Below are 230,686 nucleotides of genomic sequence, written 5' to 3'. Positions count from 1 at the left end.
AACTCGTGCGGGTATGTGAGTCAATTAAACCCATGACATTCTTTACATCGAGAAACTTCGTTAACGTAAAATTCCACCTCTTGCTCTAAAGAGTCGCGATTTTCGATTTATGAGTATCCTGGATAAGATTTAATAAAACCTATTATGCTGCTAATAGCAGCCTTAAGTTCAAGTAAAACACATTCTATAGATTAAGGTAGTGTGTGTTACACTCATCTCGCTGCCGATGCTAATAAGCCTAGCGGTACATTAGTGGTAAAGATGGTCTGTTTATGGAACCCCTCGCTATTGGCACGAATGTTACTAGCTTGTATTATATTCTTTATTATGTCGTATTATAATACCTTGCCCCAGGAAAGATTTAAAGCAAACTTATAAGTTACTACCTAATACCAAGTATTTCTCATAAAAAATACGAATGCTAGTGCTGTATGCTTGAAGCGACGTTGATAAATAAGAATGCCAATCTATTAACCCCTTAATAGGGTTGATATATAAATATCAATCTTGCTTCTAATGAATTTCCTGGTTAAGACAAGTGCCGTTACTAGACTTTGTTCTAATACTACTAGCCCTTCACCAATAGGAATTGGTGATATCCAAGGTTGCTGTAATGCGCTAGATCGGCTACTAAATAAGCTTAGGCCGATAGATAAGGGACAGCTCTGGTTTGCTGGAGATCTAGTCAATCGCGGTCCCGCGTCGCTTACTGTACTGCGCCGTATTATCGGACTTGGTGAGCGTGCTGTGACAGTACTCGGCAATCATGATCTTCATTTATTAGCGATAGCGGCTGGCAAGCATCATCCTAAACATAGCGATACTCTTAATGATATCCTCGCTGCGCCAGATGCTATCGATTTAATCGATTGGTTGCGGTATCGGCCACTCGCGCACTATGATGGACGGCGACTACTTGTGCATGCCGGCGTGCTTCCTCAATGGGATGTTCATACTATACTCGGGCTAGCTCATGAGATCGAGGTGGCACTACGAGGTAAGGATTGGAAAATATTCCTTCAATCTCTATTCGGTAACGATCCGGATATGTGGCATGATGCACTACAAGGTTCAGCGCGTGCTCGAATAATTGTTAATGCTATAACACGTATTCGCTTCTGCGATGCACACGGACAAATAGAGTTTAAAGAAAAAGGATCTCCAAATACAGCACCGGCTGGGTTAATGCCATGGTTTGATGTACCTAAGCGACGTAGTGCCACTACATTAGTAGTATTCGGCCACTGGTCAGCACTCGGGCTACTGATTCGTGATGATATAATCGGTCTAGACTCGGGCTGCGTCTGGGGAGGAAAACTATCCGCTATACGATTAGCTACAGATCCACGGGAGCGGGATATCCTGGTCCAGGTCGACTGTAGCAAGAAACGCTAATTAATTCTTTATCTATCTCCGCATTACATAATCCAGTATGTGCACCTAAAGATAGTGGTTACACACTCTTAACAACTTTGTCAGTGTTGTAGCCTAGCATAGGTTCTTATCGAAAGCGGCAATCTTATAACTTTGCACGCTGTATTCTTCGGAAATACAAGGGTTAATCTTTGTATTTTAGAGAATGTAATAGAAGTGTGTATTCTTAGATATACATCTAATGTTTTCTAGTCTTAGCAACTACCTACCGGTATTACTCAGTCCGCAGGACGTGAGGAGCGATTATTGCGCATCATATCAGTTATATCATGAGTGGTCCAGTAGTCCTGATGGGATAGGCGATAAACATCAGACTTTACTATCATCTATTTTACGCCCACTGGTTTTGGCTATCGTATGCAACGCGACCAGCTATAATCGTAGCGCGCACCCGAGCTGGCAATTTACAGCCTAGAAACGGCGTATTGTGTCCCTGGCTCTTGAACGCTCTTGGATCGACATACCAATATGCAGTAGGGTCGAACACGCAGAGGTCTGCAATAGCGCCGGGCTCGAGTCGGCCTGCTGGCAATCCAAGTAATGCAGCTGGCGCGCAGGTGATCTTGGCTAGTGCGTGTGCGAGCGACTGCCCTTCCTCAACTGCCCACTTAAGTGTCAATGATAGAAGCAACTCAAGCCCAGTAGCGCCAGGTAACGCTTCTCCAAAGGGCCTCAGTTTTTCATCGTCATCTAGGGGCGTATGATCTGAGCAAATCGCATCGATGGTGCCGTCAGCAAGTGCAGCGCGAATTGCATCGCGGTCATACTGCGCTCTTAATGGCGGATCGACGCGGAACTGAGCGTCGAAGTAGCCAATATCTACATCGATTAAGTGAACATGATTAATTGTCACATCGCATGTGACTGGTAACTCTTCACGCCTAGCCGCGCGCACGAGTTCGATGCCCGCTGACGACGACAGGTGCTGGAGATGAACCCGCGCACCTGTCGCGCGCATCAGCTCGAAAATCGTATGCAGTGCGATCGTTTCAGTAGCTATAGGCACTCCCGGCAATCCGAGCCTCGACGCGACAGGTCCGCTAGCAGCGACACCGCCTCGGCGTAGGTGTGGGTCTTGCGGCCGTAACCAGACCATGTAGCCAAATGTATTAGCGTATTGTAGCGCTCGAAGCAGTACTGTAGTATCGACAATCGGCTGGTTAGCTTGTGTGAAGCCGACGCACCCCGCCTCAGTTAACTCAGCCATTTCGGTAATAACCTTACCCCTTAAAGCCACTGTTAATGCCCCGAGAGGATATACGTGGACTTGGTCTATATTGCGCGCACGAAATTTCAGCATCTTAACCAGACTGGGCTCGTCTAATGGCGGGTCGGTATCAGGTGGGCACACAAGGCTGGTCACGCCTCCAGCTAGCGCCGCAGACATCTCTGACTCCATAGTCGCACGATACTCATACCCAGGCTCGCGTAACCGCGCGCATAAATCAACGAGTCCCGGGGCAATCGCTAGTCCTGTAGCGTCGAAGGTTTTTGTATCATGCGTTGGTGTAGTAGTATTGCCGATTGACACGATGCGCCCGTCTGCAATCCAGATATCTGCCTGCTGCTCTGTACCGGCTACTGGGTCAATGACACGTCCGCCCTTGATATAAATCTTCATGCTTATAGATTTTTTAAATGCCTACTAATGCATTTCGTCGTTATTGCCCGCGATAATACTCATTACAGCCATGCGTACTGCTATACCGAATGTAACCTGATTTAGGATTACAGACTGCGGACCATCCGCAACACTTGATTCGATCTCAACGCCACGGTTCATAGGTCCTGGATGCATGACGATTGCATCAGGCTTGGCGTATGCAAGCCTCTCCGAGGTTAGACCCCATGTCTTGAAGTACTCCTGCGCTGATGGCATTAATGCACCGTTCATACGTTCGTTTTGCAGGCGCAGCATAATAATTACATCGACGTTTCGTAAGCCCTGTTTCATATCGTGAAAAACGCGTACGCCAAAATGTTCTAGCCCTCCAGGCAAAAGCGTTCGGGGCCCAATCGCACGAATCTCAGGCACACCAAGTGCAATCAGTGCATGGATATCAGATCGAGCAACGCGCGAATGCAAAATGTCACCGACAATAGCTACCCGTAACTCAGTAAAGTTACATTTATAGTGACGAATCGTGTACATGTCTAGTAGTCCCTGTGTCGGGTGCGCATGGCGACCATCCCCAGCATTAATAATATGTACATGAGGTGCGCAATGCTGAGCGATTAGATATGGTGCGCCGCTTTGTACATGTCGTACAATAAACATATCTGCATGCATTGCAGACAGATTATTAATCGTGTCTAGTAAAGATTCTCCTTTACTTGTAGATAATGCATTAATATTTAAATTTAGTACGTCCGCAGACAACCGTTTTGCGGCAATCTCGAACGTCGTTCGGGTGCGTGTTGAATTCTCGAAGAATAAATTAAATACAGATTTCCCACATAATAATGGCACTTTTCTGATACCCCGGTCCGCCGCACTGAGAAACTGGGTCGCAGTATCTAAGATATATGTGACTACTGCGGAAGGTAGACCTTCAAGAGTCAGTAAATGCTTAAGCTCACCATGCTGATTTAATTGTGGGTGGCCGCGTAGAAAACTTGTCTGAAATTCAGCGGATATAGGCAAGGTCGGGTCATGCTTATTAGCATTAAGTAATACATCTTCGCATGTCGTTTCAGCGAGCTCTAAGGGGACGGTATTCATGGATAACTTGGTTTGATCATGAGAGTGGTAATAGTTGCTTAGCTGTCACAAGGGATGTAATAAGCAATGTAGTACCATCAGGCGCCTATATACCTATAAGACAAAGTAATAATCACTCAGCGCTTTAGTGATAAACGTTAGCATGCTGTGACAATCATGATGCAGAACGAACACCTCTGTCTCTAGAATATATTAAACATCGCACCAACGATGAAATCGATGATGAATTGCTCGCGACAGACTCAAGACCGGTATAGTGAAATTAATGCATACTAAACGTCTGTATCGTAGAGCTTTTAATTGCAGTATGGATCCAGTTCGCCCAGTGAATGGCTTGTTATCCACATATATGAATCAACGACGTTTACTACACGTAGCTATGGGGCCCCTCCCTTTCTTTATGTAGTCGTCAAGATACTAGGCAATATTGCCTACACCCAGCGAAGCCAGACCTAGATTTCAGGCAAGTCACCTAATAATCTAGGCGTTATTACTATAGATCCTAACTAGAAAAGTCCTGTGCTCAAGCGTATCGTACTGCTGACCAGGGCTTGCATTACTCATAGTGTGATATAACTATCATAGCAATACTCGTTATTAGTGCTTAAATGCATTTTCATCAAAATACTGCTGAAGAATAATGCATGCTGCTAGTGCGTCTAGAACAGGTCCACGAGCGCCTGTCGCTTCAGCCTCGGTAGATGAGTATCGTTCGTCAACCCATGTTACTGGTAAGTCAAAGCGCCCATGGAGTTGGTTTCCAAAACGCTTAGCTTGCTGTGTTAGCGTGTGTGGAGTCCCATCAGCATACATGGGCAGCCCCACAACGAGCCATAGCGGTTGCCATAGATTAATTAATCTACCCACTGCTGCAAAACGGTATTCGCGATTTCGGTTTTCGACAGTTATAAGCGCTCGCGCGCAATAAGTCAGCGTGTTTCCAATCGCTACGCCGATGCGCTTGTGTCCGTAGTCGAACGCGAGCAACGTTGCCTCTGCCGTATTCATGCGTGCCCCACTTCTCCGGAAAGCATTATTGATGAGATACCCAGCAATCCAAGTGCCGCATCAAAACGTTGCTCTGCTGGCATATCGAACATAATATTTGGATCTCCCTCAACAGTTAGCCATCCATTCTTCGCAATCTCTTCCTCTAGCTGCCCCGCACTCCAGCCAGCATGCCCAAGCGTCATTAGGAAGCGCTTAGGGCCGTTACCATTTACCACCGCTTCAAGCACGTCTTTTGATGTGGTTATTTTAAGCCCGCTTAGTACTGACATAGATGAGGTATAGTTGCCATTGTGGATGGGGTCGTGCAGAACAAATCCTCGTTCAGTCTGAACTGGCCCGCCGAAATAAACAGGTACACGCAATAGCGGCTCAATTTCTAACTTCAGATCTATACGAGAAAATAGCGCTTGAAGGTCAATATTAGTTGGCCTGTTAATTACTAAACCGAATGCACCGCGCTCAGTGTGCTCGCAGAGGTACACTACCGTCCCGAAAAAAGTGGAATCGGCTATGTGTGGCATAGCAATTAGGAACTGGTTAGTCAAGTTGATAGGATGAGTAGTCTTTAACATGTTTTAAATTTTAGAAAAAACTTGGGGGTTTTTAGTGATTATATGAGTAGCACTTTTCTAGCCTCACTATAGTTGAATTACTAACAGCCGGCTTCTAATTTAGAAGGAGAGGTATCAAGCAAAGATTTGGAATAATAGCTGGTAAACATTTTCCCCATGCATAGCGGGCACGCTTTCTAAAATAGAGCGTAGTTCTATTAACGTAAGTAGTGTGCCTGCTTCGGGATTATCGACATATTTCTATATAAGTCTAAATATGTGACAATATTATCTATCACGCGCAGGGAATATAGTTAAAATTGCACATATTGACCCGCAGTAAGTCAACACTGCTTGAGGCGGGGTCTATCTATGTGCTCAGCATATAGATAAGTAGGCAACGGCGCCCTCTACTAAATCAAGGATACCCTATAATCATACAACAGTTAAAGTTATGCGTAGTCGTCCATGTTATTAGGTGCTAACTTTTTTCCACTAAGCATTTTCCTCACATTCTTAGTGTTGGTCTGCTTAATAATATCCTCGTCATATTGCTCCCTGTCATAGTAGAAGCAGGCACCAAGCACATCGGCAACTAACTGCTATAGAGATTACTAAGCTTCCTCACTTATCGATTCTGTAATACACACCTTGCAACCCGTCTAGGGTATAAGCCAGCGTTACCTAACGCATATCAGTTAATCGCGTGCGCTCAATGCGCACCCGGGCGAAACCCCATATTTGAGGTAGGGGTTAAATTTAGAAAGGCTACTGACACTGCTTGCAAAGTAAAGCGAAGCTTATCTAGCTATAGCTAGTCTCTCTACAGCTTCTTACCCAGTTAATATATGTTCGTATAGCTTACTGCTGTGTATTAAGCCCTCTTGTCTATAGTTTAAATTTGAACCATCTCGAAATCTTCCTTTCGTGCCCCGCACTCGGAGCACGTCCAATTAATAGGAATATCCGTCCAGCGCGTGCCAGGCAAAAGCCCCTCTTCCGGAAGACCTTCTGCTTCGTCATAAATCCAACCACAAATCAGGCACATCCAACTTTTGTAGTCCATCTTATTGCCGTATCAAACTAGTAATTTATTTAAATAAAATTTAAGGTATAGTACCTGTGTTGTTATATTACTATCTAGCATGGGTTATATAGTACAGTCGATCTATTCAAAAGCATGTTAGTTAATACACCTAATGTAATAAATATCACTACCGTACTTTATAATGTTTACAGCTTGCTAGTGTATTAATAATCTAGCCCCGGTGCTGGGGTTATACTGCGTATTATTACGTACTAAGACACATAGCCTGCGTAATTATCTAATACATAATTTCTCTGAGGAGTTAAATGTGTAAAAATGTATCCTACCGCATCAGAGAGTATCTAATCAGACGTATTAGTGCGCTAAGTAATCGGATTACAACATGGGTAATAATAGACCAATAATAGATTGGCACTATAATAAATCGCTACGCAAACAGGCGTTAAATACGCATACTAGGCAATATGCCTCTTCATCAGTAGATATTTTATTTTCAATTCTTTTTATATGCGGCTCAGGCAAGATAAACGGCCCGAATTCTTATTCGGCCGGTTAAGAATAACCTAAAATTATTTAAATCTTCGCTTAAAACGACGGATTAAAAAAAGACCCTATGTTCCTAAAAACATAGGGTCTTATGAATTGCATCGGGGTTTTAAAAACTTAGCTAACAGCTTTTAAGAGGCCGATGCTTAAGACTTATTAGGCAAACTGAACTCTACATGTCCATACCCATACCACCCATACCGCCCGGCATACCGCTAGGTGTTGCAGGTGCATCTTCTTTCGCCAACTCACATACTGCAGCATCAGTTGTAAGTAGCAGACCAGCAACAGATGCCGCATTCTGAAGAGCTGTACGCGTAACTTTGGTTGGATCGACAACGCCAGCCTCGACGAGGTCACCATACTCTCCGCTTGTTGCGTTATAGCCATAGTTTCCCTTACCAGCAGCTACAGCAGCAACTACAACACTACCCTCTTCCCCGCCATTCATTACGATTTGACGAAGCGGTTCCTCTATCGCACGTAGTACGATTTTAATACCAGCTTCTTGGTCAGAGTTTTCGCCTTTGATACTAGTGATCGCAGTGCGGGCACGAATCAGTGCAACGCCACCACCCGCCACGATTCCTTCTTCAACAGCCGCACGTGTAGCATGTAGCGCGTCTTCAACCCGTGCTTTCTTTTCTTTCATTTCTACTTCAGTGGCTGCGCCTACTTTGATCACTGCTACGCCGCCTGCGAGCTTCGCAACACGTTCTTGTAGCTTTTCTCGATCATAGTCTGATGTCGATTCTTCGATCTGCGCACGGATTTGCTTTACACGACCTTCAATGTTTTTTGCCTCGCCAGCTCCATCTATAATTGTTGTGTTTTCCTTCGCAACTTCGATTCGTTTGGCCTGACCTAGCTCTTTCAGCGTAGCTTTTTCAAGTGAAAGGCCAGTTTCTTCGGCAATAACTTGTCCACCAGTTAGGATCGCAATATCTTCAAGCATCGCCTTACGCCGATCTCCAAAGCCGGGTGCTTTTACTGCCACAGTCTTTAAAATGCCACGGATGTTATTTACTACTAGTGTCGCCAGTGCTTCGCCTTCAACGTCCTCCGCAATAATTAGCAACGGACGGCTAGCCTTAGCTACTTGCTCGAGTATAGCTAGTAAGTCACGAATATTCGAGATTTTCTTATCGTATAGCAGAACATACGGGTTCTCGAGGATAGCAACTTGCTTATCTGGATTATTAATAAAGTACGGAGATAGGTAGCCGCGATCAAACTGCATACCCTCAACTACCTCAAGCTCATCGGCAAGTGATTTTCCGTCTTCAACGGTGATTACACCCTCCTTGCCGACTTTATTCATCGCTTCAGCAATGCGCTCGCCGATAGACGTATCGCTATTAGCAGAGATTGAACCGACCTGCGCGATTTCCTTACTTGTTGTACACGGTTTGCTAATTTTACGCAGCTCGTTAACTGTAGCAATAACCGCTTTATCGATACCGCGCTTCAAGTCCATCGGATTCATGCCCGATGCAACATATCTCATACCTTCACGCACAATTGATTGTGCAAGTACAGTTGCTGTCGTCGTTCCATCTCCAGCATTGTCGCTAGTTTTGGAAGCAACTTCTTTAACCATTTGGGCGCCCATGTTCTGCAGCTTGTCTTTTAGCTCAATTTCTTTCGCTACAGATACACCATCTTTGGTTACCATCGGACCACCAAAGCTGCGCTCGAGTACTACATTACGCCCTTTAGGGCCAAGCGTCACCTTCACCGCATTGGCAAGGATATTGACACCTTCAACCATTTTTGCACGGGCGGAATCGCCAAATACAACGTCTTTAGCTGCCATCTTTTTACTCCTTAAAATCTTTGAAAAGTCGAAGGCTACGGACGACCGTTACTTTTGGACAGCCGCCATAATGTCTTCTTCGCGCATGACGAGCAACTCTTGCCCATCAACTTTGACCGTCTGACCGGCATACTTACCGAATAACACACGGTCGCCTACTTTAATATCAAGCGCAATTTTTGCGCCTTTATCGTCACGCTTTCCTGGACCAATAGCCAGGACCTCGCCTTGATCAGGCTTCTCAGCTGCTGCATCAGGAATTACGATTCCTGATGCAGTCTTGGTTTCCTGATCTAAACGCTTAACGATAACGCGATCGTGCAAAGGACGAAGGTTCATACACACTCCTTTTATGTTGTAGGCTAAAGAACGCTTTTAACGTTGACGCCTGACAAACTAGGCGTCTTGGTGGCACGTGTTGTTAGCACTCATGTGCGGATAGAGCCAATTATATGGACAGGTGAGGACTATTTCAAGAACCCAAATTTTCTATAGTGTAGGAGGTATTTACGGTATTTATAGATGCCACACTTAATCGCAACTATATGTATGCGGCTGGTCAGACACATAGAATGTGTCAACCTAGATATATCATTATAAATTGATAACACTCAAACAAGTCGTTTAGTATTAGGATGGCGTTCATTTTTTATGGTGATAGCTACTGCTAAAATTGACTATGCATTGACTGCAGTAGTATGAATAAGATCATTTCATCTAATTTTCCTTATCACGCTTAGATATGTAGAGTTTAAATAAAAACTAGTCCACTAAGAAGTCTGATAGCAGCGGACGCGGCAGTCTATTAATCGTCTTTCAAAGACGTATAATCATATATAGATATGAGCATCTCCAGTGCTATATTCTGTAAAATTTAAGCGCGTAGTTTTTTCAAACGAACTAAGCACCTATCAGTGGAGCACGACCTAAATTACCTGGACACTAGTGTGCAATTTTGTGTGCGGTATATTGAATTCGAAAAACTATATCCGTCGCTTTGCTATTCAGTTTAGACTGACAACTAATTTTATAGTGAGTAATACTCTGCGCAGTCAGCACCACGCTGTCTAAAACCGGCAAGAAGGACTATGTAATTTGGTCTCAGATAATTAGGAATACGGGCACTACTGAGATTTTAGATTAGCTGGTTTGATATTTTTCACATAGCCAAATAGCGGACTACCGGCCGATGTAGAATTCCCCTAAGACACCCTAAGCATAATCCGCGGAGCTTGATGTCATTCAATGTATATACAACAGAATAAGAGAGAAGGTTTCATCATTGGCACACAGACGCCCATGATACTCGAATGAAAGTTATCTTTACACGCGACTTTTTCGCGTTAATGACTAGCGTTGCTATCGTCGGACTAGGAATCGGTGCCACGTTTCCTCTCACTGCTATGGCGTTGATACAAGCTGGCTATGGTTCAGACGTGATTGGCATTCTTACTGCTGCGCAGGCGGGAGGCGGGCTCGTGATCGTTACATTTGTGGAGCGTATTACATCGCGTATCGGCGCACGCAGAACCATTATTAGCACGGTGTTGATAACGTCGCTCGCGACTCTTGTAATGCAAGCGACAGCTAATATTATTGCATGGACTATCCTGAGAGCAATCTCAGGTGCTGCTTTAATGCTACTTTTTACGATCACTGAAGTCTGGGTGCACCAACTTGTTCTCGATCAATCGCGCGGTCGCATCATTGCGCTGTATACGGCTAACTTTACCTTATTCCAGATGGCCGGACCCCTACTTGTTAGTATAATTGCCTATTATCCTAAATGGCGTTTTGCATTATGCGCCCTAATCTTCCTTCTAGCTCTGCCCGGACTATGGATAATGCGAATCGCACCTGATATTAACCTAGCCGACGATAAACCTCGTGATACCTGGAAAACAGTATTACCACGCATGCTTGCACCGATTGCTGGTGCGAGCTTTTTTGCTTTGTTTGATACACTAGCATTGTCATTGCTGCCGTTGTTCGCGCTCCATCATAATGTCTTAACAGAAATGGCTGTTGTATGTGGGTCCGCGATCGCACTCGGTGAAACTATATGCTCATTTTTCTTTGGGTGGCTAGCTGATCAGGTCGGCCGGGAACGTGTACACCTGAGCGCAGCACTAGTTGTAACTCTGTTGTTGCTAATATTGCCCGCGGTTGCTTCGCAGCCATGGCTATGTTGGCCTGTACTGATCCTGCTTGGCGGGGCTGCGGGGGGGGTATACACGTTATCCTTGGCGGCAGTCGGGGAACGTTTCTCTGGTCCGTTGCTAGTTACCGCTAGCTCTTTGATCAGTGCGTCATGGGGCGTAGCCAGTTGTTTAGGACCGATAGTTACTGGCGCGCTAATGCGTATGATCAGCCCTGATGCACTGATCGTCGTACTGTTTTTGAGTATTATCCTCTTTATCTGCGCACATCTTCGAGAACAGTATACAGCTCGGGTTTCCGACGTAAGGCTAAAAACTTTTAAACTACCCACAAGTCATTAGATTAAGTGGAAAGCTACCACCCATATTATCATCTTTCGAGTAAGAGCATATTAATGCTGCGGAATAGTATCACCGTTGCTTAATCTAATTCTGAGCCCCATTTACCTTTTAGGGAGTCTAGCAGCATTGATTAGCTATAAAAATAGCTAATTATTTGGCTAAGTTAGATCGTATTACTTTATCGATTAGATAATAATAGAAACTGCTTTTATTTCTCTAATATTTCTTCAAATTCCTTCTGGACTCTTCGCTGCTGCATGTTATCAGCATTTTAATTCAGTAGATGTTGCTATTTAATTGCGCAAAGGCGCGAGGACGGTACAATAGACCTCGACTCCTCTCTTAATAGTAACAACTAAACAGCCTGTTATATGGGTGGTTATTAATCTGACTGCGCAAGTCTCAATGATTGACGACTCTCTACGAATAGGGTGAAAGCATCGATATAGTATGGGCAGGCGTGCCACCAGATTATCTAACCGTCACCTATCTCTAGTAACTGCCTTCGTACTGTATATGTCAAAGTTTACATCACTTAAGTGCGTGTCAAGTTTAGTAACTGATGCAGTGTGCAGTCTTGCGCGACACCGAAAAGCTAGCGCAGACTGCACACTGTACGTGGTAAAGCTTCACATGCCGTAGACGCATCTTCCCTATCCAAACTTAGAACGCTAAGGTATTTTACGATGATCCTGTCTTCTACCGAGTCATCCCCGACCCCCTCCCTCCGTACTGCCTCCCATCGCTCGCTCGATCTCGGCGTTATTGGCAATTGTGCATTCAGTGCACTGATTGATAAGATGGGTTGCATTGTCTGGAGCTGCTTGCCGCGATTTGATAGTGATCCGGTCTTTAACGCACTCATTGATACCTCAGATCATGCTAGTTTATGGGGTATAAAAATTGAGAAATATGAGCGTAGTGAGCAGTTCTACGAGCCAAACACCGCTGTGCTTCGTACGTGCTTATATGACATAAATGGGCAGGGTATTGAGATTACTGACTTCGCGCCACGATTCTATTCACGTGGGCGTTATTTCCGCCCAACAACGATCGTGCGCCGCGTGAAGCCCTTAGAAGGCGCAGTACGTATTACAGTACAGCTACGCCCCCGTTTTAACTGGGGCCAGTTGCCACCTATAATCACACAAGACAGCCACTATATCCGCTACGTTGGCCCTACGCAAATGCTGAGGCTCACGACTGACGCGCCATTATCGTACATTGCCTCAGAGCAGCAATTTCTGCTTGATCGAGAGGCTAATTTTATCTTTGGACCGGATGAAATACTGACTGCAGATATTAAGAATATCGTGCATGATTTTGAGCAAAATACTATCCAGTACTGGCGTGAGTGGAGCAGCCGGCTTGCGATATCTCTAGAATGGCAAGATGCGGTAATTCGAGCAGCTATCACGCTAAAGCTGTCTCTTTTTGAGGATACTGGTGCGATTATTGCGGCAATGACTACTAGCATTCCGGAAGCGCCAAATAGTAGTCGTAACTGGGACTACCGATATTGCTGGCTACGCGATGCATTCTTTGTGGTACGTGCGCTAAACAGTTTATCTGAAGTTAGCACTATGGAAAATTACTTACGCTGGTTACAAAATATTGTATTGCGATCCAAGGGAGGGCACATCAAACCACTCTACGGTATTGGTCTCGAAGAGTCGCTTCCAGAGTCGATTGTTGAGCATTTGGATGGGTACCGCGGTCAAGCACCAGTACGTGTTGGCAATCAGGCATACGAGCACTTCCAGCACGATGTATACGGTAATATCATCTTAGGTGCGGCACAGGCTTTCTATGATCGGCGCTTAATGCGCCCAGCCGGGCTATCCGAGTTTGAGCATTTAGAGTCTGTGGGGGAGCATGCCTATAAAATATATAAGCAACCAGATGCCGGCATGTGGGAGCTTCGGTCGCGTGCTCGCATTCATACTTCATCGGTATTAATGAACTGGGCCGCTTGCGATCGGCTTGCAAAAATCGCACATACGCTTGGGCTACTTAAGCGCGAAATGCTGTGGCGTGATCGCGCTGACAAGATCCGTGAATATTTGCTAGATAACGCGTGGAACGAGGCTCGTGGCGCATTTGCTGAAAGCGTTGGTGGACGAGATTTAGATGCAAGCGTGCTCCTGATGGCTGAAGTCAACATGATTAACTCAAAAGATCCGCGCTTTATATCCACTGTTGAAGCACTAGAGCGATCACTATGCGATGGCCCCTACATGCGACGCTATGAAGCACCAGACGATTTTGGAAAGCCTGAAACCGCATTTAATATCTGCACATTTTGGCGTATTGATGCACTAGCTAGAATTGGTCGTCGTGAGGAAGCCCGCGTAATCTTCGAAGCAATGCTGGCATCGCGGAACCATCTTGGTTTACTATCCGAAGACACGCATCCAGTTACTGGTGAAATGTGGGGAAACTTTCCGCAAACCTACTCAATGGTGGGTATTATCAACTGCGCAATGCGACTTTCCGTACCGTGGGATTCTGTTATTTGAGCGTGGATTTTAACACACAAACAGCGCCCCCATTCGGGGAAACGAATTTTCGTAATCTCCCAGTTAATATGCGTATTTTTTGGTAAAAAAGCTCTAAGCGCGCTGGAGCTGAAGAAGACTTCTACGAAGCGGGGGTAATAATTTTAGGCTAAAACTAGCGCCACCTTCCTCAGGTTCAGCTATGCATCCCCGCTGAGTAGATTGTCGAATGAGGGCGTTGTTTGTAATATTAATATTGTATATATGTATCAATACTAACCACTAATCAGTGACTAACATTTTTTAGCTCTTCAGGCGATATCCAGTTTTGAAGATCCACGCGACTATTCCTATAAATATAACTAGACATGAGATTGTTACGCCTAGGCAAGTGATAATATTTACCTGAGCTTCAGCTCGAAAACTCCAACGCAACCCACTAACTAGATATACTACTGGGTTAAATAGCGCTACCGTGCGCCAAAACGGCGGTAGCATATTAACCGAATAAAAGCTGCCGCCAAGAAATGTCAACGGTGTGATAATGAGCAGCGGCACAAACTGTAACTTCTCGAAGTTGTCGGCCCACACGCCGATAATAAAGCCGAACAGTGCGAATGTGAATGCGGTCAGCAGCAAAAATAACAGCATAAAACCCGGATGGTTAATCTGGATCGGAACGAACAAATGGGCGGTAGCTAGGATAATTAATCCCAGCATAACCGACTTGGTCGCAGCAGCACCGACGTAGCCAATTATAATCTCGACATACGATACTGGTGCGGATAAAAGCTCGTATATAGTGCCAGTAAAACGTGGAAAGTAGATACCAAACGAGGCGTTCGAGATACTTTGCGTAAGCAAAGATAGCATGATGAGTCCGGGCACAATAAATGCCCCATAGCTCATACCATTAACATACTGGATACGAGAGCCGATGGTCGTACCGAAGACGATAAAATACAGAGACGTCGAAATTACAGGCGATACTACGCTTTGCATCAGAGTCCGCCAAGTACGAGCCATCTCAAAGCAGTAAATTGCACGAATTGCATATATATTCATCACGTCGCTTCCTTTCGGGGTAGTTCGTGACACCTTTCTATAAGGTTCACGAAGATATCCTCTAGCGAGCTTTGTGTCGTCTGCAGGTCTTTAAAGACGATATTTTCATCATCCAGCGCTCGTAGTAATTCAATGATGTTAGCGTGTTCTGCGTGCTCATCATAAGTATAGATCAGCTCGTTACCTCCACGCGCCAGCTCGAGTCCATATACGGCAAGCTTCTTCGGAACGCTCTGTAGGGCCATATGTAACTGAAGCGTCAGCTGCTTTTTACCAAGCTTACGCATTAACTCTGTCTTATGATCGACAAGAATAATCTCGCCGTTACGGATTACACCGATGCGGTCAGCCATTTCCTCGGCTTCATCGATATAGTGCGTAGTCAAGATTATTGTCACGCCGCTGTCGCGCAAAGACCGTACGAGTCTCCACATGTCGCGTCGCAACTCGACATCTACGCCGGCCGTTGGCTCATCTAGGAATAATATACGTGGTTCATGCGATAATGCTTTAGCAATCATTACGCGGCGCTTCATACCGCCGGACAACGTTCGGATTTTATTGTCTTTTTTATCCCAGAGTGACAGCTCTTTCAAAACTTTTTCAATATACACAGGATTAGCTGGTTTACCAAATAAGCCGCGACTAAATGAGACTGTTCGCCATACCGATTCAAATGTATCGGTGGTTAGCTCTTGTGGCAATAACCCAATAGTTGAGCGTGCGGCTCGGTAATTGGTCACTATGTCATAGCCGTCAACTATGACGCGCCCCTTACTTGGATTGACGATGCCGCAGATAATACTAATTAGCGTCGTCTTGCCAGCACCATTTGATCCGAGCAGCGCAAAGATCTCGCTACGCTGGATATCAAGATTAATGTTGTGTAGCGCCCGGAATCCAGACGCATACGTTTTTGAGAGATTAGATATAGAAAGAATCGTGTGCATGACCTGGACAATAGCAGAAGCTATTGTTTTTTTCAGCCTTGACTCTCTTCTAAAATACGTTGTTCGTGATTTTGATACGAGAAAGTAGATAAATGTTATGTTATAATATTTTATATTGAGCGCTCATACGAGTCTACCCGCGCTTGCGGTACAAATCTCTTCGGAACCGTTTAATGAAACGCCTTATTACAACCGCTGCGTCATTAGTTGCCCTCTACATGCCGCCACTCACTGGGATAGCGGCATGCAATGTTAGCCCCCAGACGATTCAAGTTATTGCAGTCGAGAACTTTTATGGAGAGCTGGTGCAAACGCTAGGTGGTCCTTATGTATCGGTTAAAAGTATCCTAAGCAACCCTAACCAGGATCCGCATCTATTTGAAGCTAGCCCAAGTATCGCTCGGGAATATGCCTCCGCGCAACTGCTTATCTACAATGGTGCAAACTATAATCCATGGCTGCCTAAGTTGCTTTCTGGCTCACGAGAAAACCAGCAGCCGCATACAAAAATTGTTGTTGCTGATCTTATCGGTAAAAAGCCAGGCGACAATCCACACCTATGGTACCTACCTAAGACTATGCCAACAGTAGCACGTGCAGTTAATGCGTTCCTTATACAAACAGATCCAGAGCATAAAGCAGACTATGCTATCCGGTTGACTAAATTTATTAACTCGCTCAAGCCAATCAATCAAAAAATTGCGGAATTAAAACAATGCTATCAGGGCGTGCCTGTGACAGCTACCGAACCTGTATTTAGCTATATGGCCGAAGCTATTGGCTTAACGATGCACAACAAACGTTTTCAGCTTGCTACAATGAACAAAACAGAGCCTAGCGCCGCTGATATTGCGGCCTTCGAGCGTGACTTAAGTAGGCGGCAGGTAAAAGTACTGATTTACAACAGCCAAGCTAGCGATATGTTAACTCAGCAGATGTTAAAGATTGCGCAGCAGTCACATGTGCCGACGGTGCGCGTTACTGAAACAAAGCCATATGGCAGAACATACTGCCAATGGATGCTGGAACAACTTGACGCCCTGCAAAAAGCGTTAAAAGGATAATTTTAATGATTGAACCAGCAATCGAGCTAAATTGCGTCACGATTAAATTAGGTACGCGGTGCGTGCTTGATAATATTAGCTTTACAGTAAATAAAGGTGAATTTATTGGCCTACTAGGCCCTAACGGTTCCGGGAAAACTACGCTAATGCGAACACTACTCGGACTTTCTCCTATTGCTCATGGTAGACTACGAGTACTTAAAAATCGAGTCACATTTGGCAATACCGCAATCGGCTATATGCCACAAGTACGTAACACAGCGATAGCTCAGCGTCTTTCCGGCCGAGACTTTATAGCATGCGCGTTCAATGGGAACCGCTTAGGGGTAACATTATCCCGGAGCCGAAAACGTCGAACTGTGGACGACGTTCTAGCGATCGTTGGCGCGTCTACGCTAGCTGAGCGACCTTTCGTAGAATTATCTGGCGGTGAACGTCAGCGTCTCCTATTAGCACAATGCCTTCTCGGACAGCCTAAACTACTATTGCTAGATGAGCCATTAATTAGCTTGGATCCAAATCACCAAGCTAGCGTTGTCGAATTAGTGCGACGAGTACAACGTCAATTAGGCATTACTATCTTGTTTAGCGCTCATGAACTTAATCCGCTGCTTAATGTTATTGACCGCGTCCTCTACCTAGGTAATAGCCTTGCTGTGCTCGGCACTGTCGATCAGGTTATTACGCCATCAGTACTATCACGGTTGTATGGCGGCGTGCCAATCGACGTGATACGAATTTCTGGACGGATCTTTGTCATGTTCGGAGGCATAGAAATAGAGCAATGCCACCACTCACACAATTATAACAGTGTATATGTATAACGCGCTGCTTCAGCCTTTGGCCCTGATTTCTGTTAATAGCGTACTAGTTTAACTGCAATATCGTGCTACGCGGAATGTATGATGTTTGAATATGAGTTTATGATGAACGCCTTTGTGGCGTCTGGTATTGCTGCGATCGTTTCCGGAGTCGTCGGCTTTTTTCTGGTTCTGCGCCAGCAGGTCTTTGCCGGACATGCGCTAGCGCATCTCGGATTTACTGGCGCTACAGGCGCAGCACTACTCGGCATTTCACCGCTTTGGGGTATGATCGCCTTTACGGTTGTAGCTGGTCTTGCGATGGGTGCTCTCGGCGGACGTCTATCTGGATATGACATCGCTATCAGTATTACGCTATCGCTATCCCTCGGCTCTGGCCTGCTCTTTCTCCATTTTTTTACCGCCTATGCAACACAGGTTACTGTGCTGCTATTTGGTAGCATACTAGGTGTAAATACTAGTATGCTTATATCGCTCGCGTGGCTAGCACTATTAGTCTTTACTGCCTTAACGGTAATTGCACGGCCTCTAATTTTCTCGAGCCTACAGCCAGAGTTAGCCGAAGCCAAAGGCGTGTCTTTGCGCTCCATATCGATGCTATTTCTAGCAATTGTCGCTATCGCGGTTGCACAATGCACACAAATTGTCGGTATGCTGCTTGTATTTACACTCATGGTAGGGCCAGCTGCTGCTGCTCAGAACCTTACAAATCGAATTAGTTCTGGCATAGTATGCGCAGCTCTGTTCTCGCTTATGCAGGCATGGATCGGTATTACGTTAGCGTTCTACACTGACTGGCCAACAAGCTTTTGGATCAGCACGCTATCCACTATCGTGTATGGTGTTAGTGTGTTAATAAAATGGTGGCGCAGAACATAACTGTTTATAATCAATATCTTATTTTACTTACCGGCGGCCAATTTCTCGGCCGCTTAGCGCGCAGCGGCCGAGAACTAGTTTCATGCCCTATGCATGCAGATATCTTTCCTTGAATTTATACCTTAAATATTAGAATGTTTCCTACTTTTGAGTCATAGGGAGCCGCCCTATGACCAAGCCTACCAGGTATTACTACGACTAGAGCATAAGTTATCAAACTAGTAATTGCCCATGCATGTCTATCAATTCTTAGAAAAGATTACCGGTGACGCACGAGGTGTATATAATAATGGAGTAATAGATAATTCCATCGTATTTCGTGGCCATTTGTATATCCAAGACATAAACGACCCTAAGCTTGTTCCAGAGGAAATAGATCTAATATATAAGGCTCACTAACAAAGAATTACTGCTTTAGAGGTGGTCTGATTTTAAATAAGCAGTGGTTTAATGCATCTACAAGTTATTTACCTACTGCAATAATAAAACCAACGCATCATATAATGTCTGTCTAGATTCACTACTATGCTCGTTTAGGTCGCTGTCATTTAGACTCAACTCGATTATTAATCTATCGCCTAAACAGTATTAAGTATGCCTTATCCGGTCTAACAATAAAATTAACTATATAAAAGACTTTATTAACAATGACTTGATAAAAAATCACAAAATGCATTACAGTGCTATAAATATTATGTACCGAATTCTAGGTGATCATAAATAGTGCCTAAGCACTAGCTTGGGAATTAGCTTTAGTAGAGGAGATATTTTGGAGGATTTAAACACTTTATTCTGATATCGCTACCTATGCGGTAACCAGCGCGTACGCTATCGGCCTATTATTAGCACTGAGTAACTTTATAATAAATTCTCTTCAGAAAGCTTTAGTGTAGAGCAGATAGTTATCAGGTATTTGGGCTACTTATAAGTATAGGGCCGTCGGATTTAAATGCTGCCTCCGCACGCTGCAGGCGGTCGTTAACTACAGTCCACTCAGAGGTAGATGGTAGTAGTTCAATAAAAATACGCAGCACGTTCAAACTATCTAGTTGCCGAAGCATCCGATAGAGTTTGTACTCATACGTGTACGGATTATTGGGCGCGATAAGGAACTCCAAGTTAGGCCGCCCACGTAATACATCGGCCTGGGGCAGGCTGTTGCTAGCGATAACCGCTAGTCGTTTATGCGACGAATACGATTCGACTGTATTTAGAATGTCCTCGATAGGCAGCAGTGAGATCGGCGTATGTGGCGCATAGTGTGCTTTCAGAGTGCCTGATGAGCGTGGCGCTGTGGCAATAGAACTATTACTAGGCAGCTGCGGTGCTATGCCCAGTACATCTGTGATTTGTTGCTGCGTAATTCGCCCCGGGCGTAGCAGAGATGGAAATCCACGAGATAGGTCGACAATCGTCGACTCAATACCAATGTCGCATGCCCCACCGTCTAATAGGTAGATACTATCGCCAAACGCATCTCGGACATGCTGAGCGATTGTTGGGCTTACATAGCCGAACTTATTCGCGGAAGGAGCGGCTATGCTGCTGTGGCCATGCCGCAAGTCAGAGAATGCGCGCAGTAACGCTTGAGCGACTGGATGCGACGGACATCGAAGTCCAATTGAATCCTGACCGCCACTTACCGCATTCGTAATTGTGGCAGCTCGCTTTAAGATTAAGGTTAACGGCCCAGGCCAAAAAGCATCTATTAGGCGTTGCGCTTCCAGGCTTATCGAGAGAACCCAGCGACCAGGATCATCACCTGATGCTAGATGTACGATAACCGGATGAGTTGCAGGACGATTCTTAACCTCGTAGATGCGCGCTACGGCCTGTAGATTGCAAGCATCTGCACCTAACCCGTATACTGTCTCAGTCGGAAACGCAACTAGTTCTCCTGCATCTAAGCGGCATACGGCAGCATCTATCGTGGCTAGTGTATAGTACTTCGGCGCATTACTATTAGTAGACGTTAGCGGTAGAGTATGGCATCCATCGCTATATCTTCGGATGTCGCTCATTCAAGTGGGATATGTAAAAGATTCATACAATTACGCGCTGCCGCCTGGGCTATGTGCAAGTCTGGAGCAGTTAGAGTCACATGGCCCATTTTTCGTCCAATACGAACTTCTTCTTTCGCATACAGATGCAGGTGTGCCCCCGGTATCTTAACAACCTTGTGCCATGGTGGCACGCGTAGCATTTTATCTGTAAACCATATATCTCCAAGCAAATTAAGCATCACTGCAGGCGAATGCTGGCGCGTGCAACCTAATGGCATGCCAGTCATCGCACGAACCTGCTGCTCAAACTGGTTTGATACACATGCGTTGATCGTATAGTGGCCAGAATTGTGAGGGCGAGGTGAAATTTCATTAGCTACCAGTGAGCCGTCTTTTAATACGAAGAACTCTACGCATAGCACGCCAACATGGTTTAATTTTTCTGCAATCGAAAGTGCTGCAGCCTGTACACGCCTAATGAGTGCAGTATCCCCAACTGGGGACGGTGAGATCGTCTGCGATAAGATGCCGTTACGATGAATATTTTGTACGATTGGAAACATTGCGGTTGTGCCATCTGTAGAACGTGCGATGATAGCTGAAATCTCATACGCAATCGGCAGTCGTTGTTCAAGGACACATGTAACACCACCTAGTGCTGCGTGCGCGGCTCGCACCTCATCTGGGTTGCATACGCTTTTTTGTCCTCTGCCATCATAACCCAGTCTCGCAGTCTTTAGGATACTTGGCAATACTACCGATAAAGACTTATCACAGAGAGTTCGCAGCGTAGCTGACGACTCGATTACTATATATGGCGCGACTGATACACCAGCTTTTTTTATCCAGAGCTTTTCGGCTATACGATCCTGTGCGATTGCGACACACCGCGCAGACGGACTAACGCAGGTTGTTTGTGCTAGCCAGTCTAGGCTAGCGGCAGGCACATTCTCGAACTCTGTCGATACTGCCGAGCATAGCCTTGCCATCTCAGTAAGTGCCTCGTAATTATTATACTCAGCACAAAAATGTCGATCCACAACACCACTTGCTGGACAGGTGATCTCCGGATCTAATACGGCGACACGGTAGCCCATTGCTTGTGCGGCAAAACAAAACATCCGGCCCAGTTGCCCGCCGCCAACTATACCTAACCATTTTCCAGGCATGATAGGCGCGCTTGCATACGCTGGGGGAGCGAATGTCGCTATATTAGTATACGCCGGCGAGAACGAATGCATGCCGTTTATAGGTAGATAGACATTTATCATCTTGTTAAAACAATAAAGTCGACAGGAATGGCCCCTTTAAGACAGGGAATATAATTTAATGCTAAAGACTATTAATAAGCATTTTAGCTTATGCTAATGCCTCAATCCGGGGGCAATACAATATCGCGTGCATCATTATTCTGATGCACGCGGAACATTTCAAGTTTAGAAGCGAAGTCCTCTGCATTAACTTGCGCGTTAATATTATATGTGCTTGAAAGCAACGCAATGGCAAATAATGCGGCATTAGCCGCACCAGCCGCACCGATCGCAAACGTAGCGACAGGTACACCTCTAGGCATTTGTACAATTGAGTATAAGGAGTCTATACCCCGCATGTACTTACTAGCCACTGGCACACCAAGCACTGGTATCGTCGTCTTAGACGCGAGCATGCCTGGAAGATGAGCGGCAGCACCCGCTCCTGCAATGATCGAGCGTAGTCCACGAGCCCGGGCGATCTGCGCGTAATCAAACATTTCATCTGGCATGCGATGCGCAGATAAGACGCGCGCTTCATAGGGCACGCTAAAATCACGAAGGATTGCCACCGCATTCCGCATCGTTTCCCAGTCCGATAATGACCCCATAACCACACCAACTAGCGGTCTTAAGTGACTATGTACATCACCAGGTTGTGCTAACTGCTCTGCTTGCTGTTGGACTTTATTCATTGCGCACTTACGCTATTGATATAAAAGCTGGCCAGTAAGCCTCCTAAGGGCTTCACGGTATTTTGCCGTAGTCTTATCGATTACCTCATGCGGTAGCTTAGGTACTGGTGGCGCCTTGTTCCAGGACTGACCTTCTAGCCAGTCACGCACGAATTGCTTGTCGAACGATAATGGATTACTGCCGACTTGGTATTGCTCCATAGACCAAAATCGAGAGGAATCGGCGGTTAAGACCTCATCCATTAGGCATAGAGTTCCATCGTCATCGAGCCCAAACTCAAACTTTGTATCTGCAATAATGATTCCTCGTGTGGCTGCGTACTCCGAAGCCATCTTGTACAGTGAAATGCTAATATCGCGAATGCACACTGCTAAATTAGTTCCAATACGCCGCTCAACCTCAGAAAATGTAATATTTTCATCGTGATAACCGATATTCGCTTTCAATGTCGGTGTAAAGATTGGCTCTGGTAGCTGTTGCGCGTTTTGTAGGCCTGCCGGCAGTGAGACTCCATACAAAGAACCGCTAGCTTGATAATCTTTCCAGCCTCGGCCAGCAAGATAGCCACGCACTACAGCCTCTAGCAAAATAGGCCGGAGTCGACGCACTACGACTGCACGGCCGACAACCTGCTGCACCTCATCAGGAGCGACAACACTTTCTGGCGCTATTCCAGTCAAGTGGTTTGGCACTACATGCGCAAGCTTGTCAAGCCAAAAATTAGTCATTTGGTTGAGAACTCGCCCCTTGTCTGGGATCGGCTCACCCAGAATCACATCGAATGCTGACAAGCGGTCGGTCGTCACAATTAAAAACTTGTCGTTGTCGATCGCATAATTATCACGAACCTTACCGCGACTTATTAGTAATAGCGAATTTAGCGTAGATTTATAAAGCACGGTAGGCATTGTGGAGTTCTATAAAGCAGAAAGGCCATTCTGCTGCTATGCAGGAACGGCACGTACTCAGCACTGAGAGATCTCCCCCCCGGTAACGTTGCTTTGAGGGAGCTCTTATACAACACGTATTAGGGCTGACCTGACGAAAATTAGCCTATATTTGCTGTAGCGCACCCGACTTATATTTCTTGGCAACTTTATTTAGCGACAACGGCTTAATCTTACTAGCTTGCCCTTCGCAACCGAACTGCAGATAGCGCTCTAGGCATATTTTTTTGACTGCTTCTCGTGCCGGTTTAAGGTAATCGCGCGGATCGAACTTACTTGGGTTCTCGAAAAAATAGCGTCGGATCGCACCAGTGATTGCTAGTCGTAGATCTGTATCGATATTAATCTTGCGCACACCGTGTTTGATGCCTTCCTGGATTTCCTCAACTGGTACACCATATGTTTCCTTTATATCACCACCAAATTTACGGATCTCCGCTAGTAGCTCTTGCGGCACTGATGAAGAGCCGTGCATTACTAGATGCGTATTCGGAATCCTCGCATGGATTTTTTTAATTTGATTGATAGCTAAAATATCACCGGTTGGCTTTTTCGTAAATTTATAAGCCCCGTGAGATGTACCAATTGCTATAGCTAGCGCATCGCACTGAGTCTTATTTACAAAGTCCGCTGCCTGCTCAATATCGGTTAGCAGTTGCTCCCGTGTTATTATTCCTTCTGCACCATGCCCGTCTTCTTTGGCACCAGTCATTGTCTCAAGTGAACCAAGTACGCCGAGTTCACATTCAGTCGTCACTCCAACCGAATGCGCAAACTCAGTCACTTGTTGTGACACCTTGACATTATATTCATAACTCGCAATTGACTTGCCGTCAGCTTGTAAAGAGCCGTCCATCATTACACTAGTAAAACCGTTGCAGATTGCCTCCATGCAAACTAACGGAGATTGCCCGTGGTCCTGATGCACTACAATCGGCAGGTGTGGATAAGACTCAACCGCCGCCTTAACTAGGTGACGCAGGAAAGCGCTACCGGCATATCTACGTGCGCCTGCCGATGCCTGCATAATTACCGGTGCACCCGCTTCGTCTGCAGCCGCCATAATCGCCTGCACTTGCTCGAGATTGTTAACGTTAAACGCTGGTAATCCATAATTGTTTTCGGCGGCGTGATCTAATAACTGACGCATAGATACGAGAGGCATATTTTACTCCTTCAATAATAATTTTTCCTGAACTAGACGCATCCCCTCCTTATTATAGATCGCATGCATTTATTCTATTGTGCCGTACGCTGCGAGCTATCTTGAATTGCGACCGTCTTATATTTGGGTTATTCACGATTATTAGACTTTGATCAGAACGCAATTGCGATAAAATCCCGAAACTTTAAGCGGAGTTACTGATTTTGACAATCTTTAGCATATTGGTACCTCCAGCCTGTCTCATAGGTTCACCTATAGTTAAGACAATAATATCGCCGCTCATAGCATAGCCGTTCTTCACTAGCACCTCGAGTGCTTGCTGTAGTGCTGTATCGTGATCAAGGCTCGATTCTAGGTGTAGCGGCACTACATTTCGGTACAATACCATTGTCCGCTCGCTAGCCAGACATGAAGTCAACGCATAAATCGGCACATGTAGCCAGTGACGGCTCATCCACAGCGCAGTGGCACCTGATTCAGTTAAGGCAACAATCGCTTTAGCACCAAGGTGAAACGCGGTAAATAGAGCACCCATCGCAATAGACTGATCGATTTGAGTAAATGTTCGATCCAAGAAATCCTTATCTAACTCGACCTTCTCAGACTTTTCCGCTTCTACGCAGATAGCCGCCATCGTCTCGATCGTTGAGACTGGATATTGACCAGATGCGGTCTCCGCAGATAGCATGACTGCATCGGTACCATCTAGAACTGCATTAGCCACGTCTGAGACTTCAGCGCGAGTCGGAACTGGATTTTGAATCATTGACTCCATCATTTGCGTGGCTGTAATAACGGTCTTATTCGCTTCCCGCGCCATTCGAATCATGCGCTTTTGCAACGCAGGTACCGCTGCATTACCAACCTCCACCGCTAAATCGCCACGCGCTACCATGATACCATCTGATGAATCAAGGATTTCTTGTAATGATGGAATTGCTTCGGCACGCTCAATTTTAGCTATCATCTTCGGTTTATGACCGTATGGCGCTCCGGCAATATTCACGAGCTGCCGGGCTATCTCCATATCCATCGCATTTTTAGGAAACGACACGGCAACTAAGTCCGCGCCAAGCGCCATAGCAATGGGTATATCTTCCATATCTTTTGCTGTCAGGGCGGGCGCCGACAGCCCTCCTCCCTGACGATTAATCCCTTTATTATTTGATAATTCACCACCTACCTTTACGCTTGTATGGATTTCATTACCAATCACGCGCTGCACACTCAACACGATGAGGCCATCATTAAGCAGTAAAATATCACCGGTGTTTAAATCTCTCGGTAGGTCCTTGTAGTCTAAACCGACTCGATTCTCATTGCCTAATTTGCATGCAGCATCTAGAACGAACGTAGCGCCCATGGAAAGTATTATTCGGCCGGCCTCGAATTTGCCGATTCGGATCTTAGGACCTTGTAGATCTGCCATGATTGCCACTTCACGACCCACCTGCCGCGCAGCTTCCCGTACAAGCTCAGCACGCTGGAGATGATCATTTGCGGTGCCGTGCGAAAAATTTAGTCGTACAACATCTAACCCTGCCGCTATCATTCGTAACAAAACGTCTAGCGAGCTAGATGCGGGTCCAATGGTAGCAACAATCTTAGTAGCACGATGCATAAGTCCTCTTAACTTAATAAAATTAGCGATGGTGAGGTCGATTGCTAGGAACGAATAGAATAGCGCTGGCACTATTCTAGAGCCTGCTGTGCAGGCTAAAACACCATACAGTATTAACGACGATTTTTAGCCAGGTTATATTCGTGACTATTTTTGAGCCAAAATTTCTAGCTTACAAACTTACAAACGGCTTTGTAGAATCTCGATTGCAGGTAGCGTCTCACCCCCAAGAAATGCAAGGAAAGCCCCTCCACCGGTTGAAACATAATTAATATTGTTATAAATACCATACTTCGTAATTGCTGCTAGAGTATCACCACCACCAGCAATGGAGAAAGCTTTTGACTTCGCGATAGCCTTCGAAAGAGTTTTCGTGCCGTTGCTAAACTGATCAAACTCGAACATACCAACGGGCCCGTTCCATAGGATAGTTCCGGCTTTTTCTAGATGTAGAGCTAGCTCAGCCGAAGTTTTCGGGCCAATATCTAGAATTATGTCGTCGTCAGCCACTTCGCGTACCAGCTTAGTTTGTGCCTGGGCACCGGGTACGAGTGTCTTGGCAGTTACTACATCAGTTGGAATGGGCACGGATGCCCCACGCGTTTGTGCAGCATTGATAATTGATCTACTCTCACCGACTAAAGCTAAGTCGGCCAGCGATTTTCCGATCGGCAGCCCAACGGCTAACATAAAAGTATTAGCGATCCCCCCGCCCACGATTAGTTGATCCACTTTCTCAGCAAGCGATCTCAGGATTTTGAGTTTTGTCGAAACTTTTGAGCCTGCAATGATTGCTACAAGCGGACGCTTCGGATTAGCTAGTGCTTTACTTAACGCATTGAGTTCTGACATAAGCAATGGACCAGCACAGGCAATTTTTGCGTACTTCGCGATCCCGTGCGTAGTCGCCTCTGCTCGGTGTGCGGTTCCGAATGCATCATTAACGTATATGTCACATAGCAAAGCCATTTTCTGCGCAAGTACATCCGAATTTTTTTTCTCGCCCAGATTAACCCGGCAATTCTCGAGGAGCACGATATTGCCAGGCGACACGCTTACACCATACTCAACCCAGTTGGTTACCAATGGTATATCACGACCGATTAACTGACTAAGTCGCCTAGCCACAGGCGCAAGAGAGTCTTTTGTCTTAAACTGTCCCTCGATGGGTCGACCTAGATGAGATGTCACCATTACTGCCGCTCCAGCATTAAGCGACTGGCGGATTGCCGGAACCGCTGCTTGAATACGGGTATCCTCGGTGATATTACCGGCACTATCTTGAGGAACGTTCAGGTCAGAACGGATAAATACACGCTGACCGCGCAGCTTTCTGTCTATGATAACATCGGTTAGACACAGAACTTGAGTCATAAGATTAGCTTGACAGAGCTTAAGAAGGGGTAAATTCTCTGCCTCGACTAGGCAGTGCGTGATGGGCGCTTAGCGAACTGAAGGGCAAATGAATAATGCGTACTAATGCGGTTAGCGAAGAACATGTAATTCTAGCGTATCGAATAATATACCTTAAAAATATTGAAAGCTCTGTAGAGTTAGACAGAGTGTGACAACTAATCAAGGACACCACAACCGAAGTGCCGTAAATGCTAGCATCCCAACGATGATCGTCTGAACCATACTCCGACGCCACAAGAACCAAAGCGTGCCTGCAACTGCACCATACCATGCATGGTTTTCAAGCCCAAAAGATAATCCTTGCGGCGTTATTGCAACATCCGGAATAACTACGGCGATCAGAGCTGCTGCTGGAGCATAACGCAATGCACGCAACACGCGCTCTGGCAACACAAGTCGATCTCCGCCTAACAGAAAAGCAGAACGGGTCACAGCAGTGACGATCATCATGCCGACGATCGCAAGCCAAATTTTGGTCGAACTCATTTCGATGCTCCAACGCCTCGTCTAACGCATTGTAAGATCTTTGCCCACTTACTATGAGCACAAGCATCTCCGATAACTCCAGCGAGTAGGGCGGCGAGAATAGAGATCGGCAATGATAGACGATATGGTAAGTCACTACTAATAAGTGAAACAATAGCTGCAATAACTACAGCCACCAGCATCGAGCGACCAGCAATCGCTGATACCATGATTGGTATCAGCGCAAGGGTACCCGCCAAGCTTAAGCCCCAGTCATCTAGAAAAAGGCTAGAAAGCACAATACCAAGAATAGAGGACAACTGCCATATAATCCAGCTTGATAATGCCATACCCCAGAAAAATGCTTCTTTACCAGGCTCATACCCTGGCTTAAAGCCACGCGCCTGGAACAATAAATAGAGCACGTCGCTATTAAAGTAGCCCAAAAGTAGACGGCGTGGCATCGACAGGTATGAAAAATGTAGTGCTAAACTGGCGCTAAACACGATAAATCGTGTATTAACCATCGCCGCAGTTAACAATACAGTCCACATCGGCAGCTTTACGGCAAGCAAGGGCAATACGGCAAGTTGAGCGGACCCAGCATACACGAGCAAAGACATTCCAAGTGCCTGCGGCATAGTCAGAACTGACTTACCCATAGCGATACCAGTCACTAGCCCCCAAGAAAATATTGCAGCAAAGGTCGGTGCATAAATGCGCATGCCATCGAAAAAGGCGGGGCGATCGATATCGGACAAACGGTGGAACATAGCAGCAACAGTGAATTAAGTGAAAAAAGCTGGCGCTTAGCAACTGCAACGCGACTTTCGATTACATTAAAACACAGATTATATGACTGGCCTGCTTATGCATCCACGAATTTATCTACTAACTAATCCGTTAGCATCTCACAAGCTACTACAAGATATGCGCTATATATACGTTAGGCATTGAATTAGAGCTAGAATAACATTCTTCGGCTAAGCTATCGCGCGTTCTGTGTATGCAGCTGATAATAGATACCGTAAGGAGAATCTTTATGTCCATGGCTGACCGCGAGGGCAAAATCTGGATGGACGGCAAGCTCATCAAGTGGCGCAATGCTAAGATTCACGTATTAACGCATACGCTACATTACGGAATGGGTGTATTTGAGGGGGTTCGTGCATACCAGACTGCTCAAGGTACTGCAATATTCCGTCTAAAAGAGCATACAAAGCGCCTGTTCAACTCCGCAAAGATTTTCAGGATGCACGTGCCGTTTGACCAAGAAACAATTATTGATGCTCAATGCGACGTTGTACGAGAAAATAAACTTCAGTCATGTTACCTACGTCCAATTATCTGGATTGGCTCTGAAAGGCTTGGTGTGTCGGCGATAGGCAACACAATCCATGTCGCAATTGCGGCATGGCCATGGGGTGCCTACCTCAGCGATGAAGGACTATCCCATGGCATTCGCGTGAAGACCTCATCATTTACACGCCACCACGTTAACGTGTCTATGGTGCGAGCTAAGGCATCTGGCTGGTACGTAAACTCGATCCTTGCCAACCAAGAGGCGATTGCTGATAACTATGATGAAGCACTGCTTTTAGATGTAGACGGCTATGTATCTGAAGGTTCAGGTGAAAACTTTTTCCTCGTTAATAACGGCAAGCTATATACTCCAGATCTATCATCATGCTTAGATGGAATCACACGTGACACGATCATTACTCTAGCAAGAGACTTCGGCATTGAAGTCATCGAAAAGCGAATCACGCGGGACGAGGTATATACGGCAGATGAAGCATTTTTCACCGGGACCGCAGCAGAGATTACGCCGATCCGTGAACTAGATAATCGTACAATCAGCTATGGCCGCCGAGGACCAGTTACCGAAAAGCTACAGTCCTCGTTCTTTGATATCGTTTCGGGAAAAAACAAACGGTATATGCACTGGCTAACCCAAATCTAGACTATCTCCCGTCGAATCTAAGATCTCTACCTTCTTATGAATAAACTAAGAGAAATGCCATTGCATGAGCTAAGTCCACAAGAGCTACCCGCCTATTGTCCGGATCCAACAATGCCTCGCTGGAGTGCCCACCCTCGTATTTTTATCGACGTTACGCACGGCGAGTCTCGTTGTCCTTACTGCGGTACGCGCTATAAACTTCGAGACGAAAAAGTTCTTAAGACTTATTAAGCCGCTCTACGCGATGTCGTAGTTTAGGGTTAGTGAGGAGAAGTTATTAATGCAATCTAATACGATGCGCTGCGCGCTTATAATTGCACCCAATTGGATTGGCGATGCGTTGATGGCTCAGCCATTATTTGCTGTAATCAAGCAACTTCACCCAAAGATTGTTCTCGATGCTGTAGCATCTACGTGGGTAGCTCCGGTGCTTGCTCGAATGCCAGAGATCCGCAAAATTTATTTAACTAGCCTGGCACACGGTAAGCTGCAACTATGGAAGCGATGGCAGTTAGCATGTGACCTTCGAAAAGCCGCCTATAGCATGGCTTATGTACTACCAAACTCGCTAAAGTCAGGACTTATTCTGAAGTTTTCAGGTATACCACTACGCATTGGCTATACTGGCGAGAGCCGCTATATTTTACTAAATGTTAGGCATCCGAATCCGCTAAAAAGTAAGCGAACGTCGATGGTGCTTTATTACGCAGCGCTTGCCTATGCACCAGGCGCTAAAATACCACGCGACTTGCCACTACCGAGGCTGACAACTGATTGGAGCGAGTCCATTCGCGTGTCTCACCGATTTAATCTTAATACGGATATATCCCTGATCGTGTTTTGTCCTGGCGCAGAATATGGGCCAGCAAAGCGCTGGCCGACACAACACTTTGCGGCACTAGCGCGAATGATTAACCACTCATTTCCCTATATTCAAGTTATTGCACTTGGCTCACTTAGGGACCGAACAGTCGCTCAGGCTATCGCGGAGGACGTTCCAAGCATACGTAACTTATGCGGCAAAACGTCCCTTGACGAAGCTTGCGCACTTATCACACGAGCAAGTGTAGTGGTAACAAACGATTCTGGTTTGATGCATGTGGCTGCAGCATTACAACGACCAATCGTCGCACTTTATGGGTCGACTGACCCTCGATATACCCCTCCCTTATCTAAGCTTGCAAAGGTGCAATGGCTGCATCTCAAGTGCAGTCCATGCTTTGCCAGAGAGTGCCCGCTCCATCACTTTAATTGCCTACGTGAGCTATCTGTTGAGCAAGTATTTAATGACCTATACAGCATTCTAATTGCTAACCGCTAAATAGTTCTCGGGCTCAGCATACTTTTTATGTAAAATAAGCGCTATGTTAAAACTAAATTAATTAATCTCGAGCTATGCCGTATAAATTGATAATGACGCATCTATACTTTTCGGCACTAAATCAGATAAAATATACGCTTTTATATAGTCGATTAGGACTGTATTATCAATAATTTATATTATTTATCTATATCTATGCGATGCGGATCATTATAAATGCGATACACGTTTTTTTAAATAAAATACTAAATAAAGTATATTAATACCGTGAAAAAGTGCTATTTTTCATTACTATCAAGCTTCTCAAAATAAACGACACCAGAAAAATAGGCATAATGCTAGTGCATAAGTTTTAGGTAATAGTATTGGGATTATGTTAGCTATCTAAGCTCAAATAGCTAAGCCATTTAACTTAAAAATGATGTTAATATAAATTCTATATTTTAGAAAATCCTGAAGCTTAACGCGCTAAGCGAATGAATACCGTAGTTACATAAACTTTATCAAGGCGCGGTAAATATTAAATATAAATTGCGTATTTTATTATTTTAAGACTATCTCGCCGAGTAACAGTAATTAGATTAATAAAACCTGTCAGGTGTGCATAGTAGGCGGAGAGGTACAGGAAAATTCTAAATTTTGGACGATTTTATCGTCTATTAAAGTACTGATTTTAATAGACGACCCATATCAGATGGATTTTTTGTTACTGTAATTCCACACGATCTCATAATTTCGAGCTTCGCTTCAGCGGTGTCAGCATCACCAGAGATCAATGCGCCGGCATGACCCATCTGCTTACCGGGGAGTGCTGTTACTCCAGCAATAAAGCCTACAACCGGTTTCTTCATATTATCCTTGATCCAATACGAAGCATTTGCCTCATCTGGACCACCAATTTCACCAATCATAATGACCGCATCCGTATCGGGATCGTCATTAAATATCTTTATTATATCAATATGTTTCAGCCCGTTGATCGGATCACCTCCGATTCCGACGGCTGACGATTGGCCGAGTCCAAGGGCTGTTAGTTGGGCAACAGCTTCATACGTCAGCGTACCTGAGCGAGAGACAACACCAATGCGACCTTTTTTATGGATATGTCCGGGCATAATACCGATCTTCAACTCATCCGGCGTAATCACGCCAGGGCAATTCGGCCCAAGCAACAATGTCTTCCGGTTCTCGAGACACATCCGGTTCCGAACTTCAATCATATCTCGGACCGGAATGCCTTCAGTGATGCAGATTACTAGATCTAGATCGGCTTCAATTGCCTCCCAAATTGCCCCCGCAGCAGCAGCTGGCGGTACGTAAATCACTGATATAGTCGCACCAGTCTGCTTTTTGGCTTCCTTTACAGTTCCAAAAATTGGAATACCCTCAAAATATTCAAAAGCTTTCTTTGGATTCACACCAGCAACATATGCTGATTGACCATTTGCATACTTACGGCAAGCGTGAGTATGGAACTGACCGCTCTTACCAGTGATTCCCTGCGTGATAACCCTCGTATTTTTATTAATTAAAATCGACATATAGTAGCCTTTTTATTCGATATAGTGGGTCTAAAAGTCACCGTAGAAACGGTACCATGCATATATTCAATGTGAGAATAATAGCTCACCTACCTTCCGCTGCAATAACTACTTTCTGTGCAGCCTCTTCCATGCTATCCACAGAAATAATTGATAATCTAGAATCAGCGAGCATCTTCTTACCGAGATCCTCGTTTGTGCCCTTCATCCGCACAACCAGTGGGACTCGTAAGTGTACCGCCTGCGCTGCGGCAATAACGCCTTCGGCAATGACATCGCAACGCATAATGCCACCGAAGATATTTATAAGAACAGCTTTTAGATTTTGGTTTTTTAGCATTAGCTTGAATGCTGCAGTCACTTTTTCGGTCGTTGCTCCGCCGCCAACATCGAGGAAATTAGCTGGTTCACCGCCGAATAACTGGATCGCATCCATAGTAGCCATCGCTAGCCCAGCGCCGTTAACTAAACAGCCGATATTGCCATTAAGGGAGATATATGCGAAACCGAACTTCGACGCCTCGATTTCAGAGGGGTCTTCTTCGTCAAAGTCACGATATACAGTGATTTCCGGGTGACGGAACAGCGCACTCGGATCAAAGCTAAGCTTTGCATCTAGAGCCATAACTCTACCCTTACTGCTCAAGATTAATGGATTGATTTCAACTAGAGATGCATCTGTCTCCCAAAAAGTCTTATACAAGGCCTGTAAATTTAAACGGGCTTGCCTAAGAGATGTATTTAGCAGTCCGATCTTCTGGGCGATTTCATCTGATTTAGTATCTTGTAATCCTATCAAGGGATCGATAGAGATTTTATGAATGAGTTCAGGCGTCTTTGACGCTACTTCCTCAATATCTACCCCCCCCTTGCTGGATGCCATTAGTACAACTCTTTGTAAGGTGCGATCTACAACGAAACCAACATACAACTCTTTTTGAATATCCACGCCCTCCTCTATAAGCAACCGATTAACCTTTTGTCCTTCAGGGATAGTCTGGTTGGTCTTAAGTTGCATGCCGAGGATCTGGTTCGAATATGCACGCACCTGATCTAGCGATGTTGCAACTTTAATGCCGCCGCCTTTCCCCCGGCCACCTGCGTGGATCTGGGCTTTGACGACCCAGACCGGGCCACCCAGTTCTTGAGCTACTTTAACGGCTTCATCTACTGAAAAAGCAGGCTTACCACGCGGCACCGCGACCCCAAATTTTTTTAGAATCTCTTTACTCTGGTACTCATGAATCTTCATACGTGATCTTCTTCAGTCTGAGAGTGAAAATGAGTGTCTTTGCATCTAGCGATAATAGATCGCGCTTGGTGGCGCGGGCTTCATATGCCCCAGGATGTGGCCCTCACTAGGGTAAGAGGGTATTGCTCCGTGGGACTGCAGTTAAGATAAGTCGGTATTACACTGCGCGCCACATTGATATTCGAAACGCTTATCTGTACAGTTTTGGTTAAAGCGCACCAGGCGAGCTCGGTAGTATTTCGCGGAGATTAAGTAGGATTTATGCACTTTTCTACCACCAAGATCTTTGGCAATTTTATGCCGTGGCGCGCGCGGCGCAGGTTAACAACAATCTAATTGATATGCGATAGCTTGGATTCGCACCTCCACAATACTTCAGATAGGAAATCTATTCTGACAACAACCACATATTGACGGTCTTTATCCGACACTGCATTGCAATACATAGCTAAAGTTTGTAGATAGGTAGCCACGCTAGTGGCTTAACACTTATTGTAAGTTATGTATATGCATAACTAATCTAATGAATCAGATGTGCTTCTGTATCCTACAGAACGTTTTACACTCAAAGTGCTTATATGTCATTAATCTCATAACTAATAAGCCCCTGTGATAAGCACGGGAAAGATATGATATAGAAAGGTGACGTTAAAAATAGAGCACCGACCGAGTGTAGCATACTGGTTTATTAGACCCGCAAGAGACCCTGCCCATCCTTAAACACATCTATCTTTCGAGGTGTATAAGTGACAGCGCATAACATAACCCAAAGGGGGACTATGCAAATATACCCTTAATTCACTCGGGCTATATCATCTATCCTGCTAACGTGTTGGTAGATAAGTATATAGAAAGAGCGCTAGCAAGCGTTTATTTAGGGCAGTAAGTCGGCATGTATACTAATAAGTCTGAAATTTTTTTACTACTTTATTTGTCCTATTTGGCCTCCTAAAACTGATTTCTAAAGCGATAGAGATATGATCGATGCATAATAACCGAATACCGAGCTACTAGATGCTATGCCCTAGCATATCAAAATTATTTATTAGTAGTTAACTCCTCGTAAGCCGGCATTGCTATGACGCCGAGCGACTTACGGACTCGATTTTCAATCTCCCGTGCAAGATTTAGATTTTCACGTAAGAACTCTCGTGCATTGTCTTTACCTTGACCAATCTTTTCGCCATTGTAGCTATACCAGGCACCCGCCTTATCAATAATTTTTTCCTGTACTCCAAGATCAATAATCTCACCTTGTCGTGAAATTCCCTCGCCATATAAAATATCAAAAATTGCCTCGCGGAATGGTGGAGACACTTTATTTTTAACAACCTTGACACGAGTTTCATTACCGATAACTGCGTCGCTCTTCTTGATCGAACCGATCCGACGGATATCAAGCCGAACTGAAGCGTAGAACTTCAACGCATTGCCACCAGTAGTGGTTTCTGGGCTACCGAATATTACACCGATCCTCATTCGGATTTGATTGATAAAGATAACTAGACAATTAGTCCGCTTAATCGTTCCGGTTAGCTTACGTAGCGCCTGAGACATTAGTCTTGCCTGTAGGCCTGGTAATGCATCGCCCATCTCACCTTCAATTTCAGCCTTCGGCACAAGCGCGGCTACTGAGTCAATAACAATCATATCTATCGACCCCGAACGAACGAGAGCATCAGTGATCTCTAGTGCTTGTTCACCAGTATCAGGCTGAGAAATTAGTAATTCTGGCACGTTGATACCAAGCTTAGACGCATACTGGACATCGAGCGCATGTTCCGCATCGATAAATGCGCAAGTGCCACTGATTTTCTGCATCTCGGCGATTACTTGCAGAGTTAATGTAGTTTTGCCAGAAGATTCTGGCCCGTATATCTCGATAACACGGCCACGAGGTAGTCCACCGACACCTAGCGCAACATCTAGTCCAAGTGAACCTGTTGATACTACCTGAATATCCTCGACCGCTTCGCCATCACCAAGCCGCATGATGGACCCCTTACCGAACTGCTTCTCAATCTGCGATAGCGCAGCAGCTAGTGCCTTACTTTTTTCCGCAGTTAATCCGGTTGAGGCTTTTTTTCTTTCTTCCATGGATCGTCCTTTGCTATGATGAGCGACAGTCCATTGTTTATGCGTTATAAGGTTTTATCATAGCTATTTTGGCTATTTATTCATAATACTACTACTCTCTCGCCTGACTCTTTCTACCGTATAAAGGGACAATGTTGTTTGCAAGAACGTAATACATATCCCCTTTATGACTAGCATGCCTGATCTAGTAGCTACGCCCCTGATACTCGTGGTAAAGGTTGACGTATATTGTGCCCTATATATCAGGAATTGTTTCACTATTCAGAATATTAGGGCCTACAGAAAAAGTGAGGTAGGTTTTACCCCTATTAAAGCACGCCTATATGCATGCTTTTAGATAGCATAGCCCGACTATTCCACTATTCTGGCTCTTCTGTAGTCGACTATGTTAAAAATAGGGGCCTATGACAATATCGCATTATTAATAGAATTGTTCAACCCACCGATCATTAATTACCTACTAATATTTATATACAATATTGACGGATTGTTTAAAATATCCCCCGTTTCATCTAGGAGATAGAGGTTGTAAACAAAACGACCTATCTACGATTTATTTAAGTTCGGTCAAAGTAAGTAACAACATAGTCGGGCGATGTTGCATACAACACATACTAGTTACGGGAAAAGTAAGTTAGCTACTAGGCGAATTATAGTAATTCTTGACTTAAAGATATTACTTCTGAACTAACCTAAACGCACATCAAGCTAGCTAGCCATAGTGCTAAGCATCTTAGGTATATATTTTCTTAGCGTAATACACATTAAGTGTGATTAGCACTTTTGTGCTTGTAATACCTATGGATCTTACCTAATTATTGCTCGTCAAAAAATTTTTGATCGACTCTAACGCTTGTTTGTATAGGTTAATATAAAACTGTGCATGACGAACATATTAACTATATTTAGTGTATCTATACATATAATCCGAGCAACATGCCGGCACACGACCATGCCCAAACAAATCTATTAGAACAACAGTAAATCCTTGTTTTAATCATGGAATGAGCTTTTAAAGCACGCCCCGGAATACTAATATAATATTTATAAATTTTACTATAAATATTATATTTGATAATAGACCGCTATAGTTAAGGCAAGAAAATAAATCTCTTGTTTGCCTAAAAAGCAAAAAATTTAGCGCTATCTTTATAGATCTTAGCTGTGCTACCAAAATGTTAAGTCCAGATATTCTACGCAATCATCTTTAGGCAATTAAGAAACTATTGATTAAAATATACGCCCCCAGTACCTGGCGAGATTTTACATCTCGATTTATAGTAAAATAAGGACATGAAGGAACCTAAAAATTATTTTTCTCTGTATTTTTAATCCAGCAAAGAATTGTAAAGAGTGTAATGGAGTACATCGCCGATAACATACGCTCAAAACATAGTTTTTTGTTGTAGCTAGATTCAGAAAAGATAAGATTTCTGATCGGCATTTTATACTTTTGACCCTCTTGCTTATCTGCGTGACGAGAATTTATAGCTTAACTTTATCTTAACAGCGATATTTGATATTATATCAATCCTTCGATTTTAGTATATTTTAGTATCGTAAACACTAATTTTGTGGTTCTGTACTTGCTACTATGTATTGGTATTAAATATACTTCATAGCGATTCTATCTGAGTTCAAAGAATCCTATTAGGATGCCTATTTTGACCAGAAAGAAGCAGCAGTTGACAATACATTTTTATATGCTCATAATCCCGCCTGATTTGGGCGAATTAGCTCAGTCGGTTAGAGCAGCGGAATCATAATCCGAAGGTCCGGGGTTCAAATCCCTGATTCGCCACCACTAAAATAGCTACTATAACTAAAGTAGTTTACTATAAGTTTCACTAACTTATGCTATTTCTGAGCTTAGATAAGTACACCATATTCTTTTTATTGCGCATGCCAGCATATTAATTTCTCTATCCTAACTAAATTTTTTTCAGCGCTATGCCCTAATAAGATTTATAGACCCGCTCATTTTATGCTTATAGAAAGCTATATACTCTATACTTAGACTATTAATACTATAAGTAAGTGTTAGCCTTTAAAGCTAAAATAGCTTATATATATTAATATATAATGGTCAATCTAATTTTTGTAGATATAAATAATGACTTACCAATCATTTTAGTATTTAGTTTTTTTAAACTAGTTAAAATTATAGCTCATCAGCCGTCGTGGTGACATCTTATTAGCTATAATAAATAAGGCACGTACACCGTACTTTAGAGGGCTGTTTTACTAAAATCACTATAAATTCAACTATGCTGTATCTTTATATAGTCGTCACTAGTCTAGGTTATGGGGATATTCAGTTATTATCTAAATCTATATTCGAACGTTGATGCGTTCACCTGCTATACAGAGTTAGAAGAGCATCCTGAGTGAGACTCGAATCTGTATGAAAAGTTATAGGAGCTTGTATAGATATAATCCAGATAAATCTTACCTTAACTAATATAGTATAACTGGAGCTTTATCCGTTAGACGCTGATATTAATTTAGGGTAAGTGGGTTCTGCATAGATATAATATTAATATTATGAGATTAATTAGAAGCGCTAGCATAACTAGCATAGTTTGCAATAATATTTCATAAATTATTAAAAATTTTCTGACTTAAAAGTACCTAATAATAGTAGGTTACTATTAATCGTTATCCTGATAACTTAAATTGATAAACACAATAGTTTTGGTTATGAGTTTTCGAGCCCTTTATAGAAGTTAACCGGTCTAGTGCAATATCTAGCGATATATAAAACTACAGCAAGCTAGCATCGTGAATTGCACCACGCTATCATTATAACTTATTAATCTAAGTAGATGAGTACCAAATTGTCTTAATCACTAATGCCGTATAGGCTGTTTTAGCCTATACTATCTTCAGCGATCTTTATGATATTTAAATTATATTTTCAGCAATATATGCGCATAAGTGCAAGGCGTATCTCATATGTTTAATATACGGTCAAGTCTGCGCTTACAGAGCGTGAGCGTACTATAGGGTATCGTGGGCATAAACGGTCTGTCTTTTCTAAAAACAGCTAAGAATATTATACGTATAAGTTGAGTGAGTATAGCGGCACCCTGGTTTTTATAGAAAGCTTTATGTTTTTTGATAATAAACGATCTCAGACACACTTTTTGGGTTGATAAAACGAAACCTAAACTCAGCCGTTACTTGATGCAAAAAATTTCCACTAAGATTCAAGCAGTAAGAATATGCTATTCTCCGATATTGCAAGCACAAAAATAAGCTATTTATAGATTATTAAGTCTATAGTTGTAATATTTAGGCACAATATCTAGATCCATAAAGCGGATTTCTATTTCTATTAATACCGACCTTGTAAAAACATTCTTAACTCTTCATCATCTACACTCTTATTTATTTATTAATAGAGTAATATGCGTCTTATAGTTATCTTTTATGCTCGCCTCTAGGTACTCTTTTAGATGCTAGTGCAGACTTTGTTTTTAGTTGGAATAATGGGAAGTATTCCCCTCCGCACTCTATGGTCATAGTATGACACAATAACTACCAGAGTGTAGAATATTAATTAATACCTACTTTTTGAAATCTTTAGGCAAGCTCTTTAGTCCCTAAACGTATAAACCTCTGCCAATACACTATCTTTAGTTACAGACCTTTTGTTTATTTTCACGAAAGATTGCTATATTTTGTTAGAAGCAATAACCATCTTATATATCTCTGTCGCAACTAACTGTATTAGACTCAATACCAACTGGTGGTCAATGGATTGTATAGATAGTAATCATAGTAAAAGCTTATTATCTTGCGTTTATATGAGGACTGAGCCCTAACGGGTATAGAATTAGCAATTCTGGCGTAGTGGGCTTTAGCAATGATTCTATCAACATATACCTTGTTATATAAAAAATTTAGCGTATATGTATAAGAATTACACTGTATATATAATCACGATATAGTTTTTAACTAACTATTCTAGAAACTTATTCTAACTAATTTAACGATAGAGGCATTATAATAACCATATTTTTCGAAATGAAAAATACATTGAGTATTACTCTTAACAATCGGTATAGAATTAACAAGTAAAGTGTAAGAAAACTTATATCGATCATTACATTAGTTCGTACTAAAAACCGAAATTACTATAACCGATTATATAACTAAGACGTGCATACAAGCTGTGCTTACCTAAGTAATAATCGCCATATACTCTTTAGTTAGAGTAAACTATCCCCCCCCTCTAGGAGAAAAAAGAATAGTTTAATGTCACTAATCTACGTAGCAGGAACTATCGCTTTTATTTAATTAAAAACCTGCTATATGCAGGATATTTTATATCTTGACTTAGATGCTAAGTGGCTCAAATTAGTTTAGCAATATTTTATAGTAGCTTATTTTTTTACAGAATAAGTATGCACTATTTCCTACATTAAATAAGAAAAAAATCTAAGCAATTTCGACACACATAAAAACGTTTTGCACTAGAAGTAGGGTAAAAATAATAAAAAACCATTTTAGCAAGATAAAGATATTTATATTAATCTGCTCGATATCTTATGTAGGGACATGGTTGGCTATTTGACAAATAAGCGTGTTAGATGTTGGGGATTCTGTCGTTCGAGAAATCAGTATCGAACTAAATAATTTTAAATATAGGAATTATAACAATTTCAATGCCCTTATGCCTTTAGTCCTCTACCGCACCGATTTAGGTCTGATGTGCGTTTCGCGCCAGACCGGTGATAACGTTATCTAATATGTCATTTTATTATCTTGGTTTATATGAACTGTTTGTGCGCGCCGTCAATGAACTTGGTTATGCAACGCCGACACGGTCTAGCTAGCGTCAAGTCACTATAGTAGTACTCAGTGGTAGAGACCTGCTAGCTAGCTCATAAACTAGCACTGGTATGGTAAGATTGCGGTCTTTCATTGCCCATCCTAAAAAGCCCTCTAGAGCACGCTCGGTATCGGGTAAATCGATAGTGAGCGCGTTAATTTTGACACCAACACGAGAATTAGCCATGCAAATCTCGGAAAAAGCGTACGCGAATACGGAAAGTACCTAAATCTGCGCTCGATGGTCATATTTGGTAGTACCAGCATTACCCCATAAATCAACGCTCTGCGGCGTGGTGTTAACACAGTCGTAGCCACATCTGGACGATTGCTAGATCATATTTAGAATATGTACGCTCGACCTACGTAGATTGCAAATCTTAGTACTGGATGAAGTCGACCGCATGCTAGATATAGGTTTCATTCACGATATCAAGCATGCTCTCAAGTATCTTCCTCCTCAACGCCAAGGTTTATTGTTTTTGCGACATTCTCCGACGAGATCAAGGTACTTGCTGACGACCTACTCGATTCTGCGGTGCTGATCGAGATAACTCGTCGTAATACTACAGCCGAGACAGTTACCCAAACGATCTATCTTGTTAATCGGGACCGCAAACGCCAGCTGCTTACTATCTTAATCAAAGAGCGTAACTAGTTCCGGGTGCTTGTGTTCGCGCGTACCAAGCATGGGGCGAATTGCCTTATAGCACAATTGCTAAAGGATAGTATTAGCGCGCTAGCTATCTATGGAAATAAAAAATTCAAAAACAGTACATTGCAGGTGTTAGTCGCTACTAATATCTTGGCACGTGGAATTGATACTGACCAATTACCAAATGTAGTAAATTTCGACTTGCTAAATATTCCGGAAGACTATGCGTATCGCATCGCCTGTACTAGCCGTGCAGGCACGACAGGACAGGCCATATCACTAGTCTGCATTGATGAACATCAATGCTAACAGACATAGAAAACCTGATTAAGCGCGCACTACCACGTAATATTATTGCTGGTTTCGAACTAAATCTTGATGCTAAGCGAGCATCCCAGTCATTCACTGGCGCGTAGCGCGCTATCAGAAGAACACTCTATCGCAAGTTCTTAATCACCTAAACAAGTAAAGTCATGCAACCTCTAGTTGGAATAGTGTATAAGATAAGACATAAACAAATACGTAATCCCATGTCGATATACATCGCAAAGCTAGGCCGAATTATCCGATAAGCATGACTACAGCGCGCATACCGCAGTCCTTTTCCATGAGAGCGGAGCTAAACAACATTCAGCTAAAGCGCGATGCTTAGAGCACTACGTTAAGATACTTATTTCTAGAGAAAGTCTTAGAACAAGTATTAATAAGATAGTTGCTATCGTGGTTTAAACGCCCTACTAACTATATGTGGAACACATAGAAACATATAGAAACGTTAGCTATTGCTCTGCGTTTAGGACGATGTTAACACGGCTATGTATCTTATTTACGTCAAGGATGCCGGATACTACGTCTGCCCCAAAACAAAGGCGAGTGTAATTTTATTAACCAACAACATACAACAAGCTGCTTAAGGCAACAATAGGCGATCATAAGGCCAAAACAAGGTCTTATTATATTGTTGCTTTTAAATTATTGTAGATTATTTGCCATATACGACATATATCATTATATTCTATGAATTCGTTTTTAATTTTTTTGATGAAATAGTGATTATATCGCTAGCGAAAGAATACATGCCGCGCAATCTGAGTCATCGGATACTGTAGGATGGGTTGTATCTGTGCAGGCAGGCCGAGCGGCTTAAGTAGCATCTTCACGCACATGTCAGCAGACATATGCGTACGAACTAGTGCATTCACGTGCGCTACCTTCTCGCGCATATAGGTGCTACTATAAAATAGCGCAGGGTATCTAACTAAGAATACATGTCGTAACGCAATCTCTAAATCTTCATTCTTAATTTCCATTACGCGTCGCACTAATGTGCCTAGCACAGAAAAACGATTATTGCCCTCAATCTGATTAAACTTTTTAAAAAATCTAAAAAAATATTTATAGTGGCGCACTTCATCATTGCGAATATGATCAGTGATCACCTTGAGAACTGGCTCGTCTGAATACTCGTTGATCGCTCGATATAATGTGGCTGTACCAGTCTCTACTACACAGCGTGCGACCATTTCCAGCGCCCAGGTTTTTTCAAAAGCTTCTAAAGAACATGTGTTGGAATACTCATCAAAAAAATGTTCAAACCCTAGATCCCAATTAAACTCTGGCCAGACGTAATTTATATAAGCCTTTAGCGCACGGCCATGCTGCAATTCCTCATTTCCCCAATGCTGGTTTAGCCAGCCCGATACTTCTAAATCGCCTTTGAAGAATGTGCTTAGATTACTAGTGTACAAATCTGAACCACTTTCAATAAATGACGCCGCACATAACAGCAGCAGCAAATCCTCATTCATAGCAGAACGCAAACGAACAATCTGCGATAAATCGATATCCTCGATACGCCATGGCAACATAGTTTGGATGTCGGTTTCCATTTTTTCTCCGAAGCATGCCCTGGCACACCTGCGGCATGCACGCAGTGCTTAATCAAAGTACTAGGGCTTCCGCATAAAAACTACGTAGTATCGGTTGCAGTTTAACGTGCTATGTCCGACACTGACTAGTCAGTCTAGATATTTGTTTGGGTAGTTCTAATATCCCGAACAAAATATTTGATGCATATCAAATTCACATTTTTGCAATATATGCAGACCCGAGCCGCTTCGCGACTATGCCTAATCAAAATATGTCTCGGTAGACCTGTATATCATACTCAATCACACTAGAAAAAGTTACTCAACTATAGTTAGCAGGAAGGTGTTATACCTTTCAACGAGTTTTCATGCACTCTATCGCCGATTCGGTATTAGGTGGTGATCTAGCTTACTGCAGTGAATTTCCCCACTCTTATGGAGAGGCATATTGTCTATCAGCTTTTAAAATGTATCGTATACTACATTCCAATATATATTTTAAGAGAAAAGCACTGCATTAGCACAATCTTTAGACGAGACAGAGCTGTTTATTAATCCATATCCAATCACCAAGGAAGCAGAGCGCATACTGATTTCTATTAGGGCCCACCCGTCATTATAAATACTTAACGTCATGGAGATCATGAAAGACTGTGCTAAACGCCACTCTCTCATCACGAAACGCATTGGTCGCCAGCGTGATCAAGGTAGTCGGCGAGATAGAGATTGTTTTATGTCGTCAATTTAAGGATGACCATGCACCAATCGGCCTCTCAAGTAGAATATACGACTTCTATACTTGCGATGCCCAGATATCAGAAAACTACTATTCAAGACGTACACCGAGTGGTCCTAGTAGGCAGACCCACTTAAAGTTTAGAAGTTTTTTGTTGGTGCACTTTGTTCACTTAAGACAGGTTTTATATCTTATTTATAGATGCATGGTATTTAGTAAGATGGCATAAATATTCTGCGAATAGGCCCTACTATCTACCTCCCCCCCCCGCTAGTTAAATTCGGATAAATATATTATCAGGACTGCATGCTTATATCACTACTATTCTTAGCCCGCTTTTGAAGGATATTTATTCCTACAATATAAGCCCACAGAAACTCCTGTTAGTCTATACATATATGACAGATGATAAAATTATAGCGCCTCATTTCTATAGCTGATTCTGCTTAGAATAAACGATCGCAATGACTACTAATCTACCTCGCCCAGAAATAATAATTCTAGATCCATATAAATTTGTAGCTGCTTCCATTAGAAATGGAATAAATTCAGCCAACATAACCCAAAAAGGTCAAGACATATTTTTGATTTCTAGAGACTTTGATTCTAAAAATTAGTGCCATTAATAGACACAGTTTTATTACGCTAAATTAGATTAGTAATACTATACTGTACATAGTAAAATAATGCATTTAATTTTGCTAAATGCGTATAAGCAAGGTGTAGAATCCGAGTAGAAATACTGCTATATACAAAAATATATAGGTAGAAGTCGCTGGCGTCAGCGAAATAGCGCGAGCATGGCTATGGGATGCAACAAGCCGGAGTCTGAGAGTGCACGGGGTGTGTGTAAGATAATCTTAAGGCACGCATCTCTTCGGCTAGTCCTAAACTGTGATCTATAGCTCGCCATTCTATCTCTCGTATACTATAAGTATTAGCTAGTTTAACAAGTTCTGCAGTACTTTTCGCTCCTACAGCAAGCTTCTCTGCATATTATTGCGCTAAGAGCGAGCTACAGCTTTACGCCTCTTAGGAATATACAGGGATGTGTTCCCAGTTAGAACGAGTCAGAGACTGGATGTACGCCACCGCCTATACTAAATCCGCGGACTCCGCCCTATTTAATTCACATGTGACCTAGCTAGCCGGTTAATTAGCAACGCGAGCAAGATATAAAATAATTTAGGAGGTCACTAATAATTACCTGCTACATTTTTACTCTTAATCAGAATGCTCTAATCTCTCTCGGGATATTATTAATCCAGGCTAGCAACTCTGCCGTTAGAGAGTCGTAATTTAGGCTACGAAGTACCACGCCGATCGATTTGCATGCTGTTAATTTCTTGTAGGGTATTTTAACTGAACTTATGACAACGTAGAAGATATTCCTACCCCTAAGATAGGATGCTCATTTTACACACTTCATTATAAACGAAGCAGATAAAGATATTGTTACATAAATCGGTTTTGGGTTAGGGTCAGTCAGATGACTAATAACCTCACTAAAGTTAATATATCTCCATGGATAATAAGGGCGAGCTATTAGTAGTGGCATCACGGATTCAGTACAAAATATATAACATTGCGCTCAGGCATTATATACGTGCTAATGAGGCACAGTATTTCCCCTAGATATATTTAGTATGAAAGCATCCTGTTCTCTAAAGCTTAAATTAAGCCTGCAGTTCCAGGCTAAAATGTTTAGCGCTCATAAAGCATTGTTAACGCAGACTAGAATTACTAGATGGGTTCGGGCCGCGCTTTTGGAGCACGCCGATTTAACAATTCGTTTCGTCGATGAGCAAGAAGGCCGTACGTTAAACTATCGCTACCGAGGTAGGAATTATCCAACTAACGTTCTGACATTTTCGTATGGGAGATTGCGTAACCGGACTATCAGTGGCGACCTAGTGCTCTGTTGTTCGGTAGTTGAAAACGAGGCGAATGAACAGTATAAACCGATAGATGCACACTACGCGCACCTCATTATACACGGCGTTCTGCATGCTCAGGGTTTCGATCATACAAATGATAAGCAGGCACGTAAGATGGAGTTGATTGAAAAAGATGCTCTAGATAGGCTCGGTTATTTAGACCCGTATATTCAACGGGGCTAAATAAGCATTAACTTATATATTAAACAATCCCGTACGCATCGGGACTGCATAAGAGATTTATAGCTTTTCGGCCTTCAATATTTTGATCCTAATATATAGGAGAATTGTGCTTATCTCGCGCAGTGCGCTAACTTATACAGTAGGTCGTATGTAACACGATGGCAGAATTGATGCTCAGCTAGGTACTTATCAAGTAGCACTCTAACGGTGGGACGCGTAAATATAGCTGCGGAGTACGCTTTCTAATAGTCTATAAGGAGATTTCCCATGGTTACGCATTATTCTGTGCTGGCGGTGCCTAGCCAGTAACAATCGAGTGGTATGCAAATACATATTCTATTTAGTGTATCCTTGATTATCCCTATCGCGCGTCCGGTCTCGCGGGACGCTTGCAAATGAACGACCCGTATCCCAGTCGGAAAAGTTACTCGAAAGATCCAGATAAACCACGCTCGTTACTCGAGCGCTTGACCAATCTCATCTCGCCCGAGCCGGAATCTCGTGCGCAATTGCTCGCAATTCTGCAGGATGCGCACACACGTAATTTGATTGATGCCGACTCGCTATCGATGATTGAAGGCGTATTCCAGGTTGCTGATTTATGTGCACGCGACGTCATGGTGCCAAGGGCTCAGATGGACGCGATTAATATCGCTGATAGGCCCGATCAGTTTATTCCGTTCGTTCTAGAGAAAGCACATTCACGCTATCCAGTATATGACGGTAATCGCGACAACGTGATTGGCATCATGCTCGCGAAAGATCTTCTGCGCTACTATGCAGAAGAGGAATTCGACGTGCGCGGCATGTTACGCCCTGCTGTGTTTATTCCTGAATCAAAGCGCTTAAACGTACTCTTGCATGACTTCCGAGAGAACCATAATCATATTGCGATCGTAGTAGATGAATACGGGGGTGTCGCTGGATTGATTACTATCGAGGATGTACTTGAGCAGATCGTTGGTGACATCGAAGATGAATATGATTTTGACGAAGAAGAAGGCAACATTATCGCAACGCCGGACGGCGGCTATCGGGTACGTGCACTAACTGAGATCGAACAGTTTAATGAGATGTTTAATACACAGTACTGCGATGACGAGGCTGACACGATCGGTGGCTTGGTCACACATCATTTAGGGCGTGTTCCCCATCGTGGCGAAAAGGTGCAGATCGATGATTTTGTATTCGTGATTTTGCGCAGCGATGCTCGACAGGTTCATATGCTGCTTGCTAAGCATGTACTTCCTGGCACGACGGTCTCATACCGCGACTAGGATAATCATTGAATCTAGAGAGCGCGTCGCGTATGCGCTTTTTCTATAGTGATATATGATTAATAATCGGATTCAGGATCCCGCGTACCAAACCGATTTATTTAGTCCAACGCCATCACATAATTCATACAAACATCGTACTACGGTGCTGAATTTAATTCTGATGAGCATACTGGGTGCACTAAATACGCTTGCGTTCGCGCCCTCGCAACATGGGGGCTGGCTAGAGCTGGTGATTTTTTTCTGTATGTTCTGGTTGCTGTCACAAACGCGTACGCTATGTACTGCATTGCTAGCTGGTGGTACATTTGGTTTCGGTCAGTTTGTCAGCGGGGTGTGGTGGTTATACATAAGTATGCACTTCTATGGCCATATGCCTTCGCTTATAGCCGGTACCATAGTTGTTCTATTTGCGCTCTATCTAGCCCTTTATCCAGCTTTTTCGGCTGGACTATGGTATATGTGCTACACGCTGAGCAGACCATGGAAGACGGAGGTAACGCTGAGCTGGTATGCTAGCATAGCATTCGCCTGTGCATGGACATTAGGAGAATGGCTGCGCGGGACACTCTTCACTGGCTTTCCCTGGCTAGCTAGTGGTTATGCGCAAGTTAATGGTCCGCTAGCCGGTTTTGCTCCACTTATCGGCGTTTACGGAATTGGCTGGATCCTAGCTCTCGTCAGCGCGTTAATAGTACAGACGGTGATATATATTGGCAGTGAACGTGGTATAGCTATATGGCTTATGTCTGGCGTCATTGCAGCAGCACTGCTATTAAGCGGAGAGCTGCTCTCACGCATAACATGGACCCAGCAATGCGGGCCTAGACTTTCGGTGCGTTTGCTGCAAGGTAATATCGAGCAGAGCTCGAAATTTGAGCCAGTAAGTATACGTCATGCTATTGCGTTATATCAGAAACTTATAATGGAAAAGCCGGCTGATCTGATCGTAATGCCTGAAACTAGTATTCCATTGCCGCCATATGAAGCATCGCCTCAGTTCTGTAAAGCGATACAGCACTTCTCAGACACTACACACGCCTCAGTCTTGTTTGGTACAGTTGGTATCACAATGGGCTCAAACAAGCTAAAGAATTTTACTAATTCGCTATACGGGATCACACCAGGATCGTCGATTCCATATCAGTACGAGAAACATCATTTAGTGCCGTTCGGCGAGTTTGTTCCGTGGGGTTTTCGATGGTTTGTAAACATGATGAATATGCCATTGGGCGACTTTTCGCGTGGTAGCCAAACACAACCACCGTTTATCGTACACAAGCAGTTAATCTTGCCAAACATTTGCTATGAAGATATTTTTGGCGAAGAAATTTCTTGCTCTCTACGCAAAAATTCGTCTCAATCTAGTATTCTAGTCAACTCGACAAACCTAGGTTGGTTTGGCAATACGATTGCACAGGAACATCACCTGCAGATTGCACAAATGCGCACGCTTGAGACCGGGAGGCCAATGTTATGCGCAACTAATACCGGCGTGACTGCGATGATTAATGCAGACGGATCAATCGCGGCCCAGTTAAACCGCTTTACCCTAAACAGCCTCGATGCCTGTGTACAAGGCCGCAATGGCATAACACCTTATATCGTTACTGGTAATACACCCATACTAATAATATCACTAGTTGGGCTAGCTATTAGGTTCTGGATGGTAGGCAGGGGGGATGCATACGCGCATAAGTAGCAATGTTTTATCTTTCCGAAAATTATTTCTAGACATTAACTCTGTCCTGCATATTTTATATACACTCGATCTATTATAGATATTAGACTTCTACTATTTACGGAATTGTAAGTGTATAAAATTAATTTTTCGGCTACTACCCTGCTTTGATATTAGCGATATAAAATGCTGCATTATACTATTAATGTGCTTTGCAAGAGCGCGGAAATCAGTTAAATAACCTGTATAAATTATTTGCGAGATAGCTTAGGTAGCTTACCTCCGGGTTTATTGTTGTTACTGAATCTGTGGTAGATTTTACTACTGAGCTTAGTTATATGTACTTTTATGTCAATAGACAAAATCCGCTGTTTAACCAAATAAGATATGCTTTTAGAGAGATGAGATTAGATAAGCTCATGTATTCTTATACTCAATCAGAATCCAACTGATGTATGCACTCAAGAATTGTCTTGATAAAAGGTGTTGCTGAGAAAAATCTCTAAAACCTAGATTTCTGTATTCTTCTTTTGAGTAAATACTAAAATAGTTTTACAGGTACTACTACCTAGTAGTAGGCATAGATGTTTCTCAAATAGCTAAGAATGCAGGAAGTTTTTTTAAACATCTCAAATAGAATTTGACGGTCAGCAAGTCGCTTTTTACTCTTTAAATCCGCATGTCTTCTACTTAGATGCAGCGATAAGCATAAGGCGATATAAAATATTAGGTAGCTAGCTATATCTCTACCTAGCATAACGTAACATGCACTCTGGACTAGACCACGAAGTGCAGTGAGCACATTAATTGTCTGCTTACTTGCCTTTAACTTACTATTGACAACTGGAAACCCGTATATACCGATATTAACGGTAAATTTTTATGCAGGCACTTAACTCAAGTTTAAGCCTTTTTTGCTACCATTTTCTTTTGTGGTACTTTCCGGTCTAGAGCGGCGGCGTATGCCGGTGCATGTACGTCTACCTGTCTTTCTCTAAAAGCATTTTATGCTCACGTTCCAGAAAATTATTCTGATATTGCAGTCTTACTGGGATAAACAGGGCTGCGCACTCCTGCAACCATACGATATGGAAGTAGGCGCAGGAACTTCGCATATCGCGACATTCCTGCGGGCAATTGGACCTGAACCATGGCGTGCCGCTTATGTACAGCCCTCTCGGCGTCCGAAGGATGGCCGTTACGGTAAGAATCCAAATCGAATGCAACAATACTATCAGTACCAAGTGGTCTTTAAACCAGCACCGGAAAATATCTTAGATTTATACCTAGGCTCGCTTCAGGTGCTAGGACTCGACCTGCAGCAGAACGATGTGCGCTTTGTTGAGGATGACTGGGAGAACCCAACTCTAGGAGCCTGGGGGCTCGGATGGGAAGTGTGGCTTAACGGGATGGAGATCACGCAGTTTACCTACTTCCAGCAAGTTGGGGGGCTTAATTGCAAGCCCGTACTCAGTGAAATCACATATGGTATCGAGCGTCTAGCTATGTATGTACAGCAGGTTGAAAATGTATTTGATTTAGTATGGTCTGAATGGGAAGAAACTAGCCCAACTGGAAAGTTGTTGCACCAATTAAGTTACGGTGACATATTCCGCCAGAATGAGATTGAACAGTCAACATACAACTTTGAGCAATCGAATGTTGAGCTACTGTTTATGCTATTTAATGCCTATGAAAGTGAGGCCAGACGCATTGTTAAGCAGCACCTCGCGGTGCCGTCCTACGAGCTGGTTCTAAAAACAGCACACACCTTTAACTTACTCGAGGCACGCGGAGCGATTTCCGTAACTGAACGTGCAACGTATATTAGCCGCATTCGCGATCTATCTAGACTAGTGGCGCAAGCATACTACAATTCGAGGAAAGCACTCGGATTTCCGATGTTATACGAAGTAGCATGCGCACATGCGTGTAGCACCATCGCTACTTAGGAAGAATGCCGCGGCACTTTATTAGGTGCTACTAACGAAAAGAGTTAAAAGAGTTAGATGAAAGCTTCAAAATAATGCTTAAGACGATAGAAAAGCCATCCCAATGAGTCATTCAGACACCTTACTCATTGAACTGCTAACAGAAGAGCTACCACCAAAAGCTCTCAATCAATTATCGAGTGTCTTTTCTCACTGTTTAGTTGAACAACTAGCTATACACGACCTAATAGACATCGACAAAGGCAGAGTACCCTCGTTCGAGCCGTTCGGTACGCCACGTCGGCTAGCCGTTATAATCCATAACGTGCGTACAGTAGCACCACAGCGCTGGATATATAAAAAAGTGCTACCAGTTTCCGTTGCGCTAAAATCTAACGGGCAACCGAGCGATCAGCTAATAAAAAGGCTTATAGCTCTTGGCTTTCCAGATATACCACTCACGCGACTAGAACGGGTAATTGACGGCAAAATCGAAGCGTTTTTCTTGAAGTACACTGCGCCAGGTGTAACCTTAGAAGATGGTCTGCAGAACGCTCTAGACGAAACTCTAACTAAGCTTACGACTCATAAGATTTTGACGTATCAGCGGCCAGACGGCACGAATGTGCAGTTTATACGCCCAATACACCGGCTTATCGCACTACATGCTAATCGTGTTATTCCGATTACAGCACTCGGATTAAGAGCTAATAATATCACGCTAGGCCATAGATTTCTGTCGGAAGGTCAGATCAAGGTCTTACATGCAGATAACTATAAACATGTGCTTAAGCATCGTGGTAAGGTTATTGTGAGTATGCTAGAACGCAAAGAGGCGATCCGAATACAATTACTCGAGCGCGCGGGCGTTGACCATGTCCTAATGCCCGAAACTCTACTTAATGAAGTAAATGCGCTAGTTGAATGGCCGATTGTCTATGCATGCCATTTTGATCAAGTATTTTTGAAAGTGCCTCAGGAATGCTTGATTTTAACGATGCAGACAAACCAAAAGTATTTTGTGCTAACTAACGCTTTCGGCAAATTGCAACCACGTTTTTTAGTAGTCTCAAATTTGCAGACCGACACACCCAAGCAAATCGTGATAGGCAATGAGCGTGTCGTACGCTCACGACTAACCGATGCAAAGTTCTTCTTCGAACAGGATAAGAAAAAGACTCTTGAACAACGCGTACCGCTGCTAGCTAGCGTAGTGTACCATCACAAGCTTGGCTCTCAGTTACAGCGCACTGAGCGCATAGAGGCTCTAGCTATATTAATTGCGCCTATCGTCGGTGTAGATGCACGTTTAGCAGCACGAACAGCCCGTCTAGCTAAGGCAGATCTACTCACATATATGGTAGGTGAGTTTCCAGAATTGCAGGGTATAATGGGAGCTTACTATGCGCGGTACGATGGTGAATCTGAAGAGATCGCCATCGGGTGTTTAGAGCACTACCGGCCCCGCTTTACGGGCGACGAGTTACCGTCAACTACAATTGGTACCATAATTGCAGTTGCTGATAAAATCGAGGCGCTAGTCGGTATCTGGGGTATCGGCCTGCAGCCTACTGGGGAAAAAGACCCCTATGCTCTGCGACGACATGCACTTGGTCTCCTGCGTATTATTCTTGAAAAGCGGCTACCTATAGATCTTATAGACCTATTACGGCATACATATACCCAATTTTCGACCCATACACAAGTTATTGATCCAACTAGTGCATTGTACGACTTTTTTATCGACCGCCTACGCAGTTTATTGCGCGGGTATGGCTATAATGCCAAGGAGGTAGAGGCGGTACTGAGCCAAAATCCTACCCGTATTGATAACATTATCAGCCGACTCGATGCGGTACGTGAATTCGCTGCGCTGCCTGCAGCAGAATCGCTAGCGGTAGCTAACAAGCGGATTATGAATATCCTAAAGAAATCAAACAGCGCGCCACGGCATATTAAAACGCAGCTATTCGTAGAGTGCGCAGAATTCACGTTGTTTGAGCAATTGCAGAATATTACGCCAACCGTTCAAGACCGGCTGCACTCACGCGATTACACGGGTGCTTTGTTGGCACTCGCGTCGATGAGCGATTCGGTTAATATGTTTTTTAAAGATGTAATGATTAATACGGATAATTCCGCATTGAGAGCGAATCGACTTGGCTTATTAGCGCTGCTGTACGAGCAGATGAACTGCGTAGCCGATATCTCTAAGCTTAAGACATGACATGAATAGGAGTCTAATGTATTGTACCGGTACATTAACTATATAAATTGACTATACTAAAAAAACTCGTGATTCTAGATCGCGATGGCGTTGTCAATTACGACTCTAAGGAATTTATCAAGTCACCTGATGAGTGGATTCCAATCCCGGGAAGCCTAGAGGCAATCGCTCGGCTGAACCACGCAGGCTACTATGTTGTGATTGCGAGTAACCAGTCAGCTATCGGTCGCGGCCTGTGTAATATAGATACACTTAATGCTATACACGAGAAGATGCATCGCGCGTTAGAATTAATAGGTGGGCGTATTGATGCTATCTTTTTTTGCCCACATACTTCCACTGACCATTGCAATTGCCGAAAACCGAAACCCGGTTTATTCATGCAAATCAGCCAGCGATTTAGGATAAACCCCACTAGTATACTAGTAGTTGGCGATTCCAGACATGATATGCAAGCCGCAGCGGCGGTGGGATGCAGCCGATATTTAGTGCTGACTGGCAATGGCTATAAAACACTGGGCTCAGGAGATTTGCCAGTAGGCACAACAGTCTATTCGGATTTGAACACATTCTCTCTTGACTGCTTTACCACTGCAGCCGATAGAGATGGCATATCCCATGCTACTTAAGGATTTTATATAGACTATCATGCGCGTAATTCGCTCGATGCTGTTCTTTGTCTATCTGATCATCTATACGATCTTATATGCATGCGCTTGCTGCATTATGTTCCCATTCTTAAATGTACGTCAGCGCTATCAGATAGCTATCGGCTGGTGTCACTCGACGCTATGGGTTCTGCGGCATATAGTTGGCGCAAGTTGGCGCATTGAAGGTATAGAAAATTTGCCAGAAGGCCCAGCTGTTCTACTGCCAAAGCACCAATCCGCCTGGGAGACGTTAGCATTCCCAGTAATTATGCCGCGTCCGTTATGCTATGTCTTTAAGCGAGAGCTGTTGTACCTACCATTTTTTGGATGGGTCCTCAGGATGCTAAAAATGCTGCATATTGACCGCAATAAAAGGCATAGCTCATTCAAATCTATAATTCGGGAGGGTATGGAACGGATAGCTGAAGGTTCATGGATAATTATATTCCCGGAGGGAACGCGAATGCCGGCAGGAAAGCGTGGCAAGTATCAGACTGGTGGAACACGATTGGCAGTAGCTGCTGGAGTGCCTGTTGTACCAATTGCGCATAACGCCGGATATGTGTGGCCACGAAACTCTTTTCTAAAAAATGCGGGTATAGTTACAGTCTCAATCGGTAAACCCATCGATACTTTTAATATGAATGCTAATGAAATTATAGAGCTCGTCGAAGAATGGATTGAGACCGAGATGTGCCGAATCTCTACGCATTCAAATCCTTCATAATAGAATATGCTTGATGTATGACAACAGTCTATTTTTTTAAAGCGGCCTTAGTAGACTCTGCTTTTTGGGAAAATTTTACAACCCCACCTAAGCACTCATGCGGCTTATTGCAACTAACCCACTGTTTGACGGTAGTAATACGTTATTAAGCTTGCAATATTCCCGAATATTTATCCGGGCTCTACGAAATATTTTCTATACAGAGTTAGACATAAAGAAAATCCCTCCAGACCCGTACATAGCTATCAAGTTCATTAAGGCCATGTTTAGTAATAAGAAAAAGGCCGGTAACTGGTGGAGGCTCGATTTAATTCGAGCTGTTAATTAATGCTTAATATCGTCACGTATAAATAAATGTACGTGTTAACGAGTCATGCATAAAGCCTCTATAAAATTTATATGTAAGTATTTAAATACACGGAAGTAGAGTAGGCACTATTATGTAGATAATACTATTATATAGTAGTAAAACTCTAGGAAATCTGCAAATATAGATTTGCTAATTAACTAGCCCACTATATTTTCTTCAAGTATAGTGGGCTACAGAAAAGTTCTGACTCTGAAGAGAATCTAAAAACTTTTAGGTTTTATCTTAAAGTCTGATAGAACAAGGCTACTTGTTAAAAGCGTAGCTAGTGTACTGGAAGATGGGTTTTAATTAGAGGGATCTGCTGCCCAGAGTTATTAACTAATATAAATATTGCGGTTAATGTGGGCTGGATTATAACCCAACTACGTTGCTTTGCAAGTTGTGTGTATTTATACGTGTACGGAAGTGTTTTTAGACAGGCGGGTCACCAATCTAGCATGTTGTCGGAATCCTTAAGTGTAGGAATGTACCGCACTAGTCTTCTGGGCTAGTGTTAGCTTTAAGTTGCTGTGCTAATGCTACATACTCAAGCAGTGGCACATCCTCAGCACGACGCTTAAGATCAAAACCGAGCGCATCAAAATCGACTTGATTGCTATAAGCTGCAAGCGCATTTCGTAACATTTTACGGCGCTGAGAAAATGCAGCCGTCACGACTTTACTAAGATAGGAGACATCGACTGATGGCATATCACCCACTATGCGCGGAATCATCCGCACTACTGCAGAAGTTACTTTGGGAGGCGGCTTAAATGATTCAGGGGATACTTCAATTAGTTTATTAATCGTATACTGATACTGCAACATTACAGTTAGACGGCTATACTCCTTGCTACCTGGTTTAGCAATCATTCGCCCCACTACTTCGTTCTGCAGCATAAAATGCTGATCGACGATACTATTCGAAAATGAGGTGAGATAAAATAGTATCGCGCTCGAGATATTATACGGTAAATTCCCAACTACCCGGATTGATGCTCCAGCGTGCGCAAAATTAGCTAGCGCATAAAAATTAAACGCCAGGGTATCGCTAGAATGTAAAACAAGTCTGCTGCTAAAACGATGCCGCAGCCGATCGATTAGATCTCGATCTAGTTCAACTGCATGCAATATCTTTACTCGCTCAAGGAGCGGCGCAGTTAATGCACCTAAGCCCGGCCCGATTTCTACAAGCCTATCTTCGGGTTGTGGGCATATTATTTCCACTATTTTGTTAATTACGTTTATATCAATAAGGAAATTCTGGCCGAATCGCTTTCGTGCATAGTGGCCTTGATACTTATTTAGATGTATGGATCTGCTCATTTCGAATCAGATGCAGTGCCCCGGATCATAGCCCCGTCTACAGCAGTAGATGCCATCGCTATAGCAGTCTCGATTGCCGCAATTAAACTACCGCAATCGGCTCGGCCAGTGCCCGCTAGGTTAAGCGCTGTACCATGATCGACAGAGGTTCGTACGATAGGTAATCCTAGTGTAACGTTAATACATTCACCAAATGTAGCGAACTTAAGAACCGGCAAGCCTTGGTCATGATACATTACTAATACACAGTCAGCATCGTGCAGGTAGCGAGGATGAAAAAGCGTATCGGCCGGATACGGCCCGCGTGCGTGTACACCGGATGCACACGCACGCAGCACTGCTGGTTTGATTACCTCGATTTCCTCACGCCCTAGATATCCACTCTCACCCGCATGAGGGTTAAGGCCCGTAACAAGAATACGTGGCGACGCAATGCAGAAACGCGCACGCAAGTCCTGATCAATAATAACTAATGTATCTACTAGTCCATCGATATTCAATGCGTCAGGAACATTACGAAGCGACAGATGTGTAGTCGCAAGAGCCACGCGCATCGGCCGGTTGCCAGTGCCGGATAGCATCATTACAACGCGCGACGTACCGGTGCGCTTAGCGAGGTATTCGGTGTGACCAGTGAATAGCACACCGGAATCATTAATAATGCTTTTTTGTATTGGCGAAGTAACGATAGCGTCGAACGTGCCATCAAGAGCTCCTTCAATCGCCGAATCTAGCATTGACAATACATAGCGGCTATTTGCTGCGTCCAACACGCCAGCTATACTCCACACGCTGAGTGGAACATCTCGTAGCACAACGGGGGCTCCTGTTTCCATCAACCATATAGCAGGATCTACTCCCGCTTGCTTCGCTCGATCGATTAATAGTTGACGGTCGCCAAGTACGGTGAAGTGTGCTGCACGGTACCAGAGACTAGCTCTGCGTGCGAACGCCTGCGCCACTAGTTCTGGACCGATTCCAGCGGGTTCACCCGTGGTGATTACAATGTGAACAGGTATTGTCACGCTTTTCGACACTAGCCTTAGATTGATTCATCTAACTTATACTGTATATATGAGATGTCATGCAGTTTCCATAGCCAGTCTAGATAAGCCTTCCTGGCTTTATACTGGCCAATCGCTTGCCGTACAATTTTTTGTTGTTTTGAAATAGAGTCCCTTGCTTCGCGACGGCCGATTACCTGGATTAAATGATAACCATAGTCGCTACGGACAGGCTGGCTAATCTTATTATTTTCCAGGTTGTTCATCGCCCTCTCAAATTCCGGGATGGTCTCGCCCGGATTAAGCCATCCTAGGTCCCCTCCCATCGGTGCCGAACTGTCTTCTGAGTAGGTTCGAGCGAAATTTTCGAAGTCCCCACCTGCTTCTATCTGTGATCGTAGTTCTAGTAATTTCTTTTGTGCTATGAGCTCTGACCGTTCTTCGCTAACTCGAATTAGAATGTGTCTGGCATGCTTTTGAACAAATCTAAGTGCTTTTCTATGAGAAGCACTTGATACTCGGCGATCAATAAGGCGCAGAATCTCAAAGCCTTCAACAGTTCTTAATATTTTTGGATTAATTTGCCCAGGCCGTAGCCGAACTGCAGCCTGGGTTATTTCTTTAGGTAATAAGGACTCTGGACAAAATCCGGAATTACCTCCTTTTAAAGCATCAGGAGCCTGCGAGTTAGCTGTAGCGAGCTGTATAAAGTCTTCTTTAGATAATGCGCGTTTAAGGATAGTAAGTGCTTTTTTTTGAGCGTCTTGAATTTTAGTTGGTAGTGCATTCGGCTGTATTTTAATTAGGATATGTTCAAAGCACAAGTCTTGCTCGCGCCTCTGCATCCCGTTCTGGCTTGCGATATAGTCGCTCACTTCAGTATCTGATACAGTGATTTTGCTATCGACCTCTTTCTCACGAAGCTTTAAGAGTAGCAACTTATTTTGCACATCGGCAAGAAATTTCGACCAGGATATGCCTTCACTCTCTAGTCTCGAACGGTACATATCAAGCGACATATTATTCACTCGCGCGAGCCGAACTAATGTATGTTGTAGCAACGTGTCGTTAATTACTATGCCACTATCTTTAGCCCGCTGCAACTGAATACACTCAAGAACCATCTGGTTCAGAACCTGCAGCCGCAGATGATATAGTGCCTGTGATGGCAGATTCTGGCGCTGTAGTCGTCGTGTGATCGGCGCCATACGCAACTCAAGCTCGTTGAGCGTTATCACCTCATTATTAACGACTGCAACGATGCGGTCTATCTTCTGTGTAATTTGATGCGACTGCAGTGCTTGTGCGTGCGTACTGTTAAGTAGTAAAAGCGCGCACTGAAATAGCGCCAAGCGTATCAGCCTCATCATATTTTACAATTACTCCGTTCAAGTTAACACTTGCACAGGCGGAATATTATCTGCCACTAGCCCATGTTTTTATTGATAGTGGGTAAACCGATTTTGCGGCACAGGTAGAGGTGTTACTGGCTGGTAACCTGGCACACTCGCCTGAAATTGCGACACTAGACCATTATCTAGATTTGCAAAACCCTTGAGTTGCAGCTGTGCAAGTATCCGTGTTCCAGTAAAGGCCTGATTGAAACTATTAATACCATTTGTGTATTTCTGTAATCCAATACCAAATGACCAGCATTTCTCGTCATATTCAAAACCCATCATAGCATCGATTAGATGGTTCTGATTAATATCATAATTTACCCGGACAACGCCGTACAGGCGGCGTGCTAGTGGCCACTGTGCCGAAATTACTAACTGGTTAATCAGCTTATCAGATGGCTTTATATTAGAGCGTGTATACCTGTACGTCGCGTTCAGAACGCGACGCTCCGCCGGACTCCATGAAAACCCGAGGCTTGCGCGCACCAGCTGATTAGTGCCCAGATTGTACTGGAAGGCTTGTTCGGTTGAAAAGTCGCTACTAAGCCGAAATGAGGAACCCATAATTATATCAGAGTGTTCGGTTTGCACTGCTGATCGCGATTGTGTGAACATCGCGCCTTGATTATGAAAATAATACTGCTGTGCAATCACAAATCTTGAGCGTCTTTTACCGGACGCAGGGTCTAAGAGGCATAATGTGAGCGCTGAAGTTAATTGATTTATATCGGCAACACAGTCATTGCCAATAGGATTCCCATCCTCAAAAATATTAGCTAAGCAGAAATCTGATTTAGCCGTATCGAAAAATGGTGCGAACCGTTGGTTCCGATGGTGCGGCGTATACACATAGTACAAGCGCGGCTCTATTGTCTGAATATAATCCCTACCGAATAGGTGGACTCTGCGATCTAATATTAAGCCAGAGTCGAGGCTTAGCGTCGGTACGTTGATATTGAGACTCTGTATCTGGTAACTGTCGCGAGAATTTGTCGTAGGGAAATTGTATGATTCGAAGTGCCACTGTATTTTTGGCGTAAAGAAGTAACCAGGACGTAAGATAGGATACAAGATATATGGGTTAAAAACACAGCGCGTGCTCTCTAGCGCATCAGCTGTTGAAATCGAAAATCGGGTTGCGTCAACTTCGGCACCGAAGTCTAATCCACTAACGTTATGGCGACTATATTTTACGTTCAGCTGTGGTTCAAGGCCATATGGCGCTATTAATGGCTGTAACGTCTGCCAATGCTGCCAGCGTAGCAATGCAGACCATGGCCCATTATTATAAGTAATGCCAATTTCTTGCTGATATAGGGCCTGGGTGCGTAGTAGAAACGAATTGCTCGATACAAGATCCTCGGGATAGGTCTTATCAGATACTCGGCTATAGTAGATATACCCACCGAAGCCATGACCAAAGTTCTGTCTATGATTAAAGAATACAGCGTAACGCTTGGTGTGCGTGATATGGTCATATGGCAAGTACTCAATGATAAGGTTACCAGAATAAATCTGGGATAAGTAGCGAAAATTAGGTGAAATAAGTATGCCGCGCCGAGACATAATCCGAGGCGTAATCGTTAAATCATAGTTAGGCGCAAGATTAAGATAATACGGTAGTGATATCGCTAAGCCAGTGCTAGAACTCGTCATAACGGTTGGGGGCAATAGGCCACTTTGGCGACTGCCCTTGGAGAGCTGAAACAATAGCCACGGACTAGCGAAGATCGGAACACCCTGGAAAAACACTATACTATTATGCGCAACACATAAATTCGTCTTGTTATTTACATTAAACCGCGTAGCCTTCACGTACCAGGCTGGACTGCTATCACATTGGCATTCTGTATATGTACCGTGGTGTACAACTAAGCGTGCACCATCAATTATATCAATCCTCTCGGCAGAACCAAAGCCACCAGATAAGCCAAAGTAGTACTGTGGCTTTGTGATGTAGCCTGAAGACGCACCAATCTCTAGATGTGCATCTGATCCAGAGAATTTATTTCCATTATTAATAATACGCACATTGCCAATCGCTTCAGCGAAGTCGGTATCCGAATTATAATGGATTACATTAGCTTTGATCACAGACGCGTGGCGCCGCAACTCTGCGTTACCCTCGAGTAGCGAGTCATGATTCATAGTACCGCTGACCATTTCACTTAATCCGAACACTGCGGGTGACACGCCTGATGGCAAGGAATGCTCTTCAAGCTGTGGTGCGACGCGTAGCTCCCATGCTGAATTTAACTGGGTCGAGGGCGCGTGTATATTAATCAATCTAGCGTAAGAGGGGAACGGCAGGAACCCTGACACCGCAAGCAATATAGCGGCGGCATGCATTAGGCAAGGCACTCGTCTTAAATTAAGGGCTAGTGACAAACTCTTTTGAATAAACTGTGCGATCGGCAGGGATGTAATAGATGGAGCGACATCTCGCGGCTTTAGGTTATCTTAATAACTTTAGGGAGGAGTTACATACCTCATCTAAGGGATTTATACCGCATGTTGGCGTAGTTGTTTCAGCAAGTCATAGCTCATTATATGATAAAATTGCCGGTATCATCAAAGCTTGATGATACCGGTCTACTCTTTTATTGTCTCCGATGTTTCCAATTTTTGGCTCCGAACGTTTCCAACAGCTCAAGTATTTAACTGTCTGTTAAAATATCTACCATCGGGAAGCGAATGCACTAAGCAAGATGTTCCGGCGCTTTGCTATGTAATGCGCTACAGAATACCAGTAAATGTGCTAGCTACGGCAGTAGCTAAAGCTGGAGGAGAGTTCGGCGTGCGCTACCAATCGTCCCAGCTGGTGGCTACCCTATTCTTCTGATAGTGATACGGCACAGAACGCGTTGCACATACGCGACTAGTCGTTAACGCAGAAGAGAGTCAATACCATAAAGATAAATCGGTTTAACGCGCGCCCCCTCCAGAACAGCCGATGCAACTATCATCAAGCAACTATAGTTGCTATGGTTAGCGTGATCACGCTACACAACCTTGGGTTACATGAGAGCGATTTACGAAAGAAGGCTTCATTACGCTACTTCCTCTTGGCGGTATACGGCAGGCAAACTTTGCCTTATCTAGTGTTGCAATCCAGCGCAAGCTGAGCAACGGATGATGCCATCCGATGCTCAGTAGCTAGACGAGTTGTAGAGTACATTTGGCAATGAAATAGGATGCGAAAAGGTTGGTGTGCGTGCAGCCTCCCACTTATATTCCAAGCACTAACCACGTTAACGGATCAGCCTGTTACATCGATCGGCAACTCAGCATAACGCTGCATCCAGTCGGTAGACAAGGGCTAAGCTTAGGCCTACGCGATGCACCGCGTTAGGCAGCGTAACTTGTCAGTGTGGACCAGACTGTCTGCACTACAGGCTTTTTTGATAGTCGCGTGCTAGACCGGCGCGGGACTATCGCTGCGACTGACTTACTAGTGCGCGCCTTCACCGCCGACTTTTCGCTGATGTCGTCGCTACAAGGTCTAGTTTTTAACACACTAGACCTTGTGCCACCGGTCAAGATAATGTTTGCGAGGCAGACGATATTCTAGCAACAGGGCCTTAAGCTGATTCTGGTAGCGAGATCGAACTAATAGCTGTAAAAATCATCGGTACCAACTTCAAAAGTCTGACACATACCGCTTAATATAATATCGAGCATGGTAAGAAAATTATAGATAGGTTGTCCCTCTAAGAGAGCCTGCAGCGTAGCAGTAGAATCCGCGTTATTACAAAATAAAGTACTTGTAGCTCGTATTCTTAAGGCGGTCGTCCGTGTAGCTGACACGGGAGGTTACATACCGTTCCCATTACACTAAAATACGCATCGGCCAAGATAGTAATACAAGACGTTCGCTAACGATCAAACGCATTGCTTATAAAACTGGAATCTCGATGCTTATTATGCATGGTCGAACATGTGCAGATCTCTATTATGGTTAATATGAATATCACATGATCCTCGCGGTTAAGGCGTCGCTGTGCAAATCTTAGTAACTTTAAACAGAGATAGCTCGACGCACATAAAGCGCGTGAAGTACTCTCGACACTGCTACTGCCGATGCAGTCATGATCGGACGCGCTACTCAAGGCCAGCCCTAGTGATGTCGTATTCCGCGAAATCGAGAACCTCCTCTTGATTAGGAGGATTTTGACACCACTGCGGATTAGCAAGATTCAATAGTAGGTGCATAGACACTTACAAGTGTATTATGATTGATGGTGAATTTACAGGTTTACGCTCCGCGCACAAGCACATTGCTTGGTATACTCACTGCCTTTCTGGTATCAATACACCCCGGAATCGAATAAAGAAACTAGACCCGAGAACAACTTAACCGTAGTCAATGCGTTTTTCTTCGACGCTCAGACGGAGTAATACCAGGCGCGCGCTATGACGTCCAGCACTAACCGCTTATTAGCATGAGAAAGCATAACATCTCGCAGTGCATTAGCAATACCCATAGTATATATGTATACGATCTAGGCGGATACTTCCCATATGACATCTATAGGATAGCGATGTTCTTCGTCAAGAAACCGACGCTAGAAATCGTTCGAGCACAGGCTCAGAGTAACTAGTCCTTAGTGCCTGGATATCTCTGGGTATTATTAAAACATGCTGCGTAAGAAACTGAGAGAGCATAGCCTGTGTTATAGCACAGTACTGATGTCTTTCGCATATTTGTTACTCTCGTACAAGCGCAAATTTAGGATTTCTTCATCATGATTAAGCAGGCACTGATTTCCGTTTCCGACAAAGCTGGTATTAGCGATTTTGCTAAAAGTCTGTGTCAGCTTGGCGTTATTTTATTATCCACGGGGGGAACAGCAAAGCTACTCGCTCGCGCGGGCTTGCCATTTACCGAGGTGGCCGACTATACCGGCTTTCCAGAAATACTCGATGGACGAGTGAAGACGCTACACCCTAAGGTCCATGGCGGCATTCTTGCGAGACGAAAGATATCTGCCCATATGGAGACACTTGCACAGCATAGGATTCTGACAATTGATATGCTGGTTGTCAATCTATATCCATTCGAGAAAACCGTCGCTCAGGAGAAATGCTCACTAGATAAAGCTATTGAAAATATCGACATTGGTGGCTCGACTATGCTGCGCTCAGCAGCGAAGAATTATCACGATGTAACAGTGGTTACTGACCCGACCGATTATGCATCAGTGCTTGACGAAATGCGCGCGAATAGGAATACAGTCAGCTATACGACTAACTTGCGTCTGGCAACTAAGGTGTTTACATATACTGCTCAATATGATAGCGCAATCACAAACTATCTCACGAGCCTCGGCGAGGACTGTCAACGTGCTACATGTAACACGTATCCAACCACTCTAAACCTATCCTTTAAGAAAGTGCAGGACCTGCGCTATGGCGAAAATCCGCATGAAGGCGCAGCATTCTACCAAGATCCGAAATCTGTTGAAGGCTCTCTAGCGAACTATCGGCAACTGCAGGGTAAAAAATTATCCTACAATAATATTGCTGATGCTGATGCAGCATGGGAGTGCGTGAAGACATTTGATGTCCCGGCATGCGTTATTATCAAGCATACGAATCCGTGCGGGGTTGCTATAGCAATGACACCAGCTGACGCCTATGCTAAGGCATGTCAGACTGATCCGATCTCGGCATTCGGTAGTGTTATCGCGTTTAATCGGGAAATTGACGAACTAGCGGCGCGGGCAGTTGCAAAACAGTTTGTCGAGGTACTACTTGCGCCATCCTTGACTGATTCGGCACGCAAAGTCTTTTCCGAAAAGCAGAACTTACGCGTTCTTCAGGTACCTCTTAGCAATGCGGTTAACTTATACGACTTAAAGTGTGTTGGAGGTGGCTTATTAGTGCAGTCGCCAGATACAAAGAATGTGCAACCACATGAGCTTCGCATAGTTACGAAACGACATCCAGTATCTAAAGAAATGGATGATCTATTGTTCGCCTGGCGTGTCGCGAAGTTTGTGAAGTCTAATGCGATCGTATTTTGCGCGAATGGTATGACCCTAGGCATTGGGGCGGGGCAAATGAGCCGAATCGATTCGGCTCGAATTGCCGGCATTAAGGCACAAAACTCACAGTTATCATTAAGTGGCTCAGCAGTTGCATCCGATGCGTTCTTTCCGTTCCGAGATGGTCTTGATGTGGTTGTTTCGGCTGGTGCGACCTGTGTAATCCAACCCGGTGGTTCGATACGAGACAATCAGATAATTTCGGCAGCCAATGAGTATAATATTGCGATGGTTATTACCGGCACACGGCATTTTCGTCACTAATACCGTGCGTGCGCTCTGCAATGCAGACTTCGTTCTAGATAATACTGATTAACTATAGTGGTAGCATGAGAATACTTGGCATCGATCCGGGATTACGCATCACCGGATTTGGCGTTATCGACAAGCATAAACACACGCTTACTTACGTAACTAGTGGAGTAATCCGCACTACGAATACTAATCTACCAAGTCGCCTAGGCACCATCTTTGATGGTGTCATGAGACTAATTCATGAGTATTACCCGGACCAGGCCGCAATCGAAAAAATATTTGTTAACGTTAACCCTCAGTCAACCCTTTTACTAGGGCAGGCACGCGGTGCGGCGATCTGTGGGCTCGTATCGGGGCATGTGCCGGTATTCGAATATGCCGCTTTACAGCTTAAGCAAGCGGTAGTTGGCTACGGGCATGCTACTAAAGACCAGATACAAAAGATGGTAGTTCGGTTGCTAAGCTTAAGCGGCTTGCCTGGCGCCGATGCTGCTGATGCACTCGGTATAGCGATCTGTCATGCGCACAGTAGACAATTCATCAATACTCTCGGTATGCTTACTCCTGTTTTAACAAAGAAAAGCTGTCGCGTAAAACATGGCCGGTTAATCAGATAGCCAGCGTAATGTTTGTTAATAGTACGCTACAGTTTGTATATATTAACTTTATAAGATTCGCTATGATCGGGCGCATTACGGGCATTCTGCTCGAGAAAACCCCACCTCATCTCCTGGCTGAGTGCAATGGTATCGGCTACGAGATTGATGTGCCGATGAGCACGTTTTATAATCTGCCTGGTACTGGTAATAAAGTCACATTATTTACTCAGCTCATTGTTCGAGAAGATGCTCATCTATTGTATGGTTTTCTCACACAACAAGAGCGGCATATTTTTAGAGAATTACTTAAGATTAGTGGCATTGGAGCTCGTATAGCGCTTGCAGTGCTTTCCGGAATGAGTGTGGTTGATTTTTCGCATACAGTTGCATTACAAGATACTACTCGCCTAACGCGAGTGCCAGGTATCGGTAAGAAAACTGCCGAACGTTTGTTGCTCGAGTTGAAAGGCAGATTGAGAGACGACGTCAGTACAACTACATCGGCCTCATTATCACTCAACTATACGACAGATGTCTTGCACGCCCTTATTTCACTTGGTTATTCCGAGAGAGAGTCGCTGATTGCAATGAAAGATATACCAGTGAGCATCAATGTATCGGATGGTATTAAACTTGCTTTAAAGATTTTGTCAAAGTTATAAACTACATAATAGTGTGATTATAGCGCGCTAGGCGCAAGTATAGTGGATGTAATGCAGTACAATCAGCTTATGATTGAAACTGATAAACTTGTCTCAGAGCGCCTGATTGAGCCAATCTCTGCGTCACCTAACGAAGAAATATTCGAACGAGCTCTACGCCCTCGGCGGCTGGCCGAATACATCGGACAAGAAAAAGTTTGCGTGCAGCTTGAGATTTTTATTGAAGCCGCAAAGCGACGATCGGAAGCACTCGATCATGTTCTACTACTTGCTCCGCCAGGGCTAGGTAAAACTACGCTTGCGCACATCGTTGCTCGAGAGATGGGTGTTAACCTGCGCCAGACATCGGGACCGGTACTTGAACGGGCCGGAGACTTGGCTGCACTACTAACTAATCTCGAAATAAACGATATATTGTTTATCGACGAGATCCACCGGCTATCACCAGTTGTTGAGGAAATTTTATACCCGGCACTCGAAGATTATCAGATTGATATTATAATTGGAGAGGGGCCGGCGGCACGCTGCGTCAAACTAGACCTTCAGCCATTCACGCTAGTAGGAGCTACTACACGCGCTGGTATGCTTACTAACCCGCTACGGGATCGCTTTGGAATTAGTGCCCGGCTCGAGTTTTATACTGCAAGCGAACTTGCGCGTATTATCGAGCGTTCAGCTTACCTTATTGGTACGAAAATTGAACCTGAAGGTGCTCTAGAGATCGCGAAACGGTCGCGCGGTACTCCGCGTATTGCGAACCGGCTGTTACGTCGCGTTCGCGATTATGCCGAAGTTAAGTCTAACGGCCGAATTACAGCACTGACAGCTGATGCTGGATTAGCAATGCTTGATGTCGACTCCCTGGGCTTTGATGTGATGGACCGTAAGCTCCTAGACTCGATCTTGTATAAGTTTGATGGTGGCCCAGTAGGTCTAGATAACTTAGCTGCCGCAATTGGTGAGGAACGCGATACGATCGAAGACATAGTTGAACCTTATTTAATCCAGCAAGGCTATCTGCAGCGTACACCGAGAGGACGTGTTGCCACGCTGCTTGCTTATCGTTACTTTGGCCTTACAGATCGCATACAAGACAAATCCGTGACCCGTAAAATGCTATCGGACAATAGTTAATCTCTAGGAGATATATCTCTAAATCATTAAGTCCCAACTTTAGTTAGGACGGGGTAAGCCAGTATAGCCACTCTCTTTGACAAAAGATTTGACTAGCAGGGTATTATTAAATTGATAAAAAAGTTCTAGCTCAATAATAACTAAAGATAATCCTTATATGCTTATAGAGCATAGTAAAGCCCATACGAGCATTATAGGGATTGTGTTTGCATCGATCTCTGGGAGAATATGATAACCGCCGTGCATAAGCGATAAAATCATCAGCCTCGTACAACCATTACTAGGCACGTAGGGTCACACGTGCAAAACGTCGCTTGCCGACCTGAACAACGTATACGCCCGACTCAAGCTTTAACTCTTTGTCAATAATTATCGTGCCATCTATTTTTACACCATACTGTTCAACATTTCTCAATGCTTCGCTGGTAGATGGAACTAGACCAGCCTGTTTCAACAATTGCTTAATAGGAAGCGGTGCGCCACCTAACTCAATTTCTGTAATATATTCAGGAACCCCGCCTCTCGCGCGCAGATTAAAATCCTCTAAAGCGCGCCGCGCATCAGCCTGGGAATGAAAACGAGCAACAATTTCCTGCGCGAATAGCGCTTTTAGCGTGCGCGGGTTATAACCGGCTTGAACCTGCCGCTGGCAGTCTGTAATCTCATCAAGACTTCGAAACGAAAGTAATTTAATGTAACGCCACATTAGTGTATCTGAGATGCTCATAAGCTTCCCAAATATCTCAGATGGCTTATCACTAATACCGATATAGTTGTTCTTAGATTTAGACATCTTGTCGACACCGTCTAACCCTTCGAGCAGCGGCATTGTCAGAATGCACTGAGGCTCCTGGCCATGCTGCCTCTGCAACTCGCGGCCCATTAATAGATTAAACTTTTGATCAGTGCCGCCCACCTCAAGATCCGATTGGAGCGCAACCGAATCATATCCTTGTATTAGAGGATATAAGAATTCATGGATCGAGATTGGCACCCTTCCTTGGAATCTCTTAGTAAAGTCCTCACGCTCGAGCATGCGCGCTACAGTATAGCGAGACGCAAGCCCGATTACACCATCAGCGCCTAGCGGCATTAACCATTCACTGTTATAGCGAATCTCAGTTTTTTTACAGTCGAGGACTAGCGCAGCTTGTGCTAAATAAGTCTTTGCATTGACTTCGATTTGCTCACGAGTGAGCGGCGGACGCGTCTGGTTTCGCCCAGATGGATCACCAATTAACGAGGTGAAATCACCAATTAGAAAAATAACGGTATGCCCCAGATCCTGTAACTGCCGCATCTTATTAAGTACCACTGTATGTCCAATGTGGATATCTGGTGCAGTTGGGTCAAGTCCTAGCTTGACACGTAATGGCTTGCCAGTTTGTGCGCTCCTTGCCAGTTTCTGTACGAACTCATCCTCAATTAGAAGCTCTTCGCAGCCACGCCGCACTATAGCCAGGATGGCGTGGACTTCATCAGTAATAGGAAAGTATGGCACAGGAACGCTAGATGTAGCACTCATTAGTTGGGAACTTTTCACGATACTGTTGCACAAATAATATACAGCAACGCATCACGTATTGCGTTTTGCAGTTTTATCTACAATAACCCTTAAAGGAATTATTTTTTATTATAGAAATGAGATGCTACGTTATGTGGCACTACTTCCGGCGGGTTTGACACTCGTGTTCAGCCGCACTATAGCGCTACGCCACTGTGGAACATAGCACTCTGTTAAATAATTAATTACTCGAATATCTCTGTATCCGTGAGTTTGAGCATAACGATCCCGTACGCTTTCGCTGCAGTATCTACACTATTGATACCTACGCATGTAGTATATACATCATCCTACTCAACAGCCATACAAGCGCAAGTTACCAGCAATACAGTCTGTACTACAGGTTGGTATAGAACAGCACTGAGTTCATATTATATGCCTGCTAAGTTAGACTCCTCATCTAGGCGGATTTTATCAGGTGTACTGGATAGCAGGTTCGCTAGCATCATGCGGCAAGCTGGTGTACTAAGTAGTTCAATCGACGAAGCGATTGATGCTCTACCAGGTATGCGCACACGAGCTGGACCTCTACGAGGACAGCGCTACCGCGTGCTAGTTGGCGCAGCAGCTGGTGAACCATGTCACACTCAACGAATCCTTCTTCTAGAAGCGAAGGCAATTAATGCCGAACCTATCCGAGCTATCTGGTATCGTCCATCTCTCATACGCGTCGACGGTTTCTATAGCGTTAATGGGCACTCGCTACAGCAAGCACTTAACCCTCGTCCTGTTATTAGCGCTCGCTTATCGTCGCGCTTTGGTAAACGCATACATCCGATTTCTGGGCACTATTCGTTTCATGGTGGCGTTGATTGGGCCGCGCCGTATGGCACACCAGTATGGGCAAGCGGGCCTGGAATTATTACATTTTCAGGGTGGAGACATGGATATGGCAAGACAGTCATCATACGCCATAATCAACAATATGAAACTATCTATGCCCATTTATCGAGAACCCCACTAAAACTAAAAGTCGGAAAAAAAATCATGCGCGGTGACGTGATTGGCTACGTAGGCAAGACCGGCCGGGCGACTGGTCCGCATCTACACTATGAAGTACGGTATCAAGGCCACCATATAAATCCACTCTCAATATCAGTCGGTAAACCTGCATCGTTACACGGCACTACGCTACACGCATTTAAGCGATACTTAAATACTTTATTAATTAATGAAAATAGCCTACCTAACATATAGCATTATAGTTAGTGATAGCAATGCTGCCTGCGTCATAGGCTGCATCGTTCTCGAGCATTATTCTTCTAATAGATATATAGTTCACAATGCTACGGAGTTTTTATATAAATAGAACCCCAGTTTAGGGGATGGCTGACCTGAAAAGTTATAGGCACATATTACCTAATGTCTAGCGAAAATATTAACGAGTGTAGGGTGGTGACTTTGCTCAAAATAGACTAATTATGTAGAACCTTGGGTAAGCTTATAACAGGAGTGCGCTAATTTTTAGTATGTATTAGTAGGCACTATAAAGCTACGCTAAGCTAGCGTAGCTTTATATCAAATAAATTATAGATATTTATATAGTATTTTTATAAAAGTACTGCAAGCACAAGTTTATATAGTAGATAATACTAATTATAAAATATTGCTACTATGGTTTTACATAAAAAATATATGTTTATAACAAAATATTGTGATTTTAGTAGATCACATTTATTATTATTAAATAAACAAGTTGACTTATTTAAGTAGTCAATAATATTTATATAGAAAAAGATGAGCCACATCCACAAGTAGTAGTCGCGTTTGGGTTTTTAATTATAAATTGAGCGCCATTTAAATCGTCTTTATAGTCAATTTCAGCACCTATTAAGTACTGATAGCTCATCGCGTCGATTAATAGGCGGACATTATTCTTATTGATTACGGTATCATCTTCGTTGATTTCTTCATCGAACGTAAAACCATATTGAAACCCTGAACAGCCGCCACCTTGAACGAATACCCGGAGATTTAGTTTTGGGTTATCTTCTTCATCGATTAGTTGTTTTACCTTTTTGGCGGCTGCATCTGTAAAAATAAGTAAGATTGGAGTTTTAGTCATAGAGGGTATACTAGTTATAGCCTTCATCGAGCTCCCGCCAAAATTTTAATACTATTCCTAAGGCTGTTACATATCACGCATTTAAGTCTGTGTATCTATATTTAAACTTATCAAAACTTTTTATGAGATTTATCGGGCGGTATACAGATGTACTTAACGCTTAGAGAATTGTTTACGACGACGCGCTTTATGCAAGCCTACTTTTTTACGCTCAACCTCACGGGCGTCTCGCGTTACAAAGCCAGCTTTTGACAAGGCTGGCTTTAATGTCTCATCATAATCAATTAGAGCTCGGGTAATACCATGGCGCACAGCACCAGCTTGACCAGTTTCGCCACCACCAATTACATTGACTTTAATATCAAAAGTATTTGTATGGCTTACAAGATTTAGTGGTTGACATATAATCATTAGCGATGTCTCGCGTGAGAAATAGTCAGCAATAAGCTGGCCATTAACGATAATATCGCCTTTACCGGACTTAATAAATACGCGAGCTACCGCGCTTTTTCGACGGCCAGTCCCGTAGTTCCAATTTCCAATCATTCTAACTATAACTCCTTAGATCTCGAGCGTCTTCGGCTGTTGAGCAGTATGCGGGTGCATTAAGTCTGCATAAACTTTTAGTTTTTTAATCATTGCGTATCCAAGCGGACCTTTTGGCAGCATACCCTTAACAGCTTTTTCAAGCGCTCTACCCGGGAAACGCTCTTGCATTTTACCAAAAACCGTTTCGTGGATGCCACCTGGATAGCCTGAGTGAGAGTAGTACTTTTTATGAGTCATTTTTTTGCCAGTAACTTTTAGTTTTCTGGCATTAACAACGACGATAAAATCACCGGTGTCGACGTGCGGCGTGAACTCGGGCTTATGTTTGCCGCGAAGGCGGCGAGCTACTTCGCTAGCGACGCGGCCAAGTACCTTATCCGTCACGTCAATCACGTACCATTCATGCCTTACCTCATGGGCTTTAGCAGAAAACGTCTTCATGATCGATCCCAATAAAATGCTTTGCTTTTAGTCCTGCTGATGAATTTGTATTAAGCGCAGCGCAGGCTTTCAAAAATTTTTTCCGAGAGCATTTTTTCGAAAAAGTTTTTATAGAAGAAATGCTAGACTAGCACTAGCTCAGTCTAATCTTGCTCTAAATGATTATAGTAGAATCTTTTCCACGTTTTATTTGACGTACTAAATATAAAAAGAGGATGCTATCGAGTCGACTAACATCGAGTATTATAGAGCTTAAACTAAGTAGTCGCAAGGAAAACTACGTTACGTTACTCCCTCATATCAAAGATATTATTTATTAAAAATAAAACTAAACCCTTAATTAATAATAGCTTTATGATTTCTAGCTAAAAGCGTACTTTAAATAAGTAATCTTCCTAAGAATTTTAATTACTGTAAAAATTTTACTACTATATTTATCCAGCTTAGCTTCTGGTAATTAGAATTTATGTATAAATCTTGGTTAATATGCAGCTTGCTTAACATCGCTATAGTAAGTTAGCAAATCAGCTGACTCAGTATACTCAAAGTAAGCTTAGGAACATACGACAGCATATAGGGGCGTTATAATCTACTTGATAAAGATAAATAGCTGCTGTTTTAATGCGGGCAATAACTAGATGTTAGTACTTTTAATAGGATTCCTTTAACATGTTCTAATAACTGCCTGGAGGTTGATAGATACCGGGCACCGGGGTAAATAGTAAATGATAATGCAACTCCCCTAAAGAAAATTTATCGCTTCTATCGACTATAAAGTCTGAGTATCCTAAACTGAGGAAGTAAGCATGAAGCGAGCTATTAATACCCTATTATAGGAGATTGCTTTTCGGCGATGATATTGCTAAGAAAGCGAAATATATACCTTTATGGGTATATGAGTATATTGTAGGCTTCCTTATAAAAGGAAACACAAAGCAGACCGGTAAGCCGGATTCTGTGCGTGCGACGTTACCCGCTACACGTGACAGCCATTCCTCTAGGTGCGTCATTACTGACGCGCTCAAGCTTCCTACCCGCAGGCTAGGGTGGGTCCACTCTTGCGCCTTGATGCAAGCGCACGCCTGCTTACTTGGAATTGCTCCGGGTGGAGGTTGCACTGCCGAACTTGTTACCGTAGTCGCGGTGCGCTTTTACCGCACCATTTCACCCTTACCTGATCCCAGTTTACACGGGCCATTGGCGGTTTACTTTCTGTTGCCCTGTTCCGCGTGTTGCCACGGATGGCTGTTAGCCATCACCCTGCCCTGTGGAGTCCGGACTTTCCTCGTCTTCTCGAAATTTTCGGAAGACGCGGCTGTCTAGTCTACTTTGCGCATTCTTATTATAACCTCATTAGATAAGCTATACTAGCGACTGAGGAATATTATAGTGCTCTATTAAAATGGTAAATGAGTATACTCGACCCCCCTATACTAGGATGGTTAGCGGTACAACTTCGTTCTGTAGGGCGAACTTGACAAGCTATTTACGTCAAACGACTGCTAAATCCTTAACTGAATGACGGAGCTTATAAAAAATGGAGTGCTGTTTGCTTTTAAAAGCAAGCAGCACTCCAGCTAACGAAATATCAGAAGTCATAAATTTTGTCAAAAATAAGTAACTGCACTATATAGCAGCCTTACTCTAGTTTACCGCTGCGTCTTAATGAGATCGCATAACTAGTCATATCACCCTTACTGTGAGAGAGATAAACATAGCACACTATGTATATGTTAAAAAATTGTCTAGATTTTCGAGAATGGATATACAACTAAATTATATTTAATATGCCATACTGGCAAAAGTATGCGGCACTGCTTCTCTAGTCTCAATTATTTTATGAGAGTAGATAAAAGCCTATAGGTACTAGGCATTTAATCTAGGATACCTGATATTAATTTTAACAACTCAAACTATAGTCTCAGTATATATTATAAACTGAACCTGCTCGGCGATGATATAATGATTTGCTCATTAGCAAAGCTTCCAGCTCAGAGCTTTACTAATTTTAAATACTACTACATTAACACCGCTTGCCTCAATGTCTTCTGGTAACGTCCAACTCGATCTCTCAAGCGTCACTGTGTCGGTAGAGCGCGGCAATCCATAGAAGTCAGGACCAAAAAAGCTTGCAAAGCCCTCTAATCGGTTCAGGGCGCCAGCTTCCTCAAAGACTTGAGCATATAGCTCCAGCGCATTTAGCGCTGTGTAGCAACCCGCGCAACCGCACTGGTTCTCCTTAAGGTTCTTCGGGTGTGGTGCGCTATCAGTACCAAGGAAAAAGCGCGGATGACCTGAAATAGCCGCCTCGACGAGTGCCACGCGGTGTGCTTCTCGCTTAAAGACGGGAAGGCAATAATAATGCGGTTGAATGCCGCCGACTAGCATTGCGTTGCGATTTAGCAGTAAGTGATGGGCAGTGATGGTTGCGCCCAGCATGCCCGGTGCTGCGTCTGCGTCACGCACATACGCTATTGCGCTGCGTGTCGTAATATGCTCAAAAACCACCCTGAGTCCAGGAAAATCTCGCCGCAATGGTTCAAGTACCCGATCGATAAATACCTCTTCTCGATCAAATACATCGATTAATGGATCCATGACCTCTCCGTGAACTAGCAGTGGCAAATTAGTCTGCTGCATTGCTTCTAGCGCAGCCGTGCAGTGGCGTATATCCGTAACACCGGCATCTGAATTAGTCGTTGTACCGGCCGGATAGAGCTTTACACCATATACGAAACCGCTTTTGTGGGCTCGCAGAATCTCATCCGACGACGTATTATCAGTTAGATATAAAGTCATTAAAGGTTCGAACGTAGTGCCAGGTCCCTGCGTAGGACGCGCATCCAGGATTCTCTGCCGATAAGATTCGGCCTGCGCAGTCGTGATAACTGGCGGCTTTAGGTTCGGCATGATAATTGCGCGGCCGAACTGCCGTGCAGTATGTGGCAGCAATGCCTTAAGCAGGGAGCCATCACGAACATGCACATGCCAATCATCAGGACGAGCGAAAGTTATCTTAGCAATTCTAAACGAGTCTAAGCCGGCTTCGGTAGGCTGATGGCAGGTATTCATGTTAATCAAAAGTAAGTTCGTAAAGGCGTGCTCGCAACTAGGCAATATATGCGTTTCCGCTTTAGTCCAGGTTTATACGGATGAGTCGTGTAATACTTTAATAATATATTATATATACGGGCTCTAAGCATATAAGTGAAGTATATATGTTTGCACTACCCCTCACTATTCACCTAGAAAAAAGAAATTATGTTATGCCTTATAAGGCTTTGACGGTTTATGCAGAGCGCAGCATAATCTTGATAAATTATGCTGGCATCTTCGTTAGAAGCGTTTTTTAAGAACTAACATTCCTTCATTTATCTTTATTAACTAGATGACACTAGCGATTTCTTAAATAATAAAGAAATACTCCACAAGTCAAAAAAACGTAATCATAGAAATTTTTAGGGCTATGCAGGGTTAGCTGATGTTTGAGGATAGCTATTCATCTAGCTCAACTCATTGATTTAGGATCTTAGATCCTATGGTATAGAGATGATATAAAAATATGCGCTAAAACTTTACTGTGTGTACTAGTTACTCGATACATATTAGCGTCTGCGCTATTATGCAGTACCTACTCCATTTTTCTACATTCAGTGTATTGCTAAGCCAGCTATTTTTACACCACATTTTTAACTTTTTAAGGTTAAGTTAGGAGGATAGATATCTTAAATAGCTTAAAGTGCTTCACGTGCAACTAACTTATATAATTATGTTTTGATTAATACAGAAGCTGTATTAACTCTATGTAATATATGAAGTTAGGATAAAGCATTAGTAATTATGATACAGTTTCTTACAAAAAATCATAAGTAAAAATGCTTTATCCTAAAAATATAACTCTATTCCTGGAAAGACTAATTATGGTATGGTATCAAGGTGGCTAGTACCTGACGACGTGGTAAACAATGTTGAGAATCTATTGCACAAGGGTAGAACTACAGTAGCGTAAAAATAGCAAAAAGAAAAAGTTAGTTACTAATAGATACGACCCAAAACCACTACTACAAAGTTATAGATTCTACTTAGGGTCTATTATATGCTGCATGTCACTGATAAAACGCTTTATAGATAATATTGACGCGCCGCGCGGTACCGCTATATGGTCTCTGGGGCGGCTTCACTTTATCTCTCTCTAGGCACTGCAAAAAATATTTAACACTACTTAGAAAATCTGCTTGATTCTCATTTATTTTTTAGTAGTCTTGATAAGAAGATCGGTGAAAAATACATTAGTACAAAATATGTTTACTAGAGATAGTAAAAAATATTTTAGTAGCTCAGACAGCTATTGTAGTTACTCTTATTAAAGCCATGCATGCAATCTATGATCTGGTATTGCATGTATAATTAGATAATTGGATGCCTAAGAAAATTTTGCCTAGCGTCTAGATATTTTTTAACGAGTTATCACCTATTAATTTTATCGTGTTCACATCACTGAACTTATTCGGAGTATGCATAAAAATATAATAATTAATTTAAAATATTAGCTAAAAAATTTTTAGCGCGGTCTAATTTTAGATGTGCAAAAAGCTTTTAATAGAATTATCATTAATAATCATCCTTTGATCTATAAAAATTACTCGATTCGCAACCTTTTTGGCAAAGCCTATTTCGTACTCATACATGACGCACATCATTGTTATCTCTTCATGCGCTAGCTTGCCCATTATATTAAGAATTTCATTAATTATCTCTAGATCAGAGTGTAATAAAATGGTAAACCTTAGTAACAAAGGTTCTGTTGTATTCGTGTTCCACTCAATGTAGACAAGTATTACTTTTGCCTCGTGCTATTCCTAATAATAACTTAGCTAATCTCTAAGCAGAGCCCGCCTCAAATAATCAAAACATAAGTATCATGATGCACAATCAAAATAAATTGTAGACAACACATCTAGGATTTTTTATAACATCGGTGTTGTAGTGCTGATAAGGTTAGGATTAAGAGGGGCAGTAAACTACTCGCATTGGCTAGTATCTACCACGCGCTGGTGATGCTACACTAGTTTTAGTAATGTGTAATTTTCTCTAATATTTTTAAATAAACATGTTTTTTCTTGATTTGATAGATTCAATCTATGACACCCGAGTTTGTGCAATATTTTAATAAACTTCACTAGAATAAGTGAGGTATATCCGCACGCATCACAATCAATTATTTTTAATACTTTATAGTCTCTAATAAACCCAGAAAATCGATAGTTAATGCCAAATCCAATCGTTTTAGAGCCTTTAAAACCCAAAGAAAGTCTGCGGCAATATAAAACGCCTGATACTACTAGTAGCCCCCCACTGCATAGTGCATAAACTGAGGTTGTTATAGATTTTTAAAGATATAAAATAATTCTAAGAAGAGACGTGTATGCATCATTAACTACCTAAAGCATATACCGTTTTCAACGATAGCGCAATTTTCTAGAGCAAAGTGCTAAGTTATAAAATATAACCTTAGGCGCACTACTTGTTTATAATACACCTACCAGAATGCGAAGATTAGCTGAAACCGCTTATGTATACAAGACACTGCAATAGCATTCTGCCATTCTAATTTAGCTCCTAGGCGGGTTTATTAACTTGCCAGTTACCATGAGTATAGCAGAAACGCGCAAAGTCGGATAATAAGCAAATGTCGAAAATAAACGGAAAAGATGCTAAATCTAAGCATCTTTTCCGTTTTAGTTACAATATATTAATACTCATCAGGTTGCATGAGATAACTCCTGAAAATAATTTTGGATCTAATGCTTATTAGTATAGTGCGAGAGCAGAAAAGCGTCCCGCAGTACGCTAATGTAATTATATCTAAATTACTTTTTTAAATATCCCTGTCTCCTATAACTAATCGGCCTTAGCTATAACGATCAGGGTGAGTGCAAATTTATTAATAATTTCCTTCTCAAAAAATTACGTTATTTTAGTAAAATAGAACAATTAAAAACGTTAAGCTAAAAGCTGTTACGTTTATTATTCTGCAAGTCGCTTCATTTTATCTTGAGTACAATCTACTTGACTGCCACACAGTTGATCTTAATCATAGTAATGATTACTACGGACTAAGAAAGTTAATTACGGATACAAACCACGCATCTCACGCGCCATCAGAATTCGTTTACACGCGATGATATAGGCTGCGGTTCGGATAGACACATTATTTTCCTGAGCTACTTGCCAGACACTAGCAAACGCTTCTCGCATTATGCGCTCTAGCCGCTGATTTATCTCGTCCTCAGTCCAAAAGAAACTGGAGAAATCCTGGACCCATTCAAAGTAAGAGACTGTTACGCCTCCGGCATTAGCGACTACGTCAGGGATTACTAGTATATTATTCTCGCGCAGGATATCATCGGCGATCGGCGTTGTTGGACCATTTGCTCCCTCTATTATGATCTTTGTGCGAATCCGAGATGCATTCTGCTCATTGATTTGACTTTCAAGCGCAGCAGGAATTAGTATATCGCTCTCAATATCCCAGAAATTATCGTTGACGAGCGACTCCGCACCCGCGAATCCGGTTACGCCGCCTCGAGCAGAAACATGCTCGAGCAACGCATGCGCATCGATACCGGATGGTTTATAGATCGTTCCAGTATGGTCCTGAACTGCAATTACTTTAACGCCTGCCTCGACAAATAGCTGTGCGGCAATCCCACCGACGTTGCCAAATCCTTGAACCGCAGCTCGAGCTGATGCGATGTCTAATCCGATACGCTGTGCCGCCTCGCAACCGACAGTAAATATCCCACGCCCTGTTGCTTCACGCCGGCCCAGCGATCCGCCTAGCGAGACTGGTTTACCTGTTACAACGCCTGTTGCCGTTTGACCAGTATTCATTGAGTACGTATCCATCATCCATGCCATCACCTGCTCATCAGTATTGACGTCAGTTGCTGGAATATCGATATGTGGCCCAATGATAATGCCAATTTCACTTGTATACCGGCGCGTAACTCGCTCGAGTTCATTTCGTGAGAGCTTTCGTGGGTCGACTCGAATGCCACCTTTCGCACCACCATATGGTACGTTAACTGCGGCATTTTTAATCGACATCCAGGCGGAGAGCGCCATTACTTCGGATAGTGTGACATCCTGGTGATATCGTACACCACCCTTCCCGGGGCCGCGTGATGTATTGTGCTGAACTCGGTATCCCTCAAAATGGGCTGTAGTGCCGTTGTCCATTTCAATTGGCACGTCGACGATTAGAATGCGCTTGGGTCGCTTGAGCGTCTCAAGCCAGCGAGAAAGCGAACCCAGATGGGGCGCTACACGATCAATTTGCTGCAAATAAGAGCCCCATGGACCCAACGAATCAGTATGTAAGTAGGAAGGCAAAGCGTGCTTAGAAGGCATCGATGAATTGTTCAAAACAGTTTGCTGCGCGGACATGAATAGGTTCTCTTCAGTCAAGAAGGCCGTCATTGTAAAAAGCGGCAAGACTAAATCCAACGCTAAATTATCATGCTCTGTTTTTCTTGGAAAAATGTATAGTGCCATATTATTCCAAGCGAGAGATACGATAAGACAGCGCGTTCTCCTGCTAGCTGCACACTTATAATCTCTATGCAACGCACTAGCTTATTGCAATATAACCAGATCTTTGTCGAGAGCGTGAACTAGTTAGCTATCGCATCTTATAGAAGTGGTTTAAGCGGTTATCGATAAAAAGTATCGATAACCGCTTAACCATTGCTATATTATCTAGTAGGAATTTGCCGGTGAACCTAGTCATAGTTGTCGCCTTGACCTTTTCGGCCAGATTGGTTTTATACGCTTACTTAGTTAAATAAAATTAATCAAGTTCCTTATGTTTAGAGGAATGAAACATACGCAGTTATAGTAACCGGCTAATTATGCTTTATTCCCGGTATAAGTATTTTATTAATATATAGGATGGCTATAATAGCGATAGCTTATCATCAAGTCATAACTTCCTCCACTAGTGAAAGCGCCTTACACTACGTAGGTTTAGCTCAAAAAAGTTCATAAGGCGCGCTCAAGACGAAAACTTAATTGTGCTCGCTAATGTTTGCTGCGGGCAACTCTTATAAGACAACAATCATTAGTCGTTATACCAGGCCCTACACAATCTTTCCACGATACTCTTAATTATAGTCACGGAATAGCGCACAACAAAATAGATTGTAATATTCAGCAGCATTATGCTGCCCCGCCAGGGGCTTATACATAAATAGACGATATGCCGTAATAATAGTAAAGCTATTAAACATATGCAGCCTTATTACACAGTAATGTTAATGGTTGCAATAACACATAAATCATCAGAAGTTTAATCTAGCGCTCTACTATTAGTATAAATAATTGTTCTGAACGTCTAATGACATCGAGTGGTTGTATATAAATACAATAGGTTCAATGATACATTCATCGAAATCAACATACTTAGCTTAGATTAGTGTTCTGATTCTCAGAAAACAAGCAAATGCTAAGCATATATAATTTTATATATACTAATAGGTAGTTTAGGTATTATTTGCTTAATCAATTTTAAGAAAAGTTGATAAATATTCATTTTTAAAAACAGCGCGCAGAACTTATTGGTTTATATAAGCGGTCATAGAAAAAAATTCTTTAACTAGCATACGAATACGTCGAACTGATTTCGACCACCTCCCTAATTTAATACCCGACACTAAATTAATAGCATTGCATATTCCCCTGAATTACACAATAAATCCAAACCGCCAACTAGATTATGGCGCAGATTAAGCTCGCTAGTATAGGCCTGATATCGTTTGCACAAACAGTTACGTTGTCACGGTTGAGGGAATTATTTTGACTTTAAATAACCAATATTCATTGGCGACCGCTAAGCTAGTAGCACATATCACTGATAATCTAACTGATGATTAGATTATCAGTGATATGGTAATTTATACGCAACGCGTAGAGTTAGCAAAAGTATTAAAGTATCATAAAGCTTTCTCCGCCGACTTATGTCAGCGATCGGTTCCATAGCACGCACCATCTAAATAGTAACACTAGGCAAAGCCCCTAAGAGTACTACTAATCTACTTTATTAATGAGCAAATCTTATTTATTACTATATGGACAATATGCCTAACGCTAATACCGGATAATATAATGTTGCAATAGAGCAAAAATATCTTGATAAGCACTTAACCGAAGCAAAGTAAATATATTGTTATTGCTTGCATAAAGCTGGCTAGAAGCCAGCTTTATGCATAGTATAATATCTATTTTAATTAGATTAGCTATATTTCAGCGCTTAGGCAGCGCTCTGTGCTATAGTAAGGCGCTATCGGAATATATAGGATATAATCTTAAATTTTCTCAAAGAAGGAAGTATTAAACAACAACAACGTAAAAGCCTGAAGGTGTTAAAAAAATAAAAGATTATAAACGTATGCATCAGTATAAGGCACAGACGCACTACGATGTAGTTAGAATAGAGTTACTAGGTATAAAAGAACGATATAATAATTATTATTTTTTAATTTTTACTTATTTAAAGTATAGGTTTGATTAAATACCATAATCCTAGTCTAGATAAAGATTAACAGCGGCACTTTCGCTAGTGCTGCTGTTAACAAGCTATGACAGCTTATTAACAATACTAGCTCAAGCTCCGATATACAGCTCAGGTACTAATATAGATAGTAACTGAGATTAGAATTAATATTAATATCAATTCATGTGTTTTCTAGATACGTGTACTACGACGCATAGAGTAGTAGATGCTAGACAATAAGGCTACTGTCGCCTAACAAGGGCGACAGTAATATTTAACTGGATTCCATATAGATTTGATAATGCCTATGTCAGGCTATACGTAGATATCTAAAAATTTAGTTGTCTCAAGATTAGCTACATACCCCTCTATCAGATAGACCTATAACATATAGTACATTATATATTCGAGCATAGAATAACTGGAGTCTAGTTATTAGCATCCCGCATACCAGTTGTTACAGTGTCTATGCATATCTAGGCAATACGTACAAAGTAATTCTCTAGTATTTACTGCTTGGATAGACTTTTACCAGCCCTCGCAGGCATGCGAGATGACTCTGTTTTTTATCCGTATATCTGCATGCCCTGAATAAAATTAACTAGAAGTCCGATTATCAATGTATCTATTTTAGATCTCTAGTCTTTCCCACACGGCACTTAAGATAAAAATATAGATTTACTTGTTTATTACATAATAATTTTTTATTATACCGAAAAGAAAATAATTACAAATAATTGTAGGCAATACAATCTATGTAATAACACACTATAAAAATAATTTTACTATATTGTGCTAACAATTAGTAAGCAGCTAGTATTGAGATTTATCGCATGCATTTAAAGTGCTAAGTAATGGCACAGACTGTGCCCGTAATTAAGCAATGACAAATATTTTTAAATTAATCAAGAATCTCAAATATTTTTGATAAAAAAGATAGAAAATCTAGATTTTTATCTAGAATACTATGAAAAATAGCTCATCATTAAGTTATGTAGGTTTTTTTGAATCTCATCTATTAGTTGGAATACAAGATAATATCTGTTGTACACGTATTACTAATATTAGATATAGCTTAGTATGCGGTGACTTTAAATAGCAAAAGCTCCAATTAAATGCCTCAAAACGCTTTAAGGCGTACTCAAAATAGTGTGCAGGTAACCCCATCCTGGGTATTTGTTATCTTATAATTAAGCTTGAGATTAGATAATAAGGTGGCGCGCCCGGTATAGATTACTACGATCATATTATGAATTAGTACGCTTGTAGCACAATATTAATATACCTATACGTCTTGATAACTAATATATAAAATGCTAGCTCGCACTCAAGCGAAACACATTTATTCTATATTTAATTATTAAAAATATTCGCTCACCATGACCTGCAGCGCAAATTAACTTACGCCGCATCTAGCGGCTAATTAAGAAATTTTGGTTAAGCACTAGATAATTTTATATTCATAAATAGCATAGTGCTGAGCAAACTAGTATTAGTTTAGCAGTGTAAAGTAACAGGTATATTTAATGAATAAAAAAGGGGGGCCTTAAACTAGTATTTCGTTATATAAAATTTTATATACCCTATAAAATAATGGAGTTAATTCTCATCGGCTTATAGTGAGTTAGAATGAATTCTAAAGTAGCACTACAAAACATAGATTTACTATGTAATGGTATAGTCATAATTATATATGTATCAATTTTTATTGATTACTGCATGCGCATGTCTTTCGGAAAAGCGTATATATATGCAAGGCTTAAAAAATACCTAGCCCGAACAAGGCCTTATGCTGATTGTGTCAATACTTCTCTATAAACCCTATAATGATGTATTAAAACACACTTCTAGATCTATAAAATCACAGTTATTCCAGGTCCTAAAGATATGATAGCCTGCTCAGAGTTTGTCTATCGTATATCAAAGATCCTGAAGCATATGAGCTACTATAAAGCTACTGTAGTGTTCTATTTAGTTGTAGGCGAGTCTCCTTGGTAACTGCAGGATAGCATTACAATTCGATTCTGAAAAACAACGTTTGGCTGCATCCCGATAAGGAAGCCACATGTATGAGATGTGCTCTTGCGGCGCTAGAGTGATATTAATAGTTTCTGGCACGCAGAGGCTAAACCAGTGCTCAATATTTAGCTTGACACCAGGTGCATAGCGATGGCGCCATTGCGGGTAGATCTTATATTTAACAGAATGCTGCCAATTAAGTAGCGCATTAACCGGTATCTGTGCCGTATTGACTATAATACCTGTCTCCTCAAAGACCTCTCGCTCTACGGCTAGTAGAAGTGGTTCGTCATAAGTATTAATTGAGCCTGTTACGGATTGCCAAAAACAGGGGAAATCCGCACGATTTATAATCAATACGTTAAGCGAAACGGTGTGAATTACTACTAACACCGACTCCGGTATCTTAAATAGCCTAGACATTAATAATTTTTAATGCGCATTGCGCTAGGCGCTTTCGGGCTCGGCGTTTTGATGCCGAATATGTAAATTATGCAACTGAGATTTATCTACTCGGCTTGGTGCTTGAGTGAGTAGGCACTGCGCGCGCTGCGTTTTAGGGAATGCAATTACATCTCGAATCGAATCAGCACCAGCCATGATAGTAACAATTCGATCTAGCCCAAAAGCAATACCACCGTGTGGTGGCGCGCCATATTGCAAGGCGTCTAAGAAAAAACCAAATTTTGTGCGTGCTTCCTCAGCACTAATCTTCATCGCCCTGAATACCCGACTTTGTACATCTTCACGATGGATCCGCACTGAGCCGCCGCCAATTTCCTGACCGTTAAGAACCATATCATACGCTCTTGCAAGACAATGACCTGGATTAACCTCTAGGTATTCGAGATATTCATCCTTTGGACTAGTAAATGGGTGATGTGCAGAAACCCAACGATTTACCTCGTTATCGTACTCAAACATTGGAAAGTCTATGATCCACAGAGGTTTCCAACCTTCTTCGGATAGCCCAACGGCGCGCCCAAACTCTGAGTGACCAATTTTTAATCGCAGAGCGCTAAGGCTGTCGTTAACAACTTTAGAGCGGCCCGCACTAAAGAAAATAATATCACCATTCTGCGCGGCAGTACGCTCTAAGACGGCATTAATACACGTATCATGTAGATTCTTTACAATCGGGCCTTGCAAGCCATCTCGCCCTTTAGCCACTTTATTAACGGTGATCCACGCAAGACCTTTTGCGCCATAGATACTTACAAAATTTGTATAACTATCAATATCTCGGCGCGTTAACTCTGCTCCGCGTGGCACACATAACGCGGCTACGCGGCCATCTTTCATATTCGCCGGTATACTAAATACTTTAAGATTCACATCCCTCATTACATCGGTCAACTCTGTAAATTCTAGCCTTACACGCAAGTCGGGCTTATCGGAACCAAATCGTCGTAGCGCTTCTGCATGAGACATAACTGGAAATGGATTAACAAGCATGATGTTAATCGTTTTTTTAAACACATGGCGAATCATCGCCTCGAAAAGATCTCGGATTTCCCGCTCGTCTAGAAATGAGGTTTCGCAGTCAATTTGAGTGAACTCTGGTTGCCGATCCGAACGTAGATCCTCATCTCGGAAACACCTTGTAATTTGATAATATCGGTCAAAATTCGCTATCATTAGCAGCTGCTTAAACAGTTGCGGCGACTGCGGTAACGCAAAGAACATCCCGGCATTCACACGAGATGGTACTAAGTAGTCCCGCGCGCCTTCTGGTGTGCTCTTTGTGAGTATTGGAGTCTCAATATCGATAAATCCATGCTTATCAAGATACTTGCGAGATTCCATTGCTACATGATAACGCAAACGCAGATTATGCTGCATTTGCGGCCGGCGTAAGTCTAATACGCGATGCATCAGACGAGCATTCTCCGATAGGTTCTCGTCGTCTAGTTTTATTGGCGGCGTAATCGATGCGTTTAGTACGGTCAGCTCGTGGCATAAAACCTCAATCTGTCCATTCGTGATATGCGAGTTAAGGGCATTTTCAGGGCGAGCCAGCACCATGCCAACCACACGTATACAGAACTCATGCCGCACGCCTTCGGCGATCTTAAACATATCCGGCCGATCCGGGTTACACACTACTTGTACTAATCCCTCACGATCGCGTAGATCGATAAAGATGACACCACCATGATCGCGGCGGCGATGCACCCAGCCGCATAGCGATACTAATTTCCCAAGCAGTTTTTCAGTCACTAGACCGCAATACTCAGATCTCATTGACATGATATTTGTCTTTTATTTGTAAAAATAAGCACGTGATGTGCCCATATGAATTAGATTAGCCGTTAATTAGCTAGCATTAGCTCCCCTACGGAGTAGTTAGCTGATTCTATACTCATTAATATAAGAGCTACTAGCCTGGTTAGTACCATCTTAGCTAGCGTCATTATATTTAGTCTTATTACTACAGCGTGGCTGACGCATAATATAGACGTCTACATAATTAATGATTGTCGATGCTGCAGATCGGGATCTCAGTTAAAAAATTAATAATATGCGTTCTTATTATCAGATAGTTTAAGGTACTTTGTATAAACATTACCCATTAATAGTGTCAGTGTGTTAGCTATCTTTTCTGAACATGAATATAAAAAGAATTAATGCTTAATAAGCCAAGAGTTTTCCCTAGGAATTGACGGGGGGTCTATCTTTATAAGATTCTAAATTAATATATTAAGTACAAATACAGATATAAGAGAATAAACCTAATATCTGGGCAGAATTTACACATGCGCACTCACTATTATTCACTTTATCTATAGCATACAACCCGATCATTGGAGACTTAGTGTTTATATAAAGAAGCACTAGGGGAGCAATTTACACTTTAATTGGCTGAATTTTGATAGATAGATGCTTAGACAGATTTTTAGAATAGTTGAGCCAGTCGTGAGATATACCTCCCATCACTTTTACCATGTTTTATCGTATCGCCGCTCTGTTATATGTATAGTTACCGCTATATAAATTACTCAATAAATCATCAAAGAGCTCCTCTAACTTAGGTCTAGATGCAGTCACTTTATTACTGATACGGTGTATAGAATCCCTAGTTTTAGGAGCTTAGGGGCGAGCGTATAAATCGGTGTCGTCTGCCTAAAAATCTCATTAATTATAGCCTAGGCCAGAATTGGTATTCGAATAGAACAACACTGGCCTAGAGACTAGAACTTATATCAGACGTTTTCTGCTGGCAGCTTACTTACTGCATGCTGGCTAACGTATTTAAATAATAGGCTGAGGTATATCTAAGTAGTATCCTTATGCTATATCAACAAATGGAGCTTTAAGCTGTTCCATAAACAAACATTTTAAGAAATACAGCGAGCTACTATTATATTACTATCGAGACTTAAGATGCCCAGACTAAAATAGGAAACAGGAAAACATACTTATATGCCCATTATGACACGAAATGCAGAGTACACGAGGTATAAATCTTATTTAAGTATACGGGCTCGTGCTAGTCTCGCAGCGTTAACCGCGTTGATCAGAACTCTAACAATAGAACGCGACACATCCTCTTATCGACTAGTATCCCACGGTATATATACTTAACACTTTATAAAAAACCTTAATATATGGTTCTTACTACCTAGAGGCACTATATAGCCCGAAGTAAGCAAGCAACGCGCCAGCGCTGACGGCTATCCCGAATACTACTATCCTTTGTATTAAATAGTTAGTTCGGCGCTGCTCGACAAGTATTTTCAGCATCATATCCTCTGTAGTACGTGATAGATGATTATGATGATCAGATAACATATGATGAATTAAGCGAGGCACTTGTGGAAGAGTTTTACTCCATTGAGGGGATTCAATTTTCAGTCGCTCTATCCAACCTCGCCAACCGATCTGATCATTCATCCAACGTTCTAGATACGGCTTAGCCGTTGTCCATAGATCGAGTTCTGGATCCAGAACTCGGCCTAGGCCCTCAACATTAAGCATCGTCTTTTGCAATAGTACTAATTGCGGTTGAATTTTAATGTTAAAGCGGCGCGATGTTGAAAAAAGTCTCATTAGCACTTGGCCAAGAGAAATATCCTTCAAAGCGCGGCCAAAGTAGGGCTCACATACTGCACGGATCGCGCTCTCCAGTTCTTCAACTCGTGTATGTGAGGGGACCCACCCAGATTCTAAGTGTAACGTCGCAACCCGATGATAATCACGTTTAAAGAAAGCAAGAAAGTTTTGTGCTAGATAGTTTTTATCGAAATCTGATAAAGCGCCAATAATCCCGAAGTCCAGGGCGATATAGCGACCGAAATGGTCTGAGTCTAAGCTCACCTGGATATTACCTGGGTGCATATCAGCATGGAATAACCCATCTCTAAACACCTGTGTAAAAAATATCTCAACACCTTCCTGCGCAAGTTTCTGGATATTAACACCAGCTGAGCGTAGCTTATCTACCTGGCTGATTGGCATTCCAATCATCCGCTCCATCACTATTACCGTCGATGTGCAATACTCCCAGTACATTTCTGGCACCAAAAGAAGATCTAGTGTAGAAAAGTTTCGGCGCAGTTGGCTTGCGTTTGCAGCCTCACGCATCAAATCTAACTCGTCGTGTAGGTATTTAGCAAACTCTTCCACTACCTCACAAAGCCGTAATCGCTTGCCGTCGGCCCATAGCCGCTCTGCCCAGCGCGCAATATCACGCAAAAGAGCAAGATCAGAGTCAATTACCGGCAGCATACCCGGTCGCAACACCTTTATTGCTACAGGCTTCCCTGCGTGCGCGCCACTCTTCAGCCTTGCAAAGTGCACCTGAGCAATTGAAGCGCTTGCTACTGGTATTCGCTCGAATTCGTCAAATAGGACATCAACTGATTGGCCTAGCGAGTTTTCGATCAATTTAATTGCTATTGTAGAATCGAATGGCGGGACCTGATTCTGCAATTTTGACAGTTCGATGGTGATATCTATCGGTAATAAGTCACGCCGGGTCGACAGGACTTGGCCGAACTTCACAAAAATTGGGCCGAGGCTTTCCAATGCTAATCGCAGTCGCCGCGTGCGAGGAATCAGCATCGGTCTTCCAAATGTCATTATGCGCACTAGCAGCTTTACACGCCAGTCAACACTATAGCTTAGTATTATCTCATCGAGTCCGAAGTGATAGACGGTAAATAATATTTTGAATAGGCGTAAAATTCTCATGGGCGACCGAATGAGTGCGGGTCGTCGGCCGCATAGAAGGATGCTTTTATAGATAAATTTGTACTCGGATATCTCGTGATGATACATGAAATACTATTTTCTATCCAAGCAAGCATATCGCATATGTTCGCAAGTTCATTGCTGAATTGATCAAACCGAGTTCGGTGAACTAATTGTAGATTGTCGTCCAGTAGGTATTTAGTTAGTGATCTGGGTACGCTTAGTACAGCACGGTGTATGTAAGCTGAAAAAAGTCGTTCTAGCAACATAATACGGCGAGCAGACGCGTCACTGAGTAGGCGAGCGAGATCCTCTTCTAGGTCCCAGCGTAAATATTTTGCGAGTTTAGTAACTATCGCCGAAAATTCTGGGTCACCATAGATTCGCACATACTTAAAAATCGTCGTTTTCTCGCTAGTGGCAAATGCAAATAATACTGGCGCCGATACCATAATCGTGACATCAGCTATCAAGGGAACGGTAGCTTTTAGCACCTCAACCTGCACTTCGCGCGATATAGTAGACGCGAGACTATTCCTAGCGAAGTAGAGCTGGCAAGCGTGAGCGGTCGATGTAGCACAGCTACTGTGCCATCGTCTCCAATAACCAACTCAAACATAGTTGAAACTAATGCTAGCCTTACAGTTTTCCCGGTGTACGCTAGCAGGTACTGGCGCCCCCATATTTCTCGAATCAACAAATGGCTGATGAAAGTAACTAAAAATATAGAAACAATAGTCATTGACAAGGGGTAGGAAGAAAACCTTACGAGGGAACCTGCTCGGTATGTTATATTACAGCTTATAGCAACTAGTCACCAACCTCTCGGCTTGATTGAATATGACCTCATCGTCAGGGTAGTGGCCGAATTCCTAGCTAGCACCCAGCCTTTACTGCTACGCAGATTTCGCTCAAATTCCATATTTTAGTAACCAGCTCGGCTGCCTTACCATCTACTTTACGCAGTAGTCCATAGAATTAGACTGACGTAACATACTTATTACTATGATTAGCGTTTAGTTGTAGCACATCAGTGCGATTTTAGCTATTACTCGCATCAAGAGCTAGCTTGATCTTGGTAAACATTCCTAGTGTCGTGAACTCACGGATGTCGTTAAAATTTACGGCGTCTCGGGCTGCTTGCAGGCGCAAGAACTGTGCTTTTACTTCGCATATAAGTGCATCGATATTACAATCAGTAAGCATCGCAGAGGTATTTAGGATACTAGAATTTACGGAGACGCATATTTGCTATCGGGTTCGATGACCGTTCGACTAGTGCTTTTTGTCATGGGCAACTACACTAGCTTTATATTAATCTGGCGATCTACCAGACACTGGATCGAAGCAGCTATGCGTATAAATATGGGCAGAGATCGCACATTGCTATCTAGACTTACGGAATAGCCATAGACTAAGAAGGGCCACTAAGATAATAAGAATTGTATTGCTTAGTACACTAGCTAAGGCACTACCAAATCCAAATTGTGACAATAATGCCGTCAACCAAAAACTGGCCGCTAATCCACAAAAGTGGCCTGAGCTAATTACACTTAGGCTCGACCGCCAAAGACTGAGGTGTGCGAGCATGTGAGGACGCTTTTGCACCTTGTGATTGCGCATTGAATTGTATAGGCAGTAAATAATCAACCTGCAACTTCCTACCGATCAAGCGTCTACTACCTATACGCCTTGCTGCAGCATCGCATACGCCAAACGAACCAATAGCTAGTAAGCTAGTAAGCTAGTTTCCGCAATCGCACTGAACTGATAGTGAATAAGCGCACTTAATAGCCGTGAGACGGCAGTAAGAAAATATAGAAAATTACTAGAAAATAGGGTGTAGGCTAACACCTAATTTCCTGGGCGGATACTAGTATTTAGTGGCGACGTGCAATGCAATAATACCACCTGTCAGATTAATATCTGACGTTGTCTAGTCCGGCTTATGCCATCATAGTTTTTAGAGCTTTCTAGTCCAGATGTAGCTGAATCGATTTAGCTAGATACTGATAGCTTTCTAGCTCATAAGCCACTTTTTGGCCGAGCCAAGGTAGTAGTTTAAATGAATACAGATCGTAAGCTTTTGAGTGGTTGCCGCACTGTAGAGAGTTTTAGTACAATAGCTGGTGCCTGGCATATAATACTCGGCGCATCTCAGCCAGAGTAACTGCCTTGTTGATCATATTACGCAGACCGATGCGATACTTACTACATTGAAGTAGTTGTCAGGAAATAGGACTTTTTCTGCATCGTAGCATATCATCGGTATAACGATACCTTAATCGAGCAGATGTTGCGTCCTGGGCATAGCATTGATTTATTAACATCGGTTGCTATACTTGTCCAGATGACCCCAATTGCTTAAAAAATAGCTCTAAGCCGCCTGTATCGCTAGCTAAATCTAACACACGTAGTCTAAACGTATGCCGGCCGCTTTATCAATGACAAACGCTTTCTATATACGATGAAGTCCGACTGACATTAGGTTATTCATTAAGTCATAGCGTGATGCGCTAGTATGAAACACTCTAGTAACTTTGCTAGCTTTCTCACTTTAATTGATAGTCTGATAATCAAAATTGGTCCTCGTCATAGCAATAGCCCCTCAAGTAAAAAGCGCGACATACATCACGGTAATATACATAGAAATCTATTGATAATAAACGGCGCGCGAGTAGTTTCATTTATTAGGGCGGTACCATTCGTGCTTGCTATTGCAAGATAGGCTTACTAGGATGCTGCGCAGATCGAGAGAGATCATACAGAAATCCTATAAATAGACGGCAGAATTATGCTCTTCGAAAAACTTCGGCTTAAAAAGAAGTAACCAACTAAGCCCGACTAATAACTATATTAATTGATATCAAACATATCTATAGGTACTCTATAAATGTAGCCTATAGCTAGGCACTAGCTGTACAGAACAGTTGCATACTGTACAGTATAAAGTTCACTACGATAACGGTATCTTTACTAGCACACCAGCACATCGGAAAGAGAATCTGCTATTGATTGAGTCAATTTTAGGATTGCTATATTCACGCGCCGAAAATATCGATGCTAAACAGCATATAAAAATATGGCAAAGTATGAATCCACCATACAGCAGAGAATAGCATCTCTGTGCCGATAAGCGACTATCTTAATAAGACTACCAATATTAAGCATAACTAGAAATTGATTCAGACTTTTTATTTTTTATTAAATGCAATCGATGTCAAGGTCAAAACTAGGATGCATCACAACATAGTTACTGCTTTCTGATCTTTTCCAACTCTTTATGAAATAGAATCTAATATGTAGAGGTATGTCAGGACACATAACTAGAATCTAGACAGATATACGACTTTTTTGTGGGTTTAGTAGTACTGTTTCTAGCTAATAATTAGCTTTAGAGAGTCTCTAGTTTTAATAGATATACGGAACGAGCTCAGTGTACAACACAGGTAGATGTATGATATTCACTATCATGGTAGAAACTCTCTATAGAGCTTTGTTCTAGTAGGCTATCAGCATTAGTTAAAATAAAATGTTTAGTCCAGCACGTGAATTGTTATTAGACTAAGCTATAGTATAATATTTAAATAATTTAAATCGTCTAACATATTAAATCTAAATCTTTTTAGATATATCTTTAGGATTTCTCGCATATATAATTTTGTATAAAATATTGAGCTAGTTATGTTTTCTGCTATCTTTAATGGCACTTTATAGATGCTCGAATATAAGCCTTATATCTTAACATTTTAGCTATTATACTCAATTAAGTAGCTCTAATCAGCAGCATAAACATCAGACAATTATCCGACAGTAACCCATACTAGGAATGAAGAATTGATACTGATTTACCTAACGATTTATCTAAAAGAAAGTGATCTCTATACTATTACCTTATATCTTAAACGCACTAGAAAACAATAACCCGCTACGTGACCCACGATAAGTGGGGTAATGTCCTACTAAATCGTTGTGCTAGGAAATCTTCCATCTTCTTAATGCTTGTTTTAATCTCGGTGCACTATTAAAATTTAACGCACTATATGGACACAAAGTATTTTACTTTAGCACTAATACTTCTTTTTAGAATATCAATTTATACCACCTCTAATTCCAGTAACGCGAATTACGCATAAGCGAATATTCTGACTTAATGCTGATGATTAGAATACAGCACTAGCTCATAGCAACTAAGTATTTTATTTTTATGAGAGAACGTCATATTCATTATTTATGGATAACTAACTTATTATTTATATAGACTTATTAGGGTTTCTATAGAATGGCTAGCCTAAACTAGCGATCCAGTGAATGACTATTTTAAGAAACATAGTAATTTTACTGCCTACTTAATCTCAGATAGTTATAGTGAAAATTAGTGCTTATATTAGAAGTGATTTATATATCATAAAGTGTGTAGTATATTAACGATAGAGTTTTAAGGTGTGCTTGCAGACTTCAATAATATAACTTTCTAAGTTTACAAGCACATATCCTTCTTAAGTATTTAATATAAAAGATGTTAAAAAATACTTGCTCTTATTGTCGATAAGACACGTAGTAATGTGTGTATATTATTTAGCATAGTACATCTAGTTTTATTAAAGCGTGGGGGGTTATCGTGCGCCGTAAAAACGAGATATAGGGTTCACCGATTGCTTTTATGTACATAGAAATTAACTATTTAGAATGGAATATCATCATCCATCTCCTCGAATCCACCGCCGATAGGTGAGCTGGGACGATTCACACTTCCGCTCGCACCCTGACGGGCGCTACCCCCGGGGGGGGCAGGGGTTGCACTTTCTCCCCTTCGGGGGGTACTCGAGGTAGTGCTACTTTGGCTATCCCCCCCACGGCTACCTAACAACTGCATGTTGTCTGCAATTATTTCTGTAGAGTAACGGTCCTGGCCGCTCTGGTCCTGCCATTTTCTAGTGCGGATACGTCCCTCGCAGTAGACGGATGAACCTTTCTTTAAATACTCGGCAGCAATCTCTGCTAATCGGCCAAAGAAAACTACACGATGCCACTCAGTCAGCTCCTTAAATTCACCTGTTGCCTTATCTTTATACCGCTCTGTTGTTGCTAGGCGTAGATTAGTCATCGCATCGCCGCTTGGCAGGTAGCGAGTTTCCGGGTCGGCGCCGAGGTTTCCGAGAAGAATAACTTTATTGACGGATGCCATATGATGCCCTTTTCCAGTTTAATTCGATACGCGTTACACGAGGCATCGGATATAAGGTTAATGCGTCACACTGCAGCTACTAGCTGTTAGTTGCACTTTTATTGGGTGTATGATTATAAGCTATGCAAATATTAGCTTGAAATAAACAAGAATACCATTTATCCGCTATACAGCTTAAGCAGCTAATTACGAGCCTAGTGCGCTTATCCTAAGAGCGCTAGCATTATATTATAGGAGCTCATCTTAGCGCCTTGGTATACATCTATTCGTAAGCCCCGATAGGATCGGCAACCGAAACACACTTTCTGGTCGTAAAATACAAATAATTATATAGCTATAGTAGCGGCTACTTATTATCTTGTAACCGACCTGGGATAGAACAAGTTATTTAATTGAGGGTGACCACACCATAATACTCCAAAGTATTATGGATCCTCTTATCCTGACCCTCCCTACTTCTTGTCCCCGATCACTATTCTAGCAGCATCAACATACATGTTGATGCTATAATTGGCAATAAAGCTCCTTTGGCGTGATGTAATCTGCAATTTATACTAACTATAATTTTCAGCATAATAATAAACAATACGCCTTGCGTCGAATGTAACGCGCATGCACTGAGTGCATTTAATCAGCTCGGCTAATACAAAACTCTATAGCAATACGTCTTAACGTGAGTAAGCGTTAATACAGGATAAGGACGATCTGCAGCATAATTAAATTTATAACATTGATGTTACTCTGACCGCCGCAAGCAGACTACTCATGCGGCCCACTGCATATAGATATAGCAGTAGGCTAATAATAACCATCCCTAAGCAGGCTCCAATACTGCCTCCAACCACGATCCGTATCGTCTTAGCGTGTGATTATACTGCGTGTAGAAATCGCTGATTAGCGCAAGCATGGCTAAGGAAAGATCTGGGTACTGTACCGTACACTTCCGACTCTAATCCGGTGGATATTATCCGAAAGCACAGGTATTTTGCAGCAAGGCTCGAGGATCGCCAATCCAGAGATGATCATCGGCTCGTGCTTAATCTAGGTAGATAAACCTCTATCCTCAGAAAATATCGACGAGCCGAGTCAAGCTACAGATACCAAACGAGACTCCTTATGGGAAATAGACTACTCAGTATCGCTTCCTATAATCATGCCTAGCATAGATAGAGAATGCTGATGGTAAAAAACTGATGTAAGTGAGAAGTTTACGCATAACTTTAATGCCCTCTTTATAGAAGGAGGAGTGGGCGCTATGAATAGAAATTAATTAAATGGCCGCTTAGAAGCTAGCATAAAACCGATTACCATTTATTATAAGGTCGAATTTGGTGGGATTCTCGCATAGCTGTCGCTCTTACTCAATAAAAGAAATCCGTATCCGTAGAGCACGTACCTACAACTTAAAAAGTTTTAACTTTAATCTGCCGCGCTATAAGTTACATGGGGATAACAACGCAATGAATAAAGTCTTTCCTAGTATACCAGTTAGTTTATACTAGTGCCGGAAAACCTAATTTTTACCTGATTAATGATTTGTCTCTAGCTATATCAATTAAGAAAATAGACGTCCCACAACCCACGCTACATAGTTGGCACAGTCACGAAAATTTCCAATTACTTACAGCTATTGCACGCAAGGGTGTATGCTGCATCAATCCAAACTACTATATTGCCCTGCAGACATAAATCTTGTCTTACATGGTCGACACTATGCTGATGCTGCCTAAAAAACACAAAGTTAATGATTTTTAGGTCAATTAAAGTTAACTGAAAGAGCTAGTATGCCTAAATATGCGAGCATATGCAGGCGTGAAGCTATGAAATCAATATACTGCTCAGGTTAAAAGAATGACAAACATACGATCGAGGTCGTCATAGATCAGCACAAAGTATGTGTAGAAATGCATCGGGCGTCGCGCGGAGTCGTTGAAGATCGCGGGGGCTACTCGCCGGCAGTCTTAAAATCTTACTATAGATAGACAATAACACTCAGCATTGTTCAACGAAAAGTTTGCATGCTCGGTCTTTTCTATTACTCGAGCCGCACTTATTCTCACTGAATAATCCGATGGGTGCCTACTAGTAATGCGATAGTTGAGAACAGAAACCTCCCCTTCTTTTATTCAAAACAGGTGGTTTCGTACCCATAGCTACAGTTAGCCGACAGCGCAGTGAAAGGGTAGGGTTATCGAAATCAGCTCTATTTTAAGGAGTTGCAGAGCTTAGCGACATTCTACAAATTTGATATCGAAATAGATTTCGAGGGCCTGCCTAATCCAGTACGAAAATACGTGCCGTATAATTCTAACAAATAGATTATGTAATGCTTATATATATAAAGGACTTTAGCAGCGCTGCGATATGGTCGAATATGCTCTAAGGCATTATTAGAGTTTAAAACACCGCTACTGGGAAACTAATGCAGCAATAGTGCGAGAAGTAATAACTAAGTACCAGAATCAACAAGTGTGCCCCCCCGAACATGGGATGCCAGACTACAGCGTGAGGCGTACCCCATGCAAAGATCAGCTCTAACATAAACGCACAGACAACCTATGAGGTGAGTAGCTGGCCGCTGTACGGATAGGAACCGGTTACTTTCTAAATGCTTCGGCTAAAGAACGATAAGTGCATAATAAATAAAAAAGTAATTAAGGATATTACGCACGCTTAATATTTCTACAAAATTTTTAGGCGCTATTAGCGATTGCTAGATCGCAGTACAAATACTTTTTTTCTTGGGGTCGAGGCTAACTGGGGGGCATAATGTATATTCTCGATGAACCATAAATCCAGCTATATTAACCTGATAACAAGCGATTAATGGAGACACTAAAAATCTGCGCGATCTAGATAACTCAGTCCATATTGAGGATGTGGGGTACATCGATGCCATCATATAGAGAGCTAATTACGTAGTAATTATAAACCTGCGCGCTAGCAAGCGAGGCAGAAAATAGCAATTATACGGGCACATCAAATCATATTAAAGATAAGACCGCTTCTCGATCATCAGGCAATATCTGTTATCGAGAGCAGATCGCAGTACGATTATATCTCATATAATGGAACGACCGACGGCTGAAAATCGGGAAAAGCCTATAATAACAATCTGTGATATGTACTCCCCAGTGGGTTTATACTTACCTATATAATCGTCGTGTCTGGTTCGGGTAGGCCTACCCTAGATCAAGGATACTCTGTACTATGCGATCTTGCACTATCTATGCAGCTCGACTGCTGAACCTGTCTCGTGTGATTCCATGGATAAACCGAAGTATTTCGACGGGGTAATTAATATTAACTAGCCTTAGTCAGGCATACGCCGAGTGTAAACTTAGCAACTTACATCAGCCTGTTCACTCAAAGCTTAATGTTTGCTGGTGTGACTAAAAACTCAGCTATCATCTAGGATGATTTTTTCAACATTAAAGGCAGTTTCTTAGAATCCTCTTCCAAGAGGGTAAGCGTGCTGAAATTAGGGATGTACAATGATGCTATGCGATATGTACTACAGCAAGCGGTATAACCAAGAGACGCCTGAAATACGGCACAAAAGTAGCGATATCAATAAGATTCTTGACACGACAGTCGAATATATATATCAATTTTTGATCGGCACCAGTTTTTTGCGAAAACGCATAATACTATTCGATGTAAAACTTAGTTAGGTTTAGCTAGGCTAGTCTAAAAACGAACAGCGTAATAGATCAAGCCTTCACTAGAACTAAACAAGAAAGATACTGGTCACAACTCTATATGCTGGACCAGCTGATGACGAAGCTATTATTATCATGATAATGGGTCGTTTACCGATCGCATGACTATGAAAGTATAATTTTGTTGTCAAGCATAATCTCGACGTAATCAAGACCTTAGATTAGAGCATTGCTAGATCTTGGATCAAGCTATTATGCAAGGAATGCCTGAATACTTAGTACAATTAAAGATAAGTTATAGTTATACAGAAAATATACATATCACCGCTGCTTGATACATACTAGATACAGGCCTAACACATATGGTGTGCAGCCCGATTCGTACATAAACAAATAGGTTAGGGATGGCAACAGAATATAAAATAGCACGTCTAAGCAATGACCGAGCCGACTCGGCAAATGGGCAGTGTTCAGTAAGCTATCCATTTCCCAAGTTCGCTATAGTAGATATTATCAGCTACCTGTTAATGGCAGTTGCTATGCTACTGATTATTAAGCTAAAACTACTTAGTGCGCTACTTGCTGGGCTATTTGCCTATCAGATCGTTCAGCAAATATCGCCATGCTTGGAGCATTACCTATCTAGCCAGAGTGCACGGTGGTTTTCAGTCGTCCTTATCGCCTGCATCGTGGTCCTTGGCTTCACTGGCATCTCACTGGAAATCGCGCAGCATCTCAAGCATAGCGTTACTAGCACTCAAGAACTATTCGAGCACGTAGTATGCTACTTAGAGCAGAAAGTCACGCAACTTCCGGCCTGGATATTAGAATATTTGCCAATCAATACTGCCGAAATAAAATCAAATATTTCTATCTTTCTATATTCTCATGCAACACAGCTGCAAGAAGGCGGCAAGATCATACTTCGAAGTGTCTCACATATTCTGGTCGGTACGGTCCTTGGTTCGATCATAGCTGTTAGCGTGCTAGATAAGTCAAATCGTGCACCATTGCCCGCAGCGCTAGTCATGAGAATAACGCGTTTTACTGAGGCGTTTCGGCGCATTGTATTCGCACAAATTAAGGTTTCAGCGCTTAATACATTTTTTACCGGGCTTTATTTGCTAGTTGCATTACCACTATTTCATTCAAGACTGCCTCTGTCTAAAACATTAGTGATTTTCACATTTATAGTCGGATTATTGCCGGTTATTGGAAACCTGATTTCCAATACTATGATTGTTCTAGTTTCCTTGACTTCTGGTATTGGTATAGCGGTTTATTCACTTATATTCCTTATTATAATCCACAAGCTAGAATACTTTGTAAGCGCACATATTATCGGTAGCGAAATAGAGGCCAAAACATGGGAACTGCTAGCCGCAATGCTGGTCATGGAAGCAGCGTTTGGGCTGTTTGGAGTAATCGCTGCGCCGCTCTTCTATGCGTATATCAAGCGTGAATTAGTACTCTCTAACGTACTCTAGGCGCAACTTATATGCTGCACGTTGCATAAGCCTGCTGCATATATTATTGATAGATTTGCTGCGTGTTACATGAATATTTAATACTCCACATATGATGGTAAAAATCGATGGTAATCGAGCATTATGGCTAGCGCAGCATGTGCTCGACATCGAAGCAAATGCTATCCGAAACTTGAGTGCACATCTAAACTGCGAGTTTATTACTGCCGTAGAAATGTTACTGACTTGCAAGGGGCGTGTAGTGGTTTCCGGCATTGGTAAGTCAGGTCATATTGCAAGGAAGCTAGCTGCTACGCTGGCAAGTACTGGCACACCTGCGTTCTTTGTACATCCGACTGAGGCAAGCCACGGTGATCTTGGCGCAGTTACAACTGACGACGTATTTATTAGTTTATCCAACTCCGGTGAATCAGAGGAACTAGTTGCGATACTACCTCTTATTAAGAGAATTGGCGCAAAATTGATCGCGGTAACAGGACAGCCAGAGTCAAGTCTGGCCAAGTTAGCTGACGCGCACTTAAACGCACAAGTGGAGAAAGAAGCCTGTCCCCTAAATCTCGCACCAACAGCTAGCACTACAGCTAAACTTGCACTTAGCGATGCGCTAGCTATAGCAGTACTCGACGCACGTGGCTTTTCTGGAGGTGATTTTGCGCGCTCGCATCCAGGTGGTAGATTGGGTCGGCACCTGCTAGCTTATGTATGCGAGGTAATGCGTACTGATGACCAAGTGCCGCGAGTACCTCTGTCTGCAACAGTTCGGGACGCGTTATTTGAAATCACAGAAAAACGACTGGGTATGACGGTAGTCGTAGATAAAAATTCTCGCATTGAAGGCATCTTCACTGATGGTGATTTGCGCCGTGTATTAACGCAAACAGGCGATATCTCTAATCTGCTTATTACTGATGTCATGACACGTAGGCCACGTACGATCAGTGGCGGTCAGCTGGCTATAGAGGCTATAAAGCTAATGAAGCAATTCCAGATTAGCCAGATTCCGGTCGTCTCTACTAATGGCGTGTTAATCGGGGCGCTAAATATGCACGACCTTTTTTCTGCTAAAGTTATTTAGCTCCAGAATAATCCTTATAGGAATGTAGAGTTAAGCATGTTGCGTATATCAAGCCTATAATTTTTAGGGGGTGGTAGAGAGCGCGCTTATTAATGAAAGTAAAAAAACATCCGAAAAGACTGTCTTCAAGACCGTGATCTTACCCTTTTATAGTCAAGAGATTAATTTTATAGGGTGCCTGGATATTTACTAGTGATACTGTAGATAAATAGCACATATAAGACTAGCCTGATTTGATAGACAGGTATACCTTAAGTTTTGCTAAGAAGGTTCTTAAGTACTGAGACTTTAGGTATTTAATTGCGTCAATAAAATCAGGCTCACATAAGACTCGTACTATGTGTAAAGTCATCAACACTTTATTGCTATACGCTTAAAATTAGTATAGCAACCATCTAGACGTATCATACAAAAATGCAGTAGTGCTAAAAATGCGTTCCTATGCTTGGTTTTCACTTATGATTATGGGATTGCTCACCGTTGGTACGTATTGGCTACTACAGAATACGCTACCGTATCCGATGCAGGTAATATCAGACGCTAAGTTACATATACCGGACTATTTTGCTGACCATTTCTCACTTTCGATATTAAATAAAAGTGGCATAACACAGTACCGGATAGCAGCTGCGTCAATGATTCACTATGAGGACGATCCAGAAACGTATGCGCTGCTATTAGCAATACGAGCCTTTACACCAGGTCAGCCAATCGTTACTGCTACCGGCAAGCGTGCTCGCATCAATGATAATGGCTTAATTTTAGATCTATACAATGATGCACGCATCGTACGAGAAGCGAGTCAAACAGATCCTCTGATACAGGCTGACTCTCAGCACTTCTGCGTGTTAATCCATGACAAGATTATTAAAACCGAAAAGCCAGTTAAATTACTGCATGGCTCATTAAAAATGAAAGCTAATGGTATGATCTACGATAATGTAATCCGGGAAATACGTCTACTTGCTCAGGTACATGGTGTGCTTCCTACTACATCCAGCCCGGCGTCTAGAAAACCACGTCAGTTAATGACTGATACTTTTTTCTCGCATGATATTCATCAACCTAATTCTTAACCACCAGACACCTACGCACATACTGCATCCGAAGCAATATAAGGCGATGAATCGCGCCAGCTCCGCATATAAATCGATTATCGCATCGCTCATTGGCTTGCTGCTGCTTGCACTAGTGCTACCTACTGCGCACGCTTCGCATATAGCTCATGATCAGACACTTAACATCGAAGCTGATCAGATGACATATGACGTTCTAAGTCAGCTAGCTGTTTTTACTGGTCACGTTATTGTAACTAAAGGCGAAATCTTAATTCGGGCCGATCGCATAGATGTTAGACAAGATCCACAACGCTATCAATATGCTACCGGTATCAGCACTGACAATAGATTATCATACTTCCGGAAAAAGCGTGACAGTATAGATGAATATATTGAAGGCAATGCAGTATGCATTCACTATGACGGAAAGCAGAACCTAACGACGTTAACCACGCACGCCGCTATTAGGCGCTTACATGGGATGTCTCAGGTCCTTGATGAAGTGCACGGTAGTGTAATAACCTATAATTGCCAGACAAATTTTTATACCGCTCAATCGGGTAAGGATATCGCGGGGCCTGGAAATCCAAGTGGTCGTGTGCATGCTATGCTTATACCTAGAATAGAGAAACAGCACGCCCCTCCATTCTAGGTATGTACTGTTGATGCTATATAAAACGTTAAAAGAATATAGACATATGCATACACTAATTCCATTAGAATCAGCTAAGACTGCGGATACTAGCACACTGTCTGTTCGAAACCTAAGAAAGCATTACGGTGCGCGCACCGTAATTAAAGATGTGTCGCTTGATGTGAAAAGTGGCGAAGTAGTTGGGCTACTTGGACCAAACGGAGCGGGTAAGACTACTGCTTTCTATATGATTGTTGGGTTAGTGCCAATTGATTCTGGTGAAATTATGCTTGACAATAGGTCAATTAGCAAGCTGCCGATCTATAGACGCGCCCGGATGGGATTGTCTTACCTGCCTCAGGAGGCATCAGTATTCCGTAATCTATCTGTTAAAGATAACATCTGTGCTGTTTTGGAGTTGCAATTAGACAAGAATAACCAATTACTCTCTAATCAAGCGGTATCGATACAGGCAAACACGTTACTCGAAGAGCTACAAATTAGCCACTTGAGCGATAATCCTGCAATTTCATTATCTGGTGGCGAGCGGCGTCGTGTTGAGATCGCACGCGCGCTCGCCACCCATCCAACTTTTATTTTACTGGATGAGCCTTTTGCTGGAGTAGATCCAATAGCCGTTCTAGAGATCCAGAGGATTGTAAACTTTTTAAAAGAGCGAGGCATCGGTGTATTAATTACAGATCATAGTGTGCGCGAGACACTAGACATTTGTAATCACGCGTATATAATTAGTAATGGTAGCGTGCTTGCAGCTGGTACACCTAAGGAAATTATTAATAATGATAGTGTGCGCCGTGTTTATTTAGGCGAACATTTTTATATGTAATCCCTATTGCTAAACCTGGATTTTACATCACTATCTTAGCAGTAAATGCTGCTTTAACTAACTCATAAAAATAATACAAACAAGGGCCGCCTGCCCTAAAAGATTACTAATAGACGTTGAAGTCAACATTCATTCCTGTTCTCAGCAATAGCAGTTGAATAAAATAAAATTGCAATAGACAATCCACCCACTCAAGCTATATTTAGTCAAATTTCAGAAAAAGTTAGCTAGTATACTAAATACCAGTATTATAGTAGTGCTGAATTGTTCTTAGCGCCAATAATATCTCTAATTAAATTAGAGATTACAATAATAATATGAGCGAAGACCACAATAAAACCCTAAATTTGTGATTATCATTTGATATAGATACTGATTAGTACGTAAGTCCTCGCGCACGGTTTTTAACCGTTTTGATCTAAAGAATGTTTAGGTACTCTCGCACCTAGATGCCTAAAGCCAAATTTTTTAACTGAAATCAGGGTATTCTATGCGTAACCTTGTATACCTGCGCAAATACCTGAAGGTCATCACTGATTCGAACGAAACATCTTACTCTAAATCTATATATACCCCCTAAAGAGATGGTAATTAATATCAGGATACGAGGTTATATCCTGACCGTGTATCAACTACCTATATACAAAATGCCACGTAGTAGCCAAAATGATGTAGGCAGGAACTTATTATATTTATAACTGTAAGAGGTAGATTATTTAATCTAAAACATCTTAGTCGCGCAAGCGCGTTTATACCGGAATCTTTCCTGCACTGCGGGAGTACGATCTACACTGGGTGCTTCAGCTAAACCTATACGAATATAACCATATTTAAATTACGACTTGGATACTTTCCATAAGCACCCCTTTCAGCATTAATACTAAGTATAGGAAAAAAGCTCTAAATTTTAGTGGCAACCTTAATCGCCTAAAACTAATACGTGTCTATTTGACAATGAGCAGCACCGGACTAGGTAACAAGAAAGAATACCATATATACGTCTAGCATTAACGAGCGAAGTATATTAGACGATAACTCGCCACTTCACTAAAGCTTAGTTTGCTGACACGGGCCATGAAGGCCGGGACCTTGGTTTCTCGCGGAAACCACTAATAATATAACCTCCAGGCCTGATTTGCTTCACTACTCAAAGCTAATCTATTCAAACGGGAGTCAAGTTCTAGGTGGAACTGCGATTAATTACCATTAAGGTTAAAGCAATAAGGATCTCTTTTGCAACATGCCTGGGCAGCTAATTGTGATTGAACTGCGCTGCTTTAGTTGTAGATGGAAGTGCAGCAGCAGTGCTAAAATTACTGCTTTGATGTATGTACTACTCTATTATACTATTTACCATGTTAATTTTGTATAGCCACTACCTACAGCTTGCTGCCTATATATCACGCGTCTGAGTACCTCAAGAAACACTACATGTCGTGTTTCTTGCTACCCTTAGTGCAGCATACGACGACTCGAGGTTTAAAAAAATCAAGATAGAGTTAAAGCTAATCAGCCGCGGCTATGAATAGCTATCGACTTTGTGGGACTTATCCTAGGTTGAGGCTAGCTAAGGTCCTATGAAGGAGCTTTCTTACCGGCGAAGGCAAGCCATAGTCGCTAATAATATCGAATCGAACCCATGCTATATCTGCTTGAGAATCGGGCTTCGGTGCGTCAGCAGCTAGTTGCGCAAACTGCACCTCAATTTCTAGGCGAAAATGCGTAAATGTATGTACCAGCGACGCAAGAGGTGTTAGTACGACGGCTTTTCCACTAAGTTGCTTAGCACGCTCAGCGAGCTTATATAAATCATCTGCCTCAGGTAAACTCCAGAGCCCGCCCCAGATACCAAACGGTGGTCGTTTTTCAAGCAGTACCTGATTAGTACTGCGCAGCATCAGCATTTTTGTGCGACGCGTTGGTATAAACTTCCTGAGAGCAGGAGTCGGTAACTCGCTCTGTCGATTCGTTAAATTGGCTACGCACACGTGCGTGAATGGGCAGCATTTACAATCTGGGCGGCTGTGTAGGCATAGCATTGCCCCTAGATCCATCAGTCCTTGCGTATAGGCGATAATGGGCTCGACCGGCGTGCCGGTGCATTGCTCGATATTATTCATAGCTCCTGCTAGGGGGGGCTTATAAACTGCAGGCAGCAATGATTCAGCTAGCGTCCACATCGTGGTCTCTACACGTTTATCACCTAGGAAGCCGTTAATCCCAAAAATCCTGGAGAGTACTCTCTTGACATTGCTATCCAAAATGGGCGAGTGTATGCCATATGCAAATACAGCAATTGCCGCTGCCGTTGATCGGCCAATGCCCGGTAGTGATCTAAGTTGCTCAATAGTCCTTGGAAACACACCGTTATATTGCTGCTGCACAATAATTTTTGCACACTGGTGCAAGTTTCTCGCGCGAGCGTAGTAACCCAGTCCACTCCATAGTGCCATCACATCATCAGATGCAGCATCTGCTAAGGTGTGAACATTAGGAAAACGCGCGAGGAACCTTGAATAATAAGGAATTACTGTTGAGACCTGCGTTTGCTGCAACATAATCTCAGACAACCATATCCGATATGGATCCCGGTTGTGTTGCCACGGCAAGTGATGCCGTCCATGAATACGTTGCCATGCGATTAGATGCAGCGCAAAGTTAACCGATTCTATATTGTACCCCTATGAATAGATTGATTTAGATCTGGCAAGGCCTTCGGTAATAAGCGATAGCTATACTTTTCATGCGCTATGCCAAACAAGTGAGTTATAGATAGGAAAGCTTATTTATAAATAAAATATGTACACCTAAAATAACTTCTCCCGATATACTGCTAACCAAGGCCTGAAATAGACCCTCGAATGTATAAATACCGCATCTATACATAGACACTATATTATTTACTAACGCTTATAAACGTCCTCCTGATTAGTACCATGGTGGACTATATAGCCGCGCCCAGAAGGCTCGACCCTAGGTCTGACTACTAACTTATATTTAAACGAGCTACATCTGATCAGTACGGGTAGAAAATGACTGGTAAATTTTGCAAAATCTACGAAGTTCAAGCATATATAAGTGCATAAGGAACCCTTTACTCCCAAGCTTAAATAGCAACTGTTTTCTGCGCTTTTCTACCCCGTGTATCCTACTTAATCTAGAGCAACTAGCGCTAGTTGCTGCCTAATCAAATAGTACCCAATCCAATCGCATCTCGACGTGCTGCGTGCCTTATCTAGTAATATATGCTTAATTCAGTGGCATATTATCGAAACTTATAAAAGTTTTAGTCTTCATGGAAGAAGAAATAATAACTATATAGGCGTTTACTTAAATTGATTAGCATACCGATGCTAGATAAGCAAAAGACGAGTCTTCTATTACTGATTAATAGCCTTATCCATTAAGCGCCGCTATTATATTCTTAGCGAGTTCAGCTAATAGCTGTTAGCCCGCCCAGCATAGAGTGAGACGCAAAAATTTCGTCGTTTTTTGTACAACTCCACTGATATAGTGTATGCACACAAATAGATTACTCACTATTAGTACCGACCCTCACTGTTAGTGCGTCTGGAAAACCCCGAGAAAAACAAGCTTGCTATCTATTCGAATCAGCCACTCGCTGTAAACTGTACAACAGAAAAAGTCCTTTACCCTCCCTACTCTCTCAGTTGGAGAAAAAACCGGCACAAAAGCTAGAATGACTAGCTAACGCTAACAGCGAGGGTCTTTAATACATGCATAAATACCACTCGCGCCAATTTAGTCTTATCAAAGAAACTCGCTAAACGCTAAGTGGCAGCTGTATAACAACGCTTTTCGGCGGTGAGAAGCTAAAAAATAATCTAGGTTAGGTATATCTATATCTAGCATCAATCATGTTTAAATTAAAGGAGTAAATTAAAATTTCCTGATTTTATCTAACTGTCACTTAGCACCGAGCTAGCTTATAATACACTTAGTTATTCTTTATGCACTATAAGTAGTGGCTTATAGGAGCTGTACACTCATCAAGAGATTATTATTGTAGCTATACAATAGTACTTTTGTGATGATTAGTATCTCTAGGATTAATAGACTATGGCGATAGATTTAATTCGTTGAATGCACCGTGTTGTGCGTATACTTTCAGACAGATTCAGAAACTAGTAGTACGCTTCCGTATAAGAAGTACTAAAAAGTGACTAAAATAAGCTTAGTTAGTGCGGTAGGTCTTAGAGAAGATCAAATATACGCCATTCAAAAACAAAAAAACTATGCCGTATCGATAACCAGTTGCATTAGGCGATGTTGGCTTCGTTACTTTTATTTAGTGTATGTGCAGAGAACTCATCCTAATTTTTATCTATTCGACGCGCATAGCCTTCTGAGATAGTTTTAGACAACACCAGTGTTACATCTAGAGCCCATGTAACATGGACGCTTCGAGGTTATCTCTATCCTAGAGTCGGCAATTGCAAAACGCTTATAGAAATTTTGATTGGCTAAGACCGGCTATACTATCAATCTAAAATTGTTGAACCCGTTCAGCAAAACACTAGCTATAATTGTATGCGGACTGGAATTAGACCCTCTCTAGTTGTTTAAAAAAAATAACAAATGGCGTCAAGCATATCGGGAGGGGGCTAATATGATAAGTACGCTGGGCTTCTTACTGCTAGAGATAGAACTTCGGTATTAGTTTTGAGCATCGGTATTCCTATATTTTCTCACACTGACATCAACCAACGATGCTAATCACTTTAGATGCATCAGGCAGGATGGCTAAAAATTAAATATCTGAGCTACTACACTAACTGTTACAGAAAGCTGGGTCAAGTAATGGTGCCTGACGCGGCAGGTATCACAATTATCAATCTAACTAATACTGAACTAATAAACCGAATATAGATGAATATTGAGCAAGACCTACATGATTGAAACTGAGGAAACGCTGTTTGACTGTTTAGCCCCAGCGAAACTTAATCTTTTCTTGCATGTGATTAGCCGCCGAGACGATAGGTACCACGAACTGCAGACAGTATTTCAGTTGCTGGACTGGGGTGATGTACTGCATTTCCGACGCCGAGACGATGGAGAAGTGCGCTATTTACAGCCGCTAGACGGCATTCCAGAACGGACTGAGCTTAGTGTTCAAGCGGCAAAGCTGTTACAACATCATAGCGGCTGCCATTATGGTGTAGAGATATACATCGACAAGCGCCTGCCGATAGGAGCGGGAATTGGCGGAGGCAGTTCGGATGCGGCAACCACACTGCTCGCACTAAACCGGTTATGGCGGCTGTATTTACCGCGTACGATACTACAGGCTCTAGCACTAAAACTTGGCGCTGATGTTCCGTTCTTTATATTTGGGCGAAATGCATTTGCTCAAGGCATAGGCGAGCAACTGCAGCCAGTTCATCTGCCGGCACGTACATTCCTAGTGGTTAAACCAGCGGTGCATATTTTAACCTCAGAAATTTTCAGCTCTGAGACGTTGACAAGAGACACCAAACGCATAAAAATTATGGACTTTCTTGCACAGCAGAATATTGCTAATTCCAATGCAACACTTACAGGAAGTTGGCCAGATAATTTTGGCCAAAACGACATGCAGGAAGTTGTTGTTAAAAAATATGTAGAAGTAGCAAGAGTATTAGATTGGTTGTCAGCAATCAGGCCAGCGCGTATAACTGGGTCGGGTTCTGCCGTGTTTGCGGCATTTTCTAGCAGGTCAGAAGCAATACAAGCAAAGCTTCTTTCTGGCTGGGAGAGTATAGTAGTGTCAAGTTTAGACTATCATCCGCTATATACTTTCGCCTCATAATCGTTCATAAAACTTTCGTCACGTCAAGTGCCAGAGTCTCGGTTGAGAAAATGATTTATGTAGGGGAGTCGCCAAGTTGGTTAAGGCACCGGATTTTGATTCCGGCATTCGAAGGTTCGAATCCTTCCTCCCCTGCCAATTATCTATATCGTAAGCGTGGCTTATACCTTAGTGTTATACACTCGATTCAATGCAATGCCCACCGGGTAGAAGATATACGATGAACAGTGACGGCCTTATGGTATTTACTGGAAACGCGAATCCATCACTTGCGCAAGAAGTTGTCAAAATTTTAGGCATTCTTCTTGGCAAGGCAATGGTTAGCCGCTTCTCGGATGGAGAAATTCAAGTCGAGATACAAGAAAACGTCCGAGGTAAAGATGTATTTGTTTTACAGTCCACTTGTGCGCCGACGAACGATAACCTAATGGAGTTAATGATTATGGTCGATGCACTCAAGCGCGCATCGGCTGGACGGATCACGGCAGCTATTCCATATTTTGGTTATGCCCGACAGGATCGTCGACCGCGCTCAGCACGCGTTGCAATTTCCGCGAAAGTTATTGCTAATATGCTAGAAATTGCCGGTGTTGAACGTATCATCACTATGGATCTGCATGCTGATCAGATTCAAGGTTTTTTCGATATTCCCGTTGATAATATTTATGCAACGCCGATGCTACTCGGGGATCTGCGCAAGCAAGCCTACAACGATCTTCTAGTTGTATCACCAGACGTCGGTGGCGTAGTACGCGCTCGCGCTCTAGCAAAGCAGCTCGACACAGATCTGGCAATTATTGATAAACGCCGCCCAAAGGCAAATATTTCCAAGGTGATGAATATTATTGGTGAAGTTGAGGGCCGCACATGCGTAATCATGGATGATATGGTTGATACTGCCGGCACGCTGTGCAAAGCCGCAAAAGTACTAAAAGAGCGTGGCACGAAAAAAGTATTTGCGTATGCAACTCACCCGGTACTCTCTGGTAACGCGATCCAGCGCATTGCAGAATCAGAACTGGATGAGTTAGTCGTTACAGATACGATTCCGCTAAGCAGGCATGCATTTCAATGCCCACGGATTCGAACACTATCATGCGCTGCCTTACTTGCTGAAACTTTCTCGAGAATTCGCCGCGGTGAATCGGTAATATCACTATTTGCCGAGCATTAAGAATAGTAGCCCCATTTTAGAAATTCTACCATTAAATGCCGACTACCGAGGGGCCACGCTGTGCAATCAAAAATACGCGCCGCGTATTTCAGGGCTGGCTCGATTCGTTTTGAATTAGATAGCCCTGTTTAATAACTTAAGCACTTTGTCTGGACCCACCGTATGGTCGCAGGCAGTTATTAGAGAGATAATATGAAAGTAGTCGCTTTCGCGCGTAGCCAGCAGGGAACAGGCGCAAGCCGCCGCCTGCGCAATTCTGGAAAAATGCCGGGTATTATATATGGCGCTAGTACTGCACCGAAGTTGATTGAGTTAGATCATAATGCGCTGTATCACGCAATAAACAAAGAAGCATTTCATTCATCAATTCTAGATCTCGAAATTGCCGGTGTGACTGAAAAAGTACTACTGCGAGATGTTCAGTATCATCCGTTCCGTCGGCTTGTGCTCCATGTAGACTTTCAACGTGTTGATGAAAAGAAAAAAATTACAGTAAAGATCCCGTTACACTATATGAGCCAAGAGGTATCACCTGCAGTAAAGCTCAGTGGAGGCGTGATTATGCATGTGTTAAACGAAATTGAAGCATCGTGCTTACCAAGCAATTTACCTGAGTTTATCGAGGTAGATTTAGGCAACCTTGAATTAAACCAATCATTACATGCACAAGATGTTAAGTTACCGTCCGGTGTCGATCTAACACTTCACTTTGCTCAGGAAAACCCGGTAATTGTTTCTACAACCCTACCTGCTAGTATGGTGCTAGATAACGCGGATGAGTTTTTAGAAGGTGGAGCGCCGGTCACATGATATTATGACCCATATTTATGACCCATATACAAGGCGCAATATCAACATCTATCAAACAATAAGACTCATCCTTCGATTTACGAATAAAATATGATGAAGTCATTGGAATGATAAAGCAGCTCTGCTAGACCTATGCTAGGTAGCAAGCTTTTGAATAAATTCATGAACAGCAAGACCTTCATGATTAAATTAATTACCGGAATTGGAAATCCAGGCTCCAAGTATGTGGCTACACGGCATAATGCAGGATTTTGGTTTATCGATCAGCTTGCGAAAGAAGTAAATGTTAAGCTACATGACAATCGTCGTTTCCACGGCGCCTATATAAAAGCCAGCCTAGACGGTAAAGAAGTTTACTTGCTGAAACCCAACACATTCATGAACCAGTCTGGGTTATCTGTGACAGCGTTAGCACAATTTTTTGAGATTTTACCTCAATCTATTCTTGTTGTTCATGACGAGTTGGATTTAATGCCAGGTATTACTAAACTAAAGTTAGGCGGAAGCAGTGGGGGCCATAATGGCCTGAAAAACATTGCCGAATATTTATCGACTTGGCAATATTGGCGTCTGCGTATCGGTATTGGCCATCCACGAGACATAATCCAGAAAAGCAAACTCACGCATTCTAAACTTGATGTAATCAATTTTGTTTTAAAAAAACCGAGCTTAGAAGAAAAAAAAATTATCGATACCGCTATTAATAAAAGTCTCGCTCTAATTCCATTAATCATTAGAGGAGAGTTAGATCGTGCTCGTGCAATGATGAAATAACTACAACACGTATAGAGGGATATAAAAAATATAGAGCAGGGGATGGGGCTATATAAAAAATTAAAAAGCCAGCTCAAGGCTTGTGAGTAGCTAGCTCGCTGGGGCTACAATCAATTTACGATACTTTTTCCATGGGCTTATCATGGGTTTTAAACCACTAGTGGCTTACTACAATACATCCGACGGGACATACTTGCACACACTGTGGTTCATCAAAATGGCCAATACACTCAGTACACTTATATGGATTAATCAAATAGATTTCTGGCCCCATCGAAATTGCATTATTTGGGCATTCTAATTCACAGACATCACAATTAATGCACTCGTCCGTAATCATTAAAGCCATACAGCTATAACCCTGTGAGTAAAAATAAATTTTAAGTATTAGCTTTTCAGCTGCGTAAGATACAAATCTATCTACTATTCGAGTAGATAGATTTTCTTAAATGCTCGCCGAGCTAGATGTTGTATATTCCGATACTTCTATAATCCTCGTCGCCGTAGTATTAGTAGGCGATAATAGGCTTAGGTTGATAGTATCAGCGTGAGAAGCTTGAGCAAATTTATTCCTAAGCCACTTCTCAACCGAGGGAAATACGAACTTACTAACATCCCCGCCTAATTGGGCGATTTCTCGTACTATAGTGCCCGAAATAAATTGGTATTGATCGGATGGTGTCATAAACATCATTTCAACGTCTGGTAGCAGGTAGCGATTCATTCCCGCCATCTGAAATTCATATTCGAAGTCTGATACTGCACGCAAGCCTCGCACGATCACTCGCGCATTGTTAGCACGAACAAAGTCCTTAAGCAATCCAGAGAAACTCATCACTTTTATATTCGTATGGTGACTTAGTGCCTCTTGAGCGATTGCTAGGCGCTCCTGCAATAAGAAAAATGGCTTTTTGTTTGGGTTATTAGCCACCCCAACTACTAGCGTATCGAAAATACGGGAGGCCCGTCGGACAAGATCTTCGTGACCACGAGTAAGAGGATCGAAAGTACCTGGGTAGACAGCGACTATCATTAATATTTCCCCTCTAAGGGCATGGCGGTACTGTATGCATAGTTATGCTGACACTTAACGATAACGCCTGATAGTCAGCGGTAACATAATATAATGTAGTCAAAACTATATCACCAGTAAATATAGATAGCTTATTTAGAGGATATGAATTATTTACTACTCTTGCGGCGTATCAAATGATAATGCACTGCTCCGGTTCGGCCGTAGCGTACGATATACCACTCTTGCATGAACGACCAGTCAAGTGCGGAGTAACAGCCAGGTGACGTTTGAGTGTTCCATATCCCAGCTAATGATGTATTAGATTCGATATAGATCGTTCCACTAGGTACCATTAGTGGTAACACGAACGGCAACGTACGTCTAAGTAGGTCGCTATCGAATGGCGGATCAAGAAATGCAATATCAAACTCTGCAGAGGCTAGATTGGTTAGTAATTGTAAGGCATCAGCCTGTACTATTTTAATTGATTGCGCATTCAATTTTTTTTGGATCTTGCTTATCTGAAAAATTATACGCGCATCGTGCTCAACCATTACTACACGTTGCGCGCCGCGCGAGGCGGCTTCAAAACCTAGTGCCCCAGTGCCAGCAAATAGATCTAGGCATACAAGACCATCTAGTTTCTGACCCAGCCAGTTAAATAAGGTTTCGCGCACAATATCTAGCGTTGGCCTCAACGATACCAGATCGAGAACCGGTAATAGCGTACGCTTCCAGATACCGCCAATAAGTCGGACCTGCTGCGGTGCATGACGCCGCACATTAATATGCCGCGATCCTCGAGAATCCGCAATGCGCTTATTCGGGATAGTAGATTTAGCAAAAGGCACACGTCTGCGCTCGTTGAATATATAGCTCATCGCTTTTATCCAATTAAACTGTTATAGTACGGGAACGGTTGAGATTTCATCGCAAACTATCCACTATCTTCCCGCGCTATAGACGAAAAGATCGCAACTTTACTATAAAAATGGTAAACCTCGGAAACATATGTAGCGCTTTGCTAGAATAGGCAGCACTATAATTAGTGCTCTATTTATGCTCCCTTACTAGTAGTATAGGTATGTCCGAATACGTCCTATAGTAAACTATGTTTAGTTTTATAAAGCGATTTAAGAATGGTGCTATACTCAACCAACAGCAAGACGTACCCATATCAAACTACGCTCTGATCCCCCAAACACCTAGCACACTAGAACCACTATCCTCTTTTATTAAGTTAGCGAACCCGATTATCTTATTAGAGTCCGAGATATTATCGGAATCTGCAGCATTACAAACTCTAGCCGCTACTTCGCGTATAGTAGCCGCTATATCGCTATTAGTTCGTTCGGTCGTGGAAGGTGCGATGGGGTGCACTTCTCTCAGCGCCGCAAAGCATTTAGTCTCGGCGCCTTTTTCGGCAGTCTCAATCCGACCCTCATTCAGCTCAGCATCACAAGGCGTGTACGTCAAAACTGATACGGTGTAGCTTATTAACAATAGTATGAGCAAAGAAAGTATTAAAATTATGCCGCCCTCTGCTGTCGAGCCAGATACAAAGCGCTCATGGCTGAGACGGTTGAAATCGGGTCTGCACAAAACCAGCTTAGGCTTAAGAGGAATTTTTAGTAGTCTGAAGTGTAATGAAGCTCTATTTGAAGAGCTCGAAACCGTATTATTGATGGCTGATACCGGCCTAGATGCTACTACTTATCTACTTAATGCCCTGCGACAAAAGGTCCGCAGCGGACATATCACTGATGCACAACAGGTTAAGCAAGCATTACGCGGGTTGTTAATCGAATTACTTATGCCGCTTGAACTATCTATAGTTCTTGGTCGTGCGCAACCGCTAGTCATAATGATTGCCGGTGTCAACGGGGCTGGTAAGACTACGAGTATTGGCAAACTCACCAAGTACCTACAGTTATTTAATCAGTCGGTAATGCTAGCGTCTGGCGACACGTTCCGCGCTGCTGCGCGTGAGCAGTTAATAATCTGGGGCCAGCGTAATAATGTCGCAGTGATCCATCAGGAAAGCGCTGACCCTGCTGCAGTAATCTTTGACGCAATCTATGCTTCTCGCTCGCGCGGTATAGACGTGCTAATAGCAGATACCGCTGGACGTTTGCCAACTCAGATCCATCTAATGCAGGAGCTTTGTAAGGTCAAGAGAGTAATCGGAAAAGCGATGGAGGGTGCTCCTCATGAAATACTACTAGTACTTGATGCAAATACTGGTCAGAACTCACTGGCCCAAGTAAAAGCGTTTGACGAGTCACTTGGGTTAACCGGACTCATTATCACTAAGCTAGATGGTACTGCTAAGGGAGGAATTTTAGCTGCAATTGCCCGCCAACACCCAGTACCAGTATATTTCATCGGTATTGGCGAGAAACTTGAAGATTTGCAGCCTTTTATTGCTACTGAATTTGCTGATGCGTTGCTCGGGTAAACGCATAGTACAATGTAAACTTTTGGGTTAGTATTTGTAATATAGATGCTTATTCGGCGTATAACTAATGCCTTATGAATGCAGCGTAGTATAATCAGTTTAGTTAAAATGTGTTGTCAAAAAGACATGGGGTTTCGGCTTAGTTAGTGTTGCAGTTCTGTGTATTACAACCGTGCTGCACGCCGCATAATTAGACAAGAATCGGTGTGTATAGCTAATCACTAATTTCTTATGTAGGCGACTTCTAGCTATCTGCATAATTCGTTAAAACCCGCCTGATACTGGTAGTAACAGTACTCGTTATTTTACAATACATTATCATTTTCATAGTTCCTTCGGATTCCGAGGAGGCGCTACATACTTACACCTAAACTAGGTGCTATATAGCGAGGCTAGTGGCTAATAGTAGATTTGATAGATATAAGCGAATAAGCACTATGTATTGGCTGAATGACGCGCCTTAGCACGGCTAGCATCAACCCTAGAATATTAAGCAATATGTAATAATAAACAGCACCTATTAGCTATATTCCAGATATCAGGCTACACTCTTCAAGAAACTCCTGCCTGCATCCCACAGTTAAATACCAACAACCAGATAGAATATCTACTCGTAGTTAATAAAATCTGCCGCGCCCCAATTAACTTAATAGTTAAGGCATCCCAGGTAGTATTGGATGCTAAAATGCCTGAAAGCCCCGTTTTCATAGCAGTACATAATTTGTCTATATAAGGAGATACGAGTGAGCAATAAAATAACCCCTCTAGAGACCTCTGCAGGCCTAGTGTCAGCGGGAGGGGGGCAGTCGCTTTCTGCGAAGCCAATACTTCCAGGTGCGTTGGGCAACCTAGACTCCTATATTCAGGCCGTCAATCGTATATCGCTATTGTCGCAGGCTGATGAAACGCGTCTTGCGACTGAATATCGTGAACAAAACAATCTAGATGCCGCGCGAAAGCTTGTGCTATCGCATCTGCGTCTAGTTGTATCAGTCGCTCGAAACTATATGGGTTATGGGTTACCTCATGCGGATCTAATCCAAGAAGGAAATATTGGTTTGATGAAAGCTGTTAAGCGCTTCGATCCGCGCCAAAACGTACGGCTGGTGTCTTATGCTATTCATTGGATTAAAGCTGAGATCCACGAATACATCCTTCGTAACTGGAGAATGGTAAAGGTTGCGACGACGAAAGCACAACGTAAACTGTTCTTTAACCTTCGCAGTCACAAGCGAGGAATTCAACCATTTACACCGGACGAGATTTCGGGACTTGCGAAAGACTTAAATGTCAAACGTGAAGAAGTAACCGAGATGGAAAGGCGGCTAGCTGGTGGCGATATCGCGCTCGAATCGCAGTTCGAAAACGGAGAGGAATCATTTGCACCGATTGCCTACCTGGCCGACTCGCGTACTGAGCCGACTGCGGTGCTTGCCTCACGCCAGAGCGATTTAATGCAGACAGAAGGTCTAGCTGATGCCTTGAAATCCCTTGATACGCGTAGTCGTCGCATCATAGAAGCGCGCTGGCTACATGTGCAGGACGACGGCTCAGGCGGCTCGACGCTGCATGAGCTAGCAGCCGAGTTCAACGTCTCCGCTGAGCGAATCCGCCAAATTGAGGTGAGTGCGATGAAAAAAATGCGCGGTGCACTGCAGAATTACGCATGATATTTTTCCACGCTACCTGTTAGAATTAGAAACGGGCTGGAATTTTCTTGCATTTTAATAAATCGATCAACAATAATATGCGAGCGACCAACACAATGTAGTGAATCTGCAGAAGTTCGGCGAGTTATGCTTATCGCCTCTTACGCACTTAGTTTACAAAAAAGTTTCTTTAAGGTCTATTTTTTTAAGGCAGCATACGAAATATTATGCTCAGTTATGACGGTTGTCATAGTACCGATACTAATCACACCGCCCTTTCGCAGCGACCGGGTATACTAACACGGACACCAAAACGCTCGAAATTGGCTCGACGCTCGAAATTGGCTCGAGATTTAACGGCAGTAATAATAGCAAAATTTATTTTTCTACTCGTCCTTAAGTATACGTTGTTTAGTCAACCTCAGACACTTTACATGGAACTGCCGCCAGCCCAGGTCGCGCAAGCGCTATTGTCTATCTCAGCCTTAAATCCGTCAGCTTCAGGTAATCATTATGATAAGTAGCGAAGTCGTTGACCTTTCACGGCTGCAGTTTGCCATTACTGCACTGTACCACTTTCTTTTTGTCCCGTTAACGCTGGGCTTATCCTGGTTATTAGTCATCATGGAATCTCTTTATGTGATGACCCACAAACAAGTCTATAAGGATATGTCCCGGTTCTGGGCTAAGCTGTTTGGTATTAACTTTGCGATGGGCGTAGTAACGGGTATTACGCTTGAGTTTCAGTTTGGTACAAATTGGTCTTACTACTCACACTATGTCGGAGACATTTTCGGAGTGCCTCTTGCAGTAGAGGGTCTGATGGCATTTTTCCTGGAGTCTACTTTCGTTGGGCTAATGTTTTTTGGCTGGAATCGGCTATCGCGTATCGGTCATTTGATAGTTACTTTCCTTGTCGCACTTGGCTCAAACCTATCGGCATTGTGGATTCTTATCGCTAACGGCTGGATGAATCATCCAGTTGGCGCTGCGTTTAATTATAAAACTATGCGAATGGAGCTCACTAACCTGTCTGAGGTTATGTTAAATCCAGTAGCTCAGCTTAAGTTTGTTCATACTGTTTCTGCTGGTTATGTCACGGCAGCAATGTTTGTGCTTGGGGTATCTTCATGGTACCTGTTGAAGAAGCGTGATATTACTTTTGCATGGCGTTCTTTTGCTATCGCAGCCGCCTTTGGCTTAGCTTCAACTTTGGGTGTGATTGTACTCGGCGATGAGTCGGGTTTCACAATTGGCAAAGTCCAGAAAGAAAAGCTTGCTGCAATTGAATCTGAATGGACTACCGAGCCGCCCCCGGCCACATTCACTATATTTGGATTGCCAAACCAAGATAAACAACGCACGGATTATGCATTACGCATACCTTACGCTCTGGGTCTAATCGCTACACGATCAATCGATGAACCTGTTATTGGGCTACGCGATTTAATCTCTCGTAATGAACAACGTATTCATGATGGTATCGTGGCATACCGGGCCCTACAAAAGATGAAGCAAGGTGATATATCCGATGAGACGCACGCAGTGTTTGATGCCCATAAAAAGAATCTCGGTTATGGGCTGCTTGTCAGGCGCTATGCACCGGATGTATTAAACGTAACTAATGCGCAAATTGCTGAGACAGCCAAGCACTCTATCCCCCCCGTAACGCCAGTATTTTGGTCATTCCGGCTGATGGTCGGGCTAGGGATCTTATTCTTTATAACATTTCTGCTCGCCTTTTGGTTCTGCGCTACACGGAGCCTAGCGCACCAGCGCAGGCGGTGGTTCTTACGCTGGTGCGCTTGGGCAATCCCATTACCGTGGCTCGCTTCTGAGTGTGGATGGATTGTCGCAGAAATGGGCCGTCAGCCGTGGACAATCACTGGTGTGCTGCCTACTTTCTCATCAGCCTCTAGCCTCGCACCTTCGGACCTATACCTAAGTATTAGCGGATTCGTTATATTTTATACGGCATTATTTGTTATCGAGATAAAACTTATGTTTAAGTATGCAAAGCTTGGACCGTCGTCGCTCCATACTGGAAGATATTACCATGAGCAACTACATTAGTATGATGTCGCAGTAGCTTACAAAAACTAATAGTTATCTCACATAAAAAATATAAGCTGTGCGCTGTTATACATCGAAGTCAATGTTACTAAAAAAATCACTATGATTGACTATCCAACCTTAAAAGTTATTTGGTGGGCGCTAATCGGATTCTTGCTGCTTGGCTTTGCTCTCACTGATGGATTTGATATGGGTGTTGGCACACTTCTACCGTTTATTGGTAAAACTGATACTGAACGTCGTGTGATTATTAATGCAATTGGTCCAACCTGGGAGGGTAATCAGGTATGGCTAATTACGGCTGGCGGTGCAATGTTCGCTGCGTGGCCGATAGTCTATGCGGCTTCTTTTTCCAGCTTCTATTTCGCCATGCTATTAGTATTATTCGCGCTATTTATGCGACCAGTCGGCTTTGAGTACCGTGCTAAACGTGACGATCCACGGTGGCGAGCAAGTTGGGACTGGGCCTTGTTCGCTGGTAGTGCAATTCCAGTACTAGTATTTGGAATCGCGTTTGGCAACCTTCTACAAGGCGTGCCATTCTACCTAGATGAAGAGATGCGAATAAGTTATCAAGGAAATTTTTTCGAACTACTAAATCCGTTCGCATTACTATGTGGTGCAATCAGCAGCAGCATGCTGATTGCACACGGAGCCGCGTTTTTACGAATAAAAACTGATGGAGTAATAGCGCACCGGGCAACGCGCATATTGTTCATCGCAGCACTGATCGCAGCCGTATTATTTATTATAGCAGGCATTCTCGTGGCTACTCGAATCACCGGCTTTAAGATTACTCAGGCCGCGCCACTGGATGCAGCGGCTAACCCGCTGCTCAAGCGCGTATTTACATCACCCGGTCTATGGATGTCTAACTATACTGCGTACCCGTGGACGATGCTTGCACCTGCGCTTGGCATTATAGCTGGTATGCTTGCGCCAATGCTTGCTTTATCACGATTTACCATATGGAATTTCATTGTGACCGGACTTCTAGTAATTGGTATAATTCTAACCGCGGGCATCTCAATGTTCCCGTTTATTATGCCATCCTCAATAAATCCAGCCAGTAGCTTAACATTATGGGATTCAACATCAAGTTATCAAACATTGAGCATTATGCTATTTGTAGTTATTATATTTATTCCACTTATCGTTCTATACACTGGCTGGGTATATCGTGTAATGCGTGGCAAGGTAACAGAACAAGAGGTAAAAAATAATATACACTCAATGTATTAAATAGCGTTTACTTAACTAATCAACTTAATAAAAATGTGGTATTTTAGCTGGATATTGGGTATTGGTGTCGCACTTGCATTCGCTGTTATTAATGGGATGTGGCTTGAATTGTATTACGACGCAGAAAATATACGAAAGTCTAAAGCAGAAAAGGAGGTGTTTCTTAATACTGACGAGCTACATTCATCTCAGTAAGTTTGTACCCTCCTTAATATCCGCAATATATCTAAATATATAGATTTCTATGTGTTTTTGTATGTGCTCGCCGATTGCGTACTCATATTAGATGTTAAGTAAATGTTAATAGTATATCTTCTGTACGCGCTTTAGAGCAAGCACATTGATGACTAGACAACCGATCAGTGCTAGATTATTTATATGACATCTAATTTATCGTCTTAATACAATTTAATAACCATAAACCACCTAGATATTCTATTAAATAGAGACTTAATTAATTCGTTATATTATTAACCCCTGCATATTTCCTGAGACTTACTGGGCACTTTATCAGATAGCTTACTCAATAAGGACCCTACAAATTTTGTAATCGTCTGCTATAAACTAAATGATTATTTTGCTTATAGATTTTCTATTTATCCCAGTTTTAGAAAAAGACAGGAACTACTTTAGTATTCACGAAACTCGGCCAAAAGCTTCCTGGTGCGCTGTGAGAATGTAAATATATTCGGTAGATATTAATGTCAGACCTGATACGCTGCCTATACCGCTAGAAATAGCGATATCAGAAAATAGCGATAATTTTGCAATACCAGACCGATTATAAAATTTTTTATTACTACTTCTTATAAGACATTACTTATCTTTTTTATATTACCCCTTAGGTAATAAATGAGTGTTAGTTGTGTTAGCCTTGGCTGGGCTAACCATACTATATAGCTATACAATGCTATGATTTATAGCGACTAGCTAATTTCAAACTATCCCAAACTTATTGCTTAATAAGTCTCTGATTTATCTACCTTAGTTTTTATATGTCATATTATCGGCATTTTTTGCCATAACTAAGTATTCGTTCTAACTATATGTCACGGAACATAAATATATTAGGAAGGTTTTATGGGTATATCGTGCAACTTATGGCCGATATCATCAACGCGAATGATGTTATAACCTTCTGGTGTTATATGGCCTACCGCCTTCCGGGCATAACCATAGAGTACCTCAAAAGTAAGCGGTATCATACCATCAGGCCGGCGTTGTACTTCTAGTGCATCGATTAGGCGATGATATATGCTTCGTGAAATCGAACTGTGTAATACATGGCCGCGTCGAATATGCTGCTGTGGTATTGTCCCCCATAGTCGCACATCTGCTAGAAGCATATGCGGAGACGAGTATGTAATTGTAAGTATATCCATGTCTATTACTGGGATCTCAAAGCCGCTAGCAGCTAGCATATCGCCATAGTCATGCATGTCAATAAATTTATGTACATTCGTCGGGGAATTACCACTATCTGCAGCCGCTCTTGCACTACGCAACTCGCGTAGTGTATCAGGACCAAGTGTAGAGAATATTAGCATTCCACCAGTTTTTAGTACTCGCTGCCACTCTAGAAATACTAGGTCCGGACACTCATGCCACTGAAGTGCTAGATTTGACCATAGTAAATTAAAGTACTCCGATTTAAATGGCAGAGAGCTAAAGTCAGCTTGTATGCAGTTGCGTTGTTGGATGCGACCTAGTGCAAGATTATGTAATACAGCTGGCAGAAAGCGTCGCCAGCTAGAGAGACTACATCGACCTAACGAATGTCTTGCATGAAGCATGGCGTGCGATAGATCCACACCATAAATAGTTGCCTTAGAGTAGAGTGTTCGTAGTATATTAATATCTTCGCCAGCACCACACCCCGCATCGAGCACATACGCTGGTTGTGGTTTAATGTATCGTAAGCGTTCATGCATACGCCGTGCTATTTCTCTCGGCAGAAATGCTACATCCTGGCATTGTGCTGCATGACGGTCAAAAACCTGCCTAAGCTGGCGTAATTTCCGAGTCCGCTCCACATGTAAATCTGTGTTTTTCTCTACCGTATAGTCGTGATTAATTGACATGAAAATAGGCCTTCGGGAAGGGCCGTAGTATACATATTGTATACACTACAATCTAGTATCCTTTCATTTTTTATTTCTAATGCAGCAGACCACTTCGTGGATTACCCCAGCCCGCTATAATATATCGGATTAATGATTTAGCAATGCTCGCCAAGTTAGTGATGCTAGATTTCAAAAGCTTGAAATATGTGCGCGACTCTTAATTGTTAAAAACATACACGAGATATGTATACATTTACACTATCACGTGTAGTTTAGACTATATCGAAGCACTAGTTTTGCACTAATTAGGCAATATTTACTGCCGAACTATCAGATCTATACAGCATCAAGACTTTACTACTGATCGGCATATATTCTACTCATACAAAAATTCTAAATTACGCTAATGCCTATGCTTAAATATTACATTGCCGCATGTAAAGCATGGATAATATGATCCAGTTTATGTCTGAAATAATTAAAAGTTTCTAATCTTTTTACCGATTAACTCAAATACAATGCTGCGATCAAGGGGGCTATTCTCTAATGGAAGAATGCAGTGGCAGACATCAGCACGCAACCTAGTCTACTATACTGCCTATCAAGCTAAACAAAGTAAGGCATCGATAAAATTCGACAGTGGGAAGCCGTTGAAAAGAGAAAATACACTTAAACGATGAGCAGGATAACCACACCAGTAAATTGCTGTATAACGACCCCCTAGAAACTGTCGATTAGCGGTTTTATACCGATTTAGTAATATCATTCTATATCGTGCACACTGGTCACATAAACGCCTAGACTTCTGCTGAGCAGAGTATTTCGATCTTGCTCTAACGTGCAATCTCTAATACTGCTAGTCATAGAGTCTGAATCTTGCTTAGAATATGTCCGTCTTTTAATTGCTTACTAGCGGTCGACGAGAGAGAAATGGTCAGTCTCAGGTTAAAATAAAAATCACTCAAACCCGGGAAAATTAGAGCCTTGATTAGCGCGTTACTCGCATGAGAAAATATTAAACACCTATATAAAGCGAATAGAATAAATCTTTTTACCGCTATCCGTCAGTGCTCTGCACTACATTCAGTGCGTTATTTTAGAGCCATCATTAGCTATACTATTTCTTTGCTGCTTATTAACTTGCGATAAGCGTTGCTCGTATAGTGCCTGAAAGTTTATTTCAACTAAATGAATTGGTGGAAAACCGGCGCGAGTAATTATATCAGCTATGTTTGCCCGTAAATATGGAAAAATAATCGTTGGACATGCTACACCTATCAGCGTATCCATTTGCTCGTTTGGAACGTTGCTTATATCAAAGATGCCGGCCTGCTTAGCCTCAACAAGGAAAGCAATCCTATTAGAAATCCTGGCTGTTACTGTGCTTGTTAAGACTATCTCAAATATGCTGTCAGCAAGCTGCTGTACATCTACATCAACCTCGATTTCAATACCAGGTATCTCCTGATCCAGGAAGATGGCCGGCGAATTTGGCTGTTCGAGCGATAGATCTTTTAAGTAAATGCACTGGATATGAAAGCATGGTTGCTTATTCTCTTGAACAGACATGAGCTTTTCTTAGGTGAAATAGGCGACTGTGCCTAATATTGAGCTACTACTGCTCGCTATGCAAATGGTATACTCGGTAAGGGTTAGACATCTCAGATGTACATTACCCGAACGAACGCTATGTAGGAATTAGCGGGGGTTATCAAGTCTAAGAAGGAGGGGTGCAGACCGCCTCAAGCAGTGGTCTTAATTCACCGGTACGGGCACGTACGGACAAATCAGCATAGCCGCCGACATAAGTTTGACCTATAAAGATCTGAGGTACTGTACACCTGCCAGTACGCTTTATCATTTCTATCCGACTTTTAGGATCTAGATCGATGAGCACCTTCTCAATGTGTTCAACACCGTATGACTGCAATAAGCGCACGGCCATCTGGCAGTACGGACAGACTTGCGTACTATACATTACCACTTTTCTCACTTCATGACTCCTTACTTGACGACTGGTAGGTCAGATCTCTGCCAGGCCTCGATACCGCCTTGTAAAGTAAACACTTCTAAATAGCCAGCTTTTTTCAGCATGTTCCGCGCCCTAGCAGAATACCTTCCATTTTGACAGACTAGCAGTACCGGTATTTTTTTATTCTTAACTGCTTGTGAAACTTTACTATTTAACTCATTGAACAGCAGATGACGCGCCTGTGGTAGGTGGCCTCGCATAAATTCATCATCATAGCGCAGGTCGAGGATGACTGCATTGCGACGGTTAATAAGTTGTATAGCCTCCTGAGGTGTATAGACGTTGGTCTCGTTAAGTGATAACCACACGGGCCATACTAATAAGACCCCGGAGATTAAAACAGTAGCGATCAATATAATATTGGCTGGTTCGGTGAAAAATTTCACAGATTAAATTTATTTAAAGAAGATGATCTAGTTATTATAAAATAAATTATCTGGCGTACGACAGCAGTTCACCGCCCTCCCTACTATCTATATATTTATATGTATCAACTCGTTCTCATCCGACATGGCCAATCGACATGGAACAACGAAAACCGCTTTACCGGCTGGATCGACGTTGACCTCACTCATAAAGGCATAGCCGAAGCCCAGCAAGCTGGTATGCTGCTTAAGCAGGCTGGCTATACTTTTGATGTCGCATATACCTCCGTTCTCAAGCGAGCTATTCGCACGCTTTGGCATGTGCAGGATAAAATGGATCTGATGTATATCCCTGTCGTGCACTCATGGCGCCTGAATGAACGGCACTATGGCGCGCTTTCCGGACTAAATAAGGCTGAAACAGCAGCCAAGTATGGTAACGAACAGGTGTTAATATGGCGTCGAAGCTACGATACACCACCACCAGCACTTAATCCATCTGATCCGCGAACGTCGTACTACGACGCACGCTACGCTGACGTTCCACGAGAACTGATTCCACTCACGGAAAGCCTTAAAGATGCAGTCGGGCGCGCACTACCTATTTGGAACAAATCTATTGCCCCAGCGATCCAGGCAGGTCGAAGCGTTTTAATCACTGCGCATGGAAACTCTATCCGAGCGCTCGTCAAATACCTAAACGAGGTATCAGATACCGATATTGTCGGACTAAATATCCCCAATGGCGTGCCACTTATTTACAAGCTAGACGAATCACTAAAACCTATTACATACTACTATCTAACTGCTGAATCGGCGCACTAAAATAAAGCCCCCCATATGTTTATAACCATATTAGCGCTAGCTAAGAACACCTACATTTTTAATGCTTCGCTCACTAGCTATGCGCTATAACACGCTACTGTAACTGTTGCTCACTTATGTGTAAGACTCTGAAAAACGCAGGGCTAATTGCTGCTGGCCTCGCAACCGGCATGTTTATTATGCTCCAAATCTCGGTGTCTGCAGAGATCGGAACGACTGCGCTGTTACCGCCGGATCAGTTTCGGCTGCTCACTTCGGTATTCAAGCATATTAAAAATGAGTACGTCGAAGCAGTCAACGATGAAAAGCTATGTACTGCGGCGATGAAAGGTATGGTATCCAGCTTAGATCCACATTCATCGTACCTAGATAAAAGCGACTATCAAGAGCTTCAGGAGCAGACTAAAGGTCTATTTATAGGGTTAGGTATTCAAATCTCCCAGGAAGATGGCCTAGTAAAGGTTATCTCCACGATCGAGGATACACCAGCTTTTCGAGCGGGCATTCGTCCTGGCGATTTAATTACACAGGTTAATAATAAGTCAATATTCGGTATGACACTTGATCGCGTAGTAAAGTATATGCGTGGTCAGCCAAATAGTAAGGTTACGCTGACATTCTATCGTAAGAGTGACGCGCGAACTTTCCCGATTACTCTTGCCCGAGCAATAATTAAAGCGCAAAGTGTGAAAGCTAAAACCATTCAGCCTGGCTATGTATGGGTTCGGATCACAAGCTTCCAAGAGCGCACAGCAGTAGATTTGGCAGCTAAACTCATAGAAATTGCGCATCACAAGCCGCGGCTTAATGGTCTAATTCTTGATTTGCGTAATAATAGCGGTGGTCTACTGCGAAGCGCGATTGGCGTAGCTAGCGCTTTTTTAATGCCAAATTCGGTAATCGTATCAACTAGTGGCCAAATGTCCGATTCTAAGCGAATCTATTATAATACGTTCGAGAACTATCGATTATCGACCTGTATCTATGACCCGCTAAAAAATATACCTTCTATATACAAGACGGTTCCGATAGTAGTGCTAGTTAATGCGTATTCAGCATCAGCCTCTGAAATTGTCTCCGGTGCACTGCAAGACCATCATCGTGCGCTAATTATGGGTAAAACTACATTCGGCAAAGGATCAGTGCAGACTGTATGTCCGATGACCGTCGGCACTGCACTGTGCCTGACGACTGCCTATTACTATACGCCGAGCGGCCGTTCTATACAAAATAAAGGCATCTCTCCTGATATCCTGGTTGACCAATTCAAGGGTGGTGATCTGAATGATACTTTAGTCATGCGTGAGATCGATTATGCGAATCACTTATCTAATAAGCAGGATTCAAGCGAGATAACTGAGCAAAAAAAGTACAAGCAGAATCAGCTATATCAATTGCGTCAGCTTGATTTGAAGAAAACTCGCGAGCAGTATGAAAAAAAACTCAACAATTTATCAATCACATTCGGAGAAAAAGATGACTTTATGCTGCAACAGGCAATGCACCAGCTTAAAAACGAACCAGTAAAAGTATCTTATTCGTAGATCGATCAAAACAATGTCAGAAAATAAATCACTGGTCACTCCGCATCTAAAGTCATCGTGGTAAGGCCCGCTTATCATCTAGTATATCCACGCTACACAAGGTCTCCTAGTGCACATTATAGTTAGGCCATTCCGCGTGTGTTTTGCTGCTGCTCAAACGTACTATGACTGACTACGATATATACTGCAATGAATGATGCTCAACTGCTGCGCTATTCTCGCCACATCCTACTTGACGAAATTGGTATTGAGGCACAGAAGCGCTTTCTAAATGCACATGTATTGATTATAGGAGTTGGTGGGCTAGGCTCGCCAGCAGCGATATACTTGGCCTCAGCAGGCATCGGGACGTTAACTTTAGTCGACGCTGATACTGTTGAACTAACTAACTTGCAACGACAGATCCTACATTCCAGTAATAGCATTGGACAAACTAAGGTTATATCAGCACGCACGACGATTGCACGTCTCAATCCAGACGTGTGTGTTAATGCAATTCACTCGCAAGCTGATGATGCTCTTCTGCAGAAGTGGGCGCTCCACGCCCACATCATTCTTGATTGCACCGATAATTTTACTACCCGTCATATGGTAAATCGCGTGTGTGTACGGAATCGTATACCACTAGTATCCGGCGCAGCGTTGCGCTTTGACGGACAAATTAGTACATTTGATACGCGCGACTTAGATTCACCATGCTATGCATGCATCTTTCCGCCAGACCCACTATTCAATGAAGTCGCATGTTCGACGATGGGCGTTTTCTCCCCATTAGTGGGCATTATCGGCGCTATGCAGGCGGCCGAAGCGTTGCGTATAATCGCAGGAGTTGGATGTACACTAGTTGGAAGACTAATGATGCTTAACGCGATGACCATGCACTGGCAGACAATACGTATTGCGCGTCAAGCTGATTGCCTCGTTTGTAGTTCGGTGCCATGCGTCATGCCTTCAGCAAGCGGTCGATCGCCGCCTGGATTTTTTCCGGCTCGTATGACGCCAGCGCCTCCTCAACCGGATTTTTTAAACTCTCCAACTGAACACGCAGTACCTCTTGCTTAACCAGTAGTAACTGGCTCGGATGCATTGAAAACTCGGTTAGTCCCATCCCTAGGAGTAGCCGTGTCAGCGCTGGATCGCCAGCCATTTCCCCGCATACTGATATCGGTACGCCAGCACGCTGAGTTTCGCGTAGTGTCATACTGATTAGCCGCAATACCGCAGGATGCAGTGGGTCATACAAATGCGCAACTGAGTTGTCCGTTCGATCAATTGCTAGGGTGTATTGAATCAAGTCATTCGTTCCGATTGATAAAAAGTCAAGTCGCTCCAAAAACATAGGTAGCGCGATTACAGCAGCTGGGATTTCAATCATTGCGCCGACTTGTATATTCGGATCGAATGCTAGGCCTGCATCGTCTAGTTGTTTCTTAGCTTTCTCAATCAAATCTAGTGTTTGATCAATCTCAAACGCATGAGAAAGCATCGGGACGAGAATCCTTACAGGTCCAAAGGCTGAGGCACGCAGAATGGGCCGTAACTGGGAGAGAAATATTTGTGGCTTAGACAGGCTCCAGCGAATTGCGCGCAATCCAAGTGCCGAGTCGGGTTCTATTGTCCGCCTATCAGTCGAACCGATAAGCTTATCAGCACCAACGTCGATTGTACGAATTGTCACTGGCCAACCATTCATCGTCTGCACAACGCGGCGATACGAGTTAAATTGCTGTTCCTCTTGAGGAAACTCGCCTCGTGGGTTCATAAATAGGAATTCGGTACGGAACAGCCCAATTCCGACTGCACCAGCATCTAACGCAGCTCGCGCATCATCTGGCATCTCGATATTTGCTAGAAGATCAATTTTTGTGCCGCATACAGTTAGTGTCGGCAACAATTTTAAGCTCTGCAACTGATATTGCGTAAACCATTTTTTGCTTTGTCGGGATGTATATTCTTCTAGAATAAGCGGAGTTGGATCAACGATAACCACTCCACGGTCTCCATCAACGATAATCATATCGTTCTGCTGAATTAGTACGCTTGCCTGCTGCATGCCTACTGCGGCTGGAATGCCTAAGCTGCGCGCGACGATAGCAGTATGCGAGGTACACCCGCCAAGGTCTGTAACAAACCCAAGAGACCTCTGCATCTTGAATTTCAGCATGTCTGCTGGTGCGATATCGTGTGCGACTATAATCATCTCATCGGTATCGCACCGCATGCCATCGGCTATTACAGAGACTGTTGATAATCCAGTTAACTCTTTAAGTACTCGATCAACAACTTGCGCTAGGTCTGCCTTGCGCTCGCGTAGATACCCGTCATTGATGCCATCAAAATGCTTATCTAGGATCTTTAGTTGCTCAGTAAGTGCCCATTCAGCATTAAGCTTCCGTACCCGAATGCATTTAATTACCGCTTCGACTAGCATCTCATCGCCTAAAATTAGGATCTGAACATCAAGAAATGCGCCTATCTCGCTTAGCGTATCCGCCTGCAATTCAGAGCGCAACATAACTAGTTCGTTATAAATAGCCTGCTGCGCAGCGACGAAGCGAGCTATCTCGGTCTCAACATATTTAGGCTCGACTAGGTAACGATTAATATCCAGCACAGCACTCTGAATCAAGTATGCTCGGCCGATAGCGATGCCTTGAGATACAGGAATTCCATGCAGCGTGAAGGGCACACGCACCTCCTCTAGTTTGTATGGGGCACTTAAGAGATATCGAATTGCTTAGAAGCTAACCCGCACCAGATGCGGCTAACCCGTATTTAATAGGCATCTAATACAGTCTTGGCTAGATATAACTATGATGAGTTTGTTCTATATTTTTCTGAAACCTGCAGTTTCGAAGCCAGGAATTATTATATGTTTCTACAGAACTTAACCGCTATCGCTAATTAAATCTCATATTATTAAGACTCGCCGAACTTATCTGCGATTAGCGCAAGGATTGCATTCATGGCTAATTTCTCATCAGGACCCTCAGTCTCAATGGTAATCGAGCTATTAATGCCTGCTGCTAACAGCATGACTCCTATAATGCTTTTTGCGTTAATCCGTTGTTCATGACGCGATATCCAGATTGCACAACGAAAGTTTCTAGCTAATTCCGTTAGCTTAGCAGACGCCCGTGCATGAAGACCTAATTTATTAATAATTGTTACTTCTTTTTGAAGCATATTTCAATTAAGATTAAGATAATAAAGAGTTTACATTGGGCGAAAAAGGTTTGGTGCCTCTTCCGTTTCGTAATCGACTAAAAGATAAGTACCGTGAAGCGTTAACCCAATACCATAATGGAATAAAATTATTGCGGTACAGGATGGGAAATCTATATTAGTATGCCTAATACACTTATATCAGAATAAGATGCATATCTTTTAATCACTTTAAACTACCTTCAAGTTCTTCGCTATCCTATTAATAGGTAAAATCTCATAAAGAAGCACACAGCATGTGCTAGTATCTTTATGCTCACGCCTGACATGACCTAAATATAAGACAATACTCCTAACGTTGGAGGTTAGTACTGCACCAAGCATACTAGGTAATACTGGTGGAACTGTAGTCGGTCACTTATTGCATTTGTGCTCATAAATTACCAGTGCCGCTATCTGGGTCGCAGTTTTGTATTACATATAGCTCCATGATGCTCGGCGGCAGATAGTTATAAAAATAGATCATGCAATTTTACAATGCCTATGCTAATGCTGTATGAGCAATAAGTGGGCTATATTTTTATCAAAATCTCTATGGATTTAACAAAAGTTTACTGGGATGACATAGATTTTCCCGACCTCGGTCTTAGCTAATCTCGTGTTCCAGGGCGTTGACAAATATAGCCGCTATATCAAACCCTGTTTGTTTAGTGATCTCTCGAAAACATGTTGGACTTGTTACATTAATCTCTGTTAGCCAATAGCCAATTACGTCTAGACCAACTAAGAGGAGGCCGCGGTCGGCTAGAACAGGGCCAAGCGCGGCAGCAATCTCTAAATCTCGCAACCCCAGTAACTGTCCATAACCAACCCCACCAGCGGCTATGTTGCCTCGGATCTCAGTGCCCTGCGGAATCCGTGCAAGTGAGTAGGGTACTGGTTTTCCGCCGATTAGTAGGATCCGCTTATCACCATCCTTAATTTCTGGAATATACTGCTGAGCCATCACGTTTCGCGAGCCATTCGAGCTAAGCATCTCAATCGTTGAACCCAGATTCATGTAATCTTCACGTATTCGGAATATACCTCTGCCACCCATACCATCTAATGGCTTAAAGATCACATCGCGGTATTCGCTATGGAATGCTCTCAGACGTGCTGTATCGCACGTAACTAGTGTGGGTGCAGCGAACTGTGCGAACTCGCTAATCGCTATCTTTTCCGAATGATCTCGAATCGCTCGAGGCTTATTAAAAACTCGTGCACCCTGCCGCTCAGCGATCTCTAAAAGCCAGGTTGATGTTATATACTCCATATCGAATGGAGGGTCTTTTCTCATTAAAACTGCACTGAATGTACTTAGGGAGCGATTTTCCGAATGCTCTAAGTTGTACCATTGGCCAAGGTTTGTATAATCACCGACGATCGAAAAACGCTGCACCCTAGCTTCGACACTACCCCCTGTATATGCGAGGTGCCGAGGCTCGCACGTATAAAGTACGTAGCTACGACGTGCGACCTCGGCCATTATCGCGTATGTTGTATCTTTATAAATCTTAAATTGTGATAGTGAGTCAGTAATAAATAAGATATCCATAGGTTGTTTTTACGGCCGAGTAGCTATCTAGAATGCATTATCGCGTAGCACGGGTAATACATGCCTAATGTAGAGACTATTTGAGCATAGCATTCACTGGATTAATACGTACATCTACTGGTGTCATATAGAGGAAAATTAACAGCACGCATACATATCTAGTATATTCAGATTATTATCTAGGGTATGACCCGTATGAGATACGGTAAAATACCGACTAAATAGTAATTTATAGATTCTTTAGCTTGGTCTAAAGGGGGGGGGCGTTTAACTACTATAGTTTTGGGTGTAAGATGGATTTTAGTCCAGCGTATACCCTATCCTTTAAGACGCACGTTTTCCTCTACCTCTACTTTGCACCAAAAATCTCAACGAGATGCATCGGGTCGCACATATAGTACCTAGAGATACGTTTCACGTCTAAATATGGGTTCTGCTATAAAGCAACTAGCACTGCACGTGGTACATATTTTAGATAAAAACTACTTATTAGCACATATTAAGCACGGAACGCGGCGTAAACAATATACTGCTATCTAGTTGATTAAAAAGACTAACTAAAATTGTAGTAGACCTATAGGGTTATAGTGTACCTTGATCTCCTTGCAAAGGATTACTTGCATAATTCAAACAGGCAATGGATTAAATCAAAAATATTTAACTTATTACTATAAGCTAATCAATATGTGATTGATATAACCATGATTATAATCGGCAAGAAAATCTAAAGATCAGTCTAGTCTACCTTAATTTAGAAACGTATATGTTTTTAAAATATAAACAATCTAAGAGTGTTTATGCTGCTCGCAAGAGCATAGTTAATAGCAATAATAAAGTCTATCCGCCTATATCTGTTTTATGGTCTATACCTCCCTTCGCCTCTTAGTTTACAACGGCACCCGCTCCTAATGCCTGTATGTCTGCGTGATAGCTGGAGCGCACCATTGCACCGATAGCTGCATATGAGAAACCCATTGTATACGCTTCTTGTTCATATATCTTAAAGCTGTCTGGATGTACATAGGTTCGAACCGGTAAATGATACTCTGAGGGTTGAAGATACTGACCTATCGTTAGCATATCAACATTATGTGCCCGTAAATCTCGCATAACCTGTAAGATTTCCTCTTCAGTTTCGCCCAGCCCAACCATTAATCCAGACTTCGTCATGACATCTGGATGCAGTGCCTTAAAATTTTTCAATAGCTTTAAGGAGTGGGAGTAGTCTGAGCCCGGACGCACTTCTTTATAGAGTCTCGGTACAGTTTCAAGATTATGATTCATTACGTCTGGAGGCGCCGTATTTAGAATGGTTAGGGCGCGCTCCAACCGTCCCCGAAAGTCTGGGGTCAATATCTCAATCTGGGTTTTTGGTGACAGCTTTCGAATCTGCCGAATACATTCCACAAAATGTCCAGCACCGCCGTCGCGTAAATCGTCTCGGTCTACACTAGTAATTACGATGTAACGCAGCTGCAGAATAGAAATGACATGCGCTAATTTCACTGGCTCATCTACATCTAGGGGATTTGGTCGTCCATGCCCAACGTCACAAAACGGGCAGCGACGCGTACATATATCACCCATAATCATAAACGTTGCCGTCCCTTTACCAAAGCATTCGCCGATGTTTGGGCAACTACCTTCTTCACAGACTGTATGCAGGCTATACTTACGTAGGATGTGTTTAATCTCATAGAAGCGGGAGTGACTAGTTGCAGCTTTTACTCGAATCCAATCTGGTTTCTTTAACTTCTCAGCCGGCACTATCTTAATAGGGATCCTCGAGGTCTTAGCCCAAGATTTTTGTTTTATGCCCTGATTAGGCTTAGAGTAAAAGGTATTCTCTCCCGATACAGTAAGAGGAATAAACAGATGAGGAGGGGTAGTCGTCATATTGAAATTGAATTTAGTATGGTATGGATGACTACATCCGTCTCAGCCGTCTACAAAGTTAGCGTTTTCACACGTTTCATTAGGCGATGAAGCAACGACGATCGGAGGTAGGTTTATCGTCAGTCGCTCAGCAAGTGTCTGTGCTACATCATTCCAATCTGCTGATACGCCAAGCGAAGCCATATCGACCGTTTCGAGACCGACGTAGCCACATGGGTTAATATCGTAGAATGGTTTAAGATCCATTCGGAGGTTAAGACTTGTGCCATGATATGAACAACCATTTCGGATTTTTAATCCAATAGCTGCGATCTTTGAAAGATTATTTTGATTCGAAGACTTATGTACTACATAGATACCGGGCGCGCCCGCTTGTCGCTTACCAACTAGATTATATGTCGCCAGAGTATCAATTACCGCCTGCTCAATGCGCATCACTAAATCACGAACCCATAGCTGCCGTCGACGTAGATTAGCTAGGATATAAGCAACAACCTGGCCTGGACCATGGTAAGTAATCTGACCGCCCCGATCGACCTGAACAAGCATTATATTGTTGTGCAAGGCCAGCAAGTGAGCGGGATTGCCCGCCTGTCCCAGTGTGTAGACTGGAAGGTGTTCAACTAACCAAATTTCATCCAGAGTAAACGGCGTGCGTTTAGCGGTAAACGCACGCATTGCCTTAAAGCTTATCTCATAAGATTCGACACCACGCCAACGCACAATGATGTTGTTAAACATCTTCTATAAGATAACCAGCTTTGTAATTAGGTTAATTGATGGCACAGACATAATTCTATTGGTTTATTGATAAGCTTATCTTGTCTGCTGGCGACTACTTAAATAAAACTTAAAACACACCTTTAGTATACCAGTCAATATAGCAGTGGAACAGCAGTCTCGACTGGTATAGGCATAGAATGTATGTATCGGGTTGTACAAGATAGATTCCTAAAGCCCCGTAAGGTACAGTTTGTCTATCTCAAAACTTTGCTAGAGACATTTAAGGAAAGATATAGATATCATCCAGAAACGACTGGACACTCCTATGTTTTATATATATTAGAAGTTTATAAATCTAGGCTATTTAATTCCTTAGTTTATGAGGCATACACTTTTTTAGTGCTTTTAGTAGCTGCTTATTATACTTATGTTTTTACGTCTTCTTGGAAAATATTAGTAGCGCCGCATCCCACAAACGCCCAAAGATACCGGCCTCTGGAACAGTCTGTAGAGCCACAGCTGGGAAGTGCGCTAGCACTTTATTGTCGACGATGACTTTGACTGTTCCTACTACTTGCCCATCAGGAATCGGCCCAATAAGAGGGCCATGGCGCTCTAACATTGGCATAATTCTGTCGCCCATACCATGAGGAACTGTTATGTACCGATCGCTCTTAACCCCTACGGGAACCGTACGCGTCTGGCCTTTGTACACGCGAGGCAAATCAATAATCTGGTTAGCTTTATATAATTGCATTGTGTCATACGCAGCGTAGCCGTAGTTGAGCATATTCAAGCTGTCTTGCGTGCGATAATACTCTTTTGGCTCTCCCATCATCACACTTACCAACCGGCGAGATGCGTTTGACACCCCTAGCATGGGCCGTTTGGAGCTGGCGATTAGGCAGTAACCTGCCGCCTTAGTATAGCCCGTTTTAAGTCCATCTACAGACGGATCAACCCATAGCAACCGGTTACGGTTTAGCTGTTTAATTTTATTATATGTGAAATTTTTCACCGAAAATATCGAATAATACTCGGGATAGTCTAGCATTAGATGCGCTGACAGCACAGCCAGGTCAGCTGCGCTTGTGTAGTGCAGAGAATTGGGCATACCACTTACGTCGACGTAATGCGTATTCTTCATACCGAGCTTTTGTACCGCTTCGTTCATCATCTGAACGAAATGTACCTCGCTCCCGCCAATACACTCGGCTAGCGCGATGGCGGCGTCATTTCCAGACTGTACGATCATTCCATATACTAAGTCGTGCACAGTCACTGGCTTTTTCGCCTCGATAAACATGCGAGATTCGTCTGTATGCATGCGACGGATTGACTTGCTTGGTACTACAATTTGCTCCATCGAAATTTTTTTACTCTTCAACATATCGAAAACTAAGTACGCCGTCATTAGTTTAGTTAATGAAGCGGGCTCAACCCGCTCGTCAGCGTTGGCCGACGCGAGAGTCTGCATGCTGTTCACATCGACAAGCACCCAGGAGCGCGCATGAACTAACGGCGGTGGAATTTGCGCGAGCGCATCTGTGTGAATAATGAGAGCGGAGGAAAAAAGTACGGCAGAGAGAATAGCAAGCCTCGCGCCGTAATCGGCGACGCGCCGGACAAAAATCAAACACATGGTAATCGAATAAACGTTAAATATAGAGAGTTCTGGCAGCCGACTACTACGAAGGCTGATCGTTAATTAATTGCACTTGCAAGTTAATTAAACTTTGCTATGTTCAGGAAAAAGTAGCAGTATTGTACACTGCTACTTTTCGATACAATGTAAGTATAGTTGCGTTATTGTAACTCGTCTAAAAAATTAGAGAATATTAGAATAAATACAATTCTCTCATTTAAGATGATCCAGGGTGCTACGAATCAGAGGTCAACGTTAGCAACCTTTTTAATCGGTCTCTTCGACGAAGATTAGCTTTGATTAGTGTAGGTTTTATTACACGCATAGACATTAGCAACAATATTTATATATGTAAGTCGCTCGTTCCATAAGCATATAAATTATGCTTTATTATATTTAAATATACTATCAGCTGCTAGCGCAACGTTTAGCTATCAAGGGATCAAAAGCTTAATCGTGGATATTAAACTCTACTAGCCCAGTTAGCATTCCGCTGGTCAGTTCGATTTCTCTCAGAAAAATTAGTTAGAATTCGCTAGAGATACTTATCACACTGTGCCACACGGTGATATATATCTTATAGATGAAGCCTTCCCCGTAGAGGCTTAAAGACGCAGGGGTGTCGCTTTTACAAGTCCTGAACTTGGTAATAAGAACCCTTATTCCTACTACAAGGCCGCTAGGCGACACAATTCGGCACTATAAGCTCCGGGATATGAGAATATGACAAGCTAAACAATTAGCATAATTGCCGATGTTTGTTAGTGTATTCGAGCGTTACTTTAAGTAGTACTCTGCCTAGAACCACATAATCTGAGCGAAGATCCCCGCCACATACTAGTTACTCTTAGGTTAAGTAGTAGGCGGGTATCTCTATACTGGTCTTCCCAGGCCACATTGACAGCGCGTGCCTCAGAGAATAGTCGCAGAGACATTCCGATATTTTTGCATCGTGCCTAGATTGATTACAACTCAGCTATCCCAGTAATCCGGCGCTAGAGAAGGTGTTCTATTAGTTTCTATAGAAAATCATTACGTATTTGGTTGCATAGAAACGTTGCGATTTTGAGACATTTATAGGGAGTTAATAACGGTGCTCGAAACTCTAAATCAGGTATAACAAAACCCTAATTTTTGTATCATTGTATCGAAATGCACAGCACTGCCTCGCTACAATAGTAAAATGTTTGATTATTCCCCCCCAAAAAATTTGCCTAGCATCCTAAGTGAGACTAGCGTTGCTAGTCACGGATCGATATTAGCCGCAGTAGACGGAGGCATCGAACGCAAGAGGCTTCTTGAGCTACTTGATCCACAGCCCTCACGGTGGGCGCTCGAAGTAGTCTATAAAACCGGCTCGACTAATGCAGATCTTGCTGCGCAGCTAAAGGCAGCACGCTGGATACCGTTTAATCCGCGTGTACGCGTCGCTTATTCGCAGACAGCGGGACGAGGACGGCGTAGCCGTCCGTGGTTAGATTCCCCAGGAAATGCGCTGCTATTCTCTCTTGCTCACTTAATGCCACGTACTCCAGACCGGCTTGCTGGGTTAAGTTTAGCACTCGGCGCAACAATCGTAGAGGGGCTGCGTACTTTACCTCTAGATGACAGTCGACGACTATTAATCAAGTGGCCAAATGACATCCTGTTAGATGGAGCGAAGTTAGCGGGAGTGCTTGTAGAAACCGCGTGGAGCACACGCGACTCCACCGCACTGATAGTTGGAGTGGGCCTAAACATTAATAGCGTTGACGGTTTAGCGAAGCAAATCGCATCTTCGTTCGAAACTTTTCTCCCTACTTTTCCGCTTATGCCTAGCGCACTATCTAGTGCGTGGCCGAACGCTTCTCCGACTCCTGTACTTGGCGCTGTACTCAATGCGTTAGCAGTCGGGCTAGAGCGATTTGGACAGTATGGCTTCGGGCCGTTCCGTGATGCCTGGATCGCTGTTCATGCCTATATGGGCCAGGAAGTAGTTATCTCGGGGCAGGGAGAGGAAATAGCGCGGGGTATCGTATACAGTGTTGATGAACAAGGACGACTATTAATACGTACACCACAAGAAATCCTAGCAATTGCCGCGGGCGACGTGTCTCTACGGCTTTCTGAAAATGTCAATATATCAGCACAGCAAGCATCCGGTGTATTTACTTACGAGGCATACATAAATGAATTGCCAGCAGCCAATACATCTATTATAGGACAGTACTCATCTAGATTAACTACTGGCGCCGCGCCTGTGTCTCACTTATCCGTTACCACGCTTGCAAGTTCCAGCGCGCAGCCAGCTACTGGATGCGCGCATAAACAACAGCTATACAACGACGACGCCTAATCCACTAATGATCGACCATGACCTTGCAGGCACGACTAATTACCGCCTAGTAATCGATGCTGGCAATAGCCGCACTAAATGGGCTCTGGTCCATGCCGATGGCGGTCTGCAGACACTTGGCGTATTCTCGCATGAGAACGCGCAGGGCGATCTCCCGTCGCGCATAGGAGGACTACGGGAGGTCGATTTTTTAGCGCCAGCCGATATTTGGATTTCTAACGCTGCTGGGCAGAACGTCGCGGCGCGCTTATCTGAAATGCTTGACGTGAGATGGCCGGGCATTACGCGTACGACTATTGTATCTCGCTCGTCACAGTGTGGGGTGAGGAATGGATATAGCGAACCAACACAACTCGGCACAGATCGTTGGGCTGGTATGATCGGCGCAAGGGCAGCGTATCCGCATGAGCATTTACTAATCGTCACGCTTGGCACTGCAACGACGATCGAGGCACTGCGTGCCGACGGAATTTTTGTCGGTGGCCTAATTGCACCAGGATGGTCATTAATGATGCGCTCTCTCGGAGAGCATACAGCACAGTTACCGATGCTGACACCGGCAGGCGCACGATCGGTTTTAGCTAGCAGGCCGAATCTTCTATTTGGTACGGATACGCCAACGTCGCTATCTACTGGATGTGCGCTTGCGCAAGCTAACTTAATAGAACATGCTTACCTGACATGGCGCTCTGAATTGGGTGGGGCGCCGGTACGCATGATTCTTGGCGGCGGGGGCGGCGATATAATGGCGGCGACATTAACTTTGCCATATACGCGGCACGATCATTTAATATTATCTGGGCTTGCTCTGATTGCTCAAGATGAGGTAATGGCGCACAAACATAGAGTCTAATACAACCCCTATAGGGAAGAAAAACAAAAATAGATAATATTATTCGTTAATGACTTAAATTTCTAGAATAGACGTACTTTGAAATACTTAGTGCTGAGTTTATTAAGGATTCTCTGCCTATGCGGCTTTTGACCCGGTATAAGCTGCAGTTCCTTTATTAGCAGGTTAGTCTGGAAGTCTATAATTTTGTCGCCTGCTTTTTTAAGCCACAGTGATCCGTGGGTCGTATGCGCCATAGTAGTTTTGTTGTCGAGTGGTCATGCTCAAAAGGAATCGCTAGTGTGCGACCGCCCCAACTTCGTACTAATGACGATTCTGGTAGCTTATCCATGTCGTAGTCGCCGCCCTTGACTAGAATATCTGGACGTAATAGCCGAATCAACTTGATTGGAGTTAAATCATTAAACATTACCACATAATCAACGCTCTCCAGGGCGGCAAGCAATGCCATGCGATCTGCCTCTAAGTTGATCGGGCGATCGTAGCCCTTGCCAAGCCGCCTTGCCGAAGCGTCGCTATTAACGCCTACTACTAGAGAGGCACCTAATGCTCGGGCATTGTCCAAATACGTTACATGCCCACGATGCAGGATATCGAATACACCATTAGTAAATAAGAGTGGCGCAGCAAGTAAAGCTCGGCGAGCTAGCAAGGTTTTCCACTCGACGATCTTGCGCTCGAACGAAGCCGGCATAAACTTACACCCGCTTGACTGTTCCAATTACATCAGTATCGCTCCATAGTCGCTTTGCTAACTCCTTGCGATAATGGTTCAATTCCAGTGCTATTAGAAATGTTCGCCTGAATAAAAGGGAGAGATTGTAGAAGATTAAATCAATGACTTTTTCTCCCACATGTCGTCGACATTGTATCTGTTTATCTGGCCAATGTTCCAGCCATTTGAGATCTGGAAGCCGTGATTGAACAGTATCCTGAGGAAATAATTGTTGATTTACATGTAGGTTTATGGGATGCAGTAGTTTCTCTGTACGTCGGGCTGACACTATTAGTACGCCGATCTTCGAGAATGCGGCATAAGCGGAGTCGCCGGCCGTAGTCAGGGCTTTCTTCATATATCGAAGGTAGGCGCTGCCACCATGCCGCGCCTCATCTCAAAAATTGTCTTGTAGATATACTTAATAGTAGGCTCTGTATGCCAAACGCCGGCGCGCCGGTACCAGTGGTAGTTCAAGCGAATCTCGCCATAGAAATACAGAATCACTGTTTCCAGCAGTAGCGCTGGATCAGATAGGAGGCGTACTGCGTGTGTCTCTTGCTCGGTTAGTTCGAGCTCTGGGCGGAAGCACCGTAAATATTCCATTAACACTAGAGTATGCTTTTTTCCTCAAAGAACCAGATGCTTATAAATTAGCAGAAATCACTGTCGTTATAGTTACCGCGCAGGAACATTTCCGTTGCTGGTAATGCCAACCATTCGATAATCGCGTTAATCTTAATCGTATGTGCCTATGCCTCCGTTAACATCGACACAGAAAACTTATTCCATGGGATATTCTTTTCCATATCCCAGCGAACCGCCTCAAGCGAGCGATAGAGTTCCAGATAGAGCAGGTGTTTATAGTGCCACTCTATTAACCTAAAAGCATAAACTGCGTTGCATACTCGTCATGGACATTAAAACTCTAGATTTTATGTGAGCGTAGCCAGCTCGAGTCTAGATATCTGATATAACACTTTTTATAAACAGCCGATAGTGTTTATTAGTAGGTAGTCGGCTAAATAAAGGTGCTGTGTAGACACACATAGATCTTGATCTGCAATAAGCATATACCTAGAGCTACTCTTAGTAACTCTAGTATTAAATAATGCAGGTACCGAGACTGATACCTTATGCTCTTCGAATACGACAGGCGCAAGCTAGAAGATAGGGCGTTCGCACGCTCGCTTCAAATTACGCCGCTCTATCTAAAGGTATATAAAGCTGACTAAGTATGGAGAGGAAATTACTCGACCTTATATACAGTAACAAATCTATCTATATACTGGACTCTCACATGCTAGTTTCCATATAACCGATTCCAGCGCTAGCAAAAAATCAATCGAGATATTTAGTGGAATATTGGTTTTGGCGCTTATTAGTAAGGCATTAATGCGCCTGCTACGTCGCTGTAACAACAACTATTAGTGTATTGGGCCCATAAGCCCTGTACATACTTATCTATAGGGCCAGTCTATTTAAAGGAGCTAAATAGTATACAAATTAATCTCTGGATCATAAAAAACTGCCGGCTAAGTAAGTAGCCGGCACCCATAGATCACCGATGCATAATTTATCTATATAAACATAGACTATACCGAATTATCTCCACAGAAAATTCTGAAAGAATCGTGACGCGACTCGTACTAATAACAGCTTTCGTCGAGTTATTCTTTAAACCGCCGCTAGAATAGCGTTTATATAAGGGCATTAGTTTACGAAAATAATACAAGGTCATGCAGTTCGAGCAATATCCTTTCCCGGTCAGCCTCTTGAATTTCTAACTAAGTCTCTCCATCTACAGCGCCAACCGTTGCAGAGCAACAGCATTGAGGAGTGTCGCCATGCAAATGATCTACAACAGCCCTAACTACTGCGTAGTTGAATTCGCTGCACAAGCCGAGCACTGCACTATGCTATCTGGCGGATTTGAGATCGTTGATAAAAATACTCAACGCGAGATATTCATCGATGGCTCGATGGCGGCTCGCTTCCGTGAGCACGTGCAGCGGTTAATCCAAAAGCAACCTTCGCTGGAAGAGGTCGATGCATTCCTTGGGCAATTCAACAGCCTAATGAACCAGCCTGTTGTGCTTCACTAATTTTTGATTGCTGGCGGATTCTGCGTAGGCACCGGATCTAATCCTTATAATATAAGTGTCATGACTAGCACACAATCAGTGTATTTATTCTATACAAAATGAGATCTGCCCGCTCTACTACGTTACCTAGTATTTTCTACTACTAGATATAGTAGTACGCTTTCTGATTCGGTAGTACCAGATACCTAAAGCTTTATATTCTGGCATATAATTTTTACACTAAGCCTTAGTATCACGCTTAATGTTAATACGTGCCGCATGCACCCAGTATTCAATATTATATAGCCTACGTTTCTAGCCCAATTTATTGTGTTAACGCAAAAATCTAGGTACTAAAACAGCCCTCTATATACAAGAGTGTAGAGTTATCTCAACATGTATCTGCGCTTTTAGTAAAAACGATTTTAATGCACTAAATGCGAAAACTATATTTTTGCGCTTGATATTGTCTTTAGAGCATTCTGCGCGGGATTTCTAGCAAGCACTGTATTACGTTATAGTTCCTTACTTCCTGATCTAAATACATTGCTATTGATCTCGGTTGTTTACTTCCAGACTATTGTCGATAATCGCGTAGAGCTTAGATATCTACGACTTTCAAGCAATCATATCAGCCTGCTGTTGGCAGAACTCGAACACGTGCGTTTTTTTAAAATTTTAAGTTAGAACCCTATAGGACATTGCCAATACTAGAGGTTATTAGAAATGGCGGCGCAATTTCCATGAAATTTCTAACAGATATAAAAATACAGACTTACTGCCGTTGAGCTAATTCAATTATGTACACCTATAGGATCAGCAATCATCGTATATATACGAGTTTATGGTGACTACGGTATTAATAGCTAATATGCGGTAGAAGTAGTTGAGATTAGCGTCATAGAGACTTCAATATGACGATATCAAGTGGGGCAAGAACTAACTGTTTAAAACTTGCGCCACATAATGTGCTAGCAGTTAGCACTCGTCTTGATATCTAAAAGCGTTCGGAGTATCTAAGTTAATACAACCTGTTTATGATAAGTAATACATTAGATACTACATTACTCATCTTACATGATGTGTGACTACTCACCATAACTGTCATATTTATTATGAATAGTTTTTAACCGATACACCTTTAATTGCGACAGAGTGAAACATAATGAACATTATTGAGATGGTAACTCCTTATTTGTTTTATCGATAGTAAAGAAGAAATATGGCATTGTACCCTCACCGCATCGGCTGAATACCCTATCGGAATTCAGAAGTTTAACGCCTGTTATAATATGTCAACTTTGTTTTACAGCATGTTTCGTAAATAGAGCCAGCTAATTAGTTACTCGCTTTCGCCTATTTCAACTACTGCCGCTATTCCATGCTACCCGCACAGAAATATCTTATCGAATTAATCTTGGCAGATGCTGTTGCTGAAGTCGCCAAGGCATTTCCAATAGCCGGCAATACGGCCTTTATTCCGCCGCTCATCTCGCTGAAACGGCCTAAGATCAGCGCACATGGCGATATCGCGTCAAACTTAGCGATGCAGTTGGCGAAATCCCTGGGTACGAATCCGCTTGTACTAGCGCAACAACTAGCCAAAGCTACTCTCACACATTCACTCGCTCCAGGATTTATTTCTAGTGCGGAAGTGGCTGGCGCAGGTTTTTTAAACCTGCGCCTAACTGACGCTGCAAAACAAAAGACCGTGCATGCGGTGCTGGAAAAACGCGAGCGCTTTGGATTTGCCCCGCCCCGCTGCCGCGGCCATGGTCAACGGGTACTAATCGAGTTCGTGTCAGCTAATCCGACTGGGCCGCTGCACGTAGGCCATGGCCGCCAAGCGGCATTAGGCGATGCGATAGGCCGCCTAATGCAGACACAGGGCTGGATCGTGCACCGAGAGTTCTACTATAACGATGCAGGTGCTCAGATCAACGCGCTTGCTGTCTCAGTGCAAGCACGAGCTCGCGGGTACAAACCGGGCGATACGCAATGGCCAGAAGCGGCCTACAATGGCGACTACATTGCCGATATTGCACGAGATTATATCGCCCGCAAAACGGTGTTGGCCAGCGATGGCTCGCCTGTAAGTGGGGCCGGCGATGTTGGAAATCTTGGTGAAATCCAGCGCTTTGCTGTGACTTACTTGCGGCACGAGCAAGACATCGATTTAAAAGCATTTGGTATCGAGTTTGACCAGTACTATCTAGAGTCGTCACTGTACGACGAAGGCCGAGTCAAGCGCGCAATTCAGGCACTAGTCACTGCCGGAAAAACTTATGAAGATGATGGCGCGCTATGGCTGCGTACTATGGACTATGGTGACGATAAAAACCGAGTGATGCGTAAGAAAGATGGTACCTATACGTACTTCGTACCAGACATCGTCTATCATGTCACAAAGTGGGAGCGCGGATTCACAAAAGCCATCAACGTACAGGGTTCAGATCATCATGGAACAATCTCGCGCGTTCGAGCCGGTCTGCAAGCGCTAGATATCGGCATTCCAAGCGGCTATCCAGAATATATACTGCACAAAATGGTCACTGTGATGCGAAACGGCCACGAGATTAGACTCTCTAAGCGAGCAGGTGGTTACGTTACTATACGGGATCTCATTGCATGGTCTAGCGGTAGTAATCCAAACCAGTTTTCTTCCGCGCTAAGTGCAAATCAGCTAGATGGCAACTTACTGCGCAGAGGTCGAGACGCGGTGCGCTTTTTTCTTATTTCGCGTAAGGCCGATACTGAATTCACATTCGATATTAACCTCGCAATGCAACAGAACGAGGAGAATCCAGTGTACTATATACAATATGCCCATGCGCGGATCTGCTCGATCTTAACAGAATTGCGTTCACGCTATACAGGCGATCCCGAAGATTGGTCGCAGGTTTCTTTAACACCGCTAAGTACTCAGCGATCTAAAGCGCTTCTTCAGAAACTCTCGGAATATCCTCAGATGCTGGAATATGCAACAAATGAACTAGCCCCTCATATGGTTGCATTCTATCTGCGTGATTTAGCAGGCGAATTTCATGCGTTTTACAACGCTCGGACTGAGCGGGTACTTGTAGACGATGCATGCGAGCGTATGGCTAGGGCTGCACTATTGTCTGCGACGCGCCAAGTGTTGGCTAACGGGCTAGCGACAATCGGAGTGTCAGCACCGACAAAGATGTAGGGAGTAGCATAAATACAGCTCGAGAATGACAGCATCAAGCTCCTCTAGTCAACCATCTCTGCTGCGACAGCAGCAGACAGGCACGGTTTGATGCACACACGGTTAATTAATACGATGGAAAAATCACGACGATCTTCCTCGCAGAATCCGAAGAGGCGTAGCGGTATCCTTCCTGGAATCGCATTAGGATTGATCGTCGGCCTATCGATAGCGATCATAGTAGCAATATACCTTAGAGAAGCTCCAACACCTTTCCTCTCTAAAGTTAACTTACCCGAATCAACTTGCAGTACATCAAATAATAATGTTCCGTTTGATCCGAATCGAGCATTATCTGGCAAATCAGCAACTCCCTCGGTTATCCAGCTTCCATTAGGTACAGCGCTAGGTGAGATGGTGCCACAATCTCATCTAATGAGTGCTCTTCTAGAAGAACCCCAGATTATCGAGATTCCATCCACGACTAGCGATACAGCAGCACAACTAAAGCCCGAGAAACCTTTAAAACCAGAAGACACTCTAGTTTCGTCTGGATGCATCGGCAAAACACCTAACTTTGTTACATTGGCCAGGTCCTCTGCTGCCTCACAAAATCTAGGCAACGTAAGTAACGTCAACACCGTCTATTTCTTACAGGTTGGTGCGTACCATACAGAACAGGATGCGGAACGGCGACGTGCAGAGCTAGCGCTGCAAGGATTCGAGCCTAAGGTCACTCAGCGAAGCGCCGGGGAGGTCGTATATTACCGTGTGCGAATTGGCCCATTCTTAGGCTTCGAGGATATAGAAAATGCTCAGCATCAGATGTCCAATGCTGGTGTTAGTACTACTGTAATCCGCGTTATGAAACAATAAATATATATCCAGATGCTACATCAGCGCGCCATATTCTCTCAAATCGATCCTATTTATACTGGTTAAATATTGCACGCCCGTTTTTTACGGCTTTTGCTACCGTGCGCTATATCAAAATTTTTGGTATCACCCTGCTTATGGTCCCTATCGCTATCTGCATAGCCCTCTATTTATCCAAGCTTCACCTTTCACGACAGTTGTTAGGAAGGACTATACGGTGCTTTTATAAGCTTAACCGGTGCAGGTTCCGGCTAGTAAAGTAGAGGTAATAGAATTTATATGGTATAGCTGCCTGCATTTCGGTAAGTTCGAGTCGAATCTTAAGCAGTGGAAAGGCAAGCAAGGTAAAACCATCGTGTTCCGACGCGTGCCAGTTGCGTTTAGCGATCAGTTTATTCCACAGTCAAAAATGTTGCTCGCGCTTGATATGCTTGGCTTGAGTTCTAAACTCACACCAGCGATTTTTGAGGAGATCCACCTTAGACGCAACCGATTGCTAAATATAGGTGAACAAGCAGATTTCCTGGCAAAGAAAGGCGTAGATAAGAAAAAGTATCTTGACGCGCCTACCATGCATTTCTTATCACCATCAAACTGCAAGGCGTATAACAGCTTAGCAAGCATTGTTAAAGTACTCGAATATTTAGTTAGACAAGCAGTTGCAAAAAAGGATGCAGCCTGTTAAAGATTAGGTATTTAGAAAATGTACAATCACTATTACCCTGGGGGGGATAATTAAGGAATTATATGGGTACTCACTATTATGTATTTTAATAAAATACTGCTGTAACTAAACTATATAGTGTAGTGTAGTATTATTTGTTTACTAATTTTTCGCTAATCTGTCAACAATCCTAATAAACTTGTATCTCAAATAACACACACCATCTAATAAAGTAGAGTATTAAATACTGTACTCAAAGTATTAATTTGGAAAAAATTAACCGATAACTTTAGTGCGACGCATCCAAGCTGTTTTTTATCTGATAAGTGCATTAATTTTGAGTAGAAATCGTATTGCAATATATATTGCGTGTTGTAGGCTGAGATCAGGATTAATATTTAGCAAACTCTATACTAGCTACTATGTGAATTTATTGATTTCCCTTTGCAACTTCATGATAAGGCAATAAAGAACGCAACCAACATGCGAGAGTGGAAAGTACGGTCTAAGCATCGCCTCTACTTCTCCTACACAGGCTTGATCGCAGGGCTAGAAAATCTCTGGTTAGTACCGTGCTAGTGATCAGTGCAATCCAAATACCTGGACTTTGAACATCTATAGATCGATTGATTGAAGTCTAGGGTACTTAAAACTCATTAGAAAATTACCTAAAGCCAAGAAAGTACACCGTACTTTATAATATTTTGAATTGCACCGTGTAGAATATTAGATAAAAACGAGCTACGTTTTTAACGTACGCATCTGCTGTATATAATAGTACTGCGTGTATTTGTCTATTGCCACTATGGTTTTATAATAAGAATAACCTATTCTCATTACCACAATTTTGTAGTTGACCAACTATAAACATAGCAATACGATTGGTATCTATCCCTTTAAAGAGCAGAAACTATAAGGATATTCAATATTCCAGAAATAGTATCTAAGCCTTGCTTTATCAGGCGAGTCATGCATAGGCATAAATTGTAAGAGCCGATAACCCCAATATCGGTCTCTTAGCTATTCTTAGAAAGATAGCTACAATCTATACTAAATATCTAGAGTAGATATTGCTTGATCACCCTTTTGACTAATAATTAGCGCCTATAAAAGTATGTATGTCTTCTTCTGAGAATAGTTCATCTAAGCTGATTGCCCGCAGTTTGAACGCAGTGTGGCATCCTTGTACGCAAATAAAAGATCATGAGCAGCTGCCATTAATTGCTATTGCACGGGGCGCTGGAGCATGGCTCTACGATCTCGATGAAAAACGTTACCTCGACGCAATTAGTTCGTGGTGGGTCAACCTATTTGGTCATGCTAACACTCATATCAACGCTCAACTAAAGGCTCAACTAGATACACTGGAACATGCGATGCTTGTCGGCTGCACGCATGAGCCAGCAGTTGAGTTGGCCGAACGTTTATCAGACTTGACTGGTCAAGTGCTCGGCCATGCATTCTTCGCGTCCGATGGGGCATCAGCTGTAGAGATTGCACTAAAAATGAGCTTTCACTTCTGGCGCAACAGCGGCTTCAGCCGGAAATGCGAGTTCGTTTGTGTCGCTAACGGTTACCACGGAGAGACAATTGGTGCACTAGGTGTTACGAACGTTGCGCTATTCAAAGACGCATATGATCCAATAATCCGGACCGCGCACGTAGTTGCCTCACCAGACATGCGCCAAGTGCGCATCGGCGAACAAGCAGCAGACGTAGTCGTTAGGGCACTAGATGACGTCAAACGGCTGTTTACTAAGCGTTCTGAACAAATCGCCGCTTTAATTGTTGAGCCACTAGTGCAGTGCGCCACTGGCTTCGCGATGCATGATCCCTCCTACCTCACTGGATTGCGAGCACTATGCGACGAATATCACGTACATTGGATTGCTGACGAGATTGCAGTTGGTTGTGGTCGAACTGGAACATTTTTTGCCTGTGAGCAAGCGTATGTATGGCCAGACTTTTTATGTCTTTCTAAAGGTATTAGCGGCGGATACTTGCCATTGTCTATTGTACTTACACGCGACGCGATATATGCAGCATTCTACGACGATGAAATTACACGTAGTTTCCTGCACTCGCATTCGTATACAGGAAATCCACTAGCCTGCCGTGCAGGTCTGGCTACACTTGAATTATTCGATACACACGATGTGCTAGCGCACAACCGTGTCATGTCAAACGCACTCAGCGCGTTGCTTGAGCCGCTTCGTGACCATCCATCCGTACAACACTTAAGACGATGTGGAACGTTATTCGCGTTCGACGTATCGATACCAGCTGAACTGGCACATCGTTTCTCGTGTCGTTTCTTCGAGTGCGCACTCGAGAACGAGCTACTGCTACGCCCGATCGGTACTACCGTCTACCTAGTTCCGCCCTATATCCTCAAGGAGGACGAACAGGTTCTGCTCACTACACGATTACGCGAAACACTCCTGACAGTTCTTGCCGAGTTAGAGAGCACGCGCAGGAATATCCATAATTAAAGGGTAATATGTAAACTAGGATACTGCGTAAGGTGTAGTTAGTTTTAGGTTAGTATGTTGCGGAACGAGATTTAGGGGCTACTGAAATGAAAGTGCTTTCGCTATTTGTTACCGGAACTGATACGGGAATCGGCAAGACGTTCGTATCATGTGCATTATTATACGGATTTTGTGCACGGTACCATCGCGTTGCAGCTTTTAAGCCGATTGCCGCTGGTGCGGTACTGCGCAATGGGGTTTGGCATAACGAAGATACGGATCTTTTACTAGAAGCGTCTAATGTTGCACTGCAGCCGCACTTAGCTACACCTTATTTGCTGCGCGAGTCAGTCGCCCCAAATATTGGGGCCGCACATCAAGGTGTCCCTCTGGACATTTCTTATATTCAAGCATGCTATTATGAGGTCGTACAACTCGCTGATGTGGTTATCGTCGAAGGCGTAGGGGGTGTTTGCGTACCACTGGATGAGATCCTGGATACATCGGACCTAGCAACTGTGCTCAAGTTACCAATTTTATTGGTTGTTGGGTTGAAACTAGGTTGCATTAACCATGCACTTCTCAGTGCTGAGGCAATTGCAGCACGCGGCCTTGTGCTATCTGGATGGATCGCTAACACAGTCGACCCAGATATGGCATTCCCTACTGAGAACATTGAGGCTATTAAATGCCGCCTAGATCGACAGTACGGCGCACCACTACTTGGTATAATTCCACATCTCGACGGACAGTACTCCGATAAATCGGCGGTATCGTATATTAATATTGATGCATTACTTAAGCGCCTTTAATATTGTCATGTATATATATCAATTCGCGCCTTTTCGACAAACCACATCCCGTTAGTGAACTTGTTTGTTCTCTATAAAACTACCTAGAATATACTCTATAAGTAAAGTAGCTTATATGTATTAATTACATATGAATCTTTATATCTAGGCGGTAGGGTTCGTGTTGTACTGCATTGAGTATAAGCGCCTCTCGTACAGTTTAAGAAAAGCATAAAGTTTAAAAAATTATTAGCATTAAAGCACTTGATCTTTATTCTTACGCTCCATAATAGGTCTGTTTAATAAGTAGTGGGCTTAGGTTACTAACTAACCAGATTACTATAGATACTATTAATAGTATATACCTATAATTAATCAAAACTATACACTACTCGCCCAATATTAGGCCGGACATCGCGTAACTATTATACTAACGACATATAAATAGTAACGTATATATAGAATATATATTCTATATATACATCATATGACTATTTTTTGTACTTTTATATTTATTGAGTGCGTATTTTTAATATTGGTAGTAAATAAATTAAATTAATATTATTTTTACTATATAGTAGTAGTACTATATATAAACATAGTTGTAATCTTTGAGATACCTTTAAAGCGATTAATAGCAAATTAGATACTTCATGGCTTACTATAATGCTAGTTAACAATCCTACTAGCTAGCTAAATTATTACAAATATATCTATAATATATTTTCCATATGTAATAAATATATGTGTATTCTATTCTAGAATATTTAAGATATGTTTTTAGTACTTTTAGATAGTTTGAGGGTAGCTGCTGTTTGCTGCGAACGCTAAGCTCAAATTCCGAGGAGATTCTAGTCTCAAGTAAATAAGGTCGAGTAAGACGATCAGTATATCAGCAAGTAAGCTCTTCTTATATAGATTCAATAATCCTCCTCTATACTTTATAAAAAAATGAAAGTCGGTTACTGTAAAGTATAGTATAAAAATAATTATAGATAAATCGTCAGTAAAAACGTACCGACAATATAGTGGATAAAATACAATAACTATTGTAGTTAAATACGGCATGTATATGCGATACCTACCGCATTACTCTAAAATTTTTGCCTAACGCATATCCGATAGCAAGTTACTTGTCTTAGTAGTCAAAATTATAATAATACTATTTTTAGTGGTGCATCTTTTTACTGAGATTAGTTACGCCTATTATAGAAGAATGTAAGCTGCTTCCAGAAACAAGTATTTATAAAATATAAAGTTTTATTTGATATTATAAAATATATACGCTGTACCTAAGACTTGCTATCTTGTCTAATCTAGAACTTAAAGTAAAAATTATTTTTATAATTTAAATGTAAATATTCTTGTTTATATAGAGCAGAGAGAACTCTATAGTCAGTACAACCTAATAAGTGCATAAGATAAACAAGCGCGACATGGTACCCCCACCGGTGTTAAGTACAATACAACGTTAGCTTGATGCTTCAGTTTTTATCCGTAATGACGCGCGGGCTTGGGGTATTTTTCGATTAAGCGGCTTACTTTATACCCTGATTAATTAGTAGCCAGTCTTTACTGTGATCTAAATTAACTTTTTTCAATCAGTGTGATTGGTACTCGATTCCTAAATTAACAATTTACAGGCACAATAAATAAAATATAATAAATACCATTAACTGTTATATACTTCTTTGGTGGAGCGGAAGAGGATTGAACTCTCGACCTTCGCATTGCGAACGCGACGCTCTCCCAACTGAGCTACCGCCCCAAAGCAGTCTGTTAATTATAGCAGTAATATAGCCTGCGGAGGCAACCCATTACCTTTCATTCAGTCTTAATTACTAAGTTTTAAATATGCGCCTAGATTTTGACAAGTGATAGCGCAGTCATCTGTATTAATAGAACTTCGCCTACTGTTAATCTTGTCAATTTCTTTATTATTTATCTGGAAGGTATGATGATGTTGGATGCTGGTGCTGCTACTAGAGACTATACATTCTTGAACCTCAGATATTGAATAAGTTTAATAACCGCTTTGATACTAATCATCCGACTAACAACATCCGAGTCCAGATTGCCTGCACAAACCATCACTCAACCTATCATAAATAAAATAAACAATGCTATACACTATAGTGGAAGAATAAAATATTCTTGCTACTGAATAGAGAAATCTGTACGTTGCTACCAACATATATATCTCTGGCACGTGCAGAAAAAAGCTTACCGGCTTGACTCAATTTTATTACAGATCCCGTGTACGTTGCTAGTACTACGCGTTCGGTCGACTTAGCTCCCTAGCTTCGTGGCTTCATCTAGCACCCTCCAGTTAAGAGCGAGCGACGATTATAGACCGTTAAATTGACTCAGTCAGTCTCTACTTATATATAAGTGCCTTACTATCTCCGATTTAATAACTTGATATGAATCTCGCGGTCTTCTGTCTGGGCTTCAAATGTGCTCTGATTAACGGCTATTGGCGTGCCGCTAGCAAGTGGCCCCTTAGAAAAGTAGAGCCCGCAGCAGCTATAAAGCGATAGGCCACAGTTACGACTACCCCCCCCGTCAGCATAAGCGTTTTATAGAGAAGATTAGAGCTTATTGACAGGCCCATCTAATTTAATTAGTTTTCTTCCGAAAATAACATTATATTAATCTCAGTCTAATAGTAGTAGGTTGCTAGTACCTGAAATACATAAACTCGAACCTACCGCTATTAGGACATATAATTAGATATTAATATTAGTTAATGAGGGGCAGTGGCCTAATATCGGCTCAAGTGAGTCATAAAAACACTAAACTAGTATAAAGGAGAACGGAAGCATCAGGTACTTACGCTTATTAAGCGATCGGCTAAGCTTAGGATGTATAGATATCTCGACACTAATATACACTTGACTGCAATAGTGGAGCTGAGCAAACATATTTTTATATTGAGATTGGGCCTTTTATAACAAGCCTAATATCCACGAGCTGACAAAATGCATGTAATGCGTCAATAATATTTAACCGGTAGTAACTCAAATAGTACAATTAGCATATTCGACTCAAAGACATAATTACACTCTTCTGAATACTAAACAGCCAATAGTTGCTCACTATGCCAGCAGTGCTACCTGACAGTGAGTGCCAGCCCCCCCCTGATACTATGTCGTGTCAATAATAAATATTACGCTACTTATCGCTTTTTCTGAGACATGTATTGATTAAAACCCTTGCGCTTACTGAGAATCAGAACTATCCGGCATCAGCACTTTATGTGACGGCGACGCCGATCGGCAACTTCTCTGATATTACGCTTCGCGCCTTGCACGTGCTAAAGCTAATGGATCGCATTGCGGCTGAGGATACGCGCCACACTGCACAACTGCTCGCGCGCTATAAGATTACACGCCCATTACTGGCGCTTCATAAACACAACGAATGTGAAGCTGCGCAGCGTATCGTTAACTTCTTACGCACAGGCGAGCGTATTGCCTATGTATCCGACGCAGGGACGCCTGGTATCTCAGATCCGGGGGGGAGACTAGTTAATGCGGTACGCAATGCAGGGCTAGACTTGATGCCAATACCGGGCGTTAGTGCCATCACCGCTGCGCTGAGTGTAACCGGCGATTGGGCTGGTACGTTTACCTTCGCCGGTTTTTTGCCGACTAAGCCGAAGCAGAGAACCGCTCGGCTTCAAGCATTAGCCTTACGAGAGGAGGCGCTTATTTTTTATGAGGCACCGCACCGTATGCTTGAAACTGTGTGCGCGTTAGCTGAAACGCTTGGCCCATCGCGTCGAATATTAATCGCTCGAGAAATGACTAAGCGACACGAGAGCATACATCAGTGCATGCTCTCGGAAGGGAAATCATGGCTTACTATGGATCCGAATCGGCTACGTGGAGAGTTTATACTTGTAGTTGAAGGTGCCGCCGAATACATACAACATATTACACATCAGCATGATTTAATACTCATGACATGCCTAGATGAAGTGTCACTGAGCACTGCGGTGAGACTATCAGTTGCACTAACAGGCATATCACGCCGTGTGATCTATGCGCGAGCATTAGAATTGAAAAAAGATGGATCAAGAAAACAGAAGACCTAGCTGAACTATAGCATTCCTCAAGAGGCATTGGCAGTCTAGCTAATCGAGCTAATATTTATTAATTGGGTATCGCTATAATTATTTTTCTGCTTGATAAGCTCTTTTAGCTAGGCTTGTCTAATTCTAAAATTCTACTACCTCAGAACATCTACTGAAATAAGCTGTCCTCTGTGATATAGATAATGATTATTAATTGGTACTAGAACTGATTTCTTTTAAGAATATAAAAATGTATGAGAATTTCAAATAATTAAGTATTTTTATCGAAGCCCTTGCTATGTATATAGAAAGCTATCTTTAGAAAAATCAGTATACTAAAATACACGATCCTCCTAGTTAAAGTCTACTATATCAAACGTATCTATGAACCAATAGCTGAGACTTAATAAGTAAGAAATTTTATGTTTCACTGTGTCAATCGATTTATTCAAAGATCTCTTACGGCCTCTCTAAAGACTTGTATTATTTAGTGACTCTTTAAGATCAACGTCTGTTACTCAATAATGCTCTTCAGCAGGGAGGTGTAGCCCCCTCTAGTGCCCAGGCGATTATATTTTATGGGTGGGTTATTACTATTATGCTCCGCCATAAATAGACATCACTCGAAATAAAAGTATGTGAGAACCACTACTAGATAAGTGATCTGCGAATTATAGTAAGCAACGTTTAAGAAACAGAAGACAATTTAATTTTTTAAATTATAGCTTAACACTAGCAGCAAAAAATTCCTGCTAGTGTTAAGCTACGCTAGATATAAGACGTTCTACGCTTTATCAGATAGATATATCAGATTCACTTTATTTCTGGGTACGACTTTATTTTAAATGTAGCATTTTTGCTAAACAGCATCTTTCTATTATTTTGTATAGAAAGAAAATACCTCCGTTATAGTCCTATACTAGTAGAGGCACTCTGTTATTATATTTAACTTATATAATTATTTTTGTTAAAGTACTCTATCGTAAGTTATGTGGATACACAGATCGGCATACACCAACCAAAAGATTACTTGCGCTCATTTAGTCACCTAGTTAGTTCCCTTTATATAATGCAAATAAAGTTAATTCCAGTTACCACTTTTATGCAAAACTGTTCGCTACTTGTGTGTGAGCACACTATGCGCGCTGCTATTGTCGATCCAGGAGAAGATCTAGAGTTAATCCAGAAGCAGGTAAAAAAGCATGACGCGAGAGTAGAAAAAGTATTATTAACGCACGGACATGTTGATTATTGTGCAGGTGCAAGCGCATTGGCATTGCATTATGGTGTACCGATTGAGGGGCCGCATCCGGATGAGAAATTCTGGCTATCCTTGCTTCCGCAACAAAGCAGGCTTTTAGGATTACCAGAGGCTCAAATATGCGTACCAGATCGCTGGTTATATGATGGAGATATTATACGGTTTGGCAATGAGACACTTGAGGTTATACACTGCCCCGGACATACGCCTGGACATGTAGTCTTTCTTAATCGAGATAGTCAACTTGCGCTAGTCGGCGACGTGTTGTTGGCTGGATCGATTGGGAGAACAGATTTCCCATGTAGTAATCATATAGTTCTTATCTCTTCGATTCAAAAGAAGCTGTGGCCTCTCGGAGACGATGTGCGCTTCGTCCCCGGACATGGTCCAATGTCGACTTTTGGAGAAGAGCGACGTACTAATCCATATGTGACTGACCGCGTTATTGCTAGTTAACTGGATATTTAATGGATGAAATCTATGTCAGCACCGATGTTGAAGCTGATGGCCCAATTCCGGGCCCACATTCAATGCTAAGCTTCGCGTCTGCGGCTTATACGGCGGGAAAACAACTGACTGCTACATTCGCTGCGAACTTAGAAACACTACCTGGCGCATCCCCGCATCCATTTCAAGACGCGTGGTGGAAAACACAACCCGACGCCTGGGTGGCGTGCCGTAAAGATACACGTTCGCCTAAAGAAGCACTGCCTACCTATGTTGACTGGGTTGAGGCTTTACCCGGCAAGCCTGTTTTCGTAGCCTATCCAGCCGGATTCGATTTTACATTCATGTTTTGGTATATGATTCGTTTTGCTGGTCGCTGCCCATTTTCCTGGTCTGCACTAGATATTAAGACGTTAGCATTTGCAATGACTGGGCTGCCTTATCGCAAATCGATCAAGCCGAGGTTGCCTAAATACTGGTTCGATTCAGATCTGCACACGCATATTGCGCTTGACGATGCCATAGAACAAGGGGCGTTGTTTTGTAATATGCTTGCCGAGTTACGTATTCACCAAAAAACACTTTTCTCCTCAGCGGAAAGCCTCTCAAAATCCGAAACAAAACTGGAATAATAAGGGGTGGTTATTGACTCATGAAATTGATTAGCTATCGTGTTGATAGTATGGAAAAGATCTCAATCTAGTCTAATATATTACTATCTAGATAGAGCTCTATAGTGTATCTATGCGTCATAGAACCATTAAACATAGCCATGCGCGCCTCAGGCTTTATTAAATAATATGTTGAAGTTTGTGCGCTAGGTCAACAACATCCCTAGGATGCATACAATAATCTATTATAATCTGGTTTTATCATTGACTACACTACCCACCGATACCAGATTACTTTAATTATAGCAAGCGGTTAGCCATCGCTCTCTCTTGAGCAGGGGCTCGTCGAGGCGTGCGGGAGGATCATAAACGTGGGGAGACCGGTTAGCACTGACATAACCTATGTTTAATGACGTACTAAGGTATTGAATAAAGTCCTCATTTACCTATTGAATTTTTAGTCTGGTAGATATTTATTCCCCAACCGCATTCCAGCTATTTCTAACCAGGCTAACTAGTTAAGCTGCCAGCGATACTAACTATAACTACAAGAGTAGATATTATATTAACTAATGCATAACTATACATTAGCTATTGGTCAAATAGAATGCATCTGCCACTCCTGCGTAACATAAACGAAAGAGCGCCGCTATTGTGATAACAAGCTTAGATAACATGTACAGGCTAGTTTTTATCGAGCACTGTACCGTACACTACGCCATATTTTAGTTATTCCTAAAAATGATTAGTAAATCATCAAAATAGCAAACCAACTCTTTTTGATAGCGGCTGTATAGAGTTGTACTTGGCATCTGGATAAGCCATGCTATGTCTATTAGCAATTAGCATAACCAAGTCTCAGATGCCAGGCTGTTAAACAAATATACCTCTAATTAAGGCTTAATAAGATACAAGCATGCCGATATTAATCGGCAATAACATTGGCACTGTATCGAGATTCTTCTTAGAAATACATATCTCTAAGCAACAATTTAGCATTTTAGAAATGGAGGGGCTATACAATAGATTAGAGTAGAGATTAGAAGGAAAATAATATTATCTAACTTTGCTCGAACTGCTCTTACAAGCTTTCCCAAAAAAGGATTCTGATTTCATGCCGGCGCAATACATTTTACGTCTTCAACGTATCTCAGAGCGCGCATGTACAATTCCGCGGTATTTGTCAGGGTATAGCACCGGTATAAATCTAAAATATTTAAAGCACAGCTTATTTTTGAAGGCGCTAGTTTGAGAGAATAGCAGTAAAAATAGTAGACTTTATTGAGTGCATAACCTTTTCTTAGCGATTGCCTCGTAGGGGTTTACTATACTTTTTCCACTATAGCCAGTATACTCTCATTGCTGAATCAAATACTTATCTCGATCCCTTCCCGCAATCCACTTAGGCGGTTTTCCACGACCAGACCATGTGCTGCCGCTGACGGGATCTCGATACTTCGGCGCTACACCTGAACGAGGTCGGCCTGGTTTTACTATTTTACTTCTGCCACAGCCGAGATCAGCGATGGTAAGCCCATAATCAGACATTTTTTGTTTAATATCGTTTATAATTCTAACCAGCTCTTTAGCTTTCGCCTCTTCTATTTGCTTTTCGAGCTCTTCACGCTGAGCAAGAAGATCTTGGTACGATGACATAGCGGTCCTTAGGTAGTAAACTGACCCAGTTTTATATGCATTCAATTAATACAATAAGAATCATATAAAAATGAAATTTTGTTAAATTTAACACAGAATTTGACTGATTTAAATAAAAAAATATTTATATTTCATATTTGACATTGCATTAAAATGCAATGCTAGATCTACTATCTATTACAGTTGACATCACTAGTAGACGATTATTACTAGTTTATAGTCATAAGTGTCTACGTTCTATTTAGATAACACTTATAAAGTGTGTAATATTTATATTAATTATTCTTATTTTTTAGAAGCCTTATAGGCGATAGTATTTATAGCTAATAACGCAAGGCAAGAGTGATTAGTTTGCCGGGAGTTTAACTTTTAATTAGAAGAGTATGCGCCTATTTAGGCTATAAAATAATTTAGTCTCTCGAAAGAGTTAATGCTAAGAAAGCGAGCTAAATAAACGAAATTCATTTGATAGAAAGCGCCTATCTTAATATTCTAAATTGTTTGAAGAATTAGTTAGCCGAATATACTCGTAACTAATGGCTTTATGAGCCCTTATTTATATAAAAGGAGCTAAGCAAGCGAAAAGCGCATATTGCTGCATTATTCAAGATATAATTATATTACGATTACTTCTCGACAGAGCCAGTAAGAAGTTTTATTATTATATTTCTAGCTAATCCAATTTATATAATATTTATTAATGTAGAAGATATGTCTAAGATTTATAGGCATATAAAACACGAAGCCCATAAGCGCTAGTATTATTAATCCTTAGGGTGATAATGAAAATATGCATATATTAGCATAGCTATTTATTAGCAGTTAAATTCTAACTATCTAATACTTCTAATTAATAGAGTATTTGATAGCCCGGCTAATGAGTTACAGATAAGAAAACCTAGGAAAATATATATACGTGTGGCTAGACAATGAGGTAGAAGAGTGCTTTCTAGCATATAGAAGCAAGACTATCAAATATAAAAATCCCTTAGATAGGCCTTACTCTTACTAACTAATTTTTTTATATAGAATTATATTCTCACACAGCTTTATTTGAAGCTATAAGTCAGTTTATATTGTATAGTAAATAAACTATGCTATGTAATAGCAGGTTTTTTATAGATAAATTCAAATTCATCTATAATTTTTTTTCTAAACCTACCAGGTTAGCTTATCAAATAGATAGTAATTTCTAAATACCTAATCTCTCAATTTTTTGGCTTGAATTTATAGTTTTTAATGAAGTACACCGCATATTACCATGAATTCTATTTAAGCACTACGAAATCAATTGTTTCTAGAGAAATTTACACTATAGTTTATTCTTCTCTCTAGGAGATCTATAATAGTATTATACCTAAATACATGCGCGTAAATACACCTATATAACCTCGTTTGCAATTAACTGCTTATCAGCTGTTTTCAGCAGTTCGTGTTTTACCGTAGAAAGCTGTTCTAGTACTAGAAAAAAAGGGGGGGCTTATACTTGTGGGGGGGCATTAATTGCAACTAGGAATCTATTTTTGATAACTAGCTTTTAAACACCGATTGCACTTTCTTGCATCAAGAAGGCAATACAAGTAGTAGTCAACATTCAAAAATAACATTTTATATAAACTATCTCTATCGAGAATGCCTCGGTAGAGATAGTTTATATAGACATAATATTTTCTTTATTTCTTTGTGATTACATTATTCAGAGCTATGAATATTTTATACTAAATTCTGAGTAAGAATTGATATGGAATATTTTTGCCTACCTAATAATATATAAGTAACATGCATTCTGCTAATAAATATTTCAATTTATAAGAAATACGTGAGTTATTAATTTTAATAGCTTATATATTTATAGCTAATACAAAATAAGATGTAAATAGATTTTTTTAAACAAAATAAAAAATACTCTCTATAAGAAAAACATGCCTTCTTTTAATAAAAGGTTAGGCATCCGTTCAAATCTAGTAGTCGATCACATATTACTTATCGTCACCGACGAAGCATACTGGCGAAGTATTCATAGAAATTAGAATAGTGCTACATAGAATTACATCTTTCTATAATGTTTATTAAAAATTCTTGAATTAATTAAATTGTATTTAAGATGATATGGTATTAGCCTACTTATAATAGCACATTCTGTTCATATAATTACTTTTTACAGGAAGCAAAGGGTTCGGGAGAATGTTAATTTAGGACATCTTGCCGGATAACTAATTATATATACTTATAGTGGTTAGATAATATAAGGCAGAAAGCTACATACTTATAGTATGACTATATAGGTGCATCCCTTATAGGTCGCTTTTTACCTATTATACTTAAATAAGATATAGTACATTTAAAGAATTTGGCAAAATATATATGATGCTACTACTATAGTAGTAGCAGATAAAAAGTATTTTTTAGGTATTATAATACCTAAGCACGATTATCACATTAATGTAACTATAATGCTTGAGCTGAGATAATCGTGACTACGACTAGTCAACTTATTAGTAAATTTTTTTACAACGTTATTACTAAAGTCCCTGCTGATTTTTATATATAAGATTATAGGTACTCGGCAGTATAGTTAAGTGGATACGCTCGCCAGATAATCTGTGCTAAACGTTAGTGGTACTAATACCTTTTTATTAAATTCGTAGCGCAATATAGTAAGCCTGTTTACTGCTTTAAGTGAGGAGCAGGGGGCATTCGTTGCTTACATACGCCTTCGCGTATCGCATACTCGATAGCTTGCACACGTACTGCATGCACAGCTCTCTTAATACAAGAGGGCCTGTCAGGCGTACGACTAGAAATGGCAGTGGCATTAATACCTCGAGCAGCTATCAGCGCGCCGAGTAATCGTTTAGCCTGAGGATAAGGATGACACTCGAAGTTTAGACGTCCATGAAAATTTGCCTCACAGGCTTGCAGAGCCTGCATAAACCGAGCAGGTCTACGTAACGCATCGCTGCGCTCTAGTATGTGTAGCAACGCAGTAGCGCTCATCTCCATCACACGATGGACGTTACTATCTTCATGCGCTACTAACACTGCTAAGTCGCGGCAATCGCTAGGAACCTTCAGGCGCTTGCAAAGCTGGAGGATATGCTCGACGCCACATGCCTTATATCCAGCATAGCGTGAAAGTACATGGGGCAGAATATCGGTCTCGACTAGGTTATACGCAAATACGGCAAAGCGCACCGGTAGTTCATAATGCCGCGCCGCCGCATAGTCGATGACTGTCATCGCATGTGTGCCGGTACTGGTTTTCGGCTGATAATCGATACCCTTAGACACACTAAATAGTCTTGCTACTTCAGGTAGTATGCGCTCTAGAGCACCGCATTGGCGCAGCACATTAAACATCCGAGAGGGCTTTTGTTCCATTAAGCCGCGTGCGAACTCCTGCCATATACGTTCAGGCACTAGAGAATCTACTTCTTTTGCTATAACCATTTGCCGCATCAATGACAGTGTCTGCGGCGCGATGATAAAATTAGTAAATCGCGAAGCAAAGCGAGCCACGCGCAGAATACGCACCGGGTCCTCGGTAAATGCATCACTAACATGGCGAAAAACACGAGACCGAAGATCTGTCTGGCCACTAAACGGATCGATTATAGGACCATGTATCACCCCATCGCATGATACTGCTTGTGCCATCGCATTAATAGTTAGATCGCGCCTAGCTAAATCCTCCTCAAGCGTCACATCCGGCGCATAGAAAAACTGGAAACCGTGATAACCAGCTTCTATCTTGTGCTCTGTTCGTGCTAAGGCATATTCCTCTTGAGTACGAGGGTGTAGGAATACCGGAAAATTCTTGCCAACAGGGCGAAAGCCTTGCGCTATCATCTGTTCGGGTGTTGCCCCGACTACTACGTAATCACGATCTTGGGCTGGCTTGCCTAGCAATTCATCTCGAATGGCACCACCTACTGCATATACCTTCATTACTACCCATATCCTTTTGCTATTATTATACAGATTCTGAGCATGCTTATAAACGATTTTAGTACGTCAATTGTGACGCAATGTTCTATAAGCCGTACACCTCTAAAATATAACGCGGTAAACCGAGACAGGTGACGCATGCGCTCGAACATACTTGTTATATTAGATAGTGTGTCACATAGTAGGTCGTGCTTAGAGTAGCAAATAGAACCCTATCTCCAACGATAGAATGGTTTCTATAAAAGATAGCGCCCCCTCAATCGGTGAAATATTTTTCTACTAACTACAGCTAGTGCTACAGATAGCTAGTATTAGTATAGTCTAGGTATAGAAACTATATGGTAAATAAAAAGGGCAATTCATACTGAGTAAAAGGTTTGTATCGATGCTATTTGTCTACGCACGCTACACCATACAAATTCTAGTTTTTTACTATTATTTATACGGTAGCTAGTAATAGCTATACTAGCTTTAAAGAGCATATTAATATATGTATACATTATTTAATGTCTACTCTATAGTATTTTAGATGGCTCCCTACATTGTCTAATAAACAAAGATAAGTGCTTTGTATAAGGTTGAGAATACCCTATTCATTACATAAACGTTAGCATCTGTGAAATACTGTGCACAGTAGACTATATCATCTTGTGGAAAGGTGTGGTTTATTACAGCCATAGCATACCCCTAATGATTAGCTCGAGTTAGAACGCAGGCATAAAGGGGGACCCGCAGGACCCTGCAGCAGTAAGATTAGTACCATTTGCCTGGTATTATAAGCACAGTCGTGACGACTAATACATTACACTTTCTACCACTCGGACAATAGTAGGAAAAATAGCTTGACAGTTATAAGGCGTATTAGCGCATAGCCTTTTCCCGCGCTACCTACCAATACTAGGTTATACAATTCTAAATTAGGTGGATCTAATATTAAAATACTAGTACCTAATACCGAGAGAACTCGGCTCTATGGCTGATGATCGTAGCATGAGACATGCTCCGATAAGACGGATATCTAGTTAATTTCAGCGTTGCTATAGTATTAACGGCTGTTATGATAGAGCATAAGACATGTCCAACTCTTTTTAGAGCCGTGCTACCTTAAATTCTACATATAGTATTAACACTGCTTGTACTCGCCGAGTGTAAACTCTCACACATTAGATTACATAGTTTTGTTAGTTACAGTGAGTGTCAAATAGTAATTTAAGCACATCTGCTCCGTAATTCACTAACCATGTCAGCGCAACATAAATTGAGTACTAATATTTTATGTGCACCGATACACAGTTTATTATACATAGTAATATATTAAATATGACGCACCAAAAATTGTTAGCGACAGCGTAAAATGCTGGCGAACATAAAAATTCCCGGTATCAGCTCGCTTTTAACTATGCCATGTACTTCATGAATAGGGAATCGGAAGCTTCCTTATGTTTAAATAGAGATCCGGTTAATGCTTAAAAGCATAATACATGGGTCTAAACTGCCTAGTCAAGAGAACACAACGCCCTCTTCAGAGAAGAAAGAGTTGCGCACTAGGTTACTGGTCAAACGCATGCACTTCTCACGTACTCCACAGCGTACATGGGCTGATATTGAACTTGCAGCGCGATTGGCTAATATACTGTGGTGGTACTCGCCGTGCTGCGTTGGTCTATTCTGGCCGGTTTTCGCGGAGTTCGACGTACGCGCAGTGGTTTCTCGCTGGCTGAGAGGCAATGCCACACGCCGTGCGGCATTGCCGGTGATTGTTGCGCAGCATGCGCCGATGGTCTACCATGCATGGACACCTAGTTCACCAATGAAAGAAGGACGCCATCAGATTCCAGTTCCAGCACATGAAGACAGTATCGTTCCAGACCTTCTAATGGTGCCATGTATCGGCTACGACGTATCACGATACCGACTTGGCTACGGAGGTGGCTATTTTGACCGGACGCTAGCCGCTTGGCCGAATTACGCGGGCTCGCCAGTCACAGTTGGAATCGCATATGAATGTTTAAGGATAAGCTCGCTTCCACACCAAGCGCACGACTTGCCCCTGGACATTATTGCTACAGATTCAATCTGTTATTAACCCCTGTATGATAAACTTTCAGAGCGGTAGACTAGTGCTTGTGAGCGTGTCACACGGCTAAATGCAGCGAGCGGAAACTACGCTCGTTACCTCTTTAATATTTGACCCTGACTTAGCCAGGATTGTTAAAACAGCTTCTAGTCCGATTTCTTATTCATCTATAGCCGACATCTCTAGATATATAGCATTATTCTCAAGCTCATCTCGCTAGCACAAGCAATGCGCAGTGCTAGCATCAGTTCGACGATGGAAATAGATAGCATATATAGATAGTACTCTATCTATCTTAATAATAAGCGAAACAATAGCTTTGCTAAGATTAATTTATCCAGATTCTGGTAAGCTATATTGCTGGCTCAATAGAGCACTATTAAATCAATAAATCTTTGTACTTCTCTAAAAAAATAAAAGCTTTAGTGCGGTCCCTGCCTTCAACCTGCTCTAGAGCAAGCCATGCACTATATGAAGCTATATTAGCTTAGAGTATTTAATGCCAGGTTAGTGGCATATAGCAATACTTTAAAAATTAAAAATTTTAGGTTTTTATAAAAAAGCAGATTAGATCGAATATACAAGACTAATATTAATAAGCGCACCGCAGGAATTAAAATGAGCGCTACCTTAAAGATATTATTTGGCTAAAGCTTTACAGCAAGATACCCCGTATTACTCTTTAAAATTTAAGATATGTTAGTAACGATTTAGTAATTATATTCCATTACATTCAGCCACTACCGAACCCCGTCCGTAAACTAAATAAAAAATTGGCATATAAAATAAGTATCAATAGCAAGCTTCTGCTTAATCAGCGCTTATAAAGGCGTTATTAAAATAATAGATTAGCTGATTTTTATGTAGACATACAGCTGGGATGGGCTTAGGTATTTCTCATAAAAAGCTGAGGTAAGCCTGCGTAAAAGAACTAGATCTTACAAAATTAATAAGGTAGACACAAATACACGCTCGATAAGCCTGTAATAGGAATCGATACGTGCAAAGTTCTTTGTGCCGCGCTTAGAGGTGCAACCGCTCGCATATCGATTTGCAGTCCGCTGCGTTATTTAGCGTATAGAAATGCAATCCTGGTGCGCCATTCATTACCAGTCTCTCGCACATAGCGGTCACAATATCAAGTCCAAATGCCTTAATAGCATCACGGTCATCACCGAAGCCCTCTAGTCGCCTGGCAATCCACTTCGGGACTTCTGCACCGCACATTTCGGAAAACCGCATCAGTTGCATATAGTTCGTAATTGGCATGATGCCTGGCATGATCGGTACATCAACGCCGAGCTTACACACATCATCAACAAATCGAAAGTAAGCGTCCGCATTATAGAAATACTGTGTAATTGCTGAATTTGCGCCAGCTTTTACTTTATGAGCGAAATTCTCTATATCCGCTCGCGCCGACCTTGCTTGGGGATGATATTCCGGATATGCAGCAACTTCAATATGAAACCAGTCTCCGTGCTCCGCTCTCACGAATTTAACTAGTTCACAGGCATAGCGCAGCTCGCCCACTTCTTTCATGCCGGAGGGCAGGTCGCCTCGTAACGCGACGATATGCCGAATTCCATGTATACGGTACTGCGTCAAAATTCCACGCAAGCTCTGCTTAGATGCACCAATGCACGACAGATGCGGCACAGCGTCAAAACCTTCACCTGCTATTTCGAGTACAGTGTCAAATGTACCTTTCTGCGTCGAACCACCGGCACCAAATGTCACTGACATAAACTTCGGCTTAAGCAACGCTAGCCGAGCTCGCGTTATATATAATTTCTCAGCTCCTTCCGCAGTCTTCGGCGGAAAAAACTCGAACGAGATTTGTGGAGAAGACATGGGGATTTAAGGAAAAGATAGAGCTATTGAAAAGAGGAGTGTTATGCCAGCGTGTACTAGTACCATCGGTTAATAGCAAAGCGATGACTAAAGATTAACGCTCTCAACAAATATGCTATGGCGCTGTATAGGAATGATCCACAGAATGCTGACCAAAATCCGGAGACTTCGAACCCCTTGAGCAGTATCGCACACAACCAAAAGCAAAGCGCATTGATTACTAGGATAAATAACCCTAGGGTAAGAACCGTCAGCGGCAGCGTAAACAGAATCAGAACTGGCCGAATAATCGAATTAATTAACCCTAGCACAATCGCGACGATTAATGCAGTGCCGAAACCCTTAATTTGAATCGAAGGCGCGATATATCTGATAATCAGCAGCGCAAGCGCATTGATCAACCAGGTCAGCAATACTGTCATTTATGGCTCCTTGTGATAAGAGGCTTCGGACACGTGGACGGGCTGGTATTTCGCTAACTTCACCACAGCGCACTGCGGCTAGATGCGGTTAGTAACGATAGTGATCTAGTTTGAACGGGCCATGTTTGTTTACTCTAATATATTTTGCCTGCGCAGCGCTAAGCTCAGTTAGTGTCGCTCCGATGTGAGAGAGATGCAAACGAGCGACTTTTTCATCTAAATGCTTAGGCAGTAGGTAGACCTTATTTTGATACTGGGTGCCATGCGTGAATAACTCGATCTGCGCGAGCGTCTGATTCGTGAATGAATTGGACATCACAAACGATGGGTGGCCAGTAGCGCATCCAAGGTTTACAAGACGTCCCTCAGCTAACAAAATGATTCGCTTACCATCTGGAAAAATAATGTGATCTACCTGCGGCTTAATATTTTCCCATTGATACTGGCGCGTAGATGCCACATCTATTTCTAAATCGAAGTGACCAATATTGCAAACGATTGCGTTGTGACGCATCGCTTTCATGTGGTTGTGGTTGATCACATGAAAGTTACCGGTAGCTGTCACAAAAATATCGGCCTTATCTGCTGCGTAGTCTACGGTGACGACACGATAACCTTCCATAGCGGCCTGCAATGCGCAGATTGGATCAATCTCGGTTACCCATACTCTGGCTCCAAGCCCTCGCAGAGAGTGTGCGCAGCCTTTGCCAACATCACCGTAGCCGGCTACTACTGCGATTTTGCCAGCAATCATTATATTAGTTGCCCTCTTAATACCGTCTACTAATGATTCTCGGCAACCGTACAGGTTATCAAACTTAGATTTCGTTACTGAATCATTTACATTGATAACGGGGAATGGTAAGCGAGCCTCGCGCTCCATCTCGTACAATCTATGAACACCAGTTGTCGTTTCTTCGGTTGCCCCTCGAATATGTTCTAGTCGCGTGGAGTACCAGTGTGGATCTGAGTTAAGATGGCGAGCGATGGCATTGTACAATGCAACCTCTTCTTCGTTCGAAGGTTTTGCGATCACAGAGCGATCTTGGCTAGCCTGATCCCCAATTATTAGTAGCCGCGTGGCGTCACCACCATCATCGAGAATCATATTAGCAAACTGGCCGACCGGCCATTCAAAGATCCGGTGTGTAAATTCCCAGTATTCATCAAGCGACTCGCCTTTGTATGCAAATACTGGCGTTCCAGTTTCGGCAATTGCTGCCGCAGCGTGATCCTGTGTGGAAAAGATGTTGCACGAGGTCCAGCGCACATCTGCGCCTAGAGCCTTTAATGTCTCAATTAGTACGCCAGTCTGGATTGTCATGTGTAGCGACCCAGCTATGCGGGCGCCCTTTAGCGGCTGATCAGCCCGATACTCATTACGCAGCTGAATGAGGCCTGGCATTTCGGTCTCAGCGATGTTTAACTCTTTTCGGCCCCATGCGGCGAGTGTTTTGTTAGCAACAATACAACCCCTAGAGAAGCCTTTTTCGTAGACCACGGCGTTCATCACGCCTCCTTTTCCATCAAAAGCAATAAAAGGACGTGAGCGCCGTTATAGCCACGACCGCAGGCGTTAAATAAGTGCAACGAAACTGCCGATCGAAGAATTTCGAGCCTGTTGGCTATAAGCTGTCGCAACGCCCCTCGAAATAAGCCGAGATTGTATCAAATCAAAGGATATCGCTCAATTAAGCCAGACAGCTGAGACAGATAGATGGGTGTAGTATGATCTACTGGATTCTGATCACGCTAACTTAAGCTGCTCATTCGGCCTATTGGATAGCGCTAAACTCTAGCGAGTCAGATGCTGATAGCCTGGGCTATCAGAGCCACTAGCCATGTGAATACATAGCACTGGCTAACTACAACTGCCACCAATAGTAATTCTTACCGAGAATTACAGAGAATAGCACCGAATCAACTGCTAGTAAGTTAGAATAGACATTTTTACTGAGGTCGGCTGCGCCGCTCTCCGGCTGCCGAGTACCGCCCTATGTCACTGTTTCGGAAAAAAAATATTGATCATATGCTGGCTAGCCGCAATGCAGATAACAGCTTGTCCAGAACTCTAGGCCCATTAGATCTCACGCTTCTTGGAATCGGAGCTATCATCGGTACCGGCATCTTCGTTCTGACAGGAACAGGCGCAGTGATAGCTGGTCCAGCCCTAATGCTATCTTTTTTCATTGCGGCAATAGCGTGCTGCTTCGCAGCGCTTGCCTATGCTGAATTCTCGTCGACGATTCCTGTAGCTGGTTCGATTTATACTTATTCGTATGCGACGCTTGGCGAGCTTGCTGCTTGGATCATCGGTTGGGATTTAATGCTTGAATATGGACTTGCAACATCAGCGGTATCAGTTGGGTGGTCAGGCTACCTGCAATCGTTATTATCTGGCTTTGGTATTACGCTACCAGAAATATTAACTGCAGCACCCGGCACTGTACCAGATCACATAACATGGTTTAATTTGCCAGCGTTTCTCGTTATCATAGCCGTCACACTTCTGTTGTCAACCGGCATACGCGAATCTACTCGTATTAACAACGTGATGGTCGTAATTAAACTAGGCGTTGTATTACTAGTCATTGCGGTTGGTGCCCTCCATGTCCAACCAGCAAACTGGCATCCATTTATGCCCATGGGCTGGTCTGGTGTATTCGGAGCCGCAGCGGTAATGTTTTTCGCTTTTATTGGATTTGACTCAGTATCATCTGCAGCAGAAGAAGTCAAAAACCCAAAAAGAGATCTACCAATTGGTATTATTGGGTCGCTTGCTATCTGCGCAACACTCTATATGGCGGTCGCTGCAGTTGTTACTGGAGTTGTACCGTATAGTGAGTTTGCACATGTGTCGCATCCGGTATCCTACGTGCTTCAGATGATCGGTGCTGACTGGGTTGCTGGATTTGTCGATCTGGGTGCTGTCCTCGGTATGTTAACGGTAATCCTCGTAATGATGTACTGCCAAACACGTATCATCTTCGCAATGTCACGAGATGGCTTGCTGCCTGCTGCACTCTCCCGAATCCACCCAAGATTCCAGACGCCACTTATTACTACCTGGATAGTAGGTATCTTTTTCGCATTAATAGGTGCGCTAATGCCGCTCGATGTCTTAGCAGAGTTAATTAATATAGGCACCCTCGCAGCTTTTTCGATGGTTTCCATCGCGGTACTGATTTTACGCCACACACATCCAGCACTGCCTCGTGCATTTCGATGTCCAGGTGTGCCTCTTGTACCAATTTTTGCGGTCGCATCCTGTGTATTTCTGATGGCTAATTTACAAGCAATGACATGGGTCGCATTCGTAATATGGCTGGCACTAGGGCTAATCGTATACTTTAGCTACTCACGGCAGCATGCAAAGATTGCTTTAAGTCCAGCACATGAATAGTATGTGCATATACACAGCAATAGTGTCCATATAATTCCCTTGCGTATATATGCGGCTGACCTCTCAGTTATAGATATCAGCCGCATCCAAGATATACAGAACAGCTCTAGAAACAGCTCTCCTTACAAAAAGATAACAGTATGCTGCTTTCCATAGTAGTACCACCCAATAGGGTGGTACTACTATGGAAAATGCCCCTACTATTACACCTGCGTTTAGTATAGGCCAGGTAAATCCAGTCTAGTGTGTATATATGTTAATGTGCATTGTGCCGCTCGATTGAGCATAAGCTTTTACATACGCTTCTAAGCTAGTTTTTTAACTAATCAAGACTACATTGCAGCATCTAGGGCTATATATCTCCTGATGGTGTTAGTAGAGCTGGGTAACGCAGCCTCTATTGGTAATAGTCATGCATTACTCTTTCTCCAGGAGAGAAATAAAGATATGTTTTCACACGCTAACCGCTTAAAAAGAGAACCGGTAAAAATACTCAATATTTTTTTAGCTTAGCTAAGAGGCTTTTGTATCGTTCTATCATTATTAGGCTAGGGAAACGCCGGATCGATGCCGGCTGCTGTAGACAGCATCATTGCCTTGTCAGTAGCTTCCCATGAAAAATCAGGCTCCTCGCGACCAAAATGACCATAGGCGGCGGTTTTTTCGTAAATCGGACGTAGCAAGTTCAGCATTTGAATAACACCCCTCGGGCGTAGATCGAAATACTGCTGAACAAGCTTAGTAATCATTAAATCCGGCACCCGACCAGTCTCAAATGTGTTAACCATCACTGATGTGGGGTGTGCTACCCCGATCGCGTACGAAACTTGGATGAGACAGCGGGAGGCAAGGCCTGCTGCAACGATATTTTTTGCAACGTAGCGACCAGCATATGCAGCGGAGCGATCTACCTTAGATGGATCCTTACCCGAAAACGCTCCGCCGCCATGTGGCGCAGCTCCTCCATATGTATCAACGATTATTTTACGTCCAGTAAGCCCACAATCTCCCTGGGGGCCGCCAATTACAAATCGGCCAGTCGGATTAACGAGAAATTTTAAATTTTTCTTGACTAGCTCGCTTGGCAATACCGGCTTAATAACTTCTTCGATTACCGCTTCTCGTAATGTGGATAGATTAATATCTGGCGCATGCTGCGTAGAGAGTACGACCGTATCAATTGCGTCAGGACGCCCATCAACATAGCGCACCGTCACCTGAGACTTTGCATCCGGCCGCAGCCACGGCAGACGACCGTCGCGCCGCAGGTCAGCCTGCCTCTCGACAAGGCGGTGTGATAAATGGATTGGTAGCGGCATTAGTTCAGGCGTTTCGTTGCACGCATAGCCAAACATTAAACCTTGATCGCCCGCACCCTGATCTAAATCATCGTCATGCGCATTGTTCACGCCTTGCGCAATATCCGGAGACTGTTTATCGTAAGCCATTAACACTGCACAACCGCGGTAATCAATACCAAAATCGGTGTTGTCATAACCAATGCGCTTAATTGTATCGCGCGCAACTTGAATATAATCGACATTTGCGTGCGTTGTAATTTCGCCAGCTAGAACTACTAAACCAGTGTTGCATAAAGTTTCGACTGCCACTCTTGAATAGCAGTCCTGCGCAAGGATTGCATCGAGGATTCCATCTGAAATTTGGTCAGCCACCTTGTCCGGATGACCCTCAGATACAGATTCTGAGGTAAAAAGATAGCTGTTCGCCACTTCGTTGGCTCCAGTAATGAAGTCGGTTATATTTGAACATTATTGCCGACTTCGGGTCGAAGCGGCGATGCTTTGTCGGATTACGTTTTGGGCGACGATTCTAGAAATGAAATGCCGAGCATGCTATCACCCCGAGAGCTGCCTCATTAACGTAGAGCTTGCCTGTATTATAGCGATTTATATATAAGCACTTACAGAAGCTGAATTTTTGTTTTCTTGTTATCTTGAAAATAAGAGCGGTCAATAGCACATATTGCACGCTATTAGCTAGCTATTAGAACTAGCTATCTCATCTAGAGCCTCTAGAGCTTTTTTGTTTCTGCCGTATAGAGCTATAAATCGCTTTCTTTGCAGAAGAGCGGAACATTTTAATATACCGAATTCAGAAGAAATGTTGTGGTGTATGTAACACTAACCTAGTGTTCTAATTCCCGCAATGGAGTAAAACGTCATGTGAGCGGATCATGAATCCGCATTTCTAACACACAATACAAAGCAGTATAGCTTAGGATATAAGTGAAAGAATTAGGCCTAGCCTAATTAGTAGCATAACCGCCATTTATAAGGCGAGTCAGCAGTTCGCTGCACTGTACCGCTCTTCTCTAACTCTTTGTTAATTAATCGAATCGATAATTCTGATTATTCTAGATGCGTTGGCTATGTGAGCGCTAGCCAGTAACGTTCGGATGGAGATCGATTTGGGATATGTAATTCATTCTTCGTACCGTTTTTAGGGTGCATCCAGCTTGTGAAAACAAGGTATATATAATTAGTATTGTTTCTCTGCAATGTACTACCGTATTATAAGAGTTATTAAATCAATATCTTTACCCTCTGAACACTCTCTAAATGGCACTAGCCTTATTGTGGACGAGCCGCATAGATACATGGCTAGAGAAGAAATTCTGCACATCTCTAAGACATAAACGTTCTCAAATACTTCCATCCAGCGAAGAGGGCTTGACTATCGCTCGACTATAATTTAATTATATGAAGCTTAAATTTGCAAAGATGCATGGTACCGGCAATGACTTTATAATCCTTGACGGCATACGTAACATGATCTCACCTACGCCCACATTAGTGCGTTACCTATCTGATCGCCATTTTGGAGTTGGCGCAGATCAGCTACTGCTAGTCGAGCGACCTACTGTTAATGGCGTAGATTTTAAGTACCGGATATTTAACTGTGACGGCCGTGAAGTGGAACACTGTGGTAATGGTGCTCGCTGTTTTGTAAAGTTCGTGCATGAAACTGGCCTCAGCAATGCGCGTGCAATTCGAGTACAGGTTCAGCGCGGTGTAAGTATGTTGAGTCTACAGGATAACGGTGACGTACTTGTTGACATGGGCGCCCCAGGACTAGCGCCGACACAAGTGCCATTCGACTCGCTTGGGTTGACACCAGTCCACGATGCTGATGATTTATTGTGGCCACTCGACGTGCATGGCACGACACAATGGATCTCTGTGGTTTCGATGGGCAATCCCCATGCAGTGCAAATCATCGATGATATTAACACCGCACCGGTACTCATAGATGGACCATTTATAGAATCACACGCGCATTTCCCAAGCCAGGTAAACGCAGGATTTATGCAAATCGTCTCGCGGCACGCAATAAAACTACGTGTCTATGAGCGCGGCGTGGGTGAAACGCTCGCATGCGGCTCTGGCGCTTGTGCAGCGGTAGTAACCGGCATCCGACGGAGAGTACTAGACTCCCCCGTGCTCGTGCATGTGCACGGGGGCACACTGACTATCTCATGGAGTGGTCGGCATGATAGTAGCGCCTCAGTTATGATGACCGGCCCAGCACGCACTGTGTTCACAGGCGAAATAGACATTCCAGAGGATTTCCTTGTGTGAGCGTAACTACCTACTTAGGAGTGGGTAGTAAAGGCACCTACTCTGTTGCATTCTTAGACAGGCTGTCCTGGCGCGCCTATGCGCTGCAAAGAACCTTATTGAGCGATTACTAAATTTAATAAATTGTTAAGGGAGTTATCAATTAGCCGGCGACCAACTTGCAGTTCTTCGGCTGCCCCCCCGCAGAGCTGCATATATCGCATTATAGCCGCCAAATTTACGTGGCATAGCTTTACAGCATCGAGAAAAAGCAACAAATAAGAATTTTGCTTTATGGATACAAGAACTATAGCCTAGCTGCAATGTTCTATTAAAGAGTAATGTACCAGATTTTTAACTTAATACGATCAACTTTACATATTCCGGATATTATAAAGTCGAAATTCGAGCATAGCATATCAATTGGCTTACAGGTACTACCACTCTACGCTATGTGTCTACTAACCGCTAACCTACCATGTTAAATCGGGTCAGAACTCTTTCCAAAGTTATCTAGCAACGATACTACTATTACGTTGATAGAAGCCTTGTGCATTTAATTACCCAATGTATTTAAGTGATCTATAAATTCTTATCTACTTTATTCTTGCGGGCCTTGATTAATTGAGCTTGTCCGCTTAGATATCGCTTTTATTTTCAAGTACCACTCGGCTAGCTAGATTAATCTAGATATAGCCGATATAACTATACTAGGTAAAAAAGTAGGGTAAGCGGTGTGTCGATCAGTATTAAAGTAATTGATGCGTTATAAGCTCTTAGCATATAACCGAAATAGACTATTGCAGGCGGCCCCATCTTATGTACCATCCATATGTCTTCGGCACTCGTTCGAGTCGTATCTCCTGTAATTAGGCGGTAATCTACTATGGTTCAGGAATTGCTCAGTCACTCGAATGTAGCGTCTATGCAGGTTTACACCGTGCTAGACCTCTGAAATCTTGCATACATCAGAAGATGATGTAGTTCAGTTACAATAAGTGCCCGCTAGAAAATAATAATGATATAGCCTCTAAAGGAGTTAGCCCCATAACGACTAACATATTTTGCCCGAATAAATTCGGCATGACTTTTATAATTTCAAGCTATGGTAGATACGGGTAATGCTTGATCCCGCGACTTACAATAAAGACAGCTAGACAGATGACAACGACACGACTTTTAACCGAAGCCGAAATCCTGAAGATGAACGATAAGGATTATATGAAGGAGAGTCAGCTTGCCTTCTTCAAGCACAGGCTTGAACAGTTACAGGCGGAAATCCTGCGCAATGCTGGGCAGACGACGGAAAATCTCCGGGAGACTGTAGTGGTACCCGATCCGGCAGATCGCGCGACAATCGAAGAAGAGCATGCACTTGAGCTTCGCACACGCGACCGTGAACGCAAGCTTCTAAAAAAAGTGCAGCAATCTCTTGCAAGAATAGAATCCGGCGAGTATGGCTGGTGTGAAGAAACGGGTGAACCTATTGGAATTCCGCGTCTTCTTGCTCGACCGACTGCAACATTATCTCTCGAGGCACAGAAACGCCGCGAACTACGCCAAAAGTTGTTCGGCGATTAATATCCAGCAACATATAGTTCGATGATGCAATCAAGACAAATATTGATTGGAAAGCACGCCATAAGCGTGTCTTTTTATTTATAGTAAGTTGATCACAGGCGTGTTATGCAGGAGAGTTTGCGGTTACATTAGCATCACTCCACGTAAAACCGCCTTGATATTATTCGAGCCGCCCTAAAATAGAGATAGGGATGTACGGCCCCAGCCCACCCTGCGGCCGCTCGCGAGGACTTCGATTAAAGGAATTCCATATGGAGCAATATCACGGCACAACCATAGTCTCAGTACGGCGCAGCAATAGCACTGCATTAGGCGGAGATGGGCAGGTGACATTAGGCAATATCGTCATGAAAAGTAGCGCCAAGAAGGTGCGGCGCATCTACGGCGGCAGGGTTTTGGTAGGTTTTGCTGGTGGTACTGCTGACGCATTTGCACTACTGGATCGCTTTGAGGGAAAGCTAGAAAAGCACCAAGGTAACCTGACCCGCGCCGCTGTCGAGCTTGCTAAAGACTGGCGCACCGATCGCATGCTTCGTCGTCTGGAAGCGATGCTGATTGCAGCTAATATTGAAACAACACTAGTGATTACCGGAAACGGAGATGTGCTTGATCCGGAAAACGGTATATGTGCTATTGGCTCGGGTGGTGCATATGCGCAAGCTGCAGCACGCGCACTTGCGGAGAATACTGATCTTGGTGCACGCGATATTGTCGAGAAGTCGCTCGAAATTGCCGGTAACATGTGTATCTATACAAATAACAACCGCATTATCGAAATCATTGAATAATCCGAACCGCCCTAATCGACCTTGCAGGACTATTATGCCTGCGTATCGCAGCCTAAGAGCTAATTCGGGCTTGGCGCTACCTTAAAAATGTCGAACATGACTACTATGACTCCCGCTGAAATCGTCTCTGAATTAAATAAGAATATTATTGGACAGAACCGCGCTAAGCGCGCGGTTGCAGTCGCACTACGCAACCGCTGGCGGCGTCAGCAAGTGCTAGATCCGTTACGCCAAGAAATCACCCCGAAAAACATTTTAATGATCGGACCGACTGGCGTAGGAAAAACAGAAATTGCGCGACGTCTAGCCAAGCTTGCCGATGCGCCATTTATTAAGATTGAGGCCACAAAGTTTACGGAAGTTGGGTACGTCGGACGCGATGTCGATAGTATCGTACGCGACCTAATCGATATCTCGGTTAAACAGATACGTGAATCAGAAATTCGAAAAGTTTTCAGGAAAGCGCAGGAACTTGCTGAGAGCCGGATATTAGATATCCTTCTACCAGAAGTACGTCCCGCCGGCTTTAGTGCGACTAGCGATGAGAGTGAAAGCGTAACGCGCCAGACATTCCGAAAGCGGCTACGAGAAGGTCAGCTAGACGACAAAGAAATCGAGCTAGATATCGAAACGCCACAGACCAGTATGGATATTATGGGTCCTCCTGGTATGGAGGAAATGACGGAGCAAATCCGCTCGATGTTTGCTAACCTCAGCGGAGGTAAGAAGCAGCATCGCAAGGCAAAAATAAAAGAAGCCTTAAAGCTCTTAACAGATGAAGAATCTGCCAAGATGATTAACGAAGAAGATATTAAAACTCGAGCGGTGCAAAATGCTGAACAGAACGGCATCGTATTTCTCGATGAGATTGATAAGATTACATCGCGCCAGGAGAATACTGGAAGTGAAATATCGCGCCAGGGTGTGCAGCGTGACCTACTGCCTCTTGTTGAAGGTACAACAATCAATACTAAGTATGGCATGCTGAGGACTGATCATATTCTATTTATTGCTAGCGGTGCATTTCACCTTGCTAAACCGAGTGATCTAATTCCTGAACTTCAGGGGCGATTTCCTATTCGCGTTGAATTAGATTCGCTATCAGTTGGTGATTTTGAATCTATTTTAGTACGCACTGATGCAAGCCTAGTTAAGCAATACCAAGCACTTCTTGCAACCGAGGATGTACACCTTGAATTTACTGAGGATGGCATTAAACGCCTCGCTGAAATCGCTTTTTCAGTTAACGAAAAAACTGAGAATATAGGAGCTCGGCGCCTATACACAGTTATTGAAAAGCTTCTTGAAGAAATTTCGTTTTCGGCTGGCAATAATTCTAGACAATCAGTCAAGATTAATGCTAAGTACGTTAACACCGCTCTGAATGACGTGTCAAAAAACGAAGACTTATCACGCTATGTGCTATAAATCAACTTGTAGATGAGTACGCGCTACTATTATTTAATATATGTTTATTAGCTTGCATTACAGCCCTTAATTAGGGGGCACCAGCGGCGCAGTCGCTTAAATACTACTGCAACATCAAACGCCAGGTTGCTAAATTCCTAATTAAATTCATGACGCTAAAAGCGCTATAGAATTCTCGGATGCTTTCCCGTGTGCCCGACATTAAAAGAACTGTCTATATATTAGCTGGTTTTCTGGACAGGTAGTCATCAATATCTTACTTAAAGTACTCAGTACTTCCGCTTGCTATTCTACATAACCATAATGTGTATAAAAACTAAGCCGGCTACTCGCGATCAAGCTATCTAATAAAAGAGTAGAGTCCCCAACAGGATAAAGATGTAAGCGCAGATAGCATCAAATACCACCTATCGTTAAACACTAGAAAGCTTCTCACTCAACTTCTTTGTTAAGATATATTAGATAGTTAGCAAGCTCTATCGTCACATAAGTCACATCATTATTAGTGTTAGATAACTTTAGAAATTAAGTAACTTCTAGCCTCGCTGTTAGCATACACGAGAAATATAAACTCACGCTGTATCGTTCGTCCCCGCATTCCTTAAAGCACGGTCACGAATAAAAGTAGTTAAGATCTGTCTGACCACTATAAGTATCTAGGAACTAATACGTTAGCGCGCCTCCTACCCATAGGTAATGTATATACGGTGATAAAAAGCGCTAATACACGATAAATTCGTTTCAAGTTATATTCTGAGAATAGCACTGACAGGAAAAAATATATTCCTATACAAGGAATATATCTATATACAATAAAACAACTAATGCTCTAGAAAGACTATTCTAGTCTGATAGTGTAGCGAAAACGTCTAGTTATCATAAAACAAGTGCACTACTCTTTCACTAAAACCCGAGCTATTAGCAGTAAGGCGCTGATTTTATGCTTGATTAGAGGCTTTCTAGCCCAGGACTGAGACTTGTCTCTACAGCACAAACGACATACACAAAATATACTGTACAATAAGTTTAACGCCGGCTAAGCATTTACCTGCACTCTAGTTGCTTTAGGGATCGAATAGGTCGTTAGTCAGTCTATCTTTTGTAGTACGGAGCTAAAGACGAGCAGTTAGTATTGAGTAATCCGAGGTCTATGACCGATATAGTTAATCCCCTCAAGACCGTAGATAACCTTGCTAGGTTAAATCGTTAGAGTAGTAATAAACCTGTTATCAAGGCCACTGTATAGAAAAATCAATACAGAATAAGACTAATTAGTGGCTGTCTAATTTTTTATTTGAGTTTCTAACTTTATTAGACTTCTCGGATTTAAGTCATAATACTAAATATTACCTCTTACTCTATAAATAGACGACAGGTACACCTTGTAGATAATATTCTAGGTGTTAAGAGCGTTTATTTGAATTCTAAGCATGATTAATAACAAAGCTCTTAATCTATGCGTTTTTTTCTATCGCTTGTTAGAAGGTGAAGCGAAGCACATTAAAATAAAAAACTGGTGAAATATATAGATATTAGCCAACTAAGTAAGATCCAATACATCAACACTATAGTTGTATAGATGCTAGAACAATATATTTATTCTGGCTATATTAACGCATCTGTTCGGTAAAGACTGTCTCACATATAATATTAACTTACCGCAGACATGGTTTCAGCTATATCAGCGGTCGTGATAAAGATAGAAAGTTGATTGATATCGCAAATATACTAGGCGTGATATACAAAAAGAAAATACTACGAAATTCTTTATCAGCGCATAATATCGACGTACTACCTACCGGTAGTACGATTATAGGTATATTGAGGACAATAATTTTATTATTACTGCATATAGCTGGAAGTAGCATGCACCCCATCATATCATTAATATGACGCATTAAGTACTCGGTATTGCTCATAAGTAATCGTTGATAGTTTATATTCTTAGCACATATTGCTTTGATCCTTATTAGACCCACTCCTCGGGTGCCTTAGGAGGTAGATAAAACACAAGTAAAGGTATCAGCTCGATTGATATTATCAATCCATAAATTCCCATTTCACTATATTATTATAGCCAAAGTGGCTTATTCCTTAACCGGGCTGGAGCTTGATGATTACAATCTTTAGCGAGCTTAGCATCCTGTTAGCTAAAATAATACTCTTCTATCACGCTCTAAGAATTTCACGCCACTGAGCCACAATGTATAAACATATAAACACGGGCTTAAAAAATTAAGTTTTTTAGGTAATATAATAGATATACAGGCTATTTTGAATATATCACACTGCTGTATGATGAGCGTTAATAATCATAGCTTGCTCTTCGTATTTAATAAATTTATAAGTATTTATCTTGCTACAAGCTAGCTCTATGATATATAGGTATGCCTATGATCAAGCGTTTCAAGGTGGTAATAAATAGCATTCCCAATAATATGCAGATATTCGCCTGGAACGTCCTATATCTATAATGTGTTGTATATTAAGTGGTTATCGCTTTAAAGCTTAGTCCGTCAGAAAAAAATATAGAGTGCTATAGAACTATTAGTTAAATGCCCTTATTAGACTTGTATTGCTGTAATAAAAAACACTATAGCCACCCATAACAGGCCGCGTTTTAGCCCTGGAGCTACGCACATTATCGAATATATCATATAATGGGTTACTTCTAATAAGGGGCGAAGTTTTTTAAAATGCTAGAATAGTATAGATCACGCATAAAATATATCACTCTAATTTTAATAATAAATTTTCAGTTAATTTCTATCTGCTGATATTAGCAGCATCGAATTTACTAACCATTTTGGTACTAGTATAAGTCTACTGATAAAATCATGCATTAGTAACATGTGACAGCGATGAACATAAAGATACAGGCCGCTTTATTTTAAGACATCTTTATTAGTATTTGTTTCTAGCTCACTTCCTCGAGATTGGCTAAGAAAGGCGATCCAAATACAATTACAACATTACTTTATGGAACAATTAATGAATTTTATGGTTATTAAAATGCATTTTTTATTCGATGACGGATGCTCTTGCAATCTTATACGCACCTATTACGCGAAATCCATCACTATGGAAATCCGAAAATAAACTAGAAAGTTTTTAGACTCTATGTACTTACGCTACTTATGCCGTTTCTCGTATAATTAGAAGCTTTATCAAGATATGTATAAGAGCACTAAATAAAATAGCATATTCGACTTCATTTAGAATACCCAAATAGGTATATAACATAATATTAACTCGATATATCCCTCGTAGGTGCGGTATCCTGTCTCTAGAGGGATGTATTGCATCGGAGGATAGTACGCAATTAGTATACTAGCGTAGTAGTCTTGTAGAATATTACGTCCTAAAATTTGACCGGTCTTGTTCGTTTACCGCAAACTCATGTCTACTCCGCCTTACGAAGCGCGTACACTGGCCGCACACGATCCAAATTCGGGTTGGCGAGTCTACTTCAATACACGCATGTTAATCTGCGTGTTTCTTGGATTTACGTCGGGCCTACCACTTTTCACGCTGCTAAACCTAGTGCAAGCGTGGCTGAGAAATGGAGGTGTCGATATAAAAACCATTGGCCTCTTCGCCTTATTGCAATTTCCATATACATGGAAATTTGTATGGGCGCCATTAATGGATCGTTTTGTGCCTAGATTTGGCCGATGGCGCCCTGGGCGCCGACGTGGCTGGATATTATTAACCCAGCTTGGCGTTCTCACGCTAGTCGCTACAATGGGATTTGTGTCACCGACCAACTCAATCCGTACAGTGGCCGTGCTTGCCGCTGCTCTTGCATTCGCAAGTGCAAGCCTAGATATTATGCTTGATGCATACAGGCGCGAGCTACTAAAAGACACCGAGCAAGGTCTAGGTACGGCAATTCATGTCAACGCATATAAATTAGCTGCTCTTGTGCCTGGTTCTCTGTCATTAATCTTGGCCGACCACTGCGCTTGGTCAACGGTTTTTGCTGTCACGGCAGCGTTCATGCTGCCAGGTGTAGCGACAGCCCTATTAGTGAGCGAGCCTCAGGTGCAGAGTACGCTGCCACATACGCTAGAAGAGGCTGTATTAATGCCATTTCGGGAATTCGTCGCACGTGATGGAGCAAAGCAAGCTCTGATTTTACTAGCGTTCGTTTTTCTGTATAAGCTCGGTGACAATATGGCGACCTCGCTAGCTACGTCCTTCTATCTTGATATTGGCTTTACGAAAACAGAAATTGGATTAGTATCTAAGACTAGCAGCTTCTGGGCAAGTATTGCCGGCGGTATCTTTGGGGGTATGTGGCTAATGCGAATTGGCACAGCTCGTGGCTTATGGACTTTCGGTATCGCACAAATAGTTGCAGTACTCGGATTCGCGGTACTTGCCAGAACGGGTCATACGCTACCTGGACTAGCGACGGTCATCAGCCTCGAGGCATTCGCTACAGGCCTAGGTACGGCCGCTTTTACTACGTATATTGCAGGTACGACTGACCCGCGATATACTGCAACGCAGTTTGCATTATTCACTAGCCTTGCATCAGTGCCTCGAACTTTTGCTAATGCCGGCGCTGGTTATATCGTCTCTCAGATAGGCTGGTTTGATTTTTTCTTACTGTGCGCCGTTCTAGCGATTCCAGGCATGATGCTTCTTCCAAGGATCGCACCATGGAAACCGCGATAATATAGCGATCATGTATCGCGGTTTGCACTATCCTAGGCACTATTATTGCAAGCTATTACCTGTCCCCGTGCACGGGGGGTCTTAGCACTAGCTAAATAGCTAGTGAGTTTTTTGTTCTGTCGCGTACTTTTCTCATTATTGACGGCCCTGTCTACGTAGCGGACAGGGCCGTCAAGGTAATATGTGGATTATATCTCCTCATTTAGGATGATACCCTATAGTAGTTCGGCAGAGTTCCAAACTTTAAGATTGCTAATCTTAGCGTATACCGATTTTATATCGGCTAACATCTAGTCGCCACAGTCAGCGCTATTTAAAATCGCTAGTGTAATACCCTATAAAGCTAGAATGCCTAAGATCTCTATAGGTATTTGAATGATATGTCTAAACCTTATGAAAAGACGTACATCAGGAGAGTGTATATTCATAGTCAATCGTCAGCGGCGCATGATCACTAAACTTAATATTACGAAAAATAGACGTGCGCCTAGCGGTGGAAGCAATGCTAGCTGTTGCGATCTGGTAATCGATCCGCCATCCTATATTTTTTATATAGGCTTGACCGCGATTACTCCACCATGTGTACTGTTCAGGCCGAGGATCTAGCATACGAAAGACATCTATATAGCCGAGCTCGTCGAATATTCTAGTTAGCCATGCTCGCTCTTCGGGTAGGCATCCGGAGTTCTTCTGATTGCCCTTCCAATTCTTGATATCGATTTCCTTATGCACGATGTTTATATCGCCGCAGCAAATTACTTCACGCTCGCGGCGAAGCTTATCTAGGTGTACATAGAGATTATCCATAAATCGGTATTTTATAGACTGCCGCTCTGTACTACTCGAACCAGACGGTATATAAACTGATATTAGCGATAGGTCTCCATAGCGTAACTCGACATAGCGCCCCTCATAATCAAATGCTTTATTGCCAAAACCAGCGATGAATTCGTCCGGTTTATGTTTTGCATAGAGGCCCGTACCACTATAGCCCTTCTTCTCTGCATGCTGGAAGTAGCCAATAAAGTCGTAAGGCATAAGGAATTTAGGCGTCATATCATTTTGAGAGCACCTAATTTCTTGCATGCAGATAATATCCGCATTCTGTTCGGGAAACCAGTCAAAAAAGCCTTTCTTTGCAGCAGAACGTATACCGTTAAGATTAACCGTTATAATTCGAAGCATGGTTTAATTTTTTCCCATAAACAAAGCGATTTTGATGGTTAATATTACTCATCAGACTCCATACATCACCTGATAAAGATGTATTAAATAATGCATTATTTATAATATATAGTATATTTAATAATAGAATCTATAGTACTAAATCAGTAAATACTAGGTTTCGAAAATAATTCGTGCCAGTATATTCGTAGTTGTTTAAGTGTTTATAAGACTCGGAGAGAGTGACAAAGAATCTACTTTGAATGCTTAGAAAGCTTGTTCTTTAGTAGTTCGTTAACCTGCTGTGGATTTGCTTGACCTTGTGTAGCTTTCATCATCTGACCGACAAGCGCATTAAATGCATGATTCTTGCCTGAAAGATATTCATTAACACATTTTGGATTAGTAGCAATCACTGTATCTAGAATAGCCTCGAGCGAGCTGATATCGGAGATTTGCTTAAATCTCTTTGAATTGATAATGCGGTCTGCCGCTGTATTATCAGAAGCATTTTCATCCCAGATAATTCCAAAAATTTCTTTGCCTATTTTATTTGAAATTGTACCATCGACGATTCTCAGAATAATTAACGCTAATTGTTCGGCTGATACCCTTGTCTCGCCGATACTCAGTCTATCTCGGTTCAGGTGTGATGCAAGTCCCCCTATCATCCAGTTTGCTACCATCTTCGCATTTGTAATACCTACTTTAGATACTACTTGCTCATAATACTCAGCAAAGGCTTGTGATGTCGTAAGAGCGTCTGCTTCATGCCTAAGTAAACTATATTGCTTAGTAAAACGACACCTCATTGCGTCTGGTAACTCTGGCAGGAATCGGCGTACCTTATCGACCCAATCTTTATTGATTATAAGAGGTATTAGGTCGGGGTCGGGGAGATAACGGTAGTCATGTGCGTCTTCCTTGTGACGCATCGCCTGCGTTTCGCCACGGTTCGAATCATATAGCCGAGTTTCTTGCACGACAATGCCACCATTCTGAATCAATCTAATCTGGCGACATACCTCATATTGAATGGCTTCCTCTAGAAAGCGAAATGAATTTAGATTCTTAATCTCGGTGCGTGTACCGAATGCTTGATCGCCAAGTCGGCGTACCGATACATTTGCGTCGAAGCGAAAAGAGCCTTCCTGCATATTTCCATCGCAAATATTTAACCAGACAACCAATGAATGTAATGTCTTAGCATAAGCTACTGCTTCAGCAGCACTGCGCATATCTGGCTCAGTTACGATCTCTAGAAGCGGTATTCCAGCTCGGTTCAGATCGATACCGGTCATTCCAGTAAAATCCTTGTGCAAAGATTTTCCAGCGTCCTCTTCAAGATGTGCGCGAATTAATTTAATAGATTTCTTATACACATTAGGGCGAGATTTCTCGTTCACTTCTACCCGGATTATAATCAAGCCACCACGTATAACTGGCAACTCGTACTGGCTGATTTGATAGCCTTTAGGTGAATCTGGATAAAAGTAATGCTTACGGGAAAACACGCTTCTCGGGGCGATTGTTGCATTAATAGCAAGTCCGAAGAGTATTGCTCGCTCAACAGCGACTCGATTCGTAACAGGCAGCGCTCCCGGTAAAGCTAGATCGACTGCGCAAGCCTGCATGTTTGGTGCGGCACTAAACTGCGTTGAGGCCCCAGAAAAAATTTTTGACTTAGTTGACAGCTGCGCGTGCGTCTCTAGTCCAATTACTACTTCCCAATCCATAGTTAAACTCCCCCAGGCGTTTTTCGATGCCAGGTAGTAACGCGCTGGAACGCATCGGCAACTTGTAACATCTTAGCTTCATTAAAATAATTTCCGATAATCTGTAAGCCTACTGGCCGTGATGCATAAACACCAGTGCTAAAGCCACATGGAATGCTCATACCCGGCAATCCAGCTAAACTCGTAGAGAGTGTATAGATATCCGCTAGATACATCTGCAAAGGATCGTTAACCTTCTCACCAAGATTCCACGCGACAACCGGCGATACCGGCCCCATAATCATGTCGCACTGCCTAAAAACATTCTGGAAGTCCTGAGCGATAATATGCCGAATCTTCTGAGCTTGTAGATAATACTCGTCATAGTAGCCGTGTGATAATACGTATGTACCAACTAGGATTCGTCGCTTTACTTCAGCTCCAAATCCATCGGAGCGTGTTTTCTTATACATTTCGAGCAAGTCTCGATACTGAGGGGCTCGATATCCATAACGTACCCCATCAAAACGCGACATATTCGACGAAGCCTCTGCTGAGGCGATCACATAGTAGACTGGAATCGCTAGTTCCGTCTTAGGCAGAGATACTTCTATCAAAATCGCACCGAGTGTTTCGTATTGCTGTAAGGCTGTATTAATCGCAGTGCGCACGTCGCTTGACAACCCAGCGCCGAAGTATTCTCGTGGTAATCCAATGCGTAGCCCAGAGAGTGGATAATCAGAAAGTGTATCGGTTTGCCATGCCTTACCCAGGCTATATGTATAGTCTTCCACGTCTCGTTGCGCGCTTGTCGAGTCTCTCGAATCAAAACCACTGATCGCGTTTAGCACTAGTGCGCAATCTTCTGCTGAACGCGCCATGAGCCCTCCTTGGTCGAGGGATGATGCAAACGCGATTATCCCATAGCGGGATACGCAGCCATAAGTCGGCTTAATACCAGTGATTCCAGTCATCGACGCTGGCTGGCGAATTGAGCCACCGGTGTCGGTGCCGGTGGCTATAGGTGCCAGTGCAGCAGCTACTGCTGTAGCTGAGCCCCCAGAGGAACCGCCAGGAACTGCATTACGATCCCAGGGGTTGCGTACTGGACCAAAAAAAGAATTCTCATTGGATGAGCCCATTGCAAACTCATCCATGTTAGTCTTACCTAGCGTGACCATGCCTTTCGCGGCCAACCGCTCCACAACCGTTGCGTCAAACGGACTTATATAGTTAGCTAGCATTCGGGATCCAGCGCTGGACTTCCATCCACGCGTCACAAACACGTCCTTATGTGCAATCGGCAGACCGAGCAGCGGTGTGCGGTCTCCACGCATAAGCCGCTGCTCAGCTGCATAAGCTGAATCCAGCGTTAGCTGTGGATTCACATCGATAAATGCATTTAGCTCCCGTTCGGCTTCAATACGCCTCAGGAAATACTGTGTAAGCTCAAGCACAGATACCTGCTTTGTATCAAGCGCAACTCGCAATTCAGTGAGGCTTTTTTGATGCATCGTATAGTTTTCCGTTGCTTTATATTATTCGATTACTTTCGGGACTAAATACAAACCGTCCTGGACTGCAGGTGCGCATCGCTGGTTCTCGTCCCGATGAATATGCTCTGTCACAATATCTTCTTGCAGTCTTAGCTTAACCTTCTCTATCTGCTGAGTCGGATATGAAAGCGGCTCGATTTTAGTTGTATCTACAGCTTGCATCTGCTCGACCAAACTGAAGAACTGGTTCAGTTGCTCTAACATATACTCTGCCTCGTATTGACTCAGCTCTATATGAGCTAAGTGCGCAATACGGTTTACATCAGTGAGGGTTATGGCCATGGTGTCACTAAAGATTAAGAAATGAGCGAAACACCCTTACTTTTCTTCGAATACAGTAGAATTATAAGGTATCATTAGAAATTCTCCCCAAACGCCGCCCGACTTCTTACTGCCATTTCTACAATGTCTTCCGCATGCGCGTATCACGGCGGCTGTAGCATTCGCGCTGCCTGTATACGCGCACCGCCTATGCCGATAAGTTTTTCCGCAGCTTCGTGACTGCGCGGCGGCCGCCTTTCGGGACCTCTGCCGAAGTTATTGTTTTACCCGCCGCCGGCGCATACAAATATTTTCCGCGACCGGCATCCGCGAGACAGGATTTTTAATGTTCGGTTTTCTCCACAGCTATTTCTCCAACGATCTGGCGATCGACCTAGGTACCGCTAATACACTAATATATATGCGTGGAAAAGGTATCGTACTTAACGAACCATCGGTTGTTGCAATCCATCAAGAAAGTGGGCCAAACGGAAAAAAGATGATCCAGGCCGTAGGCAGAGAAGCCAAGCAAATGCTTGGAAAGGTGCCAGGCAACATCGAGGCGATCCGACCAATGAAGGATGGCGTGATTGCGGATTTTCGCGTCACAGAGCAGATGATTAAACAGTTTATCAAGACCGCACACGAATCTAGGATGTTTTCGCCATCGCCTCGGATTATTATATGTGTACCATGCGGATCAACTCAGGTTGAGCGCCGAGCGATCCGCGAAGCTGCGCTGGGTGCGGGCGCATCGCAAGTTTACCTCATTGAGGAGCCAATGGCTGCGGCTATTGGTGCCGGTTTACCAGTGTCAGAAGCGACCGGCTCATTAGTAGTAGATATCGGTGGTGGCACTACTGAAGTTGGTGTTATTTCGCTTGGTGGCATTGTATATAAAGGCTCAGTACGGGTCGGGGGCGATAAGTTCGATGAAGCAATTGTTAACTATATCCGCCGAAATTATGGCATGTTAATTGGTGAGCAAACCGCTGAGGTAATAAAGAAAGAGATTGGATCGGCATTCCCAGGCTCAGAAGTCAAGGAAATGGAAGTTAAGGGTCGTAACCTATCTGAAGGGATCCCGCGTAGCTTTACAATCTCAAGCAACGAGATCCTGGAGGCGCTAACAGACCCATTGAATCAGATTGTCTCATCTGTCAAGATTGCACTGGAGCAGACTCCGCCGGAGCTAGGCGCCGATATCGCTGAGCGCGGCATGTTACTAACCGGAGGCGGCGCACTGCTGCGAGATTTAGATCGGCTTCTTGCGGAAGAAACAGGTCTACCGGTTCTGGTGGCTGAAGATCCGCTTACCTGCGTAGTGCGAGGTTCTGGAATGGCTCTTGAGCGAATAGATAAGCTCGGCAGCATTTTTTCATACGAATAATTTAGTTAAAGTCAACGCATGTTCGGGCGTTAATCATGGAATACAGTCCGCCGACTTTGTTTAGGCAAGGGCCCTCGGCGCACTCGCGCCTGCTTATATTTCTCGGTCTCTCGATTGCGCTGTTAGTGGCTGATGCGCGTTTTCAGGCATTCGAAGTTGTGCGAAAAGTGATCGGAATGGGGCTTTATCCTATACAATGTGCAGCGCTAGCACCGCGAGATCTAATTATTAGCAGCACGAATTTATTCGTTACAATCCATGAATTGCGTAGCGCGAATAAAATACTACTCGATAAAAACCTACAATTATCGGTGCGTATGTCTCAAACGGCTCAACTGCTAGCCGAGAATAAACATCTCCGTGAGCTACTGCGGTTACAGCAGAATTTAACGATACAGACAACACCTGCTGAAGTTCGCTACGATACGCGAGATCCATTCACACACAAAGTTATTATCTCTGCTGGCAGGCAGCAGAATGTACAGATAGGCGCACCAGTAGTAAACGAAAAAGGTGTTATCGGGCAGGTCACACGCGTCTTTCTATTGCAATCTGAAGTTACGCTACTGACCGATAAAAACCAGGCGGTACCGGTGCAGATACTACGCACAGGTGTACGTAGTGTCATTTATGGCTCCCCTAAGGGAGATATGCTCGATCTAAGGTTCGTTCCGACTAGCACTGATGTGAAGATTGGTGATGAATTAGTCACAAATGGGTTGGATGGCATCTACCCGCCAGGACTGCCAGTAGCTAAAGTTATTCGCGTTGATAAAAAAACTGATACTACATTTGCCAAAGTAGTGTGTAATCCGCTTGCGCCGGTCAGGAGCGCTTGCCAGTTATTAGTGCTACGCTATGACGTATATAAGCTAGCACATCCCACGGATATAGCTATAGATACGGCTAATAAGATTATAAGACAGGTAAGAGCTAAGAAATTTTCTCAGACGATAGCCGGTAATAATACCGTGACATTAGCGGCTATACCTATTCGAGCTATGTTAACCGGAGGAGTATGCGGAACATAGAAATGAATCGCCCCTATTATATTCTTTTGCCGGTTAATCTGTACTTTATTGCATTTAGTCTAGCCGTCGCGTTTTTTTTTAATCTTTTGCCGTGGGGTAAGTGGATCGGTGTTCCCGATTTTATCGTGATTGTGCTGTTGTTCTGGAATGTTCATCAGCCGCATAAAGTTAGCATGGGTACCGCCTTTATACTAGGGCTGCTAATGGACGTACACAACGCAAGCTTATTCGGTGAACATGCGCTGGCCTATACACTACTATCGTACGGGGCAATCATGATGCACCGGCGTTTGTTATGGCTATCGCTAAGCGCGCAGATCTTCGTTGTCATGCCACTATTAATAATTGCGCAGATTGTACCCTTTATAATCCAGCTAGTGTCTAGTGGCGAATTCCCGGGATGTAGCCACTTTCTAAATAGTGTGATCGGAGCGCTGCTCTGGCCGGTTATAAGCATACTACTATTGTTACCACAAAAACGTGCGGCCAACCCAGACAATACACGACCGATTTAACCTGAACCGCTCGAAGATGACGGAATTTAATAATCCCGGGCAGATGCTAGCCTGTTTCAGGCTGCGCATCATCGCTTCAGGCATATTTGTGCTTGCATGCTTTATACTACTTGGCTGTCGCTTTCTATATTTACAAGTTTGGAAACACGATAAATATTCTCTGCAGGCAGACGAAAATCGCATCTCGATCGTGCCGATCACGCCAAATCGTGGCATGATTTTCGACCGAAATGGTATAGTGCTCGCCAAAAACTACTCAGCCTACACGTTAGAAATTACGCCATCAAAAATTAATGGCTCACTGGATAATCTAATTGAACAGTTATCGAGTGTAGTGACTATCGACGTTCGCGATCGTCGCCGATTTAAGAAGTTACAGGAAGACTCCAAAAACTTTGAGAGCGTACCGATTCGTACACAACTCAGCGACGAGGAAGTAGCCCGTTTTACTGGGCAGCGCTATCGATTTCCGGGTGTAGAGGTACGCGCAAGACTATTTAGACAATATCCACTTGGTACTAGTGCAGCGCACGTGATCGGTTACATCGGACGCATATCACAACGCGACAAAGAACGTATCGATACGGTCAGTGCAAAAAACGACAGTAATCCAGCACACTATAATCCTCGTCTTGATAGGAACAACTACAATGGGACCGACTATATCGGAAAAATTGGTGTAGAGCAAAGCTACGAGACCGAGTTACACGGCATAACAGGCTTTGAAGAGGTTGAGGTAACCGCCGGAGGCCGACCGGTACGAACTTTATCACGCACCCAAGCTGCACCCGGAAATAATCTTCGACTCTCGCTTGATATCGGCTTGCAAAAAATCGCGGAACAGGCATTTTTAGGTAAGCGTGGCGCCCTGGTAGCAATCGAACCTGCGACGGGAGACGTTCTCGTATTCGTGTCGTCACCCAGCTTTGATCCAAACATGTTTGTAGATGGCATTGATCAGCTAGCCTGGAATAGGCTGAATACATCGCCTGACCACCCTCTGCTAAACAGGCCATTATGTGGTACTTATGCACCCGGTTCGACATATAAACCATTTATGGCGCTCGCTGCACTCGCTGAACATAAGCGCACGCCAACGTGGGGTTTCCAGGATCAGGGCTCTTATAAGTTCGGTGGACACGTATTCCATAACGACGTATTACAGGGGCAGGGATGGGTCGATATGCACCGTTCAATCGTTGTATCTAACGACACGTATTACTATATGCTGGCGCATGATCTAGGCGTTAACACAATTGCAAATTTTATGAAGCAGTGGGGGTTCGGCCAGAGGACTGGTATCGATGTTGAAGGTGAAGCACGCGGTGTGCTACCGTCTACTGATTGGAAGAAGAGGGCCTATCATAGAATTGAGCAGCAGCGCTGGTATGAAGGTGAAACAATTAGTCTCGGCATTGGACAGGGCTATAATTCGTATACGATACTTCAACTCGCTCACGCCGTCGCAACGCTAGCAAATAATGGTGTGATTATGAAACCTCATCTGGTTAAAGATATCGAAAAGCCGATCACACGAGAGTGTCGGCTGACATCATCTAAACCCAGCGGACGAATCCAGGGTATTACGCAAACAGATATAAACGTTATCAAGTATGCGATGAAAAGCGTAATGGACAGCCCTGCTGGAACTGCGCATAAAATCTTTAGTAACGCGCCCTATACGTCGGCTGGCAAGACTGGTACGGTGCAGGTATTTTCGCTACAAGGACAAAAATACCGCGCACATGCATTATCTGAGCACTTACGTGATCACGCATTATTTATTGCGTTTGCGCCGGTTGAGCAACCGAAAATAGCTATAGCATTAATAGTCGAGAATGGCGGCTGGGGAGGGCAGGCGGCTAGCCCTATTGCCCGAACCGTACTTGATTATTACTTTATTGACCGCGTGAAGCTCGATTCCAAAGCCACTACCTCCATCGCGATGAAAACTTCGACAATCGACCTCCGTAGTGCTCAAACCCCAATACAGGACATATCGAACTTAGCCAAAGCAGAGGTAGTAATGGCTAAGTCGGTACTTGCAAACTCGGCATATAAAAGTATTAGCAGTAAGCCGCTTCAAAGCAACTCCAGCACTGTTAGTGTATCAGTATCAGATCTTTCGAACATTGGAACAATGGTCCCGTACGCTAGTAGCAATAATATGCTTCCCGCCACACAACAGACACCTCCTTTATATCAACCTTTAGAGAACACACTACCCGCTATGTCAGATCGATTCAGGAGCGCGAAAAGCGTCACCCATTCAGTCGTATACTAGGAATCGCCATGCCTATCGAGCCCCGCGCGATAATTAGACGTGCAAAATGGATGTTCACCGGCTTTGATAAACCATTTATGCTAATTGTCTTATCGTTGCTATGCTTAGGCATACTAGCGCTATATAGTGCTAGTATGAACGCACCTGGACGTGTTGAAGACCAGGTGCGTAATATTTTACTTACGTTTGTGCTGATGTGGATAGTTGCTAACATACCCCCACAGACACTGATACGTTTTGCCGTGCCTGCTTACACTTTTGGAGTGGCGCTGCTTATCGCGGTATCACTATTTGGCTTAACCAAAAAAGGTGCTAAACGATGGCTTAATGTAGGCGTCGTGATTCAACCATCTGAAATCCTAAAAATTGCTATGCCGCTAATGCTAGCATGGTACTACCAGAGACGAGAGGGCATGATACGGTGGTATGATTACCTTATCGGCTTTATTATCCTGGCAGTGCCAGTTGGGCTAATCGCTAAGCAACCTGATCTAGGCACTGCAATATTGGTGCTATCCACGGGATTATTTGTCATCTACTTTGCAGGATTAAGCTTCAAACTTATCGCTCCTTTAATGCTAGCATTAGTAATCGGCATTACCTCATTGGTTGTAACTGAGAAGCATATTTGTCAGCCAGACATCCAATGGGTTTTGCTACATGACTACCAGAAGCAGCGTATTTGCGCACTGCTCGATCCAAGTTTAGACCCGCTGGGGAAGGGATTCCACACAATCCAGGCAATTATCGCGATCGGATCTGGTGGAGCCTTCGGCAAAGGCTGGCTTAAGGGAACTCAAGCGCACCTAGAGTTTATTCCAGAAAAACATACAGATTTTATCTTTGCTGTCCTCTCTGAAGAGTTCGGTTTAGCTGGCGGGCTTGTGCTTTTATTCTTATATCTTTTTCTCGTCGTGCGTGGCCTGTATATTGGAGCCAATGGTTCTACTCTATTTAGCCGATTACTAGCTGGGGCGCTAGCGCTTTCCTTTTTTATGTATGCATTTGTCAATATCAGCATGGTCAGTGGTATTTTACCTGTCGTAGGCGTACCACTACCATTTATAAGCTATGGCGGCACTGCACTTATTACACTCGGTATTGCAACCGGAATGATTATGAGCGTTGCACGGCAAAAGCGCCTAATACAAAGTTAATAAAAGTACTTTTTGATTATAATAGGGTATGGTTCAGAAAATTCTTTGTAAAAATGCCTTAATAGCTAAAATCCTTTGATGCGTGAACACTACTGAAGTAACAATACTACTTAGTACAAACTATATAGATTAATACTATATCTATATGTACACTATAGACGCGAGAGAAGGTCTAAACACCTTGTCTATGAGCCTTTTGTCGGTATTTTGAGTGCATCTCACGACTATTTTATGCTTATAAAGCATATGGAGAGAAATAGACTAGTTACTAATCGTCAATTAGCATGGGATCTTGCAAGTGTATTAAACTCTTTATACCAGACTTTGAGCCTCATAAAAGTTTATTACTATGATCTATCCGGATTTCTCTTTATACTAATCATCTTACCTTAAAAAATTTTAATACATATTAATATCCGTATAAATTTCTATACTAGTAGATAGATGCTTCACCTCAAATTCTTGTTTGGGTGTTCTACTTTTTAAAAAAGCACTTATACGTCTGAATAATAGGCGGTATTAATGATATTAAAGATTAGCCTATAACTAGCCGAGTATTTAATTCGCCTATTTAGTGATCTATCGATTGCATAAGAAAGTTTTTATAATTTATACGCTTATATCTTATTAATTTCTGATTACTCTAAAATTATAATAGGGCCTCTCCTTTTGGGATAATCGTTTGGCATCATAATATTTCCTGCTATTCGGCTATTTTTTTCGATGAATTAGTACTATAAAAACATGAGGATTTATCTATATAATCCTATGCGTAACTAACACTGCGGATTATAGTTTGAAAAATTGAAAATACTACTAGTCGATTAGACCTTACCACCTTTCCTGTAACCTATAAAATTAACTATATATTAATCTGATTAAGAACATTATTACGCATTACTTATCAAGTAAGCACCCACAAGATTAAAATAATAGTCCTTAATGAGCCATTACTTCTATTTAAAAGAGGATATGTACATTATAGAACTATTGATTTATAGTTGAGCCTGATACAAGCAGTGTCATTAGCATATGTTGCACTTGACTGTTTAAGCGTGCTAAAAATAAAAAACGTCTATATAGAACAAGCAGCGGGTCTTACTAGATAAAACAATGTAAGTGAAGTGTATATCGGCTATGCTTATATCTGATGCGCTTTATAGCCCCTCAATTAGAAGGGGTAAGCTGGCCGCTTATACGGCCGATTTACCTAAATTATTTTTAGATGCCACTTTGCATATCCGGAAGATAGTATAAAACTATAACTTCTATTATATAGGTTTCATAGACTTGGCTATATTAGCTATCTTAATAGAACATTACTTGCACAGGTAATATGCTGTTAAGATAGCAATTCGTAGATAAAATTATATGTCACTATATAAACGAGTTGTAAGTGAGATTACCGATGGAAGGGGGCTCACCTCGATACAATCCAGTTAAGAGCGTTTTCTAAGCTTAGTCAGGGAGGCAGAATATCTAAACAGCTATCTAGAGAACAACATGATGCGTACTATATAAACTCCTCATTCCTATTAAGGAAGCAGAGGTTAGCACTAGAAACTAAACTTTAAAGTTTTTTACTTTTTAAGATTTTACGAATTAGTGGTGGCCTAGGGTGGAATTGAACCACCGACACGCGGATTTTCAGTCCGCTGCTCTACCAACTGAGCTACCAGGCCACGCTGAACATTGAGTATATCAAGGTTAGTCGAAGGCCTCAAGTTTCTATAAATATAAGAAGTAAACGGACTATTATTTACATTACTTTTACCTCATTCGACGCCAAGCTGACTGAGCTTCTTGTATAAGCAGGTATTGATCAAGCCCCCGTTTTTCGGGATGTATGATCTGTTAGAATAGCTAAAATAAGATAATACTCACAGCATGCGCGCCTAAAAATGGCTTACATTGCGTAATTATATACTAACGACTTAGTTGTAGTTAAAGTTTCTGCTATCGGCTATTTTATTAATAGGTAGCCTTAATTCACTAGCGGCGCTTTGCGCTATAGTTCTTCTTCGAAAGCGCCTGAGAGCTTTCAAGGCGTAATTAGCTCCTCAGGAAAATTTAGCGCACTAATATTGACGGCCTTGACTGTAGTGTTAGTAATCTTATACCGTAAGGTTATATTAACCAGCGTCGTTAATAATCTTTACGCTACTTATTCTTTGCAAAATATCATGCTATCAGCATTAAGCATCTACATATCATGCGTTGCTAGATCTAGCTTAACTCCTCTTAGGACTCCGGCACCTGCTATAAATTTTTGGCAGAAGCAATTCTTTGTTTCTAACATATCCAGGAATAATTCCTGGATATGTATTTCTAATCTTAGATTAAGTTAATACTTTAGTAATTAGCCTACTAAACTACAAGTTTATATATAATGCTGGTGTATTTATCAATAAACTTCTTCTATAGCCTGTTGTGCCATCCCCTAGATAGACCTAAAACCAGGACCCACCTGAGGCACATAAGTCAAGCCGGAGAGTACGGGGCCCTACCATACAGGTAGTGCTAGTGAGTACTCTTAGAGATATTGATTTCGCCTGTTATTGATGTGGCTCTGGATTAGATAGCAAACTTTTTGCAGATTATTAAGTCAGTACTTTAAATTCTGGAACATTCCCCGCACGCATCTAGGGCAGTATAGCAATAAGGAGTACTGCTTGCAGACATTACGTACGTTAGTAGCTGTCTAGATCGACTCTGGCATTATTATAGTAAAAGTTTCGAGAAATAATGCATACTTTACTCGCATTAATCGCACTAATAAATTTTATGTAGTCCGGACTTACTAAGTGCTTTCTCCGGGTATACATAATATACTCACTGGACCATATGCATGCGCTTTATTATGGCTTACTCGTATTTAAGTGCGGGATATAAAAATATACGTAGCTATAATAGCTTTAGCGGTATTGGCGTACGAGCGCTGATACATATTAAGGGTGTAGGCGGCTGTTCATTTGTATGATACAGCATCTTTTCTAACACCCCCTCTCAGTAACCTCAGTAACTTAGCTTAAGCGATTAATTAGGTCTTAAAGCACTGACCTTTATATAGAGAAAATCCTGCGGAAAATTCTCGAGCCATAAGCTTTCTACCTCCTGGTTTTTGGAGCTGTGTAGCGCGCAGCGCCTGCTCGCCACATGCAATCGTAATACCAGTGCTATCCACGGCTACAATAGTGCCGGGAGTCACGTGGGTTTCTATAGCACATACCGATTCAGCGGCTAAGATTTTTAGTGGTGTACCATCTAGTATCCCATACGCAGCAGGATACGGATTAAAAGCCCTCACTTTACATGACAGAACTGAAGCTGGCAAGCGCCAATCTAACGCCGCCTCCTGTTTGGATAGCTTATGTGCGTACGTGATACCCTCGCTTAGCTGCGGAGTTACTGGCAACGAACCAGTGCGCTCTAATTTTAGAAGTCCAGAAACGATAAGCCGTGCGCCGGCAGCAGCTAGTTTGTCATGCAAAGTTCCTGCAGTATCTGTGGGCTCGATGACCACCTTTTCGCGCATAAGCATCGGACCCATATCCAGTCCTGCGTCCATCTGCATCAACGTGACACCAGTAACTTTGTCTCCAGCTTCGATTGCTCGATGGATAGGTGCTGCGCCACGCCAACGCGGCAACAGCGACGCATGAATATTAATACAGCCATACGGTGCGATATCAAGTACCGTATGCGGTAATAGCAACCCGTATGCGGCCACTACTATTACGTCGTGTGGCGTACTGCGCAACAAAACTAAAGCGTCTACCGCTTTACTTGTGTACTGGCTGTCGCACTTGAACGAGAGTGGCTGAGCAAGCATCAATTTTCGAGCTATAGCAAGCTGTTTAACGGGACTTGATGAAAACTTCATGCCGCGACCTGCTGCACAATCAGGCCTTGTTAATACTACTGGAATAGTAAAACCTGCGTCGTGAATTGCCTGCAGCGCGGTTGCTGCAAAGCATGTTGTACCAGCAAAAATTACCCGAAGGGGGGACCTTATCGAAGCCATTACATTATTCAATCGGATTTTTTCATTTTTGTCTTAAGCTGCATCTGCTTAAGTAGAGATAGGTGCTCAATAAATACTTTGCCGAACAGGTGATCTATCTCATGTTGTATGCAAATCGCCAGAAATCCCTCGCACTCTAGCTTGAACTTTTCTCCATGTTCGTTTAATGCTTGAACGCAGATTTGATTAGCACGTTCGACACCCTCATAAATGCCAGGCAATGACAGGCACCCTTCTTCATTAACTGTACGCGCTTTGCTTAACCAGATAATATCTGGGTTAATAAACACGCGCAATGCATTATGGGTATTTGACACATCAACAACTATAACTCGCTCGTGGATATTCACCTGTGTAGCTGCTAGGCCGACACCAGAGGCTAGATACATGGTCTCAGCCATATCAGCCACCAGTTTACGGATGCGCCTATCAATATGCCTAACCAGCTTGGCGACTCTATGTAAGCGTTTATCTGGATAATGCAGTATTCTTAGAACAGCCATGGTTAGTTAGTCCTTGCAAACTCGAATCATCTTTGCATTTGCGCTTCGCCTCATGCGCATAAGGCGGATCAATTACTTTTTATCTTTAATGCGAATTTAGTTAAGGTGCTGCTGTACCCAGCTGGCTACTGCTATAGACTCGCACATAGGAGACTTAGTGCCTCTTACACTAGCGGACGCGTAGCGCGGCGGAGTGTCCCTGGGCGCATGCCCATAAAACACCAGAATATAGTTAGCTTATAGATATTTTATCACGCGATAAATACTACGATGCGTCTACTGATGCTAATAGGTGGCGATCTTTACCTTGTTGGGGCTAGTACTGCGTACAATATGGTACGAGCGGCATCCAAGTTGTCCCAGGCTATCAGCACTAGATCGTATAGGTAGAGTGCCCTTTCCGAAGTCGTGGCCGAAAGCAGCCTTGATTGTATAAATCTCGTATTGAAGCGGAGGTTGCATATAAGAATACATGCATTCCGCTGATTGTGATTTAACTACCATCGTATCTACCGGTACTACTGATATCATACGATTACACCATTATTGCTTTATGTATACTGCATACTACGGCTTTCTGAGCCGTAGTATTATAACAATAAGTGTAAATTACGACTCTCCAAGCGCAGATAAACTGCACCCGAGGCGTAGCCTGACCTAGCTAGCCTAAGCCTCGCTATAATCATCGATTATAGAAACCTATGCCTACAGGCATAACGTGGTGTAACACGCAGCTACAATAGGAAATTCCCGTAATACGACGGACTAATCGTGAATAATAATGAGAGTGTGTTTATTATAAAACTCGACATATATTCAGGTTTATTGATCAGCGCTAGGCTAGCTAATAATAGTAGCTATAAAACACCTACTCTTTCTGGGTTCTATGAATCAATATTACGATATGTCAATTGTCAGTTACTAAATCATGCCTATGAGACTCATCAGTTACGGATGTAACTTAAGCGGAGCTAGAAGTGATCAATACAATCTAGGTGTTTTAAAGCTAGGATAACTCGCGCATTGATGCACACTTTAAAGCCGCTTAAGCAGCAGTACTACCGGAAATATGCAGCTAGATTAATCCTAGAAAAGCTAGTAGCACCAGTGCACGACCGCATACTGCCCATATAGCTACACGCTACAGTCACTAGATTTGACTCATCAGCGTTGTAGCGCCACGATATATTGCTAAGATTTCTAGATTATGCCTGCCCTTAACATTGATAATGACGCTGAACTAATTACTATGCGCTTGTCATCTGCTGATACGTTGTTCGTAGCCTGCTTATGTGCGGAATGGTGTGGATCGTGCCGCGAATATCGGACAGGATTTGATGGGCTCGCAGATGCGCATCCAGAGGTATGTTTTGTTTGGATCGATATCGAGACGCATGCTGACTGGCTAGATGACTTCGATGTGGAAAATTTTCCAACCATCTTAATCGAGAATTCTATTGCTACACGTTTTTTTGGTACTGTACTACCCTATCCCCCAATTATTGCGAGGATGCTTGTCGACCTATCTCAACTGCCCAGCATTACACACGCGCCGAAACTGCGTCCAGTGCTCGTCAACGGCGTGAGCAACGCGACATAATTTATCAGACGCGGCCTCGCTATTGTCGCTAGTCGCTTTCTGCGACTAGCGCCCCAATGCTTTATTGCATCTTGCTATACAGAATTTTATTCCGTGCATTTGTCTCTTCCAATAGTCATGTTAAAAGCCCTGATCATCGCCGAAAAGCCGTCTGTCGCAAATGATATCGCACGCGCGCTAGGCGGCTTCACAAAGCATGACGAGTACTACGAGAGCGATAACTATATACTGTCATCAGCTATTGGCCACTTAGTAGAGATCTCGGCGCCACAAGCGTATACAGTTAAGCGCGGAAAGTGGAACTTCGCGCATCTGCCGGTTATCCCCCCTTATTTCGACCTTCATCCGATCGCTAAGAGCGAAGCTCGCTTGAATTTACTGAGCTGGCTGATTAAACGCAAGGATGTCGACCGGCTAATTAACGCATGTGATGCGGGGCGAGAGGGCGAGTTAATCTTCCAGCTAATCGTGCAGTATGTAAAAGCTAAGCGATCTTTACAGCGTTTATGGCTCCAGTCGATGACACCAACCGAAATCCGAGACGGCTTTGCAAAATTACGCAGTGGTCAAGAAATGCAACCGCTCGCCGACGCAGCTCGCTGTCGCGCTGAGGCTGATTGGCTTGTAGGAATCAATGGCACGCGAGCGATGACGGCGTTCAATAGCAAAGATGGCGGCTTCTTCCTGACTACAGTTGGCCGAGTCCAGACACCAACTCTGTCGATTGTTGTGGACCGGGAAGAAAAAATTCGTCGCTTCTTACCGCGCAACTACTGGGAGGTAAAAGCTAAATTTCTGTGTGAGACGGGCTTCTATGAAGGGCGCTGGTTTGAGCCGACATTCAATAAAAACGCGCTTGACCCTGAACAGCGTGACTCTCGACTTTGGCTTGCCATCGCAGCTGAAAGTATTGTCTTAGCATGCCGTGGGCAAAAAGGCATAGTCAGTGAAGAATTAAAACCCTCAACACAGCTTTCACCACTACTATTTGATTTGACAAGCTTACAACGTGAAGCAAACGGACGCTTTGGTTTTTCTGCTAAGCATACGCTTACACTAGCCCAAGCGCTTTATGAGCGGCATAAGGTGTTAACTTATCCACGCACAGATGCACGTGCGCTACCTGAAGACTATATAACTACAGTCCGAAATACTCTAGAAGTACTTAAGGAAAGTTGTACTTACTTTTTATATGCCAAGCAGATACTTGACAAAAACTGGGTCTGTTCGAACAAGCGCATATTTGATAATTCAAAAATTAGTGATCACTTTGCGATTATTCCGACATTACAAGCACCTAAGAACTTATCTGAATCGGAGCAAAAGCTATATGACTTAGTAGTTAAGCGCTTTATATCCGTATTTTTTCCGGCGGCTGAATACAAAGTAACGACTCGAATTACAAAAGTAGTGGGGCATCATTTTAAGACCGAAGGCAAAATATTGGTAAAGCCAGGCTGGCTAGAAGTGTACGGCCGCAAAACATTGCGCGAAGATGCTAACCTTACACCGATTATAAAAGAGGAGTCTGTTAAAACAGACAGGATAATCGCTCAACCATGGACTACTAAGCCACCGGTCCGGTACAACGAAGCTACGCTGCTCTCGGCCATGGAAGGGGCCGGTAAGCTAGTGGAGGATGATGAATTACGCGAGGCAATGGCAACTAAAGGCCTAGGAACGCCCGCTACTCGGGCTGCAATAATCGAGGGACTGCTTAGTGAAAAGTACATGCTCCGCGAAGGACGCGATTTAATTCCTACCACTAAAGCATTCCAGCTTATGACCCTGCTCCATGGCCTAGGAGTTAAAGAGTTAACTTCCCCTGAACTAACTGGTGAGTGGGAATATAAGCTCTCTCAAATAGAGAGAGGCTATCTGGAACGCGAAGAATTTATGCGTGAAATCGTGTGCATAACTCAGACAATTGTTAAACGCGCAAAGGAATATAATTCGGACACAATACCTGGTGATTATGCGATATTAAAGGCACCCTGCCCAAACTGTGGTGACAAGGTTAGAGAAAACTACCGTCGCTTTACGTGCATAAAATGCGATTTTTCGATCTCAAAGATTCCAGGTGGGCGGCAATTCGAGATTAAAGAGGTCGAACAGCTGCTGTTGGAAAAATCGATTGGTCCGCTGTCAGGCTTCCGCTCAAAAATAGGGCGACCATTTTCAGCTATCCTAAAGCTTGCTTTCAATGAAACAGTACATAGCTATAAATTAGAGTTTAACTTTGAGCAGGATATAGCGGGAGACGATACTGAAATACCTGATTTCTCCTTACAGGAGTCTATAGGTCAATGCCCAAAGTGTTACAACCGCGTATTCTGGCACGGTATAAGCTATGTTTGCGAAAATCAAGTTGCTCGTCCTAAAACCTGTAACTTCCGATCTAGAAAGGTAATACTGCAGCAGGAAATCACGCGGGAGCAAATGGCAAAGTTGCTCCATAACGGACGTACCGATCTATTAACTAATTTTAAGTCTTTACGTACTGGTCGTAATTTTAAAGCATTCCTTATTAAACAAAAAGATGGTTCAATTGGCTTCGAATTCGATAAGAAAGAAGCGCTGAGAAAGCCTATAGAAAAGTCCTTGACACATAGCAAGAAGGTAAAGAGTAAAACTAAGGATATCATATCTAAAATGCGTCTTAAGCCAGGAACCAAACGAGTCATTCAGACTACTGCGGTAAAAACGGGCGCTAACACGAAAACTACCCCCTAAAATCCACTATAGGATGATTACTAGGGTGATTAGCCCGGAAAAAGTAGAGCTAAGAATTCGCGAGTAGCCTAAAATAACCGGACAATCGATACTTCGCGCGATATACCAACCCCTCCTTATGTGTGCTGGTCTAGAGCTGAGCAGCAATATCATGCTACTGCCACAGCAACATGATATTACCTAAGTAACTTAGGCTAGTATTCAAGAAATATAAAATTTAATTTAACTGAAGTTCACGATTGGGTGATCCCATAAAAATTTTTACCCTGGCTTTATACCAACTATGCCCCCATCCACTTAGCAGGCCTGGTAATAAAGTAACGCTATTGCAGCGTAATACGCATTACCATAATATCCCGTGATTATTCACAATACTCTTATTAAAATCGCCTGCAGAGGCGCTTTTATCTACACAATAGAGGACCGATAATAATCGATAATTGCTGAGAGAGACGCGCGAGCTCTAAAATGTGATTATAAGAATAATAAATTAGCTATCGTATCACGATACCAGAACTACGCATACCATGAAATAGTGATACCAACGCGAAACTTCTGCTCTTCTATAAAAGTCATTTTGTGGTCAACTTTCACAGAAATCTAGGCGAATTCTAAATTATTAAGTCGCAAATACTGGCGACCTAGCAAAGTTTTTAAGGTTTATAAGATCCGTATGAAAACGTATACCGACTGATTCAGTGTTCTAAATAAACCTCTACTGGGCTAAAACCAAATAGCATTGGTATATATACACAATATAAAACTTTTTTATTTTTTAGTACCTTCCTAATTTAGGAAATGTAGTCATGGACTTCAATATTAATATCACTACCTTGATCCAGGTAAACTAGGCTGCGAATTATTGCCTGGTTGATACTTTAATTTAGTTTAGCGTCCTAGGAAAGCACAAGACTCTTGATTAGAGAGTTTTCCTGTGAAACGGCCACTTCCTTTGCTATACAGAGGGATCTCCCAAGGAACATACCTCCAAACAGATGATATAAAAATTCCAGGTTTGTACATTTATTACCCTTATAGCTCTTGTGAAACTACAACATGCACTACACCGTGTGTATGCCCTATTAATACACCTAGGAATTTATTGCACTGTGCTCCTATGGACATACAGTACACGCAACCGATTTTTAGCAATGTGTCGCTTTTATACTAACAGCTCAGCGCTGATATTTCCGAAATGCGAGGAGTAGTTGCATATCTTTAGTTATAGATTTAAAGTTGGCGGAATCTCTAATAGGCTGCCTATCCAAAACACTTTTTACAGAACTATCTTAAAATCATCTAAAGCTACTGTTTCTAGTCCTATACCTCTTCCTTCGGGGTTAGGGCGGTGAAGAGCGTATTTGTATTATTGAATGACAAGCGTATCAGATCTACACGGGTTGAGCACCCAGCTAATATTAATATTGAACTGTATTTCACGGCTTGTGGTGTTTAATAAATGTCAATATTATAATATCAGCGTTTTTTAGTTAAGTTGATTTATAAAATTATTTCCATTCTTATAAGTAATAAATAGCACGAGCTCTGCAATACTAACCATACGAATCACGCCTAGACAGGCAGATTTATAACAAATGTTAGGCGCTGCAATTTTCTAGCTTATATTATTTTAATATGTGACTCGCATCGATCCTATACGGGCCGTAAAAATTGAAAGCCACTGAGTTCTTAATACTACGTATTATCACTGGTATGTATAAAAACGGATCTCCTATATCTCCATAGTAATCCATCCATAGTGCATGTGATGCACCCTACAATACCGCACCGTTTTAAAGCCCCCCCCATGAAGATTGCCATTCTCGATGACTATCAAGACGCTATCCGTAAACTTGACTGCTTTCAACTACTCGCTGAGCATGAGGTTAAAGTATTTAACAACACGGTGCGCGGTCTTGGACAATTAGTTAGTCGACTTGCGGAGGTCGAAGCGCTTGTATTGCTCCGTGAGCACACGGGAATTACGCCGAAATTACTAGATAAACTACCTCGGTTGAAAGTCATTAGCCAGATAGGCTGCGTCTCTAGCCACCTAGACTTAAATGCGTGTAATGAGCGAGGCATCCCGGTACTCGGGGGTATAAGCTCACCCTTTGCTCCTGCCGAATTGACATGGGCGCTGATTATGGCAGCGCAGCGTCGCATTCCTCAGTATGTTTCAAACCTGAAGCAGGGTGCCTGGCAACAATCAGGTTTGCGAACAACCGCGCTACCACCAAACTTTGGGCTCGGACAAATATTACGTGGGCAGACGCTAGGAATTTGGGGTTACGGGGAAATAGGCCAGATTGTCGCTAACTACGGGCGCGCATTTCGCATGACTGTATTGATTTATGGACGAGAACATTCGCTACAAGCGGCTAAAGAAAATGGTTTTGAAGTGGTTAAGACACGTGAACAACTTTTTGCCGAGAGCGATGTACTAAGCCTACATCTTCGGTTACATGAGGAGACTCGAGGAATTATAACTGTCCACGATTTAACGAAAATGAAACCGACAGCATTATTCGTCAACACGAGCCATGCCGAACTACTTGAGGGTAATGCCCTCGTATCAGCTCTTTATAAAGGGCGACCTGGTATGGTCGCTGTAGATGTATTCGAAAGCGAACCTCTTTTGCAGGGATATCCATTACTGCGTATGGAAAATGCTATTTGTACTCCTCATATTGGTTGTGTAGAGCGCGAGAGCTATGAATTGTATTTCCGAGCGGCGTTTAATAGTATTCTTGCCTATCTAGGCGGCGATATACAAAATGTCGTTAATCCCGAATCACTGACAGCACAGATTCGCCGCTGACACCCACCTCTATAGTAACTCAATTGAATAACGCTACCTGCATAACTGCATCCTTGCTCGGCGCTTCTTCGGCTTTTAATTGCAGTACGTTAGCCTAGATAAATAGATCATCGACTACTCTGGCTATTACTGTTAGCCCTATTAAGGGGCTATTTTTTGGGTTTAGGTAAGTTAGATTAGACGATGTAGACCAACGGATTATCGATGTGCGTCCTACGTAAAAATAATAGAGCAAAAATAGGAGAATAACTTTATAGGCTTCAGAGTTTTATTTGGAGTTATAGGAAGGCGCATTATCAGCCATTATACGGGTGTCAATAGCACACAACATCTAGTGCAAAATATATACACGTTATAAAAGCCTGCTACAATACAACCCTTCGGGGGCGTTAGCTCAGCTGGTAGAGCAGCGGACTCTTAATCCGTAGGTCGAGTGTTCGAGTCACTCACGCCCCACTGACATTAGTCACATATAAGCAAAGTAAATTAGAACCAGATTCTATATAAGTAAATAATTTTAATTAATTAATTTAGGTCGCTCGCTTAAAGCGCCTTATCTAGGCGACTATAAGTGATCTATAAATTTTTCGATATAAAGTAGAACTATCTCTAATAGACTCTCGGTCTGGAGTCTGAAGTAGAGAAAGCATAGACATTGTTGTTAAAGAATTTAAATAACAGCAAATTTATCCGGTTTACGGCTTATGGCGTATGGTTTTAAACCAGTCGTTGAATTTTCTGTAAAACAGCTATATATCATGGCTCCTCTTTTTTACTCGTATCTCTTCCATACGTGTTATACACTACCGCTCTCAACTCACCGATCGCTGATACATAAACATAAATCAACACCAATATAGACTACCAGTATCGCTCCGGATCACTACGCGTTATTCTTGTCGATGTACTAATTTGAGTAGATATAGATTATGCGTATTACTAGTAATCGTTTTGTGTCGCCTTTCAATATAACAGCATACTATGCGCTGTCTGTATAAGTCCGTATGTTGTCTAAGCCTTAAGAGGTATTAAGAAGTAAATAGATATTTACGGGCTCCATACCATATTACTTTCCGATACAAAATCGGTTAAATATTGCTCCCAGCAGATCATTCGATGTAAACTCGCCTGTGATAGTGTTTAATTGTACCTGTGCTAGTCTTAATTCCTCGGCAAATAAATCAAGTGCGTGTAAATTGCACACTGCGTGCTCTGTGGCAGCTGTCAAATGTGCACTAGCTGCATGCAGTGCACGTAAATGACGCTCCCGTGCTAGGTAGACACTTTCCTGGCACACTCGCCATCCTGCAATGCGCAGCAATTCTGCGCGCAGCAGCTCGATACCCATCGCCGTCTTTGCTGATAAACTAATCTCACACGCGGCACCATCCTTAGAATCGCGTACATTTGGCTGGATGCCGGCTAAATCAATCTTATTAAAAATACGTACTACTGGAACACCGACAGGAAACCGCTTAGCGATTGCGCGGTCTTCCTCGCTAATACTATTACAAGCATCTAGTAGATGTAACACGATCTCAGATCGCTTAATCTCATTCCATGATTGCGCAATACCAAGCTGCTCTACTTCGTCTTGTGTATTGCGTAGGCCGGCGGTATCAATTACGTGCAACGGGACGCCTTCAATCTGGATTGTTTGCATAACTTTATCCCGTGTTGTACCAGCAATCGGCGTCACAATCGCTAGTTCGGCACCCGCTAGGGCATTAAGCAAAGAAGACTTACCAACATTTGGTTGTCCAGCAAGTACAACTAACAGCCCCTCCCGCAGTAGCGCACCTTGTTTTGCATCGCGCTGAACAGTCGACAAGGCATCACAAATATGCGCGAGTTTACCAGGCGCATCGGCCGCCTCCCAGAAATCGACTTCCTCATCGGGAAAATCAAGGGTCGCCTCGACCAGCATCCGCAGGTCTACAACTGCGTCGACTAGCTGATGGACATCACGAGAGAATGCCCCCTCTAACGAATAACCGGCTGAGCGCGCTGCCGCCTCCGTACTAGCTTCAATCAGATCTGCTACGGCTTCAGCTTGAGCGAGATCGAGCTTATCGTTTAGGAACGCGCGTCTTGTAAATTCGCCTGGTTGCGCTAGCCGCATACCGATAGCGTGGCTTGTATCCAAGCATCGACGCAGAATAAGCTGCAATACGACTGGCCCACCATGCCCCTGTAGCTCAATGACGTGCTCGCCCGTGTACGAATGAGGTGCTGGAAAATATAGACCAATACCGCGATCTAGCGGCACGCCAGTTGCATCAAAAAATGGCACATAGACGGCATAGCGAGGTTTAAGCTGATCATGAAATAACGCGTTCATTAACTGTGCAGCGCCCTCAGCCCCAGCGGAGCCGAACGAGACACGCACTATACCTATGCCACTGCGACCAGGTGCCGTAGCAATTGCAATAATTGGATCAGAATCGGTATACATTATTAAAATAAATTGGGATACGGATTCCACCGCGCTATACGAATTTGCTAAGACAAGATAATAGTCTCTATAGACTCTCTCTGAGAGGTAGCTTAGCTAGTTCAAAGTGGCACATAGAGCATGGCGCATTAGGCTAGTTTATTATCTATATGCTTAAGCTTTCTTGACGCCGCCTATCATTCGGGTAATGTAGTACTGCTGGGCGATCGATAACACATTATTCACGACGTAATACAGCACTAGTCCAGCCGGGAAGAAAAAGAACATTACAGAAAACGCAATCGGCATGAACATCATTATCTTTGCTTGTACTGGATCAGGCGGCGTTGGGTTGAGCTTAGTCTGAACTAACATTGATAGCGCCATCAACACAGGTAAGATACAGTATGGATCTTTCTGGGATAGATCATGGATCCACAGCACCCACGGTGCTCCACGCATCTCGACTGATGAGAGAAGGACCCAGTATAGAGAGATGAATACAGGGATCTGAATCACAACCGGTAAGCAGCCCCCAAACGGGTTCACCTTTTCAGATTTATATAGCCTCATTAGGGCCTCGTTCATTTTATGTGGATCGCTCTTAAAACGTTCACGAAGCTGTCTCATACGCGGTGTAATTTCTTTCATTCGAGCCATGGATTTATAGCTAGCCGCTGAAAGCGGGAAAAAAATCGCCTTAATTAATAGCGTAAGCAACACAATTGACCAACCCCAGTTACTAATAAAACTATGGATCTTCTCGAGCAAATAGAACAGTGGTTTCGCAATAATCGTCACCCAACCGTAATCCTTGAGCAATTCGAGGCCCGGTGCAATCTGCTGTAGCTTACGCTCTTCCTGCGGGCCGGCGAATAGACGAGCAACTACATGTATGCTCTCGTTAGGGGCGATGCTTTTTACTGGCTCCTTAATGCCAACTCGATACAGATTACGACTAAAGTTATCTGCGTAAAACTGATGTAGCGTACCTTCTCTTGGAATCCACGCAGAAGCGAAATAGTGCTGCACCATTGCAACCCAGCCGTTATAAGCCGAAGACGCATAGTTTTGTTTTCCCTGACTTAAATCCGAAAAGCTCATTTTTTGGAATTTATGCTGCCTAGTGTAGACAGCTGGGCCGATGAATGTATTAGAGAACCGCGGTGTCTCAACTAAAGTATTATCGCGCACTAACTCCATGTAGATGGTCGGTTGCACTGGGATATTGCTAACATTCTCTATCTTCGTATCGACCTTAATTACATAGCTTCCTCGAGTGAATGTATAAGTTTTTATAACTTTTACACCGCCTTTGCTCGGTGATTTGAAGCTGACTGACATCGTATTAGCACCATCTAAAAGCGACGTTACACCCGGCACGACATCAAATATATCGTTATGGTTTGGGAAATCACCGCCAATCAGGCCAGTGCGAGCTAGGTATGTATGATTAGCCGTCTGATCAAACAGCGTAATGTATAGGTCGGGCTGCCTTCCACTGCCCTTAATAAGCGATAATCGCGACAATGTTCCGCCTACAGTACTGATATCGCCGTCGTATACGTCTGTCTTAAAGTGGATCCGCCTTTGCTGAAAAGAAGGCTGAGCAGCATTCGGGTTGCTACGATCACTAATTACCCTATCGGTTTGAGGCAGATCTACTGGCTTCGACCCAATTATAGTCGGGTTTAGAGCCACTAAAGGAGCCGTCTGAGTAGGTGGAGTGTTCAAGAAGAATATCGACGGACGTCCATGGTCTTTCCGAAAGTTATCGTAGAGCATAACGCTTGACATGAAGAGGATAGCCCATAGAACAGTGCGTTTTATATCCATGCGTTGTCTCGTGATGAATTAACTGAGCAACTAGCGCCTACTGGAACGGACTGGGGGTACAGAATCGACACCGCCCGCCGAAAACAGATGGCAGCGGCATAACCGCTTTACTGCTAGATAGATTCCATATCTGATGCCATGATACTGGATTGCTTCGAAAGCGTAGTTAGAACATGAAGGGTAGAAACGGCATCGCCCCCCAAGACAAGGACTTACAGCAAGCTGATAAAAGTGCAGAAGCGTGATTAACACTGTTTGCATATCATGACCATCTGATTAAGATAAATGCGCCCGCTAGTCCGCAGTGTCGCGCACTCGTCGACGCTATATTTACCCGAATAGCTGTACGACAGCTAGTTCAACAAGCGACCGCATGGGCGACTAAATATTCAATCTGCTCTTGCAGCATCTGTGTAAGCGCCACAGATCCAGCACTTAAAAAGTGCTCATGATCAATCTTATGTGATAGCCGGATCAGCACGTCCCAGCCAGTCAACTCTAAGCGCCGCAGTCTGAACGCTTCGCGTACTAGTCGCTTCACTAGGTTTCGCGTGACCGCGCGGGGTGCCTGTTTTTTTCCAACCACTACACCAAGCCGCGCAGCTTGCTGGGTAGGACGGCGATATAGCATAAAGTGCGCTGAACGCGCACATGGGCGTAAACGAAAAACGGATGAGAATTCATCCGTTTTTCGCAACCTTGCGGTCTTCGGGAAACTGACGAGTGTTATCCCCATTTTGGAGTCTTCTACTCTAGAAAGCCTTCTCAGATGCGCTGCCCGTGCATCATTAATACATACCGTATATAGCTCGACATTGATACAAAAACCCAGCTAGCTCTCTGACAACTATCGATTACTTAGACGGTTAGCCTTTTACGACCTTTCGCGCGGCGCGCGTTAATAACTCTACGGCCGCCAGCGGTCTTCATGCGAATGCGGAAGCCGTGGGTGCGTTTTCTAGAGGTCACGGACGGTTGATAGGTACGTTTCATGTTGCTCTCATTCGTTAGAGGATAAGCCGAAGCGTGTTTTGAAAAAATCTATAAAGTTAGCGCAATAGGAATACTACATATTAGACTTTAAATTTGATTTTTTCATGATCTTCCATTTGAACCTCTTTTCTTTACGGAGTCAATGTCTTGCGCTTACTGTTGTAGTGTATTGTCTCCAGTACCCCGAACAATGGAGCACAATTAGCTTGTGAACAACGACGTGCTAATATAGCTTGCCACATTTAGCGGTAGAATCTCAGGTTATCCTAATAAACTAGCATACTACCTCAGTCGCCGAAATGCTTTATGCATCTACGGCTAGACTAGACTCATAGCTTTGCATGCAACTCTATGAAGAAACTTTGACGAAAATCGTTCTATTCGCGTCGAGTGTTGCAGCCGGTACAACGTCGCGCACCATAACAGACCACATGAACGATTTCTGACAACATTGCTTAACCCTACTATCGCGTAAGCTAACGCCTCAGCAGTACGTAACGTGGATTAAGCCAAGCCGCTCGCGCTCGTTGACTTCGATGTTGAGGCAAATATAGTGCGCATCGCTGCGCCAAACCGCTTTAAGCTCAACTGGGCGAAAAGCCAGTTCTTGGGGCGTATAGCCGATTTAGCGCAGGACTTTTGGAAGCATCCAGTGACAGTAAAGTTCATCCTAGATCCTAAAGATAAACCAAGGGAATCTGTCTAAAGGATCGTAAGCAGCGGAACACTTGCCAGTGCTATAGACGTAGTCATTGCGGCGGCCCCGAGAAAGCGGGCTGCCGTACTAGCTAGTGTCTCTACTCTTTACTTGACAATAGAGCATGCTCTCAGCACATCTAGAGCTTCGATCGTAAATAATAATGCGAACCTCGATTTTCTTAACCCGGATGTAAAAAAAACTACAGCAGTATCGCTTAATTCCCGCCTCGGAATGCCTATGCAGTTGCTTGATACAGATTTGACATACAAGCGCCCTAAGCTTAATTCAGTACTCACGTTAGAAAATTTTGTTACCGGTACGAACCAGCTAGCTCGCGCTTCGGCGATCTAGGTTACTGATAATCTAGGCGTCTCGTATAATCCTATGTTCCTATACGGCGGTGTTGGTCTTGGAAAGATACACTTGATTCATGCTATCGGCAACAAACTTATGAGTAACCAAGCTAGCGCTCGGATTCGATACATCCATGCGGAGCAGTATGTCTGTGATGTGGTAAAGGAGTATTAGAGAAAGACATTCGACAAGTTCAAGCGATACTACTCTATTCGCTTAACTTACTCCTAATCGACGATATTCAGTTCTTCTCTGGCAAATCAGATACGCAGGAAGAATTCTTTTATACATTCGAGACACTAGCCGAAAATAAGGCACAAGTAATAATTACTGGCGATATGTATCCGAAAAAAATACAGGGCATAGATGACCGATTAATTTCACGCTTTGACTCCGGTCTAACAGTGGCAATCGAGCCGCCCGAGCTAGAGATGCGGATTGCTGTTTTAATGCGCAAGGCGCATTCTGAAGGAGTTTCAGTAAACGATAATGTCGCGTTTTTGTCGCGCAACACCTACGGTTAAATGTACGGGATCTTGAGAGGGCATTATGGAAGATTCTTACATACTCAAAATTCCATGGATGTGAAATCACAATCGATCTAGCTAAATCGGCGCTACAAGATCTTCTAACAGTGCAACACCGCCAAATCTCAGTTGAAAATATTCAAAAGATCATCGCCGATTTCTATAACATTAAGGTCGCTGAGATGTACTCTAAAAAACGTCCAACTAATATTGCTCGACCGCATCAGATCGCTATGCACTTGGCTAAAGTGCTAACACAAAAGGGCTTACCTGGGATCGGAGAATTATTTGGTGGTCGCGACCATACAGCGGTGTTACACGCTGTGCGCAAAATTTCCAATAAGCGCGGCAGAGATACGCAGCTGAATTACGAGTTACATGTACTCTAGCAAACGCTTAAAGGATAAACTACATGTGACAGCATGTAGTGCCTAGTTATTATTACTTTTTATTCAGAGTTTTCCTAGAAAACTAGGTGTTTATGTTCGTCAAGTAGACTTAAACGTTTTTTAGGCACCATAGAAAATCTTATGGGCGACAAGCTAAAACTTAGTCGCTACACGTGGCAATGCGGAGTAGATAAACTATTATATCAAGAAGGAATTCTATGGAATTGGTAAAGACCGAACGGGATACTTTGCTGCGTCCGTTACAGACGGTCAGTGGCATTGTCGAACGCCGACACTCACTGCCTATCCTTGCAAATTTGCTTATATCCAAGAATGGTCCAGACGTGTCATTCCTATCTACTGATCTTGAATTGCAAATTACTACACGAGCCGCCTTTGGAATCGGAGATGAGAGGGTAGCTACAACAGTGGCCGCACGTAAACTTGTCGATATTCTGCGTGCGATGCCAATCGGTGACGTCACTCTCACACTATCTGCAAAACGGCTTATCGTCCAGTTTGGAAAAAGTCGGTTCGTACTGCAGACGCTATCGGCCGATGAATTTCCGATGTTAGCGCAGATAAAAAACTTCGGCGCCAGCTTATCTGTATCACAGAAAACATTTAAGCAATTGCTCGGGATGGTCTATTTTGCGATGGCACAGCAAGACATTCGTTATTATTTAAACGGGATGCTTTTAGTAGTCGATGGTAATAGGCTCATGGCCGTAGCGACCGATGGTCACCGCCTTGCGTTCGCATCAATGAAGACGGATAGGGCATTTACTCGCCAGGAAATTATCATCCCCCGAAAAACGATTCTTGAGGTGCAGAGGCTGCTGGAAGATAGCGATGACCCGCTAACAATTAATATCGCACCTATGCAAGTGAAATTTATATTCGGTCAAGTAGAACTTGTGTCTAAACTGATCGAGGGTAAATTCCCGGAATTCCAGCGCTTGATTCCGAAAGGCTATAAAAATATTTTTATAGTAGATCGCGATGAATTGCAGCACTCCTTGCAGCGGGTGGCAATTCTAATGTCAGAAAAATTTAAAGGTGTACGATGTATTGCCGCACCTGGCCAGCTCAAAATTTTATCCACTAATACTGATCAGGAAGAGGCGCAGGAAGAGCTAGAAATAGCATACCATGGCGATACGCTGGATGTAGGCTTCAACGTTATATACCTGTTAGACGTGCTAGCGAACTTAAAGACCCGTATAATCGAGATTGCATTAGGTAATGATGCAACATCAAGCGCGTTAATTACAATCCCCGAGAATAAACACTTTAAGTACGTAGTAATGCCAATGCGCATATGATTGGCATCATAGAAATGACTTAGGAAGTCTACAAAATCCAGGCTAGTCAAGTTAATATTTATTTAATATTTAAGTAGTATGAGGGAATCAGAAAATTTATGACTGAACAGCAAAATCCGCAAGAAAAACCAAATGCGGATAATGGCTATGATGAGTCCTCGATCCAGATTCTAGAAGGTCTTGAGGCTGTACGAAAGCGTCCGGGCATGTATATCGGAGATACCTCAGATGGTACCGGTCTACATCATCTCGTATTTGAGGTACTCGACAACTCGATTGATGAAGCACTTGCCGGACACTGCAATGATATCCATATCGTTATCCATACAGATAACTCAATCTCTGTAACTGATAATGGCAGAGGAATCCCGACTGACATTAAGCGCGATGACAAGCATAGACCAAAGCGCAGTGCGGCCGAAATCGTAATGATTGAGTTGCACGCTGGAGGCAAGTTTGACCAGAACAGTTATAAGGTGTCAGGCGGTCTGCACGGCGTCGGTGTATCATGTGTTAATGCGCTATCCAAATGGCTACGGCTCACTGTGCTCCGAAACGGTAAGGAGCATTTACTCGAATTTTATCGAGGCGTTGTACGAGATCGCGTATTCGAGAGACGTAATAATGAAGTAGTCTCGCCAATGATTCTCGTTGGGGATACTAAAAACCGTGGTACTGAAGTGCACTTTTTGGCAGACGAAGAAATATTTGGAACTATTGCGTATCACTATGACATCCTCGCCAAGCGCATACGTGAGTTATCATTCCTAAATCATGGCGTAAGAATTCAGTTAACGGACCACCGTAGTGGAAAATCAGATAACTTCGCGCTTTCTGGCGGCGTCAAAGGTTTTGTAGAATACATTAACAAGACCAAGCAGATATTGCATCATAACATATTCCATGTCATCGGCGAAAAAGACGGTGTCGGCATCGAGATCGCAATGCAGTGGAACGATAGCTTCAATGAAACTGTCTTATGCTTTACGAATAACATCCCACAGCGGGATGGCGGAACTCATCTGACAGGGCTTCGGTCAGCATTAACACGTGTAATTAACAAGTATATTACCGATACTGATATCGCAAAAAAAGCAAAAATAGAAATAACTGGCGACGATATCCGAGAAGGGCTGTCATGTGTACTTAGTGTTAAAGCTCCGGAGCCGAAATTTAGTTCGCAGACGAAGGACAAGCTAGTGTCCTCAGAAGTGCGTGCTCCAGTCGAGGAAATCGTAGCAAAAGCTCTTGAAGAATACTTGCTTGAGACACCTAGCGATGCGAGGATCATTTGCGGAAAGATTATCGATGCCGCGAGAGCACGAGACGCTGCACGTAAGGCTCGAGAGATGACGCGCCGTAAAGGCGTGCTAGATGGTATCGGTTTACCTGGAAAGCTAGCTGATTGCCAGGAAAAAGACCCGACAAAATCTGAAATTCATATTGTGGAAGGTGATTCGGCAGGAGGTTCTGCAAAGCAGGGCCGTGATCGTAAATTTCAGGCTATTCTACCACTTCGCGGAAAAGTACTAAACGTTGAAAAAGCACGATATGATAAACTACTCTCGTCCGAACAGATTGTTACACTTATTACCGCCCTAGGTTGTGGGATCGGCAAGGATGATTATAACCTTGATAAATTGCGCTATCACCGAATCATTATTATGACTGATGCAGATGTAGATGGCGCACATATCCGCACGTTACTTCTAACGTTTTTCTATCGGCAAATGCCCTCGATAATCGAGCGAGGATACGTCTATATCGCACAACCGCCCCTATTTAAGCTAAAGTCTGGAAAAGATGAGCATTACCTGAAAGATCAGAATGAATTAAATAACTATATGCTTAAGCTAGCATTACGTGGCGCGGAGCTAGTGCCATCAAAAGGCGTGGTACCGATTGCCGGTACTGAATTAGGTGAGCTTGCGTGCTCGTATTTACTTGCTCAAGCAGTGGTGGATCGGCTGAGCAGATTCTATGATAAAGCTTTTCTTGAGGCGGTCATAGACGGCGTGACTATCGACCTAACATCTGCCGATACGACGTGTCAAACCGCAAGAGCGCTACAGGATAAGCTACATGATAGTGCGCTCAAGGTAGACGTATCGATTTCACCACAATATGACTCTGTAGGTGAGTTGCATTCGATACGCATCGATCGACAACATCACGGTAATTCTAAAACATCAATTATTGATAAAAAGCTCCTACTAACATCAGACTTCCAGCGGCTGACGAATACTGCCCATATATTTAAAGGGCTTATAGGAGCTAGTGCAATGATCAAGCGTGGCGATAGGATGATAGCTATCAGAGACTTTAAAAGCGCAATAAAATGGCTAATTGCGGATGCAGAGCGTAACGTATCGAAGCAGCGCTACAAGGGGCTTGGCGAAATGAACCCAGAGCAGCTGTGGGAAACTACAATGAACCCAGCTGAGCGTCGTTTACTACGGGTTCAGATCGAAGATGCGATCGCCGCCGATAGAATCTTTACAACGCTCATGGGTGATAACGTAGAGCCAAGACGCGAGTTTATCGAGAGCAATGCGCTACGAGCGGGGAATATTGACGCTTAAGGCATATAACGCATAAATATATATCCCCTAAAAAGTTTTTATCACTAAAAAATTTAGGTCTTTCTTTTTTTATTCGCTATCAAAAAATAAAAAATAAATCTATACTGTAAATTATGCTGTGACGGCATCTATGCCGACTTTTTTACGAATTAACAGGTTAAAGCGTTTTTATATGCTTTGTTTGTTAACGACTTTCCGGTCTCTAAATTAGGTACATTAGCTATCAGTACAGGAATACAGGAATATCTTAGTAGTTCTACGGGAAGATATACAAACTAGTATACTGATTTTATACACCTAAATTCTTTACTAGAAAAATCTTGAGTTCCCCGTATCTCGCTCCCATACACAACTGCAGCACTGCGCTTCTTTATTACGAGGGCGATGATGAGTTTTAAATTTAGCTTAAAATAAAGCTAAGACATCTAATTAGTACGCTTTAGAATTTTTGACAAACCGTAATACACTAATGACGGTTTGTAGAAGAGTTGGCAGAAGATCGGTATCAAGCGGCATAGAAAATATAGAGACTTTATTGGCACTACTAATGCGTATATAAATTTTGCAAGTAAATTGATGGGTATTAAAAATCTTATTAATATATAACCCACAATAATAGTATCCAAATTACTATTTTTTAACTTATAGCTTTCAGCGATGACAAGCTATAGATAGATTTCACAGCTTGCGTCGTATTACTTAGTCGGGCGTATACGCATGGTAGGCCCTAACGAACTCATCAAAGTTATCTACTATTTCAGCTCTCTCAATTTCAGCTTGTTGCTGTAATGAACGCACTGCAAGCTCAGAATAATAAGTATGCAGCTCCCGTGGTAGCGGTCTGGCACGCATCGCTGAGGCGTGCTGTTTGCTCTGCTCGAGTGAGAAGCGGATAAATGAATACCCGGTCGTATGCATATTTTCTAATATTCGTGCTGAAGGGGTCAGCGAAAAATCCTGAATTTTTGCACGTTGCACTGCCAGTGCAGCACAATATCGATCGCCACCTTCCTGTACATCAAGCAATGCCGCAGCTAGCTCAATTTTTTCAAGCAACTCAACGGCCCAGTCTTGTAAGAAAACTGGGCGACCATTACGAGATAACTCAAGTCCTGGGCGTCGTGCCTGTGTTACTACGAGAGCGAAGTTATTGCTTGCTTCCGCATGCTCTGCTTCATAAAATAATGGACTTTCATCGAGCGCGCAATATAATAAATACGCCTCAAGAAAACGCGTAGTATTAGACGAAATTCCGATAGCTTCGAATGGATCAATGTCAAGCAATCGAACCTCAATGTACTGCACACCACGCGATGCTAGCGCGTGAAGGGGTCTTTCACCTGCTTGCGTGACGCGCTTCGGTCGGATCATCGAATAAAGCTCGTTTTCGATCTGCAACACGTTAGTATTGATTTGCAACCACTCGCCATTGTGCTTCGTGCCAAATTGCTCATACGGAGGATAAGGTTGGCTAACTGCGTTTGCTAAGGTGCGTAGATAACCTTCTAGATTATTGAAATCTGCTCGAACTACTGACTGCCCGGATGTATTCTGGTAACCCACTAAATCGCTCATTCGAAGGCTAGTTGCATAGGGAAGAAATAATGTGTCCTCGTCAAACGTATCTAACCTATGGGGTCGTCCACGTATAAAATTTCGTGAGAGAGCAGGCGAGGCTCCAAACAGTAACATGAGTAGCCAGCTGCTACGATAGAAATTTCGAATTAGAGCAAGATATGTATCCGACTGGTATTGTCGCGGAGATATATTGACCCGATCCTGCTGTTGTAGTAAGAGAAAAATATCTTCGTGCAAAGAAAAGTTATAATGAATGCCAGCGATACACTGCATGGATTTTCCATAGCGCAGAGCCAGTCCTCGCCGGTAAACATGCTTAAGCCGTCCAATATTTGATGTGCCGTATTGCGCGATCGGAATCTGTTCCTCAGGAGGCAGAATGCAAGGCATGGATGTGTTCCACAATAACTCGTCTCCAATCGACTCATAGACGTAGCGATGCAATATATCAAGCTGCTCAAGCATGACATCGGTGGCGTGCTCAGCTGGCGTGATAATCTCAAGCAACGCTTCGGAATAATCAGTCGTCAGCTGATTATTCATCAGAGCTGAGCCTAATGAAGCCGGGTGAGGCGTGGCCTCCAGCCTGCCGTCACGCCTCACCCGCAGGCCTTCTTTCTCAATGCCTTGCAAGCCTTGAGATAGCAACGGTCGGTGTGCGGGCTGCAGCAACAAAGCTAGGCGTCGAGCGTACGTATCTGTCGTCTGAAAGGCAAGCGTGTTCTTGAACATTATTCGTATAGTAAACTAGTAGTAAATCATCTGCTACGAGAGATGTATTCACGAGTATCAGGCACTTTAACACGTATTATGCAGCATCTCTGATGCTATGTTAGAGAGCCTTTTGCTGAGGAACAACAGAATGAGTATGATAATACCGTTTATTATGGAACCGGCGGAAGTGGGTATAAAACACACTGTTAATCTCTCATTCATTATATGTACCGCATATATATACTTAAGTTAAGATTACATGTAGTGTGGCTTATCCAGATAGATAGATTCGTATAAACAAATTTATATACTGTTTTCGCCAATTTATTAATACTTCTATCAAGTAAAGTTCTTAAACAGAGAAATTAAATCGTTTATATGATATAGATAACCCTATTCAAATAGGGTGACATTTACTAGTAAACTATGCAGCGATTGCCTGTAGATAAGCAGATGATAGTTTCGAGCGGGCTTAAATATTTAAGGCAGTTATTTAGTGACCACAGTCCGGGATATGACTGGTGTGTAAAGGCATATATACGATTTTAAATTAAGATATCTAGCCACTACTTGTAGTATACGCCATAATTGCCACTACAATATATTATCCCCGTCAACGATTAAGGCGCTATATTACAACCCTTAACCTGATAAAACATAAGCTGAGCATAAATCCTGCTATCCGATATCTAGTGTTTTATAATCTAGATTATAAAACACTCTTGGATGTCACTGTATTTATACAGTAGCTAAATAACTAGCACCATAAAGAATAAGGTGTGTTAAAAAGAAATTTATCTTATTTAAGATTACCATTCCAGTACTTAGTAGCGTAAACAACTGGAATAATAGATTTTATGCTTATTTAGCTCACCGATTATGCAATTAGCATATTGCCTTATGCCAAATAAGGCTTATGTATGTCATGCGTTCAAGATGTTTAAATAGGAACTGGTATAGTTTAGTTATATAAAACTAAGGCTTTATAAAGCTATAAAGTACATTAAATGAAGAAAAGAGTTATTCTTCACGGATTTATAATGAGCGTTATGCACGAAACGCCAGAAATATTATGTTGAAACATTGTATTATAAATAATAAGCTTTATCCTTGTAAAACAACTGCTATTACACAGCAAGATTAAATGTTAATGTAAGCATCTAACTTCGCAAGACAGTAAACCGTAATCACCACCTACAGACGGGGTTAAATAGACTTACGGGCGCGAAAGTTTTAAACTTTACTTATTTCCAATAAGATATTCTTACAAGACTTATCATAATAAATCTACTTCGCTAAGTACAGAGAAACTCTGGTTTATGCAACTTCATGCACACCATAAACACATTGCGATTGTAGGCCGCTCCTAGTACAGGCAAGTCATATGTATCATCTCTTAAATCAGGTCTATAGGTATGCTACGCTTTGTCATATTTAAGGTATAGAGCTAGCTACTAGTGAGTAAGTTAGCATGTATAAGGTTTAGTGGAAATGGTTTACCTAAGTTACTGCACTATGTGAGACTAAAGCGAGTACATAACGGAATTATGTTAACACTTTCTAAATTATCATGCCCTGATACGCTTGCCTGCTTAAGTTTTCCCATTGATAGCGCGGCTCTTTGTACTTGGTCAGACCTTTGCGCTATGCTTGATATTTTTGATGTCTGACTGCAGAGATAGATTGTGTAACACCCGTATTTTCTCGACCTGAACACTCGTTTTCTATACCGCCCATTCTGCTGGGAGCGTGCGCATGACTAGGATCGTGCTTCAACTAATACTAATGCTTGCAGCAATTTTAATTGCTTCTGCATTATTTACGAACGCGCTAGAACACTTAGGAAAACGGATGCAGCTATCTGATGGTGTGACGGGCTCATTATTAGCCGCGGTCGGCACTGCTCTACCCGAGACGTCAATTCCGTTAATTGCTATTCTCTCCGGACACGGAGAGCTCCTCAACGAGGAAATTAGTATAGGAGCTATTCTGGGTGCGCCGTTGATGCTAGCAACGCTATCTACGTGTCTAATGACCGTCTCCGTACTGGGCCAGCGCGGTCTCTTTGGACGTATATATCCAGAAGCCAGCGGTATCAAACGCGATCTAAACTATTTTTTATATGGATTTTTTTTATCAGCTGTTGCGATGTATGTGCCGCATACGCATATAGTAGTACGGGCGGGATTGAGCATTGCTCTCATATGTGTGTATCTACACTACGTGTATATGACGTTACAAGCATCACAAGCGTTAGTGGATAGCGGGCACAGTACGACAGTACTAGACCTTATGTATCTCTCCCATATTGGCATCCAAACACGCCTTATAACGATTTTATTGCAGTTAGGTATTGCGTTAGTTTTACTGGTTAGTAGTGCAAAAGGATTCATGCATTATATAGATCAGTACTCCCAGTATCTGGGAGTATCGCCGCTTTTGTTGTCGCTGATAATGATCCCAATCGCTACGGAGTTACCAGAAAAGATTAATACCATTTTATGGGTGCGGTGCGGCAAAGATACTCTCGCATTTTCAAACCTAACCGGCGCAATGGTGTTTCAAGGAACAATTCTCCCAGCTCTTGGTATTATTCTTACCCCATGGCAACCATGTCTTGAGGCGCTAACTAGTATCGCAATCACACTAACTGCAGTAGCTTGGTGCCAAGTACTATTACGAGACCGCGGCCTACCGATTTGGGCCTTGCTGTTTAACGGCATCTTCTATGTGGCCTATCTAGGCATGATGTTAACATACTCCTAAAGTATGCCTGCAACTGCACCAAAAACGGCAGCTTCCCGAATTCGGTGCATGTTCAATTAGCCCGTGATGCACCACAAAGCAAAGTAATGTTTAGCTCTTAGATCTAATCTATGTTGTAGCATTACATAGTACTGCGCAATGTATGAGCAGCAGCTACCATATTGCGTAGCGCCGGAATAACTTCTGACCATGTGCGCGTTTTTAAGCCGCAATCTGGATTGACCCATAAGCGCTGGGCTGGTATACGCTTAGCTGCTTTTTGCATTAAGTGAATAATATGCTCTTGGGTTGGAATATTGGGTGAATGAATATCGTATACACCTGGTCCTATCTCGTTTGGATAGTTAAAGTGATCGAATGCATCAAGCAATTCCATATCTGAGCGCGATGTTTCGATTGTGATGACGTCTGCATCCATATCTGCAATAGATGCAATGATGTCGTTAAACTCAGAATAGCACATATGCGTGTGGATTTGTGTATTATCTCGCACACCGTTAGCTGCAATTCGAAACGCACCGATCGCCCACTGCAAGTACTCATGCCATTGGGCTTTACGTAGCGGTAAACCCTCGCGTAAAGCTGCTTCATCAATTTGAATCACACGTATGCCAGCGCTCTCTAGGTCCAACACTTCTTCTCGGATAGCTAACGCAAGTTGCTGACACGATACAGTACGTGGCTGGTCATCACGTACAAACGACCAATTCAGGATTGTGACGGGTCCGGTCAACATACCCTTCATCGGTCTGTGAGTAAGCGACTGCGCATATTGAATCCATTTGACCGTCATCGGCTTAGGCCGAAGAATATCACCGAACATAATCGGCGGTTTTACGCAACGCGAGCCATACGACTGAACCCAACCAAACTGGCTAAATGCATAGCCTTCAAGTTGCTCGCCAAAATACTCAACCATATCATTTCGCTCTGCCTCACCATGCACTAGCACGTCGAGTCCCAGCGATTCCTGTTCGCGCACGCTATGCGCGATCTGCTCTCGCATAGCGGTGTTGTAACTCGACTCGCTTAATTCACCTTGTTTGAAAAGACTACGTGCCCGCCGTATTTCTTCTGTTTGTGGAAATGATCCGATTGTTGTTGTCGGATACGGTGGTAGTTGCAACTGCTCTCGTTGCTTATGTGTACGCTCCGAATAAGGGCTAGTGCGGCGCTCCATATTAGCGTTGATACGCGCAAGCGCTTCCTTGACGGCTGGATTGTGTACGCGCGTTGATATTTTACGCGCTGAAATAGCCATCTGATTATCTCGAAGTTCTCTCTCTACGAAGTGCCTGCCATTATTTAGAGCGGCAGACAGAGTACTTAGTTCATTCAGTTTTTGAAGTGCAAATGAAAGCCATGAGCGAAGTTCTGTATCGAGCTTATACTCGCTCGTTATATCTACCGGAACATGCAGCAGTGAGCACGACGGAGCCAGCCAAAGACGATTCCCAAGTTTTTCATGGATTGGCTCAAGCCAGTCGAGTGTTGCAGCAAGATTAGCTCTCCAAATATTACGACCATTAACAACACCAAGTGACAGAACACAATCTACTGGTAACTTCCTAATCACATCAAGGATCTCATCGCGAGCATTAAATGCGTCCACGTGCAAACCTTGAACTGGCAAGCGGCATGCAAGTGCTAGATTCTCTCTTAATTGCCCAAAGTAGGTGGCTAACAGTAGCTTAACATGATTGGTATTCAGCGTACTGTAGGTACTTACAAAAGCCTGCTGCCATATTGGCTCAAGCTCAGTAACAAGGATTGGCTCGTCAATCTGCACCCATTCAGCACCGCATATGGCTAGCTCAGCTAACAATTGCACATAGATTGGTAATAGTCTCGGTAAGAGTGCGAGTTTATCTGAGTTATCCTTAGTTTTTCCAAGCCAGAGATATGTCAGCGGCCCGATAATTACTGGTTTGGCTTTTACATTAAGGCGACGTGCCTGTCTAAACTCATCGATCAGTCGAGAGGCGTCAAGTGAAAATACGGTAGATTTGCTTAACTCTGGTACAATATAGTGATAGTTAGTATCAAACCACTTAGTCATCTCGCTGGCCTGAACACCGCCACATGTTTCATCCGCTGCCGAACGCCCTCGAGCAATCCGAAAATAATTATCTAGTGAATCGCCAGATAGACCGCGCACTCGTTCCGGCAGGTTGCCGAGAGTAAAACTCATATCAAGTACCTGATCATAAAATGCAAAATCACCTACTGGTGACCAGTCTAATTGCGACTGGTCAGTCCAATGTTGCTGGCGTAATTCAGCGCCCGCTGCCTTTAATGCATCCAGAGATGATTGTCCTTTCCAGTAGGACTCAAGCGCGAATTTTAGTTCTCGCTTCGCGCCGATACGCGGAAAGCCTAAATTGTGCGTGATAGCCATAATTCCTAAATAGGGATGTTAAAGTAAATTAACTATATGGGTGCAGATACATGAGAAAAAGTGATAATATTTCATACATGCATTAATTATTATCATGGTTTAATATGCTCGAACGTATTCACCTCGAGATTGTGCGCGAGGTTGACCGGAAAGGTTCATTGACTGCCGCAGCCGAGGTGCTGTGCTTGACCCAGTCAGCGTTAAGCCATACAGTTAAAAAGATGGAACAGATGCTGGCTACCGCAGTCTGGCGTCGAAAAGGCCGAAATCTTCGGCTTACTCAGGCCGGAGAATATCTATTATCAGTTGCTAATCGTGTATTACCTCAGCTAGAGTATGCTCAGGTACACCTGTCTCAGTATGCGCAGGGAGCACGTGGCACGCTGCGTATCGGGATGGAATGCCATCCATGCTACCAATGGTTGCTTAAAGTGGTATCACCTTATTTAGCACAATGGCCGGACGTTGATGTGGATGTGAAGCAAAAGTTTCAGTTCGGCGGCATTGGCGCATTGTTTGTCTATGACATCGACATCTTGGTTACACCCGATCCGTTATGCCGATCGGGTATTTGCTTCGAGCCCGTATTTAACTACGAACAAGTACTAGTAGTTCAGCGCGGACACGCATTAACACGTAGTACACATGTCGAGCCGGCGCAGTTAAGAGACGAGGTTTTAATTACCTATCCAGTTGATATCGATCGGCTCGATGTATATATGCAATTTCTAGTGCCGGCTGGTGTTCGGCCCAAGTGTCATAAAACTATCGAAACTACTGACATTATGGTACAAATGGTTGCTAGCGGCCGTGGTGTTGCCACATTACCTTTCTGGTTGGTTCGGGAATACTCAGATAAAATGCCTATCGAGTCAGTAAGACTGGGACGTGATGGTATTGCTAAGCAGATTTTTGTCGGTATGCGTGAAGCAGATATTAACACTGACTATCTCGATGCTTTCGTCGCGCTTGCTCGCCAATCGCACTGTTTATAGCGCTTTTCAACAGTGCGATTGGCTATACTTATTCCTAAGGCACATGCAACAGGTGTGAATAGGTATATAGTACGTGGTTTGAATTAGGTATGCCTATCTTACTCAATTTAAAATATTAAGTGCTTCAGCCTTACTGCCTCTCCTATATCATTTTATATGGACCATGGCAGTCATATTCTAACTACTTAAGATGTATAAGGCGGTGTACTACTAACGATATGATCTAGCATCGTATAGCTTGATTCGTAAAATAAGTCTTTATATGGCCATAGATCCTGGATCTCACAAGTTACCTTAATACAGGCGTATTACGTATTTAGCGGAGTACCAACCAATAGTATAATCAGGGCTGTTTTCTACTGGCCCGATAACGTAGTTATGCGCTTATTAAACTAATGTTAAGTTAGCGGCGTAAAGTACGAAAGAGGCAACGTATAGAAACTGAGGTTGTATAAGCCGTATAGATACTAGTTCAAAACCGCTCCATAGCGCTTATAGAAAAACCCCCGACTTAGCTGCTGAGCGCGTGCCCAGAACTGGCATATTGCTAATGCCATAATAGGTAAAAACAAGCGAAAACTTAATATCATCCGATAGGTTTAGACCCGCTGAATGTAATGTATTACAGTGAAAGAACACTACATCGCCCAAATTTAAACTTGGGGAAATAGCTGTGCTAATCAATTCTATATTCTCTGGCATATCAACTCGGAAAAACTTAGATTTATCGAAACGTGTAGCAGATAAATCTAATATATGCGATCCAGGAACAAACCGTAGTGCGCCATTTTCTTTACTCTCTATACCAAGCGCGAGCCATACTGATATGAGGTTATCTTTCATAAATGCCCAGTACCGGACATCTCGGTGCCAGCCTGTTAGGCTTCCGTATGTCGGGTGCTTAGTCATCAAGCAATTGTGATGTACAAGCGAGAGTGCGACGCGCTCGTTAAAGTATAGCTCTATCCGGTTGAGAATTTCTATTGATTGTGCTAACTTGCGATAAATTTTACTTCGTGCATAAGCATTTAGCAAACGGCGCACAGTATTGCCACCCGGCGCGGCACGTGATTTTGGTGCGCCTGAATAGCGCAAGTCTGACTCAAATTCAATAGCCCCTTCTAGCCGTGCTAGCTCGGTACGAGCCGTATTCTTAATTGCTTTGCAAAGCTCGGCTGGCAATAGTCCGGGTATGACGACAAAACCGTCCTGCCTCAATAACTCGATCTGCCCTCTATTTGATAAATACTCCGCCATTGCATATCCGGTTCAATGACTTAGATTCTAATAATTTTACGCGTAGTAACGTGTAGAGCGTTTTAAGTTTTATTTTTACTCTCGAACCCATGCGCATCGACATAGACGATGCCGCTATTAGTAATCTACATTAGGCGTACAATCTAAATCTGTACATTAAAATTTACATTTTTTAATCTTAGCGTCGCCTGCTTTGTGTTATCCGCATTAAAGAGCCTCAACGGTAATGCTTAATTATGCATTTCTAATAGTATCTCTATATAGAAATCTTCTAGGAAGCTAGTAATAACATACCCAATATTCGTTTTATGCTGACCACACACAGCTTGAAGCTTTGACTAAAGCCGATAAGCTATGATAAAAAAATCAGCGTATCTAGAAGTAAATAATATTAGCTATGCACACAGGACACTAGCAACTCAAAACACTCGGTCAAACGCACCCCATATCAGCGTTCTATCCCCAGTTTAATTAATCTCAACAGTGTTCCCCCTTGATTTGTAGAATGAATAACCGAGCAACAACCCCATTAATATACCCATAACTTTATCTGGCAGCGTATTTCTGGGCTCCCCAGGGATGTTAATCGGCGCCTAGCTACGCGATTGACTACCCAATTAGAATAATAGCAGCCATAATCAGAATGGCGAAAGTTAGTTCGGACCTTTGGAAATAACGTCGGTACACAGAATAAGTGTATTCTATCCTCTAAATTCTGAATCTACCCCTAGTGGCTAGGTGTAGTGATAAGGATGCTTATGAGAATACCCTTAAGTAAGGGATATACGCGAGCTGGCATCGTACTACGACTTTTATAACTCAGCCCATTCGTTCGTCAGGCCCTAATTGGGCATACGCACTTATCTGGGTTATCTTATTAGGAGCTAGCATCACCACTGGATACAAGGTAAAGGCATTATTGCAATAATTTTATTAACACTATTAGGGATTAATAATCTATGGAACTATAGATGCCGAACCCTATGTCATATTTTATGAACCTTAAGGAATTTGTTTTTTCTAATACCAACCTATACGGTTGTCTTTAATACAGTATAATGTACATACAAAATACTAATATCTTTTAACTTAGGTGTAATCTAACCTGGTTATATCTCCAAAGCTAGATTCCTATTACTTAGTCGACTATCTAAGAGTATAGCCAGGTATATCATACTATACACCTGCATTCCAGCACTAATGCAGATAATCCTAAGGATTATTAAAGGTCTTTTTATAATATGTTCGCTTCTGCCATTTTTAAACTTCAAAGTATCCGTCTAAAAGCACATATGTAACCCGCTCTTACGTTAGGCGCTGGCTAGTACGGCAAGTGTAGCTTGTGGTGCTCGCAATCTGTTCTCGTGCATGTCTTGGGTAGCTTTAGCGTAGCGCTCCTGGTCTGGATAATGACTCCTAATTTTAGATACTAGCAGAGCAGCTAGAATTCCTACAACAGCGATTATGACCATAATTTTGATTAGAGTAAAACCACCCTGGCGTGTTGTTGGTGTGTTGACTGGGTGCTGAATCGTTTGTTTTGCATACCTCATTTTCCACCTCGTTATGCAAATTAACTAAAAAATAGCGCGACGAGTTAGCGTATAGGCACTAATTGACCAGCTAAATGCCACAAAGTATTTGAAGCTTTTATCAGGATTATCACACAGATAAAGCATTGCGCATTCCTTATAAAGCTATGAAGCACTTACCACTTATTAGCTATATTAAGTAATTAATGCGTCGCTAACGCATCAGGCTTATCTCACTCGCTTGATTTAAATTTTTATGTACAACTCTAGTTTGTATCGTTTCTACTGGGCGTCAACTAGTACGTCGAAAGACGATTAGGCTCGAAAAGCCGCGTATCTCGAAGCTTAATCACTAAAAATTCCTTGTTTTATGTATAACTTTTTTATACAACGTGTCTAGCACAAGATGTCAAGTATAGTGACTATTATGCATATATAATTATGCTTATTAAGTGGTGAAAGTATATTGAAGCGCATTCCCTATAGCTCCAATTTAATTATTACCGCCATTCTACTGAATGAGCCGGTCTGTCATAACAGTAGGCTCTGTAGAGAGATGTGCATGTGACTACAAGATTAATAATCAAGATTGGTGTACCACGTATCATTCTTTCCAGTAGATTACTCTATCACGCCTTATTCTATAAGGAAGTGAAAAGCGGATATATTTTATCGTAGATAAATATCTGTATCCTGCCTAATCTTTAAGGACAGGCATACATGATTCAATAATCAGCGCTTTATCCTGCTGGCGAAAACAGCTCTTTGACCCCTAGAATTGCCCCTGTAGGAGAGTAGTATTTAACACTAAAGTCGGAAGTGATATTCACATTATTAGCTATATAGTTAATACGAGGTGACTAGACTAAACAGTCTCTATAGTCACATAGTGTGCTCGCAGCGTTAAATTTTTTCACACCATACTCTATAGTTGTTTGGATGTAGATAAGACCGGACCGTTCAATCATATCCTAGCAATCCATACTAGTGGAGGTGCGGCTGTCATTATAAATGATGTCGAATCGGTAAAATATAGATAGCTAACTGGTACGTAGAGTAATACGAAGCGGGAATAAGACATCGCGTAGACGATTATCCATATAAGCTGAATCAGCTTGCCGAAAAAATTGATTTAGTGAAATTTCGGTTGAATTACACTACACCATAGGGTCGCTATAATCACAAAAGCCCTGACATTATTTGTTGTCAACGATGGGTGGGTTTTCTAGGCCAGATATTATCTGGCCTGATAATTAATATGCGCTATCTACTAATCCCTAAATCTAGGAGAGATAAGTATCCGCTTATATTAATAATATTTAAATTCTAAGGCTCCTAGATATTACCTAATTATATGTTTGCATTAGCGACGTTGTCAATTTATGCGGAATAGGTGCTCGCTATACGCTTTACGCCACATCCCGAACATGCAGCGGATGTGGCGTAAGAAAATTATACTTATTCGGGGTAGAACGGCTGACGCCGTCAATACTCAACGCCTATTAACGGCGTCTTTAAATGCCTTTCCAGCAGTGAACTTGATCGTTTTTACAGCGGGAATCTTAATCGTCTCACCCGTCTTTGGGTTACGACCAATCCGCTCAGCGCGAGTGCCAGAGCTGAAACTGCCGAAGCCAATTAACTGGATACTGTCTCCCTTGGAAACAGCGTTCTTAATAACATCGAACAGCGTATCGAGTATCTCGCTAGTTTGCAGCTTGCTGGCACTAGCCTGTAAAGAGACTGTGTCGATCAGTTCCTGTTTGTTCATACGTATCCTTTAAAGTCAGTTAATTATGAGCGCTATAAACGCGCCGATTATACGTGCGCGCACTAGCCCCCCCCCGCGTCAAGTCCTATAACTGTGACTAAAGCATTCCTAGAATTATCTCGTCGATTTGGTATTAGCACTGCTACTTCCCAATTGTGGCTAGTACACTTCTTATGTGTATAAGAATGGCACTTTCCATAAAAAACTATGGCAAATACTTTATAAAAATGGGTTTAGGACAATTTATCCGATCTTTCATATGCTGAATGTGGTATGTACTAAGAAGTAGATAGTATGGCCCCACTACTTTTAGATCTCGATAATTAGCGGTTTGTTTTGCATGAGAGCTCCATACGCTATGCTTTTACTATTTCGCAAGATCCATAAAAGCGCAACAGAAACATCGACTAGTTATGACGAATTCCTATCTATCGACAACTAGCAATACAAGCCATATTTGTAATCATTCTGGATGTGGCTTGCGTCCTAGACTAATACGCAAGCCACATGTATTCTACGCTGGATAGCTATCGTCTGGCCTTTAGTAAAAAACGCTTATCTGCAATAACGCCTAGGCGTATACAGTCTAATCCACTAGTGCTAATAGCTCTATCTTAGTAGCTTTACTTCATATACTAATTATAGTCTATAGACACCTACTGTTTTATAGCCGATGCTTAAAGGTAACTAAAGTTGACATTACATTTACCACTTATCACTTAACCGGGTATAATCAAGGATACCCTTGTAGCTCTCACTAGCTTGCACTGTAATCTGCGAGATACAGCAACTAGCTTTATATACTGATCATAAAATTACGTCGGCCACTTCATGTAATGGGTAATGCTGCGCTATGAACGTGTAATCTTTCCACCATAAAACGCAGGGCATTAGATCAAGCGAAAATTTCGGTATTAATAGACGTTTTTATCCCGATAATTACGTAATATTGTGGCTACTAAGTGTGAACTTTTTATGTATCGAGAGAGCTAACGGGTATTAGAAATATTTGACACAAACTGCCAATACCTTTATGGGGCTCGCTATTTTTCTTTAGGTATTAATTAAAGATCAACTAATGATTAATGCTAGCTACAATAAACATAAGGAACACGAACTTAAACAAGCAGTATACTAAAGCGATAAGAATTCTTCTCCGCTGAAGCGCATGACGCGCCTCAATCGACCGGAGCACGGGGTATAGAAGAGATATAGTGAGATTGTGGAAGTCTATGCCGATTAGAGGCAGCTCTAACCGAAAGGTTCAGGGAGGCTTATAAGCTGATTGCTGATAGTGCATCGAAATTTTCGATGGTGATGATGGCTAATCAATTTCTCTCTAGTAGGAATCTAAGTAAGCCCTAGAAACTGGATCGGAAGCCTAGCTGATGAATTCAATTAGTTTAGTTACCCCTTGTGTTTTCCCTGATGTATACCGTAGATAAAAGTATAAATTACCGCCGTGTGACACAGAATAATTTCTGACTGCGAGCTTACGTTAAAAACATGTTAGACATATGCAATGCGCACCATACATTTTTATGTAGACTTCTCACTTTAGTAAGTAGCTATTTCAATTAAGATAATTAATATTATTATTAGGATAGGTATTCCTTGAATATATACTACCATATTTAAATAATATAATTATTTAAGAGATACATAATACTTATATTCATGGGTATAA

General features: G+C 42.7%; 142 protein-coding genes, 5 tRNA genes, 1 other RNA gene, 11 pseudogenes and 1 riboswitch. Of the genes and pseudogenes, 79 read left to right on the top strand and 80 right to left on the bottom strand.

Annotated features, from left to right (window positions below):
* Positions 1 to 516 precede the first annotated feature (516 nt).
* The gene (locus KW136_RS00785; RefSeq protein ID WP_216796479.1) at positions 517 to 1,395 is read left to right on the top strand and encodes a symmetrical bis(5'-nucleosyl)-tetraphosphatase; all 879 of its coding nucleotides are present in this window, start codon (positions 517 to 519) and stop codon (positions 1,393 to 1,395) included.
* A 370-nt stretch (positions 1,396 to 1,765) separates the two neighbouring features.
* Here the strand turns inward: KW136_RS00785 and KW136_RS00780 are convergent, their stop codons facing one another.
* The 7 genes from KW136_RS00780 to KW136_RS00750 form a co-directional block, all read right to left on the bottom strand.
* Positions 1,766 to 3,055 carry a dihydroorotase gene (locus tag KW136_RS00780; protein ID WP_216796478.1) on the bottom strand — a complete coding sequence of 430 codons (1,290 nt, stop codon included), beginning with the start codon at positions 3,053 to 3,055 and terminating at the stop codon, positions 1,766 to 1,768.
* A 24-nt stretch (positions 3,056 to 3,079) separates the two neighbouring features.
* On the bottom strand, positions 3,080 to 4,156 hold the full coding sequence (locus tag KW136_RS00775; RefSeq protein WP_246583191.1) for an aspartate carbamoyltransferase catalytic subunit: 1,077 nt from the start codon (positions 4,154 to 4,156) through the stop codon (positions 3,080 to 3,082).
* A 597-nt stretch (positions 4,157 to 4,753) separates the two neighbouring features.
* Positions 4,754 to 5,164: a Holliday junction resolvase RuvX gene (ruvX, locus tag KW136_RS00770; RefSeq protein ID WP_216796477.1), complete on the bottom strand. Its 411-nt coding sequence runs from the start codon at positions 5,162 to 5,164 to the stop codon at positions 4,754 to 4,756.
* Positions 5,161 to 5,739, bottom strand: coding sequence for a YqgE/AlgH family protein (locus KW136_RS00765; RefSeq protein ID WP_216796476.1), 579 nt, complete (start codon positions 5,737 to 5,739; stop codon positions 5,161 to 5,163). Before KW136_RS00765 ends, ruvX begins: the two co-directional genes overlap by 4 nt.
* Before the next feature lie 874 nt (positions 5,740 to 6,613).
* Positions 6,614 to 6,784 carry a rubredoxin gene (locus tag KW136_RS00760; RefSeq protein ID WP_216796475.1) on the bottom strand — a complete coding sequence of 57 codons (171 nt, stop codon included), beginning with the start codon at positions 6,782 to 6,784 and terminating at the stop codon, positions 6,614 to 6,616.
* Between the two features lie 700 nt (positions 6,785 to 7,484).
* On the bottom strand, positions 7,485 to 9,128 hold the full coding sequence (gene groL / locus KW136_RS00755; RefSeq protein ID WP_216796474.1) for a chaperonin GroEL: 1,644 nt from the start codon (positions 9,126 to 9,128) through the stop codon (positions 7,485 to 7,487).
* A 48-nt stretch (positions 9,129 to 9,176) separates the two neighbouring features.
* Complete coding sequence (locus KW136_RS00750; protein WP_216796473.1) at positions 9,177 to 9,467, bottom strand: co-chaperone GroES; 291 nt, start codon at positions 9,465 to 9,467, stop codon at positions 9,177 to 9,179.
* Positions 9,468 to 10,438: 971 nt separating this feature from the next.
* Between KW136_RS00750 and KW136_RS00745 the strand changes: the two genes are divergently transcribed.
* Both KW136_RS00745 and KW136_RS00740 read left to right on the top strand, forming a co-directional pair.
* Positions 10,439 to 11,629, top strand: a complete 1,191-nt coding sequence (locus KW136_RS00745; protein ID WP_216796472.1) for an MFS transporter — start codon at positions 10,439 to 10,441, stop codon at positions 11,627 to 11,629.
* A gap of 686 nt (positions 11,630 to 12,315) precedes the next feature.
* Positions 12,316 to 14,148: a glycoside hydrolase family 15 protein gene (locus tag KW136_RS00740; protein ID WP_216796470.1), complete on the top strand. Its 1,833-nt coding sequence runs from the start codon at positions 12,316 to 12,318 to the stop codon at positions 14,146 to 14,148.
* Positions 14,149 to 14,430: 282 nt separating this feature from the next.
* On the opposite strand, the gene KW136_RS00735 is transcribed toward KW136_RS00740, so the two are convergent.
* Together KW136_RS00735 and KW136_RS00730 are read right to left on the bottom strand one after the other, a co-directional pair.
* Positions 14,431 to 15,192, bottom strand: a complete 762-nt coding sequence (locus KW136_RS00735) for an ABC transporter permease (RefSeq protein ID WP_216796468.1) — start codon at positions 15,190 to 15,192, stop codon at positions 14,431 to 14,433.
* A complete protein-coding gene (locus tag KW136_RS00730) occupies positions 15,192 to 16,142 on the bottom strand; it encodes an ABC transporter ATP-binding protein (protein WP_216796466.1) in 951 nt (316 codons plus the stop codon). Before KW136_RS00730 ends, KW136_RS00735 begins: the two co-directional genes overlap by 1 nt.
* 218 nt (positions 16,143 to 16,360) lie before the next feature.
* On the opposite strand from KW136_RS00730, the gene KW136_RS00725 reads away from it, so the two are divergent.
* The 3 genes from KW136_RS00725 (at position 16,361) to KW136_RS00715 (ending at position 18,906) form a co-directional block, all read left to right on the top strand.
* Positions 16,361 to 17,206, top strand: a complete 846-nt coding sequence (locus KW136_RS00725) for a metal ABC transporter solute-binding protein, Zn/Mn family (protein WP_420885631.1) — start codon at positions 16,361 to 16,363, stop codon at positions 17,204 to 17,206.
* Positions 17,207 to 17,211: 5 nt separating this feature from the next.
* Entirely contained in the window at positions 17,212 to 18,030 is an 819-nt protein-coding gene (locus KW136_RS00720) for a metal ABC transporter ATP-binding protein (RefSeq protein ID WP_216796462.1), read from the top strand.
* Between the two features lie 81 nt (positions 18,031 to 18,111).
* Positions 18,112 to 18,906 (top strand): metal ABC transporter permease, encoded by a 795-nt coding sequence (locus KW136_RS00715; protein WP_216797366.1) that lies wholly within the window; start codon positions 18,112 to 18,114, stop codon positions 18,904 to 18,906.
* A 905-nt stretch (positions 18,907 to 19,811) separates the two neighbouring features.
* Here KW136_RS00715 and KW136_RS00710 read toward each other — a convergent pair.
* From KW136_RS00710 to KW136_RS00670, 9 genes are all read right to left on the bottom strand, one after another.
* A complete protein-coding gene (locus KW136_RS00710; protein WP_216796460.1) occupies positions 19,812 to 20,927 on the bottom strand; it encodes an L-threonylcarbamoyladenylate synthase in 1,116 nt (371 codons plus the stop codon).
* Entirely contained in the window at positions 20,924 to 22,078 is a 1,155-nt protein-coding gene (locus KW136_RS00705; protein WP_246583190.1) for a 5-(carboxyamino)imidazole ribonucleotide synthase, read from the bottom strand. Before KW136_RS00705 ends, KW136_RS00710 begins: the two co-directional genes overlap by 4 nt.
* 203 nt (positions 22,079 to 22,281) lie before the next feature.
* Complete coding sequence (gene purE / locus KW136_RS00700) at positions 22,282 to 22,854, bottom strand: 5-(carboxyamino)imidazole ribonucleotide mutase (RefSeq protein ID WP_216796458.1); 573 nt, start codon at positions 22,852 to 22,854, stop codon at positions 22,282 to 22,284.
* Between the two features lie 12 nt (positions 22,855 to 22,866).
* Entirely contained in the window at positions 22,867 to 23,763 is an 897-nt protein-coding gene (locus KW136_RS00695; RefSeq protein ID WP_216796456.1) for a phosphoribosylaminoimidazolesuccinocarboxamide synthase, read from the bottom strand.
* A gap of 145 nt (positions 23,764 to 23,908) precedes the next feature.
* Positions 23,909 to 24,967: a class II fructose-bisphosphate aldolase gene (fba, locus tag KW136_RS00690; protein ID WP_216796455.1), complete on the bottom strand. Its 1,059-nt coding sequence runs from the start codon at positions 24,965 to 24,967 to the stop codon at positions 23,909 to 23,911.
* Positions 24,968 to 25,151: 184 nt separating this feature from the next.
* On the bottom strand, positions 25,152 to 26,588 hold the full coding sequence (pyk, locus tag KW136_RS00685) for a pyruvate kinase (RefSeq protein ID WP_216796454.1): 1,437 nt from the start codon (positions 26,586 to 26,588) through the stop codon (positions 25,152 to 25,154).
* Between the two features lie 180 nt (positions 26,589 to 26,768).
* A complete protein-coding gene (locus KW136_RS00680) occupies positions 26,769 to 27,962 on the bottom strand; it encodes a phosphoglycerate kinase (protein ID WP_216796453.1) in 1,194 nt (397 codons plus the stop codon).
* 201 nt (positions 27,963 to 28,163) lie between these two features.
* A complete protein-coding gene (locus KW136_RS00675) occupies positions 28,164 to 28,490 on the bottom strand; it encodes an AzlD domain-containing protein (protein ID WP_216796452.1) in 327 nt (108 codons plus the stop codon).
* Positions 28,487 to 29,242, bottom strand: a complete 756-nt coding sequence (locus tag KW136_RS00670) for an AzlC family ABC transporter permease (protein ID WP_216796451.1) — start codon at positions 29,240 to 29,242, stop codon at positions 28,487 to 28,489. Before KW136_RS00670 ends, KW136_RS00675 begins: the two co-directional genes overlap by 4 nt.
* A gap of 269 nt (positions 29,243 to 29,511) precedes the next feature.
* On the opposite strand from KW136_RS00670, the gene KW136_RS00665 reads away from it, so the two are divergent.
* The 3 genes from KW136_RS00665 to waaF all read left to right on the top strand — a co-directional run bounded on the left by KW136_RS00665 (position 29,512) and on the right by waaF (position 31,753).
* On the top strand, positions 29,512 to 30,432 hold the full coding sequence (locus tag KW136_RS00665; RefSeq protein WP_216796450.1) for a branched-chain amino acid transaminase: 921 nt from the start codon (positions 29,512 to 29,514) through the stop codon (positions 30,430 to 30,432).
* A gap of 36 nt (positions 30,433 to 30,468) precedes the next feature.
* Positions 30,469 to 30,663: a zinc-finger domain-containing protein gene (locus KW136_RS00660; RefSeq protein WP_216796448.1), complete on the top strand. Its 195-nt coding sequence runs from the start codon at positions 30,469 to 30,471 to the stop codon at positions 30,661 to 30,663.
* A gap of 64 nt (positions 30,664 to 30,727) precedes the next feature.
* Positions 30,728 to 31,753 (top strand): lipopolysaccharide heptosyltransferase II, encoded by a 1,026-nt coding sequence (gene waaF / locus KW136_RS00655; protein WP_216797364.1) that lies wholly within the window; start codon positions 30,728 to 30,730, stop codon positions 31,751 to 31,753.
* A gap of 659 nt (positions 31,754 to 32,412) precedes the next feature.
* On the opposite strand, the gene sucD is transcribed toward waaF, so the two are convergent.
* The 3 genes from sucD to recA form a co-directional block, all read right to left on the bottom strand.
* A complete protein-coding gene (gene sucD / locus KW136_RS00650; protein ID WP_216796446.1) occupies positions 32,413 to 33,294 on the bottom strand; it encodes a succinate--CoA ligase subunit alpha in 882 nt (293 codons plus the stop codon).
* 85 nt (positions 33,295 to 33,379) lie between these two features.
* Entirely contained in the window at positions 33,380 to 34,546 is a 1,167-nt protein-coding gene (gene sucC, locus KW136_RS00645; protein ID WP_216796445.1) for an ADP-forming succinate--CoA ligase subunit beta, read from the bottom strand.
* A 1,038-nt stretch (positions 34,547 to 35,584) separates the two neighbouring features.
* Complete coding sequence (gene recA / locus KW136_RS00640; RefSeq protein ID WP_216796443.1) at positions 35,585 to 36,643, bottom strand: recombinase RecA; 1,059 nt, start codon at positions 36,641 to 36,643, stop codon at positions 35,585 to 35,587.
* Positions 36,644 to 38,370: 1,727 nt separating this feature from the next.
* Here recA and KW136_RS00635 point away from each other — a divergent pair.
* Positions 38,371 to 38,447: transfer RNA gene (locus tag KW136_RS00635), tRNA-Met, on the top strand.
* Between the two features lie 2,950 nt (positions 38,448 to 41,397).
* Positions 41,398 to 42,520: pseudogene (locus tag KW136_RS00630) on the top strand (DEAD/DEAH box helicase); the annotation flags it as partial.
* A gap of 675 nt (positions 42,521 to 43,195) precedes the next feature.
* On the opposite strand, the gene KW136_RS00625 reads toward KW136_RS00630, so the two are convergent.
* Complete coding sequence (locus KW136_RS00625; RefSeq protein WP_216796441.1) at positions 43,196 to 44,023, bottom strand: ferritin-like domain-containing protein; 828 nt, start codon at positions 44,021 to 44,023, stop codon at positions 43,196 to 43,198.
* A 2,361-nt stretch (positions 44,024 to 46,384) separates the two neighbouring features.
* On the opposite strand from KW136_RS00625, the gene ybeY reads away from it, so the two are divergent.
* The 7 genes from ybeY (at position 46,385) to KW136_RS00590 (ending at position 55,351) form a co-directional block, all read left to right on the top strand.
* Complete coding sequence (gene ybeY / locus KW136_RS00620; RefSeq protein ID WP_216796439.1) at positions 46,385 to 46,858, top strand: rRNA maturation RNase YbeY; 474 nt, start codon at positions 46,385 to 46,387, stop codon at positions 46,856 to 46,858.
* Positions 46,859 to 47,253: 395 nt separating this feature from the next.
* Positions 47,254 to 48,135 (top strand): HlyC/CorC family transporter, encoded by an 882-nt coding sequence (locus KW136_RS00615; RefSeq protein ID WP_216796437.1) that lies wholly within the window; start codon positions 47,254 to 47,256, stop codon positions 48,133 to 48,135.
* A gap of 55 nt (positions 48,136 to 48,190) precedes the next feature.
* On the top strand, positions 48,191 to 49,837 hold the full coding sequence (gene lnt, locus KW136_RS00610) for an apolipoprotein N-acyltransferase (RefSeq protein ID WP_216796436.1): 1,647 nt from the start codon (positions 48,191 to 48,193) through the stop codon (positions 49,835 to 49,837).
* A 986-nt stretch (positions 49,838 to 50,823) separates the two neighbouring features.
* The gene (glyQ, locus tag KW136_RS00605) at positions 50,824 to 51,768 is read left to right on the top strand and encodes a glycine--tRNA ligase subunit alpha (RefSeq protein ID WP_216796434.1); all 945 of its coding nucleotides are present in this window, start codon (positions 50,824 to 50,826) and stop codon (positions 51,766 to 51,768) included.
* Between the two features lie 97 nt (positions 51,769 to 51,865).
* Positions 51,866 to 53,974 carry a glycine--tRNA ligase subunit beta gene (glyS, locus tag KW136_RS00600; protein ID WP_420885630.1) on the top strand — a complete coding sequence of 703 codons (2,109 nt, stop codon included), beginning with the start codon at positions 51,866 to 51,868 and terminating at the stop codon, positions 53,972 to 53,974.
* A gap of 47 nt (positions 53,975 to 54,021) precedes the next feature.
* Complete coding sequence (gene gmhB / locus KW136_RS00595; protein WP_216796430.1) at positions 54,022 to 54,603, top strand: D-glycero-beta-D-manno-heptose 1,7-bisphosphate 7-phosphatase; 582 nt, start codon at positions 54,022 to 54,024, stop codon at positions 54,601 to 54,603.
* 19 nt (positions 54,604 to 54,622) lie between these two features.
* Positions 54,623 to 55,351 carry a lysophospholipid acyltransferase family protein gene (locus tag KW136_RS00590; protein WP_216796428.1) on the top strand — a complete coding sequence of 243 codons (729 nt, stop codon included), beginning with the start codon at positions 54,623 to 54,625 and terminating at the stop codon, positions 55,349 to 55,351.
* Positions 55,352 to 56,195: 844 nt separating this feature from the next.
* On the opposite strand, the gene rsmA is transcribed toward KW136_RS00590, so the two are convergent.
* The 4 genes from rsmA to KW136_RS00570 form a co-directional block, all read right to left on the bottom strand.
* Positions 56,196 to 57,026: a 16S rRNA (adenine(1518)-N(6)/adenine(1519)-N(6))-dimethyltransferase RsmA gene (rsmA, locus tag KW136_RS00585; RefSeq protein ID WP_216796426.1), complete on the bottom strand. Its 831-nt coding sequence runs from the start codon at positions 57,024 to 57,026 to the stop codon at positions 56,196 to 56,198.
* The gene (pdxA, locus tag KW136_RS00580) at positions 57,023 to 58,051 is read right to left on the bottom strand and encodes a 4-hydroxythreonine-4-phosphate dehydrogenase PdxA (protein ID WP_216796425.1); all 1,029 of its coding nucleotides are present in this window, start codon (positions 58,049 to 58,051) and stop codon (positions 57,023 to 57,025) included. The genes rsmA and pdxA overlap by 4 nt, the downstream gene beginning before the upstream one ends.
* 17 nt (positions 58,052 to 58,068) lie before the next feature.
* Complete coding sequence (locus tag KW136_RS00575; protein WP_216797363.1) at positions 58,069 to 59,397, bottom strand: peptidylprolyl isomerase; 1,329 nt, start codon at positions 59,395 to 59,397, stop codon at positions 58,069 to 58,071.
* A 72-nt stretch (positions 59,398 to 59,469) separates the two neighbouring features.
* Positions 59,470 to 61,779, bottom strand: a complete 2,310-nt coding sequence (locus tag KW136_RS00570) for an LPS-assembly protein LptD (protein ID WP_216797362.1) — start codon at positions 61,777 to 61,779, stop codon at positions 59,470 to 59,472.
* Between the two features lie 80 nt (positions 61,780 to 61,859).
* Between KW136_RS00570 and KW136_RS00565 the strand changes: the two genes are divergently transcribed.
* The 7 genes from KW136_RS00565 to ruvB all read left to right on the top strand — a co-directional run bounded on the left by KW136_RS00565 (position 61,860) and on the right by ruvB (position 68,127).
* Positions 61,860 to 62,012, top strand: coding sequence for a hypothetical protein (locus KW136_RS00565; protein ID WP_216796423.1), 153 nt, complete (start codon positions 61,860 to 61,862; stop codon positions 62,010 to 62,012).
* A 788-nt stretch (positions 62,013 to 62,800) separates the two neighbouring features.
* The gene (locus tag KW136_RS00560; protein WP_216796421.1) at positions 62,801 to 63,001 is read left to right on the top strand and encodes a hypothetical protein; all 201 of its coding nucleotides are present in this window, start codon (positions 62,801 to 62,803) and stop codon (positions 62,999 to 63,001) included.
* Between the two features lie 229 nt (positions 63,002 to 63,230).
* A complete protein-coding gene (locus KW136_RS04215; RefSeq protein ID WP_216797359.1) occupies positions 63,231 to 63,392 on the top strand; it encodes a tRNA-dihydrouridine synthase in 162 nt (53 codons plus the stop codon).
* A gap of 783 nt (positions 63,393 to 64,175) precedes the next feature.
* Complete coding sequence (gene purH, locus KW136_RS00550; RefSeq protein WP_216796420.1) at positions 64,176 to 65,741, top strand: bifunctional phosphoribosylaminoimidazolecarboxamide formyltransferase/IMP cyclohydrolase; 1,566 nt, start codon at positions 64,176 to 64,178, stop codon at positions 65,739 to 65,741.
* A 65-nt stretch (positions 65,742 to 65,806) separates the two neighbouring features.
* Entirely contained in the window at positions 65,807 to 66,349 is a 543-nt protein-coding gene (gene ruvC, locus KW136_RS00545; protein ID WP_216796419.1) for a crossover junction endodeoxyribonuclease RuvC, read from the top strand.
* 62 nt (positions 66,350 to 66,411) lie between these two features.
* Positions 66,412 to 66,993: a Holliday junction branch migration protein RuvA gene (gene ruvA, locus KW136_RS00540; protein WP_216796418.1), complete on the top strand. Its 582-nt coding sequence runs from the start codon at positions 66,412 to 66,414 to the stop codon at positions 66,991 to 66,993.
* 69 nt (positions 66,994 to 67,062) lie between these two features.
* Positions 67,063 to 68,127: a Holliday junction branch migration DNA helicase RuvB gene (ruvB, locus tag KW136_RS00535; protein ID WP_216797358.1), complete on the top strand. Its 1,065-nt coding sequence runs from the start codon at positions 67,063 to 67,065 to the stop codon at positions 68,125 to 68,127.
* Between the two features lie 280 nt (positions 68,128 to 68,407).
* On the opposite strand, the gene tyrS is transcribed toward ruvB, so the two are convergent.
* Positions 68,408 to 69,652, bottom strand: a complete 1,245-nt coding sequence (gene tyrS, locus KW136_RS00530; RefSeq protein WP_216796417.1) for a tyrosine--tRNA ligase — start codon at positions 69,650 to 69,652, stop codon at positions 68,408 to 68,410.
* Between the two features lie 414 nt (positions 69,653 to 70,066).
* Between tyrS and KW136_RS00525 the strand changes: the two genes are divergently transcribed.
* Positions 70,067 to 70,888, top strand: coding sequence for a M23 family metallopeptidase (locus tag KW136_RS00525; RefSeq protein ID WP_216796415.1), 822 nt, complete (start codon positions 70,067 to 70,069; stop codon positions 70,886 to 70,888).
* Positions 70,889 to 71,414: 526 nt separating this feature from the next.
* Here KW136_RS00525 and erpA read toward each other — a convergent pair.
* From erpA to KW136_RS00460, 13 genes and pseudogenes are all read right to left on the bottom strand, one after another.
* Complete coding sequence (gene erpA, locus KW136_RS00520; RefSeq protein ID WP_420885623.1) at positions 71,415 to 71,756, bottom strand: iron-sulfur cluster insertion protein ErpA; 342 nt, start codon at positions 71,754 to 71,756, stop codon at positions 71,415 to 71,417.
* A gap of 153 nt (positions 71,757 to 71,909) precedes the next feature.
* Positions 71,910 to 72,302, bottom strand: a complete 393-nt coding sequence (rpsI, locus tag KW136_RS00515) for a 30S ribosomal protein S9 (protein WP_216796413.1) — start codon at positions 72,300 to 72,302, stop codon at positions 71,910 to 71,912.
* A 15-nt stretch (positions 72,303 to 72,317) separates the two neighbouring features.
* Positions 72,318 to 72,746 carry a 50S ribosomal protein L13 gene (gene rplM / locus KW136_RS00510; protein ID WP_216796412.1) on the bottom strand — a complete coding sequence of 143 codons (429 nt, stop codon included), beginning with the start codon at positions 72,744 to 72,746 and terminating at the stop codon, positions 72,318 to 72,320.
* Between the two features lie 928 nt (positions 72,747 to 73,674).
* An RNA gene (rnpB, locus tag KW136_RS00505) (RNase P RNA component class A) lies at positions 73,675 to 74,077 on the bottom strand.
* Positions 74,078 to 74,720: 643 nt separating this feature from the next.
* Positions 74,721 to 75,818: a dihydroorotase gene (pyrC, locus tag KW136_RS00500; protein WP_216796411.1), complete on the bottom strand. Its 1,098-nt coding sequence runs from the start codon at positions 75,816 to 75,818 to the stop codon at positions 74,721 to 74,723.
* A 3,057-nt stretch (positions 75,819 to 78,875) separates the two neighbouring features.
* Positions 78,876 to 80,195 carry a Glu/Leu/Phe/Val family dehydrogenase gene (locus tag KW136_RS00495; RefSeq protein ID WP_420885629.1) on the bottom strand — a complete coding sequence of 440 codons (1,320 nt, stop codon included), beginning with the start codon at positions 80,193 to 80,195 and terminating at the stop codon, positions 78,876 to 78,878.
* A gap of 4,075 nt (positions 80,196 to 84,270) precedes the next feature.
* Positions 84,271 to 84,741 (bottom strand): dihydroneopterin triphosphate diphosphatase, encoded by a 471-nt coding sequence (gene nudB / locus KW136_RS00490; protein ID WP_216796410.1) that lies wholly within the window; start codon positions 84,739 to 84,741, stop codon positions 84,271 to 84,273.
* A gap of 24 nt (positions 84,742 to 84,765) precedes the next feature.
* Positions 84,766 to 86,568 (bottom strand): aspartate--tRNA ligase, encoded by a 1,803-nt coding sequence (gene aspS / locus KW136_RS00485; protein ID WP_216796409.1) that lies wholly within the window; start codon positions 86,566 to 86,568, stop codon positions 84,766 to 84,768.
* A 1,368-nt stretch (positions 86,569 to 87,936) separates the two neighbouring features.
* The gene (ubiB, locus tag KW136_RS00480; protein ID WP_216796408.1) at positions 87,937 to 89,511 is read right to left on the bottom strand and encodes a ubiquinone biosynthesis regulatory protein kinase UbiB; all 1,575 of its coding nucleotides are present in this window, start codon (positions 89,509 to 89,511) and stop codon (positions 87,937 to 87,939) included.
* The gene (locus KW136_RS00475) at positions 89,508 to 90,017 is read right to left on the bottom strand and encodes a hypothetical protein (RefSeq protein ID WP_216796404.1); all 510 of its coding nucleotides are present in this window, start codon (positions 90,015 to 90,017) and stop codon (positions 89,508 to 89,510) included. Before KW136_RS00475 ends, ubiB begins: the two co-directional genes overlap by 4 nt.
* Positions 90,018 to 90,552: 535 nt before the next feature.
* Positions 90,553 to 90,717 carry a hypothetical protein gene (locus tag KW136_RS00470; protein ID WP_216796399.1) on the bottom strand — a complete coding sequence of 55 codons (165 nt, stop codon included), beginning with the start codon at positions 90,715 to 90,717 and terminating at the stop codon, positions 90,553 to 90,555.
* 667 nt (positions 90,718 to 91,384) lie between these two features.
* Positions 91,385 to 92,107: pseudogene (locus KW136_RS00465) on the bottom strand (ubiquinone/menaquinone biosynthesis methyltransferase).
* A 2,088-nt stretch (positions 92,108 to 94,195) separates the two neighbouring features.
* Positions 94,196 to 94,699, bottom strand: coding sequence for a single-stranded DNA-binding protein (locus tag KW136_RS00460; protein ID WP_216796398.1), 504 nt, complete (start codon positions 94,697 to 94,699; stop codon positions 94,196 to 94,198).
* A 4,066-nt stretch (positions 94,700 to 98,765) separates the two neighbouring features.
* Here KW136_RS00460 and KW136_RS00455 point away from each other — a divergent pair.
* The 5 genes from KW136_RS00455 (at position 98,766) to lptB (ending at position 103,462) form a co-directional block, all read left to right on the top strand.
* Positions 98,766 to 99,848: an AI-2E family transporter gene (locus tag KW136_RS00455; protein ID WP_246583188.1), complete on the top strand. Its 1,083-nt coding sequence runs from the start codon at positions 98,766 to 98,768 to the stop codon at positions 99,846 to 99,848.
* Between the two features lie 91 nt (positions 99,849 to 99,939).
* Positions 99,940 to 100,923: a KpsF/GutQ family sugar-phosphate isomerase gene (locus KW136_RS00450; RefSeq protein ID WP_216796397.1), complete on the top strand. Its 984-nt coding sequence runs from the start codon at positions 99,940 to 99,942 to the stop codon at positions 100,921 to 100,923.
* A gap of 431 nt (positions 100,924 to 101,354) precedes the next feature.
* Positions 101,355 to 101,999, top strand: a complete 645-nt coding sequence (gene lptC, locus KW136_RS00445; protein WP_246583187.1) for an LPS export ABC transporter periplasmic protein LptC — start codon at positions 101,355 to 101,357, stop codon at positions 101,997 to 101,999.
* Between the two features lie 46 nt (positions 102,000 to 102,045).
* Complete coding sequence (lptA, locus tag KW136_RS00440) at positions 102,046 to 102,633, top strand: lipopolysaccharide transport periplasmic protein LptA (protein ID WP_216797355.1); 588 nt, start codon at positions 102,046 to 102,048, stop codon at positions 102,631 to 102,633.
* A gap of 46 nt (positions 102,634 to 102,679) precedes the next feature.
* On the top strand, positions 102,680 to 103,462 hold the full coding sequence (gene lptB / locus KW136_RS00435) for an LPS export ABC transporter ATP-binding protein (RefSeq protein ID WP_216796395.1): 783 nt from the start codon (positions 102,680 to 102,682) through the stop codon (positions 103,460 to 103,462).
* Positions 103,463 to 105,009: 1,547 nt separating this feature from the next.
* Here lptB and mutY read toward each other — a convergent pair.
* Entirely contained in the window at positions 105,010 to 106,134 is a 1,125-nt protein-coding gene (gene mutY / locus KW136_RS00430; RefSeq protein WP_216797354.1) for an A/G-specific adenine glycosylase, read from the bottom strand.
* Between the two features lie 2,240 nt (positions 106,135 to 108,374).
* On the opposite strand from mutY, the gene ispE reads away from it, so the two are divergent.
* The 5 genes from ispE to pth all read left to right on the top strand — a co-directional run bounded on the left by ispE (position 108,375) and on the right by pth (position 112,029).
* Complete coding sequence (ispE, locus tag KW136_RS00425; protein WP_216796394.1) at positions 108,375 to 109,271, top strand: 4-(cytidine 5'-diphospho)-2-C-methyl-D-erythritol kinase; 897 nt, start codon at positions 108,375 to 108,377, stop codon at positions 109,269 to 109,271.
* Positions 109,272 to 109,332: 61 nt separating this feature from the next.
* Positions 109,333 to 109,409, top strand: a tRNA-Gln gene (locus tag KW136_RS00420).
* Between the two features lie 82 nt (positions 109,410 to 109,491).
* Entirely contained in the window at positions 109,492 to 110,445 is a 954-nt protein-coding gene (locus KW136_RS00415; RefSeq protein WP_216796393.1) for a ribose-phosphate pyrophosphokinase, read from the top strand.
* A gap of 192 nt (positions 110,446 to 110,637) precedes the next feature.
* A complete protein-coding gene (locus KW136_RS00410; protein ID WP_216796391.1) occupies positions 110,638 to 111,255 on the top strand; it encodes a 50S ribosomal protein L25/general stress protein Ctc in 618 nt (205 codons plus the stop codon).
* A gap of 180 nt (positions 111,256 to 111,435) precedes the next feature.
* Positions 111,436 to 112,029: an aminoacyl-tRNA hydrolase gene (gene pth, locus KW136_RS00405; protein ID WP_216797353.1), complete on the top strand. Its 594-nt coding sequence runs from the start codon at positions 111,436 to 111,438 to the stop codon at positions 112,027 to 112,029.
* A gap of 172 nt (positions 112,030 to 112,201) precedes the next feature.
* Here the strand turns inward: pth and KW136_RS00400 are convergent.
* The 3 genes and pseudogenes from KW136_RS00400 to rsmD form a co-directional block, all read right to left on the bottom strand.
* A pseudogene (locus tag KW136_RS00400) lies at positions 112,202 to 112,378 on the bottom strand (YfhL family 4Fe-4S dicluster ferredoxin); the annotation flags it as partial.
* Between the two features lie 210 nt (positions 112,379 to 112,588).
* Positions 112,589 to 113,062, bottom strand: a pseudogene (gene coaD / locus KW136_RS00395) (pantetheine-phosphate adenylyltransferase); the annotation flags it as partial.
* 149 nt (positions 113,063 to 113,211) lie between these two features.
* Positions 113,212 to 113,925 carry a 16S rRNA (guanine(966)-N(2))-methyltransferase RsmD gene (gene rsmD / locus KW136_RS00390; protein WP_216796387.1) on the bottom strand — a complete coding sequence of 238 codons (714 nt, stop codon included), beginning with the start codon at positions 113,923 to 113,925 and terminating at the stop codon, positions 113,212 to 113,214.
* A 230-nt stretch (positions 113,926 to 114,155) separates the two neighbouring features.
* Between rsmD and KW136_RS00385 the strand changes: the two genes are divergently transcribed.
* From KW136_RS00385 to cydX, 7 genes and pseudogenes are all read left to right on the top strand, one after another.
* Positions 114,156 to 114,536: a hypothetical protein gene (locus KW136_RS00385; RefSeq protein WP_216796386.1), complete on the top strand. Its 381-nt coding sequence runs from the start codon at positions 114,156 to 114,158 to the stop codon at positions 114,534 to 114,536.
* A gap of 24 nt (positions 114,537 to 114,560) precedes the next feature.
* Positions 114,561 to 115,502, top strand: a pseudogene (gene ftsY / locus KW136_RS00380) (signal recognition particle-docking protein FtsY); the annotation flags it as partial.
* 785 nt (positions 115,503 to 116,287) lie between these two features.
* Positions 116,288 to 117,172 carry an RNA polymerase sigma factor RpoH gene (gene rpoH / locus KW136_RS00375; protein ID WP_420885628.1) on the top strand — a complete coding sequence of 295 codons (885 nt, stop codon included), beginning with the start codon at positions 116,288 to 116,290 and terminating at the stop codon, positions 117,170 to 117,172.
* 206 nt (positions 117,173 to 117,378) lie between these two features.
* Positions 117,379 to 117,675: a cytochrome oxidase putative small subunit CydP gene (gene cydP, locus KW136_RS04205; RefSeq protein WP_338140513.1), complete on the top strand. Its 297-nt coding sequence runs from the start codon at positions 117,379 to 117,381 to the stop codon at positions 117,673 to 117,675.
* Positions 117,665 to 119,224 carry a cytochrome ubiquinol oxidase subunit I gene (locus tag KW136_RS00370; protein ID WP_216796383.1) on the top strand — a complete coding sequence of 520 codons (1,560 nt, stop codon included), beginning with the start codon at positions 117,665 to 117,667 and terminating at the stop codon, positions 119,222 to 119,224. The genes cydP and KW136_RS00370 overlap by 11 nt, the downstream gene beginning before the upstream one ends.
* A 105-nt stretch (positions 119,225 to 119,329) precedes the next feature.
* A complete protein-coding gene (gene cydB / locus KW136_RS00365; RefSeq protein ID WP_216797352.1) occupies positions 119,330 to 120,466 on the top strand; it encodes a cytochrome d ubiquinol oxidase subunit II in 1,137 nt (378 codons plus the stop codon).
* Positions 120,467 to 120,499: 33 nt separating this feature from the next.
* Positions 120,500 to 120,574 (top strand): annotated as a pseudogene (gene cydX, locus KW136_RS04195) (cytochrome bd-I oxidase subunit CydX); the annotation flags it as partial.
* Between the two features lie 959 nt (positions 120,575 to 121,533).
* Here the strand turns inward: cydX and KW136_RS00355 are convergent.
* From KW136_RS00355 to KW136_RS00340, 4 genes are all read right to left on the bottom strand, one after another.
* Positions 121,534 to 122,547: a methyltransferase domain-containing protein gene (locus tag KW136_RS00355; RefSeq protein ID WP_216796379.1), complete on the bottom strand. Its 1,014-nt coding sequence runs from the start codon at positions 122,545 to 122,547 to the stop codon at positions 121,534 to 121,536.
* A gap of 1,065 nt (positions 122,548 to 123,612) precedes the next feature.
* Positions 123,613 to 124,098 (bottom strand): protein-export chaperone SecB, encoded by a 486-nt coding sequence (secB, locus tag KW136_RS00350; RefSeq protein ID WP_216796377.1) that lies wholly within the window; start codon positions 124,096 to 124,098, stop codon positions 123,613 to 123,615.
* A 148-nt stretch (positions 124,099 to 124,246) separates the two neighbouring features.
* Positions 124,247 to 124,522, bottom strand: coding sequence for a glutaredoxin 3 (grxC, locus tag KW136_RS00345; protein WP_216796375.1), 276 nt, complete (start codon positions 124,520 to 124,522; stop codon positions 124,247 to 124,249).
* Positions 124,523 to 124,533: 11 nt separating this feature from the next.
* Positions 124,534 to 124,947, bottom strand: coding sequence for a rhodanese-like domain-containing protein (locus KW136_RS00340; protein ID WP_216796373.1), 414 nt, complete (start codon positions 124,945 to 124,947; stop codon positions 124,534 to 124,536).
* A gap of 99 nt (positions 124,948 to 125,046) precedes the next feature.
* On the opposite strand from KW136_RS00340, the gene gpmA reads away from it, so the two are divergent.
* The 3 genes and pseudogenes from gpmA to KW136_RS00325 all read left to right on the top strand — a co-directional run.
* The gene (gpmA, locus tag KW136_RS00335; protein ID WP_216796371.1) at positions 125,047 to 125,751 is read left to right on the top strand and encodes a 2,3-diphosphoglycerate-dependent phosphoglycerate mutase; all 705 of its coding nucleotides are present in this window, start codon (positions 125,047 to 125,049) and stop codon (positions 125,749 to 125,751) included.
* Between the two features lie 116 nt (positions 125,752 to 125,867).
* Positions 125,868 to 127,295: a S41 family peptidase gene (locus tag KW136_RS00330; RefSeq protein ID WP_216796368.1), complete on the top strand. Its 1,428-nt coding sequence runs from the start codon at positions 125,868 to 125,870 to the stop codon at positions 127,293 to 127,295.
* 189 nt (positions 127,296 to 127,484) lie between these two features.
* Positions 127,485 to 128,228: pseudogene (locus KW136_RS00325) on the top strand (HesA/MoeB/ThiF family protein); the annotation flags it as partial.
* A gap of 10 nt (positions 128,229 to 128,238) precedes the next feature.
* Here KW136_RS00325 and ptsP read toward each other — a convergent pair.
* The 6 genes from ptsP to KW136_RS00295 form a co-directional block, all read right to left on the bottom strand.
* Positions 128,239 to 129,984: a phosphoenolpyruvate--protein phosphotransferase gene (gene ptsP / locus KW136_RS00320; RefSeq protein WP_216796365.1), complete on the bottom strand. Its 1,746-nt coding sequence runs from the start codon at positions 129,982 to 129,984 to the stop codon at positions 128,239 to 128,241.
* 230 nt (positions 129,985 to 130,214) lie between these two features.
* On the bottom strand, positions 130,215 to 130,481 hold the full coding sequence (locus KW136_RS00315; protein WP_216796363.1) for an HPr family phosphocarrier protein: 267 nt from the start codon (positions 130,479 to 130,481) through the stop codon (positions 130,215 to 130,217).
* A gap of 625 nt (positions 130,482 to 131,106) precedes the next feature.
* Entirely contained in the window at positions 131,107 to 132,057 is a 951-nt protein-coding gene (gene gshB / locus KW136_RS00310; protein ID WP_216796362.1) for a glutathione synthase, read from the bottom strand.
* Between the two features lie 882 nt (positions 132,058 to 132,939).
* Positions 132,940 to 133,953: a lipoyl synthase gene (gene lipA / locus KW136_RS00305; RefSeq protein ID WP_216796360.1), complete on the bottom strand. Its 1,014-nt coding sequence runs from the start codon at positions 133,951 to 133,953 to the stop codon at positions 132,940 to 132,942.
* A gap of 42 nt (positions 133,954 to 133,995) precedes the next feature.
* Positions 133,996 to 134,694, bottom strand: a complete 699-nt coding sequence (gene lipB, locus KW136_RS00300; RefSeq protein ID WP_216796358.1) for a lipoyl(octanoyl) transferase LipB — start codon at positions 134,692 to 134,694, stop codon at positions 133,996 to 133,998.
* A gap of 415 nt (positions 134,695 to 135,109) precedes the next feature.
* On the bottom strand, positions 135,110 to 136,318 hold the full coding sequence (locus tag KW136_RS00295; RefSeq protein ID WP_216796356.1) for a D-alanyl-D-alanine carboxypeptidase family protein: 1,209 nt from the start codon (positions 136,316 to 136,318) through the stop codon (positions 135,110 to 135,112).
* Positions 136,319 to 137,504: 1,186 nt separating this feature from the next.
* Here KW136_RS00295 and KW136_RS00290 point away from each other — a divergent pair.
* Together KW136_RS00290 and KW136_RS00285 are read left to right on the top strand one after the other, a co-directional pair.
* Entirely contained in the window at positions 137,505 to 138,656 is a 1,152-nt protein-coding gene (locus KW136_RS00290; RefSeq protein WP_216796355.1) for a biotin--[acetyl-CoA-carboxylase] ligase, read from the top strand.
* 7 nt (positions 138,657 to 138,663) lie between these two features.
* Entirely contained in the window at positions 138,664 to 139,509 is an 846-nt protein-coding gene (locus tag KW136_RS00285) for a type III pantothenate kinase (RefSeq protein ID WP_216797351.1), read from the top strand.
* Positions 139,510 to 139,687: 178 nt separating this feature from the next.
* Here the strand turns inward: KW136_RS00285 and rfaE2 are convergent, their stop codons facing one another.
* Both rfaE2 and KW136_RS00275 read right to left on the bottom strand, forming a co-directional pair.
* Positions 139,688 to 140,203, bottom strand: a complete 516-nt coding sequence (gene rfaE2, locus KW136_RS00280) for a D-glycero-beta-D-manno-heptose 1-phosphate adenylyltransferase (protein ID WP_216796354.1) — start codon at positions 140,201 to 140,203, stop codon at positions 139,688 to 139,690.
* 4 nt (positions 140,204 to 140,207) lie between these two features.
* A pseudogene (locus tag KW136_RS00275) lies at positions 140,208 to 141,081 on the bottom strand (ferritin-like domain-containing protein).
* 990 nt (positions 141,082 to 142,071) lie between these two features.
* Between KW136_RS00275 and KW136_RS00270 the strand changes: the two are divergent.
* From KW136_RS00270 to bioD, 6 genes are all read left to right on the top strand, one after another.
* Entirely contained in the window at positions 142,072 to 142,329 is a 258-nt protein-coding gene (locus KW136_RS00270) for a BTH_I0359 family protein (protein WP_216796353.1), read from the top strand.
* Positions 142,330 to 143,689: 1,360 nt separating this feature from the next.
* Positions 143,690 to 145,498 (top strand): arginine--tRNA ligase, encoded by a 1,809-nt coding sequence (argS, locus tag KW136_RS00265; RefSeq protein WP_216796352.1) that lies wholly within the window; start codon positions 143,690 to 143,692, stop codon positions 145,496 to 145,498.
* A gap of 114 nt (positions 145,499 to 145,612) precedes the next feature.
* A complete protein-coding gene (locus tag KW136_RS00260) occupies positions 145,613 to 146,353 on the top strand; it encodes an SPOR domain-containing protein (protein ID WP_216796351.1) in 741 nt (246 codons plus the stop codon).
* 238 nt (positions 146,354 to 146,591) lie between these two features.
* A complete protein-coding gene (locus KW136_RS00255; RefSeq protein ID WP_246583186.1) occupies positions 146,592 to 147,038 on the top strand; it encodes a thioredoxin domain-containing protein in 447 nt (148 codons plus the stop codon).
* Between the two features lie 1,097 nt (positions 147,039 to 148,135).
* Positions 148,136 to 149,509 carry an adenosylmethionine--8-amino-7-oxononanoate transaminase gene (gene bioA, locus KW136_RS00250; RefSeq protein WP_216796349.1) on the top strand — a complete coding sequence of 458 codons (1,374 nt, stop codon included), beginning with the start codon at positions 148,136 to 148,138 and terminating at the stop codon, positions 149,507 to 149,509.
* An 86-nt stretch (positions 149,510 to 149,595) separates the two neighbouring features.
* The gene (bioD, locus tag KW136_RS00245; protein WP_216796347.1) at positions 149,596 to 150,300 is read left to right on the top strand and encodes a dethiobiotin synthase; all 705 of its coding nucleotides are present in this window, start codon (positions 149,596 to 149,598) and stop codon (positions 150,298 to 150,300) included.
* 1,671 nt (positions 150,301 to 151,971) lie between these two features.
* Here the strand turns inward: bioD and KW136_RS00240 are convergent.
* A tRNA-Ala gene (locus tag KW136_RS00240) sits at positions 151,972 to 152,047 on the bottom strand.
* Between the two features lie 1,434 nt (positions 152,048 to 153,481).
* Here KW136_RS00240 and rsmI point away from each other — a divergent pair.
* From rsmI to KW136_RS00225, 3 genes are all read left to right on the top strand, one after another.
* Positions 153,482 to 154,378 (top strand): 16S rRNA (cytidine(1402)-2'-O)-methyltransferase, encoded by an 897-nt coding sequence (gene rsmI / locus KW136_RS00235; RefSeq protein ID WP_216796345.1) that lies wholly within the window; start codon positions 153,482 to 153,484, stop codon positions 154,376 to 154,378.
* A gap of 1,048 nt (positions 154,379 to 155,426) precedes the next feature.
* On the top strand, positions 155,427 to 156,074 hold the full coding sequence (locus tag KW136_RS00230; protein WP_216796343.1) for an MBL fold metallo-hydrolase: 648 nt from the start codon (positions 155,427 to 155,429) through the stop codon (positions 156,072 to 156,074).
* Between the two features lie 11 nt (positions 156,075 to 156,085).
* Positions 156,086 to 156,697: a 3'-5' exonuclease family protein gene (locus KW136_RS00225; RefSeq protein WP_216796340.1), complete on the top strand. Its 612-nt coding sequence runs from the start codon at positions 156,086 to 156,088 to the stop codon at positions 156,695 to 156,697.
* Between the two features lie 1,335 nt (positions 156,698 to 158,032).
* Here KW136_RS00225 and KW136_RS00220 read toward each other — a convergent pair.
* Positions 158,033 to 158,332 (bottom strand): H-NS histone family protein, encoded by a 300-nt coding sequence (locus KW136_RS00220; protein ID WP_216796338.1) that lies wholly within the window; start codon positions 158,330 to 158,332, stop codon positions 158,033 to 158,035.
* A 2,667-nt stretch (positions 158,333 to 160,999) separates the two neighbouring features.
* A complete protein-coding gene (locus KW136_RS00215) occupies positions 161,000 to 162,280 on the bottom strand; it encodes a multifunctional CCA addition/repair protein (protein ID WP_216796337.1) in 1,281 nt (426 codons plus the stop codon).
* A gap of 1,462 nt (positions 162,281 to 163,742) precedes the next feature.
* Between KW136_RS00215 and KW136_RS00210 the strand changes: the two genes are divergently transcribed.
* A complete protein-coding gene (locus tag KW136_RS00210; RefSeq protein WP_216796335.1) occupies positions 163,743 to 164,366 on the top strand; it encodes a 5-formyltetrahydrofolate cyclo-ligase in 624 nt (207 codons plus the stop codon).
* A gap of 1,014 nt (positions 164,367 to 165,380) precedes the next feature.
* On the opposite strand, the gene metF is transcribed toward KW136_RS00210, so the two are convergent.
* The 3 genes from metF to ahcY all read right to left on the bottom strand — a co-directional run bounded on the left by metF (position 165,381) and on the right by ahcY (position 168,143).
* Positions 165,381 to 166,211, bottom strand: a complete 831-nt coding sequence (gene metF, locus KW136_RS00205) for a methylenetetrahydrofolate reductase [NAD(P)H] (RefSeq protein WP_216796333.1) — start codon at positions 166,209 to 166,211, stop codon at positions 165,381 to 165,383.
* Between the two features lie 56 nt (positions 166,212 to 166,267).
* Positions 166,268 to 166,633 (bottom strand): phage holin family protein, encoded by a 366-nt coding sequence (locus tag KW136_RS00200; RefSeq protein WP_216796332.1) that lies wholly within the window; start codon positions 166,631 to 166,633, stop codon positions 166,268 to 166,270.
* Positions 166,634 to 166,721: 88 nt separating this feature from the next.
* Positions 166,722 to 168,143: an adenosylhomocysteinase gene (gene ahcY / locus KW136_RS00195; RefSeq protein WP_216796323.1), complete on the bottom strand. Its 1,422-nt coding sequence runs from the start codon at positions 168,141 to 168,143 to the stop codon at positions 166,722 to 166,724.
* Positions 168,144 to 168,173: 30 nt separating this feature from the next.
* A riboswitch (S-adenosyl-L-homocysteine riboswitch) is annotated at positions 168,174 to 168,288 on the bottom strand.
* Positions 168,289 to 168,629: 341 nt separating this feature from the next.
* Between ahcY and KW136_RS00190 the strand changes: the two genes are divergently transcribed.
* A complete protein-coding gene (locus KW136_RS00190) occupies positions 168,630 to 170,036 on the top strand; it encodes a branched-chain amino acid transporter BcaP (protein ID WP_216796321.1) in 1,407 nt (468 codons plus the stop codon).
* Between the two features lie 548 nt (positions 170,037 to 170,584).
* Here the strand turns inward: KW136_RS00190 and metK are convergent.
* Positions 170,585 to 171,766: a methionine adenosyltransferase gene (gene metK, locus KW136_RS00185; RefSeq protein ID WP_216796319.1), complete on the bottom strand. Its 1,182-nt coding sequence runs from the start codon at positions 171,764 to 171,766 to the stop codon at positions 170,585 to 170,587.
* Positions 171,767 to 172,756: 990 nt separating this feature from the next.
* Between metK and dapF the strand changes: the two genes are divergently transcribed.
* The 5 genes from dapF to KW136_RS00160 all read left to right on the top strand — a co-directional run bounded on the left by dapF (position 172,757) and on the right by KW136_RS00160 (position 182,094).
* Positions 172,757 to 173,635 (top strand): diaminopimelate epimerase, encoded by an 879-nt coding sequence (gene dapF, locus KW136_RS00180; RefSeq protein WP_216796317.1) that lies wholly within the window; start codon positions 172,757 to 172,759, stop codon positions 173,633 to 173,635.
* A 1,140-nt stretch (positions 173,636 to 174,775) separates the two neighbouring features.
* Positions 174,776 to 175,195: an RNA polymerase-binding protein DksA gene (gene dksA, locus KW136_RS00175; RefSeq protein WP_216796315.1), complete on the top strand. Its 420-nt coding sequence runs from the start codon at positions 174,776 to 174,778 to the stop codon at positions 175,193 to 175,195.
* Between the two features lie 251 nt (positions 175,196 to 175,446).
* Complete coding sequence (gene hslV, locus KW136_RS00170; protein WP_216796313.1) at positions 175,447 to 175,983, top strand: ATP-dependent protease subunit HslV; 537 nt, start codon at positions 175,447 to 175,449, stop codon at positions 175,981 to 175,983.
* A gap of 96 nt (positions 175,984 to 176,079) precedes the next feature.
* On the top strand, positions 176,080 to 177,411 hold the full coding sequence (hslU, locus tag KW136_RS00165) for an ATP-dependent protease ATPase subunit HslU (RefSeq protein WP_216797349.1): 1,332 nt from the start codon (positions 176,080 to 176,082) through the stop codon (positions 177,409 to 177,411).
* Positions 177,412 to 180,810: 3,399 nt separating this feature from the next.
* Positions 180,811 to 182,094 (top strand): AmpG family muropeptide MFS transporter, encoded by a 1,284-nt coding sequence (locus tag KW136_RS00160; protein ID WP_216796311.1) that lies wholly within the window; start codon positions 180,811 to 180,813, stop codon positions 182,092 to 182,094.
* A gap of 408 nt (positions 182,095 to 182,502) precedes the next feature.
* On the opposite strand, the gene KW136_RS00155 is transcribed toward KW136_RS00160, so the two are convergent.
* The 4 genes from KW136_RS00155 to gatC all read right to left on the bottom strand — a co-directional run bounded on the left by KW136_RS00155 (position 182,503) and on the right by gatC (position 186,811).
* Positions 182,503 to 183,279 (bottom strand): exodeoxyribonuclease III, encoded by a 777-nt coding sequence (locus KW136_RS00155; protein ID WP_216796309.1) that lies wholly within the window; start codon positions 183,277 to 183,279, stop codon positions 182,503 to 182,505.
* A 233-nt stretch (positions 183,280 to 183,512) separates the two neighbouring features.
* Positions 183,513 to 184,994 (bottom strand): Asp-tRNA(Asn)/Glu-tRNA(Gln) amidotransferase subunit GatB, encoded by a 1,482-nt coding sequence (gene gatB / locus KW136_RS00150; protein ID WP_216796307.1) that lies wholly within the window; start codon positions 184,992 to 184,994, stop codon positions 183,513 to 183,515.
* Between the two features lie 2 nt (positions 184,995 to 184,996).
* Positions 184,997 to 186,487, bottom strand: a complete 1,491-nt coding sequence (gene gatA / locus KW136_RS00145) for an Asp-tRNA(Asn)/Glu-tRNA(Gln) amidotransferase subunit GatA (protein ID WP_216796306.1) — start codon at positions 186,485 to 186,487, stop codon at positions 184,997 to 184,999.
* A 24-nt stretch (positions 186,488 to 186,511) separates the two neighbouring features.
* The gene (gene gatC, locus KW136_RS00140; protein WP_216796304.1) at positions 186,512 to 186,811 is read right to left on the bottom strand and encodes an Asp-tRNA(Asn)/Glu-tRNA(Gln) amidotransferase subunit GatC; all 300 of its coding nucleotides are present in this window, start codon (positions 186,809 to 186,811) and stop codon (positions 186,512 to 186,514) included.
* A 325-nt stretch (positions 186,812 to 187,136) separates the two neighbouring features.
* Here gatC and KW136_RS00135 point away from each other — a divergent pair, with 325 nt between their 5' ends.
* Genes KW136_RS00135 through rodA form a run of 5 tightly spaced genes read left to right on the top strand, consistent with a single transcriptional unit; the run spans position 187,137 to position 193,167 of the window.
* Entirely contained in the window at positions 187,137 to 188,180 is a 1,044-nt protein-coding gene (locus tag KW136_RS00135; RefSeq protein ID WP_216796302.1) for a rod shape-determining protein, read from the top strand.
* 35 nt (positions 188,181 to 188,215) lie between these two features.
* On the top strand, positions 188,216 to 189,211 hold the full coding sequence (gene mreC / locus KW136_RS00130; protein ID WP_216796300.1) for a rod shape-determining protein MreC: 996 nt from the start codon (positions 188,216 to 188,218) through the stop codon (positions 189,209 to 189,211).
* Between the two features lie 2 nt (positions 189,212 to 189,213).
* The gene (mreD, locus tag KW136_RS00125) at positions 189,214 to 189,726 is read left to right on the top strand and encodes a rod shape-determining protein MreD (RefSeq protein ID WP_216796298.1); all 513 of its coding nucleotides are present in this window, start codon (positions 189,214 to 189,216) and stop codon (positions 189,724 to 189,726) included.
* 16 nt (positions 189,727 to 189,742) lie between these two features.
* Positions 189,743 to 192,010: a penicillin-binding protein 2 gene (gene mrdA / locus KW136_RS00120; protein WP_216797347.1), complete on the top strand. Its 2,268-nt coding sequence runs from the start codon at positions 189,743 to 189,745 to the stop codon at positions 192,008 to 192,010.
* Between the two features lie 8 nt (positions 192,011 to 192,018).
* Positions 192,019 to 193,167, top strand: a complete 1,149-nt coding sequence (gene rodA, locus KW136_RS00115; protein ID WP_216796296.1) for a rod shape-determining protein RodA — start codon at positions 192,019 to 192,021, stop codon at positions 193,165 to 193,167.
* Between the two features lie 1,606 nt (positions 193,168 to 194,773).
* Here rodA and KW136_RS00110 read toward each other — a convergent pair.
* The 3 genes from KW136_RS00110 to def form a co-directional block, all read right to left on the bottom strand.
* Positions 194,774 to 194,849, bottom strand: a tRNA-Phe gene (locus KW136_RS00110).
* Positions 194,850 to 196,207: 1,358 nt separating this feature from the next.
* Positions 196,208 to 197,182, bottom strand: coding sequence for a methionyl-tRNA formyltransferase (fmt, locus tag KW136_RS00105; RefSeq protein ID WP_216797345.1), 975 nt, complete (start codon positions 197,180 to 197,182; stop codon positions 196,208 to 196,210).
* 17 nt (positions 197,183 to 197,199) lie between these two features.
* The gene (gene def / locus KW136_RS00100; protein WP_216796293.1) at positions 197,200 to 197,694 is read right to left on the bottom strand and encodes a peptide deformylase; all 495 of its coding nucleotides are present in this window, start codon (positions 197,692 to 197,694) and stop codon (positions 197,200 to 197,202) included.
* Between the two features lie 1,207 nt (positions 197,695 to 198,901).
* Between def and KW136_RS00095 the strand changes: the two genes are divergently transcribed.
* The 4 genes from KW136_RS00095 (at position 198,902) to KW136_RS00080 (ending at position 205,304) form a co-directional block, all read left to right on the top strand.
* A complete protein-coding gene (locus KW136_RS00095) occupies positions 198,902 to 199,294 on the top strand; it encodes a thioredoxin family protein (RefSeq protein ID WP_216796291.1) in 393 nt (130 codons plus the stop codon).
* 117 nt (positions 199,295 to 199,411) lie between these two features.
* A complete protein-coding gene (locus KW136_RS00090) occupies positions 199,412 to 202,027 on the top strand; it encodes a DNA topoisomerase III (protein ID WP_216796290.1) in 2,616 nt (871 codons plus the stop codon).
* Positions 202,028 to 203,834: 1,807 nt separating this feature from the next.
* Positions 203,835 to 204,848, top strand: coding sequence for a D-2-hydroxyacid dehydrogenase family protein (locus KW136_RS00085; protein WP_216796288.1), 1,014 nt, complete (start codon positions 203,835 to 203,837; stop codon positions 204,846 to 204,848).
* A gap of 383 nt (positions 204,849 to 205,231) precedes the next feature.
* A tRNA-Lys gene (locus KW136_RS00080) sits at positions 205,232 to 205,304 on the top strand.
* Positions 205,305 to 205,914: 610 nt separating this feature from the next.
* Here the strand turns inward: KW136_RS00080 and mnmE are convergent.
* The 5 genes from mnmE to rpmH all read right to left on the bottom strand — a co-directional run bounded on the left by mnmE (position 205,915) and on the right by rpmH (position 210,111).
* Entirely contained in the window at positions 205,915 to 207,306 is a 1,392-nt protein-coding gene (gene mnmE, locus KW136_RS00075) for a tRNA uridine-5-carboxymethylaminomethyl(34) synthesis GTPase MnmE (RefSeq protein WP_216797337.1), read from the bottom strand.
* A gap of 150 nt (positions 207,307 to 207,456) precedes the next feature.
* On the bottom strand, positions 207,457 to 209,118 hold the full coding sequence (gene yidC, locus KW136_RS00070) for a membrane protein insertase YidC (RefSeq protein ID WP_216796286.1): 1,662 nt from the start codon (positions 209,116 to 209,118) through the stop codon (positions 207,457 to 207,459).
* 30 nt (positions 209,119 to 209,148) lie between these two features.
* The gene (gene yidD, locus KW136_RS00065; protein WP_216796284.1) at positions 209,149 to 209,379 is read right to left on the bottom strand and encodes a membrane protein insertion efficiency factor YidD; all 231 of its coding nucleotides are present in this window, start codon (positions 209,377 to 209,379) and stop codon (positions 209,149 to 209,151) included.
* A gap of 97 nt (positions 209,380 to 209,476) precedes the next feature.
* Positions 209,477 to 209,854, bottom strand: coding sequence for a ribonuclease P protein component (gene rnpA / locus KW136_RS00060; protein ID WP_216796282.1), 378 nt, complete (start codon positions 209,852 to 209,854; stop codon positions 209,477 to 209,479).
* Between the two features lie 122 nt (positions 209,855 to 209,976).
* A complete protein-coding gene (gene rpmH / locus KW136_RS00055; protein WP_216796281.1) occupies positions 209,977 to 210,111 on the bottom strand; it encodes a 50S ribosomal protein L34 in 135 nt (44 codons plus the stop codon).
* 431 nt (positions 210,112 to 210,542) lie between these two features.
* Here rpmH and KW136_RS04210 point away from each other — a divergent pair.
* The 4 genes and pseudogenes from KW136_RS04210 to gyrB form a co-directional block, all read left to right on the top strand.
* Positions 210,543 to 210,793, top strand: a pseudogene (locus tag KW136_RS04210) (DnaA N-terminal domain-containing protein); the annotation flags it as partial.
* 279 nt (positions 210,794 to 211,072) lie between these two features.
* Positions 211,073 to 212,081 (top strand): annotated as a pseudogene (gene dnaA, locus KW136_RS00050) (chromosomal replication initiator protein DnaA); the annotation flags it as partial.
* A 218-nt stretch (positions 212,082 to 212,299) separates the two neighbouring features.
* Positions 212,300 to 213,406 carry a DNA polymerase III subunit beta gene (gene dnaN, locus KW136_RS00045; protein ID WP_216796279.1) on the top strand — a complete coding sequence of 369 codons (1,107 nt, stop codon included), beginning with the start codon at positions 212,300 to 212,302 and terminating at the stop codon, positions 213,404 to 213,406.
* 98 nt (positions 213,407 to 213,504) lie between these two features.
* On the top strand, positions 213,505 to 215,988 hold the full coding sequence (gene gyrB / locus KW136_RS00040) for a DNA topoisomerase (ATP-hydrolyzing) subunit B (RefSeq protein WP_216796277.1): 2,484 nt from the start codon (positions 213,505 to 213,507) through the stop codon (positions 215,986 to 215,988).
* Positions 215,989 to 216,687: 699 nt separating this feature from the next.
* Here gyrB and gshA read toward each other — a convergent pair.
* On the bottom strand, positions 216,688 to 218,298 hold the full coding sequence (gene gshA / locus KW136_RS00035; protein ID WP_216796275.1) for a glutamate--cysteine ligase: 1,611 nt from the start codon (positions 218,296 to 218,298) through the stop codon (positions 216,688 to 216,690).
* Between the two features lie 1,737 nt (positions 218,299 to 220,035).
* Here gshA and KW136_RS00030 point away from each other — a divergent pair.
* The gene (locus tag KW136_RS00030) at positions 220,036 to 221,046 is read left to right on the top strand and encodes a sodium:calcium antiporter (protein ID WP_216796273.1); all 1,011 of its coding nucleotides are present in this window, start codon (positions 220,036 to 220,038) and stop codon (positions 221,044 to 221,046) included.
* Positions 221,047 to 221,167: 121 nt separating this feature from the next.
* Here the strand turns inward: KW136_RS00030 and metE are convergent, their stop codons facing one another.
* Entirely contained in the window at positions 221,168 to 223,444 is a 2,277-nt protein-coding gene (metE, locus tag KW136_RS00025; RefSeq protein WP_216796271.1) for a 5-methyltetrahydropteroyltriglutamate--homocysteine S-methyltransferase, read from the bottom strand.
* A 104-nt stretch (positions 223,445 to 223,548) separates the two neighbouring features.
* Here metE and KW136_RS00020 point away from each other — a divergent pair, with 104 nt between their 5' ends.
* Positions 223,549 to 224,439 (top strand): LysR family transcriptional regulator, encoded by an 891-nt coding sequence (locus KW136_RS00020; protein WP_216796269.1) that lies wholly within the window; start codon positions 223,549 to 223,551, stop codon positions 224,437 to 224,439.
* Positions 224,440 to 224,931: 492 nt separating this feature from the next.
* Here KW136_RS00020 and KW136_RS00015 read toward each other — a convergent pair whose 3' ends face one another.
* The 3 genes and pseudogenes from KW136_RS00015 to KW136_RS00005 form a co-directional block, all read right to left on the bottom strand.
* Entirely contained in the window at positions 224,932 to 225,696 is a 765-nt protein-coding gene (locus KW136_RS00015) for a phytanoyl-CoA dioxygenase family protein (protein ID WP_216796267.1), read from the bottom strand.
* 1,367 nt (positions 225,697 to 227,063) lie between these two features.
* Positions 227,064 to 227,249, bottom strand: a pseudogene (locus KW136_RS00010) (type II secretion system protein GspG); the annotation flags it as partial.
* Between the two features lie 1,471 nt (positions 227,250 to 228,720).
* Positions 228,721 to 228,999 carry an HU family DNA-binding protein gene (locus KW136_RS00005; protein WP_216796263.1) on the bottom strand — a complete coding sequence of 93 codons (279 nt, stop codon included), beginning with the start codon at positions 228,997 to 228,999 and terminating at the stop codon, positions 228,721 to 228,723.
* Between the last annotated feature and the right edge of the window lie 1,687 nt (positions 229,000 to 230,686).

Origin of the sequence: Candidatus Vallotiella hemipterorum (assembly GCF_910593725.1) — a bacterium.
In the GTDB taxonomy this organism is placed as follows: Bacteria; Pseudomonadota; Gammaproteobacteria; order Burkholderiales; family Burkholderiaceae; genus Mycetohabitans; species Mycetohabitans hemipterorum.
The sequence above is the reverse complement of the archived record's forward strand: the minus strand, read 5'-3'. Positions and strand labels throughout refer to the sequence as shown.

What these genes read in the sequence shown, in the direction of transcription:
- KW136_RS00785 (WP_216796479.1), top strand. Translation starts at nt 517, where the DNA reads ATGAATTTCCTGGTTAAGACAAGTGCCGTTACTAGACTTTGTTCTAAT.
- KW136_RS00780 (WP_216796478.1), bottom strand. Translation starts at nt 3,055, where the DNA reads ATGAAGATTTATATCAAGGGCGGACGTGTCATTGACCCAGTAGCCGGT.
- KW136_RS00775 (WP_246583191.1), bottom strand. Translation starts at nt 4,156, where the DNA reads ATGAATACCGTCCCCTTAGAGCTCGCTGAAACGACATGCGAAGATGTA.
- ruvX (WP_216796477.1), bottom strand. Translation starts at nt 5,164, where the DNA reads ATGAATACGGCAGAGGCAACGTTGCTCGCGTTCGACTACGGACACAAG.
- KW136_RS00765 (WP_216796476.1), bottom strand. Translation starts at nt 5,739, where the DNA reads ATGTTAAAGACTACTCATCCTATCAACTTGACTAACCAGTTCCTAATT.
- KW136_RS00760 (WP_216796475.1), bottom strand. Translation starts at nt 6,784, where the DNA reads ATGGACTACAAAAGTTGGATGTGCCTGATTTGTGGTTGGATTTATGAC.
- groL (WP_216796474.1), bottom strand. Translation starts at nt 9,128, where the DNA reads ATGGCAGCTAAAGACGTTGTATTTGGCGATTCCGCCCGTGCAAAAATG.
- KW136_RS00750 (WP_216796473.1), bottom strand. Translation starts at nt 9,467, where the DNA reads ATGAACCTTCGTCCTTTGCACGATCGCGTTATCGTTAAGCGTTTAGAT.
- KW136_RS00745 (WP_216796472.1), top strand. Translation starts at nt 10,439, where the DNA reads ATGAAAGTTATCTTTACACGCGACTTTTTCGCGTTAATGACTAGCGTT.
- KW136_RS00740 (WP_216796470.1), top strand. Translation starts at nt 12,316, where the DNA reads ATGATCCTGTCTTCTACCGAGTCATCCCCGACCCCCTCCCTCCGTACT.
- KW136_RS00735 (WP_216796468.1), bottom strand. Translation starts at nt 15,192, where the DNA reads ATGAATATATATGCAATTCGTGCAATTTACTGCTTTGAGATGGCTCGT.
- KW136_RS00730 (WP_216796466.1), bottom strand. Translation starts at nt 16,142, where the DNA reads ATGCACACGATTCTTTCTATATCTAATCTCTCAAAAACGTATGCGTCT.
- KW136_RS00725 (WP_420885631.1), top strand. Translation starts at nt 16,361, where the DNA reads ATGCCGCCACTCACTGGGATAGCGGCATGCAATGTTAGCCCCCAGACG.
- KW136_RS00720 (WP_216796462.1), top strand. Translation starts at nt 17,212, where the DNA reads ATGATTGAACCAGCAATCGAGCTAAATTGCGTCACGATTAAATTAGGT.
- KW136_RS00715 (WP_216797366.1), top strand. Translation starts at nt 18,112, where the DNA reads ATGTTTGAATATGAGTTTATGATGAACGCCTTTGTGGCGTCTGGTATT.
- KW136_RS00710 (WP_216796460.1), bottom strand. Translation starts at nt 20,927, where the DNA reads ATGAGCGACATCCGAAGATATAGCGATGGATGCCATACTCTACCGCTA.
- KW136_RS00705 (WP_246583190.1), bottom strand. Translation starts at nt 22,078, where the DNA reads ATGCCTGGAAAATGGTTAGGTATAGTTGGCGGCGGGCAACTGGGCCGG.
- purE (WP_216796458.1), bottom strand. Translation starts at nt 22,854, where the DNA reads ATGAATAAAGTCCAACAGCAAGCAGAGCAGTTAGCACAACCTGGTGAT.
- KW136_RS00695 (WP_216796456.1), bottom strand. Translation starts at nt 23,763, where the DNA reads ATGCCTACCGTGCTTTATAAATCTACGCTAAATTCGCTATTACTAATA.
- fba (WP_216796455.1), bottom strand. Translation starts at nt 24,967, where the DNA reads ATGCCTCTCGTATCTATGCGTCAGTTATTAGATCACGCCGCCGAAAAC.
- pyk (WP_216796454.1), bottom strand. Translation starts at nt 26,588, where the DNA reads ATGCATCGTGCTACTAAGATTGTTGCTACCATTGGACCCGCATCTAGC.
- KW136_RS00680 (WP_216796453.1), bottom strand. Translation starts at nt 27,962, where the DNA reads ATGACTCAAGTTCTGTGTCTAACCGATGTTATCATAGACAGAAAGCTG.
- KW136_RS00675 (WP_216796452.1), bottom strand. Translation starts at nt 28,490, where the DNA reads ATGAGTTCGACCAAAATTTGGCTTGCGATCGTCGGCATGATGATCGTC.
- KW136_RS00670 (WP_216796451.1), bottom strand. Translation starts at nt 29,242, where the DNA reads ATGTTCCACCGTTTGTCCGATATCGATCGCCCCGCCTTTTTCGATGGC.
- KW136_RS00665 (WP_216796450.1), top strand. Translation starts at nt 29,512, where the DNA reads ATGTCCATGGCTGACCGCGAGGGCAAAATCTGGATGGACGGCAAGCTC.
- KW136_RS00660 (WP_216796448.1), top strand. Translation starts at nt 30,469, where the DNA reads ATGAATAAACTAAGAGAAATGCCATTGCATGAGCTAAGTCCACAAGAG.
- waaF (WP_216797364.1), top strand. Translation starts at nt 30,728, where the DNA reads ATGCGCTGCGCGCTTATAATTGCACCCAATTGGATTGGCGATGCGTTG.
- sucD (WP_216796446.1), bottom strand. Translation starts at nt 33,294, where the DNA reads ATGTCGATTTTAATTAATAAAAATACGAGGGTTATCACGCAGGGAATC.
- sucC (WP_216796445.1), bottom strand. Translation starts at nt 34,546, where the DNA reads ATGAAGATTCATGAGTACCAGAGTAAAGAGATTCTAAAAAAATTTGGG.
- recA (WP_216796443.1), bottom strand. Translation starts at nt 36,643, where the DNA reads ATGGAAGAAAGAAAAAAAGCCTCAACCGGATTAACTGCGGAAAAAAGT.
- KW136_RS00625 (WP_216796441.1), bottom strand. Translation starts at nt 44,023, where the DNA reads ATGGAAACCGACATCCAAACTATGTTGCCATGGCGTATCGAGGATATC.
- ybeY (WP_216796439.1), top strand. Translation starts at nt 46,385, where the DNA reads ATGAAAGCATCCTGTTCTCTAAAGCTTAAATTAAGCCTGCAGTTCCAG.
- KW136_RS00615 (WP_216796437.1), top strand. Translation starts at nt 47,254, where the DNA reads ATGAACGACCCGTATCCCAGTCGGAAAAGTTACTCGAAAGATCCAGAT.
- lnt (WP_216796436.1), top strand. Translation starts at nt 48,191, where the DNA reads ATGATTAATAATCGGATTCAGGATCCCGCGTACCAAACCGATTTATTT.
- glyQ (WP_216796434.1), top strand. Translation starts at nt 50,824, where the DNA reads ATGCTCACGTTCCAGAAAATTATTCTGATATTGCAGTCTTACTGGGAT.
- KW136_RS00590 (WP_216796428.1), top strand. Translation starts at nt 54,623, where the DNA reads ATGCGCGTAATTCGCTCGATGCTGTTCTTTGTCTATCTGATCATCTAT.
- rsmA (WP_216796426.1), bottom strand. Translation starts at nt 57,026, where the DNA reads ATGAGCAGATCCATACATCTAAATAAGTATCAAGGCCACTATGCACGA.
- KW136_RS00575 (WP_216797363.1), bottom strand. Translation starts at nt 59,397, where the DNA reads ATGAGGCTGATACGCTTGGCGCTATTTCAGTGCGCGCTTTTACTACTT.
- KW136_RS00570 (WP_216797362.1), bottom strand. Translation starts at nt 61,779, where the DNA reads ATGCATGCCGCCGCTATATTGCTTGCGGTGTCAGGGTTCCTGCCGTTC.
- KW136_RS00565 (WP_216796423.1), top strand. Translation starts at nt 61,860, where the DNA reads ATGGAGCGACATCTCGCGGCTTTAGGTTATCTTAATAACTTTAGGGAG.
- purH (WP_216796420.1), top strand. Translation starts at nt 64,176, where the DNA reads ATGATTAAGCAGGCACTGATTTCCGTTTCCGACAAAGCTGGTATTAGC.
- ruvC (WP_216796419.1), top strand. Translation starts at nt 65,807, where the DNA reads ATGAGAATACTTGGCATCGATCCGGGATTACGCATCACCGGATTTGGC.
- ruvA (WP_216796418.1), top strand. Translation starts at nt 66,412, where the DNA reads ATGATCGGGCGCATTACGGGCATTCTGCTCGAGAAAACCCCACCTCAT.
- ruvB (WP_216797358.1), top strand. Translation starts at nt 67,063, where the DNA reads ATGATTGAAACTGATAAACTTGTCTCAGAGCGCCTGATTGAGCCAATC.
- tyrS (WP_216796417.1), bottom strand. Translation starts at nt 69,652, where the DNA reads ATGAGTGCTACATCTAGCGTTCCTGTGCCATACTTTCCTATTACTGAT.
- KW136_RS00525 (WP_216796415.1), top strand. Translation starts at nt 70,067, where the DNA reads ATGCCTGCTAAGTTAGACTCCTCATCTAGGCGGATTTTATCAGGTGTA.
- erpA (WP_420885623.1), bottom strand. Translation starts at nt 71,756, where the DNA reads ATGACTAAAACTCCAATCTTACTTATTTTTACAGATGCAGCCGCCAAA.
- rpsI (WP_216796413.1), bottom strand. Translation starts at nt 72,302, where the DNA reads ATGATTGGAAATTGGAACTACGGGACTGGCCGTCGAAAAAGCGCGGTA.
- rplM (WP_216796412.1), bottom strand. Translation starts at nt 72,746, where the DNA reads ATGAAGACGTTTTCTGCTAAAGCCCATGAGGTAAGGCATGAATGGTAC.
- pyrC (WP_216796411.1), bottom strand. Translation starts at nt 75,818, where the DNA reads ATGAATACCTGCCATCAGCCTACCGAAGCCGGCTTAGACTCGTTTAGA.
- KW136_RS00495 (WP_420885629.1), bottom strand. Translation starts at nt 80,195, where the DNA reads ATGTCCGCGCAGCAAACTGTTTTGAACAATTCATCGATGCCTTCTAAG.
- nudB (WP_216796410.1), bottom strand. Translation starts at nt 84,741, where the DNA reads ATGTCTAGGCTATTTAAGATACCGGAGTCGGTGTTAGTAGTAATTCAC.
- aspS (WP_216796409.1), bottom strand. Translation starts at nt 86,568, where the DNA reads ATGTCAATGAGATCTGAGTATTGCGGTCTAGTGACTGAAAAACTGCTT.
- ubiB (WP_216796408.1), bottom strand. Translation starts at nt 89,511, where the DNA reads ATGAGAATTTTACGCCTATTCAAAATATTATTTACCGTCTATCACTTC.
- KW136_RS00470 (WP_216796399.1), bottom strand. Translation starts at nt 90,717, where the DNA reads ATGCTTACTGATTGTAATATCGATGCACTTATATGCGAAGTAAAAGCA.
- KW136_RS00460 (WP_216796398.1), bottom strand. Translation starts at nt 94,699, where the DNA reads ATGGCATCCGTCAATAAAGTTATTCTTCTCGGAAACCTCGGCGCCGAC.
- KW136_RS00455 (WP_246583188.1), top strand. Translation starts at nt 98,766, where the DNA reads ATGGCAACAGAATATAAAATAGCACGTCTAAGCAATGACCGAGCCGAC.
- KW136_RS00450 (WP_216796397.1), top strand. Translation starts at nt 99,940, where the DNA reads ATGATGGTAAAAATCGATGGTAATCGAGCATTATGGCTAGCGCAGCAT.
- lptC (WP_246583187.1), top strand. Translation starts at nt 101,355, where the DNA reads ATGCGTTCCTATGCTTGGTTTTCACTTATGATTATGGGATTGCTCACC.
- lptA (WP_216797355.1), top strand. Translation starts at nt 102,046, where the DNA reads ATGAATCGCGCCAGCTCCGCATATAAATCGATTATCGCATCGCTCATT.
- lptB (WP_216796395.1), top strand. Translation starts at nt 102,680, where the DNA reads ATGCATACACTAATTCCATTAGAATCAGCTAAGACTGCGGATACTAGC.
- ispE (WP_216796394.1), top strand. Translation starts at nt 108,375, where the DNA reads ATGATTGAAACTGAGGAAACGCTGTTTGACTGTTTAGCCCCAGCGAAA.
- KW136_RS00415 (WP_216796393.1), top strand. Translation starts at nt 109,492, where the DNA reads ATGAACAGTGACGGCCTTATGGTATTTACTGGAAACGCGAATCCATCA.
- KW136_RS00410 (WP_216796391.1), top strand. Translation starts at nt 110,638, where the DNA reads ATGAAAGTAGTCGCTTTCGCGCGTAGCCAGCAGGGAACAGGCGCAAGC.
- pth (WP_216797353.1), top strand. Translation starts at nt 111,436, where the DNA reads ATGATTAAATTAATTACCGGAATTGGAAATCCAGGCTCCAAGTATGTG.
- rsmD (WP_216796387.1), bottom strand. Translation starts at nt 113,925, where the DNA reads ATGAGCTATATATTCAACGAGCGCAGACGTGTGCCTTTTGCTAAATCT.
- KW136_RS00385 (WP_216796386.1), top strand. Translation starts at nt 114,156, where the DNA reads ATGTTTAGTTTTATAAAGCGATTTAAGAATGGTGCTATACTCAACCAA.
- cydP (WP_338140513.1), top strand. Translation starts at nt 117,379, where the DNA reads ATGCTCAGTTATGACGGTTGTCATAGTACCGATACTAATCACACCGCC.
- KW136_RS00370 (WP_216796383.1), top strand. Translation starts at nt 117,665, where the DNA reads ATGATAAGTAGCGAAGTCGTTGACCTTTCACGGCTGCAGTTTGCCATT.
- KW136_RS00355 (WP_216796379.1), bottom strand. Translation starts at nt 122,547, where the DNA reads ATGTCAATTAATCACGACTATACGGTAGAGAAAAACACAGATTTACAT.
- secB (WP_216796377.1), bottom strand. Translation starts at nt 124,098, where the DNA reads ATGTCTGTTCAAGAGAATAAGCAACCATGCTTTCATATCCAGTGCATT.
- gpmA (WP_216796371.1), top strand. Translation starts at nt 125,047, where the DNA reads ATGTATCAACTCGTTCTCATCCGACATGGCCAATCGACATGGAACAAC.
- KW136_RS00330 (WP_216796368.1), top strand. Translation starts at nt 125,868, where the DNA reads ATGTGTAAGACTCTGAAAAACGCAGGGCTAATTGCTGCTGGCCTCGCA.
- KW136_RS00315 (WP_216796363.1), bottom strand. Translation starts at nt 130,481, where the DNA reads ATGCTTCAAAAAGAAGTAACAATTATTAATAAATTAGGTCTTCATGCA.
- gshB (WP_216796362.1), bottom strand. Translation starts at nt 132,057, where the DNA reads ATGGATATCTTATTTATTACTGACTCACTATCACAATTTAAGATTTAT.
- lipA (WP_216796360.1), bottom strand. Translation starts at nt 133,953, where the DNA reads ATGACGACTACCCCTCCTCATCTGTTTATTCCTCTTACTGTATCGGGA.
- lipB (WP_216796358.1), bottom strand. Translation starts at nt 134,694, where the DNA reads ATGTTTAACAACATCATTGTGCGTTGGCGTGGTGTCGAATCTTATGAG.
- KW136_RS00295 (WP_216796356.1), bottom strand. Translation starts at nt 136,318, where the DNA reads ATGTGTTTGATTTTTGTCCGGCGCGTCGCCGATTACGGCGCGAGGCTT.
- KW136_RS00290 (WP_216796355.1), top strand. Translation starts at nt 137,505, where the DNA reads ATGTTTGATTATTCCCCCCCAAAAAATTTGCCTAGCATCCTAAGTGAG.
- KW136_RS00285 (WP_216797351.1), top strand. Translation starts at nt 138,664, where the DNA reads ATGATCGACCATGACCTTGCAGGCACGACTAATTACCGCCTAGTAATC.
- rfaE2 (WP_216796354.1), bottom strand. Translation starts at nt 140,203, where the DNA reads ATGCCGGCTTCGTTCGAGCGCAAGATCGTCGAGTGGAAAACCTTGCTA.
- KW136_RS00270 (WP_216796353.1), top strand. Translation starts at nt 142,072, where the DNA reads ATGCAAATGATCTACAACAGCCCTAACTACTGCGTAGTTGAATTCGCT.
- argS (WP_216796352.1), top strand. Translation starts at nt 143,690, where the DNA reads ATGCTACCCGCACAGAAATATCTTATCGAATTAATCTTGGCAGATGCT.
- KW136_RS00260 (WP_216796351.1), top strand. Translation starts at nt 145,613, where the DNA reads ATGGAAAAATCACGACGATCTTCCTCGCAGAATCCGAAGAGGCGTAGC.
- bioA (WP_216796349.1), top strand. Translation starts at nt 148,136, where the DNA reads ATGTCTTCTTCTGAGAATAGTTCATCTAAGCTGATTGCCCGCAGTTTG.
- bioD (WP_216796347.1), top strand. Translation starts at nt 149,596, where the DNA reads ATGAAAGTGCTTTCGCTATTTGTTACCGGAACTGATACGGGAATCGGC.
- KW136_RS00230 (WP_216796343.1), top strand. Translation starts at nt 155,427, where the DNA reads ATGCAAATAAAGTTAATTCCAGTTACCACTTTTATGCAAAACTGTTCG.
- KW136_RS00225 (WP_216796340.1), top strand. Translation starts at nt 156,086, where the DNA reads ATGGATGAAATCTATGTCAGCACCGATGTTGAAGCTGATGGCCCAATT.
- KW136_RS00220 (WP_216796338.1), bottom strand. Translation starts at nt 158,332, where the DNA reads ATGTCATCGTACCAAGATCTTCTTGCTCAGCGTGAAGAGCTCGAAAAG.
- KW136_RS00215 (WP_216796337.1), bottom strand. Translation starts at nt 162,280, where the DNA reads ATGAAGGTATATGCAGTAGGTGGTGCCATTCGAGATGAATTGCTAGGC.
- KW136_RS00210 (WP_216796335.1), top strand. Translation starts at nt 163,743, where the DNA reads ATGCTTAAAAGCATAATACATGGGTCTAAACTGCCTAGTCAAGAGAAC.
- metF (WP_216796333.1), bottom strand. Translation starts at nt 166,211, where the DNA reads ATGTCTTCTCCACAAATCTCGTTCGAGTTTTTTCCGCCGAAGACTGCG.
- KW136_RS00200 (WP_216796332.1), bottom strand. Translation starts at nt 166,633, where the DNA reads ATGACAGTATTGCTGACCTGGTTGATCAATGCGCTTGCGCTGCTGATT.
- ahcY (WP_216796323.1), bottom strand. Translation starts at nt 168,143, where the DNA reads ATGAACGCCGTGGTCTACGAAAAAGGCTTCTCTAGGGGTTGTATTGTT.
- KW136_RS00190 (WP_216796321.1), top strand. Translation starts at nt 168,630, where the DNA reads ATGTCACTGTTTCGGAAAAAAAATATTGATCATATGCTGGCTAGCCGC.
- dapF (WP_216796317.1), top strand. Translation starts at nt 172,757, where the DNA reads ATGAAGCTTAAATTTGCAAAGATGCATGGTACCGGCAATGACTTTATA.
- dksA (WP_216796315.1), top strand. Translation starts at nt 174,776, where the DNA reads ATGACAACGACACGACTTTTAACCGAAGCCGAAATCCTGAAGATGAAC.
- hslV (WP_216796313.1), top strand. Translation starts at nt 175,447, where the DNA reads ATGGAGCAATATCACGGCACAACCATAGTCTCAGTACGGCGCAGCAAT.
- hslU (WP_216797349.1), top strand. Translation starts at nt 176,080, where the DNA reads ATGACTACTATGACTCCCGCTGAAATCGTCTCTGAATTAAATAAGAAT.
- KW136_RS00160 (WP_216796311.1), top strand. Translation starts at nt 180,811, where the DNA reads ATGTCTACTCCGCCTTACGAAGCGCGTACACTGGCCGCACACGATCCA.
- KW136_RS00155 (WP_216796309.1), bottom strand. Translation starts at nt 183,279, where the DNA reads ATGCTTCGAATTATAACGGTTAATCTTAACGGTATACGTTCTGCTGCA.
- gatB (WP_216796307.1), bottom strand. Translation starts at nt 184,994, where the DNA reads ATGGATTGGGAAGTAGTAATTGGACTAGAGACGCACGCGCAGCTGTCA.
- gatA (WP_216796306.1), bottom strand. Translation starts at nt 186,487, where the DNA reads ATGCATCAAAAAAGCCTCACTGAATTGCGAGTTGCGCTTGATACAAAG.
- gatC (WP_216796304.1), bottom strand. Translation starts at nt 186,811, where the DNA reads ATGGCCATAACCCTCACTGATGTAAACCGTATTGCGCACTTAGCTCAT.
- KW136_RS00135 (WP_216796302.1), top strand. Translation starts at nt 187,137, where the DNA reads ATGTTCGGTTTTCTCCACAGCTATTTCTCCAACGATCTGGCGATCGAC.
- mreC (WP_216796300.1), top strand. Translation starts at nt 188,216, where the DNA reads ATGGAATACAGTCCGCCGACTTTGTTTAGGCAAGGGCCCTCGGCGCAC.
- mreD (WP_216796298.1), top strand. Translation starts at nt 189,214, where the DNA reads ATGAATCGCCCCTATTATATTCTTTTGCCGGTTAATCTGTACTTTATT.
- mrdA (WP_216797347.1), top strand. Translation starts at nt 189,743, where the DNA reads ATGACGGAATTTAATAATCCCGGGCAGATGCTAGCCTGTTTCAGGCTG.
- rodA (WP_216796296.1), top strand. Translation starts at nt 192,019, where the DNA reads ATGCCTATCGAGCCCCGCGCGATAATTAGACGTGCAAAATGGATGTTC.
- def (WP_216796293.1), bottom strand. Translation starts at nt 197,694, where the DNA reads ATGGCTGTTCTAAGAATACTGCATTATCCAGATAAACGCTTACATAGA.
- KW136_RS00095 (WP_216796291.1), top strand. Translation starts at nt 198,902, where the DNA reads ATGCCTGCCCTTAACATTGATAATGACGCTGAACTAATTACTATGCGC.
- KW136_RS00090 (WP_216796290.1), top strand. Translation starts at nt 199,412, where the DNA reads ATGTTAAAAGCCCTGATCATCGCCGAAAAGCCGTCTGTCGCAAATGAT.
- KW136_RS00085 (WP_216796288.1), top strand. Translation starts at nt 203,835, where the DNA reads ATGAAGATTGCCATTCTCGATGACTATCAAGACGCTATCCGTAAACTT.
- yidC (WP_216796286.1), bottom strand. Translation starts at nt 209,118, where the DNA reads ATGGATATAAAACGCACTGTTCTATGGGCTATCCTCTTCATGTCAAGC.
- yidD (WP_216796284.1), bottom strand. Translation starts at nt 209,379, where the DNA reads ATGCAAACAGTGTTAATCACGCTTCTGCACTTTTATCAGCTTGCTGTA.
- rnpA (WP_216796282.1), bottom strand. Translation starts at nt 209,854, where the DNA reads ATGGGGATAACACTCGTCAGTTTCCCGAAGACCGCAAGGTTGCGAAAA.
- rpmH (WP_216796281.1), bottom strand. Translation starts at nt 210,111, where the DNA reads ATGAAACGTACCTATCAACCGTCCGTGACCTCTAGAAAACGCACCCAC.
- dnaN (WP_216796279.1), top strand. Translation starts at nt 212,300, where the DNA reads ATGGAATTGGTAAAGACCGAACGGGATACTTTGCTGCGTCCGTTACAG.
- gyrB (WP_216796277.1), top strand. Translation starts at nt 213,505, where the DNA reads ATGACTGAACAGCAAAATCCGCAAGAAAAACCAAATGCGGATAATGGC.
- gshA (WP_216796275.1), bottom strand. Translation starts at nt 218,298, where the DNA reads ATGTTCAAGAACACGCTTGCCTTTCAGACGACAGATACGTACGCTCGA.
- KW136_RS00030 (WP_216796273.1), top strand. Translation starts at nt 220,036, where the DNA reads ATGACTAGGATCGTGCTTCAACTAATACTAATGCTTGCAGCAATTTTA.
- metE (WP_216796271.1), bottom strand. Translation starts at nt 223,444, where the DNA reads ATGGCTATCACGCACAATTTAGGCTTTCCGCGTATCGGCGCGAAGCGA.
- KW136_RS00020 (WP_216796269.1), top strand. Translation starts at nt 223,549, where the DNA reads ATGCTCGAACGTATTCACCTCGAGATTGTGCGCGAGGTTGACCGGAAA.
- KW136_RS00015 (WP_216796267.1), bottom strand. Translation starts at nt 225,696, where the DNA reads ATGGCGGAGTATTTATCAAATAGAGGGCAGATCGAGTTATTGAGGCAG.
- KW136_RS00005 (WP_216796263.1), bottom strand. Translation starts at nt 228,999, where the DNA reads ATGAACAAACAGGAACTGATCGACACAGTCTCTTTACAGGCTAGTGCC.